The organism is Spirosoma liriopis (assembly GCF_023196085.1).
GTDB lineage: Bacteria > Bacteroidota > Bacteroidia > Cytophagales > Spirosomataceae > Spirosoma > Spirosoma oryzicola.
The window spans coordinates 1-230,686 of the sequence record NZ_JALPRF010000003.1 but is presented as its reverse complement, the minus strand read 5'-3'; the positions used below and the strand labels follow the sequence as shown (position 1 = coordinate 230,686).

The following is a 230,686-nucleotide window of genomic DNA, read 5'->3' as shown; positions in this document are numbered from 1 at the left end:
TGTAGCCTGTATACCACTCTGCTGCCATAAGGACACTTAACACCACGCTTAGACCAAGAGCCAATGGGCTACGTGATGGTCTTATAGGCAATGCCAGAAGCCCCAGCAAAACAGGGTAAATCAAACTGGCTCGCCCGCCGTGCCGGTTGAAACTAAACCAGGGAAACAGTTTCAGCGTCGGTATCAATACCGGATGATAAAGCAGACAAAGGATCAGCATGGTTACCACCGGCAGCCACAGCGCCACGCGTCGGCGAATCTGCCACCAGCCCAGAACGGCTAAAACAACCAGATACAATCCCGGACTTCCTTGCGCGTAGCTTTCAAAGGTGTCCCGCAGATATGGTTTGTAATCGAAGGCAAACGTATGCAGACCGGGCAGATGCGGAATAAGCAACCGCAACGGGTGCGACCAAGCCCTGAGTTCGGGTACAGCGCCAAAATCAAATTGCCAGGCGGTAAACGCAATCTGCAAGGTCAACGGCAGATACAGCCAGGCACTCACAACAATGAGCGTTAGAGCCATCGTTATGACAACGAACTGGCGGTTCCACTGATCGCGCACGTAGGTCCGAAAAAGTATCATCCATCGGCCCGGCTGAGGAAATTGCCGGTACAATGCCACCGCCAGTACAGGGACCGTCAGGGTCGTTAGCGTCAGGGCAAATCCAGCTACATAACCCAGTTCCTGACCGAGTACCTGAAGATGCAGCCATGCCCAGAATAGCCAGTAAGCAAGCGAAACGCTTTTTTTGTCCAGCACGTCGAGCAACAGCCGATACGTCGCCACCATGCACAGCACCGTCCAGTGATCGACGCAGACGTTCATGTGCACGGGAAACTTCCAGATCGCATAAAAGTTAAACACCGATACAATCAAGCCAAACACAAACGCTTTCGCCAGACCAAACCGGGGCGCAGTCAGGGCAAACGTACCGATAGCTGCAACGACCAAACTGTAGACGTAATAAAACTGAAGGTACGGACCGGGGCCATCAAACAGCCGGTAACAGAGTGCATACCAGTAATCACGCTCGAAGCCCCAATCCAGAAAGACCTGATTTAAACCGTACGGATAAAAACTTTGCGTATTGAGCAGATTCAGTTGAGGGAACGGCCACAGACTTAGATTCTTGCCAAAGAAATACCCAACGTATTCGTACTGGTCTGTGTCGTTGCCATCGGATAGTGGGAAGCTAAAATTGCCAACGGCCAGACTTCCCAGTCCAGCCGTCAGGATTACAATGCCAATATACCAACCGATCTTTTTGCTCATCTACCACCGAATCAGGGCCGAACCCCACGTAAACCCGCTTCCAAATGCGGCTACGCAAAGTAAAGCACCATCCTCGATTTTTCCTTGCTCCCAGGCTTCACACAAAGCGATGGGAATGGAAGCCGCCGTGGTATTGCCAAACTTATGGATGTTGTTAAATACTTTCTCGTCGGATAAGCCCAGCCGTTTCTGAACCAGTTGAGCAATGCGCAGATTCGCCTGATGCGGCACCAGCAGGTCAATGTCTTTTGGCAACAGATTCATCTCGTCCAGGGCTTCGTTAATCACTTCGGGAAAGCGCGTTACGGCGTGGCGCAGCACCGTCTGCCCGTTCATGTACGGTAAACCAGCATGATCGTCGTGTTCGGCAATGCTATTGATTTCCTCTTCCGTAAACCGCAGCGATTCTTTTTCGAGGTAGTACCCACCGTGGGCACCCGGATTAAAGCAGGCCAGTTCCTCCGCGTAGGTACCGTCGGCGTGGAGATGGGTGGTCAGAATACCGCGCCCAGGTTCGTCACAGGGTTGAATGACGGCGGCTCCGGCCCCGTCACCAAACAAAATCGTTACGTCGCGGCCCGTCGGCGAAAAATCCAGACTCCGCGAGTGCGTCTCGGCTCCAACGATTAGCACGTTTTTGTACTTCCCCGTTTTAACGAACTGATCGGCAATGGACAAGGCGTAAATAAAGCCTGAGCACTGGTTACGGATATCCAGCGCGCCCATCGCTCGGTGCGTGATACCTAGTTCGCGTTGCAGCAAAACGCCGTTTCCGGGAAAATAATAGTCGGGACTCAAGGTCGCAAAAATGATAAAATCGACATCCGCCGGCAAGATTCCGGCCCGGTCGATAGCGATGCGGGCGGCTGCCGCGCCCATCGTCGTGGTCGTTTCGCCGTGTTTTTTGCGGTAATGCCGTTGTTCGATTCCGGTTCGTCCCTGAATCCATTCGTCCGACACATTCACCAGCGGAGCCAGTTCGACATTAGGCACAACCCGTTCGGGAACGTAATACCCTAAGCCAGCAATTCGCGCACTTTTCATTTCGTACTAATTGGACAAAAGACACCTCATTGATGGGCGGCAGCCAAAACGGTCAAAATTTGGTATCTTTGCCCATTCTTTCGCAGCAATTTCATTCGTTAACATGGAGTATAATCACCGCCAGACCGAGCAGAAATGGCAACGGTTCTGGGACGATAACCATACCTACAAACCAGCAGAACAGACGGACAAACCGAAGTACTACGTACTCGACATGTTTCCGTATCCATCGGGCGCGGGCCTGCACGTTGGGCACCCACTCGGCTATATCGCATCCGACATTGTGGCGCGTTACAAGCGACTCAAGGGCTACAACGTGCTGCATCCGATGGGATTCGACTCGTTCGGACTTCCCGCTGAGCAGTATGCCATTCAAACGGGTCAGCATCCGGCGGTAACAACCGAGCAGAATCTGGCCCGGTACATCGAACAACTCAAAAACATCGGTTTCAGTTATGACTGGAGCCGGGAAGTTCGTACGTCCGATCCATCGTATTACAAATGGACGCAGTGGATTTTCATGGAGTTGTTCCGCAGCTGGTACAACAAGGACACCAACCGGGCGGAGCCTATCGAAACGCTGACGGACAAGTTTGCCACCAACGGCACCACCGATGTCAACGCGGTTTGTGACGAGGACGCTCCAACGTTTACAGCCGCCGAGTGGAACGCCCTGTCGACGCGGGAATCCTACGAGATCACCTTGAAATACCGCCTGACTTTCCTGGCCGACGCGGTGGTAAACTGGTGTCCGGCCCTGGGTACGGTACTGGCCAACGACGAGGTGAAAGACGGCGTTTCGGAGCGGGGTGGTTATCCGGTCGAGCAGAAACTCATGCGCCAGTGGATGATGCGCATTACGGCCTATGCCGACCGCCTGCTGACCGGCCTGGATTCCATCGACTGGACGGAATCGATAAAAGAACAACAGCGCAACTGGATCGGCAAATCGGTCGGAGCCAGCGTTAAATTTCCGATTCGTTCGACCCAGCAGCTCGGCGGTGAAACCGTGTCTATACCCACGTCCAACATCGAAGTGTTCACGACCCGCGTCGATACCATTTACGGCGTTACGTTTATGGTACTGGCTCCTGAGCATGAACTGGTACCAGCCCTGACAACGCCCGAACAGCAGGAAGCCGTAACAGCTTATGTGAATGCGGCTAAGCTCCGCTCCGAACGCGACCGGATGGCCGATACTAAAGCCGTTTCGGGGGTGTTCACGGGTAGCTACTGCGTCAATCCGTTGAGTGGTGAAGCCGTCCCCATCTATCTGGCCGACTACGTACTGGCGGGTTACGGTACGGGTGCGGTGATGGCCGTTCCGTCGGGCGACCAACGCGACTGGACTTTTGCAACCCACTTCAATCTGCCGATTATTCCAATTCTGGACGCGCAGAAAGACATTGACCAGCAGGCGGATAACACCAAAGAAGGTCATTACATCAACTCCGGCATTATCAACGGGCTAACCTACAAAGAAGCAACCGCAATCCTGATTGCGTGGCTCGAAGAACGGGGTCTGGGCCGTGGAAAGATCAACTACCGGATGCGCGATGCGGTATTTAGCCGTCAGCGCTACTGGGGCGAACCCGTACCTGTTTATTTCAAAGAGGGCTTGCCTTACCTGATCGATGAGAGCGACCTGCCGCTGGAACTGCCCGCCATCGACAAGTATTTGCCTACCGAAACCGGCGAGCCCCCGCTGGGACGCGCCGAAGGCTGGAAATACAAAGGCGAATACGAGTACGAGCTAAGCACCATGCCCGGTTGGGCCGGTTCGTCGTGGTACTGGTATCGGTACATGGACCCGCAAAACGACACGGCTTTTGCCTCGAAGCAGTCCATCGATTACTGGCAGAACGTTGACCTATACATCGGCGGTACCGAACACGCTACGGGTCACCTGCTTTACAGCCGCTTCTGGAATAAATTCCTGAAAGATCGCGGCTACGTACCCCAGGAAGAGCCGTTCAAAAAGCTCATCAACCAGGGCATGATTCAGGGCCGGAGCAATTTTGCGTATCGGTTGAAGGGTACGGGCGTCGAAGGTACCCGGCCTGTTTTTGTGTCGCTGAATCAGGTTGGCGATCAGGAAGTAACGCCGTTGCACGTTGATGTCAATATCGTTGAGAACGACGTTCTGGACATTGAGGCATTCAAAAAAGCACGTCCGGATCTGACCGAAAATGCGGAGTTCATCACCGAGCCGGACGGTCGTTATATCGTTGGTGCGGAGGTTGAAAAGATGTCGAAGTCGAAGTTCAACGTCGTCAATCCCGACATGATCGTGGAGAAATACGGCGCGGACGTACTGCGGCTGTACGAAATGTTCCTCGGCCCGCTGGAGCAGGCAAAACCCTGGAATACAAACGGTATCGACGGCGTTTCGCGTTTTATCCGCAAGTTCTGGCGGTTGTTTTATAAAGATAACGCAGCCGGAGAAAGTCAGTGGATCGTAACGGATGAACAACCGACGCCAGCCGAGTTGAAAGTGCTGCACAAAACCATCCAGAAGGCCGAAAACGACATTGAAAGTTATTCGTTCAATACGTCGGTAAGCGCGTTCATGGTCTGCGTCAACGAATTAGCAACGCTCAACTGTCATAAACGCGCTATTTTACAGGATCTGGTTTTGCTGCTATCGCCGTACGCACCGCACATTACCGAAGAGCTTTGGGCTGCGTTAGGCAATACGCCGGGTACAATTTCCGAAGCTGCGTTTCCTAAGTTCAACCCCAACTTCCTGGTCGAAGACGCTTTCGACTACCCGATCCAGATCAATGGGAAAGTTCGGACCACGATCAGTTTTGCCGTCGACCGCGCTCCCAACGAGATCGAACAGGAAGTACTGGCCGACGCGACCGTACAAAAATGGCTGGAAGGTAAATCACCGAAGAAAGTGGTTGTCGTGCCAAAACGGATCGTCAACGTTGTGATTTAATCAGAAGGCAATCTAAAAATAACCTTTTGATAGTATGGATTAGTGTCGGCGGGTCCGTTTGGTGGTGTCGGTTTCTGAAACCGACACCACCAAACGGACCCGCCGACGTGTTGAAGCCCTGGTTACACAACGGCATTCGTTTCAATACGCTACGGTTGGCATTTCAATTACCGTGTTACTTCACATAGGAATCTATTCTCACTTTAAAACAGATGCGCTCTGCAAAATCAAACTTTACCAAGAATTCATTTAACTTATAAAATACCTTTGTTTATATATTACGGCAAAACAACATTTTTTACGTATACATATTAATTATTATATCAATAATGTATTTACATTGTAACTATCATGGTAAAATGTATACTGTATATAGCTTTGTTATTTCCGGGGTGGGTGATCGCTCAATCTGATTCAAGCTTAGTCAATCGTCAATTCGTCATAAAATTACACCAGGGGCTATACGCACCCGATCAGGTGGTTCCGTCAACGGGAAACGTACCGCAGAGTATCGAGCTTGACTACAGTTGGCTGGGGGTTCAGCGGAAGACTTGGGAACAGTGTAACTGCTTTGCCAGAACAGGCATTTACGCCAATTACATTGCTTTCCGCAATCCAATTGCATTAGGGCGCACAGCCGGGGCCGGTTTTTTCTTTGAACCGATGATCCTGTACCGTCGTCGATTCAATCTGTCTGTCCGTGGTTCGATCGGTCTGACGTACCTGACTCGCGTTTATGATCCCGAAACGAATCCGACCAATCAATACTTCAGCTTACCAATTAGCAGCATGATCGGCGCGAGCCTCAACGGCTATTATCAACTTACGGATCGTGTCCACGTAAATCTATCGGCCCATTATAATCACATTTCAAACGCCGGAACACGCCAGCCCAATCAGGGAATGAACATCCCGAGCCTTGCCGTAGGCTTGGTCTATTCTACGAACAAACCCACATACCCAAACACGCGGCTATGGAAGCATTCTCCATTGGTTCGTCGCTGGATCGCTCACGCTTTATTGATGAGCTCGATTCGCGTGTTGCCCGGAAGTCCAGAAAGCCCGGAAATGGCCTTGCCCATGTTTGGGCTCAAATTACTCGGTGGCTATCGACTTAGCCAGTCCCATGTTCTATCGGGGGGCGTTGAACTCGTTGACGATCTGTATTTTAAAGAGCAGGTAAAGCGCTGGCGTTACAAGGATCAAAACTACCGTCAGGGGACGCTGTTAGCCGGTTACGAGTTTTGGCAGGGTCGTTACTTATTTACCGCCCACATGGGTTGGAACGTCGTGCGTCCCCGGCCTTACAAACCGGCAACGTATCAGAAATATGGTTTGCTCTACCGGTTCAACAGTGGCATCACCGTCGGTTTTGACGTAAAAGCCTACGGCGACGATACGAAAGGGTTTCAGTTTTTAGGCGGAATGACTTTCTAAGCAGGTTACGAAAAGGGTTTCTGGGCCGCAACGTGCATGTACGTTGCGGCCCAGAAACCCCTGATTAGTTGCTAGCTACCTCTACTTTATACGGAGGCTGTCTCCTGCTGAACGGCCAGATTAGACCGCACCGCTGCCGCAATCTCAATGGAATGCTTACGAGCCTGATGATCGAAAATTGGCGCAGAAATAATTAGCTCATCCGCCTTGGTTTGCTCAATCAGATTAGCCAGTCCGCGCTGTACGGTTTCAGGAGAGCCAACCGCCGAGCAGCTTAGTACCTGCTCGATACCCGCTAGTTCATACTCCGGCCACTGTGCTGCCAGATCATCAACCGGCGGCTGCATCTGACGTGCTTTCCCGCGTCGAATGTGCAAAAATTGTTGCTGTACCGACGTAAACAGCCGTTCGGCTTCCCGGTCGGTATCGGCAGCTACGACATTGACCGCTACCATCGCGTAGGGTTCGGACAGGTAAGCCGACGGTTTGAACCGTGACCGATAAACCTCCAGGGCGCGCATCAGTTGCGCTGGTGAAAAATGCGAAGCAAACGCATACGGTAAGCCTAAATACGCGGCCAGCTGTGCACCAAACAAGCTCGAACCCAGAATCCAGACGGGTACATTCAGATCGACGCCGGGTATGGCCTGTACGTGTTGATCCGTATCGCCCGGCTGAAAATACTGCAATAACTCGACAACATCCTGCGGGAAACTATCGCCGTTATTGACATCCCGGCGTAGTGCCCGCGCAGTGGCCTGATCAGCACCAGGGGCCCGGCCTAATCCCAGATCAATCCGGCCCGGATACAGCGATTCAAGCGTACCAAATTGTTCCGCAATAATCAGCGGTGAGTGGTTCGGCAGCATAATCCCTCCCGCTCCTACCCGGATCGTTTGGGTACCACCCGCGATGTAGCCGATCACAACCGATGTAGCCGCACTGGCAACACCCGGCATATTGTGGTGTTCAGCAACCCAGTAGCGGTTATACCCTAACTGTTCGGCGTGTTGGGCTAGGTCAAGCGAATTGCGTAAAGCCTGCGCAGGCGTATTGCCCGCAACAATAGGCGAAAGATCGAGAACTGAGAAAGGAATCATTTTCGTATTCGTTAAGCGGAAGGTTCACCGATAAACGGAAACCCGTTTCTGATAAAAGATGAAGTAGACCCGTAAGACGCTACGTGGTGCCGTTATGGATTCTAAGCCAGACGCTTTATTTTTACGACCTCGCTTGGTAGACTGGCTACCGAATGAATAACGAATACATCACTGCTTCAGCAACAACACGACTTACCCGAACGGTTCCTGCGTTGGTTACAGCTTTGAAAAGCCTTCAATAGCAAACACGCAGAATCCCTTACATCCATGATTACAAAACCTGCTTTATTCCTCGGATTAGCCTTCGGTCTGATCACCTGCTCACCCAAAACCTACACAAAAATTTCCACGGGTGGCGGTCCTGACTTTTTTAGTTACAAAGCCCAACAGGGGCCCGCCAAGATTTCGGCGCACCGGGGCGGTGGTGACTTGAAAGGGTACCCCGAAAACTGCATCGAATCCTTTGCTTATCTGGCGAAACAAATGCCGGTCATCATCGAATGTGACATCGACCTGACAAAAGATAGTGTGCTGGTTATGATGCACGACGCCACCCTGGACCGAACAACGACTGGTACGGGAAAACTGATCGACAAAACCCTTGCGGAACTGGCTCCTTTCCGGCTGGAAGACAACATGGGCAATGTGACACCGTATAAAATTCCGACGCTGGAACAGGTACTCAACTGGGGCAAAGGCAAAGTAGCGTTTACGCTCGATGTCAAGCGAAACGTGTCATTCGAGAAAGTCGTGAATATGGTTCGCAAAACCGGGATGGGTGACTACGCGGCCATCATTACGTACAATGCGCAGGATGCGGCTAAAATCAACAAACTCGATCCAAATCTAATGATTTCGGTCACGATTCGGAACCGGGCTGAGTACGACCGTCTCCACGATCTTGGCATTCCCGATAACCGGATGGTGGCGTTCGTCGGCGTCAAAGAACCCGACGCTGAACTATACCAGTTTCTGCATCAGAAAGGCATTGCCTGTATTTTGGGTACATTGGGCAACCTCGACAAACAGGCCGCAGCCAAAGGTGACCAGGTGTATAAACAATTCGCCAAAAACGGTGCCGACATCATGTCAACCGACCGTCCGCTGGAGGTCTGGAACGCGGTGAAATAGCGATAAGCGCAAAGGGTTAGCAACCCTGACAGTACCCGGCGAACCAGAAGCCGCATAGCTTACCAGGATACAATGACGAAATCAGCCGTTTGCTTGTTTTTACCGATCCAATCTGCGTACCTTTGTGTTCTTCTCTTCATCGGCAAAAGCGGCACTTCATTGTGCCGCTTTTCATAAGAAAATAAATCTATTAAGTCGATAGGATTTAGACACTATGAATAACCAAGACGAAGCCGGACTAGTGCCAGCCGGTGATGCAGTCGCGACTACCTCACTGCCATTTGACCTTAACGGCTTACGAGTCAGCATCCAAGGTGATATAAATCGTCGGGAAGCGCAGGCCGACGCACTTCGACTGGCTTTCCCCGACGCGGAGGTTGTAACGGCTGAGTCGATCCGTAACCCACTACTCAGACGACGGAATCGCACCGAAATTGCGATTTACGTTTTTGCGGCCCTCGCCCTGATGATTGTGGGTCATCTGGTATTCGATTACCTGACCCTCGATCGGTTAACGGTCATTGCACAGGCGATTGACATTACCCCCGACATTTTTTACTTCATAGCCGCTGGCTTCGTCGCTCAGATGATCGATGGTGCCCTGGGGATGGCCTATGGTGTTACCGCCACTACCTTTTTGACTAGCGTCGGTATCAGTCCGGTTTTTGCCACGGCCAGTGTACACAGCTCCGAAATCTTCACCTCCGGTGTATCGGGCTACATGCACCTCAAATTTGGCAACGTCAACAACCGGCTCTTCAAAATTGTCCTGATTCCGGGTATTATTGGCGCAGCGCTGGGTGCTTTCCTGATCACCAAACTGTCGGATATGGAACTAATCGCCGACTATCTGTCTCCGGCCATTTCGGTCTACACGGCGATTCTTGGCGTTTTGATCCTAAAAAAAGCACTGGCTAAGCAAACCAAGAAAAAGCCGGTTCGAAAGATCGGGTTACTGGCCTGGTTCGGTGGTTTTGTGGATGCCATCGGCGGTGGTGGCTGGGGTCCTATCGTCAATTCAACGTTGATTGCCGCTGGTCGCCACCCACGCTATACGATCGGTTCTGTCAACCTGGCTGAGTTTTTCGTTTCGTTCGCTTCTTCCGTCGTATTTGCCCTTTACGCCGGTCTGGATAATTACGGGATGGTTATTTTGGGGCTGATCCTGGGTGGCATGATTGCTGCGCCGATTGCCGCTCACCTGTCCCGCAAACTCCCCGTCAAAACCATGATGGTTCTCGTCGGAATTGTTATAATCCTCGTAAGTTTGCGGAAGATAATTAAGTTCTTTTAGTGTCCGTTACAGACTCGGTATTCGAAAGCCGATTTCATTCGCCGTATGAAAAAACAAACCAAAGCGATCCGTACCCAAACAGGCAAATCGCAGTATCGCGAGCATTCTGTCCCCCTATACCTAACGTCCAGTTTTGCCTTTGAAAGTGCTGAACAGGGTAAAGCCTTATTCGAGGAAACCGAAGCTGGCAACATTTACTCCCGCTTCTCGAATCCAAACGTAACGGAGTTTGTTGATAAGGTTTGTATGCTCGAAAATGCCGAAGAAGGTATTGCTACGGGCACCGGCATGGCCGCCGTATTTGCCAGCATGGCCGCTATCCTGAAATCCGGCGATCATTTGGTTGCTTGTCGGGCGTTGTTCGGATCAGCGCATCAGATTATCACGCAGATTCTGAGCAAGTGGGGCATCACTCATACGTATGTCGATGCGACGGCCAGTGAAGCGGAGTGGGAAGCCGCAATGCAACCCAACACGCGCATGGTTTATCTGGAAACGCCATCGAATCCGGGTCTGGAATTAGTTGACCTGGAAATGCTGGGTCGGTTAAAAGAGAAGTACGGCTTTATTCTGAACGTAGACAACTGCTTTGCCACGCCAATCCTGCAAACGCCGATTGATTTTGGTGCTGATTTATCAGTGCATTCGGCGACGAAATTCATGGATGGTCAAGGCCGCGTACTGGGTGGAATCGTGGTTGGTCGGGCCGACCTGATGGCACAGATCCGATTCTTTGCCCGCCATACGGGACCATCGCTGTCGCCCTTCAACGCCTGGGTTTTATCCAAAAGTCTGGAAACGCTGGAATTGCGGATGGACCGTCATTGCAGCAATGCCTTAGCACTGGCTCAGGCGCTCGACGCTCACGCGGACGTAGAACGTGTGTTGTATCCGTTCCTGCCTTCGCATCCTCAGTATGAGCTAGCCAAACGGCAGATGAACGCGGGTGGTGCTATCGTAACCATCGAGTTGGAAGGTGGCTTTGAGCGGGTGAAAGCTTTTTTCGACGCCCTTACGATCCCGACATTATCCTCGAACCTTGGCGATTCGCGCACGATTGTCACTAATCCCAACACGACGACCCACGCGAAACTAAAACCCGACGAAAAAGCAGCTCTGGGCATTACGCCCGGTTTGATTCGCATTTCGGTTGGTCTGGAAGCTATTGACGATCTGATCGCTGACTTTACGCAAGCAGTAGAAAAGTCGGCGGAAGTGGTTAAAGAAAAGATTGCTTAACCTCCTGACGAATGGTGCGAATTCCGCTGTACATCGCTTTCCTGCTTATGAGCCTCCTGGCGAACGGTCAATCTCCGAAAAAACCGATTCGCATTGGGATCGTGGGCTTGGTACACTCGCATGTACACGGCATTCTCAACAAGGCGTTTCGGCAAAAACAGACCGACGTTGAAATTGTAGGCATTGCCGAACCAAACCGGGAACTGGCCGAGCGATTTGCCAAGCAGTATGGATACAGCATGAGCCTGGTTTATCCAACCATCGCCGAAATGCTGGACAAGACCAAGCCCGAAGCCGTTACGGATTTTGGCCGGATTATCGATCATAAGAAAACGGTAGAGGCTTGTGCGCCACGCGGCATTCACGTGATGGTTGAGAAACCATTGGCAACCAGTTTTGCCGACGCCCAACAGATGGGATCGCTGGCCAAAAAGCATAGCGTCCAACTGCTGACGAATTACGAAACGACCTGGTACGGTAGTAATCACAAGGCGTTCGCCCTGGCGAATTCAGAAAAAGCCATTGGCGATTTGCGCAAGATCGTCGTTCACGATGGGCATCAGGGGCCGAAGGAGATCAACGTCAACAAGGAATTTCTCGACTGGCTGACCGACCCGGCTACCAATGGAGCGGGTGCATTGTTTGATTTTGGTTGTTACGGTGCCAACCTATCGACGTGGCTACTGCGAAATCAGCGCCCTCTGTCGGTGATGGCCGTAACGCAACAGATCAAGCCGGACATTTATCCGAAGGTTGATGACGAGGCAACCATCATTCTGACCTATCCGAAAACGCAGACCATTATTCAGGCTTCCTGGAACTGGCCCTTTAGCCGCAAGGATATGGAAGTGTACGGCCAAACAGGCTACGTTTTTACCGTAGATGGCACCCGAATGCGGCTGCGTCAGAAGGACGACAAAGCCGAACGTTCGCTGGAAGCCACTTCGACGGATGCCCCTGCTGCTGACCCATTTGCGTATTTCGCCAGCCTGCTTCGTGGGGAAACTAAACCCGACGAATTAACGTCATTAGAGAACAACCTGATTGTTATGGAAATCCTGGATGCGGCCCGCCAATCGGCTAAAACCGGCAAGGCTGTGTCCTTAAAGCAGAAATTATGATTGCGGAACCCACCTCCTATACGCTCGAAAGCCTGAGCGAGCGGCTACAGGGATTGAGCAGTGTCGAAGCCCTGCGTACACTGGCCCACTTATACCCTGGCGAAGTTATTTTCTCGACCAGCCTGGGCTATGAAGATCAGGTCATCACCGATCTAATCCTGGCAAACGATATTCCGATCAAGATCTTCACGCTCGATACGGGTCGGATGTTTTCGGAAACGTATTCTGTCTGGAAAAAAACGAACGACCGCTATGGAGCCAAGATCGAAACCTATTTCCCAAAAGCCGATGCTATTGAGAAACTGATGACCGACAAAGGTCCCTATAGCATGTACGATTCCGTTGAAAACCGGAAAGAATGCTGTGGCATCCGAAAAGTAGAGCCCCTGAACCGGGCGCTTAAAGGCAACAAAATCTGGATTACGGGTATTCGGTCGGAGCAATCGGCCAATCGCCAGTCGATGACGCAGGTGGAATGGGACGCTGCCCACGACCTGTTTAAATTCCACCCGATACTCGACTGGACGTTCGAGGAAGTGAAGCAGTACGTAAAAGAGCATAACGTACCGTATAATCCGCTCCACGACCGGGGCTTTGTCAGCATTGGTTGCCAGCCCTGTACCCGTGCCATCCAACCCGGCGAAGATTTCCGCGCTGGCCGCTGGTGGTGGGAAGATAACTCCAAGAAAGAGTGTGGCTTACACACGCACGAGGAAGCATTCAAACCATAAGTCGTTCAGTTGTTGCTATACGTACTAGCGCCGGCAAGTGACACCTATGACCATACAATGACAATGAAGTTAGATTATCTAGATCAGCTCGAATCGGAAGCCATCCACATCATGCGTGAGGTCGCCGGGCAGTTTGAGCGCCCCGCCCTGCTGTTTTCCGGCGGTAAAGATTCTATTACCCTGGTGCATCTGGCCCTGAAAGCCTTTCGACCGGGTAAGCTTCCGTTTCCACTGGTACACATCGATACAGGCCATAACTTTCAGGAAGCCCTTGACTTTCGGGATAATCTGGCCGAGCAGATCGGTGAGAAGCTTATTGTTCGGTACGTTGAAGATACCATTCGCGAAAAGAAATTAAAGGAGCCCACCGGCCGAAATGCGACGCGTAATGGCTTGCAGACCTTCACATTGCTCGATACCATCGAAGAATTTGAGTTCGATGCCTGCATCGGCGGTGCCCGTCGGGATGAAGAAAAAGCGCGGGCCAAAGAACGTGTTTTCTCAGTCCGCGATGAGTTCGGCTCCTGGGACCCCAAGCGGCAGCGTCCCGAACTTTGGAACCTCTACAACGGTCGCATTCACAAAGGCGAAAACGTACGCGTATTCCCAATCTCGAACTGGACCGAACTCGACGTTTGGAACTACATTCGTCGCGAAAAAATAGCGTTGCCCAGCATCTATTTTGCCCACGAGCGCGAACTGCTGATTCGTGATGGCAAGCTGATGGCAACGGCGGGCGGAGTTATCAAACCCGAGGCCGACGATCAACTGGTGACCCGCCGAGTACGTTTCCGAACCGTCGGTGACATTTCGTGCACGGCAGCTTCCGAATCGCAGGCTGATACGCTCGATGCCGTTATTGACGAAATTCAGGCCACACGCATCTCCGAACGGGGCGAAACCCGCATGGACGACCAGCTATCCGAAGCGGCCATGGAAGACCGCAAAAAAGGCGGCTATTTTTGACAACTGTGCATGAGTAATTGAGTGTATATGGGATTATCGGTATAAACCTCAGTCACTAATTTCCTCAATTGTTTATTCACGAAATCACCCACTGAGTAAATGGATCTCCTCCGATTTATAACCGCCGGTTCAGTTGACGACGGCAAAAGTACCCTTATTGGACGGCTTCTCTACGACTCCAAATCCATTTTGGCCGACCAGCTTGAAGCAATCGAACGAGCAAGCAAAAGCCGCGATGACGGTGAAATTGACCTCGCCCTGCTGACAGACGGTCTGCGTTCCGAGCGGGAACAAGGTATTACAATTGACGTTGCTTACCGTTATTTCCAGACGCCGAATCGTAAGTTTATTATTGTCGATGCGCCGGGCCATATTCAATACACCCGCAACATGGTAACGGGTGCGTCGAATTGCCAGCTGGCTATTGTCTTGGTCGATGCGCGTCACGGTGTCGTTGAACAAACGCGTCGGCACTCCCTGATCGCTTCGCTGTTGGGTATCCCGCACATCGTCGTGGCGATCAACAAAATGGATCTGGTCGATTATTCGCAGGATGTGTTTTCTGACATTTGCATTCACTACGCCGAGCTAGCTCAAAAACTAAACGTTCATCAGGTATCGTACATTCCAATGAGCGCGCTCAACGGCGATAACGTCGTTGACAAATCAACGGCGATGACCTGGTACGAAGGACCAACCCTCCTGGAGCACCTGGAAACGGTAACGATCAACGACGCTGTTGATGGCGAAACCGAAGACCATCATCCTGCACGTTTTCCCGTTCAGTACGTCATTCGCCCACAGACCGCCGAACTGCACGATTACCGGGGGTATGCGGGTAAAATCACGAGTGGTACTTTCCGAAAAGGGGATTCCATTACGGTACTGCCCTCCGGCGAAACATCGACCATTGACGCCATTGAGATAGCGGAGAAACAACTCGATGAAGCGGCTACCCCAATGTCGGTTGTTTTGCATCTGGCTACGGATGTCGACATCAGCCGGGGTGACCTCATTGTCCGTTCCGATAGCCAGCCGATCAGCAGCCAGAATGTGGGAGCGATGCTTTGCTGGATGGATACCAAAGAATTTAAAGCGGGCAATAAATATGTCCTGCAAGTCGGCACAGCCCGCACGCGCTGCTCGGTTCGTGAGATTGCCTATCAACTAAACGTCAACACTTACGAGGAAACGGAAGGCGTAGAAAGCCTGAAGCTCAACGATCTGGCCAAAGTCGTTCTTCGTACGGCTCAACCAGTTAGCTTCGATCCATATGCCCAGAATCGCGCAACGGGTGGCGCTATTCTGATTGACGAAACGTCAAACGTAACCGTGGGAGCCTTAATGCTGACCGGCGAATCGTTATAACAAACCGTTATCGTCCATAACGAATAGCTATACACCCCCTGAACTTAAGTCAGGTGAATTTGCTTTATTATTGTACAACGATAGAACGCCGGTAAAACGGCGTTTTGTTTAACTGTATTAGTTGATTAAATCTATAGACAATAGTAGTTATGTCCATCCGCCTTACCGATAACGTCAGTGAAGCCGCTCGGCGCGATATCCTTGATCTGGAAAAGAAAATTAGCTCGTTCCAATCAGGCAGTATAGCCGACGAAGCCTTCCGTAAATTTCGGCTTACGCGAGGGGTTTATGGCCAGCGGCAACCGGGCGTTCAGATGATCCGCATCAAGCTTCCGCACGGACGGATCACGGCTGACCAGCTCACCCGCATCGCCGATCTGTCGGACAAGTTTGCAACGGGCAATTTACATGCTACTACCCGTCAGGATATTCAGCTTCACTTTGTTAAGCTGGCTGATTCTCCGCAGCTTTGGGCCGACCTTGAAGATGCGGGTATTACGCTAAAGGAAGCCTGCGGTAATACAGTCCGTAACGTGACGGGTTCGGCCCGCGCTGGCGTTGATCCAACCGAACCGTTTGACATTACTCCCTACGCATATTCGATTTTCGATTATTTCCTGCGCAACCCAATTTGCCAGGATATGGGCCGGAAATTTAAAATATCGGTTTCGTCCAGCGAGAGCGATTCGGCCTACGGCTATATGCACGATGTCGGTCTAATCCCGCGCACTCAGCATGGGAAGCGTGGCTTTAAAGTGCTTTTGGGCGGTGGTCTCGGGGCTCAACCTTTTCCGGCCCAAACGGCTACTGAGTTTCTGGAAGAAGAGCGGGTAATTCCGTTCATCGAAGGGGTGATTCGGGTATTTGACCGGTACGGTGAGCGGCAGAAGCGACACAAAGCCCGGATGAAATACCTGCTCAACGACATTGGTTTAGAAGAATTGCTCCGTCGTGTCGATGAAGAGACGCCCGCGTTAAAAAACAAAGCGTTTACAATTGACCCATCGCGTTGGTCGGTAGAGGATCAGTATCCGAGCCGCCCGGAGGCCAGCAACTATACGGTATCAAGTGACAATCCTAAGCTAAACAATTGGTTCAAAACCAACGTGTTTGAACAAAAGCAGGCGGGCTGGTACGCGGTTCAACTGCGCGTGCTCCTCGGCGATATGCATTCCGATACGGCGCGGTCCCTGGCGCAGATTGTCAAGCAATACGCAGCCGACGACATTCGCGTAACCGTCAACCAGGGTTATCTCCTTCGGTACGTTCGTCCGGAAAACCTTGTCGCTGTCTTCGAAGCACTGGATGCGCTTGGTCTGGCTGAACCTGGTTTTGACACCACCGCTGATATCACGACCTGCCCCGGCACGGATACCTGTAACTTGGCTATTTCGAGCAGCTACGGAATCACGCGGGCGCTGGAACAGATGATGCACGACGAATTTCCGGATCTGGTTTTCAACGATGACATCAAGATCAAAATTTCGGGTTGCATGAACGGCTGCGGTCAGCACTCGGTGGCGAACATTGGCTACCACGGCTCATCGCTCAAGAACGGCGCTTATGTGCTGCCCGCCTTACAGGTGTTGCTCGGTGGCGGTTTCAATGGCAAAGGTGAAGGATTAATTGCCGACAAGGTCATTAAAATTCCAACCAAACGCGGTCCGCACTCGCTACGGGCATTACTACGGGATTTTGAAACCAATAGCTTCGACGGCGAATACTACAGCGACTACTACGCTCGTCAGGGAAAGAATTACTTCTACCAGTTACTCAAACCGCTGGCGGATCTGAAAACACTCGTTGACAGCGACTACATCGACTGGGATCATACCGAAAAGTACGTTACGGAAGTCGGTATCGGCGAATGCGCCAGTGTGCTGATCGACCTTGTGGCGACAACGCTTACCGAAGCAAACGAGAAGCTGGGCTGGGCGCGTGAAGCACACACCGGAGGACGCTGGGCCGATGCACTTTACCATGCCTACAACGTGTTTATCACCGGAGCTAGAGCCGCTTTGATGAGCCGCGATGTTCCCACCAACACGCAACACGGCATTGTGAGCGACTTTGATAAAACGTTCCTGGGCGAACCCGATTTCCACCAGACCGAAGGTGAGTTCAAAGCCCTGGTGTTCAGCATTAATAAGCAGGAGCCGTCCGAACTATTTGCGACTCAGTTTGTGGCGAAAGCCGAAGCCTTTTTACAGGCCGTTCAAGCTTACCGTGAAGCGCAGATCGAACAGGAAGGTTTACCCGAACTACAGGCGTTGACCCAGGCGCAGGACAGCTAAATTTATCGATATGCGGCACGATAGAGAATGGATCTGCGCTCGTGGGTCCGATGTATCATACCGCTTTATCACTCATTCGCATGAAATTAACCCTTGTAGGTGCCGGACCCGGCGACCCTGATTTAATAACCGTCAAAGGCATTAGGGCCCTGCAACAGGCAGACGTTGTCATGTACGACGCGCTTGTGCATCCCGACTTGCTCGATTATTGTCACCCGGATGCATTGAAGGTATACGTCGGCAAACGCCGGGGTGCGTACTCGTGCGTACAGGAAGATATCAACCCACTAATTGTGCATTACGCGCAGCAATACGGTCACGTTGTTCGGCTTAAAGGGGGCGACTCCTTTGTGTTCGGGCGGGGTTACGAAGAGATTGAATTTGCGCGCCAATGCGGGATTGAAACCAACATGATTCCGGGCATTTCCAGTAGTTATGCGGTTCCGGCTTCGGCGGGTGTTCCGCTGACAACGCGCGGTTTGTCGGAAAGCTTTTGGGTGGTTACGGGCACAACGAAAGCGGGACAATTATCCAAGGATCTTCAGCTAGCGGCTCAGTCCTCCGCCACGGTTGTCGTGCTGATGGGCATGCACAAACTGGCGGAGATCATGGCTGTTTTTGCCAATTGCGGTAAAGCTCAAACACCCGTTGCTATCATCCAAAACGGAACGCTGCCCGATCAGCAGATGGTCTTTGGCCGCGTTTCGGATATCGTTCAGAAGACCGAAGAATCAGGAGTGGGCAACCCGGCAATCATCGTTATCGGTGAAGTAGCGGGGCTTCCAAGCGGCCAGACGACCGCTGTTTCCGAAGCGATCAGTCAACACCTGGCTCAACAGAAATAAGTACACAGTATTCGGTGTCAGTCGTGGCGTGGTGTCGACGGGGCCGCCCGCATACCGTGGTGTCGGTTTCTCAAAACCGACACAAATTGCTGACGCGAAGTGTCGGTTTTGAGAAACCGACACCACTACATCACGAGTTTTACGGATTTCTCACAATACGAGTATTCCTACCTGACACTACAACACAATCGACTCCAGTTTTTATCAGGCAAGGACTATTTGCATTAGCGCGTCAGCCGCTACTTTTTGCTGTTCGCCCGTTACCATATTCTTGAGCGTCAGCAGGCCGGTTTGCACTTCTTCCGAGCCAATGAGCACGACGAATGGAATAGCCTTGGCGTTTGCGTAATCCAGCATTTTCTTGACTTTAGCCAGATCCGGATACGCTTCGGCAGCAATACCCGCACTGCGCAATGTACTTAGTAAAGGCAATGCGACCGACCGCGCTTCGGCATCAAACGGTATGATCAGTACCTGCGTGCCCTGACCCGCCGAAGCTGGAAACAAGTTTAGCTCGTCCATCACGTCGTAAATCCGGTCAACGCCGAACGAGATACCTACCCCCGATAGCCCCGGCATCCCGAATGCGCCGGTCAGGTTATCGTAACGACCGCCCCCGCTAACGCTTCCGATGGAAACGCCGTTAGCTTTTACTTCGAAAATAGCCCCGGTATAATACGACAGACCACGCGCCAAAGTCGGATCGATCTCGACATTAGAATCAGCCAGTCCGTACTGCTCAACCAGTTGAAGCGTTTGTTCCAACTCAGTGATACCTTGTGTGGCCGTATCCGAACCGGCTAACCACGTTTTCAGCTTACCGATTATCGATGACTCATCGGTGTCTCCCGATTCGAACATCGGCTCAAGTTTCACAATGGCCTCTTCCGAAAAACCCCGTTCGCGCAACTCGTCAAGGACTTTTTCTTTGCCAATTTTATCTAATTTGTCAATAGCTACGCTTAATGCACCCTCTTGTCCCGGTGCGCCGATAACCTCCGCAATACCGGCCAGAATCTTGCGGTTATTGATCTTTAGCGTGAAGTCAGCAACGCCCAGATTACGAAAAACCTCGTGGATCATAAGCACGATTTCGGCTTCGCACAGCAGCGAATCCGTCCCAACAACGTCGGCATCACACTGATAAAATTCCCGATACCGTCCTTTTTGGGGCCGGTCGGCGCGCCACACGGGTTGCATCTGGTAGCGTTTGAACGGCAAGGTCAGGCTATTCCGGTTCATCACCACATAGCGGGCAAACGGTACGGTCAGATCATACCGCAATCCTTTCTCAGCAATTTTTGGCGTAATCTTTTTCGAGCCCGACTGTAAATCCGCTTCGGTTAAATGGGCGGCAAAATCGCCGGAGTTGAGAATTTTAAATAGAAGCTGATCGCCTTCGTCGCCGTATTTACCCATCAGAACGGAAAGATTTTCCATCGACGGCGTTTCAAGCGGCTGAAAACCAAATCGCTGGAAGGTCTGGCGAATGGTATCGAATATAAAGAGCCGTTTGCGCATTTGCTCAGGCCCAAAGTCGCGGGTACCTTTCGGTAAGGTCGGTTTTTGCATGGCGCAAAATTAATAGACTGGATGAACAGGATTGACAGGAGAGAGCGTAATAAAATACTACCTAGGCTGTCAATCCGGTTTAGCAAGGCTGTCGTTTCTCCGCTTCTTCATAACTTTGTGGCCCTAATTAAATAGTACTGACCAATGGACGCAAAAGATAGTAACGGCAACAGTCTGGCCGATGGTGACACCGTAACCCTTATCAAAGACTTGAAAGTCAAAGGTACTTCGACCACGCTTAAGCGAGGCACAACCGTTAAGAAGATTCGTCTTACCGATGATCCTGACGAAGTAGATTGCCGGGTAGGTGGTATGAGTATTGTACTACGAACTGAGTTTCTAAAGAAGCTGTAGCTCTTTCTTTATCGATCACTCGAGCAAAAATAAGCAGGTGAGGGAGTTGCTAGCAAAAAATCCCGCTCAATCTGCAAGTTCTGACTAAAAAAGCTGTACTTTTGCACTTCAAAATTCGAACCGCAAGAAAACTAATATATAGTCATGGGAGTAACTGAACTGAAACGCAAAGGTCGCCGGAACCGGGCCATCGCTAACAATAAGACCAACGCTATCAAACAACTGCTGCGTAAGCCGATCATCAGAAACGTAGACGTTGAAGCGATCAAAGCATCGTTCGCCGAGAAAAAAGAAGCTTAGTCAAGCTTACTTGCGAACCGACGATACTAAGCCTCGCCTTTATTCGGCGGGGTTTTTCGTTTCTGGCGGTTTCGTGACCACTCCCGATCCCGCTTTTTCAGTTCCCGGCGCACGAACCGACGGTAATCCAGTTGCGCCCGGTAGCGGACCGCCTGTCCAAAGAGCAACAATCCGCCGTTGATCAGGATCAGGCTATAGGCACCCCGCAGAAACCACTGCTGAAAGGTAGCTCCATCCAGTCTGGCTTGCGCTGCCAGGCTAAACACACACAGCCCCACACTGAACAGCAAAAGCCCCAGCGGAGCCACAATCAGGCCCTTCGTCCGCGTACTCATGCGTTTTACTAACTTCTGACCAGGTGGTTTCGCAAGCTTTGTCATGGTGGGTTAATGCATCAATGGTTCAAGAATATAACACAAAGTGTCTAGCTTTCGTTGATGATAGCTTAACATTTACACCTATTGGTACTATATATTTACAATCCATTCCTCACGATGGGTATTCGATACTAGCCCCCGTCTCCCGAAAGGTTTTAGGCTCGCGAAGTTTTTTCCAACCCTCGCCGATGAAGCCGATACCGTAGCCAATCAACTGCGTAAAAGCCGCTCTTACGCTCAATAAACCGATCTGTAAACTCTTTTCTTTACGCGTAGCGTCAACGAGAACCAGCACAGCGAATAGCAGTAGCACACCCAGTGCTAACTGAAACAGAACCGTACTGATGAGTGCCCAAACCGGTACAGAGAGCACAAACAGAGTAAACAAAGCCGGGAAGGTGTGAACGAGTTTCAGCTCACCTGGATAATAACGCGAAATATTAATCCGGGCTCTGCCAAAAAAACGCAACTGGCGGTAAAACTGACCGAAATTTGTCCGGCGTTTGTGATAAATAAAAGCATCGGCGATCAACCCCGTTTTGAACCCGTTCTCGATGATCCGAATAGCAAATTCAATGTCCTCCCCCATTCGGCTCAGCTTATACCCGCCAATTGTTTCCCACACCTTTCGCGACAACCCCATGTTGAAACTTCGGGGGTGAAATGTACCGCCCAGATTCTTTTTGCTGCCCCGAATACCGCCCGTCGTAAACGGTGATGTCATCGAATAGCTGATCGCTTTTTGAACGGCTGTAAAGTCAGGGTGGGCCATATCGGGACCGCCGTAGGCATCGAGCCAGTCTGATTCCAGCCGTTCATTGACAACGGAAAAATAATGCGGTGGAATCAGCGCGTCCGAGTCGAAGATGACAAAATAATCGCCGTTTGCCCGTTCAAAACCAACATTGCGGGTAAACCCCTGTCCAGAGTTTTCCTTGAAATAGTAGCGAATAGCCAGCTGATCGGCAAAGGCGGCCACCACGTCGTCCGCTTTGGTTTTAGAACCGTCTTCAACAACAATAACTTCGAGATGCGTATAAGTTTGTTTGGTCAGGCTCACCAGCAGTTCGCGTAGTTCGTCGGGACGGTTGAAGACGGGAATGATAATGGAAAAAAAGATCATGGCAGGCGGTCAAACAACCAGGTTCGGAACGAATCTACCGAGTGAAACAAAGCATCAGGTTTGAGCGGTTCCAACATAGCAGGCACCGCCGTTGATGCCCAGGCGGCTGCGGCAATCGGCACACCCGCCTGACGACAGGCTGTAATGTCGCTGGGCGCATCGCCAACGTACAGAACCTCTTCCGGTGCTAACTGCCACTCCTCCCGAATCCGGTTGATGTTGCCGGTTTTGCTGTTGACCTGCAAATCGCCGTAACCAAATGCGCTGAAGTACGAAGTCAACTGATAAAACTTGAGCGACATAGCCGCACTGTGTCGGCCTTTTCCCGTCACTAAAGCCAGCTTAACGTCTTTGCTTTGCAGATGGGTCAACAGCGATTGTACACCCGGAAACAGGTCTGGGTAATCGGCGTGGAACTGTTCATAATGGGTTAGGTAAGCAGCAACACCCTCGTCGAAAGCATCGGGAATCAACGCTTTAATTGTTCCCTCCTCGGATGGGCCGAAGGTCGCAATGATTTCCGCATCACTTACGGAACGGCCCAGCCGGGGTTCGATAGATGACCGAAACGCCCGAATACAAAGCGGTAACGTATCGGCCAATGTTCCATCGAAGTCAAAAATTACGCCCTTTACAATCATGCCAATGCCTCCTGCAAGCTTTCTTCGTTCGCCTGAATAATCTGGCTGATCAAATCGTCGGTCAAGGCAACTGACAGAAACAAACTTTCAAACTGCGAAGGAGCCAGATAAACGCCCCGCTTCAGCATGGCGTGGAAATAGCGACCAAACAAAGGCAGATCGCACGTTTTGGCTTCGGCAAAGTTGGTTACCGACCGCTCGGTCATGAACAGCGTGAACATGGAGCCGATGTGGTTGATCGTGTAGTTCAGACCCAGCTTCGTTAGGGACGACTGAAAGCCGTTGACCAGCGCTGACCCGATTTCTTCCAGCCGCGTGTAGACTTCCGGGTGATCGTTGAGGTGGTGCAGCATCGCGAGTCCCGCCGACATGGCAATTGGGTTACCCGAAAGCGTTCCGGCCTGATAAACGGGTCCGGCAGGTGATACCACATTCATGATGTCAGCGCGTCCACCGTATGCACCGACCGGCATACCTCCGCCGATAATTTTTCCCATCGTCGTCAGGTCGGGTGTAATACCAAATCGCTCCTGCGCTCCGCCTTTAGCCAGTCGGAAGCCTGTCATCACCTCATCAAAAATCAACAGCGCGCCGTGTTTGTCGCAGAGGGCGCGAATCCCTTCGAGGAAGCCCGGTTGAGGAAGTACACAACCCATGTTGCCTACCACTGGCTCCAGAATGACAGCGGCTACCTGGTTCTGATTGTTTTCCAACAATTTCTCAACAGCGGCCAGGTCGTTGTAGGGCGCAGTAAGCGTGTCAGCCGCCGTCGCTTTCGTGACACCGGGACTATCGGGAATACCCATTGTCATGGCTCCGCTACCGGCAGCGATCAGAAACGAGTCACCATGCCCGTGGTAGCAGCCTTCGAACTTAATAATCTTATCACGACCGGTAAAGCCCCGCGCCACCCGGATAGCCGCCATCGTCGCTTCGGTACCGGAGTTGACCATCCGCACCTTTTCGACGGAAGGGACCATCGTTGTGATCAATTCGGCCATTTCAACTTCCTTGCGCGTGGGAGCGCCGAACGAAAACGAATCCTGAATAGCATCGCGAACGGCTTTTTCGACCGGCTCGAAAGCGTGGCCCAAAATCATTGGCCCCCAGGAGTTTATCAGTTCAATGTATTGCCGTCCATCTTCGTCATAGAGGTACGGTCCTTTCGCCGATTTAATGAAAACCGGGGAGCCACCCACCGCCCGAAAAGCCCGGACGGGCGAGTTAACACCACCCGGAATCAGCGTTTTTGCTTTCTCGAATAATTGTTCGCTTGTTGTCATAGGTTGCATGAGTTCGCTTTATACCGACTGAAACCGTTTGTTTATGGCGTACTCTTTTGATCGTTAGTTAATCTTCACAAATCGTCCGTCCTCGAACTTGACGATTGGCGCCAATTGATTGTCGTTACTCTGTGTATAATCGAAGCCCGATAGCAGGTAATCATCCGTATCGGAACGCAGGCTGTTTCTGTTACGGAACTGCGTGCCATTCTTCGCCAGCTGACGCCCGAAAAACAGCATCATGTCATATCCCTGGCTGACGAATATCGACGGAATGGTGTTCTGCTTCGCTAGATATTCTTCTTCAAACGCAGTAACCGGCTCCCGCGATGAGTCGATAAAATCCGGGTAAAGCAGGTAAAGATCCCGACGGGTAAAGGTTGAGGGACCGTTCTTGTAAAAATCAAAGGCCGATGCCGTAGCAATTAGTGGCCCATTTACTTTACGGCGGCTCAGAGCGTCGATCATTCGGTTACCTTCCTCGTCGTTGCTGCTTGCAAAGAAAACATGTCCTACCGAAACGGGGGTGACGGTAGCCGGGGTGGTTGCCGAGGTTGAACGGGTGGGCGTTGCGGTACCTGATAGCTTCATGGCGTCGGCCATTGTCTGAGCCGAACCGCTCACCTTTCGGAAGTCAAGAATCTGGTAGTTTTGCCGTTTCAGCTCGTTCCGATACGCGGTAGCCAGCAACGAATCCTTGCGGGTTGAACCAAAATAAATAGCCGCCCGGCGCAATCCTTTCAGGTTACGGCTCAGTTCGGCGGCTTTCAGCGCCTGTTGGTTCAGGGATGGCTGTGCCAAAAACGACATGGGCTGGTTGCTCACCAATTCACTGCTGGTAGCAATGGGATTCAGCAGCAACATATTGTTTTGATTGGCAAACGTCGATGCAATCCGGTTCGGCTCGACATAAAGCGGACCGATAATCATGTCCGTCTGGGTAAAAGCAGGACTATTGACCAGTTCCAGCGTTTTGTTCGCATCATTGTCAACATCATAGGCGAACAGATTGATAGTTATTCCTTCTTCCTGCAACTTGTCCTTCGCCATCTTGATGCCATTGTACAGGTCATACACGTACTGGTTGGACCGCTGACGCTTATCAGGATTAAATTCGTCCAGGCGAAACGGAAACATAATGGCAACGTTGTAATAGCCTTTTGCCCGCGTGTTACGGGCTGATTGAGCGGGCGTCGTTGCGGTTGGGGTAGCCGCTGAGGGGGTAGTCGAAGCTGCCGTACTTGTCGAACGAGGGCCCACCGTACCGGGTACGCCAAAGCGGTTTGTTAAGCGATCCGACAATTCCAGATCATCTTTATCGGTAGCTGTTCGCTGAATTAGGTCGATCAAAGCCAGCCCCACGATACGATCATCAGGAAACTCTCTGTTCAGTTGCTTCAGTTGATTCAAATTTGTCACTCGTCCCAGAAAAGCCTGTTCCAGCTTTGTCACATCGGTTCGAAAAGCTGGATTCCGGATTTGCTGTATGGCGTCAAGTGCGTCTTCATACTGCCCGGTTTCCATGCAGGTTGCCGCAAATAGATAAGTCGCGTCGTCCATTTTTTGCCAGTTCGGGTAGCGATTCATCAGCTGTTTGATCATCAGCCGAGCCTGGGTAAAATCTCGTTGCCGGAAGGCAGCAAGCGCATAGTAGTAGTGCGCATAGGGCGCCAAAGCGCCCTCCCGCTGGATGATGGTATTCAGGTCTGCCCTAGCCCGCTCGTAATTGCCCGTTTGCACCAACTGAACGGCTGCTTTATACCGTTTTAACGCATCGCCAGAAACCTGCGCTACAGCGAGTAGTTTATTTAGAAGCAAAAGCAAACTAACTATCGTTAGTGTACGATAATTCATCCTACCGTTCATGTTGTTTATTTGGGTTAATGCACAAAAGCAACGCCTGGGCGTTGCTTTTGTTGGCTGTTACCAGACAGTTTCGATTCTATTGTCAAAACCGTGGACTGACCGTAACCGTTACTTTTTCTGTTTTGCTTTCCGTTGTGCTTCGTCAGCCTGTTTGCGAGCCTCTTCAGCCGCAGCCAGTTGTTTTTGCAGCAGCGCCTGGAAACCACCGGGTTTCTTGGCCTGACCCGACGCACTTTTCCGACGATTTTCGTCCAGCACCGCTTTAATTTTATCCTCGTCAACAAACCGGCGAATAAGCTGTTGCTGCGTAATCGTTACGATGTTCGATACAAAATAATAGAACGTCAGACCGGCTGGATACGAGTTCAGAACAAACATAAACATCAGCGGAAAAACGTAGCTTAACGCCTTCATGTTTACCGGCCCCGGTTGAGTCGGCGTGGTCTGGTTGTTGTAGTAAGCGTACGCAATCGACGACGCGGTCATCAGTACCGTAAACAAACTCAGGTGTCCGCCAATGAACGGCAGCGTTGGGAACGTGATAAACGCATCGTAGGTCGAAAGGTCACTGGCCCACAGGAAGGGTTTCTGCCGCAGTTCGATTAGGTTTGGAAACAGCATGAACAGCGAGAACAGAATAGGCATGGTAGCCAACACCGGAATACAGCCACTCAACGGACTAACCCCTACTTCCTGATAAAGTTTCATCTGCTCCGACTGCTGCTTCGCCATATCGTCGCCCACGCGCTCCTTGATCTCATTGATCTCAGGGGCTAGAACGCGCATCTTGGCCATACTCACGTACGATTTGTAGGTCAGTGGCGTCAAAAGCAGCTTTACGAAGACAACCAGCGCGATGATCAGCAGGCCGTAATTCGAGATAAACTTCTCCAGCAGGTTAAATACGGGCACGAAGAAGTATTTGTTGATCGGCTTCAGGATCGAGTAACCCAGGTAAACGTTCTGGTCGAACTCGGGCGCTACACTACCCAGCAACTGGAAATCGTTGGGACCGTAGTAGAATTTGTACTGTCCTTTACCGGCTTTCACGTCAGCAATTGGCAAGGTTACGTCGGCTACGGCCGTTTTGACAACACTGCTATCAGCCGGATCGACCAGCGCTTTAAAATCGGCTTTGGGCATGGGCGCATTTTTTGCCACAAAACCCGCCAGAAAATACTTGTGCTTGATGGTAAACCACTGAACGGGTTCTTCCACCGTAACTTCCTGATTGCTTTCACCTTCGGTCAGCTTCTCGAAGTTCTCGTCAGCCGTCAGGTAATCGATGGTAGCCGCGCGACGGTTGTTCGATAAATCGTTCTCGTACTGGCTCATTTTGTCTTCCCAGAAAAAACGAATATCGCCGTTAGCTACGGTGCTCGACAGACCATTCAGTTTCAGGTCGTAATCCAGTACGTAGCCTTCTGCCGGAACGGTATAGACCTGCTCGACGGACTGACCTGGCGCTACTTCCGCCCGGAAGACAATCTGCTGGGGCTGGCCGCTAACCGTACCGCTCTGCGTCGTAGTCTGGTAGTAAAGCTTGTGTAAATCGACTTTGCCCCGGTTGGTTGGCAGTTCCAGCAGCGTTTTGCTGCGCTGATCATCGATGAGTACGAGTGGCTTCTGATCGTAGGTCTTGTAGTTTTTGAGGATTACTTCTTTAACCCGACCACCCTGTGTACTGAAGGTTAATTTTATGTCTTTGTTTTCAACGACGATATCGCGGTTTTCACCGGTTGCTACCGTTGCGAAGTCGCCAAACTGCGCTTTGGCTGCCGCTGAGTCGAGGGGTTGTTCGGCCTTGGTGATAGCCGCAGCCGCGCCCGACGCTGTTGTTGGTTTTGTTGTCTGCGTTTTTTGGGCAGCCTGTTTTTCGGGCGCGGGTTTCGGCACCAGCAGTTGATAGCCGACCAGCATCGCCAGAATCAGGACAATGCCAATTACTTGATTACGATCCATTTTCTATGATTTCAATTTTCGGTCATCAGTCTCGGTCAAACCCTAGTAGAACCGAGACTGACGACTGAAAATTATTTTTGGCAAAATTACGCCAATATCGGCGGTTAATCAACCACCTCGACGGTTTCTACAGGAGCGGAGCGCTCTGGCGTGTCAGCGGTGCGTTTCTGCTGATTATAGGTGAGCGCGGCCCGTACAAACTGCACAAATAATGGGTGCGGATTCATAACCGTGCTCTTCAGTTCAGGGTGAAACTGCACGCCTACGAACCAGGGGTGGCTCTTCAGTTCAACGATTTCGACCAGATTCGTATCGGGGTTAATTCCCGTTGGGCGTAAACCTGCCTTCTCGAACCGATCCTGGTAATCGTTGTTGAACTCGTACCGGTGCCGATGCCGCTCACTGATCTGCGTTTTACCGTAGATCTGATGCGCCAGCGAATCACGTTTCAGTTTACACGTGTACGCCCCTAACCGCATCGTACCTCCCTTATCGGTGATGGTTTTCTGCTCTTCCATCATGCTGATAACCGGGTTCGGTGTATCCGGTTCCATCTCGCTCGAATGCGCGTCTTCGATACCCATCACGTTGCGGGCGTATTCGATGACAGCCATTTGCATACCCAGGCAGATACCGAGGAACGGAATGTTGTTTTCGCGCACGAAACGTACAGCGTTGATTTTACCGTCGATTCCCCGTTCGCCAAAACCAGGCGCAACCAATACCCCGTCCAGATCGCGTAGAACCTCGGCGCAATGGTGTTCGTCAACCAGTGTTTCGGACTGAATCCATTCCAGCTGCACCTTGCATTCGTTGGCCGCACCGGCGTGGATAAACGCTTCGGCAATCGATTTGTAGGCGTCGTGCAACTCTACGTATTTACCAACCAGACCGATTTTCAAGGTGTCGCCCGGATTTTTAAGCCGCCCCAAAAATCCTTTCCACGCGTCCAGATCGGCATCCCGGTCGTTGTACAGATCCATCATGTACAGCGCCCGCTGATCGAGCCGCTCTTTCTGCATCAGCAACGGTACGTCGTAGATCGTCTCGGCATCGATGGCTTCGATAACGGAGCTAACCTGCACGTTACAGAAAAGCGCGATTTTCCGGCGAATGTCCTGCGGCAAGGGGTGCTCGGTCCGACATACGATGATGTCAGGCTGAACGCCATTTTCGAGCAACATCCGAACGGAGTGCTGCGTTGGTTTGGTTTTCAACTCGCCCGCCGATTGCAGGTACGGTACCAGCGTCAGGTGAATGACAAGTGTATCGTGTTCACCCAGTTCAAACTTAAGTTGCCGAACAGCCTCAACGAAAGGCAGTGATTCGATATCGCCCACGCAGCCGCCGATTTCGGTAATCACGATGTCGTACTCGCCCGTATCACCGAGTAACCGGATATTCCGCTTGATTTCGTCGGTGATGTGGGGAACTACCTGAACGGTTTTTCCCAGGAAATCGCCCCGGCGTTCGCGCGTGATGACGTTGTTGTAGATACGGCCTGTGGTGATGTTGTTCGCCTGAGAAGTCGGGCGATTCAAAAAGCGTTCGTAGTGCCCCAGATCGAGGTCCGTTTCAGCGCCATCGTCTGTAACGTAGCACTCACCGTGTTCGTAAGGATTCAGTGTACCAGGGTCGATATTGATATACGGATCGAATTTTTGGATCGTTACCGTAAGCCCTCGCGATTGAAGAAGTTTGGCCAGTGAAGAGGCAATGATGCCTTTGCCAAGTGATGAAGTTACCCCGCCCGTAACAAAAATATATTTCGCGGATTTTGGTCCCGTAGCCGCCATGATTCAAACCTGTTTTGGTCGTTACGGGATGTAAAAGTACGAAAAATTAGCCGAAAAAGAGCGAAGAAATTCAGGAAAAAGTTACTCTCCTAGCTAATCCACTACTAGTCAACGTCGTACTTAGGAAAGCTGTCCTTGTTTTCTAAATTCACAAAGCCCTTCGCCTGACATGACCTCAACACGCCCCCACCGATGAAGCAAATTGAATCGTACAGTGGTGTCGGCGGGGCCGCCCGCGTGGTGTCGGTTTCTCAAAACCGACACCACCTGCTGTATGACTACTCCTTTTTGTACAGTACCCAAATATTGTTAATGGTACCTATATTCTTTGATTGGAGCCATTGGTTAACATGCCACAACGGCGTCGACGAATAAAGCTGCGGTTTAAACCCAAGGCTGTCCAGGAGTGGAAGTTTTTCTTTAGCGTCGTTGTACGTAGTTGCCAGCCACGCATTGTTCAAATAACGAATCGAATCCTGATTGTGCATTTCAACGAGTTTCATATCCGGCGCGGCCCGACGGTAGAACATCAGTTGCAAATGGCTTTCTGTTTCAAAGGGTGTGTGATCGATGCAATAAACCGTTGGACTTGCTCCGTCGAAATAATTGACCAGTTTGCGCGAAAATTCAACGCTTTGGTAATACGGATTCAACACCAGAAATAGCACCAACACCAGTACGTTCAGTCCTATACTGAAATTCATCACTCCTTTTATAATCAGTCGAATCCATTTTTCTGCCCGCTCATAATAGCGGATAAAGGACGGTAATCCCCAGCCCGCAATAATCGGCATGATATTGACAACCGGGAACATAAACCGCTCTTCTTTATGCGCCACCAGACAATGGCCCAAAACGAAAAAGACGACGGCCAAAACGATTGGCTGCCGGTATTCTTTCAGAGCCCCTTTCAGACTGTAGTAAAATAAGAACATACTAAACGGTGGCGCACCCACCACCAGGGTCAGCATGAGGATGTACCACACAAAACTGGACGTACCGAATTCAGCCGCTTTACCTTCCGTGATATTGACCCGGTAATAGTCGTACGGGGTAAATACCAGCTGGTGGTAAAAATGGTAATCGAGGAATACGTTGATACCCGCCCCGACGAGAAAGCCGATGGCCAGGGGCAGCAGGTTACTGTATTTTTTTTCGATGATCAGCAACCATATTCCGAATCCGACAATGCCGAACGCGATCTGAAAGCGAAAGTAAAACGCCAGGCTGAACAGCAGTCCGGTCAGGAAAACATAGGCGAATTGGTCGTTTCTCTTTTCGTACAGGAGAATAGCGCCGAAGAACACGATAGACGATGCGATTTCGGAACTGAACAGGGTGCGAACGTACGGCAGCGACCAGGACAAGTTGATCAGCAGCAATACGAGGAAGAGTCGTTTTCTGTCCGACTTGAAGTAATGAATACCCAGGGCATTAAACAAGACGAACCCGGATACGCCAAAAAGGACTCGGAGAACAGCTAGTTGGCTATACGGATAATTAATCTGCAAAAACCGGCACAGGGTAACGAAGCCCGAAAATAGGTACACCTGAAGCGTAGGCCGTATATGGCTCTTCAGCTCCCACACCCCGGTGGCCCCGGATGGTTCGCCCAGTTGCCAGGAAGAAAACTCGATTAATTGAAAATGCTGATCAGGATGCAGAAAACCAACCTGAGTAATGCAGAAAATAATCTGTAGAAGCAGCGAGAAAAGCAGGAGCCACCGTAACCGTGAATCGCGACGTATCAACTGTAAACTTGTGTTCATTGTAGGGAGTAATCCGAGCGGTATCGTTAAAAAGGCAGCTTGCCCAGGTCTACATTGCCTCCGGTCAAAATAATACCGACGCGCTGTCCCGCAAACTGATCTTTATGTTTTAGTACAGCCGCCAACGGCACGGCACACGAGGGCTCGATAATAATTTTCATCCGCTCCCACACCAGACGCATTGCCGCAATGATTTCTTCGTCCGAAACGGTTAGAATATCAGCGACGTGTTCGCGAATCAGGCGTAGTGTTCGCTCGCTGAGGTTTGTCATGAGTCCGTCCGCGATGGTGTTGATGTAGGGCGCTTTTTCGACCCGGCCACTGCGAAACGACAAAATGGCGTCAGCAGCTCCTTCCGGTTCACCCGCAATCACGCGCGTCGTGGGCGACAGGTAATGGGTAATCAGCGATGTTCCGCTGAGCAGACCGCCCCCACCAACCGGAGCCAGGATCGTATCGAACGATTTTTCCGTACCAAAATCTTCGATCAGTTCTTTGGCCGCCGTAGCCTGTCCGGCAATCACCCGGTCATCGTCGAACGGATGGACCAGTACGGCTCCGGTGCGTTCGATGACGTCCCGAACCCCGGCTTCACGAGCGTCGAGCGTAGGTTCGCATTCGATGATGTCGGCCCCGTAGTTTCGCACCGCGTTCTTCTTGACCTGGGGAGCCGTGCGTGGCATCACGATGTAAGCAGGCATTCCAACCTGACGGGCGGCAAAGGCAACCGCCTGGGCGTGATTGCCCGACGAGTGCGTCGTAATCGCCTTTCCTTCCTGATGTTCGGCAACCTGCAACACGGCGTTCAAACCACCCCGCGCTTTAAAAGCACCCACTTTCTGAAAGTTCTCACATTTAAAAAACAGCTCGGCTCCGACCCGGTCGTTGATCGTGTGGTTCGTTAAAACGGGGGTACGGTGGATGTAAGGCCGAATACGGTCGTGTGCCTCACGGATGGTAGCTAAAGAGATCATGGATTTTGAAGCATCGAAGGGCGCAAATTACAAAGAAAACGTCCGCTAGGCAGGTAATTATGCGCTGGATACCCCTTTTCTTACCGGCTGTCTTCCGCGCCAACTTGATTTTCTGGCTAGGATCGCTGTCTTTTGTTTTCGAAAACTCACGTACTAAATCCCTTCCTCCATGAATACGAATCGCCGTTCGTTTCTGAAGCAGGCCGCCGGATCACTGGCTGCCTTATCAATTGCCCCGGCTGCGTTTGCCGAAGCTGGTAAGAAAAAAATGTTCTTCGACATTTCGCTGGCGGAATGGTCCCTACACAAAGCGCTGTTCGCCAAAAAAATTACGAATCTGGATTTTCCGGGCATTGCCCGCAAAGAGTTCGACATCAGTATCGTTGAATACGTCAATCAGTTTTTCAAGGACAAAGCACAGGATAAAACTTACCTCAATGACCTGCTGACCCGCTGCAAAGACAACGGCATCACGAACCACCTGATCATGATCGACGGAGAAGGTAATCTGGGCGCTACCGACACAGCCGAACTGAGTAAAGCGGTTGAAAATCACCACCGCTGGGTCGAGTGCGCCAAGTACCTGGGCTGCAAAACCATCCGCGTCAATGCCGCCGGGAAAGGAACCGCTGACGAGGTAGCTAAAGCCGCCGTTGAAGGGCTCGGTAAGCTCGGCGAATTTGCCAAAACCATGAACATCAACGTCATTGTCGAAAATCACGGCGGCTATTCGTCGGAAGGCAAATGGCTGGCGGGCGTTATGAAGCAGGTGAACATGAAAAACGTAGGAACCCTGCCTGACTTCGGTAATTTCTGCCTTAAGCGGGGCGAGGGCCATAGCTGCGTAGAAGAATATGATCGGTATCAGGGTACGCAGGAATTGCTGCCCTACGCAAAAGGCGTGTCAGCCAAAACCTACAACTTCGACGCAAACGGTAACTGCGTTGAAACGGATTACAACCGCATTATGAAGATCGTCAAAGACAGCGGTTTCAAAGGTATTGCCGGTATTGAATATGAAGGCGATAAAGTAGACGAATACGAAGGTATCCGCAAAACGAAAGCCCTGCTGGAACGCGTAGGTGCTATGGTTTAATACCGCTTATTCTGAAGCGCCGTTCAGGTAGATCGGCGCTTCAGAATAGTTTTTCTCTCTTGCTGATTATGCCCGCCGAAAACCCGGATCTGTTTGTTGCCTTCCGACGGGAGCTGCACCGTTTTCCCGAAATTTCCACTCATGAATTCGCTACCCAGCAGCGGATTAAGGCGTTCGTCAGCCCGTTTAATCCGGTCAAATTAACGGAAGTGGGCAACACCGGTCTACTACTCCAATATGGCACTGACTTGTCGGGGCCCGTCACGCTTATCCGAGCGGATATCGACGCCTTGCCGATTCATGAAGTAAACGAGTTTGCGCATAAATCGCTTCACAAAGGTGTTTCGCACAAATGCGGCCACGATGGACACACGGCTATCCTCGCCCGACTCGCTTCTTTTTTAAGTCGGAAACCACCAGCTAAAGGTCGGGTTTACCTCGTCTTTCAGCCCGCCGAAGAAACAGGCCAAGGGGCAGAAGCCGTTCTACAAGATCCCGCCTTCGCATCCATTCGTCCCGACCAGGTTTTTGCCTTACACAACTTGCCGGGGTATCCGCAAGGCGTCATCGTGTGCAGACCAGGCGATTTTACGCCAGCCGTTAAAAGTTTGATCGTCAAATTCAAAGGCAACGTATCGCACGCAGCAGAACCCGAAAAAGGAACCAATCCAGCTTATCTGATGGCGCTGTTCATGTTGGCTAGTAAGGAATTGGAAAACACAGATCCTGGTTCCGACGAGTTTGCCTTGTTAACACCGGTTTATAGTACCTTAGGCGAAAAATCGTACGGCGTGTCGGCGGGTTACGGGGAAGTTCATTTAACGCTTCGAACGCGAACGAATCAGCAAATGGATGTTTTAACCGACCGGCTATTGACTACGTTATCGAACCTTTGTGCGGGAAGCGGCATTGCTATAGAAACAGCTACCACGGAAGCCTTCTTTGCCAACCAAAACGATCCGGATGCCGTTGAACAAATCAGAACCAGCGCGCTTCAATTAGGGTTTCCGTATCTTGAAAAGCAAGAGCCGTTCAAATGGGGCGAAGATTTCGGGCTGTTTACGCAGCACCACAAAGGGGCGATGTTTGGCATTGGGGCCGGGGAGCAGTCACCGGCTCTGCACAACGACGATTATGATTTTAACGATAACCTGATTGAACCGGCGGCCCGCTTGTTTCTGGCGCTTATAGAAGACCACCATGCTTAAAACAGCGGTAACAAAACAACGATTTTGCGTCCCTGACTTATTTACTTTTTGAACACATGTCAACACTTCAGTACCAATTTACCGCTAATTTCATCGGCACCGAAGCCGTCGCGGGCGAAGGCGATTTCTTTAAAGCCTTTACTCCTTCCACCCAAGAACAGCTAACGGATGAATTTACCAACGTATCGAGCGAACAGGCTCATCAGGCGGTAGAAAAGGCAGCCGCGGCATTTGCAGCCTACACCAAACTTCACCCTCACCGGCGCGCCGATTTTCTGGATTCCATCGCGACCGAAATTGAAGCGCTGGGAGACATGCTGGTTGAGCGGGCCGTGCTGGAGAGCGGTTTACCGACGGGTCGTCTGACGGGCGAGCGGGGTCGCACGACAGGGCAGCTTCGAATGTTTGCCAGGCTGTTGCGCGAAGGCTCCTGGGTAGACGCCCGCATCAATCCGGCCCTGCCCGACCGTCAGCCACTCCCCCGCCCCGACCTGCGTCAGATGCTGGTACCGCTGGGCCCGGTTGTGGTCTTCGGAGCGAGCAATTTTCCGCTTGCCTTTTCGGTAGCGGGGGGCGATACGGCTTCGGCGCTGGCGGCTGGCTGTCCGGTTATTTTTAAAGCCCATCCATCCCATCCGGGCACCTCGTCGCTGGTCGGTCAGGCGATTGCCACGGCGGCTCAGAAAACAGATATGCCCGACGGTGTTTTCTCGCTCCTGCACGCCGACAACGAAGTAGCCGGGGAACTGGTCGCTCATCCGGCGGTCAAAGCGGTCGGTTTTACCGGATCGCGGGCGGGAGGTCTGGCCTTACAGCGAATCGCTCAGGAACGGCCCGAACCAATTCCCGTTTATGCCGAAATGAGCGCCGTAAACCCAGTGGTTGTTTTGCCGGGAGCCATTCAGGAAAACGCGACGAAAGTAGCCGAAGGGCTTGCTGCGTCGATAACTCTGGGCGTTGGTCAGTTCTGCACCAATCCGGGTCTGGTCTTTTTGCTCGACTCACCGCAGTCCACGCTTTTTCTGGATACGGTAGCCGAAAAAATACGCGCATCGGCTCCGGCCACGATGCTGAACGCGGGCATTTGCCAAAATTACCACAAAGGTGTTCAGCATAATCGCGTCATTCCCGGTGTGCACATGCTGGCGGAATCAGAAACGGAATCCGCCGACAGCCGCACCGAAGGTCGCCCTGCCGTGATGACCACGACCGCGCCGATTTTCCTGTGCAGTCCGGCGTTGAGCGAAGAAATTTTTGGTCCAACGTCGCTGATCATCACCTGCCAGACGGAAACCGAACTAGCCGAATGCCTGGAAACACTCGAAGGCCAGCTAACGGCTACGCTCTATGCCACCCCGGACGAACTCGGGCAGACTGGGTTTGATTGGGTTTCTATTTTGCAGGCTAAGGCCGGACGGGTGTTATTCGGAGGCTACCCAACGGGCGTCGAAGTTAGTGAAGCAATGACCCACGGCGGTCCATTCCCGGCTACCAGCGACGGCGGTCGTAGTACCTCAGTGGGTACCGGAGCTATTCTCCGGTTTGTGCGCCCGTTCACCTACCAAAGTTTTCCAGACGCTTTATTGCCGTTGGCCCTGCAAAATGCGAACCCCCTCGGCATCTGGCGCAATGTCGATGGCGAGTTAACGAAGTCGTAATAACTGAATAGGCCTTGTTCTCAGTGTGGTGTCGGTTTTGAGAAACCGACACCACACTGAGAACTGTTTCTTCGGATTACACGTCGAGCATAAATTCCCCATCCATCGATTTACCTGGCAATTCGTCAAATACGCTGACGGTGACCCCGGATATTTCCTTCGTTCTCTTTCCTGCCTATGGTCAAGAGTATATGAATCGAAACCGTTAGACGTTCAGTCGGTTATGCCTACCAAAGGCACAATAGCAGGCCGTCCGACCACGTTTTCATATACAGTACGACGAACAGGCAATGAGGGTATCCAACAAATCGACCGCAACTACGAGTACGGCAGTACACACACGCATCTGGTTCCTGCTCCTGTCTATACTGATTCAGAGTAATTGTTTTAGTCAGGGTAAGTATCTAGTGCTGCTGAACGATAAAGCGAACTCGCCCTACAGCGTCAATAAACCGGAGCAGTTTTTATCGCAACGGTCCATCCTACGTCGGCAAAAGCAAAACATCCCGGTTCGGGAACGCGATTTACCGGTCAATCCAGCGTATATAACCCAGCTGCAACAGGCGGGTGCCAAAATCTGGTTTCCGTCGCGTTGGCTTAACGCGGTTTTGGTGGAAGCAACCGACGCGACGCTGGCGACTATCCAAAAGCTACCGTTTGTAAAAGGACTTGACTTTAGCCGCTCGCTTTCCAGCCGCCGGATTAGTGCCGAAGCCACCCTCACAACGATCAGCAAATTGGCTAAAGTTGAGCAAGACTCGCTAGCCTACGGTGATTCAAAATTTCAGGTCGAACAGATTGGAGTTGATAACATGCATCGGCAAGGTTATCATGGCGAAGGCATGCTGATTGCCGTGCTGGATGCCGGTTTTCGAAATGCCAATCAAGTTCCTTTTTTGAAACCACTTTTCAGCGAAAGTCGGGTACTGGCCACGTATAATTTCGTTCGAAAAGAAACGAGCGTTTATGAAGGTGATGATCATGGCCTTCAGGCGTTGTCGGCTATCGCAGCTACGACTGACAATCAGTTATACGGGACGGCCTACAAAGCATCGTTTGTCTTACTCTGTACCGAAATAGGCAATTCAGAAAGCCGGCTGGAAGAAGCCAACTGGCTTTTCGGCGCAGAATATGCCGATAGCGTCGGTGTTGACGTAATCAGTTCATCGTTAGGTTATTCTACGTTCGACGATGCTTCAACCAGCTACACGTACCAGGACATGGACGGTAAAACGGCGCTTTCCAGCCGGGCGGCCCAAATAGCTACGGAAACGGGAATGGTAGTCGTGGTAGCCGCTGGAAACGAAGGCAATAAACCGTGGCGTTACATAACCGCACCTTCCGATGCCGTATCTGTGCTCGCTATTGGGGCTGTCACCCAAACCGGTCAGCGCGCTTCCTTTAGTTCGTTTGGCCCCCCGCCAGACGGACGCGTGAAGCCTGACTTGGTTGCCCGAGGGCAGGGCGTCGTCCTTGGCTTGGCTTCCGGCTTGATCGGAACAGGCAATGGCACTTCCTTCGCGACACCGTTGGTTGCGGGTCTGGCGGCTGGTTTCTGGCAGGCGCACCCCCAACTCACGGCTGCTCAGGTAACCGCGAGCTTGCGTCAATCAGGCAGCCAGTACAGCACCCCCAATGACGAGTTAGGCTATGGTATTCCCAATTTTGAACGGGCCTCCGCTCTGGCCGCTACCTACAGTCAATTGCTGGTGTATCCGAACCCATTTAGTGAAACAGAGCCACTGGCAGTTCAATGGGGTGAAATCGCAGCGAATACACCCATCGAGGCTACCCTTATCAATCTGGCAGGCCGTGTCTTATGGCGAAACAGCGCAACCTATAGTGGTCTTACCACTTTCGTTTTACCAAACCTAAATTTATCGGCAGGGTTATACTTTCTGACACTCGTTTCGGGTGATAAGAAGCGAACCGTGAAGGTGATAAAACGATAAGCGGATTTCGTAATACACTAAGAATCAATTTTGTATGGCAGCAATCCGGGTTATTCGGGGAGATATCACCAAGCAAAGCGTTGATGCGATTATCAACGCAGCCAATGAAAGCCTACTGGGTGGTGGTGGGGTCGATGGAGCCATTCACCGCGCAGCGGGTCCTGAGCTTCTCGCCGAATGCCGCGCGCTACACGGCTGTAAAACCGGCGACGCCAAACTTACCAAAGGATACCGTCTACCGGCCAAGTATGTCATCCATACCGTTGGTCCGGTCTGGCGGGGTGGTGCGCACGGAGAATCTGACTTGTTGGCAAGCTGCTATCATCGGTCGCTCGCTATTGCGCAGGAAAAGGCATTGGTGAGTATCGCTTTTCCAAACATCAGTACTGGTATTTACGGCTATCCTAAAGACAAAGCCGCCGAGATAGCAATTTCAAGCGTCAGGCAGGCGCTGGCCCAGCCCACTTCCCTCCAAGACGTTGTCTTTATCTGCTTTGACGCCGAAAATTACGATCGCTACAAAAAGCAGATCTACTAGCAAACGATTCAAACAATAAGGCGTTCCCGGTTAATCGGAGAACGCCTTATTGTTTGAATCGTCAAGCCTATTAGTCGTTTCCAATAACGGAACTGCTATCCGATTTTTGTCTGCGTTGTTTAACGTATGAGTTGTTATCAGAATTGTTTGGCTCTGACACTCGTTGTATTTTGTAATTCCGATCAGCCAGACTCATTGAAGGTGTATGATCGACCGTTATCCCGCCAGCAGGTTGTGCATTGGGTACCGACTTTTTGTAGTCAGCCAGACGCGCATCCGCCGGAGATGGCTGCTGAACAGCGACGCCGGCATTACTTTCCCAACGCCGAGCCGTAGCGGCTTTGTTGGCATGTTTATAGTTATGCGTCGAGTAAGTCGGGTCCTTACGGAGCTTTCGCTCATCCTGCGCCTGAGTTTGCACGGCAAAAGCCAGTAACCCCAGACTGATTAGTACTGTGAATGCAGCTTTCATAACTCTTTCTGTGGTTTTGTTATAAAGCAAAACTATGCTTTTTACTATACCATCAAAACAAGAAAAAGAGCTACTATATTTATAGTTAAAGCCGATTTTTTACCAGCGTATGCCTATTTATGGGTTTTTCAGTATAATTTTTGCCCGTTTTCACCATAAACAAGTGAAAATTCAGCATTTCGCTCCAACAGTGCACATTAATTTTTTTACTTTTTTGGTACCAGCAAGGACTGAATTTACGCCAAGGCAAGTGGTATAGGTCTATTTCCTTCTATCTAGCAGAAAATCAGCGCGTAACTAGTAGCTATTCATCTTCCGAATCATGCGAAGTACCGACTCGGAATCCGTTAGTTGTTGTACTTCATCCATCGATAACCAGCGAACGGCATTGACTTCATCGGTGAGGACAAATGGCTCGTTCGGATCGGCTTCGAGTAAAAACCGGATGTCGTAGTGCAGGTGTTCAGGCACGTCGCCACGGGCCGGAATGGGATGAACATCCACGTCGTAAATCTGCGGACTAATGGGCTTTAATGAGGTCAGTCCTGTCTCTTCTTCGGCTTCCCGAAACGCAACACCACCAATGTTGGGATCGCCATCGGCATGTCCCCCCGGCTGAAACCAGCGATCAAGCTTTCGGTGGTGGATCAATACGGTTTTCTGACGATCGGGGCTGACAATCCAGGCCGAGCCGGTCACGTGGCCAATGAGCAGACTTCGTTCAAAACAATCGGCATTAGCCTGGACAAAAGAAAGCGTGTCCTGGGTCATCGCTTGTTCTGTTGAATCGGCTGGCTGGTGCTGCTTTAGTAACGTAATTAGTGGATAACGGTGCATTATATTGGTATTTCTGCGTAAAAAAATGCAATTTGGTCCAGTTTTCTGGATTACTCTATAGACAATCATGCGTAAACTTTCGCTTTCGGTCGCCACACTTTGCCTGGCGGCTCAGTTATCCACCGCTCAAATTAAGTTGCCATCACCTAGCCCTGGCGCAACGGTAGGGCAAACCCTTGGGACCACCGATTTCAGCATTACCTATTCCCGGCCGAGCCTGAAAGGTCGTACGCCCTTTACGGACGCGTTTGTACCAGCGGGTAAAGTTTGGCGGACGGGTGCCAATGGCGCAACGGCCTTCACGACATCAACGGATGTGATGATCAATGGCAAAACGCTCCCCGCCGGAAGCTACGCCATCCTATCGATTCCCGACAAGAACGACTGGACGTTGATTTTCAACAAAAACAAATCGGTTACCGAACAAAACTACAAGCAGGACGAAGACGTACTGCGCGTTCAACTCAAGCCAACGACGACGGGTGAAAAACTGGAAACGTTCACCATCGGCTTCAGCGATCTAACCGACAGCACCGCGAAACTAAACTTTATGTGGGCCGACGTTAAAGCAACGGCTGATTTGCGCGTTGACGTTTCGGCGAATGCAGCCGCCAACGTAGACAAGGCCGTAGCCGAAAAACCCGACGATCCGGCGGTATTGCAGGCAGCCGCCAGCTACAATCTGTCGAAAGGTCGTAATCTGGATCAGGCACTGAGTTGGATCGACAAGTCGGTGGCCGCAAAAGAAACGTACCGGAACCTGTTCGTTAAATCACAGATTCTGGGTAAGATGGGTAAATATGCTGATGCGCTGCCCGTTGCCCAGAAAGCGCTAACGCTCGGCCAGTCCTCAAACGATGCTGCTTTCTCCTTCTTCAAAGAGGGCATTGAAAAAAGCATCGCCGAATATTCGACCAAAGTACCCGCTACACCCGCCAAAGGTGCAAAAGGCAAGAAAAAAGCGTAAGCTTAGTAACTAATCAATAAAAAGGTCCGCTCCAGATTCTGGAGCGGACCTTTTTATTAAGCCCGAATCAATCGTTGAAGGACCCACGCAATACCGACAACCAACAGGCATCCAATCACGTTCAGCCACAGGAAAGCCGTCAGTTCAAAGTGCCAGCTGAGAATAACCAGAATCTCCGCGATGATGGCCGCCCAGAACGTAGCTGCGCCACCGATTGATTTGACGTAAAACGCAACCACGAACACGCCCAGAATAACGCCATAGAACAGGGAACCCAGAATGTTGACGGCTTCGATCATACTGCCAAACTGGTTGGCGAACTGCGCGACAACGATGCAGAATACCCCCCAGCCGATGGTAGCCCAGCGCGACACCGTCAGGTAGTGCGCGTCGTCGCCGTCGTGGTTATACAACCGCTTGTATACGTCGACGACGGTGGTGGAAGCCAGCGAACTGTAAGCAGCCGCAATGGACCCCATCGACGCGCTAAAAATTACGGCAATGAGCAAACCAATCAGTCCGTGTGGAAGGTAATCGAGCACAAACCGTAGAAACACGTAGTTCACGTCATTGGTATCCGCAGCGGGGTTGTTTTCTTTAATGAGTTTCACCACATCGTCTTTTACCGTTTTTAGCGCTTCGTCGGTTTCGCGTAGGCTGGTGGTGGCTGCTTCCTGCGCGGCATCGTCCTTGCGTTGGAGAGCGGCCTGCATATCAGCAACGACCCGCTGACGCTGGCTGGTCAAGTTCTGGTGCTTTATTTCGGCCAGTTGATACGCGCGGGCGTACGGACCTTCTTTGAGTTTGTCTGTTTCCTGCTTATTGAAAAACGTTGGCGACGGATTATACTGGTAAAATACAAACACCAGCACGCCAACCAACACGATCAGGAACTGCATCGGCACTTTCAGCAAGCCGTTCATGAGCAGTCCCAACCGGCTTTGTCCTATCGACTCTCCGGTCAGGTAGCGCCCCACCTGCGACTGGTCGGTGCCGAAATAAGATAGCTGTAAAAAGAAACCGCCAATCAGCCCTGACCAGATGTTGTAGCGACTGTTGGGATCGAATTTGAGGTCGATCAGATTCATACGACCGGCTTTGCCCGCTACGTGCAGCGCATCGACAAAGCCTACTCCATCGGGCAATAGTTTAACGGTCAGGTAACCAGCCAGTACCATCGCAAACGTGACAATCGCCATTTGCTGGAGGTGCGTGTACGAGATGGCTTTTGTCCCGCCAAAAACGGTATAGATCAGGACAATTCCGCCCATGATCAGATTGGTCCAGTAAATATTCCAGCCCAGAATGGTCGAAAGAATAATTGCTGGCGCGTAGATGGATAAACCGGTCGAAAGGCCCCGCTGGAGCAAAAACAAGCCCGCCGTCAAGGTCCGAACTCGTGCGTCGAAACGGGTTTCCAGGTATTCGTAGGCCGTAAAAATTTTGAGTTTATGAAAGATCGGCACGAACGTCACCGACAGAACGACCATAGCCAGTGGTAAGCCAAAATAAAACTGCACGAAGCGCATTCCGTCGCTGAATCCCTGCCCCGGTGCCGACAGAAAAGTTACGGCACTAGCCTGCGTTGCCATGACCGACAACCCAACATGATACCAGGGTAACGACCGACCGGCCAGCAGGTAATCGTCCATACTCTGGCTTTTTCGACTGCGGACGACACCGTACAGCATGACGCCCAACAACGTCAGAACCAGTATACTCCAATCCAGTGTACTCATGAAAGCCAGCGCATTAAAACGTAAAACAAAACGATTTCAACGGCTAGACTACCAATAACAATCGCGTAGAGCTGAGACCAGGAGCTGACAAATGGAGGCAAGTCGGACGGTTTTTCGGACATAAAAGGTGGGTTGATGACTAATAACGGCGAAATTAATGTAAATCTGACGATCCCTTTTGAATTACCTGCTGATTACCCTAGTTTGCGGCCGTACCTGACAACAAAGCCGCATGGAAAGCCAGTCTCCCCTTACCAACGAAAAAATGTTATTCGACCTCACCGGCAAAGTTGCCCTTATTACGGGTGCCAGCAAAGGTATTGGCGAAGACATTGCCCGGCTATATGGCCGCTTCGGCGCAAACGTCGTTGTAAGCAGCCGCAAGCAGGATGTACTGGACCAATTAGCCACCGACATACGGGCGCAGGGCGGAGAGGCTACTGGCATTGCCGCTCACGTTGGCGATATGGAGCAGCTAAAGCAACTGGTTGACAAAACGGTAAACGTGTATGGCGGCATTGATATTCTGGTCAATAACGCGGCATCAAACCCGGTTTTTGGACCGGCGCTCGACTGCGATGGTATGGCATTCGACAAGATCATGCAAGCCAACGTAAAGGCTCCGTTTGAGTTAAGTAAACTGTGTTATCCAAGCATGAAAGCGCGTGGTGGCGGCAGTATTATCATGATGAGCAGCATTGCCGGTCACACACCCGATCCCGGTTTAGGCATCTACAGCGTCAGCAAGGCGTCGCTCAATATGCTAACCAAGGTGCTGGCAAAGGAATGGGGACCCGACGGTATCCGCGTCAATGCCATTTGCCCCGGCCTGATCAAAACCAAGTTTAGTCAGGCTCTCTGGCAGAACGAGCAAATTCTGGACCATTTCACCAAACGACTGCCCATTGCCCGCATGGGTACAACCGACGAAATTAGCCCACTGGCACTTTTCCTGGCTTCGGATGCGTCCTCGTACAGCACTGGTAGTTTGTTTTATGCCGATGGCGGAACAGTAATCTAACCGTCAGCTGACATACGAGAAAGTCCTGCCCAAACTCAATAGGAACTGAGTTTGGGCAGGACTTTTCCTTTAGTTGATTTGTTTATTCTTCGTACTGAATACGGGCTTGCGCGTTACCCTCAAAGGTATTGCTGGCGTTGGCATCGTCGTTGATCGACGCGTAGTAACCAACCAGAATACCGTAACCCCCACTCCCACTGATCCGGGTATTGCGAATAGTCATAGCTGCGTCATGGCCGTAGAGCGCCAGATTGGCCCGCTTGCCCGATACAATCGCCTTGCTGCCCGCGTTGCTGATCTCGGCCTGATCGATGCTGTTTTGCGTACTCGTCGAGTGGCTCAAAATTCCGACCCAGTACGCCGTTGTGTTGGCTGCTCCGGTAAACCGGATCTTCTGTTCAGCCGTTCCCTTAGCCAGCAGATACCCTTCTTCGTTGATAATCACCGTGACATCGCGCGCAGCTTCGACGGTTACGCCCGGATGTAGACGCCAGCCAGTGCGTACCGCGATGGTATTCAGCAGCCGGTACGGCGTTTTATCGGCAAAACCTTTCCAGTTGATTTCGCCGTCGCTGCCGTTCGAATGGCCGATGTACGACCCATTCACTTCTACCACGTTACGCCCGTTGCCGCTGGTGAATACCGAAGCAACGTCCAGTTTGGCAACGTTTTCCGTCGATACGATGATACCGGCTTCGCTATTGTTGCTAAATACGTTTGTCGAAAACTCACGCAGAATCGCTTCTTCCTGAACAAGCAATCCATAGCCGTCATTTTGCGCGAACAGGTTGTTTTTCAGTGCCAGTTGGCTCTGCTTAAACATGGCCATCCCCGTTTTTTTACCGTCCAGCATGGTTCGGCTTCCGGCGTGTAATACCTCGACATGCTCCATCACATTAACATTGCTTTCGGAATACAGCATAATACCGATCCAGTACCCTTTGGTTTGCCCAACCCCGATGAAACGTATCTTTTTGTCGGCTGTTCCCTTGGCAATCAGGATTCCACCCTCGTCGTTGATGTCAAACCGTACATCCCGCTCAAACGCAATTACAACGCCGGGCTTGATGGTCAGTTCGTGCTTAACGGCAATGTTTCTGGGAACTACATAGTCCGGCAGATTCGGACTAGCAATGCGATCCTCCAGTATTGTCTTCACCGTAATGTCTTTATCCAGCGTCAGCGGCTGCGCAACAGAAGCCGTAACCAGAACTTTGTCAACGTTTGTTATAGCCCCGTTCGAAACAGCTACCTCCAGTTCGTATTCGCCCACTTCATCAGGTACAAACGTTGGCTTGGCCGTAGTGGGTGCCGTTAACGTGACCGTACTGGCCGCTGGTTTCTTCGTCACGGTCCATTGAAACGTGATAGCTTTACCCTGACCATCGTGCGATGCTGTACCATCTAAAGTTACGATTTGTCCAACCTGAACTGTCTGGTCAGGACCTGCGTTGGCGGTCAGCGCATCAACGGGTTCGACCTGCGGTTTTTTACAGCCCGCCACGAGCAACGCAGCGCTTAGCAGCAAGGTACTTACTTTTTTAACGAATGCCAGCCTCGTGGGGCGAGGACCTTGAGCATGGGTAGCAACGTAGTTCATGTTCTTTGTTGTTTGACAGGATTGATTTGATTACGAAAAAAAAGTGCGCGGTTTCGGATCGTCCACTCGCGTTTATTGGATTGTCTGGAAGTATTGATACAATGAAGCCAGTTCTTTCTCGCTGTACTGAGCGGTCATTTTCCAGGGCATGTTGTCGTTGTTGATCTGATGGCCGCTGGGCGTTTTACCCGTACGAAGCGTATGAATAAATTGCGCCTGCGTCCATTTACCAACGTGGCCGGTACGGGTCAGATCAGGTACGGGAGGCATACCGGGTGCTACTGGCTCACCGCCTTTCAGCGTAGGCTTGTGGCAACCACTGCATGAAATTGACAGGTACTTACCCTGAGCGATGCCTTCGGTCGTGTCGGCGCTAGCCACAATAGGTAGTTTGTGGTCGATTTTTTCCACCGACAGCAAAGGCATCTTGTCGAGATAAGCCATTACGTTGACTACTGGGCCGAGTTTACTGGCGGGCACCACATGGTCAGCCGCTGGCACCTGCTGGCAGTACACAATGATGGCCTGTAAATCCTGCTTCGACAGTAACGTTGTTTCGTGCGAAGGCATAAATAACAGCGGACGTCCGTTTCGATCAACACCGTGACGCAGGGCAGTCAGCCAATCGGCGGTGCTGTAATCAGCGGGTAATCCGCCTTTACCTTTTGTCAGGTTAGCAGCGACGAGCCGACCCAGCGCCGGATCGTCCATCATGATTTTGCCGTCGAGCTTTTCACCATGACACTCAATGCATCCTTTGATTACCGCCAAGTGTTCGCCCCGCTTCACGATGCTGCTGTCGCGGGGGATGTCTATGGTTTCGGTGGCGAAGCTGTGTTTCGTTGCCGTTCGCTGGTTGATATTGTTGGTGATAAAGAAATACGCAATGAGGAGTATGACGGCCAGGCTTAGCACGATACCGCCGATCCATTTACCAATTTTTACGAGTGCTTTCATTCGTGTTGTTGTCTTTTGGTTAACGGGCCTGCCAACGGCCTTTTAACGCTGCAAAACTCAACACCAAAGCAGGCTCACCACCTACGCGAAACGGATAAGGAACTACGCAAACCGGATTATCGCGAAAAAGCCGTTTTCAATTCAGGCAGCGAAGTCGGCAGTTAGCCACACCCTTTTCGCAGTTGACTGTTGTCCGGATTTACCCGGCCTGGTCTATCGCCTATTTTTGAACTACTCCGCTAAATCGTCCCGGCTGGGCTCTTCCAAAGGCATAACTTATGGTCTCTACTGTACTAAACTCTGACGATATTTTCAGCTTCAAAGTGGTTGCCTCTCCGCAGGACGTACCCCCGACGCCTACCTGTACCGCAACCGATACCTTCGACCAGTACTGCCACCCCGACGGGGGTTCGTTTAAGCTGAAAAGTGCTTGCTTCCCGCATATGCACGTGCTGGACATGCGCTGGAATACCACAAAAGATCTGGAACTCCACGACGAAAGTCCGTCCGATAGCATCCGCATTAATTTTAAACTCGACGGCTACCTTCACACGCGTTTCAGCGGACTCAAGCACGCGCTCGATATGAGTCCGCAGAAGCACAATCTGATCTACGTTCCGGAGGGAAAAGACATAAACTCGGTGAAAGGAAACCAGTTAATCGCCATGTTGCATATCAATCTGGATAAGAATTTTTTCGCGTCGGCCATTGGTCATGACGATGCCTGGAGCGAACGATTGTTAACCGATCTGGCTCACCAACGTCCCTTTTCGGCGGCTACGGCTCCGCTGCCCATTACGCTACCGATGCTTCATTTGATCGAGGGCATCCGAAACTGCAACGCAACGGGTCCCATGCGGAATTTGCTGATTCAGTCCAGAGTACTCGAATTGGTAGCGCTGGAAATCGACCAGCTTAAAACGTCCCCGGCCCATGACGACACAATCCGGCCCGACGAAATCGAAAAACTGAATCGGCTGAAAGCGTATCTGGACGCTAACTTTCTATCGGATATGAGCCTGGCCCAGCTGAGTCGCCACTGTCTACTGAACGAGTTCAAGGTGAAAAAAGGCTTTAAGCAGCTGTTTGACACGACCGTTTTCAACTATGTGCGCAAGCTACGCATGGATTACGCCGGGCAGTTGTTACGCCATTGCACCCTTACCGTCGATGAGGTAGCCGACCGGCTTGGTTATGAACATTCGCAGCATTTCTCCATCGCTTTCAAGAAGTATACCGGACTAACCCCTTCTCAGTATCAGCACGGCAAACACCGGACGCTCGCCAACTCTTTCCCGACTGTTTTTGCCTGATTCGACACTACCGATTAACACGGCTATCGAATTCTTCCATGAACGAATCGATGGGTTTCAGTTCGCAGTCCGACGATAGAGCGGTGAACCGTTGACTGGCGATGATCAGCTTAGCCCCCTCTTCCGGCTGGCAGTCAACGGTATACCCTTTTCGCTGAACAACCATTGCCAGCAGGTCGGCATTCAACCAGCTTTCGTTCCACACCAGCATGGGCTTGTCTCTTTCGCTGGTACACAACGAAAAGCGTCTTGCTGGACTGCCAACGCCGTACCCGTGCTGCTGTAGAAAGACCTCTTTTAACGGATCGCTATAGTCGCAGGCCAGTTTGAACAAGGTGTTGTCATAGAAGAATAAAGAAAGGTTGGTAATCGGTACACCCGCTACTGTTGCGTTAGCTGCGGTGAATGTCCGGATGTGTGTACAGGGTAACGCGATTGTTCCTTTCACGTAGGATTGATCCTGCTCCGTAAACGCAGTGGCATCAAGCGAATCCGGTTTCGTAAAGCCAATGCGGTATTTTCCCAAGCCTGCTACGGTTGACTGAGCACCGCTTAAATACGGCAACAAGAATAGAACAAACAGAAAGTAACGAACAAACATCGTCTGGACAGTGAACGGTATCAGCAATATATCGTTTACGGCCCGAAAAACCACTCGCTTTGATTAACGAGACTGTTTTAGGGATTTGTCTTGTACAGTCGACTGAATATTTGCCCCAGAAAGAACCGGAGACTGATAATGGCGAGCAATAGTGCGAAATGCGACCAGTCGGTGACGGTTAGTGTCCGGATGATACCCGCTCCGCTTTTGAACGACAAAGCCGTTACCAGATCGGCAGCCAGCCGGTATTGCAGCCCGCTAACGACCCTGGCTGAATGCCCCGACAGCAGGTAACGAAAGAACGTTCGGCCCGCACTCAACCCAATGAGCAGTGACCCCACAAAGTCAACCAGCGTGGCGATGACGCTTAGTTGAAAAACGTCATGCAGCATCATCACGCGCAGCGGAAGTAGTTGACGGAACCGACGGACTGGTTGAACCACGCCGATTTTCTTCGTTGCGTAGCTCCCGTTCCAGGAAGTAATTAAGTGCCGTTCGCAAGACAGCAATAGCGGCCAATAACCCGATGTCGTTCCAGGTCGGCGCGACGGCGGTTTTAAGAATATCAGCCCCCAGTTCCAATTCCAGCGCCAGCGCTAATGAACGTCCCAGCGAAAGACGGATTTCTTCTTTTGGCACAACCAGACTGTAATCGGTGATTACGGCCCGCAGGTAATTCCACAGCGCCCGCGCCGACGAAATGGCAATGACAATAGCAGCCCCTGCTTCGACCCAGCGAGCAAGCGTCAGGGTTAACGTTTTGATAATTTCCTCCATACTAGGCTATAATAACCAGCGCCGTGAAAAAATGGCTTGTGCAACCGCTTAGTAATTAGCCGGACCATCGAAGATGACCGCGTTAGGGCCATCGTTTTCAATAAATAATCCATCACCGCTATGAACAAGCGCTTACTGATTATCGCTTCCGGCTTATTGATAAGCGGACTATCCGCCTGTAGCCGCTCGCTGGACCAAACCGTCGCTCCTGCGACTTCGTTCGCCAAAGCTATCTGCGTTTTTCAGTCAGATTCAACGGATTTTTATTCGGCTAAGGCTTTATTCGAAACGGATATAGCCGCTGAAAATAACTGGTCTACCTGGGGAACACCCTTGTTCGACAAAACAGAACCGGTTACCTATATGCTCAACAACAGGCGAACCGCAAACCGGGAAAGTGTAAAAAAAGTCTTCATACAGCATGACATTAAAGAATTGCTGGTTGGTCGGCAGAACGGTAGAAAGGTTGTGTCAATTCGTTATGAAGAACGGCGCAGACTCGCCCCCCTCCGACTAAAGAGTTTATGACCTTTTTTCTTCTTCACAAGCATTATCAAAATACTTTTATACATTTGTATCGCAAACGATATAACCATAAACGATACAACCAGAAAATGAAAACGGTATATCAAACAACAGTAAAAGCAGTTGGCGGACGGGATGGCCAGGTTTCCAGCGAAGATGGCGTATTGACGCTTGACGTTCGGGTTCCTCAATCGATGGGCGGTCCGGCGGGCAGCTTTACGAACCCGGAACAACTGTTTGCGGCTGGTTATGCGGCCTGTTTTGACAGTGCGTTGAATCTGGTAGCCCGTCAGCAGAAGCTAAAAATAAACTCAACGGTTTCGGCCACAGTTGGCCTTCAGATGACAGATCCGACCAATTTTAATCTGGCGGTTGAGTTAGCCGTTCAGATCGAAGGCACTGATAAAGCCACGGCACAAGCGTTGCTGGAGAAAGCACACGCTACCTGCCCGTATTCCAAAGCGATTCACAACAACGTGCAAGTCAACCTACAGTTGATCGACTAACGTATGAGCCTGGGGCTACACTGGTTCTGGAAATAGGTTCTTTCGACTGCCAGAACCAGTGTAGCCTATTTTCCTGGATTAACGTCTTTGAACACGATTAACCGGGTGATCGATCTCTTTAAATCGGTATCTTTACCAATCAGCCGTTACTCTAACCGATTTTGATGGAAACCGTTGAACAACTCAAACTAGCCAACCAGGTATGCTTCCCGGTTTATGCAGCCTCAAGGCTAATTACCAAAGAGTATCAGCCTTATCTGGATAAGCTTGGCATTACGTACCCTCAATACCTGGTACTCCTGATTCTTTGGGAAAAGGATACCGTTCCCGTATCGGAGATTACCCAGAAGATGCTGCTCGATACCAATACGGTAACTCCGCTCCTCAAACGGATGGAAACCCTTGGGTTTATCGAACGGCAACGCTCCAAAGAAGACGAACGGAAAGTGATCATCCGACTAACGCAAAAGGGAAAAGCCTTGCAGGCCGATGCCGCATCCATTCCCGAACGTTTGGTCGGCAGCTTGTTATCCGAGGAGATAAAACTGAATGAGTTGATTCATCTAAGGGATCAGCTACAGGTGCTGATTCATAATTTATCCGCAAAGCATCAGGCGAGTTAGCGATGAACAAAAACATACTGCTGGTATTGGGATCGCCGAACGCAGCGGACGGAACGTTAGGGCCGATAGCCCTGAGCCGTTTGCGGGTATGCCAGCAGCTTTATTCCGAGCAGCCGCAAAAAATTGGGTTAACGGGTGGGTTTGGCCCTCATTTCAACACCTCACCCAGACCGCACGCTTTTTACCTGAAAGAAGCACTGCTAGAGGCAGGGATACCGTTCTCAGCCATTATCGCCCTGATCGAGTCCAGCCATTCGGTGGAAGACGCTACGCTATCCAAGTGGCTTATTGACGAGTACAAACCGGACCAAATAACCATCGTTACGTCAGACTTCCACGCTGAACGAGCAAGGATCATTTTTGATGCTGTCTACGCTCCTTTCAGCAAGTTTACGTTTGTGGCCGCTTCGAGCGATTCGATTGAGCCGTCACTCATTATGCCCTTGATTCAACACGAAAAGGTCGCCATTCAGGATCTGCGTGATCATGGTGTGCGTTTTTAAGCGGCAATCGTTGCTCAATCCTCACGACCTACCTTTCGATATTCCTCGAAAACGCTTAACAGCGGATAAGCCGTAGTTCCCGTTACTAAACCCGCCGGCCCGTGTGATTGATAGTACGTCACCGATTCGACGCCCGCATTAGCTAACGCGTCCAGACTTTGGTGCGTCCAGTCGGCGCCGAACTCGTTTGTTTGACGCAGATCGGCGGGGGTATTCAAACGCTCGGTAGCCGTATTGGTAACGGTTGTGTAACGCGGTCGTAGCGTAACGGGCGAAATGTGAACTGGCTTGCCACGCGCCAACTTTTTAGCAGTCAGTACGGTCTCAGTCTGTCCGGCAATATTTTCCCATAATGTCAGGTCATCGCCGGCATGGGCCTGAGGATTGACGGAATACGTCACAAAGTCAACAAGCTCAACATCAAAAGGATTGCGGTTGAACTCAGCGAAGTTGTCGTCCGTTCCGCCCCCAATCGTCACGCCCGGCCACTGTGCCCGTATTGCCGGAACGAGCGTATGCAGCAGTTCGTCCGAGGTTGTCAGCGTGGCCTCGTTGAAGAGAAGCAGGAAACTTACCAAACTAAGTTGATTGCCTAAAAAATTCTGTAACCGATCCAGTTCATCAGTAGGATCCTCCCCAAAAAATACGGCTAGTTCAAGAGGAACTGCCAGGCGTCGCGCATCGGCAATGGCGGCAGTTAGAAGCGTTTGCCAGTTCGGTAAGCTAAAAAACACATCGGCCCGTAGATGGGATAGGTCTAGCTGACGCAATAAACGAGCCTCGTCGTCGGTCAACGGGGGTCCGCCCGCCCACTGTCCTACACCGATGCGTGGCTGAGTCGGTTCCATACGGATCACCGCCGGATTGATTGCCCGAACCTCTTTCTCGGCAATCGGTGCTGTCAACTCCGATACAGCTTTTCGGAATACCACCCGTTGCCAGAATTCGTCGTCAGTCGAAACGGTTGCGGGAAAAGGAATCGTCAGGGGTGTCGAATACGTTTTGAACGATGCATCGGTCCAGTTTCGCTGGTCTTCCGTTTCAAACACATCACCCGAAAAGTCGAGCTGCCAGCTAGAACCCGAAGTCGGTTTCCAGCGTAAGGTCTGAATGTTCAGAAAAGGTTGATGGGGACTGATAAACGTCGGGAAATACCCATCCGTAATCGTGCCGTCGGGAGCGGCTACCTGCGCGGGTTGCCCCAATATTCCATCGATTGGATGAAGTACACAAATGCCGATCCGGTTTTTCTGAAAAGTATTGAGTGCCTTCCCGATAAAATCGAACGCAATTGTTCCGTCGGCGTCGCCCTGGATACGAATGTGTCCAGTCATCTGAATACCCAGATCGTCCGTTTGCCATGTATACGCCACCTGAAACGAATCGCCTGTTTGATGAATTTCTTCATCGCTGATAGTCAGTGTAGCCGTACTCCAGTTGTGGTCCCGAATGGCGAAATAAATCATCCGAACGATTTCGGCGTCGTCGGTTGTCAGATACCGTAAAAAGCCGTTTTCGTAGCGAACCTGTACGGAACCGGCCCGCAAAAATTGGGGTGACTGGCTCATTTGGTGGTCAAGATCAAGATTTTATCATCTGCTCCCTGTGCCTTCGCGGTAATCATACCGGACTGACTATTAAGCGTGGCGGCTGCCGATTGATTGGTAACCGGGTTGAACCATTGTGCCTGGTAAACGTGATTGAACGGATTGTACAATTTTACCGTGCCTTCGGTGGGTACATACGCCATGACGGTTTTGTGATCGTCGGACCGGACAACGGCTACGTATCGGTTGAGCGCGTTTGGCGTAGCGGGCTGCTCGGCTAGTAGATCCTGGGCGGGTTTGAGCTGCCACCAGTTGTAACGGGTCATTAAGGCGTTCATGTAGCCGATCTGCACACTACCCGGCAGTTTGATGCATTCGTCCCAGGTGGGCAACCCTTCTGCCTTCCCGTGATTCAGCACTTCTTCGCCGAGTCGCAGCCAGGGCCAGATACCAGCCGCTCCGTACGTAATACCCGAAACCGGTGTCGAAAAAAGACTCCAGTAACTGGCATTTCGCACGTCTTTGTCCACCAGATTAGGGCCGATGCGCTCGTAAACCGGCTCCATGTTGATCAGGACTTTAGGCGGTAATTTCCCCCACTCGCGCGCAACAGGTCCGTCGGTAATCCAGCGGATGGTAGACGGATTACTATCGTGCCCGGTCTGGTAACCGACAATGTCGAGCCAATCTTCCTGAGCGTATTCTTTTCCGATCCAGGATTGTCCACCCGGATGCAGGGCCACTACGCCCGGATGCTCCCGGTTGAAAACCGCCCGCCCGATATTTTTCCAGCGCTGTTCGTATTCTTGAATGTATTTGCCATCTCCTCCCAATATCCAGATAACCTGGTTGCCTCCGTACCGTGCCACCATGTAACGGGCCAGCAACGCGGCTTCGCCGTCGGGCAAGTAATAGCCCGGACTTAGCTCGCGCCCTTCCGCAACGGGCAACGCCCAGAGCAATACCGGCGCAGCGACAAGTCCGTACTGGTTGATTTCGTCAATCTTTTTGTCCAGATGCCGGAAGTAAGCCGGGTTGATGCGAATGTGACCGCTGCCTTCAAACGCCACCTGCCCTTCGCTGTTGGCCGCACAACCGCGCCACTGCGTAGCCGCAAACTGAATAACGTTGTACTGATTCCTGACCCGATCCTGAAGGTACATGCTCCACTCGGCATCGGTCGATTTGAGTGTGCCATTCCAGGCGGTACAGGCTGTAAAAAAGAAAGGCGTACCGTCGGCGTGGGTAAGGGAATACGACCCTTTCGGATGAACGATGCTTCCTTTCGTATAGATAGCCAACGACGATTTTGAAGCTACGCAACTGAATTGGCCGGTTACGTTATGCAACCCGCTATTCAGCGTGTCGGAGCAGATGGAACGATAAGTCCAGTTTCCCGTTTCGTCGGGTGCGAAGCGTACTTTCCAGCTTGACTCGCCATCCCAGAAGCCGCTCACCGTTTTTTTCTTTCCCGACGGCGACATGAACTGAACATCAAACGTTTTCAGGTCATACAGCGGGTCCGAGTAGCTTTTGGCGCTTGTAAAGGCTTTTTCGAATTTCATCCATCGCCCGGTCTGGGCGAAGGTAGCGATGCCGGTCAGCTGTAATGCACAAATAAGTACTGTCGTCAGTAGGTGGGTCAAACGAATCATTGGGTTGTGTCAATCGGTTGCTAATGCCATAATTTTTTCCTCGGTTGCTTCGCTTCTGCTCAATTCACCAGACAACTGCCCATCCCGTACGACCAAAATACGGTCTGATAGAGCCAGCAGTTCGGGCAGCTCACTCGAAATAAGCAGAATACCTTTCCCTTGGGCGGCCAACTGACGAAGGAGCGTGTAGATTTCTGCTTTCCCGCCCACGTCGATGCCGTGCGTTGGCTCATCGACAAGCAGCAGGTCGGGATTGGCGAGTAACCAGCGGGCCAGCATCGTTTTCTGCTGGTTGCCACCACTCAGATTTTCCACGCGAACGTTTACAGAAGGCGTCCGGATACCCAGCTGCTGCCGAAACGATTCCGCCAGTGCCTTCACCCGTCCGGCTCTGAACCACGGCCCGGCAACGGGTGGCCGAACGGCGACAATGTTCTGGGCGACGGATTGCTCCATAAACAAACCGAGCCGTTTACGCTCTTCGGGTAGGTAACCAATTCCTAGCCGAACCGCATCGTCCGGGTGGTCGATTTGCACTACCTCGCCATTTAGTCTGACGATCCCCGAGCGTTGCTTATCGATGCCAAAAATAGTGCGAGCAATTTCGGTACGCCCGGCTCCTACCAAACCAGCCAGACCTAGAATTTCGCCCCGGTGAAGTTGGAAGCTAACCCCCTGAAAACGCAACCCGCCCAGGTTTTCTACTTGCAGCAATACATCATTTGTAGCCGACGACGTATTTTGTTCAGCGGTGATTTCCCGACCTACCATGCGATTAATCAGCCAGTCTGGCGTTACGTCTTTTATTCGCTCCGTTCCTTGATAGGTACCATCTTTCAAGATCGATACACAATCGGCCAGAGCGAAAATTTCCGTTAGCCGGTGCGAAATGTAAACGATGGCTTTACCCTGCGCCCGCAACTGCCGGATGAGTGCAAACAACGTAGCTGTTTCTCGCTCCGTGAGGGATGCCGTCGGTTCGTCAAGCAGTAAAATTTCCGGATTTTGCGAAAGCGCTTTGGCAATTTCAACCATCTGCTTTTGCCCCGGCGACAGGTCAGCAACGCGCGCCTGGGGCCGAATGTCGTTCAGAGCCAGTTGATTGAGTAGTTGCTGAGTCTGTTCGTACAAAGCGTTGTATTGAATCAAGCCAAACCGATTGTAGGGCTGTCGATTGGCAAAAATATTCTCCGCGACCGTCAGACTATCGATTAAGCTCAATTGCTGGTAGACAATCGCGAGACCCAACCTGGTAGCCTCCGCCGGTCCGGTGATTTGTACGGGCTGATCACGAAGCAAAATCTGACCCGCATCAGGACGCAGATTGCCGGTCAGGATGTTCATCAGCGTACTTTTACCGGCTCCGTTCTCTCCACAGAGTGCGTGAATTTCGCCCGCCCTGATGTAAAGCGATACGTCGTTCAGCGCTTTCACGCCGGGAAAGTGTTTGCTTATGTGGCGGAGTTGTACCATCTATCGTTTCAACGGAATGACTTCGTTTCGTTTTGCTGAATCGTAAGCTGCATAGACCAGTCGGACGGTTTCAAAATTGTCGGCTCCGGTGGTTTCAGCGAGTCCAGCGCCCTGTCGATCTGGCTCCTGTAAATCAGCCAGTAGGTTCTGATTGCAGGCTACAATCGAGGAATGAACGACTGCGTAGTCCGGGTCGGCCCAACTGTAGTTAGGCGGAGTAGCATGGGTAGTAACCGTCCCGTTTGCCGTTGTCGTTTTCAGCACATAATCATTCGTCAGCACGACCGACCCAGCCGCTCCTTCAACACTCACGAGCGTTTGGGGAAACGCTTCCCGTTCCAGCAACGACGCATACGACATCTCAGCGTAGCAGGTCAAGCCGCTTTCCATCCGGAGCAGCACATTGGCTACATCCTCCCCGTTTATCTGTGGATTCACCCGCGTTGTCTGGCAATAAAGCGATTCGGCTTCTCCAAACAAAAACCGACAAATATCCAGGATATGAGAGCCAATATCGGTGAGAATAAACTGGTCGAGATCAGCCAGAAACGGCTGATTGTCGAACACCGGAAAAGCCGAACAAAAGCTAACCCGCGCCTTAAACGGTTTACCGATCACCCCCGAATCGAGTACCGACTTCAGGGCACGAATGGGCGTTTGCCAGCGAAAATTTTCGTGGATGTACAGCCGGACACCCGCTTGCTGGCACACGGTCAGCATCTGTTGCGCATCGTTCAGGCTCGGCCCCATCGGTTTCTGACAAATCACGTCGAGCCCTCGTTCAGCCGCTTTCGTGGTAAACAATACGTGCGTATCTACGTCGGTGATGATGTCCACAAAGTCGAGTTCGTGGGCGTGGTTGTCGAGCAGTTCGTCAATGGTATCGTACACGTTCGGCACGCCAAACTGTTGAGCGACTCGTTCAGCTTTGGCACGCGTGCGGTTATAGAGCGCGATGAGTTCAACCCCGCCGACCTCAAACCAGGCTGGAATTTGGTAATTGGCCCAGAAGCCGGTGCCGATTACGGCAAATTTTAGTGGTTTCATGACTAAGCCGGTTAATGCGAACTCAATGTCTGTTGTTTCAAATCAATAGGCCGCTTTGGAAAATCTCGATTTTTTACTTTTAGCTGATTTTATTTGATTATTCCAAAATAGCCTTACATTTGCACGTACTCTACTGTACTCTACTGTATTAGTCAAATAGTGGCCAAATGTAGTTTCTTTTTCTTACTATGCAATAAATCCTCAAAAAAGTTATACCTATTATGCAAGACAGCGTTGCCGTTACTGACCAGCCGAAATACCAGCAATTAATTGAAACCGTGCTGACGGGTATTGAGCAGGGAACGCTATCGCTTGGTCAGCAGTTGCCGTCTATCAACGAACTGGCTACGACGCAGGGAGTAGCGAAAGTAACGGTTGCCAAAGCGTACGAGGATCTCCGGCAACGGGGTATTGTGCGCTCACAGCATGGCAAAGGTTTTTACGTTGCCAGTACCAACGTGCGTACGTCGCTGAATGTGCTGGTCATCTTTGATACGCTCAACGCTTACAAAGAAACGCTGTACTACTCTCTGAAAGCGGCCTTGCCGGAAGACGCTACCTTGAGTGTGTTTTTCCACCACTACGATTCGGCGGTTTTTGACACACTTATCCGTAACAACCTGGGTCGCTTCAACGCCTATGTGCTTATGCCGCATTTTGACAGCGACGTTTCCGAAATCGTGGCACTGGTTCCACCCGAAAAATTACTGTTACTCGATCAGACAATTCCTACCTTGTCCGGCGATTTTTCGGCGGTTTATCAGGATTTCGAAGAAGATATTTTCAATGCGCTCTCGGCGGCTTTTGATCGCCTTCAGCACTACCAGCGATTAACGCTTGTTTTGTCAAAAGATCGCTTTCAGTATGTCCCGGCAAGTCTGCAAGCCGGCTTTAACCGGTTCGGTCAGGTTCACGACTTTCCTGTCCGCATCGTCGATACGTATTCGGCGGATCTGGTGAAGGAAGGTGAAGCGTTTCTGCTCTTTGCCGACCGCGACCTGGTGAGTTTTCTGAAAGATATTGACCAGCTGAAATTAGAATTAGGCAAACAGGTCGGACTGCTTTCGTACGATGACACCCCCATGAAAGAAATTCTGGCGGGCGGTATCAGCGTCATTTCGACCGACTTCGCCCTGATGGGCAAAACGGCAGGCCAGCTACTGGCTGACCGTCAACGCGATAAGGTTGCGAATCCGGGTGGTTTAACGCTACGAAACTCGCTTTAAGCCATGCAACTCGGCATCAGCACGTACACCTATGGCTGGGCAGTTGGCGTGCCAGGGAACCGCCCCGCTCAACCCCTCGACGAGCTACGGCTACTGGATCAGACCGTCCGGCTTGGCGTGCGGCTGGTGCAATTCGGCGATAACTGGCCGTTGCACGAACTAGCGGACGAGCAGTTAGCGGAATTAAGCAGACAAAGCGTTCAACAGGGGATTACGCTGGAGATCGGCGCACGCGGCCTTACCGAAGCGCACCTTTACCGGTACATTGCCCTTGCCGACCGGTTGCAGAGTCGTCTGCTCCGGTTTGTCCTGGATACGGTCAGCTACGAACCGTCCGTCGATGTGGTTATCGATCTGTTGAGAAATGCCTTACCCGATTTGGACGGAGCGAACCTGACGCTTGGTATCGAGAATCATGATCGGCTACTGGCGCGTGAATTTGCCGACATTGTTGAACACGTGGGCAGTTCTCGCGTAGGCATTTGTCTGGATTCTGTCAACTCGATGGGCGCCGGTGAAGGGCTGGCCGAAGTGGTACGAACACTAGCCCCTTATACGGTCAACCTACATCTGAAAGACTTCGGCATTCAGCGGCTTCCGCACCTGATGGGCTTTCGGATCGATGGCCGGATCGCTGGTCAGGGAATGCTTAACGTACCGTGGCTGGTGGATCAGGTAAGCCAGTACGGACGTTGCCAGACGGCCATCCTGGAGCAGTGGGTCGTGCCCGAATCAACGCTGGCGGATAGTATCCGGAAGGAAGCCGTCTGGGCCGAAGAAAGTCTTACGTACCTAAAAAATAGTGGCTTGTTTACGGTTGACCATACATCTTAGAAGATCCTAAACCCAAAACCAATGACCAAAATTGCTTTAGTAGGGGCCGGTGGTAAAATGGGCTGCCGCCTGACCGACAACTTTAAAAAGCTGGCTAGCTACGACGTTTCTTACCTCGAAATTGCACCCCAGGGTATTGAAAACCTGCGGCAACGGGGCGTAACGGTCTGCGAGCCGGGGCCAGCCGTTTCGGAAGCCGACGTGGTCATTCTGGCGCTGCCCGACGTGGCTATTGGCAAACTTTCGGAGGAAATTATCCCGCAAATGAAACCGGGAGCGCTGGTATTAACGCTCGACCCAGCCGCTCCGCTGGATGGTGTCATCGCCCACCGCGACGATTTGGGCTACGTCATTGCTCACCCCTGTCACCCGTCGGTGTTCAACTGGGAGCCAACCGAAGCCGCCTTCCGCGATTTCTACGGTGGTATTTCGGCTAAGCAGTCGGTTGTGGTGGCGCTGATGGCCGGAACGGAAGAGCACTACCAGCTGGGCGAAAAAGTTGCTCAGGATATGTACGGACCGGTCAAGGATACGCACCGCATCACGCTCGAACAAATGGCTATTCTGGAACCCGCTATGGTTGAAACGCTGGCCCAGACCTGCATGGAGGTGGTGAAAGAAGGCTACGACCGGATTGTTACCCTTGGTGTGCCCGAAGCAGCCGCCCGCGACTTTGTGCTCGGTCACCTGCGCATTCAGATTGCTGTGCTGTTCAAGGAAGTAAACGGGACGTTTTCGGATGCCGCGTATAAGATTTCCAAACGTGCCAAACCGATCCTGTTCCGCGAAGGCTGGCAGCGTATCTTCGAGATGGACGACATCCGCGAGCAGGTGAAAGACATTACGGCTCGTTAACCGCTCTGTCCGCTAACGACTATTCCTAGACCCATGAAAAATTTCGTTTTGCTGATGCTGTTCTTGTGTATTCAGGATCAATTGCTGGCGCAGCAGCCGTTTACCAACGGTTGCCTGAAAGTGTCTGACAACAAACGCTACCTGGTTCACCAGAATGGTAAACCTTTTTTCTGGCTGGGTGATACGGCCTGGGAACTGTTTCACCGGTTGAATCGCGAAGAAGCGGATCAGTACCTGAAAAAGCGGGCCGAGCAAGGTTTTACGGTAGTGCAGGCCGTGGCTCTGGCGGAATTTGACGGTTTGAACGAACCGAACCCCTACGGAGACACCCCCCTTAGCGACTACGACCCGACGAAACCCAACGAAGCATATTTCAAGCACGTCGATTACATCGTTGACAAAGCGGCTCAGTACGGTATCGTTATCGGGTTTCTGCCAAGCTGGGGGGACAAACTGTTTAAAAGCACCTGGGGAAAAGGACCGGAAATTTTCAATCCTACCAACGCTCGTACGTACGGGCGGTGGCTGGGCAATCGCTACAAAAACCGGGAGAATATTGTCTGGATTTTGGGTGGCGACCGAAATCCGCGCGACGGTTCGCAGGATGTAGCCGTCTGGCGGGCCATGGCCGAGGGGATTCAGGACGGCGTTGGCGGATCCGCTAACGCGTTGCTATCCTATCACTCACAACCGAACGGACTCGACGGTGGAGCGGCCAAGTGGTTCCAGAACGAGCCCTGGTTTGACTTCAACATGCACCAGAACGGGCACTGCCGGTTTACGCCCATCTACGACAACATCAGCGTATCATACAACCGCCAGCCAACCAAGCCGACGATGGATGCCGAACCAATTTACGAAGATCATCCGGTCTGTTTCAACGCCAAAGATCTGGGCACGTCTAACGCGTATGATGTACGCTTGTATGCGTACCAGGATCTGTTTGCGGGAGCGCACGGGCATACGTACGGTTGTCACGACATCTGGCAAATGTACAGCTCGAAACGGCCATCGGTCAACAATCCGCATCTGTTCTGGCCCGAAGCGCTCGATCTGCCCGGTGCCAAGCAGATGAAGCATGTTCGAACGTTAATGACCGCCCGCCCTTTGCTGGATCGCGTACCGGATCAATCGCTGATCGTTGAAAACAACCTGAGTCCGGCGGAGCGCATTCAGGCCACGCGCGGCAAGGATTACGCTTTTGTGTACACTACAGTTGGAAAGCCTTTTACGGTAAACCCCGGTAAGATTTCGGGGAAAACCGTTACCGCTACCTGGTATGACCCGCGTTCGGGAAAAAGTCAGTCGGCGGGTACGTTCGACAACCAGCAGCCCAAGTCATTTACGCCCCCCTCGAAGGGTTACGGGCAGGATTGGGTGCTGATCCTCGATGATGCGGCCAAACAGTACGCACCTCTATAACATCAGCCGCCCATGCGCCAACTTGTTCAGGAACGCACCTATTCCCTCACGCTGACCATCGTGCTGATTGGCCTTGGCGCAGCCCTGGTATTTCCACAGACCTTCCCAACATTCGGCAACTGGAGCCAGCTGCTTCTGAACCTCAGCATCGACACGATCGTGGCCGTGGGGATGATGTTACTCCTGATTGCGGGTGTTTTTGACTTATCGGTTGGGTCCGTCGTCGCCTTTTCGGGGGGCATTGCTGCTTACGCAATGATGGTGTATGGCATTCCCGTTCCTGTCGCCGTAATCTTAACCTTGATCGGTGCCGGACTTATTGGCGCAGTCAACGGCTATCTCATTGCCTACCAGGGCATCAATCCCATGATTCAGACCCTGGCGATGATGGGCATTGTACGTGGAGGTGCCCTGCTCATCAGCGGCTCCGGTATTCAGAACCTTCCCTACTGGTTCAACGCCCTCAGTCAATCGAGGCTGCTGGGTATTCAGATGCCCGTCTGGTACATGCTCCTGATTGTCGGTACGTTCGCTTTTCTGATGAATAAGACCGTGTTTTTTCGGCGCTACTACTACATCGGGGGCAACGAGCAAGCCGCTGACTTATCGGGCATTCGGGTCAAACGCATGAAACTGTGGGGATTTGTACTGACCTCCGTTCTGGCCGGTGTTGCGGGTATGTTGTTAGCATCCCGGCTTGGCACAGCCCTGCCGACGGCGGGCCGGGGGTTGGAGTTACGCGTTATCACCGCCGTAATCCTGGGCGGAGCCAGTTTGTCGGGAGGGCACGGTAAAATTATCGGCGCGCTGCTCGGGGCTATGTTTATGGGACTGGTCAGTAACGTCATGGTGCTGGCCCGAGTGTCCGGTTACTGGCAGGATATTATTCTGGGACTCATCTTGATAGCCGCTGTCTGGAGCGATAAAGCCCTGCAAAAACGGGGAGCCTTAGCATGAAAAAACTACTGCTACTTAGCCTGTTAAGCCTTGCCGCCTGCGAGCTACCACCCCGTCAGGCATCGACGACAACGGCACTGAATACCGTCTCAGACTCTACCGCTCTGGGCGCGGATGAAGAATACGTGATGGTAACGACCGCCGTTACGATGCCGATGTACATTAACCACGATCAGGCCGCCTTCAAACGATGGGGTGCGAAACATGGGGTAAACGTTTCGGTGCTCGGCCCCGCCGAGTGGGATGTCCCCGCTCAGATTAATATCATTGAAGAAGTCATCGGAACCCGACCTTCCGGCTTGCTTATTAACGGCACCGACCCCGCCATTGGCCCCGTTATCGACAAAGCCGTTGCTGCGGGTATTCCAACGGTCGTATATGATTCCGACATTCCAAATTCGAAGCGTCACGCGTTTCTCGGCACGGACTGGTATGAAATTGGGCAGATGCAGGGTCGCGAAATGGTACGACTGCTCGGCGGCAAAGGAAAGATTGCGTACCTGGGTATTTTCGGTTTGAACAGCATGGAAACCGGCTTCCGGGGTTTGCTCGATGTCATCAAAGACTATCCGGGGATTGAGGTTGTCGGCAAATTCGATGACAGATCCAACGTCGAAGAAGCCGCCCGCATCACGTCTAACCTGCTCAGTGCCCACCCCGACTTGGCCGGTTTGTGTGGTTTCGATTCCAACTCCGGCCCCGGTATCGGACTGGCTGTGAAAGAAGCGGGTCGGGTTGGTAAAGTAAAAGTCACGACCGTCGATTGGGAGCCGGAACACCTACAACTCGTCCGGGAAGGCGTCATTCAGATGCTGGCCGGGCAAAAACGCGAACTTTTCACCTGGTACGGCGCGCAGTTTCTGTACGATATGGTTCACCAGACCAACCGCCTGTCGGCCCACGATGCCCAGGCCGGCATTACCAATGTACCTACCTCTGTAAACACAGGGCTACTGCGAATTACCCAGGCCAACGTCAACGAGTTTATTCATCGCTAGTCTTAATGACCAGTTACTAGAAGCGCAACGTACAACCCACGTAACGCGGACTTCCAGTCCGCACGACCGACCCGTCATTCATCGAACTCTCTAATACACTGCTCAGCAAAGAACTTCTTTCAACGGTTTGCCAATCTGTTGATGGCTGATCCACTCAGCGAATCAGAGCGGATTTACCCGCTCTTTGGTGCTAGCGACTTACTTCTTTGATTCACAGGGCAGCAATTTCTCCCATTTCGCCCGTGAACTGCTTTTGCTTTACCCGATTCTGCTATATTGGCTTTTCAAACCAATTGGCTCATACCAATCGCTCGAAGCATCCTCATTCGCTGACCCCTAAAAAAGCCAAAACAACCAAGTCGTTCGTATGCAAACACATCTAACTAGCTCAAGTGCGTCGGTAGAACCCGCCGTTGCCCAACCCGCCCCCGTCAAACGGCTACTCTCTCTGGACACCTTACGCGGCTTCGACATGTTCTGGATCATGGGTGGCGAAGAAGTCTTTCATGCGCTCGCGAAAACGACCGGCTGGGCATGGGCCGTGCTGCTGGCCGACCAGTTTACGCATCCGGACTGGAACGGCTTTCGCGCCTACGATCTGATCTTTCCCCTCTTTCTATTTATGGCGGGCGTTTCGACGCCTTTTTCCATCGGGTCGCGTCTGGACAGAGGGGCCGACAAAGCAGAGATCGCCCGGAAGGTGATCAGCCGGGGGCTTATTCTGGTCGTGCTGGGCATCATTTACAACAACGGCTTATTCACCAAAGCCATTCACGACATGCGTTTCCCGAGCGTATTGGGACGCATTGGCCTGGCGGGCATGTTTGCCCAACTGATTTATTTGTACGCTCGGCCCCGGATGCAGTACATCTGGTTTGTGGGTATTCTGCTTGGCTACTGGGCAGCGATGAAACTAATTCCCGTACCGGGTTGCGGAGCGGGTGTGTTGACGATGGAATGTAATCTGGCTAGCTACATCGACCGTCTGTTGGTACCAGGTCACTTGTACAAAACCATCCATGACCCGGAGGGGCTGTTTTCAACCATTCCGGCTATCGGCAACGCCCTGCTGGGAATTTTTGCCGGTAATTACCTACGTACACAGTACAAGTCCGGCCCAAAGAAAGCGCTACAGTTGCTCGGTGCGGGCCTATCGCTTGTTGCACTCGGCTGGCTCTGGAACTTTGTTTTTCCCATCAACAAAAATCTGTGGACAAGTTCGTTCGTGCTGGTTACCGGCGGTTTGAGTTTGTCGCTCCTGGCTTTGTTTTACTGGGTGATCGACGTGAAAGGTATCAAAGGCTGGACGTTTTTCTTTACCATAATCGGCATGAACTCCATCCTGATTTATCTGGCCGTTGAATTTATTGATTTCGGCTACGCAGCCCAGTTCTTTTTTGGTGGGCTTCTGAAGCTGTCTCATTCCGAGGCCGTTCGGGAAGTGGGTGGTGTAATCGCCCTTCTAGCCGCGAAATGGGCTTTTCTGTACTTCCTTTACAAGAAAAAAACATTTTTACGCGTCTAACATTTTCGCTTTGTTGCACAGAAAGGCTGCCTATATAGGCAGCCTTTCTGCTTTTAGAACGGCAAAACTACCGTTGATTCTTAACACAAAAGCGTCTTCGTCGGTGGCAGAAAACTGCAAACGGTACTGGTTTTCCTCGTAGCGCTATCTTCCGGTCTTCTCTTCGGGATACGGCAAATGGCCTCATTTTTGCCAGGAAATAGGTATGCGCCATGCGCTTCGGGTACCATCATAACCGCCACGTTCCTGCTGCCTACGAGTGAAAACGATTGTTGCCATCCTGCTGTCTGGGTTACTCCTGCTCCATACGCTAGCGGTTACTTTCGTATGGAATGTGTATCAGTGGCAACAGGAAAAGACGCTTGCTCACGACTTAACCATGTATCGCTCAACCGATAGTCTGGTTGAATTTAACGTAGCGTTACCAAACTCACCAGACCAGACGTCCAGGCCCGCTATAACCGACAGAGGCTTTTCGTACCGGTCCGCTTATTACGAGCCAATCCGGCTGGAAGTCCATGATAAGGCTTTGGTATTGCTTTGCCTAGAAACTAAGAACGCTCGCTTCGGTGATCCAGATCTGCTTTCCTTTCTGGAAGATTATCTTACCGATTGGGATTACGCTACCCATAAAACGCGAAAACTGATCAAGCTGATAATCAGCGAATATTCGCCACCGGAGCGACAATCGCTCCGGGTTCTTTGCTACGAGTGGAGCCAACAGCCCGACTTTGACGATGTCAGAATAGTCGTCCCGCAGTCCTCTTCGTCTATCCACGCTCCTCCGCCAAACAACGGGCTGCTTCTTAGCTAACCTGAACTTCGTTTACCATCCGAATCCGACAATTATTCGTTGTCGGGCTTGGCTGTCATTTTCCTTTCTCAAGGTAGTCGCCCACCGCGTTGACGGATAAATAGACTGACTAGTCCATGTCCGTCCGAATCAGACTATAGGCTACCAAACTTGCGCTACAAGCATGAAATACATTATTTATCAGGCATCCTGCTGGGTGTCTACGGCTCTACTGTTTCTTCTGGCCAGTTGCCACCCTCAGGTTGATGCTCTGCAAAAAGGCCCTTTGGATGACAAATTAGAAGCTTTGCTAAAGCAAACGTCCAATAACATCGGGAATGACTTCTTTCGGTTACCGGAGTCTACGGAGTATGATCAGATCCCGCAAGATCCCCGCAACCCGCTTAGCGATGCGAAAGTCAACCTGGGTAAACTTTTGTTTCATGAGACGGCGCTAGGCCGCAAACCCGTTAGACTTATTGGCTTTGGTACGTATTCCTGTTCCAGTTGTCACAACGCAAAAGCCGGGTTTCAGGCTTGCTTACCACAGGGCATGGGCGAAGGCGGAGAAGGATTTGGTGTCGATGGTAAAGGTCGTCGACGAAACGCCCGCTACGAACCCGACGAAATAGATGCCTTGCCCCTGCGCCCTCCCACAACACTGAATGTCGCTTTTCAGACCAATATGCTCTGGGCCGGACGATTGGGTGCTACCCATGCCAACGTGGGTACCGAAACGTTCTGGGCGGTAGGCACACCGATGGAGAAAAACAAACTAGGGTTTCAGGGTGTAGAAACCGAGTCCATTGCGGCACAGGATGTACACCGACTCGATATGCGGGCGTCGGCTTTTCAGGGAAATCATACGTACCGGCAGCTTTTTCAGCTGGCTTTCAAGGATAACTGGACCAACGATTACCAGACAAAAATCAATGCGGGGCTAGCGATAGCCGCTTATACCCGAACGGCATTAACCAACAAAGCTCCTTTTCAGCTATGGCTCCGGGGCAATGTACAGGCGATGACGGACGAGCAGAAGCAAGGAGCCATTTTGTTTTTTGGAAAAGCGGGCTGCGTGCGTTGCCACACGGGTCCTGCCTTAAACTCGATGCGCTTTTACTCGCTCGGAATGAATAGTTTGCGCAACGGCACGCTGGGCGAGTTTCACATTGTGAAGGCTGATCCCAGCCTGAGTGACCACAAGGGTCGTGGCGGCTTTACGGGAAAAGTTGCCGATATGTACAAGTTTAAAGTCCCGCAGCTTTATAATTTGAAAGACTCGCCCTTTTACGGGCATGGGGGTTCGTTTACCAGTCTGGAAGCGATTGTAGACTATCTGAACAAGGCTATTCCCGAAAATAAGGAGGTACCGGTTGCCCAACTGGCTACTGAGTTTAAGCCGCTCAATCTGACGGCTAGCGAACAAACGTATTTGGTGACGTTTTTGCGGGATGGCCTGCGCGACCCCGATCTGCGTCGCTATGCGCCAAGCTCGCTACCGTCAGGACAATGTTTTCCTAACAATGATCAGGCCAGTCGTCAGGATTTAGGCTTCTAACACGAGGTCAATCCGATCCGTGCCGCACTGGCATACTGCGTTTGTTTGACATAGATCGGATTGATAAAACCATCCCATACTCTCTCGCTTTTCCGTTATTTCAGTATTCGGCGATATTTATTCCCCAGAGCGCTATATTATGATTTAGGTAGTAAAAACCCGTACCTGATAAGGGGCAAGCGAGAGGTTTGCGCTGTTGGCATTGAACGGAAACGTAGGCAGTGTACCCTTCGCTGGCGGCCCAACCTCTTTTATCTGACTTGTATTCGTCCACGGCCAGGGAAGCCAGAATTGCGCAAAGTTGTGCGGTCCGCAGTTGGCAACGACAACGACCTGTCCTTCGCTGCCCACTGGTCGGCCATTGGTTCGGCAGTAGGCAAAAAACCGCGTACTATCATTCTGATCAATCGCTGGATGGAAATAGAAAAACTCAATTTCGTTCCGTTGTAGTGCCGGATGTGACGTACGCAGGTAGATAAGCGCACGAACCGCATTCCAGAGGTCGCTATGACCCGGCTGATTTCGACGCTGCCAGTCTACCGGATCGGACATTTTTAAGCGATAATCGGTTTGATCCAGATCGTGAATGTCGCCAAATTCTTCGCCCGCCAGAAACATCGGTATACCAACCGACGTCATCAGGATAGCAAAGCCACTGCGCACACGCTCCAGGGCTTCGGCATGCGTTGCGATGATTGCCTCCGACTGCCCGGCAATGGTATCGACAATCGTTCGAATGGTATCAACCGAACCGTCTCCCAGTTGTTTCTGGCGAAGCAACTGCCCGAATAGGTAATTCATAAACCGGGCTTCTTCCGGCTTCTCAACATCGTGCGAGGTAATGTAATTTACGTTCTGAGAAAGGTCTGCGAAGCCACCCACAAAAGACTGACTCAGCCCGTTCCAGGTTTTTCGACCCGATATAAACGCGACAATTCGTTCGCGCCGGGACGGCTGCCCCCAGCGGGTCTGAATGCCATTACTCATCAACTGCCGAATGTCGTCCCGGTACGAAAAATTCCACATGCTATCGACCACTTTGCGCCCGGACGGATTGCCCGGCTTGTCATAAACAATGTCCGAACGACGCCAGGAATCTTCGGCGATCACCAGGAAGGGCCGGTGGGGAAACAGTTGTTTAGAACGAACCGTGGCGCGCTCACGGAAGGTTTGGATAAAGTCCCAGTTGTCGATACTCTGAAATTCGTCCAGCCGAAAGCCGTCGATGTGGTACTCTTCGATCCAGAACTGCGCCATCTGGTAATGAAACTCACGGGCCGGATAGTCGCCGTTGAAGCGTTTTCGGTACCGAAACATCCGCGCTCCCCAATCCTGCCCTCGTCCCGGCTCTTCGCCCGGACTGTTCAGGAAAAACCAGTCGAAGGCCAGCTTTTCGAGCGGACATTCGCGGGCATGATTCATTACCACGTCGAGAAATACCCGAATACCCCGCTGATGGCACTGCTTGATAAACACTTTAAGATCGATGGGCGGCCCCATGTCAAAGTCAGTGGTAAAAAAGAAGCGCGTACCGTAACCCCAGTTCAACGTATCCGCCGAATCCTGAACTGGTAGTAGTTCGATGGTGTTGATTCCCAGATCCGCCAACTGGTCGAGGTGCGCGAAAATAGCCTGATCGAAGGTACCCAAGCCTACCTGACGGATCGATTCGGGTCCGCTGGACATCCAGCGCAACGGCATTTCGTAGATAACGATCTGGTTGTTGTCGGGCAGTTTAATGCCACTGGACAATTCATCTGCCCACGAGAACGGCCAGCGCCAGCGCACTCCGTCGCGGATGCGAAATAAGCCCCGATACCCACCAAACCGGACAATTTCTTCAGCGTACGGGTCGGGCACGGGCGAATCCGTTTTGTCGTCCAGGATGAATTCGTACTCGTAATCACCGTCGCTCAAGGCAAGCTCGGCCACATCAATCTGCCAGTAACCCGGCTGCGCGCTGAGCGGTTGAAGCGGGGTCGATGGCCACGAATCCGGATCGAACGAGTCGCGTTTGGTAAGTGGGGCGAACCGCATGGTTACGGTCGTTGCAAAAGGAGCTGGAATGGATAGTGTATTCATCAAGGGCAGTACGTTTTCAGGCTAAGTAGATCATCGAAAATACATTATGTCATTTTTGTCATGCTGACCGGCCCGCCGGAGCGGCAGGAAGCATGACAAAAACACCATTGTAGAATACTCTAAACTATTTCTGCTTTAGTACTTATTGGATCACAGACTAGAAGTGGCTCACCGGAGTACACGGGTCACGATATCCGTAAAGGTAGCCGTCTGATTTTGCCGGTCTTTGTCCGTCACGCCCTCGCGCAATTGCAAGCGGGTGTAAACGTGCAACTCCGAATCGACCATCTGGACATCAACCGGACTTCCGTCGGCCAGGGTTGTGCCCCGATACATCAGCACGGCGCTAACGGGGTCAGCAGCCGGATCTTTCTTTGATTTGTAGATTTTCAGCGTACAGTTGGCGGGTAGCGTTACTCCCTTTTCTAAATCGTTGCGGACAACGCCAAGCAGGTTTTGTAGCTGCTGTAGCGTTTCCTGCGGTCGAAAGTGATAGTACACCTTGTCTTCCGCTGCGGATTGATCGGTAGCGATATACCCAATCATGGGACCAACGACACCGATCAGCGACAACGACTTGTCAGACGGAATCACAATAGGATCGACCAGCAACAGGTTGCGCGGTGCCAGGCGATTGGCGAAATAACCGGAAGCGACTAGTTCCATCAACAACGCTCCGCTGGTGGAAGAACCCAACAGGCTGATGTTTTGGTATCCCGCCTTCACCAACTGTTCGTACTCCGTGGTTATAGCCGCCTGCCAGTCGTGCCAAGTCGATTTTTTGAAGTCGTCGTAACTGCGGCCGTGGCCGCCTAAAAGTACCCGCGACAGGTAAAAATCCGATCGTCCTGCCGACCAGCTTCGAAATTCGTCCCATTCAAACGTCGTAGCGGAGTAACCATGACAGGCGATGATAACCGGCCTACGGGCTTGTTCGGGTGTGGGATTGGGAATCGCTTTCGAAAGCAGATACTCCTCGGGTTTGTACAGGGAGGGGTCAAACAGGGTGCCGCCGTCCAACATTTCCTTGGTGATGGCTGGTTCCGACGAACAACTCAACCCAAAGACCAGCAGGACGAGTAAACTAATGGCTACTTTCATGTGTCTATTTTGTTTTTTTGAAGACGTTCCAGGTAATACTGGTCTGCACAAAGACCGGATAAAGCGTTCCGGGACCAGTCAGGCCGTTGCCGGTGATGGCATTGTACCCAACAGATCCGTTGATACGGAGCGGGAAGTTGGGACAATAGCAGAGGCCAAGTTCGGGGGAAGCCAGCAGCGACGAAGCTGGTAGATCGTTAAATAGATCACTGCCGTAATTGGCTTTAAAATACCCGACATTCGCCCGGACAAACGGCTGAATAAGCCAGCCCGGCTGGAAATAATACGACGCTGAAACCAGAAAGTTATCCTGTTTGATCGCGTTGTAGTTGAGGGCCGTACCCAACCGGGAGGTGACGTAGCTGACACCGACAGACAAACGCTGCGACACCAGTTTCGGGTGACTATATTGCACCGTTAAGCCGTTCTCGGTGTACAGGTTAATGCTTTTCTGAAGCCGGATACCAACATCCAGCCGCTGCCCAAACAAGGGAGCAACGAGCAACAGGGCCGCCACGGTAAAATACCACTTGATTGTATGCATAGACACGTTTTGATAACTATTGCAATTGGGATCGGGAGAAAGCAGATCAATCCATAAACTAACGTGAATAATGGATTTTACTCATTGACAATCAATCACTAATCATTTTGATGTCGCTTTTTTGTCATCCCGAGGTACGAGTGATGACAAAAAATACCCATTATTCACGTTAAGCTATTCATTTGGAGAAATCTACGGACGCGCTGTAGGTAATCCAGGCTTCGGCCCGGTCGCGATACAGATTGATAGACGACGGAAATTTAGTGAATGTGATGGGGTTCGCAACCTGAATGTACCGCACCGGCGCAATCAGAGTCGGCTGCCCACCCGACATGGCATAATTCAGTTGCAGCTTGAACGAAGCCCGAACGGGTCGGAGGCCCGATTTCGGTAGATTCGGACCCACATCCAACCGACGAACAACGGTCAACTCACCCGGCGAAATGGGCGAATCGACCGTCGATGTGCTAATGGTATAAAAACCCAGACCAGGAATCGGCACTTCTTTTTTAGGAAAAGCAGGGACATTGATACGTCGAAAATCCACCGCAACGGCATAGATAAAACTTTCGCCAGCAGTAGACGTAAAGCTGCTGTCGGCTTTGCTTTTAGGGAGTTTAACGCTTGTATTTCCGGGCGTAATTTTTCCAACCACGTTTCCATTTTTACCCATAAACCAGACGGTTTGTATGGCAAATTCGCAAGGGTACGGTCGGGGCTTCCCGTTGCTCATGGTACAGGGAACCGGCGCAACTAATACCTTTTCGGGCAACGACTTTGTAACCGTCGCTCCGGTCAGCAGAGAAAGCAGAATGATTATTTTTTCGAAATGAAACAACGAGCCGTTTATCATGATCCGGGTCTGGTTGGTACGGTGTGGACAATGGATTAGTTGACCTGAGTTTATTTCTTCACCACGGCCCTAGGCTGGAAATCAGGGTGGCCCGCCTGCCAGAGCGCAAAGGCGTACATATTGGCAAAGTTGCGAAAGGTGACGGCCTTGTCTTCCGTAAAATGACCATTGTCGTAATTAACCTGCATCAGCACGGGCTTTCCCGACGTACTGGCCGTTTGCAGGGCAGCAGCCAGTTTGCCCGGTTGCCAGGCAATCACGCGGGGGTCGTTCATACCGCCTATGCACAGTACCGCCGGGTATTTGGTGCCGTCTTTCACGTGCTGAAACGCATCCATTTCGTAGAGAGCCATGCACTCGACCGAGTCTTTGACGGTGCCAAACTCCGGCGCATTAACGGGACCGTTCGGCGAGTTTTCCATCCGTAAGGCGTTGGAACAGCTAACGTTACTGATGGCAGCCGCGAACAAATCAGGTCGTTCGGTAATGGCCCGACCAATGAGAATTCCGCCCGCGCTGGTTCCTTCGCCAATAAGCTTAGAGGCACTGGTATAGCCGTTTTTGATCAGGTATTCGCCACTGGCGATGAAATCTTTCCAGGTATTTGGCTTGGTCGTTTTGAAACCGGCCTGATACCACGCCTGCCCTTTTTCAGAGCCTCCTCGCGGGTGCGTCTCGGCCAGAATAACGCCCCGATTCAGCAGGGCCAGATTCCGTCGGCTGAAGTACGGCGTAGCCGAAGACCCATATGCACCGTAACCCGTCATAAAGCAAATGGTGTTTCCATCGCGTTTGAGGCCTTTTTTGTACACCAGTGAAAGCGGTACCCTAGTCCCATCGTGACTCGGTATTTCCAGTTCCTCAACGATTAGATCAGCCACGCCCGGATAATTCATGGGTACGTGAAACGGACTGACGATCAGTTGCTGGTTAGCCGGGTTATAGCCATACATCATACCCGGATTGTTCCAGGACGTTACGTAAACGATAATTTCGTTGCTGCGGGGCGCATCGTACGGTTCGACATACACGGTGCCTGTCATCTTGACCGGGACATCGGCCCACTGCTTGTTGCGCGCATCGTACTGCCGAACGGTTTCGTTGATCCCATCGCTTAGGATCACAAAGAGAAAATCCTTGGACGATACCACCCGGCTAATATTTTGTTTGCCTTCGGGAAGCAGTACCGTTGCCGACGATGGTTGGGGATTGCGCGCATCCGTTACCAGGACTTTTCCGTTCGGTGCCCCTTTGATGCTGTGCAGAAACAATTGATCCCCTATTTTGACGTAACTTCGGACACTATCAGACGGGGCCGCCAGCCGTTTCCAGGCAATGGCCGGTTTCGCTAAGTCAGCCGGGTCGGCAACCCACGCATCAACCCGTCGGTCCACGGAAGCCAGTTCCCCGTAGAGTTGCGTGTTATCACCAGACATCAACAGAATCGGGTACTGGTCGGGACGAATACCCATGTCGGGGTTCTTAACGCGCGAAAATAGGTCCGGGTCCGTTTTAGGATCGGTACCCAGTTGATGCATACGGGCTTTGGTATCGAGGTTACCTTTCGGATCTTTCGGGTCGTTTGAGTTCTGGGGTGTATAGAAAAACCCGCTATTGTCGGCCAGCCAATCGACCCAGCCGCCTTGTACCGCCGTGATGCTTTCGGGGCGGAACGTTCTGGTCGCTACGTCCATCGTTCGAACCGTTGACAGCTCAGCCCCGCCTTCCTGTAGGCCAATGACAACCTGCTTACCGTCTGAACTGGGTGCGAAATTCGTCACCGAGTACGTTTTGGTTTTATCAACCGCCGTCGGATCGAAGAGCAGCTTTTCGGTCCCCGTTTTCCCCTGCCGAACGTAGATTTTACCCACTTTTTCAGCCGGTAGCGTCTTGCGGTAGAAATAAAGATTGCCGCGTTTCTTGATTTCACCGTAGCGTACTGACACGAGTTTGTCGTATTCCACGAAAGTTTCGATCAGCTTATCCCGCCCCGGAATCTTGTCGAGTACCGCGTTGGTGTAAGCGCCCTGCGCCTTGAACCAGTCTTTCACGTCCGGGCTATTCATATCTTCAAGCCATCGGTAATTATCGACCACCGTCTTGCCGAAATAAACATCGGTTACGGGACGCTTGGGTGTGGCGGGTAAACTGGCGGTAGGTAAACTCTGCTGGGCAACTGCCGTAGACGTAACTAACGCTGTCAGCAGGAAAAGGTAGATGTGCCGTTTCATGAGGAGGGATTTTATGAACTGGGAACCGATGAATTGTACCCGCTCAGTATGCAGGTGTGAATAGAAAAGGATGGATTGGTTCGTACTCGTTTCTGAGTCGCGGATAAGTCATCAGTTGGTAACAGTGGGTGAACAAACGGTTCGATTTGTCCGTTTGCCCCGGCGTTAACAGCCTGCATAGCCCGTCGCTACCAGAACAGGCATCACGAGCGTATTGACCATCCGTGACACCCATCGAGCATTGTCTTGAACCGGGGAAAGTTACTGAATAAGACACTGGTAACCAGACGTGTTTTAGGCAACGGCTACCGAACCATCGCCTAAATCGGTTCACTCCGAAAACACTGCGGAGTTAGCAAGGGTTGACTGACTTCCAAACCCAAAAAGACCGTATCGCTAACTAGTATTGTCCGAGATGTTAGATTTGTCCCAATCCAGTTCTCAGCCTGGTGATTGGTGTCGGTTTCTTAAAACCGACACTTCGCGTCAACAATTTGTGTCGGTTTCTTAAAACCGACACCACTCACCAATCTAAGTCAGGATTAGTCAAGCTAGTTCGAAGATGAAAAGACCGTATTGCTAACCCGTAAGCCGTACTTTTGCGAGCGAGCCAACTCTGCCTGATGGGATTTGACGCGGCCTTTTGTTTCATCCCGCTAACATGCCAATGAGTTTACCGCGTTCTTTTTTTACAATCGTTACCGGTCTTATGCTGGGTGGTTGCCTGTTCAGTGGCTCCCTTCTCGCCCAACGTAGTCAGCACACTTTCGCCTTAGGTCAAACGGATTTTCTGTTAGACGGCAAGCCCTTTCAGTTAATTAGCGGTGAAATGCATCCGGCTCGGATTCCGCGTGCGTACTGGCAGCAGCGCATCCGAATGGCTAAAGCGATGGGCTGTAATACCATCGCAGCCTATGTGTTCTGGAACTACCACGAGTCGAAACCCGGCGTGTTCGATTTTAAAACAGACAACCGTGACATTGTCGAATTTATCCGGCTCGTTCAGGAGGAAGGATTATGGGTTCTGCTACGCCCCGGTCCGTACGTTTGCGCCGAATGGGATTTTGGTGGCCTGCCCCCCTACCTGCTCAAAACCGCCGACGTAAAAGTCCGGTGCCTCGATCCAACGTACATGGCGGCTGCCGAGCGATATATTAAGAAACTGGCTGGGCTTGTCAAACCGTTGCAGATCAGTAAAGGCGGCCCAATCCTGATGGTACAGGTAGAAAACGAGTACGGCAGCTACGCCAACGACCGCGCCTACATGCAGCGAATTCATCAGCTGTGGCAGGATAACGGGATCAACGTACCGTTTTATACCGCCGATGGACCCGCCGTTGCCAACCTGGCGGCCGGTTCATTACCCGGTGTAGCCGTTGGGTTAGATCCCGGTGCGAACCAGAGTAATTTCGATCTGGCAACCCGTACCAACCCCGGCGTCCCTATTTTCAGCAGCGAGTCGTACCCCGGCTGGCTAACGCACTGGGGCGAAAAATGGGCGCGTCCTGATACAGTGGGTTTTCTGAACGAGATTCGCTTTCTCATGGACACGAAGAAATCGTTCAATCTATACGTGATTCATGGCGGTACCAACTTTGGCTTTACGGCGGGTGCCAACGGCTTCAAACCAACGGAATACCAACCCGATCTGACGAGCTACGATTACGATGCACCCATCAACGAGCAGGGACAAGCTACTCCCAAATACCACGCCCTACGTCGGCTGATCGGTCAGCACGTCGGCGCGTTACCCGATATTCCGGCTCCTATTCCAACGATGGACATCCCAGAAATCAAGCTCGACGCGTTTACTACAATCTGGCAAAATCTGCCTAAACCGGTGCGGATAGCCCAGCCTAAGCCGATGGAAATGTTCGACCAGAACGAAGGGTTTATTTTGTACCGCACCAGAATCGCTGGTTACCAAAGTGGCACGCTCACCCTGACCGAACCCCACGATTACGCAATGGTTTATCTGGATGGTAAGTACATCGGTCATGTGTACCGCGATGGCGGCAAATGGAGCATCGAACTTCCCAAAACGTCCAATAAGGAGCCGGTGCTCGATATTCTGGTAGAAGGTATGGGACGTATCAACTTCGCGCAGTACATGATCGACCGTAAGGGTATCACCGACCGGGTGTCACTCAACAGCATGACGCTGATGAACTGGGAGGTGTACAACCTGCCTTTTGATAGCCGCTACATCGATCAGCTTAAACCGACGCAGCAGGATGCCGACCGACCGGGCCATTTCTTCAAAGGTACATTCTCCCTTAGCTCGGTAGCCGACACCTACTTCGACATGAGTTCTTATAAGAAAGGCGTTGTGTACGTGAACGGCCATAACCTGGGTCGTTATTGGGAGATTGGCCCACAGAAGCGACTATACTGTCCGGCGACCTGGCTGAAAAAAGGACAGAACGAAATCGTCGTGTTTGACCTGCACCAGTTGTCACCTTCACCCATCAACGGCGTTAAGACATTGGAGTAATCACAGAGCAATCGTACAAGGTTACTTTCTGAGACTTATGCTGCGGAATCCGTTATCGAATCGATACGGGTTTCGCAGCTTTTTTTGTTCTCACCCGTTGATCGGCCTAACGACTAAGCGGTAATTCGCGCAGACCGTTATATTTGTTCGAAAACAACGATCTTAGTACAACCCTACGTGAACCTGGAAGGGGCGTCAACAACCGGTTTGACCGAAACGATGCGCTGGCCGAAGGCTTCCCGGAGCCGGGTCGTAACTTCTTCGTGACTATCGTCTTAACCAATTTATAAATCCATGACTAACATTCTTCAAGCTATCAAACCAATCGGTCGGGTTCTGGCTAGTCTATCATTTGTGCTCATCCTGGCGCTTAGCAGCCGGGCACAAACCGCGCTGAAAATTTCCGGTGAAGTGACAAACCCTCTTACCTTACAGGCAGCCGACCTGAAAGCGATGCCCCATATCGACTTGACCGCCAAAGATCGGGATGGCAAAGAACACCGCTATTCGGGCATACCGCTATCTGCCTTGCTAAAACAGGCCGGAGCCACGCTAGGCGGTGAACTGCGGAGTAAGAATTTGATGAAAGTAGCCGTCGTCAAAGCAGCAGACGGCTATGAAGTTTTGTTCGCCCTGCCCGAACTCGACCCCGACTTTGCCACGCGAACGATTGTACTGGCCGATCAGGTAGACGGTGTTCCGCTACCGCAGGGCGTCGGTCCGTACCGGGTTGTGGTCCCCGACGAGAAAAAACCGGCCCGCTGGATTCGGGAAGTCAAGTCCATCGACGTACGGTTTGTCAAATAACATGACGACAAAATAGCTCGGATTCGTAGCGGCTATTCCAGTCGCCAGCACAACGGCCTGGCCCGTCATTGACATGCCCGCGCCCAAGCCCTACGTTCTTCATTCAAGTAATCGAATGCGTGTTTCAACCAACGCTTCTAAGCTATACACCTATCTCCGTTGAAACGATGGTTGACATACTTAGATGTTCAACTTAATGGGCAGGTGCAATTGGATCGGGAACGACGTTAGCTACCGGCTTGGTCGATTTGAGATAAGCAAAAATAGCTTTTAGATCCGCGTCTTTTATGCTGCGATAATTCGTCCAGGGCATTGGAGGTAAGAGCATCCGGTTATTGGCTATGCCCTTCGATTTTCCTTGGGTCAATGCCCGTTTGAACTGCTCTTCGGTCCAGCTGCCGATCCCCGTCTCATCGGACGTCAGATTGGCGGCAAACGAAACGCCCCAGGGCCCCACGGCAGCGGTGTTATCGCTGTTGAACAACACCCAGTCTTTCAGAACATCGGCGTTCCGGCTCGGAAGAGAACGGCCAGCCGGGTAGCCCGATAACAGCTTGCCGGCCACGGGCTCAGGCCCCTGCGGTCCCATCGTTTTGGGCGAATGACAGTCGTTGCACCCCATTATGCTGACCAGATATTCTCCTCGTTTGATTAACGTCTGGTCAGGGGGCATGCGTTTGGTAACGGATACGGATGGGTCTACTGATTTAGTAGAAAATCCGGTAATGAGCAGGGTGGTTGCCGCCAGAAGGGCAAGCGTAGATAGTACAGGTGTTTGCATGGTTGTGGTATAGATTTAGGAAAATCGCACCAATTAAACGATTATCATTTGATTATTTATCGTTGGAAAAATAACGTCATCTGAACTTATCTAAAGGTAGCGAAAACACCATCGTCCGGTACCATCGACTGGCTGATGCGCGAAATAACCTAAAGCCTATACGCCTAAAAATCAACACTTTACACGCTCTGTTGAACGTGAATCCGGTTTTTGATTCAACAAAAAAGCCCCAGAACGGGGCCTTGTTGTTGAATCAAAAAGTCACTCTTAGTTATCGGTAATCAGAGACCGTCTAAAATTTTGTGTTTATCCTTTTTTGTCATCCCTCGTGCCTCGGGATGACAAAAGACTCTCGTTTTGGCTCGTCAGGACAAAATTTAGACAGTTACTCAACCGTGAAAAAAATCCTTCATTTTGTCGAAGAATCCTTTTTCATTCTTGTTAGGTCTTGGCTGGAAATTCGGTGAATTACGGAGTTTTTCGAGCAACGAACGCTCTTCTGCCGACAGCACCTTGGGCGTCCAGACGTTGACATGAACGAGTTGATCACCACGTCCGTAGCCATTCAACTCCTTAATGCCTTTTCCTTTGAGCCGTAAGATTTTACCGCTTTGCGTACCGGGGTCGAGTGTGATCCGTGCCTTCCCGTCAATGGTCGGTACCTCAACGTTTGTTCCAATGGCAGCATCAACGAAGTTGACATACAAATCGAACACCACGTTGCTGCCATCCCGCTTGAGATCCGGATCTTCCTCTTCTTCGATAACGATCAGCAGATCGCCCGCTACGCCACCGCGTGGTGGAACATTGCCCTTACCGCCAACCGACAGTTGAATTCCTTCGGCAACACCAGCTGGAATTTTAAGCGGAATAACGTCTTCGTGCAATACCCGTCCTTCACCGAAGCAAACGTCGCAACGGTCGGTTACGAGTTTACCTTCGCCATTACAGGTTGGACACGTGCTGGTCGAAACCATCTGTCCGAGCATCGTATTGACAACTTTGCGCGTCTGGCCCGTTCCGTTACAGGTTGTACAGGTCTGAACAGCCGTACCGTTCTTGGAGCCGTTGCCTCCGCAGGTCGTACAGCTAACGTGCCGTTTTACTTTGATTTTTTTCTCAACACCGTTGGCAACTTCCTGTAAGTTCAGCTTCAGCTTGATGCGCAGGTCGGAGCCGCGCCGAACGCGTTGCCGCTGACCACCACCGCCACCAGCACCCCGGAAGAAGCTACCGAACGGATTGTCGTCGCCAAAGACATCGCCAAACTGACTGAAAATATCTTCCATCGTCGGGCCACCCGCCCCGTAGCCACCGGCAGCACCGCTCATTCCGGCATGACCGAACTGATCATAACGGGCTTTTTTCTGCGGGTCGTTCAGAACGTCATAAGCCTCAGCCGCTTCTTTGAATTTCTCTTCAGCAGAAGGGTCATCCGGATTTTTGTCGGGGTGGTATTTGATGGCCATCTTCCGATAAGCCTTCTTCAATTCCTCCGCCGAGACGTTTTTATCAACGCCCAGTATTTCGTAATAGTCGCGCTTCGTTGCCATGTATAATGATGTATAATATGGGACCGATGGTCTATGATAAGCGTCTGCCAGTCATAGACCATCGGTCCCACATCATGCATTTTTTAGCTTCCTACAATCACTTTCGCAAATCGAATGACCTTGTCATTCAAATAGTATCCTTTTTCGATTTCGTCGATGACTTTACCCTTCAGATCGTCGCTGGGAGCGGGAAACTGGGTAATCGACTCGTGCAGATCAGCGTTGAACGGTTCGCCTTTCGAAATCATTGGTTTCAGGCCTTTGCTTTCCAGCGTCTTGAACAACTTGTTGTAAATCAACGACACGCCTTCTTTCACGGCTGCGATATCCTCGGTTGTTTCTACTGACTGCAACGCCCGCTCAAAATCATCAACAACGGGAATCAACGCTTTCAGCACACCTTCGTTGGCGTTACTGATCAGGTCTAATTTTTCCTTCGAGGTGCGCCGACGAAAGTTCTCAAAGTCAGCGTACAAACGGAGGTATTTATCTTTAAGTTCGGCTAATTCACTGCCAACCCGGGCTTGATTCGACGTTTCGGTTTCAGCCACAACATTTTCTGAGGTTTCATTCCCGTCGGGTTCTCCCCCATTCACAGGTACAGCTTCTTCGTGGTCCGCCGTTGCGGTTGTCAGATTGTCAGGTTGTTGCGTATTGGCAGACGATTGTTCGTCCAAAGTGTCTTTATTTTCCATTGATGAGCTTTTATTTCTCTTCCAGAAATTCATATACAAAGATGGGCAAAAGCTTTACCAAAACCTTACCTACTGCCAAGTTGACACAATTTCTAAAAATGGTTCGCGTAGTTTCGTTGCTTCGTCGGATTTATTTTTCGCCAAATCTGTTTCCAAAGAGCAGTCATCTTTACGCTTACCATGCATTCATCAACAAGCCAGTACACAACACTGATCAAAGCGAAAGCCAAAGAATTAGGCTTTGATTTCTGTGGTGTCGCCAACGCCGATTTTCTGGAAGAGGAAGCCCCGCGCCTGGAAACCTGGCTTAAAAACGGCATGCACGGTCAGATGAATTACATGGCGAATCATTTTGACAAACGGCTTGATCCGCGTCTGCTGGTCGATGATGCAAAATCGGTCATCACGGTTTTGTTGAATTACTACCCCGATCAAAAATTACCGGAAGGCGACGCCGATTATAAGCTATCCAAATACGCCTATGGAACAGATTATCATTTCGTTATCAAAGATAAGCTAAAATCGCTACTGGACTACATTCAGGAGGAAATTGGTGAGGTAGGCGGGCGCGCTTTTGTTGACTCCGCACCGGTTATGGACAAAGCGTGGGCGAAGCGCGCGGGACTCGGCTGGGTCGGGAAACACACGAATCTGATCAACCGAGAGATCGGCTCATTCTTTTTTATCGGCGAACTGATTCTTGACCTCCAACTCGAACCCGACGGCCCTATCACCGATTATTGCGGCACCTGCACCCGCTGCATCGACGCCTGCCCCACCGACGCCATCGTCGGTCCGTACGTGGTTGATGGCAGCAAATGTATCTCGTATTTTACGATAGAACTAAAAGAAGCGATCCCCCAGGAGGTTCAGGGTAAATTCAATAACTGGATTTTTGGCTGTGACATCTGTCAGGATGTCTGCCCCTGGAACCGTTTTGCGAAACCGCACAAAACGCCAGCTTTCGATGCGCATCCAGACCTGACGACGTTTACCAACTCCGAGTGGGAAGAAATCACGGAAGATGTTTTCCGCGAAATCTTCCGCCGATCGGCTGTCAAACGAACCAAGTTAGAAGGGCTAAAACGGAACGTCGCCTTTAGCAAGCCTACTTCGTGAAATAACGACGCAGTGCCTCGCCGACCTGCCACACGTCATCGAATGTGTTGTACAGCGGTGTAGGGGCCAGCCGAATGCAGTCGGGTTCGCGCCAGTCGCCAATGATGCCCTGCTCGGTCAGATAGGTAAACAACTCTTTTCCTTTTTTCCGCACCAATAGCGACAACTGACACCCCCGCTGGTTTGGATCATCGGGCGTTAAAATCTGAATCTCATCGAAGGGAGCTAGTACGTGCTCAAGATAACCCGTCAGTAACTGACTTTTTTGCCGGAGTGGAATTATACCGGCTTCTGCCGTTATGGCCAGCGAAGCGCGGTGCAAAGCCAGGGCCAGAATATTCGGGGTGCTGACCTGCCAACCATCGGCACCCGGAGCGGGCAGAAAACCCGGCGTCATCTCAAAGCGACGGTCCTCGCGATAACCCCACCAGCCAGCCAGTCGGGGTAAATTTTGATCGTGATGCTTTTGGTGGACAAACACGCCCGATACCGCTCCGGGACCACCGTTGAGGTATTTGTACGAACACCAGGTCGCAAAATCAACGCCCCATTCGTGCAGACGAAGCGGGACATTGCCGATGGCGTGGGCCAGATCGAACCCGACAGGAACGCAGTGCTGCTGCGCCATTCGAGTGATCGCATCCATATTGTAAACCTGTCCGGTGTAGTAGTTCAGGCCACTCATCCAGATCAGCGCCAATGAATCGGCGTGCTGGGCAATAGCCTTCTGAATATCCGTCGTGTGAATCAATCCATCATCGGGTCGAGGACTTACTTCGATTAGTACATCGGCGGGGTCCAGACCGCGTTGCTTGATGTGCGTTTCGAGCGCGTACTGATCCGATGGAAAGTCACCCGCAATCGTCAGGATTTTGTATTTTCCGGCTATTTTTCCCGGCTGATAGAACGACGCCAGCAACAGATGTAAATTTACGGTCAAGGCATTCATCGGACACACTTCTGACCGGTCGGCGCCGACAGTGTGCGCCAGCGATTCTTTACAGGTGTTGTGGTAGCCCAGCCAGGTATGTTCAGCACCCTCCGGTTGCTCAAACCAGCCTTCGACACCTAAATTCTGCCACGTAGACAATTCCTGATTTAGCGCTTCCCGTGCCGTTTTGGGTTGCAGGCCGAGTGAATTACCACACAGATAGATTAGCGGTTTTCCGTCGCGGTGCGGGATATGAAAGCGGTCACGGAAGGGACGGATCGGGTCGTTTTGATCGAGCTGCTGCGCAAAAGAACGGTCGTTTTCGTAGGTCATTGGAAGCTAAGTACTAAAGCAGGAATATGTTAGCGTATTGTACAATGGCGTTTTTGTCATGCCGCTCCGGCGGGCCAGTCAATATGACAAAAAATAGTCTAATGTATTTTGGTTGATCTACTTATCAACAACTGCTTTACAAACTACGATTTAAACGTCATTTTGTTTGCCCGTGCCCAACCACTACGACATCACTATAGCCCTCTATTCTACTTCTAGTAATCGATTAACAACTTTCTGATTATCTGCGTCAGACTCAATTTACCATTATACAAATCCTTCACAAAATATAATTTATACATGACCAAGTAGTAGTTGTAGCGCAAAGGCTTTGGAAAGAATAGCAGGGGTTCCTCGCCCCGCTACATCCCGACCCTTTCGACAACATGCACATTAACAATTCGTTACAACCCTCCGATCTCTCCACAAAACTTGACCGATTCTGGGAACTGTCTGGCCAGAAAATCCGCCTGATCGACCAGCACTACGACGTATCAAAAGGATCGCCGGTTTTTACCGTACAAGGCCAGTACACCACGCGGGGCTGGACGGAATGGACGCAGGGCTTCCAGTTCGGTTCGGCCATTTTGCAATTCGACGCTACGACGGAAACCGAATTTCTGGAAATGGGTCGCCAGAAAACACTTACCGTGATGGCCCCGCATATCAGTCACATCGGCGTCCACGACCACGGTTTCAACAACGTCAGCACGTACGGCAACCTCCTCAGACTGATGCGCGAAAGGCGTATACCTCAGAATGACTGGGAAGAGAATTTTTACGTGTTAGCGCTGAAAATATCGGGAGCCGTACAGGCCAGCCGCTGGACAACCATTAAAAACGGTGGTTTTATCAGTTCGTTCAACGGCCCCCACTCGCTTTTTGTCGATACCATCCGTTCGTGTCGGGCGGTAATACTGAGCCATGCGTTGGGCCACGTTTTTCAGGCCGAAGGCGACATCAAAATCAACCTGCTGGAACGCGCGCTCCAGCACATCAAAGCCACCGCCGACTACTCGGTATTCTACGGCGAAGGTCGCGACTCGTATGACCGGTGGGGTCGTACGGCGCACGAAAGTGTTTTCAACGTGAAGGATGGTAACTTCCGCTGTCCTAACTCGCAGCAGGGTTATTCGGGCTTTACGACCTGGACGCGGGGTCTGGCGTGGGCTATGTGCGGATTTGCCGAGCAACTCGAATGGCTGGCAACGCGCGATGAAGCCGAGTTTGAACCGTTCGGTGGCCGAGCAAACGTCGAGGCATTGATGCGCAAGGCAGCCACGGCAACCTGCGATTTTTTCATCGACAACACCCCCACCGACGGCATTCCGTACTGGGACACCGGCGCGCCTAATCTGCACAGACTCGGCGATTACCTCAACCGCCCGGCAGACCCGTACAACGACGTGGAGCCGGTTGACAGTTCGGCGGCAGCGATCGGTGCGCAAGGCTTGCTGCGGCTGGGCCGCTACCTGATGGGAACCGGAGAAACGGAAGCAGGAAAGCGGTACTGGCAGGCCGGATTGACCGTCGTCGATACGTTACTGGCGGAACCGTATCTAAGCACCGATCCAACGCACCAGGGGCTGCTTCTTCACTCCATTTACCACCAGCCCAACGGTTGGGATTACGTACCCCCCGGTAGCAACATTGCGTATGGCGAATCGAGCATGTGGGGCGATTACCACGCCCGCGAAGTTGCCCTTTATCTGCAACGCATCGTTCGCAACGATCCTTACTACACGTTCTTCAACGGTCTGTCATGAACTTGAGTAATTCATCCGAAACGTCGAACCGCGAACCGTCGGAGCGTAACCTGTCGAAACTTTGCGTTCATACGATCACGACGAAGCCGTGGCCGATTGAGGAAGCCGCCCGTCGTTTTTCGGCGTCGGGCATTGGTGGCATTACCGTCTGGCGCGATGCACTGGCGGGTCGCGATATCAGGCAGACGGGCCAGCTGTTGCGCGACCAAAACCTCAGCATCGTTTCGCTGTGCCGGGGTGGTTTCTTTCCGCATACCGAAGCCGCTGGCCGGCAAGTGGCGATTGACGATAACAAACGAGCCGTTGACGAAGCCTTTGCCCTGGGCGCGCCATTGATTGTGCTGGTTTGCGGGGCCGATCCGGGACAGTCGCTGAGCGAATCCAGGAAGCAGATTCAGGACGGCATTGCTGCCGTTTTACCCCATGCCGAAGCCGCTGGCGTAAAGCTGGCGATTGAGCCGTTGCATCCGATGTACGCCGATAGCCGCTCCGCCATTAACACCTTATACCAAGCGAACGACATGGCCGAAGCGTTGCATTCGCCCTGGGTTGGCGTCGCAGTTGATGTGTACCATCTGTGGTGGGACCCGACGCTCGAAAGGGAAATTACCCGTTGCGGCAAAAACGGAAATCTGTTTGCTTTTCACATCTGCGATTGGAAAACGCCTACCACCGATTTTCTGAACGACCGGGGTCTTATGGGTGAGGGTTGCATCAATATCCGTCAGATTCGCGGCTGGGTTGAAGCCACGGGTTTTACGGGCTTTTCCGAAGTCGAGATCTTCTCCAATCGCTACTGGTCCGAAGATCAGGCCCTTTTCCTGGAAAAGATCAAGCATGGGTATCTGCATCATTCGTAGCGAATGTGCATTAAAAACAGCTATCGACTTAAAACTGGCGAATAAACGGCTAGGGTTCCTGATCAATTTCAACCCGTACCGGCTTGAGAATAAAGCTTCCTTAGTCCGAATTGTAAACAATCTAAACGAGTAGATGCCGTCTGAACGTCTGCGTGCATCAGCGAAACCATTCACAAAAATCTGCGAGACGAACCAATGAAAGAACACCGTATTGGCATTATCATGAACGGCGTGACGGGACGGATGGGTACCAATCAGCACCTGATGCGATCAATCGTCGAAATTATAAAACAGGGCGGGGTCAAACTCGGTCCCGGCGAAACGATCATCCCCGACCCCATTCTGGTGGGCCGCGACCGAAACAAGCTGGAAAAGCTGTGTCAGCTTTCGGGCGTACAGCGCATGACAACCGATGTTGACGAAGCCCTTGCCGACCCGCACAATGTTATTTACTTCGACGCGCAAACCACCGGACGACGAGCCGAAGGCGTTCGCAAAGCCGTACAGGCGGGCAAACATATTTATTGCGAAAAACCCACTGCTGTCAGCACCGACGTAGCGCTCGAACTGTACACGCTTTGTCAGGAAGCCGGACTAAAAAATGGCGTCGTTCAGGACAAGTTGTGGCTGCCTGGCCTGTTGAAACTCAAACGGCTGATCGAGAACGGTTTCTTCGGTAAAATTTTGTCGGTACGCGGTGAGTTCGGCTATTGGGTGTTCGAAGGCCATACCATTCCGGCCCAGCGCCCCTCCTGGAACTACCGCAAAGAAGACGATGGCGGCATCATCGTGGATATGTTGTGTCACTGGCGCTACGTGCTGGACAATTTGTTCGGAAAGGTGCAATCTGTTTCGTGCTTAGGCGCTACGCACATTCCCGAACGCATCGACGAGCAAGGGAAACCGTATGCCTGCACAGCCGACGATGCCGCTTACGCTACCTTCCAACTCGAAAACGGCGTCGTTGCGCACTTCAACTCCTCCTGGACAGTCCGCGTTCGGCGCGACGATTTGCTTACGCTGCAAGTCGATGGAACGAAAGGTTCGGCGGTGGCCGGACTGCGGGAATGCTACACGCAGCATTACGGCAACACCCCGAAGCCGGTCTGGAACCCCGACATTCCCCAAACTATTCCCTTTTTTGATGGCTGGTCGAAGATGCCGGAGCAGGAGTTGTTCGACAATGCCTTTAAGGCGCAGTGGGAGCTTTTTTTAAAGCACGTCGTCAATGATGAGCCTTTCCCGTGGACCTTGCGCGAGGGGGCAAAAGGCGTTCAACTGGCCGAAAAAGGGCTGGAAAGCTGGGCAAAACGGTGCTGGGTAGACGTTCCCGAACTTGGGTAAATTTCTGCGAATTCACTTCATTTTCTGCGTTTATCCGCGCCACTAGTAGCGCCCATCTGCGAACAATCTGGACGATGAAAAAAGTAGCTTTTATAACGGGTGGGAGCCGGGGAATCGGTTACGGCATTGCCGAACACCTGGCCAATGCCGGTTTCGATCTGGCCATCAACGGCGTACGGCCCGAAGCCGCCGTTCAGGATGCGCTAAACGCCTTACGCGAGCGGGGCCGCGACGTGTTGTATTGTCCGGGCGACGTGGCATCACCCGAAGCCCGGCGTACCATGCTGGATGCCGTCAACGGGCATTTTGGTCAGTTGAATGTATTGGTTAACAACGCCGGTGTAGCGCCCAAAGAACGTCGGGATATTCTCGACGCCACGGAAGAAAGTTTTCAGCATGTACTAACGACGAACTTACAGGGAGCTTACTTTCTCTCGCAGGCAGCCGCCAACTGGATGATTACCCAACGCGCCGAGCAGTCCGACTTTTGGGCGTGTATCATCAACGTATCGTCTATTTCGGCGACGGTCGCTTCGGTCAACCGGGGTGAGTACTGCGTGGCAAAAGCGGGCCTGAGCATGGCGACCCAGTTGTTTGCGGTCCGATTGGGTGAATACAACATTCCGGTCTACGAAGTGCGGCCCGGCGTTATCAAAACGGATATGACCGCCGGGGTGACCGCCAAGTACGACGCCTTGATCGAAAATGGGCTTTGTGTTCAAAAACGATGGGGCTTCGCCGACGATGTAGGTCGAGCCGTTGCCTCGCTGGCCAGGGGCGATTTTCCGTATTCGACGGGCCAGGTTATTATGGTCGATGGTGGATTGACCCTGCCGCGACTGTAGCATCCTTCTCCAATTACCTTCAAACCTATTCCTAAACCAATTCAACGCATGAACTCAAACCAAGTTTCCCGACGCGATATCCTCAAAGCAGGGGCTATCGGTTCGCTGGCAGCGGTTGGGATACCTACTTTTATTCCGGCCAGTGCTTTCGGGGCCAACGACCGCATCCGCGTGGCGGTTATCGGCATCAACGGTCGCGGGAAAGATCACATTCAGGGCTTGCAAAAGCAGAAAGATGTGGAAGTAGCCACTCTCTGCGACGTCGATAGTGACGTGCTGCGCAACGGCGCGGCTGAGTTCGAAAAGAAGTACAACAAGAAAGTCCAGACCCTAAGCGACTTGCGGCAGGTCTACGACGACAAAAACATCGACGCCGTAACCATTGCTACCCCAAACCACTGGCACGCGCTGGCAGCTATCTGGGCGTGTCAGGCGGGGAAAGACGTGTACGTTGAGAAACCGGGCGCGCACAATTTGTACGAAGGTCGTAAACTGGTCGAAGCCGCTACCCGCTACAATCGGATCGTTCAGCATGGGGTTCAGCTGCGGAGTTCGGTAGCCATTCAGGAAGCCATCAAACACCTGCGCGACGGTCTGATCGGGAAGGTGTACATGGCGCGGGGATTGGTGTATAAATGGCGTCCCGACATTGGTGACAAAGGCACGTCGGCGGTACCGGGCGAACTAAACTGGAATCTTTGGCAGGGGCCCGCCCAAACCCGCGATTTCAGCAAAAACTACGTTCACTACAACTGGCACTGGTTCTGGGAGTACGGCAACGGCGATATTGGCAATCAGGGCATTCACGAAACTGACCTGTGCATGTGGGGGCTGGACGTTGGTTTGCCCGAAGAAATCACCTCGTCGGGTGGTAAGTTTCTTTGGAAAGACTGCAAGGAAACGCCCGAAACGCTCACGTCCATTTACAAATACCCCAAAGAAGGTAAAGTCATTCAGTTTGAAGTTCGCCCCTGGATGACCAACAAAGAGGATGGCGTCGAAATCGGCAACATCTTCTACGGCGACAAAGGCTACATGGTCATCAACGGTTATTCAGATTACAAAACGTTCCTGGGCAAAGAACGTACGCCCGGTCCCGCCCGCAACGAAGGAGGTGATCATTACGCCAATTTCATCGAAGCCGTGCGGACGCGGGACAAGTCGAAACAGAACGGCCCCGTCGAAACGGCTCACCTTTCGTCGGGCATTGCGCATCTGGGCAATATTGCGTACCGCCTGGGCCGTACACTCCACTTTGATCCAAAAAACGAAGTATTCGTGGGTGACAAAGAAGCCAACCAGATGCTGACCCGCAAGTACCGCGCTCCGTTTATCGTTCCCGAAAAAGTATAGCGATTCCGTTTTTCTGGTCTTACGCATAACCGCCCATGAAACCATTAACTACTTCTGAACCAATGACTACGCAACGCACCGTGATGGGTCACCTCCTACAACTCCCGGTGCTGGTAGCGGCATTAGGTTATCTGGTTGACATGTACGATCTGTTTCTGTTCAGCGTTGTACGAGTTCCCAGCCTTAAGGCACTCGGCGTTGACGGAGACCGGTTACTCAGCGACGGAATTTTGCTGTTGAACGCCCAAATGGCGGGTCTGCTCCTCGGGGGTGTCTTCTGGGGAATCCTGGGTGATAAACGGGGCCGGCTGTCGGTTCTTTTCGGTTCAATCCTGCTGTATTCGCTGGCTAATATTGCCAACGGTTTTGTCACCTCGCTGGATCAGTATGCGCTACTCCGATTTGTGGCGGGCATCGGTCTGGCGGGTGAACTGGGAGCGGGCATTACGCTCGTCACCGAAATTTTACCGAAAGAAATTCGCGGGTACGGTACCACGCTGGTGGCTACGATGGGCGTGCTTGGTGCTATTCTCGCGTATTTCGTCGCCGATCTGTTCGACTGGCGGATCTCGTACTTTAGCGGGGGTGGCATGGGGTTACTCTTATTGATGCTGCGGGTAAACGTACTGGAATCAGGGCTTTTTGTCAAAGCGAAACAACGGGTGTTACCGCGCGGCAACGTTGTCATGCTGTTTTCGTCCGGGCGCAGGTTAGCCAAGTATTTCCAATGCATTCTGGTCGGGCTACCGATCTGGTTCGTCGTTGGCATCCTGATTACGTTCTCGCCGGAATTTGGGAAAGCGTTAAACCTGAGCGAACCCGTCGTGGCGGGCAAAGCCGTTATGCTTAGTTTTTCGGGGCAGGTTCTGGGCGATCTGGTCAGCGGATTTCTTAGCCAGTACATGCAAAGCCGTAAAAAAGTGATCCGTCTGTTTATCCTGCTGTCGCTTGTTTTTATGCTTGTCTACCTGCTGGCTCCGCTCCGCGACACTACGCTTTTTTACGCCGTTTGCGTCTTTTTGGGCTTCACCAATGGCTACTGGACGCTTTTTGTTACGATTGCGGCAGAATTGTTCGGCACCAATTTACGGGCCACCGTAGCGACGACCGTTCCGAATTTTGTTCGGGGTGCTACGATTCCGCTCAGCGCACTATTTATTCAGTTGAAACCGTCTTTGGGCACGATTTACAGCGCACTGGCAGTAGGGCTTTTTACACTGGTCTGCGCACTGATCGCCCTCTCCTTCCTCGACGAAACGTTCACCAAAGATCTGGATTACGTAGAAGAAGTTTGACAGATTCAACTAACAAAAAAGCGCGCCGTTGTTGCAACGACGCGCTTTTTTACTGAACTACTATCTTATTGCTCCATGTCACTGCCTTTTTTGCAGCAGCCCGGCAGCTTGTTATAACTAGCCTGATCAGCCGCTACTTCTTCTGCGTCGTAACCCGTTTTGCTGATGTTTGCTTTCAGTTTGGCAACGTCCGTCTTGGCTGGGTTGTATTTGATCGTCACGATCTTTGTTTTAACGTCCAGATCGGCTTCTTTAACGCCTTTTTCAAAGCCAAGATTACGCTCAATGCGCGATTTGCACATACCGCATATGGCCGACGTTTTGATCTTTACTTCTTTCTCTTTGTCGTCGCGGGTAGGTGCTCCGGCGAACAGATTACCGACAAGCATTAGCGAAGTGAGGGCGGTCAGAAATAGGTTACGTAACATAGTCATAGCTAACTGGTTTATGGTAAATTTTAAACGTAAATTCAGTGAGAATGGTGCCCGTTCATCCGATGCATTGTTTTCATCGTCATCAGACTCGGCGATAACCGCAAATAAATCTGTCCAGACACCGGGGTTGTACCGTACAACGTCTGCAAGTCGTGGTCGGGTTTAGCCGCCGTCACTTGCGCGCCCAGCACGAGGTCTGTCTTGTAACGCTGCGCTAATCGATAATTCATCCCGAGCGTCAGATTATTAATCAGGTAGCTTTTGCCGTGATCGTGTGCTATAGTTTCGTCGAAAGGAATGCTTAACTCTTCCGCCGATTTGCGAATATTTTCGTACCGGCCATAAAAGGCAAATCGATCTACTTGTAAACTACTTTCAGCCAGATACGAGTTTTCATTGGCGTCGTTGTTGTTTTTTCCCCAGACAACCGCCGACGTTATGTATCGGCCCTCGCCCAAGCCTTTACTATGCAAAATGGATGCCGTTGTCCGCGTTACGTTTTCGTCGGGGTGCGCATCTTCGGGACTGTGTAGATACCCCTGCGAAAATTGCAACGCCAGCGACGGCGACGGATTGACGGACACTCGATACGAGTAGCTATCGAACTTGGGCTTGTCGAAATTATAGCGATTTTCGTCAGGCTCGCGCCCTTTGAAGGTCGACCCTTCCAGCTTGACCCATTTGTACCGGAAGCCAACAGTAGCCACGCCAAACAGGATATGTGTTGCATCCTGCCAGTGGTGACCCAACGGTGCATCGGGGTTATTAAACGACGAAATTCGGTGCATGAACGCGGGCGGGCCGAGGGCCGGTTCGCCGGGATAACCGACGTAGCCGTATAAATCAATGTCTTTATTGAACGCGTGGCTGTAACTGACCGACAGCTCCGACACCAGATCATGCGGGTGTTGTTTGTCAATGAGTGGCTGACCTTTGTAGCTCTCACCCGTTTGGAACAACAACGGATACCCACCGTTCGTGACCGTCAGCGGATCGAGCGAAAGCATGGCCCGCACCTGAAACAGTCCGCGCTGGCCTACTTTGCGTTGGGCCATACCCATAAACCAGTTGGGGGCACCAAACTGGCGTCCGTTACCGCGCCGGTCAGGATTGTTGGTGTTTTGGCCGGTGTAGCGCAGGTAAATCGCGTAGTGAAGCATGTAACTCCATCCCTTTTGCGTCGGGTGGGTCATGTAGGCATACATCGGCGTGTTATCGGGATGCCACGACGTACCCGATCCATTCCGATTCATCGACAAATGGCGGGAAAGCGAATGGGTCATTCCCATCGTCGTGTCCATCGTCAGGCCGTAATTGGTGGCTTTCATTTCCATCCCATCACCGTCCATGTTCATCCCGGCATGCGCCGAATGATCCATCGGTTTTGTCGTATCCGCTTTGGTACGCGTTGACGACGGTTTCTTGGGCAAGTCCTTGCCGGGCATATCCTTGCCGGGCATGGACATACCTTCATGATGCTGGTGCTGGCCCAGCACCAAACCAGCAGACAAAAAAAGGCAATAAACGAGTACGAATTTATTCATCAGATTGTACAAAAAAAGCGGGATGGTGTTTTCAACGCCACCATCCCGACTCAGGACTAAGCGGCCATTTGGCGGCATTCTTCCGCGCATTTGCGGCAGGCTTCGGCACAGGCTTTACAGTGGGCAAAGTGGTCGGCATGTTTTTCGCACTCGGCGGCACAGGCTTCGCAGGCTTCCGCACAGACTTGCATGAACGACTTCATAAAATCCGAACCGCGGGCCGTCAGACGACCGCATAAGGTGCAGATATCCGCGCAGTCGCGGCAGAGCTTAATGCAAGCCGTCATGTCGTGGCCCCGGCTATCGACATCCCCCGATTCAAGGCAGGCGGTAGCGCATTCTTCACAGGCTTTGGCGCAATCGAAACAAGTATCTACGTGCGAGGTCATTGTCTTATTTTCCATGATAAAACGTGAGTTTTGTCCAGCTGACCACCATTGGTCTACCCAAATAACTACCCGGCTTCCATTCAGTTTTTACATAATTACGGACAGGATTTATTGACAGGCCTGATCGTTATTATAGCTGCAACTCACTCTCCTTCCCGCTTGAACACCTCGTCCAGACTCCGCCGATTGCCAAAAGCGGCTTTGCGGAATTGTCCCGGCGTTTGCCCCGTCACCTGCCGAAACTGATTCGACAGATGTTGCACGCTGCTGTAGCCCAAACGCCAGGCGATTTCGCTTAGGGTCAGCTCATCGTACCGCAGCCATTCTTTGACCTTTTCGATTTTTAGCGCAATGATGTATTTCTCGACCGTATGCCCTTCGCTGGCCGAAAACAAGCCGCTCAAGTAAGAGTATTCGTAGCCGAGTTTACGCTCCAGGAACGTCGAATAATTTTCGGTTGGCAGCCGCTCCCCTTTCAGGTGTTGAATTTCATTGATCAGCAGCACCTTCATGTGCTCCACCAGCGATTGTTTTTTATCCTGAACAAGGTCAAAACCATTCGCCTGCAACGTTTGCTGAACGGTATCAAGCGTGATCGTCTCCGGCAACTTCGCAATGTCTACCTCGCCTAGTTCCAGCCGGTCTACGGTCAGTCCGAGCCGTTCGAGTTCTTCCCGTACGACGCGTTTACAGCGGTCGCACACCATATTTCGGATTGTTAGTGTCATTGTCGTCTTGAGCTAGGGGTACGCTTATTTTTAACGCGGCTAAAACAGCGTAATCAGCACCTAGATTTGGGGTTTGAAACGAAAACCAGCGTATACCATCTGACCCGTTATGGGTCCCCAGACCTGCGAGCCCGCGTCGAAACCAAGGCCGAATGGATCGTTCGGGGCAACAATCGGATTCTGTTGGCGGAAGCCCGTCAGGTTTTCGCCCCCCAAGTAAATCTCCCAGCCACTTCGGAAAGCCCGGCTTACCTGCGCATTAAGATTGTAAAAGCCCGGCGCATTGGTAACCGGCATGTTTTCGTAGCCCGTATGCACGTATCCTTCCCCCAGGTACGGGATACGCCGGGGACCGTTCCATTGCAGGGTTGCATCGACCTTCCACTTATCGAACGGCAGGGCGTAACCCGCGTTAAGCAGAACACGATCACGAATCACCATCATCTTGGAAAGTAGCCGCTCCTCACCAAAGGGCGCACCCATGCTTTGTTTCACGTCGAATAGCCGGTAAGCCGCCTTAATGTCGAAACGCCGGGTTGGCTGCACGTTCAGTTCGACCTGAAAACTATTGGCGAACGATTGGCCGCGCAGATTGTAGAAATACAACTCGCGCGGATGTTCGAGATCGACAATCAGTTGATTCTGAAAGTTCGTCCGGAAGTAGTCTACCGTCAGGGATGCCTTTTTGGAAAACAGCTGAAAATCATTGGTAAGCCCAAGCCCGTAATTCCAGGACACTTCGGGCCGCAATGACTCGGTCAGCACAACGGTTCGCGAACTGACCAGGTAGCCAAAATTCTCCGCGAACGGATTCGGTACCCGAAAGCCGCGACCCGCCGACGCCCGAACCGTGAGATTGTCGCTTAGATTGTATTTGAGATGAAGCCGGGGGGTAAACTGCGTACCGTACAAATTATGGAAATCGACCCGGCCACCCGCCACAACCGTCAGCTTTTCGGGGTAGATGTACGTGTACTCCGCAAACGCACCCGGCACCGACTCCGTACGGGCGGTACGAATGATTTTATAATTTTCGCGGTAATCGTCCAGCAGATAACTCAGTCCTGCTTTGACGCTGTGGTTTGTATTATCAATAATCGTCTGGTAGATCAGATTGGCGTACAACGTTTGCTGCCGACCGTCGTAAGGCGAAAACCCGAAACGAGCCGTCTGTTCGTGGTGAACACCGTTCAGAATCAGCCCTAAGCCTTTGTACGGTTTTTCGGGGTACAGCTTAGCCGTTTTCGAGAAAAACTCCAGCCGTTTCGTCGTATTGAGGAAACTGTAGCGGGGAGCCATTCCGCTCTGTTCACTACGCGACAACTGACCACCGTCCCGGTCTTCATAGAGCGCCTTGACACCAAACTGCGCCATAAATCGTTCGCTGCTGTACTTGTACCGATTGATGGCGTTGACCTGCGTGTAAAGCGGTAAATCCCGGAATCCGTCGTTGTTCTGGTCAATTTCCGTACGCTGCGTACTGGCATGTCCGAGCACGCCCATACTCCATTTTTTACTCAATGCTTTTGACCAGTTGGCGTTGCCTTCGACTCGCCCGAAGCTGTTTACGTAGCCGTTCAGAAAAAGGGTTTGCTTGTCATCGGGCTTCTGCAACTCGACGTTCATCTGACCGCTCATCGACTCGTAGCCGTTCACGACCGAGCCCGCTCCTTTCCCCACGTCGATGCTCGTAATCCATGTACCCGGAATGTAATTCAGCCCGAAGGTCGTTGCCAGTCCCCGCACCGTCGGTATATTCTCGACGTTTGTTTGTACATACTGACCGCCCAATCCTAAAAACTGAATTTGCTTGGAACCGGTAACGGCATCACTATACGATACACTGACCGACGCGTTGGTCTCAAAACTTTCCGACAGATTGCAACAGGCAGCTTTGGCGAGTGTTCGTTGCGTAATCAGCTCCGTCTGAATGGGATTGATCCGGTCGATCTGACCCGGCGAGCCCGAAACCGTCACTTCCTGTAACGTCCTTTCGGAACGGAGTGTAATCAGCAGTTCAGCGGAGGAATTCGTAACCGCGAGTGTATCCGATTGATAACCAACATAACTAGCGATTAGCTGCGTAGCCGTTTGGTGAACGGGCAGCGAAAAACGACCAAGCGAATCGGTAACCGTTCCGGATGATGTACCTAACCAACGTACAGTCGCGCCAGTCAGCGGTACTTGTTTTGCGTTAACAACTTCCCTGACAACACCCCGAATTGTGGTTTCCTGGCTGGAAATGGGTGATGATACGGGTGGCGTTGATAGCGTAGAATCGGACTGCGCCAGCACTGGCGACATAGCCAATACGGCAATCCCTATAAACAGAAATTTCATGAGTTCGTTGATTGATGGACAAACACAAGACAGCCGTGTCAGCACGACACCGCCTACGTGGTTTCATCAACGAATCAAATCAGGAGACTACGAACAAGCGTCAGAATTTCGCGCCCGGATGGCGAAGGAGGGTCCGTAGAAATCGTAGCCGCTACGGATGCGTTGCGGTCAAAAACCCAATCAACAAGCCAAGCCAGCACAACGGTGACCCCCGCTAAGACCGACTCAGTGACCGTCTTGACGAACTTGGCAACCAACTGACTCAGCGACGAGCTAACATCTACGTTTTCGTAGCGCTGATCGTCCTGGCAGCATTCGGTTTTCTTGATGATAGTCTGATCCGACAGAATGGACTGCTTACGATCGGCACAACCCGTCTGCGCTTTAGCATCGCTAAAAGCGACCACCATTGTCTTTTTCTTTCCGCGCATCTGGCACGTATGCTCCACCAGACCAAATCCCGTACTGCTGAGCAGTATGACACAGGCCATTAGTAGGTTGAGCAGCTGGAACAGAGTGCGTTTCATAGTGGCTCAAAAGTAAAACGGGTTCCTTATAAAAGCAAACCCGCCCGCGAGAACTTCATAATTGTGCAATGCTATTTTGTAATTATATAACAAAGCATTTCGTAAGCGGTCGTTTACGGACAAAAGTCAAACCCGGTCAAGGTATCTTTTTGACTACGGCAACGGGTTTGCAACAAAAAAGCGGGCCAACAATAACTGTCGGCCCGCTTTTCGTCACCATGGAGAGAACGCTACTCCGCACCTTCCATGACTTCATTTAATGGGCGCAGATTGCGTTTTTCTTCTTCGCTATACGGGAAGATATCCAGAATCTTCGTTGTGTTTACGTCGGTCACCTCAAACGGATCGAGCGCCGTTTTCAGGCTAAGTTCGACGCGTTCGTAAGCCTGCTTCGGATTTTCGGCGTTGACGAGCATTAAACTTGGCGATTTTTTCTGTTTCCCCGTTTTTTCGTCTTCGGTTATAAACATCGCCTTCACTTTATACCAGGTTTCGCCACCGTCTTCATGATGCAATACATCCGCGAGTTTCATGCGGGAGATGTCGGTAATCTCGAAGTCAGGCGTATTGGCGGCAATCTCCTGATAAAGCCGGGCTTCAGCATCGGTATAGCTAATGGCATCGACCAGATAAGCCTCCGTAACGGTTTTTTGCTTGATAAACTCTTCGTTCCGCGTTCCCACATTGGTATCATCAATGGGTTGCTGATAACGGATTTTTCCGAGGAACCAGTTAGGCATTTTTTAGTGATTTAATACATAGACAAAACAGAAAACAGGGGGCAAAAGTGCCTAAAAATTGGGCAAATCCCATACGGTAGCGCTCTTCATCGAATAAGATTTTCATTGCTTGAACCTTGTTCCTAGACCGTAAATTTTTCTGGTTGGGCACGCTTAAAGGATGAGCGCAGCGCCGTTTTAATACATTGCTCAAATTTTTTTAGCGTAGTGAAACGTTTTTTTTAAATTACGTGTATATACATTAAATGCAGATACAAGCATTAGCTAAACGATAACCAAAACTCAAAGTATCATGGAAGCACAAGCAACCACCGCCACCACCTGGGTCATTGACCCTTCGCACTCTGAAGTTCAGTTTAAAGTAAAACACCTGATGGTATCAACCGTTACCGGTTTATTCAGCCAGTACGAGGGCAAACTGGAAATGGTCGGCGATGACTTTGACGATTCTAAAATTACGTTCTCAGCCGATATTGCCAGCATCAGCACAGGCAACGAACAGCGCGATGGCCACTTGAAATCAGCGGAGTTCTTTGATGCTGAGCAATTCCCACAACTGACCTTTACCTCCACGAAGTTTACGAAAACAGGTGACGACACCTACGACCTGACGGGCGACCTGACGCTACACGGCGTTACCAAATCCGTAACGCTGAAAGCGGAATACGGTGGACAGATGCAGGACTTCTACGGCCAGACTAAGGCTGGTTTCGAAGTAACGGGCGTTATCAAACGCAAAGAATTTGGCCTTACCTGGGACGGTGTAACTGAAGCCGGTGGCGTTGTCGTAAGCGACGACGTACGGCTGGTTATGAACATTCAGGTTACGAAACAAGCATAGTCCCACTCCACTATATATCGAGTAAGGCCCATCAATGGCTACGTTCTATCCGAGCGTGGCCATTGATGGGCTTTTTTTCGTCCAAGACGCCTAACGTTAAACTTTTACCGTCAGCACTATCTCATGTACACGGCTTGTAGTAACCGTTAATTTCGGGTGTTCTTCTTATCTTTGAAGGAAACAACCGCACTGGTGATTACGCTCAATCGTCTATGAGAAAAGGGCTACTTTTCGTGTATTTTTTGGTTAACGTACTGACTTTACAGGCCCAGCATCCGTTCGGCAATGAATGGATCAGGCCGGATCAGAAGTACCTGAAATTTTCGGTAAATAAAGCGGGCGTATACCGGATCTCGTATCAGGACATCCAGGCAGCAGACCCTTCCTTTCTACCAACGAATCCGGCCAACTGGCAGCTGTTCTTTCGAGGCCAGGAGGTAGCCCTTCGCGTGGTCGGCCAGCAGGATAGTCGCTTTGATCGTCAGGATTACCTGGAATTTTACGGCGAAGGAAACGATGGTAGCCAGGACTCCTTATTATACCGTCCCCAAAAACGGCTGCACCCCTACCAAAGTCTCTTCTCGGATGAAACCGCTTATTTCCTTACCAGTAGTCCGTCAGTAACGGGCAAACGCATTCCTGAGCTGAATCTTTCGGCGAAAGGACTCACCGCCGAAGCGTTTCACGTCGAGGAAACCGTTCAGGCATTCACCAGCGAATACACGTTCAATCCGCTGAAAGGGCTAGAACCCTTGTTACAGCACAGCTACTACGAACCCGGCGAAGGCTGGTCAGGCCGCTTGCTTACCATCGATTCCGTCGGAACGGTTCAGTTGCCGTTAACGAACCGAGTAGCTGCCAACTGGCCGATCACGCTGGAAGCTATGGTGAATGGCCGTGATTATTCGAACCATACCGTACGGGTAACGCAGGATGAGGACGCTAGCAACCCACTGGCTACGCTCAACTTTTCGGGCTTTACGAGTCAGCTTTTCCAGCAGCAGATTTCCCCCTCCAGCCTTAAGAGCGACCAGCTACGGCTGACATTCAAAGGCGAACGCGTCGGCTTCTTCAATACGTTTTCCATCACCTACGCGAAGATCTCCTACCCGCAGGCGCTGGACATGACAGGCCAGCGGTCTAAGCGCTTTCGCATTCCGGCGAAATCATCGGCAACGGCCTTGCTGTCCATAAAAGGCGCTCCGTCGGCGATTGTGGCGTACGACATTACTGATAAGTTCAATTGCCGGTACGTCAATCCACTAGCAGCAGGTGATCAAATGACCATCGTGGTTGATGGAGCCACACGCAGCCGAACAATTCTGGTTACGGATCAAATCGAAAAACCGCTGGCGATTAAAGCGGTGCACTTTAAAAGCACCTTCTCAACGACTGCCGATTACCTGATTCTTACCCACTCGACGCTACAGCAATCGGCGGTAGCTTATGCAAATTACCGCGCTTCCGACCAGGGCGGCAGTCACAAGCCCTTGGTTGTATTTGCCGATTCGTTGTACGACCAGTTTAATTACGGGGAAAAAAGTCCGTTGGCGCTCCGGCGTTTCGCGGATTTTATGCTGGCACAAGCGCCGATCAAAAACCTGCTGCTGATTGGCAAGGCGTGCAGCTATCCTTACTTCGTCAAAACGGCCCCCGACGATTTGGTACCGACTATTGGCTATCCAGGTTCGGATATTTTGCTGACCGCCGGGCTGAACGGCTATTCGCTCAACACACCCGCCATTCCTACGGGGCGTCTCAACGTTACGGCGAACGAGCAGGTTTTTGCGTATCTGGAGAAAGTTAAACAATTAGAAAACACAACTCCTAACGGTCTGTGGCGCAAGAACATCATTCACATCAGCGGAGGGAAAAGCAAAGAAGAAGCCCAACGTCTGCGCGGTGCACTGAGTACGTTGGGTGATGTGTTTACCAATGGACTTTTGGGTGGGCAGGTGAACGCCTTTAGCAAAAACAACACCTACGAAGAAGTCGAACCGCTCAATATTACGCCACTCGTCAACGATGGAGTCGGCCTGATTACGTTTTTCGGACACGCGGGTCCGTCCATTACAGACATGAACTTTGGGTTTGCCTCTCCGCTGGAAAATGGTTACCGCAACAAGGTCTACCCGCTTATGATTTTCAACGGTTGCGGAGTCGGTGAGATTTTCTCCCGCTTCACTACCTTATCCACCGACTGGCTGCTGGCTCCCGAAAAAGGCTCGGCACTCGTGCTCGCCCATTCCTACCTGAGCTTCGAGCAACCTACCAGCAAGTACCTGTCCCGCTTGTATGCCAGCCTGTACACCGATCCAACTACACTGGGTATGCCGTTCGGAAAAGTGCAGCAACGGCTTAACATGGCCGCCGAAAAAGAAGGCATCGACCTGTATGATACATCGGTCATGCTCGAAATGGTCCTTCAGGGCGACCCTGCACTAAGTCTGTATCCGTTACCCAATCCCGATTACACGGTTGGTCAGAAAGGAATCTATCTTCAGTCCTCGGTGGGGGGTAGTTCGATCAAAAATAGCGATTCGGTCCGCGTTGTTATTCCACTGGCTAACCTGGGACGATTCGCTTCCGGCCAGCCCGTGACACTGTCGCTCAAAAAAACAACGAACACCGGAACATCAGCCACCACGCTTCGCTTCGATGCCTTTCGGTACCGTGATACATTGACGTATACGATTCCCAAAGAAGCAACTCTTAGCCAAATTGATGTTGTGATCGATCCTGCCAATCAGATCACGGAACTGGACAAAGCCAACAACAGCGCCAGTCTACGCATCGATTGGGCACGAGCGGAAGTGAGCAGCAGTTACCCCGCCGACGCGCTTCCTGACGTGGTCAGCCCGACGATGACCGTTTTTATCAACGGCGCGATCAAAGAAAACGGAGCGGTAGTCGATACAAATCCGACACTCGACATTTACTTGACCGACGAAAACGCCTTAACACCGGGCGACACCAACGCGGTAGAACTTTACCTGAAAGAATGCGCGACCTGCGCTCAGCAAAGACTATACGCTCAGGCTACCAACACCGCTATATCGGCCAATCAGGTCCGGGTATCAACCCGCGTAACGCTCAAAGCCAATACGACCTATACGCTTATTGTTATCGGGAAAGATGCCGCTGGTAACCGAACCCAACCGCCCTACATCGTTAACCTGACGACCCTTGGTGCTGACGAACCCATTACGATACAAACGTATCCGAATCCGGCCTCGACCTACGCGAAATTCGAACTTACGCTGAATGCACAGGACCTACCTATAGCATCACAATTGATGGTGTACAATACATCTGGAGAGCGGGTGTTCGAGGGTACTGTTCCCCTATTGACGGGCAAGAATACGGTTCTGTGGCAAGGAGCAGTGCCCGGTTTGTATCCCTATCAGTTGCAGCTAACCTGGAAGGATGGCCGAACCCAGCTGTTCACGGGCAAAGTGCTCTGGCAGCCTTAAGGCAGGTGGTTGCTCGACACCAGTACCCACTTCTGACGGGTCCCGGATTCAACAATACCTTTCCCGATGCAATCGGGCGACGCCTGGCAGTACGCCAGCGACACGTTTTCGCGGTAAACCAAACCGACATTCGGCGCATACACCTGGCGATTTTTCTGCTGGCTGATCAAGGTTGAATCGTTGGTACCAACCACCGAAATGGTGTTGTCGAAACGACGCGTGTCAAGCGTAAACGAACGTCCGCTGTCTTCGTAATGAAGCAGTGTATCGGGTCTGGCGTTGTAAATATTTGTGTTCCATGACGTCGTGGCGGCAATCGGGAATAGCAGCTTGACGACCGGCACGTTGTTTTCCATCCGAACGACTTCCGACTGGTTTTTGTACACGGTGCGAATCGCCGTCAGTTGCCAATCCGGTTGCGACGACGTTTTAACGGATTCTTCCATCAGAAAAAAAACCTGCCCGTTCTGGGTGTACGAACTGCTAATTTTTTCCTGCACCTGGTACACACGCTCAGCAACGGGATTGGTAGATGAGTACGCATTCTGTGTCACCTGATAAATCCAGTAATCGCCCACTTGCAGCGGGAAATAAGCGGTATCGGCAGGCACAGGAACGGTCGACGATTGCTGACAGCTTTCACCGATACCGAGAAAAATCAGTAAAATGAACGCGTACAATCGGCCTTTTATGAGCATAGTCGGAATTGGTTAGTAACGGGCGGTGGCTTAAACTAGCAAACTGGTGTATATTGCCCCGGTTAGGTTAACTGGCTGTTTAAGCCGAGCGAAGATACGAAAGAAGTAGTTTGTCAACCTTCTCAGTTAGTACCAAGAATGGGCGGAATCGCTGGAATAATTCGATTTGATGGTCAAGCTATTGATGTAGCCGATGCAACGAAACTGGCAAACCGGTTAGCGCATCGGGGCAAAGTGACTAGCAGAACCATCGATCAGGGAATTTTACTGAATTTTGGCGGAGATATTGAGGTCAGTCAAGCGTCGTCCTCCCCTGTTTACACGACTGCCGATGCCGATATTTTTGCTGGACCGTCAACTCAGTCCTTTGTCCAAACTTATCGCGACAACGGTCCGGCTTTCCTCGATCAGGTAAACGGTGATTTTGCCGCTGTCGTATGGGATACCACCCAGCAGATGCTTATCTGCGGACGTGATCCACTGGGTGTGAAGCCGCTGTATTACGTGCATCAGGCAGGTCGTTTTTTCGCGTTTGCCTCCGAGATAAAAGCACTGTTGGCGTTGGCGGAAGTCGTCGTTACCCCGAACGAACACAAATTCAGCGAATACCTGACGTGGATCGCCGATTATGTACCGTACAGCGCAGAGACATTCTACGAAGGTATTTACAGCGTTCTTCCCGGCCATTCCGTTCAGATTACGGCCGACCAGCTACAGATACGACCTTACTGGACCATAAATCTTTCGCGGTTCAGCGGCCTCAACGGAACAGACGCGTATGCATCGGTTTTCAATGATTATTTTACGACCGCTATTGACCGGCGCATTAAGGGAAAAATTGGCGTTGGTGCTCATTTGAGTGGTGGGCTGGATTCTTCGTCCGTTAGTTGCGTCGCGCAGTCGCTGCTAACAAAACAGAGCCAACCCGCGCTGCATACGTTTACCATCGACACCCAACAGCCCTCCGCCGACGAGAGCGAATACGTGCGGGCGGTACTGGCTCAGCACCCGATGCAACAGCATACGGTTCGTCCCGTGGCCGATGTGCTCGAATCCGTCCTGACCATCAACCGGCTTTTCGACCGACCGGAGCACTTCATTATTCCGTCCAGTTTTCACCTGAGCGTCTCGCTGGAAGCACAGCAGTTGGGTTGCGACATCATCCTGACGGGCCACGACGGCGACAGCGTTGTCACCCACAGTTTCGACTTTTTAGATGAGTTATTCGACGCTCAGGATTGGGAAGCGCTGCTACTCGCCTGTCGGCAATTTATCTCACCTAGCGAGCGAAATCTATCTTACGTAAGCCCCAACTGGTCCAGCCTTCCTGACCGGGCGAAGCTGGAGAAGTACATCGTGTACTTTTTGGGTACAAAGCTGAAAAAGCAGCTCCAGACCCGGCCCATCGGTGATGTTTGGCAGACGCTACGAACGCAAAAGAAGGCGTTCAATCTTTCCACAACGGCACTCGTAGCACACGTCTACAAACGGGTGATGGATAAACTGGCTCATCGACGGCTCATCAGCAACGCGCTTAGCGTCGATTTTAAGAAACGTATTTCGCCAGGGCTAGGCCAAACAACCAAAGAGCTGACGACTTCGTTGGAGACGTCACTTAACAAACCCGTCCGGCAGATTCTGAATACGACGAACGTCATCTGCAATGAACAGCTTAACCACATCGGCGCTCATTACGGTCATCAGTATTCGTTTCCTTTCTTCGACAGAAACGTCCTGGAGATCGGGCTGGCAACTCCGTTGGCTGTCGGCTTCGACAACGGGCGCGGACGCGGCTTAATCCGCCACGGGTTGAAAGACGTTCTGCCAGCGGCCATTACCTCACGGCTAACGAAAGCTAATTTCGTCGAGTACGGTAATCTGTCAGCTCAGCAATTGTACAAGGCAACTTTCGATCATTTTTCGACGCCAGGTCATCCGATATGGGGCATAATCGACCGCACGGTGTTCACAAAAATCGTTGACGTTGTTTTCAATCCACGCATTCCGGTTGTCAAAAAAACCCGCTACAACTGGTTGCTCAGCCGCATCATTTACCTCTCGCTCTGGCTCTCTTCGCTACGAAACGACGCGAACGAATCAGGTTCCATTCGCTAACTACCGTCAAATTAGGCTAATCCTTTTCGGCGCTGGCCGGTTAAATAAATAAGTCACTGTTTAGGATATCTCAATGTAGACAGTGAATGGCAACTAGGCCGAGTATAGTTTAACCGCAAATTTCATGGCAACAACAGATCTAACCCAGAGTCAGGACCCACGTGAGCAGTACCCAAAACCGCCTTTTGAGCAGCAGCAGGCAATCGATTATCCCGGTCGGGACGACGAAATGAACCCAATGGCTGATTACGGCGAACAATCTTATAAAGGCAGTGGCAAATTAACGGGTCGCAAAGCAATCATTACCGGTGCCGACAGCGGTATTGGCCGGGCCGTCGCGCTGGCTTATGCCCGCGAAGGAGCCGATGTTTTGATTTCGTATCTGGAGGAAGATAAAGACGCTCAGGAAACAGCGCGGCTGGTAGAGGAGTCAGGCCAGAAAGCCATTATCGTCAAGGGCGATATTCAAGAGGAAGCGCACTGCCAGGAACTGATCCAGAAAGCGATTGATGAATGGGGGCAACTGGATATTCTGGTTAACAATGCCGCTTTTCAAATGGCCCGCGAATCGATTGACGAGGTAGCGTCGGATGAAATCGAAAGAACGTTTCGAACCAACGTTTTCGCCATGTTTTACCTGTGCAAGGCGGCCATGCAATATATGAAACCCGGTGGTTCGATCATCAACACCACGTCGATTCAAGCGTATCAGCCGAGTTCACAACTGCTGGCCTACGCAGCCACCAAAGCGGCTATTGCCAACTTCACCAAAGCGTTTGCGGAAGCGGCTATCGAACAGGGAATCCGGGTGAATGCGGTAGCCCCCGGCCCCGTCTGGACACCGCTGATTCCATCGACCATGCCGGAAGAGAAATTCAAGAAATTCGGCGAAGAAAGCTATTTCAAGCGTCCGGCGCAACCCATCGAATTAGCTCCAGTTTATGTATTACTAGCCTCACAGGAAGGAAGTTACATCACCGGAATGATTTACGGAGTTACGGGCGGTAAACCTATGGTATAAGTATTGCGCTCATAACGATAACAAGACATTTGCCCTTGTTAAGCGAAAACGTGTATTGAGACCGACTAAGCCTTGTATAAGGCATGATACCGTAGCCAGATTGACCAATATCCGCATTGGTGGATCTGGCTACGGTACTGTCATAATTACCCGGACGTAGCCTGATTCGTTCTAAAGACACCGAAGAGCATCTGTTAGCTCAACTCGCCTATCGATTGGGAGACGAATGATGGTGGCCGCCTTGCGCGGTATTGTCTATTTTCAGCTGACGAATCTCACCCTGTTGCCAGGCATTAGCTCCGGGTTGAATAGCGGGCGTTGGGATGTCGGCCCGATTTTTCCTTTTTTCTTCGCTTGATACCTTAAACCGTTCGTCGCGCTCTTTCAGCATCGTTGGGTCAAGCATACCGTCTTTGGTAAACCCCATCATGATTAGCGGATGCCCCATCGGCAGGGCTAGATCCTGGTCGGTATGCCAGGTATGAAATGTCTTGCCATAGGTCGATACCAACTCCTCCATCAGTTCATGCTCCGCCACGTCGGGCAGACCCGGTGCAATCAGTTCGCCCGATTTCACTTCGTAGACATGACTGTGCCAAAGCTTTCTTTCTTCGGCTGGTAACGTCTTGAACAGCTTTTCGGAGACGATATACTCGACTCCCATGATTTTCGCCTTGTCGGTGTTCCCGTCGTAAATAATGCACTGGGTCAGGTCCTCGTTGATTTTAGTACAGTAGTGATGCGCTTCCATCTGGGCCTTTGTGTCTCCGTTGTAGAAGTGAAAACCATCCAGGTACATATTGAGCTTAGAGAGCGGTGTTTTGTCCTGAAGAAGATCAGCGCCCGCTTCAAGAACGTTGGTTTTCCCCGCTTTTTCCGCACCGGGCGATTGAACATTCGACGATGTGTTATCGCCACCACAACTTAACAACAGAAGAAAGCTAAACAGCGCAGGGGCAACGCGCAGAACGGATTTTTGCATAACGGAGCAGGCTTTTCAGTAGGTAACCCGTTATGTGAACAATACGCATCCCCCTGATCGGTTAGTGAGCTTACGGGCTCCGCTAACCGTTGCTTTATAGGCCTTATCCCATCTATCAACAAGTCTGCACTTGATAAATACTACGCCTTTTTTAGTTTACAAAAAATTACCATTGAAAACATTTAAGCGCGTTTAATAAACAAATTCATTAGATGGATACCCCTAACAAGACTAAAGAAGTTCTTACAAAAAAGACGCTCATCCACATGAAAGCTCAACGTAACAAACACAATTTAAAGCAATACCGAACGCCAGTTATACCAAATTCATCCACCAGCACGCCACCAGCCGTTAGCACCAACGATCAACGACTTGTCTGGAAAAAGCTTCAGACGGTCCTTCGTCATTTGGGGATTCCAGTCTGATAACGGCCAAAAAGCGTTGGCAAAAACCTTCAAGGATAGCGCCTAGCGTACCTTAACGATCTCTCCGAAATAATTCATATAAACCGTATAGTCCGACGTTTTCTTGCTAACCGGCTCCATCAGCCGCATGGTTAGCGTAATGTATTTCTGCCCGTTGAAGGTTGGTTTGTAGAGCGTATTTTGCAGGACAGCTTCTTCAATGGGTGTATCGTTTTTGGTAAAGTACACCAGGTCGTCTTTAGTCAGCGTTCGCTTGAACACTCGGCTCCCTGACTTTTTGGTCGCCAGCACCGTAACCATATTATTAAAGTAACAGCCCTTGGTCGTTTGCGTTGCACTGGTATCCTGCTCTAGCGTAATCGTAACTTTTAGCGGTTTCGCCGACTCCTGATACTCGTTGGCTTTACCCAATCGTTCGGCTCCTATAATCGACTGGCAGTTCTGGCGCTTCGGTGCTGCACCAACCGAATCGGCGGTGGATGCTATAACTTCGGTGGGTTTGTCCTTTTTTTGTTCGGAACCGCCACAGGCCGCGAGCAAACCGGTGACGAGCAAGAGTAAACGTGAATGTTTCATACCGCAAATGTCGTACTTATCCAGCAGTTAACGCATATTTTTATGCCCAACGCTGCGTGATGGATGCCACCTTATCAATCAACTCGTACATGCGTGTCTCGGTAATTAGACGCATAAAGATTGGGATTTTTAGGCCGCCGGGCTTAACTTAACCTACGCATCAACTAATGATGAACGAGCCTGCCAACAATGAAAGGAAGTAAATTAGATTTTTGCCTTAGCAAGGGCTATTTTCGAATGCAGCAGGATCTGTTTACCTGTCGCTACGTATTTTTCGATGATACATTTTATTCGGTGCACTGGCTGCGTCTTGTGCTGCCCAATGTGCAGTTCGGAACAAAACAACGTCGATTGCTTCGCATAAACGAAAGCTATTCGGTATCGGTAAAACCTTTCTCACTTACTCAGGAACTGGAAGGGTTGTATAGCCTTTATCGACAGTCCATCGATTTTGATGCTCCCGAATCGGTTGAGTCCTGCCTACTGGCTGGTGCTACCTATAATTTGTTTGATACGAACGTTGTTGAAGTACGCGATAAAGGCATGTTGATTGCCGCCGGGATCTTCGATGCTGGTCTGGAAAGCATTGCGGGAATTATGAATTTCTACCATCCAGCCTACCGCAAACAGAGCTTGGGAAAATTCCTGATGCTCCAGAAAATCAATCACGCCCGGCTTAACCACAAGATCTACTACTACCCAGGCTACCTGGTCAACAATTACCCTAAGTTCGATTATAAGTTGTTCGCCTGCGAATCAGCTACCGAAGTGTTCGATGACGGTAGCGGCCAGTGGCTTCCTTTTTCCTGGGAGACCATCGCGATGCAGGCAGGTTTTTACCCGTGACCTACGCTGAGCGGGTAGCCGGAAAAAACCGGGACAAGGAACGCATCGCCCGAACAAATACGGTCACGAACCCAAGCTCTTTCGGAACGTAAATCAGCTGCTTACCGACTTTAAACGTACTTGCCCGAAATACGCGGCTCGTGCCAAAGGTCGTGAAAATGCGCAGCCGCTTACCGAATTGCGTTTGCGCTTTCGAAAAATAGGCCATCTGGCTCAGCACAAGCTTACTGAAAGCTAGCGGCTCGTCGGCTTCCCAGTTTTTTTCGTAACGAGCTGCCAGTTGTCGTACACTTTCCGCGTCTACCAATGTCTGCACAGATGCGGGTACCGGTAATTTCCAGATTTGCTGACACCAGTACAGACCGACCAGAAAAATTTGCTCCATGCCATAACGGCGCATCTCCGCCAATAGCCACGACCAGTTAATATCCTTGTCTTTGAGCAAAAAATAAAGATCATTGATGTAATACAACTGCTGCCAGATATTTGTCACGCCGTGGTGGGTCACCAGCAAAATAACCTGTACTTCTGTCTGGTAATCAGTCTGCGCCAGCAGGTCGTCTAGTGCAAAGGAGGCATAATCTTTATTGAAACACAGCAGTTTCCAGTGAAGGTCAACGTCGAAATAGTTGTTATTGAAAAAAGGTTTAAACAAGCTCACCTCCGACAATTCGGTCAACAAACGTTGCTCACCATCCTGGTAGTAAAGCGTGTGTTTTTGGTTCAGCTCATACTGGTTGGCGCGTAACAGTTCAATGGTCCTGAAGGCGTCCTCCACGCGAACCAGCACGTCAAGGTCTCCGCTAATCCGCAGACTTCCCACTGGGTAGCAATGCTCGGCCAGGTAAATACCTTTGAAGGCAATATGCGCAATACCGTTGTCGGTCAGGAGTTTGTCAAGTAGTCGGTACTGGTGCAACTTGATCATGTTATCAGCTGCTGCAACCTGGTAGCTAGTCCGGAGAGCTGCTACTAATGAATCGGGAACGTTCGGCAGGCTTTGCAGCGATTGGTACAAAAAAGGCGTAAGCCGATGCCGGTCGGCCAGTCTGTACAACCGATCCCAATCAAGTTTGTATTCGCTTAAAAAACGAGTCAACTGTTCTTTTTTTTCTACCGGCACATCCGTCGTGCAAACCAGCTGCAACAACCGGATTTCGGGAGAATGATCGGCGTTCATTTACAGGGTAGTTTTAAGATACGCAACGAACTCGTGCAGTTTGGCAAAGTTGGCTGGCCGGTTCAGCTTAAAAAGCGGTATCGACGACGCTATCACAGCACTTTTTTCAAAATACGCTTTCAGGGACTGGCCGGTCAGCAGTAAGTCAGGCAAGGGAAAATGATTGAGCAGTTCGATTGGGAGCTGGCTTTTTGACACTTGTTTAGGCGTAGGCTCTGCTCCATCGGGCGGCTCCAGCACAAAAATTCGTTCCAGCGGAACGGCTTCTTCCGCAAACGCGACGGACTCGTGCCAGGAAAACTTAGTCAGCCCCTCCCGCACGGGTGTTAGGCTTGTTTTGTCAAGCTGTAGACCCTCCACGGCGCTCTCCCAAATTTTAATCTGCGAAAAAGCGGGAATCAACAAAGGCTTCTGGGCTTCATCAAACCGAATACAGACCATATCATCGCTGAGCACGGGTACTCCCTGTTGCGCAAAAGCCGCCACGGTTGTTGATTTACCCGCTCCGGGCAATCCCAGAAAAACCAAGCCTTTGTTGTTGAGTTGAATCGCGCTTCCGTGTAATAAAAAGTATCCTTTCTGAAAAAGGATAAGCCCAAGCGCTTCGCTCAGGGTAAAAAGCGCCAGTAGTTCTTCGTCGGTCTGGTCGGTGTCCAGCGTCAGGTGATGGCCGTCAACCGCCAGAAACCGCATCAACGGCGACCAATCGAGCCATAGATTATCCGAATCATTGCGGGCAAATTGGGCATTCAATCCGCTCCGGTAAACTTTCGTGGTATGCAACGGCGGGCTCGCTGGTAATTGCTCCCGCTTTATCGTTAAATCGACTGTTGTTGGCTGTATTTCCGTCAGTTGAGGCAGCGCGATTTCAGAACCAATGGCTAGCCCATAGGCGGTGTAATAGTAGTTACTTAGCTCCATTCTAAAATCGGCTGAAAGGGTTGTCCTTCCTGTTCGCCAAGGATAATTCTACGTTGATAAACAAGCCAGGCATGCGCCGAAAAATCCTGCGTACTGTTTTTTTGAACGCCTATGCATAAACGAACACTAGCATCTTGCTTTAGTAACCATTTAGCACTTAGCGCCTGAACCAGACAGGTAAACCCGAGTGGCAATCGGCTACTCACCACACGAACCGCCCAAACAACGTCGCTTACATATTGCTCGTCAAACGTCGGTGAAGAAACGGATTCGGGTTGTTCTTTCCTGAGAAAGAATTTGAAGGGTAAAACAAGTAGTAGCCCTTTGTAAACGGCCAGCGTCAGAAAAGCTTCGATCAACAACCGCTTTCTACGGCTGCTTAAAGCCGCTAGCCTGACAAGACTAGGCTGTCGTTTCGATGAGTTTCTCATTCAGAAGCGATTCTAAAAAATGGTTTAGTTCCTCCTGGCAAACGGCTTCTTCTACCTCAAATTCGTCGAGCAGTCTTTCTTTGATTTCCTTTACAGACAGGGTTTTCTCCTGCTGCAAAAGTGACCAGATAAAGCTTCCCAGCTCGTTCAGTTCATAATAATTACCTAGTTCGTAATTTAACACAACGGTTTCATTACCGAGAACCGATGAAGACTGACTCGAAGCGACCTGAATCCGGGTATCGGGTGTAATATCCATATAAAAGAGTACGATACAGGCTGGAAATTAACAAAAATAGCTTGGTCCGTCAAGTTGTCGACAAACCAAGCTAGTATAATTAGGCTACTCTTTTCGATTAAACGAACGTACCGCCAAAGCCATCGGTGTTAGAACCGACTTTTAAGGTTAACTTTTTCACGTTACCCAGCACTTTCAGCTTGGGTGTTTTATAGGCTTTTTTAGCCGAAGGGATTATTGACTGGTTGATGCGCTTATTCATTATGATTAAGATCTTAAAGTCTTGAATGAGTTTCAGATGAACGGATTAACCGCTTTCACGCCTTTTGAGTGAACAAGTCAATTCATTGTGATTGACCGTATCTCACTCGCCAGGAAACTATTCTACCACTATCCGGTGCTGACGGGTTTGGCCGCGCTCTTCAACGGTCATGATGTAAATACCGGCGGACAGGTTACCTTGTGCTCTCAGCATCAGATTACCGGCCTGAACACCTGTCTTCTGAATAGGCAACTGGCGACCATCAGCGCTCAGGAACTTAACCACGGCTGTTTCGGGCTCGTCCAGGCTCAGCGCAAATCGTTGATCTCTAAGCACTGGGTTCGGATATACCCCATAGGCACCTTCACGCAAAACAACCGATACAGCCGGGAAGCTGGTCGCTTTACCGCTCAGATCGAACTGCGTCAGACGGTAGTAGCTCGTTCCGGAGAAAGGTGTCTGGTCAGTCAGTTTGTAATGCTTCTGCGCATTGCTGTTGGCAGCCACCTCACTGATTTCATCCACTTTTTCAAAAGACTTCAGGTCTTTACTACGCTCAACCAGGAAGCCTTTGTTGTTTGTTTCCAAAGACGTAGTCCAAGCCAGATCAACCGTACGGTTTTCGTTGGCTTTAGCCGTAAACGAAACTAATCCCACCGGCAAAGCGCCTGCTGTTACGGTTATGTTTCCATTGGCATTGTCGTTGGTTGGAAGGTTGGTACCCACCGCTGGCGACGAGACCGCGTTGATACTGATGGGAGCGGGAGTACCCGTAGTCACTGATAGTCCTACTACGTTCAGTGTAAACAAGTAATTAGCGTTACCTGGCACATCACCTAAGCTGCTGGTCACCGTAACGATCGTCCCGACAGTAGGACTATACGTGCCAATGTTTACCGTTAGGTTGGACGGGGTAGTCGTCGTTGAAAAACTCGATCCCGTAACACCGATGTTTGGTGGCAGGTTGATCGTGTACCTTGCATTATTAGCCTGAGGAATAGCGGTGGAGCTACCGTTACCAAAGTTTGCCTGAACAGTTCCTACTCCACCCACTGAGATAGAACCGGGAACAGAAGCGATCCCACCTACAGACGGATCCTGAGCGTAGCTGGCAGACCACGCGCCTGCACTTAATAGAAAAATTAGTAAAACCTTCCTGATCATGGTTGTAACTTTTTTGATTAAAAACGTTTATTATTGGCTATTTCACCAACACCTTAATTAATTAAGGTACCAGGTATCACAATTATAATACCTGATACCTAACATTGGTTTACAAAGCGTTAATATTTCTCGAGTAAATATTATTTTCCGGCTTACTATCGTAAGTTTTCGACGCATCGTCGGCCACATTGACCGTAATATTAGACGTTGTTCCCGAATTGGTTACAGTACGCGTGATGGTGAACCCAATGTTCGAGTTTCCTCTAGCAGGGATAAACTGTCCAGCGTTGATCTTCAGCGTCAGCTGTAATCCATTGTTCGACGTAACGGTCCACTTTGTATTATCAACCGGAACGTTACCTCCACCTGAGACCGCCGTATTGGTCAATGAATTGTCAAAAGCAAGCGAGTATCCAAACGGAGCCGTAATCGTAAAGACTATGTTACCACTAGCCGTTTGTCCTCCCGCAACTTCCTCTATTCGCACCGTGAAATTTTTCACAGACTCCGCGCCGGAGACAGTGAAGTTATTTGACGGTAATTCGATGGTCGGCGTCAAATCCGGCAGCGGTTGTCCTACCAATACGTGCAGGGTTGCCGTGCCGCAGTTGGATGCGTTATCGCAGGCCGTGTAGGTGAACGTCGCCGGACCACTTACTCCCGCTGCGGGGGTGAACGTGAAACTACCCGAAGCGGTGGTCACCAGCGTGCCCGACGAGGTAACGGTCGTGCCTGGGTTCGATACCGTCAGGCCCGTGCCCAAGTCGTTGTCCAGCAGGTTACCAGTTGAAGAGGTCGCATTTGGTGTAGAGACATAGTCGTCGTTGATCGAAACCACCGCTGGGCTGCCCGCTGCGTTGACCCGAATCGTTACCGTCGCCGTTGCACACAGACCACCCGGCGTCTCACACACCTGGTAAGTCACCACATCGGTACCCACAAAGCCTGCCGTCGGGGTGTAGACCAGGTTGCCGCTGCCATTGATGCTGGCCGTGCCGTTGGCTGGCCCTGCCGCGATGGTGGGTGTGCCTAGCGTGCCACCCGTGTTGCCCGGTAAGTCGTTAGCCGTCACATCGAGGGTCACCGGTGTAGGGTTAGTGGCCGCCCCCGTGATGGTAGCAAAGTCAGGGTTAGCCACCGGATTGTTGGTGGTTACTGTTGGGTTGAGCACCGTCACCGTCAGCGTCTGGGTCTGGCAGCCCGTGGTCGTACCGGCGGGACAGACGGGGATGCTGTAGACGTACACGCCCGCCGTAGCGCTGGTGAAGTTGAAGCTGCCATCGTTGTTGAGCGTCAGGGTAGGCGTCGAGCCCCCTGGCTGGCTAATCAGCGTCGCAGCGGGACCGTAGGTGGTACCGGCGGGCACGTTGTCGTTGGTGCGCACATTGCCCGAGACGGGTACGTTGATGTTGGTCACCGTGAAGTCAGGGTTGGTCAACAGTACCGGAGCCGGTGTTACCGGTTGACCAACCAGCACATGCAACGTAGCCGTGCCGCAGTTGGACGCGTTGTCGCAGGCCGTGTAGGTGAACGTAGCCGGACCCGTCGTGCCCGGTGCCGCCGTGAAGCTGAAGGTGCCCGTCGAGGTGGTCACCAGCGTACCCGACGAGGTAACGGTCGTACCTGGGTTCGATACCGTCAGGCCCGTGCCCAAGTCGTTGTCCAGCAGGTTGCCCGTGGCTGGCGTGCCATTTGGTGTAGAAACGTAGTCGTCGTTGATCGAAACCACCGCTGGACTGCCCGCTGCGTTGACCCGAATCGTTACCGTCGCCGTTGCACACAGACCACCCGGCGTCTCACATACTTGGTAAGTCACCACATCGGTACCTACAAAGCCTGCCGCTGGGGTGTAGACCAGGTTGCCTCCGCCATTGATGCTGGCCGACCCGTTGGCTGGCCCTGCCGCGATGGTGGGTGTGCCCAAGCTGCCGCCCGTGTTGCCCGGTAAGTCGTTAGCCGTCACATCGAGGGTCACCGGTGTAGGGTTAGTGGCCGCCCCCGTGATGGTAGCAAAGTCAGGGTTAGCCACCGGATTGTTGGTGGTTACTGTTGGGTTGAGCACTGTCACCGTCAGCGTCTGGGTCTGGCAGCCCGTGGTCGTACCGGCGGGACAGACGGGGATGCTGTAGACGTACACGCCCGCCGTAGCGCTGGTGAAGTTGAAGCTGCCATCGTTGTTGAGCGTCAGGGTAGGCGTCGAGCCCCCTGGCTGGCTAATCAGCGTCGCAGCGGGACCGTAGGTGGTACCGGCGGGCACGTTGTCGTTGGTGCGCACATTGCCCGAGACGGGTACGTTGATGTTAGTCACCGTGAAATCGGGGTTGGTATTCAGCGCACAAACCAGACTGCCACCGGTTGAAGTACGAGTGTCGATAAAGGCACCAAATACGTCAAGCCCCCCTCCCAACACACCAAGACCAACCAGCGGAGCAACACTTAGCTGAATTTCGTCGAATGCCTTTGTTGTTGCAAAGCCTACGTTGACAAAACCAGAAGTAGAGCCAAACAAGGCTACCGACAAATCAAGTAGAGCACCACGGCCACTTCTGACCTCTTGTTGTACGCCATCCAGATATGTAGTGACAGTTAGCTGGTCAAACAGGTCTGCCGCAACTAAACCATTGACTCGTCTTATGGTAAATCCGGCAAAAGTACCTACAGGGAATGTATTGACCGGATCAAGGACCGCAATTGAGGTTACCGCAGCAACAGAGGCTGTGTTTGTGATCCGGGCAAAATCCGTCGTGCTGGCCGAAATAACATTCTGCGCATTCAGCACATTAGCGCTACTGAGTGTTACACCAACCGCTCCGCTTACACCCGTTCTAGCCCCGTCAATAACGGCCGGAAATGCTGGGCTGCTTAGATTATAGGCCGTGTTACAAACGATGGAAGTAGTACACGTATTTTCAAGTACGGCGCTGTAAATCCGTACGCTTCCGAGGTTGGCACTGGCCACTTGGGCAAACGTGACTTTAACCTCGTCGTAAGCAACATTGGCTACGATACCAACGATTTGTCGGCTTCTACCGTCCTGCAGGCCAGTTGTCGCCCCAACAATCAACGCATTTCCGGTACCCGTCTGGACCAGCGCTCCATTATTGTACAACGAGATAGTTGCCGTACTCAGCGCGTTAGCGTTCAGCAGCGAATTCGTTTCAATATCAAACCCGGCAAAACTGTTCACTGCATAGGTATCGATGGCGTTCGCCACAGCGAAGCTTGCACTCGTTGCCACACCCGCCGTCAACTCGATTGAAGCAAAGTTCGATGGGTCGCTGTCAATGGCGTTTTGTGAGTTATTGATACTACAAGCGGCACAAAGCGTTGCGTCAATGCCTGTATTCCGTCCATCGACATAAACAGGCTGAGCAGGATTCGCAACTGGTGTAAGTACATTACAAGCCAACTGGGTTCCTGCACAGAACCGCTGAAAAACAGCACCGTAAATATTGGTTACCCCTATAGTAACTCCGCTGAACGTTAACTTGATTTCATCAAAGGGCTGGGTAGCGACAAAGCCGACCGTTTGCCGCCCTGTACCGTTAAGGATCGAGCTTCCAACAGCAAGCAGGCTGGATCCCGATACGCTTTGCCCTGTAGCTACCCCGTTCAGATACGTCGATATTGTCAGGTCTGACAGAGCACCGACACTCAGTAAGCCAGATCTGGAAATATCAAGTCCAGCAAATGTTCCGGCTGGATAATCTGTAACCTGATCCTTGATAGCAAACGAAGCCGTACCCACATTCGCTATTATATTAACTGAGGCAAAATCAGTGTTGTCGTTACTAACGGCATTGTTCGCGTTGCTGATCGACCCCACATTAACCCCACTAACCCCAGTATTAGCCGGACTAACAGCAACGGCAAATGCCGGATTATTCACGGGGGTCGGCGTATTACAGGCCAAAGTCTGACTAGCGCAATATCGTTGCACGACGGCGTAATAAACACTCACAGTACCAGCGCCTAAGGCACTGAACGTGACGCGAATTCGATCAAAGGGTTTCGTTGTTATAAAACCGAGCTGTGCTTGGCCACTCGCAATACCGGTTGCTAGTAGCGAACCAGTAGTACTAGTCTCCTGCAACGTATTACCTTCATATGTGGTAATGGTTGTTGTTCCAAAAGCCGAAAGGATCGTGTTGTCACTGACCACAAACCCGGCAAATGTTCCCGCAGGATACAGGTTTGCCCCGGTCGCATTATTGTCTTTTACTTCAAGGTAGGCTGATCCCGCCACTAAGAAACTATACGCAGCAGTATTCGTCAGATCATTATCAATAACTCTGCCCTTATTTGCAAACTGATCTCCCCCAAAAACAGGAATCTGACTGGAAGTAACTGACAGATTGCCGAAGGTTGGACTTGTAAGCGGTGCAAACGTATTGCATGTTGCTGCACTTTGCTGGGCTCTCGCCTGAAAAGCAAAAGCCATCAACATCATAAGGCCCCATGTAAAGCAGTCTCGACAACGACTCATACATAGGTAAGTAGATGGTTTTTTCATAAAAGTTGAATTAAAAATAAACGGATTAAGTAAACACAAAGAGACCCTATTCACGCCGAAGGCGCGTTAAGCAACTAGAAATATATGATAAGCTTATTAACTCAATGAGGAGCGGCAGTGCTCAGAAGGATTCGATACATGATTGGGTGTAGATTTTTGTGACATTTTTTCTTATCGTTTACTCGTTTAGTTGATTACATAGTCCACTAAACTCTTATATGAGTATTTTTAGTTACCATAAACCCACTAAAGACGCCTAAATGTATTGTTATGAACTTTTATTGTCAATGAAAAATCTTTTATTCGGTATATTAAAAATCATATAGTCACTACCACATGAAAGCAACAGCTTGATTACCAACAAATTAATTTATAGTATATTTTATATGCATTTTTGGTGTTTAATTACGTATGAACTCTCATAATTTACATTTTTGTTTACTTACTTATACTTATTAAATAATCTAATAAATAAGTATAATTACTGAGTATGAACAAATTTATACTTAAGTATTTTATAAAATATCTGTCCACCTAATTTTTTAAAAGTAAACAAATTGTTAAACAAATTTTTCTTTTATAAACTCGAACAAAATAATAGGGAATCTGCAAGTCGGATTCCCTATTTTCGCTAACGGATGAATTTACGGTTACAGAATTAATCCACTCCGGCGGAGCATCGCTTTGGGAGACGGTTCGCGACCACGGAATTTTTTGTAAAGTTCCATTGGCTTTTCGCTACCTCCTTTTTCCAGCACGTTCTTGCGGAAGCTGTCCGCAGCCGTTTTGTTCTCCAGACCTCCTTTTTCTTTGAAGAACTCGAACGCATCGGCATCCAGTACCTCGCTCCATTTGTAACTGTAATAGCCTGCCGAATACCCACCTGCAAAGATGTGCGAGAAAGCAGGGCTGAACGCGGTACCTTCGACACGCGGGAATAGGTTGGCGACTGAATCAACTTTACCTTCAACCTGACTGATGGTTTCGCCAGTCGGCTTCTGACCGTGGTAATACATATCGACCAGTCCAAACCGTATCTGCCGCAGGTTAGCCAAACCAGCCAGGAAGTTTTGGCTTGCCCGAATCTTTTCGATCAATTCGTTCGGAATTACTTCACCCGTCTGATAGTGTTTGGCAAATAGCTTCAGCGCTTCCGGGTCATAGCACCAGTTCTCCATTACCTGCGACGGCAACTCAACAAAGTCGCGGGGAACGCTAGTGCCGCTTAGACTTTCATACTTGCCGTTCGCCAGCATGCCGTGCAGACCATGACCAAACTCATGAAAAAGCGTAGTCACTTCGTAGAAGGTCAGCAAGGAAGGCTTCGTGTCAGTTGGGCGGGTGAAGTTACACACGTTGACAATGTGCGGACGGATGTTTTCACCCTTCTCGATCTTCTGCCCCTGAATGTCGTTCATCCACGCACCGCTCCGTTTGCCTTCGCGGGGAAAATAATCACCGTAGAATACCGCAACGAATTTGCCGTCTTTGTCAAACACATCGAAGGTTTTAACTTCCGGATTGTAAACCGGAATATCCTTGCGCTCTTTAAACGTGATGCCATACAGCTTGTTAGCTACTGTGAACACGCCGTTCAGCACGTTCTCCAGCTTAAAATACGGTTTCAACGTTTCGTCGTCAAGATCGTATTTTTCTTTTTTCAGCTTTTCGGCGTAGTAGCTATTGTCCCAGCTCTGAAGCTTGTCTTCGTTGAAACCGTTCGCCTTGGCGTAGGTTGTCAGCTCGGTCAGCTGGCGTTCGGCTGCCGGACGTGCGTAGGTCACTAACTCATCCAGAAAACTCTGGACTTTGTCTTTCGAACCAGCCATGCTTTCTTCAAGGACAAAGTCAGCGTGCGTTTTGTAGCCTAGCAGATTTGCCCGCTCATAACGCAGGTTGACAATTTTGCCGATGATAGCCGAGTTGTCATTTTTGTCGCCGTGGAATCCGCGTCCGTTAAACGCCATGAACAGTTTCTTCCGCAACTCGCGGTTGTCGGCATACTGCATAAACGGACCATAGCTAGGCGCCTGCAACGTAAACGCCCAGCCCCGCGTGGATTCGCCTTCTTTACCCTTCTGCTTCGCCGTCGCTTTAGCGGCTTCACGTGCAAAGTCAGGCAAACCAGCGAGGTCTTTCTCATCCGTTACGACCATCACGAATTCGTTGGTTTCGTTCAGGACGTTTTCGCCGAATTGTAGCGACAGTTGGGAAAGTTCTTTGTCGATAGCCCGCAACCGTTCTTTACCTTTCTCGTCCAGATTGGCTCCGTTACGGGCAAACCGTTTGTAGGCTTTTTCGAGCAGCATGGCGCTTTCCGGATCAAGTTTAAGGCTGGCCCGTTGGTCGTACACGGCTTTCACGCGCGAAAACAACTTTTCGTTCAGCGTAATGTCGTTGCCGTATTCGGTCAGCAACGGCGACGCTTCCTTAACGATTTTTTGTAGTTCGGGTGTTGTTTCGGCGCTGTTCAGGTTAAACAATACCGACGTCACCTTTCCCAACAGATCGCCGGAGCGTTCGAGCGCCACGATGGTATTCTCAAACGTTGGCTTGGCCGGGTTGTTGACAATCGCGTCTACGTCTTTACGACCCTGAGCCAGTCCTTCTTTCAACGCGGGCAGGTAATCGTCGTTTTTAATTTTGTCGAATGGAGCCGTCTGGTGCGGTGTCGTATACGGCGTCAGGAATGGGTTTTGCGTCATTTTCGATGTCTGGGATGCTGCTGGCTGGACAAGCGCAGTTGTAGCGGCAATGGCCAACAATACACCCGTTTTTGTGATCTGTTGATGTCTGAACATTCAGCGTTGGGGTATGAGTTTCCTGGAAAAATACGAAACAAAGACGGCTTCATCAATTCGACGTTGCATATGCGGTCGTATGACCGGTCGAGCGGTGCGCAGATAAGGGTTTTGGCTGGAAATAAACAAAAAAACAGCCGACCAAAACGACCGGCTGTTTCCGCACCACTCCTCTTGCATTAATACCTTCTTGGGTTTGGGTAATAGTCACGACCGTTGCCGTAGCCACGTCCCCGACTAGCCGAACGTTCGTAAGGCCGCATGTGGTCGATCACCCGGTCCCGCTGGTCGGGCTTCAAGACGGCCATCATGTCGAAGAATTCACGCTGGCGAGCCTGCCTGAAGGAATCCCGCTGACGGGGATCACGCGGATTTATGCTACGGGTTTGCTGCTCGAATCGATCCCGAATCCGGCGAATTTCGCGCTCCTGCTTACGGGACAGATTCAACTCGCGGTCCCACCATTCCAAATGACGCTCAAACTGATTGTCGTCAAAATCGTAGTTGTAATTTGATTGACCATTGCCGTAGCCCGGCTGATTATATCCAGGTTGATTATAACCCGGTTGAGCAGGATAGCCGTTGTTGTAGCGTTGCGCCGCTACGTTGGTCGTGAGCAGGACAACCAGCGTAGCGGCTGTCATCAGGGCCTTTTTCATGTGACTTGTTGTTTTCAGGTTGTATTTGTCTCTTTGAACAACAAGCCACAAAATGGTTTAATTAAATCTCCGAATAAGCACAAAAAAGATAGCTACTTTGTCGTCATCTGAGCGCCAATCCACTGAAAGTCTATCTTTTAGGATAGAAAAAATTTAGTATTTATAATCGGTCAGTTCGTTTTCGGCCTCACGCTGGATGACCCGATTGTATTTCGCACGGTCAAATTCGCCTTCGTTATTCGCGATAAAAAGGGTAGCAACCGTATTGCCGATGATGTTGGTAATCGACCGTGCTTCGGACATAAATCGGTCAACACCGAGCAACAGAGCCAACCCTTCGACTGGAATGACTTTAATGGCTGTCAGGGTACTGGCCAGCACAATAAATCCGCTGCCCGTAACGCCCGCTGCCCCTTTGGAGGTAACCATCAGAATACCGATGATTGTCAGCTCCTGACCGAGGGTCAGATCAACGCCGAAAACCTGCGCCAGAAATATCGTTGCCATCACCAGATAAATCGTGGTGCCGTCCAGATTAAACGAATACCCCGCCGGAACGACCAGCCCAACCACCGACCGCGAACATCCCAGACTTTCGAGCTTATCCATGATTTGCGGCAAGGCCGACTCTGACGACGAGGTGCCCAGAACGATCAGCAATTCTTCCTTGATAAATTTCAGCACCGCCCACAGACTGATTTTGTAGTAGCGCATGATCAGGTTCAGGACGACAAACACAAACAGGAACATGGTTGCGTACACCGTAGCCATCAGCTTGGCCAGCGGTAGCAACGTGCTTAGACCATATTTGCCAATCGTGAACGCCATCCCGCCAAACGCACCCAGCGGAGCCAGTACCATGACCACGCCCAGGATATTAAAAAACACTTTCGACAGCCGCTCGAAGGTTTGAATCAGGGGTTTGCCCGATTCGCCCATGCGCGTCAGACCAACACCAAACAGGATCGAAAAGACCAGCACTTGCAGGATATCGCCCTCGGCAAAGGCTTTAACGGCATTGCTCGGTATGACGTGCAGAAAGAATTCGGTCCAGTCCATGCCCGCGCCCTGCTCGGTGTATTTGCTGATGTCTCCGCCTTTCACCGCAGCCGTTTGGACCCCTTCGCCGGGGCGGATCAGATTAGCCAGTAGTAAACCAATTGCCAGCGCCCCCGTTGTAACGATTTCAAAATACAGCAGCGCCTTCCCCCCTACCCGACCGACCTTTTTCAGATCGCCCATGTTACTAATTCCCAGCACGATGGTCAGGAAAATAATCGGCGCAATGACCATCTTGATCAGGTTGATAAAGAGATCACCCAGCGGTTTTAGCTTGGCAGCCGTATCTGGAAAAAAATAGCCGGTCAGAATACCCAGCGTAATGGCAATCAGGACGCGAACGGTAAGGTTGTTTAAGAGACGCACAGGTTGTTTTCGGTTTATAGCTTGCAGTTTACCATTTTCCGGCCAAATCTGCCACTTCTGCCTACGAAAACCGTAGCTCCAGCCTTATTGAACGCTTTTAACCGGAAATAGCTGGTTCTTAATATCCCGAATGCGGTCGTTGAACGCCACGTTTGGATAATCGACGTTCGGTAACCGGGTAGCCGCCAGGTATTCCATCACGGCCGGATCGTGCTGAATGCGCTTTCCCGTCAATACGCTGATGTATTTCGAAGTCATCCAAAGCACATTTTTGAGGTGCGTCTTGGCATCGTCGGTCATGATGAACTCCGTAACGAGCGTATCTTCATTGTAGTAAATAAGGCGCGACGTGATTCGAATCCATTCGCTTACCATAGCCGGGCGGATGTACGCAATCTGGTGCTGATAAACGACCCAGCTCGTTTTTAATTCCCGAAACATTTGACCTGGATTGAAGTCGTACAGGGTGGCTACCTGGTCTTCGCGGGCATTAAAGTAATAATCAAAATACTTCGAATTGTTGAGGTGTTGCAACGGGTCACAGTCCTGAAAACGGACGATTACCCGTGTTTCGGTTTCGGTTGGGTAGCTGCGGTTCGGGTCGCGGTGAAACATAGTAAAACGATGATTGATTAAAACAGACGGGTTAGCAGTATCGCCTGAATAAGACAAATAGGGAAACAATTTGTGCTAAATACAGAAAATATGCGAAACCAGAAAAATTACGCGAAACCCGCTGCCCGTTGAGGCAGTTCAGACTTTTCGCAACATATTTACGTTAGTACAGCAAATTCACTCGTTCACTTTAACGGCTAAACCTCATGAAAACCATGCGTACGTTGTTTGCAATTGCTATTCTATTCATCACACAAACCGCCTTTGCGCCAAAAGATAATCCCGATGCAGTAGTCGGTACCTGGCTTAACGGTACGAAGAAAGGTCATGTTCAGATTTATAAGCAGGGCGGTACTTATTTTGGCAAATTAGTGTGGATCAGCGAACCGAACGATCCGGATACGGGTAAACCCAAAACAGACATTCGCAACACCAACGAATCAAAGCGAAACCGCCCGCTGATGAATCTGCCGCTTATGTATAATTTTAAATACGATGGTGGCAATGTCTGGGCCGACGGCAAGATCTACAATCCGGAAGACGGTAAAGAATACAACTGCAAAATGACTCTCAAGGACCCCAATACGCTCGATGTTCGCGGTTATTTAGGCATTTCGCTGATTGGCAAAACCCAAACCTGGACACGAATCAAATAAGGGGTTACCGACTTACCGGAACGGTTATGGCGTGTAACGTCGCGAATGAATCAACGTTGTTCCCTTACCTGAATGCAAGCCCGTAGCGCTAAAACCTTGATTATTGGTGCCGGACCAGCTGGATTGGCCATAGCCGGGCAACTGGCTCACCGGCAACAGCCCTTTGTGGTGATCGAAGCCAGCGATTACATTGGATTTTCCTGGCGCAATCACTATGACCGGCTGCACCTGCACACGGTCAAGGAGCATTCGGCGCTGCCCCATTTTCCGTTTCCGGCCAATTTTCCAACATATGTTCCGCGTCTTCAATTCGTTGACTATCTGGAACGCTACGCCGATCATTTCAACATCCGACCGCTTTTCAATCAGCAGGTTAGTCAGATCAGCCGCACAACCGATGGGCGCTGGAACGTACAGACTACGACCGATCTGTTTGAGGCCGAACAGGTGGTGGTAGCAACGGGCTATAATCGCTTGCCGAATAAGCCAGAACTACCCGGTCAGCGCGATTTTCGAGGCATCATCTGGCACAGCTGCGAATACCGCAACGGCGCTGCTTTTCGCGATGAGAACGTACTGGTTGTAGGCATGGGGAACACGGGAGCCGAACTAGCGCTTGATTTACTGGATTACGAAGCCAGACCGTTTATTTCCGTTCGCGGCCCGGTCAGTATCCTCCCGCGCGACCTGTTTGGCAGACCGAGTCAGAAGACGGCCATTTTCCTGAAGAAACTTCCTAACTGGTTCTGCGATTTGGTGACGCGGACAGCGCAAACGATGAGCGTGGGTGATGTCTCGGGCTATGGCCTGGGCAAACCCGCGCATTCGCCTTCGTACAATGCCAGGCGGGGCAAGCCCCCAATCCTTGACGTTGGCACGTTGGCACAGATCAAGGCCGGACGCATTACGGTTGTACCGGGCATCGAGCGCGTTAATGCTAAAACAATTACGTTCACGGACGGGCGCGAACGTCCATTCGATGCGATCATTCTGGCTACGGGCTACCGACCAGCGCTCTCAGCATTTTTTAATCCAGTAGTAACCGACCGTATCCTGACGGAGTCCGGATATCCTAAAGCCATGTGGTTCAATGAGTCGGCACTTCGGGGACTTTATTTTCTTGGCTTTACGACACCTGTAACGGGGGTCCTCTACAACCTGAACAGCGACTCAAATTCCATTGCCCGACAGATTGCCGAAAACAATTTCATCCCGGCATAGTTCTATTTACGTAATCAGGGTGATTACAGCTATCATTCAATGTTATAACCACTACAACGATGAACGAGACAACCATAAAAGGAGGCTGGAACGAACTGAAAGGCAAAATCAAACAAGCCTATGCCGACCTTACCGACGACGATCTAACCTATGAAGAAGGCAAAGAAGACGAAATGTGGGGTAAAGTCCAGCAGAAAACGGGTAAGACAAAGGACGAAATCAATAAAACAATTGCCGATCTGTAAGCAGCGGTAAGTACTTGCAAAAAAGCCGGAGCCAATCGTGTTCCGGCTTTTTTGTGAATCGTATCCAGTCGAAATTTGCCCAATCCACAGCCATTACTCTCGCCAACAGTAAGTAGCAATTGACCTGTTTATGAACGTTCGCCACAGATGGCTACTTACCCTGTTTCTGTTGACGGTGTATTCTTACCGTACTTTTTGTCAGCATCCGTACGAGCTAAAAGTCACCTCAGAGAATGATAACTACTGCTTACAATACCACGACGGCTACTACACGAACGGCCTGTTCGTCAATTTTACTTACGTACCGGATCGGCTAAACCAACGGATTGACGAAACGCGTAAACTCACCAAAATCACGTCTTCCTATCAACTCGGACAGATGATTTTTACGCCCGAAAACATCAAAACCGATGCTCTCGACCAGTTCGACCGTCCGTACGCGGGCTATCTGTACGCTCAGAAAGGCATGACCTTTTTCTACAAGCGCGGCCACGTTCTGAACGTCAATCTGTCGGTGGGTACTGTCGGTAAGGCGTCTTTAGCGCAACAAACGCAGTCTTTTATCCATACAGCCTTCGATCTGACACCCCCCAAGGGCTGGCGTTATCAGGTACGTGACGCCCTAGGTGTCAACGCACAGGTTCAGTACTGGCACGCGTTTATCCCCGTTTCGTGGCGCAGGCGATGGTTTGATGTGCACGGCACATCGCAGGCAACGTTTGGTACTACGTTTGTCAATGCCTCTGCTGGTCTTTTGTTTCAGTTGGGTCTTTTCCAGAAAGCCGATCAGTCATCACTCTACGACGCCCGCATCGACCGCAAAAGTAGCCCTGGTAGTAACTCAGCGGAATTCTATGTTTTTTACCACCCCCGGTACCAGTATCAGGTCCACAATGCGACGGTAGCAGGAAGCCTTTTTGAGTCACACGAAGGGGCCATTCTGGCTTCGATCAACCCGTGGCTCTACCGGCACGATATTGGGCTTGCTTTCGCCAAACCCCGGTGGACGTTCCAGGTTGTTTACTCGTTCAAGCAGCGCGAAGCGGCATCGATGAAACACAACGAACAGTATGCCGGTCTATCCGTCGCGTATCGATTTGGTCGTTAGCGTTCCGCTTTTTTCGCCTGATTCTAAGCCGGTAACGACCGATTTGTAAAGGATGACCCCAATCTGGTTACCGTTTACGTAAAAAGTGTTAAAAGCCTTACAGCACCATTGACTTACTGGCTAAGCCTGCGTAACTATACGTTTAGTTTTTTCCTCACCTAATCGTTTCGTTATGTCCACCTCCCTTACCCGACGCGGGCAACTTATGTCCAGATGGGCACGAAGAGCCACCCTATCGGCAACACTGGTGTTCAGCAGCCAGTTGCTTTCCTTTGCTCAGACCAAGTCAACGACCACGTCACTCCCCGAAGGGATCAGCAAAGTTACCTCCGTAGAAGGTATCACCGAATACCAGCTTAAGAATGGACTGCGCGTACTGCTTTTCCCCGACCCGTCCAAAGCCACTATTACGGTGAACATGACGTACATGGTTGGTTCACGCCACGAGGGATTGGGCGAAACCGGCATGGCCCACCTACTCGAACACATGGTCTTCAAAGGGTCGAAAAAGCACACCAACATTCCGCAGGAACTGACCGAACACGGCTCCTGGCCAAACGGGACAACCTGGTACGACCGCACGAATTATTTTGAGACGTTCTCGGCGACAGACGATAATCTCAAGTGGGCGCTCGACCTCGAAGCCGACCGAATGGTGAACAGCTTCATCAAAAAAGAAGATCTGGAAACCGAATTTACGGTCGTACGAAACGAATTTGAAATGGGCGAAAACTCCCCGCAGTATGTGCTGATGGAACGGGTACTGTCGGCGGCTTATCTGTGGCACAATTACGGCAAGTCAACGATTGGCTCAAAAGAAGATATCGAGCGCGTACCAGTCGACAATCTGAAAGCGTTTTATCAGAAATACTACCAGCCCGACAATGCTATTCTGCTCGTAGCGGGCAAATTCGATGAAGGCAAAACGCTGACATTGATTGACGAGTATTTCAGCTCGGTCCCGAAACCAACGCGCGTTCTTAAACAACCTTACACCGTTGAGCCAACGCAGGATGGCGAACGGACGGTTACGCTCAAACGGGTAGGCGACACCCAGGGCGTTGCCGCAGCCTACCACACACCCGCCGGAACGCACCCCGACTATCCGGTACTGGACGTGTTGATGGATGTTCTGACCAACGAGCCTTCGGGACGGCTGTATAAAGCCTTGGTCGAATCGAAAAAAGCGGCTTTTCAATACGGCTGGACACCCGCCCTGCATGATCCTGGCTTTGCGTATTTCTACGCCGAGGTGCGGAAAGAAAACTCGCTGGATTCGGCCCGAACGATTATGATGAATACCCTGGACGGTATTGCCAGCAAGCCCCCCACCGCTGAAGAAGTTGAACGCGCCAAAACAAAAATCCTGAGCGGTATCGAACTGATGTTCAAACAGGTAGACCGCGTCGGATTGCAACTCAGCGAGTACATGGCCGCTGGTGACTGGCGGCTGGTATTTCTCTACCGCGACGCCATCCGAAAAGTAACCCCGGCGGATGTGCAGCGCGTGGCTACCGCTTACCTAAAGCCTTCTAACCGTACCGTCGGCCTATTCTACCCCGACCAGAAACCCGACCGGGCCGAAATTCCGGCGGCTCCCGACATCGCAAGTCTGGTAAAAGATTACAAGGGAGAGCAGATGGTAGCGGCTGGTGAAGCCTTCGATGCGTCGCCCGCCAACATCGACGCCCGCACCAAACGCGGTCAGGAAGCCAACGGGTTGAAATACGCCTTGCTTCCCAAAAGCACACGGGGCAATTCGGTGAATATGCGCATCCAGCTCCGCATGGGTGACGAAGGCAGTCTGGCCAACAAAATGACGACGGCTAGCTTCACGGCTTCGATGCTCGAGCGGGGGACCAAAACACGAACCTACCAGCAGATAAAAGACGAATTAGACAAGCTGAAAGCGCGCGCGTATGTTTATTCCAGTGGGCAAAGCGTAGTGGTCAGCGTCGAAACATCGAAAGAGAATTTGCCCGCCGTCTTAAAACTCGTTACCGATGGCCTGCGAAATCCTACCTTTCCCGAAGCAGAGTTTAACAAGCTTAAAGAAGAACGGCTGGCGCAGATTGAGTCACAGAAGCAGGAGCCACAGGCCATCGCATTCAATGTGGCCGAACGCACCATGAACCCATACCCGAAGGGCCACGTCTGGTACACAAAAACGTTCGATGAGGAAATCGATGAAATTAAAAAGCTGACGATCAACGATGTACGTCAATTTTACAAAGACTTCTACGGCGCTCAGAACGCCGTTGTTTCCGTCGTTGGCGCGTTCGATGAACCGTTGATACGGACAACGCTAAAGAATGATCTGGGCAAATGGAAAGCCGCTAAGCCGTTTACCCGTGTGCCAACGCAACTGTTTACCGATCTGAAGAATAAATCGGAATCGATCCAGACCAGCGATAAAGCAAATGCGATGTTTGTCAGCGGTCTGAAATTTCCGATGCGCGACGATGATCCCGACTACCCCGCCCTCTACATGGCGAACTACATCCTCGGCGATGGGTTTCTGAACTCACGGCTCGCTACCCGCATTCGTCAGAAAGAAGGTGTTAGCTACGGCGTTGGTTCATACGTTTATGCCGACGATAACGATAAAGTAGCCAACTTCGGTTCGTACGCCATTTACAATCCCGAAAACTCGGAGCGGTTGGAGAAAGCGTACAAAGAAGAAATCGAGAAACTCGTTAAAGACGGTATCACCGCCGACGAACTGAAAGCTGCCAAAACGGCTGTGCTACAGAACAATCAGGTTGAGCGATCACAGGACGGCATCCTCACGCGCAAATTGGCACAGTACCTGACCAAAGCCGAAGGCCGGACCTTCGCCTACGATACAGAGTACGAAAAACGGATTGCCGCTTTGACGCCCGAGCAAGTGAACAACGCCGTGAAAAAATACATCGACTATAACAAACTAACGATTGTGAAAGCCGGTGATTTTGAAAACGCGGCTAAAAAAATCGCCGAAAAAGCGAAAACACAACCGGCTTCGTCGGTCGGTAACGGCTCGAAAAACTAACGTACGATAGAACCTGGATTTACACGTCAAAAAATCCAGGTTCTTTTTTATGGAATATAACTATAAATCTCGTCATACTCCTATAACTCTCGTTTCATGAACTATTTGCTCACGCTATTCTTCGGTTTCCTTTGGGCGTCAGGTTGGGCGCAAACTCAGGTTGTCTTGCTACGGGACACCACACGGTTGAATCTATCGGTGGCCCAACTCGAAAAAAAGTACTCGCCCGCTTTTGCCCGAGTTGCTGGTCAGCAGGGCGTTTTTACCCGTCAGGGAAAGCTCTTTACCGACACGCTAAACACCCGAACTCAACACTTTTTCGACTTTATTCAGCGCAACAAAAAGCGTTTGCCGGTGCAGGGCATACTGCTTCAAACGCAAGAGTTTATCCGTCCTGACGGAACCTACGAGTTGGTCCTATGCTCGTTTTCGGGCCTCGATCTGACCAACGAGCAGGAAAGCAAGCTCACGCAGATAATAAGTGAATGGTACACGCAACATCCGTTTCCGCTGAAAACATCGACCGGATTTCGGTGGTCGGGCATGACTTCGATGGGTACGGTTCCCCAAAGGCGCACGGTTCTGCGGGGAGCGGGTATCATCAGTACGCTGGAAGCCGCCGAAAAAACAACGCGCCCCGACACGGTTACCATGCTGGCATTTAGTCAGTTGGAGCTATACTCCATACCCGAAATCGTTTACCGGTTTCCCAAACTCGAAGAAATCGATTTATCGAAAAACAACCTGCACGAACTACCCGCGCGGCTTACGGCTGCTATTCCTACACTTAAACGGCTGAGTTTGCTTTACAACGCCATCCCCGACGATAGTGTGTTTATTACGTCCAACAAGCATCTGGTGGCGCTGAATCTGCAAGGCAACCAATTAACGCACATTCCGAATTCAGTGCGGCAAAACCGTCGGCTCGAAAGCTTGTGGATAGGCAATAATCAGTTGAAGGAGCTAGACGTAAAAACGCTGCGAAGGCTGCGCCGGCTCAACGATCTGAACCTGTACAATGCCGGACTTACTCAATTACCCAAAGGCATCCGACGCTTGAAGCACGTTCGGGTTTTAGATCTTTACTACAACAAGTTCACCGAACTACCACCGCAACTTGGCAAAATGAAACGGTTGGAACAGCTGGCTGTGGCGTACAACAATCTTAAGGAACTTCCCAAATCGCTCGCGAAGCTTCGTCGGTTACAGGTGCTGTACGCTCATCATAACCGCATCAGCCAGTTACCCACGGCGTTTAGCAAGATGACACACCTGACCGTGCTCGACCTGGGGTACAATTGGTTCAGCGTAGCGCCGGACGTTTTAGCGGAGTTGCCTTCGCTGGAAGAGCTGGATTTGAGCAACAACAACTTACAGGATTTACCCCGCTCACTGGGATCGTTGAAGCGGTTGAAAAAACTGCATCTGCGCTCAAACCCGCTCTCTGGCGAGAAGGTTAAAACCGGGCCTTACGCTCCACTTATTCACCAGTTGGAAGCAAACCGAACCGAAGTTTTCTATTAACCAAATAAAATTTTGCTTAGAATCTTCATAATCAATCATAGATAACACAAAAAAGAAACAGATTGGCGGAGAAAAAGTGAATGGATCTGCGTTACACCGACAGCAAGTTGTTACTAGTATGCAAGCCGTTTCCCCATCCATTTCACCAACTCCCAATCGTGTAACCCTCTGGTCTGCCTTACTTTCGGTGTATATCCTGTGGGGGTCAACGTATCTGTTCATTCATTTTATGACCGAACAGATGCCCCCACTTTACATGGCGGCAATGCGTTATATCGTAGCGGGTATTCTCTTGTATAGCTACGCGCGTTTGACCGGTACGCCCCGCGCCACCCGAGTCGAATGGCGGTCGGCGGGTATTATCGGTGTCTTACTGCTGACTATTTCAAACGGCTGTCTAACGCTTGGCATTCAGTATATCCCGACCGGCGTGGCCGCCTTGCTGGGTGGTATGCTCCCCGTTTTTCTGCTTACGCTCAACTGGGTATCGTTCGGTCGGCAGCGCCCGACAAACATGGCCCTGGCCGGGCTAGTGGTGGGGCTGGCTGGTATTTATTTTCTGATTAAGCCGGATAAATTACAGGGCACAGGTGGTATGCACGCGAATCTGGTTGGATCGAGCCTGGTGGTTTTTGGGAATTTTGCGTGGGCGATTGGTACCTTACTGGCACCCCGAGTATCGCTACCGTCGGGTACCATTTCGAGTGGTATTCAAATGATTGTTGGCGGGGTGGTACTTCTGCTTATCAGCCTGGCGATGGAACCGGTTACGCCCTGGAGCCTACTGGTTGCCCCGCCCAAAGCCATCTGGTCTATGTTCTACCTGGTTGTTTTTGGTAGTATTGTTGGCTTTTCGTCCTACGCCTGGCTGGCCCGGAATGCACCTCCGCAACTGCTGTCCACCTACGCGTTCGTCAACCCCGTTGTAGCGATGCTGCTGGGTACTTTTTTCGCCGGTGAAATTTTCTCCAGCCAGTCGCTCATTGGTGCCTTAATCGCTCTGGTCGGCGTTGTGCTGATAACCCTGGGTCGTAAGTAACGCGCTCCGCGTTACTTACACGCTACTTATTCAACAGGAGGTGGACTAATACTCGTCCAGCCGCCGTCTACGACCAGGCTCTGACCGGTAATGTGCCGCGATGCTGGTGACACCAGGAACAAGGCAGCATTGGCAATATCGTCTACCCTGGCCGGGCGACCCATCGGCGTGATACGTGACCAGATGGGAATATAAGTCGGATCGTCCAGCGTTCGTTCGGTTAGTGTAGCACCGGGCGCTATGGCATTTATCGTGATACCGAGGGGTGAAAAATCGATGACCAGTTGCTTGGCCAGCATTTCCAACCCTGCTTTGGTCATGCTGTAGACGGGCAAACCCGGATGCGCCTGATGTCCTACCACCGACGACATGAATAGTACACTTCCCCCCTTCCCCTGTTCGCGCATTTGACGAGCTGCTAGTTGCGCCAGAAAGAAACTACCTCGCAAATTGACATTAACGATCTGTTGAAAGGCATCGGGAGTCGTCGTGAAAATATCCCCAAAGACGGTTATACCGGCGTTAGCAATAGCAATGTCCACGGAGCCGAATAGCCGGACAGCTTCATGAACCATCTGCTCGATAAATGACACATCGGATGCGTCGCCGGGGAATGGCTGACAACTGTAGCCTTCCTGCTGGATAACATCAGCCGCTTTACGGGCCAATGTTTCATCATAATCGTTGAGTAGTACGTTGGCCCCCTGTTTGGCCAGCGCACTGGCAATGGCAAAACCAATTCCCTGACCGGCTCCTGTGATGAGCGCGGTCAGGTTTGCAAATGGTGCAGTCATAACTGAATTTCTCCTGTTTCGGTAGCGGCAAATTAGTGCGAATCTCGTTTAACTTCGCTTCCTGAGCCACCTTTTAGGAAGTCAAAATCGGCTCCTTCGTGCGCCTGAGTCACGTTTCGGATGTACAGATTAACATAGCCACGGTCGTAACCAAGATCGATTGGTTTGAAATGGACAAGTCGCCCGGCCAGTTCCTCATCGGATACGTGCAGATGGAGACTCCGGTTTTCTACGTCGAGGGTAATCAGATCGCCATTCTGAACAAGCGCCAGATTCCCTCCCACAGCGGCTTCCGGCGAAACGTGCAAGACGACCGTTCCAAAGCCTGTACCACTCATCCGCCCGTCGGAGATGCGAACCATGTCGTGAACTCCCATCGCCAGAATCTTGGCTGGAAGCTGCATGTTACCTACCTCGGGCATCCCCGGATACCCTTTCGGACCGACATTTTTCAGAACCAGCACACAGCTTGGGTCAACGTCCAGATTAGGGTCGTCCACGCGGGCTTTGTAGTCGTCGATATTTTCGAAAACCACGGCTCGGCCCGTGTGTTGCATCAAGCTCGGCGAAGCAGCCGACGGTTTCAATACGGCTCCGTTCGGACAAAGGTTTCCTCGTAATACCGCAATACCCGACTCTGGCTTGAAGGGTTCGATTACCGTGGCGATCACAGCAGGGTCGTAACAGCGGGCGTCGATGCAATTCTCGCCGATGGTCTGACCATTCACCGTCATGGCGTCGTTGTGCAGGTAATCGCGCAGTTCACGAATGACCGCAGGTAAGCCACCGGCGTAAAATAAGTCTTCTACAAAATGCTCACCAGACGGTTGCAGATTGGTCAACAAGGGAATTTTAGCCGACAGTGTATCGAAGTCGTCCAGCGACAGATCGACACCAACACGACCCGCAATCGCCATCAGGTGAAGAATAAAATTGGTTGAGCCACCCAAAGCCGCATTGACCATAATCGCATTCTCGAAGGCCTCACGAGTAAGAATTTTCGAGGGCGTTACCCCCTGACGCGCCAGCTCGACCGCCCGCATACCCGTCAGGTGCGCGAGTACTTTCCGGCGCGAATCGGCTGCCGGGATGGTTGCGTTGTCGGGAAGGGCCAGACCCAGCGACTCGACCATAGCGGCCATTGTCGATGCGGTTCCCATCACGGCACAGTGTCCCTGCGACCGGGCCATGCTTGCTTCGGCATCCACGAACTCCGCCTGGCTCATTTCACCCATTTTATACGATTCGGCAAACCGCCATAAGTCGCTGGTACCGATTTTCCGGCCCTGGAACCGCCCGGCCAGCATCGGTCCGCCCGACACAACAAGCGTAGGAATATCCACGCTACACGCCCCCATGACGAGTGACGGCGTCGTTTTGTCGCAGCCACACATCAAGATAACGGCGTCGATGGAGTTGCCCCGGATACTTTCCTCAACGTCCATGCTCGCCAGATTGCGAAACAACATCGCCGTCGGTTTGATCTGACATTCGCCGAGCGACATCACCGGAAATTCCAGCGGAAAACCGCCCGCTTCCCAAACTCCCCGCTTAATGGCTTCGGCCAGTTCGCGAAAATGAGCATTACAGGGCGTCAGTTCCGACCAGGTATTACAAATGCCAATAACCGGTTTTCCTTCAAACTCATGGTGCGGAAAACCCTGGTTTTTCATCCAGGCACGATAAATAAAGCCGTCTTTGCCGGTGCGGCCAAACCAGTCTCGGGAACGTAAAGGCATTTTTCTGTAAGCAGTTGGCCGGAGCCAGTGAACATTAATTAAGTGCCAAAAAAAGGATTTCCCGGGGATAATCTACCAGTCGTTTGAAATTTCTCTGTGGATTTTTTTAAGGTGCTGATTTTCAATTTGTTTACTGAACGGTATCAGGCGAGCACATGCGGTTCAGCCAGGCAGTCCATGTAAAATATTGACAATCAACAAACTAAAAAGCGCTTAGCTGACGTTAAACCCCTAGTACCATCACAATTATGTTTTGCTGAAACGAGTTGGATTTTCTCTATTGATGGCCGTTGTTCGTCCGGCTATCACGGTCGCTGCGAAGTTTACCGCCCCACTGATACCCAATCAGAATCCCTCCCTGATGGGTATAGAGTCCCGATCGGATGCGCACCATTCCCAACTGATGCCATCCAGCCTGATCCAATCCGATGCCACCCGGTCGGATATGGGCCGAGCTAACGCCAAAGCCGCGCTGCTGCCAACTTCGCTCAATGCGCCGGATCTGCCGCTACTCGATGTTAATTTCTGCGGAGAATGCTTACCACTTGATCAGACCGATGTGGTAGACCGCTGGAAGCATGTGTTCACGCTTTTTCGCAGTCACGCTACTGATCTGGGCGGCCTTCGCCAACGGGCCGAAGCTTTTTTTCCGGTTATTGACCCGATTCTGGAGAAATACGACATACCCGACGATTTTCGCTACGTTCCTCTTGCCGAAAGCGCGCTACGCCCGAAAGCTGTTTCACGGGCGGGAGCGGCTGGTTATTGGCAGTTGATGCCCGGCACCGCCCGTGCCTTAGGCTTACGGGTTAGCGGACGTACCGATGAGCGCTTCAACGTTCATAAAGCAACCGACGCAGCCTGTCGATACCTCCGCAAACTGTACGATCAGCTAGGGTCATGGTCACTGGTAGCCGCAGCGTATAACGCCGGACCGGGCCTGATGAAGAATCAGTTGAAACGTCAGGAACACCGCGATTACTACCGCATGAATCTTCCCCGCGAAACCCGGTATTACTTGTATCGTGTGCTACTTTACAAAGAAGTAATGTCGCGTCCCAATGATTATTCGTCGTTTCTCACGCCTGCTCCACAGACGGCCTACCGGTTTCAACCGGCTATGATGCCTCATTTGGGATAAGCCCGTGTTTACGAAAAATTTATAGTAGCATAAGGTCCGCAAGAAACGGACCTTATTTTTTTATTCACATTTTCGTTCCTATTCTATCAACCTTGTAAACTGTCTGACTTCGCGTTACCAATAAATTGTTTCGTTGAGAACCGGCCGGGATAGAATACCTGTGTATCGTAGGCTTATTTTTGCTTTCATTAAATAAAGTCTATTTCTTACTCTTTAGTAAAACTATCCACTTATTGTTCCGCACAGATAATGGCCGCATTCTTTCGTAATTCTGTCAATAAAGTAGCTACACAGTCGTCACCAGATTCGTTCCAACAGAATGAACAAGCTCTTTACCAAGCGCTTACCGAAAACAATCAACGGGCTTGGGATTATCTAATGATTCAGGTTCACAATCAGTTTGTCGTACCACAGTCGCGTCAGAATTACGATTACGACACGCTGATTTCGGCTTACACAGAAGGGATGGCTGTCGTCAAAGACAAAATCCTAAGCGGTCGCTTTAGCCATGAGAAAGCCAAAGTCACCACCTATGCTTACAGCGTTTGCCGATTTACGCTCCTGAACATGTATGACAAAGATAAACGACGCCAGGAAGTGTCGCCCTTTGCCGAACAAGCCGCCGATGACTCCGACGAATCATCGGGAATATCGGGCGAGGAAAAAGCTGAATGGCTGCTTCAAAACGAGGTTGACGACCACAGCTGGGCGCTGGAGCCACTCAAGATTGCCTTGTCGGGTCTGAAAGATCGTTGTCAGACGATTTTGCAGCTTTTTTACATCGATGATGTTCCCGATCGGGAAGCGGCCCGGCAACTTGGCATTAACGAAGCGAATTTACGTCAGCAACGACGCAATTGCGTGCTGAGCCTTAGGCAGTCTTTTAACCAACTAAAAAAATCGTATTTGTAATGTCGCTTTCCCAATCTGATTTCGAGCGGGCCGAAGATTACGTCGCAGGGCGGCTGTCGGCTACGGACCAGACTCAATTTGAAATTCAGCTCACGAGCAACCCGGAACTAGCCAGCGAAACCGCCCGGCTACAAACCATGCGAAACGCGCTACGCCGGTTAGCCTACCGCGACGAAATGGTTGCCCGCCATGCCGAACTGGTCAGTCAGGGAGCGATTCAACCGCCTGCGCAACCAGCCGGTCGCATCGTTCCGTTTGGCCAGTGGCAGCCGCTGTGGCGGTACATGGCCGTTGCGGCCAGCGTTTTCCTGCTGCTCGGTCTGGGCTGGTTCTTTCTAATCAATCGATACACCCCATCGTCGCCCGCCGACGTTGCCAATCGCTTCCTGGAAAATGACCTTCGGCTCGATTCGACAACCCAGAATGGCGAGCCACTGCTCACAGCGCCCGGTCCCGACCAGTTGGAAAAACAACAGGTAATCAGCCGCGACACATCAGCGATCCGGCTGGGATTGCGCCTGCTTCAAAGCCGTGAACCCGCCAAGGCCATTACGGTCCTGGAACCGGCCCGTAACTGTCCGCTACCCGACTGGCAGGCCAACGCCCGTTACCTGCTGGCACTCGGCTACCTGCAAACCGAACAACTGGACCGGGCCAAGGCCGAACTTACGACCCTACAGACAACGCCGTATTTCGGCAAGCAAGCCAGTCAATTACTAGCCGAGTTAGCCGCCAATGAACCCTAAGGTGTCGAACGAAATTTCTACCTGTTATTTTATTCACAAAGGATGCCCAAACGCTATAGACTAACCAGCCTGTTCTTCCTTTGGTCATGCAATTCTCTTCTATCCATCACCTTATTCTTTTTTTGTGCCTCTGGCTAACAGGCGGCTCGCTAGCTGATTGTCAGGCGCAACGCCGTCTGACAACAGTTGGCCGCTCTCGAGCAACAGCCTCCTCCCTTCGCTTGCTCAAACTACCGTTAAAGCAAAAAATTGACAGCGTGCTCCACCACTTACGGCTGTATCCGCGCGTCCCGGTAAGCCAGCAGCAACGATACGCACGGGAACTAACGGTTCATTTCGCCCCGTCGGGCTATATTGCGGTTCGTCGGGTCGGTAAACCCGAGTTACGTCTCCCAGTAAAGGATTATCTGGCACAGTTTGGCAACCAACCACTAACCATTCAGTTCAAGGGTGCCGAAGTTGTCCACTATGGTCAGACCATTGAAACGCCAACCGGCCATTGGCAAACCCTGGTCACGACGTATCGCAACGCCACCCGTTTTGCCGCAAACAGACCCGAAGCCATCGACATTGCAACGGTGATGACCCCGTCCGAAACGGCTCCACCAACGACCAATTACTGGCAAATTTTTAAGCTATACCTTAGCCTGCCCAAAAGCGCTTTTACCCGCTAAGTTTTCACGATTCATTGACCAATGAAAAAGCTTCTCCGGCTCCTGGTTCTTCTGCTGACGCAACCCGTTTGGGCACAGGCCCCGCTGGACCTTAGCCAATCGGGCTTACAGTTTGATGACGAAGCTTATCTGAAAATCGAGCAGAAACCGGACAATGTGCTTTACAAAGCCCCGCTTCCCAAAGCCTTGTCGTACGAGAAGTACCTGCCAAGCATTGAACGACAGGGCGATTATGGCACTTGTGTGGCCTTTAGCTGCGCCTACTACACACGCACCGTTATCGAGGCCATTCAGCGTGGCCTGACCAAAAAATCCGAGATCGACCAGACGCGGTTTTCACCAACCTATCTGTATGCCCACCTGAAATTACCCAGCGATGTGACCTGTCAGCGAGGTGGCACGCTGGACGAGGGCTTGACGGTTCTTAAAAAGTACGGCGTTCCCTTTTGGTCAAATCTTGCTTATCCACAGTGCCTCAAAGACGTCAAATCGTACGACGAGCAGGCATCTCGCTTTCGGATTCGTCATTTCGAACGAATTTTCACTTTTGCGACCACGTTTCAGAAAGCGCAACAAAATCGCAAGGAGTTGGAATCTGTCATTCGAGATAATGTTCAGAATGTTAAACTAGCGCTGGCGGGCGGTTATCCCGTACCGATTGGCATGATGATTCCCCTGTCGTTTCAGGCCGTTTCAACGGATACGTGGACACCTGGCCCATCGGATACCGATGATTTGTTCGAAGAAGTTAAGTCGGGTTTCAAGCGCCATAAGTTGTTTGGTCACGCGCTTACGGTTGTGGGCTATGACGATAAGCGTCAGGCGTTTCGGGTAGTCAACAGCTGGGGGACGCGCTGGGCAGACAAAGGATTGTGCTGGATCAACTACCATGATTTCGGCTTGTTTACACGCTACGCCTTTCGCGTTTACCCGATGGAGTTACCGCCCGTCAAGACCATTCATCTACCTAACCTTGCCGGTACGCTTTCCAAGCCCAAACCTGCTGGTTTCTCTGAACAACCTACAACCAGGCAGGCCAGCGTAACGATGCAGTTAGTGGATGGGACGCTCATGGCCGCTCGTCGCCTTAATTCCAGTCTGACCACTGATGGCGGGATGAACAAGGCAATCGATGAGTACCGTCTCGTCAACGCTTACCCGTCCGGCACGCGCTTTAAACTAACCGTAAACAACAGCAAGGCCGCTTACGTATATGTGATCGGAACGGACCAGACACAAAAGCTGACGCGGCTTTTTCCGTATACCGACAAGTTCAGCGCCATGATAGCGCCCAAAGAGTCGGCGGTACTGCCGGGGCCGACCAAACACATCCGCCTTGACAACAATCCGGGTCAGGAGTATTACCTGATTTTGGTTTCGGAAAAGCCTCTTCACCTCGGTCGGCTTATCTCTAAAATGAGCCAGATTTCTGGCAGTTTATCGCAACGACTTACGCAAACGCTCGGTGATCAGCTGATGAACAGCCGCGAAATGGATTACAGCCCAGAACAAATTAAAGTGGATACGCCCATTGATTCTACGGGCAAAATAATTCCGCTGCTTATCAGCCTGACGCACAAACCATAATCCCTACAAAGGGACATTTTGCCTACTCTTTTGCCCAATTTTACTGGCTTACTTTCAATCAAAACAGGGTTACTAAATAAGTAACACACTCTTCTTGTGCCTTTTGGTAGTAAATAGCCGCCAATTGTCAACGAAAACGCGCTTAGATGGGTTAATACCGTGGTTTTTTAGCCAACCGGGAGCCGTTGCGTATAGAAATAATGGTTGGCCTCCGATACACTTTACACTGTAACGGCATAAATTAAAACCCAAACCGTTCAAATCAGTTATTGAACTACCCGACAAGTATTATTGTCCGCGATTGAATGCAGTCTGATACTACCAATTCCGCCACCAAGTCATCCAGCAAGCCCGTCGTTACCCGGCGACTGGACAAGTTTTTCCTGAACCTAGCCGATGTCGCGGCTTTTGTCGGACGCTTCTTCCAGGAAGCGTTTGTTCCGCCCTACGAGTTTAAGGAGGTCGTCCGGCAGTGTTACGAAGTCGGCTACCGCTCGCTACTACTGATTTCGACCACGGGCTTTATTACAGGCATTGTCTTTACCAACCAGTCGCGCCCTTCGCTGTCTGAATTTGGGGCTAGCTCCTGGTTGCCTTCGCTGATTGCCATTGCCATTGTCCGGGCTTTGGGGCCACTCGTTACGGCTATTATCGCATCGGGTAAAGTGGGGTCGAGTATCGGGGCCGAGCTGGGTTCGATGAACGTTACGGAGCAGATCGACGCGATGGAAGTATCCGGAACGAACCCGTTCAAGTTTCTGGTGGTCAGCCGCGTGCTGGCAACGTCAATCACCGTTCCGATTCTGACCATGTACACCATTTTTGTTGCGCTGCTGGGGGCCTTCATCAATGTCAATCAGAACGAGCAAACCAGCTTCATATCCTTTTTCCAAGAGGTTTTCGGTGCTATCTCCTACGTCGACATTTTCGCGTCGCTGGCCAAGTCAATTGTGTTCGGGTTTACCGTTGGCATGGTTGGCTGTTACAAAGGCTACCACTCGTCGAAGGGAACCGAGGGAGTCGGTAAAGCGGCTAACGCATCCGTTGTGACCGCAATGTTTTTAGTCTTTATTGAAGAATTATTATCGCTTCAAATTATATCAGCTATTCGGGGAAGCTAGTTTCCACGGCTGAATCCTATTTTTACCACCATGACGCCACAAAACGATCTTGTTATTAATATTCACGGTCTGAAAAAGTCCTTTGGCGATCTGCATGTACTGCGTGGCGTTGATCTGGAAGTAAGTAAGGGCGAGAACATGGTTGTGCTGGGCCGGTCCGGTACGGGGAAGTCGGTACTGATCAAAATCATTATTGGCTTGCTGAAACCCGATGCGGGCAGCGTTATCGTGCTAGGGCAGGATGTCGAGCAGTTGCGCGGTCATGATCTTGATCAGTTCCGACAGAAAGTCGGCTTTTCGTTTCAGAGCAGTGCTTTATACGACAGCATGAGCATCCGGGAAAACCTGGAATTTCCGCTTATCCGAAATGTGCGCAACTTAACCCAAGGCGAAATCGACCGTGCCGTCGAAGAAGCGTTGGACGATGTTGGCCTGTCGCAAACGATCAATCAAATGCCCTCTGAACTGTCGGGTGGGCAGCGCAAACGGATTGGTATTGCCCGTACGCTGATCCTCAAGCCACAGATCATGCTCTACGATGAGCCTACAGCCGGTCTTGACCCGATTACCAGTATTGAGATCAACAACCTGATCAACGAAGTGAAAGACCGCTTTAAAGCAACATCCATCATCATTACGCACGATTTGACCTGCGCCAAAACCACCGGCGACCGGGTTTCTATGCTGTTGGATGGCCGTTTCGCGCGGGTTGGAACGTTCGATGAGGTGTTTGCCGATCCCGACGAACGGATACAGCAATTTTACAATTATAACTTTGTGAATTAAACAGAATCCTGGATTAGTGGTTGGTGATTAGTGACGGGTTCAACCACTTTATTTAAGTCACTATACACTATATATGAGTACAGAATCGACTAAACGCTCTGTCGTTGTTGGCGTATTTGTTCTGCTGGGTATTATCATCTTCGTTGCGGGGGTGTTTGTGCTGGGCGGACAGCAAAAACGCTTCACAAAAAGTATCCGGCTGATTGCCATCTTTAAAGATGTTGGCGGACTTAAGGCAGGCAACAACGTCTGGTTTTCAGGCGTAAAAGTAGGAACCGTCAAACGGGTAACCATCAACAGCAACGCCCAGGTAGAGGTCGATATGGATGTTGAACAAAGTTCGCAGCAGTTTATCCGCAAAGATGCCACTGCCGCGATCAGTTCCGACGGGTTAATTGGCAATAAAATCGTTGTCATTGCCGGTGGCACAAACAGCCATCCCGAAGTAGAAGAGGGCGACCGGCTGCAAACGCAGGCTGCGCTCAGTTCAGACCAGATTCTGGAAACGTTGCAGGAAAACAACAACAACCTGCTGCGGGTAACCAACGACTTTAAGGAACTGGTGGGCAATCTGCGGAAAGGAAAAGGGACCGTAGGTGCTGTGCTGACAGATTCAATGGTAGCCGACAACTTCAAGCGGGCGATGGTCAACCTCGAACGGGCGTCGGTCAATACCGCCAAAATAACGGGCTCGGTATCACAATTCGCATCTAGACTCAACACACCGGGTACATTGGCAAACGAACTGGTCAGTGATACGGCAATTTTCCGGCGGTTAAGCCGTTCGGCTGGCCGACTCGAAAATGCGGCTACTTCGGCGGATGTGGCCGTTGGTAACCTGCGTCGCACAACCGATAACTTCAACCGCGCTTCGGAAAAGCTAAACAACAACAATACCCCGCTGGGTGTACTGCTTACGGACCAGGAAACAGCCAATAACCTCCGGACTACCCTCCGCAACCTCAACACGGGCAGCGCTTTGCTGAACGAGGATCTGAAAGCGGCCCAGAGCAATTTTCTCTTGCGAGGTTTCTTTAAGAAAAAAGCGAAAGCAGACGCTAAACGGAGCGCTGACAGTACAGCGGCAAAACAATAATCGCTGCTTTTGTCACCACTTACGGCTTACGTTACTCAATAAAATATACTAGGTTTTGCCTTGGTGCGTTTCATAGATGCACAGACTACCTGCCCTTGCCATCCGTTACTGACATTTGAGCAGCAACCTTGGCAAGGGTAGTGTCTTTTTAGCCTACTGACAAACGACCATGCCACTTCACGTCCGACTATCCTTCGCAGTACTTTTTTACCTGGCTGCGGTAGGCCGCGCCTGTTTTGGGCAATCGAAAAAGTCGGAAAGCCTATTTCCTACCTACCAGCAAATTAAAGCGAGCCAACCTGAAATAATTGATCAAGTTCCCGCATCGAATACGTTCATCAAGACCACGGCTGCGCGTGTTAATTTGTTTAATTACCCGCCCAAAACCGTCACGTATTACCTCAACGACCAGCCAACAACCGATGTCAAGTACGTCAAAGAGGTGCTGAACAACAAAAGTATTTCGGTAGAAACGATCTCGATTAGCTCACCTACCGAAGATGGCAAGCGAACGATCAGGATCCGGTACGAAGCGCTTTAGCGTGCAAGCGATGCCAGCAACTCCTGCCACGACAGAAGTCCGATAGCCGTTACGGCCAGCACCAACCCGATTTTATTGGCAAGCGACAGTTTCTCCCGAAAAAATAAAGCGGCTAGCAACGCAGCAACCAGGATCACGCCAATGTTATACAATGGATACACAAACGCACCGTTACCCCCAAACTGCGACAAGGCCAGCAGCAGCGTGTAAAAACTCAGAAAATTAGGAACACCAAGCGTCACGGCCCCCATCAGATTGCGAACACGAACGACTTCTTTGCCTTGTACGACCCGTACGACCAGCATGAGTAAACCGGCGGCTACCGCGCCCAGAATTGTCGTCAACGTGACAACAATCGCTTTATCTGACGTGGCGATGTAGCGAATGTTCATGTAGTTTGTCATCGTGTTGGTGGCACCGTAACACAAAAACACGCCTACCGGCAGTAATACGCTTATTCCCAACCGGCGTGGGCGGCCAACGCTTGTAGCTGCTTCCTGTAGAACAGGCGTTTCCACCGCCAGCTCATTTGGTTCCTTTTTGTAGGTGCTTAGCCCAACCGCTACCACCGCCAGAAGCATTCCCAGGTAATTAAGCGCATCGAACGATTTCCCGCCAACCTGAAAAACAAACAGACTAAAGCAGACCGGAATAACAAGCGACAGATTGCTGGCTAATGAGGTCGCCGTGATGCCCATTCGCTGGGTTGACGCTCCCGACAGGATAAAGGTTAGAATAAAGCCAACGCCCAGACCCAGGGCTAACCAGGTCCAGGTTTGCGAAAAATCGAGGCTAAACGACTGCCCGGCGGGTAGCAGCAGATACCCCGTCAGAAAGCAAACGGGATAATTGAAAACGATAGCCTGAAATGTATTGATATCGTAGCGTGGAAACAGTCGGAAGTTGAGTAACAGCACGACAGAAAGCAAAATACTGAGAAACAGAAAAAGCATAAAACGACTGGCTGTCAGATAAATGAACGGGACAAACCAGTTCATAAAATAACTCACCGGATAGCAGTCAAACAATACAAATGAATCCTGGTTTTATTTAAAGTTCTGTTTATCAACGTTATAAAACCAACATAATCATGAAAAAGACCATTCTCCTAGCCTTATTCGTAGCCGGTGGTTTATCGGTACAATCCTGCGGCAGTAGTGAAAAGAAAGACAGTGTAGACCAGGCAGAACAGATTAACGAAGAAAAGAAAACATCGGATGATGACGATTCTGAGTTTGCGGTGAAAGCGGCCAGCGGTGGTATGCTGGAAGTTGAGCTGGGTCGTTTGGCGCAGGAAAAAGCGCAAAATCAGCAAGTAAAAGATTTTGGTGCTATGATGGTTACCGATCACTCGAAAGCCAACGACGAGCTGAAATCACTGGCCGCCAGTAAAAACATCACGCTACCAACAATGTTGGGCGAAGACCACCAGAAACACGTGAACGAACTGACAAAATTGTCAGGAAAAGAATTTGATAAAAAGTACGTGAGCCTGATGGTCGATGATCATAAAGAAGACATTGACGAGTTTGAAGAAGCCAGCAAGGAAGCGAAAGACGCAGATATCAAAGCCTTCGCGACCAAAACGTTACCGACGTTAAAAACACACCTGGAGCGGATTGAAAGTATCCAAAGCTCCATGAAATAACGGGGCTGTAGCCTCAGAAAAGGAGACTGGCCGTTGGTTGGTCTCCTTTTTTGTTTTATTTCACCGAACAATGATGACAAGCTCGCCTATGACCAGACTTTTTTATTCATTACTCTTTCTCTTTGTAGTACAGGCAGTATCGGTGTTTGGTCAGGAAAAGTTATCTGTCTCGGCAACCGTTACACCGCTGTACGTCCATACCGCTTACAAAAACGTTTATTTATATCCCAACAGCGACGGGCAAGTGGTCGAACCTGTTTTCCTGAACGGGGCTATGGGTTCAGTCGGTTACTCCGCTGGCGTAACCGTTTATTACACGTACGCGCCGGGATGGTCGGTAGCCGGCGGATTGCACTACCGTTACCTCCCGACCCGTACCGATCGGTTACCGCTTGCCGGGGAAGGAACGACAATGGTTCGAAGTCGGGCAATTCGAATTCCACTGTCGATCAACTACCGATCATCAACCAAAAAACTATCCCCATACTACACGCTGGCGGCACTAGTCGATTTTCCGTTCTCGTCACGCGTGCTCGCCGTACGCGATGATCTGCCAACGCAAAAACTACGGCTCAATGCCGACGCTGGTCCGGTATTTAATATCATGCTGGGTGCCGGTGCCGTTTATCAATTGAATCCTACCCTTGCGCTAACCGCGCAGCCCACGATTACGTATCGACTGGGCCGATTTGGCGGCTCTCATACGGAAAACCGTACCTATGAGCTTGGCCTTCAGACCCAGCTTATTTATACGTTCTAAGCCCGTTCCTGTAATCGGATTTCGTAAATGAGTTTGCCCACTCATCAACCCTCATGGACCTATCTACACAGTATTCTGGCTTTTCGTACCGCTGGTTTTTCGTATTCCTGTTGATAACTCGATTAGCAGCTGCGCAGTCAACGAACGACGATGGCAATTTTCGCCAACTGGATCAGCGCACTCGTCAACTAATGGACAGCGCTCATGTACCCGGTCTGTCCATAGCAATCATTCGAGATAATAAGCTCGCTTATAGCCATGGTTACGGGCTAACGAAAGTAGATTCGACCCAGCACGTAACCTCGTCTACCGTATTTGAAGCCGCTTCGCTCAGCAAGCCGGTGTTTGCCTACGCTGTTTTGCAACTGGTGGAAGAAGGTAAATTAGACTTAGACAAACCGCTGTACGAGTATCTCCCCTACCCAGATGCTGCCGACGATGAACGGTATCAGAAAATAACGGCCCGTTTGGTGTTAAGTCACCGGTCCGGTTTTCCGAACTGGCGCAAAAACCGGCAGTCGCCGAAGCTATCAATGCTATTTTCTCCGGGTAAGCGGTTTGGTTATTCAGGGGAAGGTTTTGTTTACCTGCAAAAAGTAGTCGAAAAGATAACGGGCAAACCCATTAATGATGTGATGGAAGAGCGGGTTCTGAAACCCCTCGGGATGACCAATAGCGGCTTTGTCTGGAAAGCTAGTTTCAACGCCAATTTTGCGCAGCCTCACAACGAATCGGGTAATGTAGAGCCTAAGTACAAACCTACGCAGGCCAATATGGCTTACTCGCTACATACCACGGCCAACGATTATGCGCGCTTCGTACTGGCTCTTTTGACGCCAACGGGACTAAAACCGGCAACCGTAAGCCAGATGCTAAGCGCGCAGAGCCAACTTCCCAAACGATTTTCCGACTCGACAACATTGGCCCCGGACTTGTTCTGGGGATTAGGAATTGGCCTGGAACAGCCATCGTCCGACACGTACATCTGGCATTGGGGCGACAACGGTGCCTTCAAATGCTACGTCACCGCCCATTTAAGCCGCAAAGAGGCCGTCATCTACTTTACCAATAGTACCAGCGGATTAGACTTTGCGGATGAACTGCTACGGCTAACTCTGGGTGGTCAGCATCCTGCTTTGGGCTTTTTGGGAATTAACTGGCGCGACGAGGTCCGCAAACGAGTCAGTAAGTAACCCGTTACGACAGCAACGCCTTGTTTTCTTCAAGCCACCGCATTCGATAAGCGTTCATTGCCGTACGGCCTAGCTGGCTTATTAGCTGGTAATTAGCGACAATGCCGACCGCTGCCCCCACACCAGGTATCAACTGAGCCATTTTCGCCAGGTCAATGTAATCGCGGTATTCCTGCTGGAAGGTTAGCCAGTCAAACTGATTAATGTCGTTGGGCAACTGGCGGCTGTGTTCGGGCCAATTGACGAGGTACTGATAAATCACCTGCCGTCGCTCCTGACTCGAAAAGGCCAGCTGAAAAATGTACAGGATATAGACCCGTTCGCGGTAGTCGCTCACCGAATGGCCGTAAAGCGCAGCAATCTCAAATAACAGTTTCATTTTCAAGCTGAGCAACAGCGGAAAATCGGCTAGACCGAGCCATATTCCTCCCGCTCCCGTAACACCACCTTCGGCGGCTCCGGCCTTTCGGTAAAAGTCAATACGGCTTATGACCCTAGCTTCCCGCTGCGGCAATGTTGAACCCACTTCGGGCAACCGATTGATGTATTCGGCACCAAACAGTACCGCCCGCGTCATCTGCTTAATCGTCGCTGTAATTAACTGATGTATGCGCTCCGGGATAATGCGATTTATGCGTTTTTGCACCGTCGTAGACAATCGGCCAACCGCTGATGGCGGCTTTTGCATAGCCTGTTGCCAGCGCCTAAGTTCGGTCTGTACAGCTTCTTCGTAAGGGGTCATAAAAGCAATTTTGGCAAAAAAGATGCCACCTCGGCGAATTAAAACGCTCCCGATCAGGTTTTATTAGTATATTCCCCCTCAACTAATATATCCGTCTGTACTTATGAAGAAAGCTGTTTGGCTTCTGGCTGTTCTTGTTGTGGCTTATTTCGCCAGCACCGGTTTTAAATCGACTCATACCGTCGTTGCGGCATCGGAAACAACCAAAACAGCCGCCAAAGCTAAGAGGTTTACCAGACTTGACATTTATGATCAACTAAACTTGGCACAGTCTGGTTTACAAAAAGATGTTTTTGAGTATGCACTGCGGGGATGGCAGAAAATGGATACAACAAAATCGATCTTGTCGATTGTTGATCTAAGCCAGCCATCGAACAAGAAGCGGTTGTACATCGTTGACCTGACCAACAGAAAGCTTTTGTTCAACACGTACGTATCACACGGTCGTAATTCCGGTGATCTCGTAGCCAGCCGATTCTCCAACATTAATTCGTCGTTTCAGAGCAGTCTTGGTTTCTACCAAACGCTTAGTACATACATGGGCAAACACGGTTTGTCGCTCCAATTGAAAGGATTGGAAAAAGGCTTCAACGATAATGTTTATAATCGCAACATTGTACTGCACGGAGCAGATTACGTGTGCGAGGACATTATCCGCAAAACGGGCCGCTTGGGCCGTAGCCAAGGTTGCCCGGCCGTACCTTATGCGCTGTCAAAGCCGATTATCGAAGCGGTAAAAGGTGGTACCTGCCTGTTTGTTTATTCGCCAGACCCTAACTATCTACATAAGTCTGCGTTTCTGGCCGAAGCCCTGACCGATAAAGCTCCACTGCTTTAATTGCGGAGAACCATCAGGCTCACATACTAACTCGTAGAGGGCTGGTCTTTTTAGGCCAGCCTTTTTTAGTGCTATACCTACTCTAGTTGACTGCCGGCTACCCTCAAATCGCCTGTTAGTCAGGTTTGACAATCTGACTAAAGATTATGTTATCGGCGGGGATGCCCGGTTCAAAAACTGACACCACGACCAAGTTCCTCAACGCAATTTGCGAATCAGTAAGCTCTTCCGAATGGGGGTAATCTGGGACCACTAACAGCGCAGCAATTGCTTATTCTTGGCATTAAAAACACGTCGTACACGCTAAAAAAATAGCATATAAGTGAGCTAAAAACGCCTATAATTTTGTTCTATTACTAGAACGTAAACAACTCATTTTAAAAGAAATGCAATCAATAAATCTGCCTCAATTAGCACCCAACGCGACCACTACACGTACAACCCGTCGGAAAGCCAATGGTCCTGCCACGGCGGCTTTGTTGATTCAAATGGCGACCGAAATCCTGGCTGCTTCTCCAACACTTCGCCAGAAAGCAAACATCACCCTGACGGATTTGTCCGCAGCAGACAAAGTGCGTAAAGAATTGCTGAAAAAGTGATAATGAACGGAATAAACCTCGTTCATGCGACGAGGTTTATTGTTCCAGGTGACCGACAAAACTAGCCTGAAAGCAGTTGGCAATTCTTATTAGCTATCAAGCATTTTTGTTACCGTAAATTATTTTCCGTAAATAAATATTGTTTCAATCTTACTTTTAACGATATTCGTACATAGGTTAATCTCATTTATAGGGAGATGAGGTTAGTTCTGAAGGTGATAATGCCAGATTGCACTGCGGTCTGGCATTTTGTATGTATTGACTTTGTACAGCTTATCGGGATTAGAAAGTCGGATTGACATGGCCAGTAACGTGCAAAGAAGCCATGTGCGGAATCCTTAATCAGCTGATTTTTAAACTTTCCTATTAGCGTTGTCTACAACCTATCCGTCCAATAATAAAGTACCTTATTTTAGAACCGCTGGCAGGATATACTCCTCCATCATTCGATCCACTTGCGGGTGCGCATAGGGGGTATTATAAGCGGTTGCCGTTACGACAATCACCAAAGGCTGATTTTGCATTATAAATATTTTATTCCCACCATTTCCAGCGCAGTAATACGTTTCATACTCGTTGCCACCTACGTGGTATTTTTTGTTCCAGAATAGATAGCCATAATGTTCGTCGTTACGACCGGGGATTGCCTTGTATTTGGTAAACGTTTTGGCTACCCATTCAGCTGGAAGAATCTGTTTGTCCTTCCATTTTCCGCCATTTTTGTATAACTGCCCGTACTTCGCAAAATCGAGCGCATTCATTTGAATACCACCGGCTGTACTTACAACGTGCTGCGGAGTATACTGCCACTTGTAATTGCTGATACCCAGCGGACTAAATAGTTTTTGCTTAGCATAACTGTCCAGATTGTCCGGAACAAGCTTGTTTAAGACATCACCCAAAAGGACCACACCCGCCGTAAAGTAGTGCCACTCCCCCTTGAACTTGCCAGGATTGACAGGTAGGTCGAGCACAAACTTTACCCAGTTGGCAGTTGGGTACATTTTCTCTTCGTTCCCAGGTGAATCGATTTCGTTGTCGTCCCCCTCAAAGGCAGAACTCATCGTCAACAGCTCTTTCAGGGTAGTCTGCGCTTTCGCGGTTGAGTAGTTCGGGCAGGTTTTCAGTTGATAGAAATTGGCCAATACCTGATTCTCGCTTTTGAGGTAGCCCTCGTACTGAGCAATCCCCGCTAAACTGGACGCGAAGGACTTTCCCACCGAACGCACGTCGTGCAGTGTGTTTCGATTAGCTTCATTGAAATATTCTTCTACAAGCAGATTACCGTTCTTTATAACGACCACACTGGTGATGTGCCTGAATACATCGGCCTCGATATTACCCTTGAGTTCTTTGATTTTGCGCGTGTCAAAGGGCTCACTAGAAACGGGCAGCCCATTGTAAGGCTTAGGCACTGCCAGCTGGATGTCGGCCAGGTTTAAAACAGGCTTTCGCTTCACGTCCAAGGCTAATTCACCAACCGCAATAGGCTCCCCCACTTTCACATCAATCAGCTTGACGTAGGGTTTAATCTCCAGCTTGAATACATGGTGACCTTCGGTTAAAGCACTGTCGCCCCCGTTGCGCATAAACCGGTTCCAGGCGGATTGGCTCCACCACGCACCTTCATGCTGATTATCAATTAAGGGTTTACTGATTACCGTCTCCCAGTCTTTAATTCGGGCGTAAGGTGCTCCCGGATGCAAATTGCTTTGATAGATCAGTCGGTTATCGACGTAAAATAAAAATTGATAATTACCCACTTTAGCCAGGGAGTCAGCTTGTAACGTAGGGGCTAACGGATGCAGGTAATTGGTTAGTGAGTTGCCCATGAAGACCGTCATGAACAAGTTGCTTTTGTTGGTAAGCTCGTACGTATCGAGAAAATCACTTGCCTTCAGTTCCTCAGGCGGTGTCTGCTTACTCGTAAAAACGATCCTGCCGATCGCGGCCTTATGAACAGCAGATGTGATTCCCTGGCTTTTGACCAGATCGTCCGATTGGGCGTGTAGCCCCCTGCTGGTAACCAGTAAAATGGATAGAAGTAAAAAAGGCCGAATGAACATGATTGGGAGATCGTAAAGTCTGCCTCAAATATCTGCAACTGGGTGTTTCAGAAATAGAACAGAATTAACCTAGGCGGCTTAGCCTACTATAAGTTGTCGATACTGGAACGGAGTGATCCCATAATGCGCTTTAAAAGACCGGATAAAATGGCTTTGATCAGCAAAACCGCACGAAAAGGCAATATCCGTCAAAGCAACGCTCGGCGTGAACATCAGTCGCAACGCTTTTTGAAGCCGTATCATACGAACATATTCACCAAAATGGCAACCGAAGTAGCCGGGAAACTGGCGGCAGAGATAAACCGGGTGAATCGATAAATAGCCCGCGAGCCGCTCTAACGTCCACGGTTGTTCCGGTGCATCATGCAATAAATCCCTAAGTTGGGTTACCCAGACGGGCTTTTGCCGGTGAATTTTGGTTGGCACTGGCTTTACTTCGCTGAGCAGTTGGACAAGCAGCGAATTGATGGCTGTACGTTCTCCACCCGCACACAGTTTGGCTTCTTTAAGAATACAGTACATGAGTGTTTTAAGATGCGGATCGGGTAAATTCATACTACCCTGCAAAGCGGCAGTAGGAAGGTCATACGCGTTGAACCAATCAGCATTGATTTCTACGTGAAAGCCGCGTGTATAGCCTTTGGGTTTGGTGTTGTAGTGAGCCTCCTGCCAATTGTGAAACAAAAGACTACCGGCTCCGCAGTGGTATGTTTCTTTTCGGTTACCTTCCAGCACTTTTCCCTCCAGGACGAAGGTAAAGTAGGGATTCTCATGAAAATGCCAATCGACCCTGTCGTGGGTATACTCGGTATCCGTTAACGTCAGGCCACCAAGCCTGACCGTTTGGTTTGTCAGGCCGTAGAACTGGCCGTTTGTCAAAGCGTTCATAGATCACTCAGGATGGATTCACTACTACCTACTATCCGAGCACAGCAGCCTCTTATTTAGCCTACCGCATCAGACTTGACTTCTGCCGGTCCAACGTAGCCAGACACGAAGCTAACCTAATTTCTTATTCATTTTTGCAAACGTATCAACAGCAAGCTGCTCAGCGAAGGCAGCCAGTACGGAGCACTTGGGTCTTGCACCCGCCTTTACCCAATTCTCATGTTGCGTCAACTAGGCTTTCTTGGGAAGCTAGGCATAAAAATGCCCAGTAGCTGCGGTCTACCAGGCATTTTTGAATCACTATACGCTTTATTATGGTATCTAGAAAGCCAGATTCGGCTTAATAGTCTGACTTATTCAACGCTTTCTCCCACTCTTGTTTTAGTTCGTTCAAACAAGAGCCTGGTAGCTGTCTGGCTAACCCATGATCAGATTGAGATGAGCCATTGCTTACCTGAATGGCAGTATGTAGTTGCCCTACCAATTCGATAAGTTGCGATTGCTCCTCTGAATCAGCAAGATGAATATACTTTGCAACAAAACTAAATGCGTACCGCTCTAAGGCGTCCCCCGGTGATGGCATAAAGCTTCTAAGTTATCAGAACAAATTGTATAGGTTTATGGCGTTTGTAAACTTCTCTGTTAAGTTAATCTATTTTTCATCACTGTTTACTCGTTTCGTTCGGATTCGAGCTGTTGTTTAATATCAAGGCACCATTGAAGAACAGTTTGTGTATGTTCAATCAGTTCTAGCGCTTCCAAAGCAAGATCTGCCTCGTCCTTAGAGGTCCTTATTCCTTTCTCTAGGTTAGTTAATCCGTATACTATTTTTTCCCTCAAGCGAATAAGCGCGATCAGTTCGTTTCTTTTATCACTGTCCGCTGGCTTCGTTAGGCAATAGATAGTTGTTTTCTCATCGATTGCGTCTTGTAAAATCGAATTCCAATGCTGAAGTTGGTAAACAGCCTCCACCCAGTCGCTAAGTACGCCTGACAACGGCTGACTCGTAGAATCATTGGTAGAGTGAATATTTCGCTTATTCATGATGCTTTTGGATGGATAGTCCCGTTTAAGGTTAGCTAGTGTCTTATCTGTTAGCAAATAATACAAACTTTTTCCGTATTAACTAATTAAAAATCAAATTATTAGTGAAATTTTTACATAATATATAATTAGATATTCTCAACAAAATACTACAAGTTACATAAATGAAGTATTGTTAATAAAATACATTAATCAGTACTTTCCTCACCTGAAACAGGCAGCGTTTCAGTTTATTCCAGCAGTTCTTCCAGATTGGTTCGGGCCACAGCTAGTGCCGATATAACCACCCGAATCTGTTCCCAGATCGCTTCTGTATCCGCAGGATCGCTCTCCTCTTCAATATCACTTACCAGACGCTCCAGATCACCGTCAATATTGAGTAATTGGCTGGCCAGCATGGCGAGGGCTTGTTTATGCTCGGCTGTCATAAGTCGGTTTCAGTGGTTTAAACATTCGTGATTCGTTTGACGTGAAGGTCCTATCCGGCTAACAGGTTGGCCGCTGATCAAAACAAACGATGCCTGTTAACTCTTCGTTGATCTCGTAACAAAGCAGTAGCCTCTGCTACACCGGTGTCAGGCCTTGTAGCAGTTCTAATTTACGGCCAACCGCTTATTGTGGCAGTCTGAAAAATAAATAAACCGGTCTCAACGAAACCGGTTTATCCTCACACACCTTTGATGTACAACGTTATTACAACTCAGGCAGTAAGTTATCTGTTGAAACCAATGAGTATTAGGCCAACAAGTAAGCCTGAACGCATTGCATCCAGGCTTACTTGATTAATTGATTTTATAAGTTTGTCTTCGCCCAATCGCTTCGACTGGGTCTTGAGGCAGCAGGGTGTTCAGTAGGTATCTGTTCTGACATAGGCTACTAGCTTGGTTTGTTCAAGACTTCCTCCCATTCCTGTTGCAACTCGCTCAAATAGGAAGCAGGTACTTGTTCCGTTGATTCATCAGGAGGTTGTGCCGAGCCGTCGGCAGTCAGACAGATAGTGTCCAGTTCCCTTATTAATTCAATAAGCTGCGATTGCTCCTTTGAACTAGCCAGATGGATATAGTTTACGACGACACTGAATACGTACCGTTCCAAAATGGCTCCTGATGATGACATAACGTTTATGGATTAGTGATTTGATTCGTGGTTTTGTTAATCTCAATACTGACCATGCCCAATAAATCGTTGACACTGGATTGACATGCTTAGGCGCCATCGGAGTGTTAGATTCTCCAATCGCTGCCTGTTCGAAGTACGTTGCAATCTGCCAGGTTATACCAGCCGGTATTCGCAAGCTTTCCTATTCAATCGACGAAAACGAGAGCAAAAGTAATTTGAAGCATTGCCGACGGACGATAACAAATCGCACAAAAACTATAACATTTGTCCCAAACAGAGCAGAATAGCTATTTTTTTCAGCTAAAAGAGAGATTTTAGCGTGGAGGTATGGATGAAAAAGAAACGGCACTTGATGATTTTTCCATACGGCATTGGCTACCTGTTGATTAGTGTACAGGAGCTCTTCGGTGCAATAAAAACCGCCCGGTATCAGCACATACCAGCCACCAACCCGGTCAGGTCAGATCGAGGTGGCCAATGCGTATCAACAAGAATGCGCAATTTTATTGTCATGCAGGAAGCCTAGCATGAGCTGGACTACACCATAAAGACTTAGGGATGGAGGCCTGCGCTGGCAACCCGGTCGTCGCTGGGCTACCACAGCCCTGACCAATTTAGTTGGACTACCAACGCGGCTGGTTTATTCTACCAATCGGACCACTTTCACTTTCGCAGTATTTTCTCCATCGCCTTTCCTTTTGCCAATTCATCAATCAGCTTGTCCGTATAGCGAATCTGCTGCATCAGTTTGTCTTCGATTTCTTCCACCCGATACCCACAAATTACACCCGTAATCTTCGACGCATTGGGGTTAATTTGTGGCGCCTGGGTGAAAAAGGTTTCAATATTCGTTTTTTGATCGAGGTGGTGCTGCAAAGCTTGTTGATCATAGCCGGTCAGCCAAACGATGATTTCGTCCACTTCGGCTTTTGTCCGCCCTTTCTTTTCGGCTTTCTGAATGTAGTGCGGGTAAACGCTGGCAAAAGCCATTTTGTAAACTCGTGTGTTGTTCATGTTGAGGAGGCTAGCAGGATTTCAGTGGATACTGAACACTCCCAAAAGGTATTTACAAAGCCAAGCTACTTTATCTCAGAAAACGCCTTCACCCTCATAAAGCAGTGCTCAACCATGTAAAAAACAGCTTTTTGAATTAGGTGGCCCTGTTTCCCATACGCAAAAACACGAAGGCCAAATCACGGCTATCGATAGTCGTGACTTGGCCTTTAGTTAACCTCGTCCTGCACTATTACACTCAGCCTTATTCGGAGCGAAGCGATTTGACCGGATTCCTCAGGGCGGCCCGGACACTTTGAACACTTATTGTCAACAGAGCGACTAAAACGGTAGTGAGCAGGGCGACCAAAAAGATACCAAACCCCAAAGGAATGCGGTACTGAAAATTTCCCAGCCAGCTATCCATGACCCACCACGCCACCGGAGCAGCCAGCACAAAGGCAAAACTAATCAGCCGCACAAACTCCCGGCTGAATAACCACAGAATGCTGCCGATGCTAGCCCCCAATACTTTTCGGATGCCGACTTCTTTTGTTTTCTGAGCAACCATGAACAGGATCAGTCCATACAATCCCATACAGCCAATCAGCAAGGCAACCCCGGCGAAAAAGTTGACCAGTTTGCCCATCGTCTGCTCCTGTCGGTAGGCGTTTTCCAGCTGCTGATCCACGAATTCTGGGTCAAAAACACTACTGGTATAAACCTGATTATAGATTTTCTCCAACTGACTTAAGGTCCGGTGGTAATTGGACGATTGGAGTTGAATGTTGGCGGAGTAGTACCCATAGGCAAACGTAGTTAGGAACAAGGGAATAATGCTTCGTTTTAAGTCATGCTGGTTGTAATCTTTCAGGACACCGACAATTTTCAGCGGAGCGAACCCACCTTTATAAAGCACTTTACCAACGACGCTGGCCGGACGGTCAAAACCTAACTGACGAGCAAACGTTTCGTTGACTAGGGCCTCCCGTGCGGTATCGGAGGGTTGCAAATTACGGCCAGCCACTAGTTTAAGGCCATAGAGATCCACATAATCCGCATCGGCCCAGACCTGTTGGGGACTATAGGGCTCCTCTTCCGTACGGTTCTCGAAGCGAACCCTCGTCTGACTCGTCCAGTTCGACTGCGGGGGGCCAGCCATCGAATAGCTGAACTTAGCGACCTCCGGCAATGCAGCGGCCAGGTGGTGGAAGGTGCTCATTTTAGTACGGTCCTGGCTAGGGCTGTCGGGCAGATGAACGGTCAGGATCGCGTCTTTACGAAAGCCGACGTCTTTGGTTTGTACGTAATGCAGCTGACGAGCGACCACCACGAGTCCGATGATGAGCAGTTGTGCAATGGCAAACTGCGCGACCACCAACCCCCGCCGGAGCGAAATACCACCGGCCTGTCGTGTGGTGAGCCGACCGGCCAGTACCACCGCAGGGCGAAAGCCAGCGAGCACCAGCGCAGGATATAAACCGGCCAACCCGATAACAGAGCTTACCAGCAGCAGTAACCAGCCCAGTACCGACGGTGTAAAGTAAAAGGTGAACCGGAAAGGACCGCTCAGGTATTCATGCGCTAATAGCTGTCCGTAGTGAAACAAGCCAATAGCCAACGCCGTAGCAGCCAGCACAATGAACGTGGTTTCTCCTATGAACTGCCAGAAAAGCTGGGTCGTTGTACTGCCCAGTACTTTCCGAACACCCACTTCCCGCGCCCGGTTAAGAGCCTGGGCGGTGGCTAGATTGACAAAATTGATACTCGCCGTTCCAATCAGCAGCAGGCCAATGGCGATCAGCGCGACCAGTAGCTCCCGACCCACTCCACCCAACTCGGACGACAGGTGCATGGTGCTGAACAACACAGCTGGATAATCCGTCTCTTTGGCGTTTTTGGGATTATATTTTTTGACAAACGTCGGCAACTCGCGGTTCCAGTCAGCGGCTGAGAACTGGCTGTTAAATAGCGCGTAGCAATGCGTGCTGCCGTTGAGGTTGTCGAAAGGTTCGTTTTCGGGGCGGTTGCCACGTTGCTCCTTGAGCGATGCCCATGAAGCCATAACCGGATAGGCCAGGTCCGTATTGTCCCGATAATCGGCAAAAACACCCACGACCCGAGCCGGTATTCGGGCGTCCAGCCGAAGCGTACGACCAACGACATTCGTAGCACTACCAAAGCACCGACGAGCCATGTTTTCACTAAGAACTACCGTGCCGGGTTGCCTAAGATCATCAGGCCCACCGGCCAGCCAGGTGTAGTCGAAGATGCGAAAAAAGGCAGGTTCGACAAACGCGCCGGCATACCGCTTTTCCTTTATTTTCTTGTCGGGCCCGCCGGCGACTGACACTACGATCAGGGGCGAGTACCATTCTTCCAACATTGCCAGCTGCTCGATACCAGGGTGATCGGTACGTACTGCTTTACCGAAGGGATAAGGCACACCCCGTATACTACCATTATCACCGGACGAAGTAAACCGAGTCGTGAATTGATAAATGCGGTCGTAGTGGTGATGATGCCGGTCGGTCTGGTAATGGTAACGAACCAAGGCGAAAATCAGCAGGGCGCAACTCATGCCGAGAGCTAGTCCTGTGACATTGATTAGTGCATACGCTCGATTCTTGAGCAACTGTCGCCAGGCAATAGTAAAGTAATTTTGCAGCATGGTAGCGAGCAATTAGGGCTTGTTGATCGGGCGGTCAATTACCATGCCAGGGCTCGAAAAGGGTGTTTACGGAGTCCAGTAACGATATGGGTTTAGCGTACTTGTCCACCAGCGGACAGGTCTTGTCCGGTTATGAACAGCCTATAGGCTAGTCACCTGCTACCGTTTTGTTACGTACCATGACAAAAGGCAATCCAATTAGTGATGCACAGCTTACGCTACCAGTTTCTGATATCCAGACCCGCATCAAATCGAGAAGTCCCGCAGTTTGTTCAAAAGCCTCTGGTGATGAACCGTCGCTTACCGGATCGACCGATAACTGCTCGTCCCTACTCTATTTTCGGCAGAAACGTTCCTCTTTGGGCCTGAAGCAGCGAAAAGCCATTAGCTTTGTACAGCCGTCTAGATTTGTATTCGCATGTTGCACAGATTACTGGTGCTCGTTCTGCTATCGCTAAGTGTTTTTGAGTCTGCTCAAGCCCAGGAAAAAGAGTTTTTCAATCCGGCAGTAGCCAAACAGCAGTTGGCACTCCCGCCAACTCAGGTAATGGTTTTTGGTGTTTGGCACCTCGACGCGGCTTCAGCTAATTTTCAACTCGCCTGGTTGGAACCCATTTTGTGCCGCCTTCGTGCTTACAAACCCGATGTGATCTTGACGGAAGCTTTGCCCGGAGAGCAAGTGATGGGTCTGGACGCCTATGCTGCTTACCATGGTGATGCCGGTAAGTATGCGGGGCCTACACTAGAAATGGCTAAATCGGCTCAAGCCGAGATGCAGCTCTCAGCGGCTCAGGCACTGGTAAAAGCGGACAGCCTTGCCCGACTGGGCCAATTAACGCCTGCGCAGCGAAGGCACTTAGCCGCTTTGTTTGTCGCAGCCGCCGAACCGTTTTCGGCCACCGTACAATGGATGCGCTTGATACCAGTAGACCGAATCGCTCAGGATGGCGTTTCACCCTCGCTGGTCAAACGCCTAAATCGCTTTGTAGGTCTCCGGAGTGAGTTATCGTCAATGGCCGCCCGTGTTGCCGCCGATGTTGGGCTGGAACGAGTTTACGGCGCTGGCGACCATGCCAGTGACGTGGCCTTGCCCGACGATGCCGCTATGAAAGCAGCCGTCGAAGCCGAGCCTGGTCTCAAGGACTTGTTTAACCACAACACAACGGCTTTTCGCGCTGTTCCGGAAGATACCATGAAACTCGGATCGGCCTCCCAGGTCATGCCCATGTTTAAATGGAAGAATTCAAGCCGCTTTGCCGCGCTGGACGCCGATGCTCAATGGTTTTCGATGCTGCGTAGTGACAAGATGGGCCGTACAGGCCGTCAGCGAGTAGCCGCCTGGGAAGCCCAAAACCTCCAAATGGCAGTAGCGATTCGCGAAGCGACAGCGCCCATTGCCGGAGGACGAGCCTTGTTGATTGTCGGGGCAGCCCACAAGCCCTTTATCGAAGCCTATTTACGTACCTTCACCGACATCGAGTTGGTCTCTGTTCCGGCGCTACTTGACTCCAAACCGGTTGGCTGTCCTGACTAGAACGGAAGTAACTGAACCGCTGCATCAAAGTGCTTGCGATACAGATCAATTAGCGATTTTGTCGATTATATACTCTTCCGGCCCTTTTGTCGATCGTAAAGCAGCAGTCAGCATAAATTCACGTTCCGATTTTTCGGTGATCATAGACCGATTACCGTGTGCCGAGTGTACGACGAAGTAGTACTGTTTATTCGGCTCAAAATGGAGAAAGTACGTTTTACTATCGATGACAATGCCAAGACTATCGCCCGGGGCCTGAACCCTAACCCATCTGTTCGACCTGACAATGACCGGCTTCTTAGGGTCTAGGCTTGTTTTAAGTTCGGCAGACATGCCAATGGTCGTATTTAGGAAATGAATCCTAGCGGGCGATTGCGCCAGACTTTCCAGGCTGACCAAGCATAAAACGACGAGCGAAGCCATTAGTTTCATACAATAAAGTCTGATTGTGAGTTGTTTGCGACCAAGAGATGGTAATAATCTTTGTTGTCGTAGATACAAAGTAGCTATAGCCAACCTCACTGAACTGAGTGGTCAGATTTATCCATAAGCATAGTCTTACCGGTTTCTAATACCCAAAAACAACGCTTCATTAGACCTGCTCGGTTATTGGCAACCGTGTTAATCAATCTGATTACTGTATAACCGGACTTGCGCCAACCTGAACTTATTCACGCAGATACTTGCGAAGGGCTTGTATGCCTAAAATGCCCAGCGTTATACCAACTACGTAAGCGATTAGTTGCAAGAGTACGAGCACCCAGGGCAAGAAGAAAAAAGCAGAATTCTGTAACATGATTTGCGCTGTATAACTAATGTCATGCGAGGTACTACACTATAAGGCAAAATAAGCATCTCTTTACGCATCGAACGAGCAATCGTAGGCCCACTAGAAATCGGCGGCTCGACCAACAGGACCACTGACCGCCTGCCATGTATGCGAAACAACTTTTACGAGAAATCTCAATGAACGGCCAGTGTTTGGCGACTCAACTTAGCTTCTCTGCGCTTTTGGCACACGGATGATGCTTTTTGGCACGCTGGTGACGGCAATGAGCGCGTGCTTTGTGTATCACTTAACAGAGCCTATTATGAGGAACACACTACGTTTATTATTCGTACTACTAAGCACTGCTGTCCTGCATCCGGCAAGCGGTACTGGTAAAAATTACCTTGCCAAAGCGGTCGGCATCCAAAATCCAGGGTGTGATGAAGTCAAAATTACCAAGCAACCGGAAGATTTTGTTGCGGCAAACGGGGGAACCATAACGATACCGGTCGAGGTAAGTGGCCCCGTTACCAAGTTCCAATGGTATAAAGATGGGGGTGAGATAAGCGGCCAAACATCGGCTACCTTAGTACTATCGGGAGCAAATGCATCCTCCGCAGGACAATATAGGCTAGTGGCTACTAACTCTTGCAGCAGTGTCACATCAAATGCGGTTCAGGTGTCTGTGTTATCACCAACGTCGTTAGGCGGTATGATGTCTGTTTCGGGGGACTATGTGCCGGGAGGGCAGGTCACCTATCAGATAGTAGTAACCAATTATGGGCAGACCGCACAAATTAACAATCCAGGTGATGAATTTACGAATGTACTTCCTTCTTATCTAACGTACGCGTCATCATCCGCTAGTAGTGGTTCGACTAGCTTTAACGGCGGCAAGGTCAGTTGGAACGGAACGCTTATTCAGCTTAATCCAATAACGATTACGATCAAGGCCACTATAAAAAATAACGCTGGAGGGCAAGTCATTACCAACCAGGGAACTGTTTATTATGATCGTGATGGTAACGGCTATTTCGCTGGCGGTAGCGGTACTAATGAAGAGACTAACCCAACCAATACTACCTCATTTACCGTAAGTTGTGCGGATAGACCGCTACAAATTACCAACAGTGGTCCACTTACCTGTGCGGTATCGAGTGTGCAGCTGACCGTAACCGGTGGTGATGAGGGGTCTACGTATGTATTCAAACCCAGCGTTTTATCGGGTAGCGCGACTAGTCCTGTCGCGAGTGTTACACTGGCCGGAACCTATAGCGTGACAGCAACTAACCCTGGTGGCTGCACCGCAACAGCCGCTAATACCACTACGGTAGTCGGTGACAAGGTGGCGGCTGCGCTTAATTTTCAGAACCTAAACACCGCTTATTGCAAAAGTGTACCAGCGGTGCCCTTAGTGGCGTCACCAGCGGGCGGCAAATTTACCATTAATCAGATCCCGTCTACTACGCTGACCCCATCTACCCTAGCGGCCGGTATCTACACAGTATCGTACAGCTACACCGCTACCAATGGTTGCCAGAGTACACTAGAGCAACAAGTGACCATCAACGAACTGCCTACCCCAACGATTGAAGGACTCGCCAATGCCTATTGCCAAAACGGAACCGCTGTTACATTATCAGGAAACCCGGCAGGAGGAAACTTTACGGTTGATAATACAGCGGCTACCCAGTTTGATCCAGCTACCCTATCCGTTGGTCAACACACGGTTATTTACGCCTACACCAATGGCAGCGGTTGCTCCAATACGGCTACCCAATCGGTAACAATTAATCCTTTACCCAACGTTAGCCTAACGGGCCTAGCTGCGGCTTACTGTCAGGATGCCCCTGCCGTTACGCTAGCCCCGCTGGGCAATCCGACCGGAGGGAGCTTTACCCTTGATGGCTCACCCGCAATGGTCTTTACGCCAGCAACGCTTTCGCTGGGTGATCATACGATTCGCTACAGCTACAGTGATGCCAATGGCTGCACCAACACCGCTACCAAAACCGTTACCGTCAAACAGACGCCAACATCCCCCACGGTGGTGACCCAGGCGGGCGGGCCTTATCCGGCTGGTGCATCAAGCCTGACCATCTCGCAGAATACAGGTAATGTGATCCTGACGGTTTCAGGTTGCACCGGTGGTAGTATTAGCTGGAATGGGGGTAACGCCAACACGCTGGCAGTCTCGACAGCCAATCTAGGTACCCAGACGTTTACAGCTACCTGCACCACCGACGGCTGTACCAGTCCGCAGGCCACGGCCACCGTAACGGTAGTAGCGCCCACGCTGAAAGTGCTCTCGCGGGATCCCGACAACGGCCAGTTGAACAACAACACGATCAAGCCCTATCTGCTGCTGCAAAACGCAGGCACCACGCCAATTGCGTATAGCAGCATCACCTTGCGCTACTGGCTGACCACCGAGAACAACGTCCCATTACTGTTTCAGAAGAACTACGTACCGATTGGCCCCAACAACCTTAATCTGCGCTACGTGCCGCTGAGTCCGGCTCGTCAGGGGGCCACAGGCTACATCGAGTATAGCTTCAATGCCGGAGCGGGTAACTTAGCATCAAATGGCGATTCGGGTCCGCTGGAGGTACAGCTCAACAAACAGGACTACAGCCTATTTGTGCAGAGCGACGATTACTCCTATAGCAACAACAACAGCTTTACGCTCAACCCCCGCATCACCGCTTACCAGAACGGAGTCATCTTCTACGGACAGGAGCCGACTGGTACGGGCAGCACCCGCGAAGCAGCGCCAGAAGCAGGTAGTGGCCTCGTAGTAAACGTACTGGGTAACCCCGTGGTGGGTCAATCCGCCGAGATTGAAATTAGTGGAGCAAGCGGTAAGGCCGTGCACGTAAAGCTGGTCGACTTGCAGGGTAAAACGTTGCATAGCCAGAGCATCAGGGAAGCTAGTTCGGTAGAACGGGTGAGCCTGCCGCTAGGCAACGCACAAGGGCTGCTTCTGCTAGATGTGAGTACGGCTAGCCAGCGCCAACAAATCAAGATTTTACGACCTTAATTTTTCTAAACACACCCTCAACCAACAAGGCCCGGATCGTCACTGATTCGGGCCTTGTCGTTATTCCTGCTTGACGACTACTGAATCTTCTGGTTTACTTATCTGATTGCAGGGACAGGAGATCGATGCCGTAACGATTCGGCCCTGCGCGATCTGCTAATCTCTTTTTCGTTAGTCATTCCGCCCAATACGAAGTAAGGGCGCAACTCTGTACGGATCTAGCCACCATGACCGTTGAAGATAATTCGGCAAAGTGGCCTCGGGACTAAAGTCCCTACCAGCCTATTGTTAAAGTAAGCATTCGGCTCAGAACGTCTATAGCTCCGCCCGGCGGGCTTGCGAGCACAAAATATTGATATTCAACAGATTTCATCACCTAATAGCGCATCATCCTTTGGGTAGCGTCATGCGCGCTCGCCAATTGGTTTACGAGCCCTCAAGCCGGTATCACCACCAGATGAATGCCCAACCACAGGTCGAACCTTATGGTATCGATCAGTTACCTGACTGATAATTGGTATTTATAACAAGGCTTTTCCTGATTTGATTAGGTGAGTACCAGCCGCTATCGCATGATGTAAGTAAGATTGCTCGGTAGCTGTTGCACAGTTCTCTCTAGGTTTAGCAAACAAGCGAGGCTGTGGGTAGCAAAGATTTGTAGAGGACATACCCCCTTTAACGACAAAAATTTGTAAGCTTCCATCAGCAAAATGGGTCACTAGTATGGTTAGAGAACCGTGTCGGCCCCTGGAATCATCAACACCAATCGGCCTACTAAAAACGAACCGATGATGGCTAACGGTGCCACCAAACCCAGCTTGAGCAAAGGATCAAGTGCCAATCCAGCTACTAGCAAGGACAAACCGACAACAATCAGGGGGTGGAAAATATAGGTGCTATAGGCGCTTCGAGCCAGCTTGTCCAGAAGCATAAGCTTTTCATTCCAGTATCGTTTGCTATAGCTTAGCAAGGCTACGCTGATGGATATTCCCGTTAGCTGCTCCCACAGGCATAAGAATAGCGACTGGCTGTTCCAGCCACCACTGAAGTTTTTCATGGATAACCCTAGTTTCGTTGATACTACAAACAGCAATGGAAAACCAATTCCAACACAACCCAAGGCTAGCCAACTAAACCGCTTTCCTTCTTGGCGTGATAAGCCATCGAGCCACTTATTTTGGCGAGCTACTATTCCTACTGCGAATAAGGCGATATACTGAGGGAAATAACAAAGCTGAAAGCCCAGACCAGGTATGACCCAACCGACGGGAAAAACCAATCGAACCAGAAAACTGACTGCGCTAATCACAAGAGCAAACAAAAGGATACCGCTCATGGGTGGTAGTTTGGTGACGTAGTGGAGTGAGTAGCGTTGCCGCAAGAGTACATACAGCAAGTTGAACAGCAGTAAAGCCGCCACAAACCACAACACCCCCGAATCGATCCAGTCGTCATAGCCGGTCAAAAATTGCCCAAAGGTGGCCTTTTGATGGTGTCCGTAGCGATAGATCAAAAAATTGAGGATGGGTGATAGCACCAGTGAATAGAACACCAGCGGAATACCCAGCCGCTTGAGTCGATCCACTACAAATGCCCTGGCTCCCTTCCGCTGGTAGGAAGGCTCTACGAAGTAGGCGGAAAGCAGAAAAAATAATCCCATAAAGAAGGATTGGTTAGTGGCCACAAATAGGGTTAAGCCAAACAGAGCCGCCAGTTGGGTTGTGGGCTGACGAAAGTACCAGCCACCAGGCGCCCCGTAGGTGATGCAAACGTGGTGCAAGATGACCAGCAGGGTCAGGAGTACTCGGGTGTAATCGAGGTAGTTTATTTTTGGATGGGGGTTAGTAACTGGGGAGGACGTAGTTGATGGTAGCATGGAAGCGATGTGAAAGGAGGTAGACTTTTTAACCAAAAGTAACAAATATAGGTAGCGGTGGCTAATTGGCAGGCCGCATCGGTTGATTGCCGGTATAATGATTCTACTTGAGCAAAGTAACCAGTTGAGCTTGAGTAAGGCTCCTATACGATATAAAGTCTCTTTCATAGAGATACAACTTTGATGGCCGGTGTACCTTAGACCCCTGAAATCTCTAGCCCGGCTCCTTTTAATCATCTCCTTATCAGTATCTTTACGAGGATAAACGATTCGTTAATTTCCCCTAAACATTGATTGACTTGAAACACATCTATCTTATTATTTTGGTTTGCTGTTTGTTCGTACTGACTAGCGTTGCCCAGCCATCGACTTCCTGTAATTGTGCCGTCACCATCAACGCTGGCGGCACCTACCAGAATACGAAGCTAAAGCTACAGCCCGGACAAACCCTATGCATTCAGGCCGGCCACTACGACGCTATCCGGCTGGTCGGCTTTGTCGGTAGCGCCACTAACCCCATCCGGATCGTTAACTGTGGAGGCCAGGTTGGCCTTGGGTCTGAAACCAGCAACGCGCCGGGACTTGAGATGCAGGATTGTAAGTATGTTCTACTAAGTGGCTCGGGCGACAGTTCAATTCCGTACGGCATCAAGATTGACAAATCAAAGGCGGGCGTGTCAGCCGTTTCGGTAGGTGGCCTAAGCTCCAATTACGAAGTCGAACGAATAGAGGTAGCCAAAGCCGGTTATGCGGGCTTTTTCATGAAAACCGATCCGGGCTGCGATACCACGGCCAACTATCCCAACTTTACGATCAACGATGTAAAAATTCACGATAATTATATTCACCACATCAGTGGTCCGGGCATGTTCCTGGGTAGTGGCTACACGATGGCTGCTGGCCGGACGATTACCTGCAACGGGGTAAACAAGACGGTATACCCAGCGCAGACCTATGGCATGCAAGTCTACAACAACCGCATTGAGCGGACCAGCAGCGCGGCTATGTGGGTTAACAACGCCCCCGATGCCAATGTACACGACAATACAACGCTTTATAACAATCTGGGCTCGGTGCCGGCTGGCTGGCAGGTAGGCGGATCGGCCGGTAGTGGCTGCGACTACACGATCACGAAGGCCGGTGCATACAACAACTGGCTGCTAGAAGTCGCGCCCGGAAAAAAGGTGTGTGTGCAGTCGGGGCTGTACGACAACATCACCCTAGCTAATTTTGCCGGTACGCCCACTCAGCCAATTCGCTTTGTGAACGCTGGCGGGCAGGTACTGGTCCAGTCGAATGCTGCCACCAACACGTTACAGCTGAAAAACAGTCGCTATATCGCCCTGAGCGGTGCGGGGGACGCGGCTTATCCGTATGGCTTTAAAGTTAACAACCAAAATACGGGTGGTTATATGGGTATCTCGGTCAGTGATCTTAGCTCGGATGTAGAAATCGATCATGTAGAGGTAGCCAAAGCGGGCTTTGCGGGGATCATGGCCAAAACCGATCCGGGCTGTGACTCCACCACATGGCGGTCCAACTTTACGATGTATAACGTCAAAATACACGACAATTACATCCACGACGTGGGCGGTGAAGGGCTCTATATCGGCAATTCGTTCTTCGGTGATGGGATGGCGGTAAGCTGTAACGGGGTAACCAAGCAGGTCTACCCGCACCTCATCTACGGCCTCGACATCTACAACAACCGCATCGAACGAACAGGGGCAGAAGGTTTGCAGTACGGCTGTGCGCCCGACGCCAAAGTGCACCACAACTGGCTGAAAGACACGGGTATATCACCCTTCGCCAACTACCAAAATAATGGCCTACAGGTGGGTGGGGGCGCTGGTGGCGAGTGCTACAATAATACCATTCTGAATGCATCGGGGGTCGGTCTTATCATTGTGGGGCACTGGGGTAATAATCGCCTGTACAACAACGTCATCAGTCAGCCGGGCAGTGATGGCATTTTCTGCGATGAGCGGACAGGGTCCCTGCCGGATACCTATGTGCAACTGATCAACAACACCATTAGCGGTTGTGGCCGCGATGGCATCCGGCTATACAATCAGATCAATGTGAATACCATTGCCAACAATGCCATTACCAATTATGGAGCCAGCGGGGCAGCAAGCAACGGCTACGTTGGCAAAGCGGTTGTTTTTCAGCAGGGTGCTACGGCCACAATGGTCAATAATTATACGGTAGCCGCCAATTCAGCGGCTGGATTTGTGGATGCGGCCAACGCCAATTTTGCCTTACTTTCGACTTCTCCGCTGATTGACGCGGGTGCCAATGCCGCCCAATGGGGTGTTACGATTGCCCAGCAGGATCAAACCCGTCCCCAGGGAAGCGGCTATGACATCGGCGCGTTTGAGTTTGTCCCATCGGGTGCCCGTCAAGCCGCCAGTGCATCGGCCGACTATCCTGCGCTGGAGGCACAGGTGTATCCGCTTCCTGTGCAGGATCAACTAACGATCCAGGTTCCGGAAGGGATCTATCTTCAACAAATTGAGGTATATTCCTTGCAAGGCAAACGAATTCAGCAGATAGCCCTAAGCGGAACGCCCACGACGCATACGCTGAATAGTCACGACTGGCCAGCAGGCTTGTATCTGTATTTGGTACTGACCAATAAAGGTCATCTCCAGGGGCGTTTGGTAAAAAAATAGGCAACAACTGCCAGAGGTACGAAACAGGAGTTGTTCCGAAAAGTACTCCACGAATAAGCTAAGCCGATTCGAATCTAGAAACGCAGTGCCTAGGCACTGCGTTTCTGTTGGGTGCCGCCCCCAACTGAAGGATACCCCACCCTATCGTTTGTGGTTACACAACCACTCAACTGACTTCCTTGATTTTAAAATATGGGCCAGGTGGGGTCTATATTGTCTGGTGCCATTTACCCAGTTCAATACGAACGCCCGCTAGAATTGTCCCCATAAGGCCCGGGTCAAAATCAGATTCCCAATACTCCCTATTCAGCAATCACAGAAAGGTAATTTGCTTGATCAGCCTAACTCACCCAAGCGTAAGCACCAATCGAGTCGTTTTTCAAGAACAATACCCTGACAGAAGCAACGTGCTGTACTTAGTCGAGACTGTATTGCTATCACACCGCTATCGTACAGATGCGACAGCGGACGAATTAATCAATCGCCTTTGCCGTACATTTTATGTAGGCCATGGCTACACTTCTGCTATTACCTACAGGCAACCATTGTGGTTGAGTAAAAAACAAACTAATTATTCGTTAACGATGCAACGTTTCTACCTGTAAAACCAGTCGCTGTATTGATAGGCATAAAATCCCGTTGATTTGACATTCATGAAGTATTTACTGGTAGCTGCACTGCCGCTATGGCTACTGGCGTGCAATAGCATTAAAGATATACAACCCCCCGATCCGGATGGCGTACCAGTTACGGCAGTACAAGCCATTAAGAACAGCTATCCCCAGGCCACCAATATCCTCTTTACGACCCTGACCAAAAATCAACTTTGGCGGGCTAACTTTACGCAGCGTTCGATTAACTATCAGACGCAGGTCAATGCTACCGCTATCGTTTCGGCCGTATACAAAGAACTCGCTCCTGACTTTGCACCCTTCAAGAATCTTACCGATAAACTAGCCATTCAAGGCGGTAGCTTTTCTAAGTTACAGGGTATTGACAACGATACGAGCCAAACCCGCTTGATGCAGTATACGTTTAATGGTGCAACCTATCAACTTATCTACCAACCCGGAGTTAATAACCAGGCACTACTAACGCTCACGCCTTTGCCGGTTTACACCATCACGGATCTGAACCAGTTGCCCCAGCGCACGCAGAACTTTTTTGCCAACCATACCTCATCGCTACGCTTCGTATCCGGCAACGTTATCCAGCAAACACCCAATAAGATAACGTATTGGCTTGAAGCTTCTCTGGTTGACGGACAAACCACCGTATCGAGAAAGGTTCAACTTTTCTTTGACACGGAGGGTAATTTAAGCTGGATCGAAGCCAATGCCAACGGAAATCCTATTGGCTACACGAACAATGAGCAAGTCGGAGATGCATCGCTGCTGGCAGCGCTCCGCGCCGACTATCCTTCCTTCGACGCGTCCCCGACGATGGCTTTTGAGACCTATTTCGACGGTTTGGTCAGCGTGCGCTATGCGCTTCAACGCGTAACGCCAACCACGACAGAGACTTGGGATATAGGGCTGCAATGGCCCAGTGGGCAACGGGTCTATACCCGCTTTCAAGCGCAGTATAAGCCCTAGCCAAACCAGATAAATCTGGTTCCCACTGATTTGTTTTTGTTGTTTACCCGCCCGCTTTCTTCATGAAGCTATTTCGCCCTAAATATACCCGGTCACTCCGCGAGCTTGTTGAAGCCTGCCAGAAACAGGATTCGCGGGCTCAGGTGTTATTTTATGAACGATACAAGGGTAAGCTAATGAGCGTTTGTGTACGGTACACCAAAACCCTGGCTGAAGCCGAAGATATTTTTCAGGAAGGTATCCTGAAGATATTTGAGAAGATAACGGAACTTCAACAGCCCGAAGCGGTTGACAGTTGGGTGAAAACCATCATGATCCGCCACGCCATCGATTACTACAACAAAGAAACCCGTAAACAAAACCGCTATATTTCGGCCCAGTTGGTAGAACCTGATATTGAATCAGACGATTATGTGAATCTCTTTAGCAAGCTGTCAATTGACGTACTGCTGCATACAATTAATGAGTTGCCAGATGGTTATCGGATGGTCGTGAACCTGTATTTTATTGACGGATACAAGCACACCGAAATTGCACAACTACTGGGCATTTCGGAGGGAACATCGCGCTCCCAACTCGCCCGAGGCCGCCAATTGCTGATCAAGAAATTAGAACTAAAAGGGATTAGCCATCATGAAAACTTCTGAGGACAAGCGAAACGAGACCGTACAGAAGCTGCTTCAACGTTCATTCAAGGCTCATGAAGTAGATCCCGGAGCCGCTATTGATGCTAAAATTCATCGGGCCTTGGCTCAGCAGTCAACTCCGCAGAGCCGCTATCAGCCGCTCCGCAAGGTTGTCCTGTTAACGGTTCTCTTTCTAAGTCTAGGCTTACTGCTTTTTACGTATCTAAAGTCGGACTCGTCAATGGTTCAACGAGTTGAAGAAGTAAAAGTGCCCCAGCAGTCATTTTCGCAACACCCTACGACTCCGAAAGAGACCTCATCGAGTAACCACCCTCACCGCTTAGCCGAAACAGGTTATTTAACGAAAGAGGCCAAGACATCCAGTCGACCCAATACAAAAGAGGGGATAAAAACGTCGGTGCTTAACGGACAGCTGGTTACTATAAACGATTTAGCATCAGGGCTTGAGCAGCAGCTGGAACGCAGGCAGAAAACCCCACAAGGAGACTTACTTACCGAACAGGATAGAGACCAAAAGCGGTCAAGCGTTGCCGATCAACAGCCACTAAAACAGGGTCTTCAGACGCACCGCTTCGGTTCTAAACAACTGGAACGTGAACGGTCAACCGGCTTGACAGCGGGACGTAAAGAGATTAGAGGATTGGTTAATTCAGAACAACATATCGGTGTAGAGCCGAATCCCACTCGTCAGCCACAATCTGAGGAGCGCAAGGGAGCAGATGAACCTTTTGGTCATCTGTATACCCAAGAGAGGGTAAACGTGCCAATGGAATTGACTTCACGTAGTCGTGACCCGGAGGTATTAGCGGATGAGCGAAATACGTTTCAATCAATAGAACCTATTCCCTTGAGGTTGTTTCCACAATCATTCTCGTTCATTCGTATTCATAGTCATGCAGGGCTTATTCAGCCTATACCTGCTAGCGCCGTTTCATACCCGAGTCCGCAGAAGTTTGAGAAACAGCATCGTCGGAAACTGCATAGCCAAAGCGCGACGAATAACACCGGCTATACCTGGCTGGTTAGCGTAGTTCCCTTAACCACGCTGCAACGAGTTGTGCTCCTGCCCAAAGCCGATTCCAGAGTGCAGGATGTGATCTTCCCGAATGGGTTAACGCAGACGAGTGGCTTTAAGACCAGCCTGGGCATCGAGAAAAAGGGAGTTCAAGCAACACTCAACGTAAGTCAATTTCATCTCCGCTCGTATTACCAGTATAGCACCGATCAGTATGTAGTAGACGAGAATGCGACGAATCAGTATACGATCAAGCGGCTGGGCGTCACGGACACAACGAATTTCAGCGTGCAGACGATTGGTTTATCGCTCAGAAAGCAAATCCATTTTGGTAGCCCTCTTGTTGGCCGGCTCTTTACGACGATAGGTGCCGAGTACGCTCATTCATTTGCCGGCCCCACGAATCAGTTTTTCTTCGTTAACCTGACGGCGGGCAAACATATTGCCTTAAGTCGTCAGGCGGCTCTGTCTATTGGGCCGTATCTGGACTATAGCTTCACCCAGTTATTGACCGCCAATCAGCTTCGGGTACGTCCTTATCAGGTTGGTTTATCAATTGGGTTGCGGCTTGGACATCCGGCTCAGGTTAAGTGACAAGAAACAGGAGTAGTCAATAAATCGACTACTCCCTTGAAAGGCATTGGTGAGCCTCTAATTGACCTTATAGGTTTTTGTATCGAGCCACAAACGTATTTACATTAGCCTGACGAGTCATATTGAAGATAGTTGTATGACCACTGCTACCTACTAAATTGCCCAATTCGTCATAGTTGTATGCATTATCGTACGCATAATAAGTACCTCGTTGCTCTGCCGCTAGCTTGTCACTTACGTATTTATGACTAAACTCTTCACTAGTCAGTTTATTCCACTTATTGAGTCGCCACTTGATCTGCTGAATAGAGGCTAGCTTTTCATTAGGAAGTAGGGTTAAGTCGAAGGTAGGTTGGGAAATTTGATTCCAGTTAATGTCCCAAAGCTGGTAGATTGTAGCGGTAATCAGGGTTTCCTCACCCACATACTCATAGGTAACGACCCGTGGCCGCTCATTCCAGAAGACGCCATTGTCGAAGTAGGTAAAGAGCAGATCTTGTTGCTCGGCTCGCTTGGCGAAATTATAGTTGATCAACTTGCCCATCTCTTCGGAGCGAGGCTTGAACGGTAAAATAAAAGACAGATTGGTCACTTGGCGACTAAGTCTACCTTGCTCGTCATAAGTGTTGTTTTCAAAACCTGCGGACCCAACAATTCGTCGACTAACAACCCGTTTGTTGGCATCGAATACGTAATCCCACTGCCTTCTAACAGGTTTTTCGGCGGATGGAAGGCTTTCGTCAAGCACGTTGCCGTTAGCATCGTAAGTAGCTTTATAAGTAATCTGATTCCCTTTCTTTTCCTCAAGCAGTAATCCCTGCTCGTTGAAGCGTCGTCCGAATTCGGAGATGATTTTTTTTTCGGCTTTCTTAGCGTTGACAGAATACGAAATTTCGTGGGTGATCTTACCTGTATTGCCTAGATACTCATATTCATTAACGATTTGTTGGTCGGGTTCATAAACAACGTATCCAGGGCAACATGAAGCCATTCCTCGTTGATCATAGACTTGCACCGTTTTTTTAACGCGTGCCTGCGCATCGTACTCTAATTTAATGGAACTGGTATACGTACCCTCCGGCGCTACGTCCATATTGTGATAAATAGAAGTTTTGGCCATCGTCGGCAGGCCATTGGCATCATAGTCGGTTACTTCGAAGGTTCCGGGAAAGCTGTTGCTGTAGATTAGGACGCTTCGATTAGCGGGTGGAGCAGCCGGTTCAGGTTGACGATCTTTACAGGACCAAAGGGTCAAACTTAGCGTAAACAAGAAAAGTATTCTTCTCATATTAGGATTTGGTAAACAGTGTCAATCATTTACACAGACCACCAAAACCGCTCTTACCGCTGCACGTGAGGTAGTGAAATATAAGTGACTCTACTTTCTCCAATAGATATGCCGTTTAGTCAAGCTCATAAAACCGCCACTTAGTCCTGAAATCCTTTGGTAAAGACTGATTCGTCAGGATGGCACGGGTCATTTCGACGGGCATGGAATTAATTTGCAGAACGGCATTATGAAACTGTTTGTAGGTCATTTTTCCTGTATCACCAGTTCTTTTTTGAGCGCCAGAAACTGAAAACCGCTGAGTCTGTAACCAGCAAAACACAAAAACACGGTGTTTTTGGTGTTACGATCGATTGTTGACCAAATCACGGTAGTGGTATGATCTCAACGAACTCCCGTTTTCTAACTGCCGCTTAGCCAATGAGCTATTGGTGAACGTAACTCTTCAGCCACTTCTAAGGTTATTGTTCTATGAAAACGCAATTCCCTACACATTCACTAAGTCAAGACGAGCTAGATCGATTGATCGAAATGGCTTGGGAGGATCGCACTCCCTTTGAGGCCATCCAAGTCCAGTTTGGCCTACCCGAGTCAGCGGTAATCCAACTCTTACGGAAGCACTTAAAGCCTGCTTCCTGGCGTCGATGGCGGGCAAGGGTGCAAGGCCGGTCTACCAAGCACGCAGCCTTATCGAGTGGTGTTGGTGATCGGTTCAAGTCTGCTCAGCAACGTTTGATAAGCCAGAACCGGATTAGCAAGCGTTAGTTACCCCTGTCACCTCCGACTAACTGTGGATCTCTGGCTTCGGTCAAGCTGGTGAGCAAAAGCCAATTCGCTTAATCGAAGCTGGCTGCTTCCCTTTGTAATTAAGTGTGCCTTGATCAAGGCTTTACTAAGTTGGGAATGGTAGGAAAACTTAAAGGCTACCTCTGGTGACATTAACTAGGTGTCTTGGAAAAACGGGTCTTTAATGAAACGGCTTATCAACAAGTATTTATCCCCAAATTTTGTACTTTAGCTAATAGACTAGTAGTTCGTCTCCCTCGCTCGTATGAAGACTTGTTACCTTATTAGTGGCCTGCTACTGCTTAACGCCCTGGTAGCTAAAGCACAGTATAATGAACTTAGTACGCAGGTTGGGAGTAGTTTATTCGCTTTCCATGGCGATCGAGTCGTTCATCAATCGTTCTTTACCATTCTTCGAGAGTCTACCCCCGCCACTGTTGGTTCACCTTCCTATACCAATGACCCCTGGAGTAGCCGCAGTAGCTTTTCCTGGACGGTCAGTATGCAGGCGCAACATGTAAGCAAAAAGAACATGATTGCGGGGCTTCAACTAGCCTATGAGTCACTAGCGACAAAGACTAAAATAATTGGTGGTAGCGATCTGGGACAATTTATTGCTTTTCAGCAAGGAAGTTCCCGATTTACCTACGAGTATATGAATTTGCATCCTTTTGTCGGCCAGCGTTTTGGCAACCGGCAAACAAGTTTGGATTTGACCGCTGGTCTTGATGCAGCAATTAGTTTAGCGAACTGGGAAAAAGGAAAGGGCGTAACAGCAAGCAATGACGTCTATCTAACTTATCATAAACACGCGGTTCCAGGCCTGGATTTACGGGCTCGTTTGACGGCAACCGCTTACTATCAAAATGTGGGCTTGAGTGTGAGCTACGCGCATGGGTTGACCGACTACAGTGCGGGTTCGATGGGAAGAGTGGGTTCAGCGACGACTAGTCAAGTCTGGCGAATCAGTGCCAGTTATCGATTACTGGAATAAAGCCTTTTTGCAGCCGTACGGCGATCTGTAGCTACACCACCTACATAACAGTAAACTCTTACTTACCCTTAACGCTATGTCAACTCGTTCTTTTCACATTCTTACCTTTTGGCTACTAACGACTACCCTGGCTAGCGCCCAGACGCTAACCAAAGCAAACTACTTTGGCGTTCGAGCCGGATATCTCAGAGCATCCACTAGTGTCACTAGCTCTCGCAGTGATATGAGGTTCTTGGGCGTTGCTCCCCTAAATAGCTTTTACGCAGGCGCTTTCTATCAGCATACATTGTCTGCTTTACTAGTGTATCGAGTAGAGATAAACTATCAACAAAAGGGGATTGAGTATCAACTGCCGAATGGCGATCTGGTCAGTCGGCAAAAATTCTATTATGCCAGTTTGACGCCCTTAATTGGTATTACACCCATTAAAGGCGTCGGTCTTTTTGTGGGTCCAGAAGCGAATGTTTCTCTAGGCCAAAATGTAAGAAGTAACAATGCGGCCCCCATCGAAGTAGGCATCAGTAGTCGCCTATCATACCATTATCGATGGCTTGGTTTAGAAGTAGGTTATTTTAAAAGCCTGAACGAATTTACATTCTTGGATTTAGGAGCCCGCTTTGGGTTTACCAGCCAGACTTGGCAGGCTGGTCTATCGTTTGTTCCTGGTCTACTGAAAAAAGAGGGCCGGTAGTAGTTGGCAATAAAGTGCTCTTATCTGAGACCATAAAACTTTCGTGTGTCCGCTCCTTACTGTCAATACCAGCGCCCGCATTTGTGCCGCTCGATCTAGTAGCTTTCTTAATAGTTGATAGGATAGGGCAAAATTCCCGCTAGCAGACGCCAGCGGGAATCACGTATCAGCTCGGCTAACTAACGGCGTCTATCTCGTTATGTATAGCCTTGTTCACACGTCGCCGATACGATGCACTAAATACGGATTGGTTAGTTAGCCTGGATTACCTTCTATTCAAAATACGGGGAATACCCCAGTCAAAGCGGAGAAATACCCCGTTTAACGGAATGGCTAAAGCGTAACGTGTGCTGATGGCCATCGAAGAGGATACTAAGTTCTGGAGACGTGGATCGTTGAAAGAAGCCTGACTGTTACCTACCCGACATATTTAGGTGATCCGGTAACCTTGTCTTGATAAAGTCAGCCATAAAAGTGGATCAACTGACTTAAGGCGCTCTATTCACGTTACTCGCTAAAGCAGGTAGTAGCTTTCACCGTATGTAACTAATATGAAGTCCGCTATCGCATATTTACGATAGCGGTACGATTACTCTACGATTGCAGTGCGACCAACTAAAACAGTAAAAACAAGTAAGCGCATTTTTGACTTTTCGCTTCCTGTCTTTACCACCGATGACTTCAAAACCGCCTAAGCACTGCTTATCAAACAGGCTTAAACTTCCGTAAATATGCGGAAGTGACAGATCGATTCGCCTTTTCGCTCTCAATAAGTCATGAATAAGAGCAATGCGTAGGCATAGAATCGCAAAATTAGCCCCGTCACGCGACGATCTACAACAGAACGCATATCTCATCTGAACATAGAATGTGTCTTAAATCAAACGTTTTTCTATCAACTGTACAAACGACCTGTCAACCGCTAGTACCGCAACACATGCTTTGTTTGCCCCTATATTGCTGCTTTGCACAACATCCTTAGGCTTCCTGGTACAAATCAAAATCATCTCCCCGTAACTGCCTGCCCATTGTATTGTCCAGATCTCGATACCGTTTTGACCAAAGCTGTTTTTCGTAGTAGGTGTCCTCTAGCGCATAGCGAAAAACAAACCAACCATCGACTAGGTACAACTTCCGGCAGCGTTTAGCGGTGACTGGACAAACAAAGTAGAATACTTTTCCTTTTCCCAGATTGCTCGGCGCAATCAACAGATCAATGCGGTGCAACTGCCCTTCCCTCGAAACGAGTAGCGCAGCATAATGCATTTTGCCTTCAGGCTGGCGGCAATGTCGATCGTGGCGATTCGTTCACCATGATGACTCCATCCAAGCTGGTGCGTCTTGCCGTCAATCGGATAGCCGGATTGCTTGATGGTTGCCGTGCTGAGGTAGAGTAAGTCATCGATCGTGGTGGGACATTGAGCAATGCGGGGCATGAGGGTAGAGTTTTCCGAATGTGGAAACCTGAATTCTTAAGAAAGATGGACACAAACCCTTCCTTGTCAACCAACAGAGTTAAATGGGTGACCTTTCAGCGTAGTTCGACAGCTCTCGACAATACTTCTTTTTATGGACTGACGAAACTCTTCCATTGATCAGAGTCGCACGCGCACGATGTGATGCCAGAAAAATCATGGGCTTGATCCTACGCACCTTTTTATGGGCTCAAATAAGCTTTCATTGGCCTACAAACGCGGTTTTCTCTCAGCTCATCGGGTAGCGAACATAATGGATATCTAGCAAAATGGACGCCCTTTTTTATGGACATGAAAAACTCAATGCAGTTCCGCTACACAGGCGTGATTTGACTCCGAAAAAATCATGGGAAAGGCTTCTGTGACAGCTATCCGCAACCTGTGGCAGAAATGAAGCTGACCGGCTTAAAATTTCGATTTTTCGGGGGCTCCACTTCTATTAATAAAGGTCATAGATCATGTAAGATGAAATCATTTATCCTCACTTTCGACAAAAGAGGTAAGTTAACTTTATGTCTTTTGTCGAAAGTGAGGATGGCACGGCACGCCAAAGCTTCGTTGCGTTGTCTATCGCTCTATAACGTAAGGTTCCCTAGCGTGCGCGCACGAAACAACCGTGCATTAATCATGGAAACACTGGAAAGAGCATTTTTGCCCTCTACACTGTTTCTATGTGCACCCTAAGCTAAAAAACGGCCTGAACGGCTTATTCACTTCTTATACTCTTTACCGGATTTACCAAAGCTGCTTTTATGCTTTGGATACCTACTGGTAGTGAGGCAACAACAAAAGCGGATAAACCGGCCAGGGCAAACATCCACCACTCAATACTGATCTTATAAGCGAAGTCGGCTAACCAGTGCTGCATCGCATACCAGGCAACGGGGGAAGCGATAAGGATAGCAAGAAAGATCAGTCTGAGATAATCTCTTGAAAGAAGCGCTGTGATGCTGGCGACAGATGCGCCCAGCACTTTCCGAACCCCGATCTCTTTCGTACGTTGCTGAGCCGAAAACATAACCAGCCCAAACAAGCCAAGACAGGATATGGCAATGGCAAGCGCCGTAAACACCGTGGTTAATTTTGCCATGACCTCTTCGCTCTGGTAAAGCTTCGCATACTCCTGATCCAGAAATTGATAAACGAAGGGGTAATTCGGATTGATCCTGTTATACGTCCGCTCAAGATTGCCTAATGCTTGTTTCGTCATGCCGGCTTGTAGGCGCACTAAAATCACCCCGAAATACTCGTATTCTTTTACGTCCACAATCAAGGGTTTGATCGGTTCATGTAGCGAGTGTGTATGGTAATCTTTCAATACGCCAATGATATGGCCTTTCTTTTGCCAGGCTGATATCCATTTACCGAGCGGCTGTTTCATGCCCATTTGCCTGACGGCTTCTTCATTCACTAGAAATGCATCTGTCGAGTCGGTTGCGTTGTTGCGGGAAAAATCGCGTCCCTTGACTACTGTTAGATTCATTAACCGGACAAAGTCGAAGCCAACCGAAGTGGGCTTGAAGCCAACCGAAGCGTTTTTCGGTTTACCTTCCCAGTTAATAGCGTCATCATCCACATTAGTTTCGGCAATGCCATCTGCATCGTCGACTACAAACCCCATCGCATGCGGTGCTTCGCTACTGCGATCAATCATTGTGATACCTGCCATTTTAACGGCTTGGTCTTTGAATAAATGATAGTTGTGGGGAGCCATTAATTCTCCTTCAATGCGGATATAGATCAAGTTATCGCGATTGTAGCCTAGGTGCGTGTTTTGAACATAGCTGGTTTGCTTTGAAACAACGAAGGTGGCGACAAGCAGTATGATTGACAAGCCGAACTGAAAGACCGTTAAGCCCTGTCGAAACCAAATACTCTGCCTGGTAAAGCGCAGGATGCCCTTCAAAATTCGAACCGGCTCCAAAGATGAGAGAAACAAAGCGGGATAACTGCCGGCAAGCATGCCGGTGAGAAAAGTCAAGCCAATTAAACCCATCCAGAATGAGAACTGAGTAAAGGGGTAAGGTATTTGCTTGTTGGTAAGGCTATTAAAGGCTGGAAGTAGAACTAGTGTGGATAGCATAGTAAATACCATCGCTAAACAAGCTAACAGCAAGGCTTCACTGTAAAACTGACCGATCAGATGGATGCGTGTAGAGCCTAATACTTTCCGAACGCCGACCTCTTTGGCTCGTTTTACCGATTGGGCTGTAGCCAAATTCATAAAGTTGATGCAGGCAATAAACAAAATAAAGAGGGCTACCCCGGTGAATATACGCACGTATTCAATCCGTCCCCTTTCGGGTTTGCCATTGACAAACGTACTATGGAGGTATTGGTCGCCAATGGCCTGGAAGCCAATTTGCGTTTTGACCTCTTTGGGTAGGGCTAACCGGGGTTGTAGAAAGCGATTGATCTTTGCTTCTACCAGACTGGGATCGGTACCGTCCGAGAGCTGCACGAACGTTCTAAAATTATTGGACGACCATTCTAAAGAGCCTCTCTGGGCCTCCCAGCTAAGCAAAAAATCAAATTTGAGCGAGCTTTGGCGGGGTAGGTTTTCAAAAACAGCGGTAACCATTAAATCCAGCTTATTCTCGTAACGGAGTGTTTTGCCAACCGCCTTGTACGGGTTACCAAAGAACAGTTCCGCCATTTTGCGCGAAATGGCAATACTACGGATGTCCTTGAGTGCGGTTTGGGCATTGCCCGCCAGAAGGGGATAACTGAACAGGGTAAAAAAGTCGTTGCTGGCACGTGACCCCTCCAGTTTAAATTTTCGTTCTCCGAGCTGGAACGTTTCGGGGTGCCCCCAGGGAAGCTCATAGCCAGTGGCATAAAAGACTACATGCTGTATTTCTGGTAGTGCTTTTTTGGCATCTTCTAGCAAAAATATGCGTTGATTTCCTGCAATTTGTAAAGGTGTATTATAATTGCCATCGACTTTTCCAGTTGCGGAAACCGTCTGATAAGCGGTATACAGGTTCTGACCGTTCGCATGAAAATTATCAATGCTCCGTTCATCGGTTACCCACAGAAAAATAAACAGGCAGCAGACCATACCCAAGGACAGTCCCAATACATTGATGAAACTGAACGCCTTATTTTTTAGTAGGTTTCGGGTAGCAATTTTTAGATAGTTGCGAATCATAGCAGGGTGTAAGACGAAAGGTTTAGGATAATCAGTGAGGCTTCTATAACTAGCGGTATGTTCTGTTGTCGATGCTCGACGCCAAAGCCGGGGATGCAACAAGAGTAGGATGTCGACCAGGTATAAAAGTCGGACGGTAAAGGCAGGAAGGCGCTGTAGCCGTTTATAGAAGAGTTCATCCAGATCACCCAGGACTTCTTCCTGTAAGTGAGCCGCCACAAGGATGGTCAGCAGGCGTTGAGCCCACCGCGGGGGCCGGGGGGATGCTGGCGTACGACTCATGCGATGCCTCCTCCAAAAGCAGCCTTAGGAATACCTGCCCACAAGTCATTTCGGACACGACGCGCTTCCTGCAAAGCTTGTTTCCCTGCTTTGGTTACGATAAAAAGCCGTTTACGCCGGCCTCCTCGTTCGGCCGTAGCATCACCAAACCGGGAGTGCACGAACCCTTTTTCCTCGAGCCGCTGCATGGTCCGGTGAACAGCGCCCAGACTCAAGGGTCTCTCAAGGCGCTGGCCAAGTTCTTCAACGACGGCCACGCTATAGGCGTCGTCATAGAGCAGCGCAATGGTTAAAAGGACGAGTTCCTCGAACTCACCTAATTGATCTCCTTTCATCTTTTTTAGTGTCTGGTTAAAGGCTAAGACTTACTGGCCAAACTATCTTTCTCATTTGTATAGCAAATAGTAGACCAATCAGGAATAAGCCTCAATAGCGATCAAGAAAGCATGTTTTCTGAAATCGGGCAGTAGGATAGTGTCCGTTAGTGGACGTTGCACTGTCCATACATGGACAGTGAGCAGATACGGTATGGGAACTAGTGAAGCATCTTCTACTAATTAACTAAAGGAGCGCATTTAATAAGTGACGCCAAGACTAAATGGAAGATTAATTAGTCTGAAATAAACAGCCTTGTATGCAAATTCGTATGCAAACAAAAAAGCCACTCACCGTTTTTACACTGTAAGTGGCTGATCGTCAAGTGCACTCGTAGGGATTCGAACCCCAAACCTCCTGATCCGTAGTTACTATGCCGCCCATTTCGAGCGGCTTTTTGTTTCTTCTGATCGTAGGAAAAATGCCCTTTCCAGTAAATAAAAGCCCTTTTAGTTCTTCGGCTATTTACGTTTAGTTTCGGCTATTGTTGTTATTTTTGGGCGAGTTGCTGGGCGAGTGGACCAGCGGCTCGCCCAAGCGATGAACCCAACCGAGGCTACCGTAAAGCTTACCTACGACAAAGTTAAGGACGGCATGGTTAGTATCAAACTCCGCGTCTGCTACCAGACCGAGCGGCCCCGCTACCATCTGCCCGTCAAAGAAGGCGTCATTGTCTCGCCCGACACCTATAAGCGTCTGATCGCCTACCACCAGACCCGGTCGGGCCGAACCGCCGAGGATATCCGCAGTCTGTACGCCCAGATCCTGCCTTTCATCGAGCGGGCCGAAAAGATCATTGAATCGCTTACTCCTTTTTCGTTTGCCCGGTTCGAGAGTTTATTCTACGCCCAGAACGCAATCAGCGAAAAGCCCGAAGCCAACGACGTGCTCGGCGCGCTGATGGCTTCCCACGCGCAGATGGATAAGGAAGGCCGGATCGGGAACGCCGATGCGTACCGCTCAGCGGCCCAGTCGCTCAAACGGTTTGTCGATTCGCTTTCGAATGCCGAGCGGGCGGAGCTGATGCCTACCCCCGCCAAGAAAAACGCGGCTACTAACCTACTGCGCTTCGATCACATTACGCCCGCCTTCCTCCACCAGTACGAAGCCTGGATGCTGCGGTACGGATCGGTCGCCCGAAAGGAAGGCAACGCGCCGACGCCCGCTTCACTGACGACGGTAGGTATTTATTTGCGGCAGCTGCGGACCGTGTTTAACAACGCCATCGACGATAAGGTAATCGAGAAGAGCGTTTATCCTTTTTCTAGGAAAGGCTACGTGATTCCCACGGGTCGAAATGTTAAGAAAGCGCTCCGCAAAAACGTCATTCGGGACATTATGGCGTATGAATGTGAACCAGCCACATTGGAAGAGCGAAGCCGGGATCTGTGGGTCCTCTCCTACCTGTCCAACGGAATGAACCTGACCGATATCTGCAATTTGCGCTGGTCGAATATCAGCTTTGCCGATCAGACCATTACGTTTGTCCGAAAAAAGACTTCCCGTACCCAACGGGGCAATCCCATAACGGTCGTAGCCAGTCTGTTTGATGAGACCAAAGCCATTATCGAGCGGTGGGGCAACCGCGACCGGCTGGCAGGTAGCTACGTGTTCCCGTTTCTGAATGATCAGATGGACCCCAGGCGCAAAAAGCGAACCATCTCCCAGCTGGTCAAAACCACCAACAAGTACATGAAGCTTATTGCCAAGGAACTAGGTGTGGAGGTGGAAATAAAAACCTACGAAGCCCGCCACTCCTTTGCCTCGGCTATGCTCAAGGCGGGGGCGGATTTAGTGTACATCAAAGACAAGCTTGGCCAGAGTAGTCTTAAATCAACTGAGTCTTATGTCGTCAGCCTGCACGATGAAGACGAGCAGACGATGCTGCGCAACTCTCTGCTATAAGCTCAGCGGGATTCTATCTGATTAACGATGTGCTGACGCTCGGCTTCAAGTACCACGTTGGCTAGGTGCTCATTTTGAATTTGAGCATTGATAGCCAGTGCCAATGAAAAACAGCTATCAAACTGATTAGCTTCAAGCGTACGAGCTTTACGTTCGTAGAGATCAGCCAGGACCATTTCACCCGCAATGATCTGGGATTCAAGAAGGGCTTTCTTTTGATATAGATAGCGGTCAGGCATCGGACAAAACCAGGAATCTGTGTGATTGATTTATGTTGCTAGTAAAAATAACATTACCTACACAGTTATCAACTATTGTCGGCTGCAATCCGGTTATAGATTAGTCCCTTACCTCATTAGCGTAGCCAGTATGCTACCTTTTGTTTCGTTTAGCTGACAAACGAATAAAACCGGATAACGGTCATGAGTGAACTATCAATTTTTGGAATAACTGCCGTTACCGTTCACTCGTTCGCTATTTTCTGAAAGGCCGCTCCAGGTGGCGGGTATTGAGCTTTGCCCTAGCTTGCCTTCTCGGCGCTGCCGACGTCTTTTTGGCTGACAGGTACTAGTTTAGCCTTTTTGAGGGTATATGGGCCGTTCGCGGCTTTATTCGCCTCTACCAGCAAAGACACGCAGACTAAGGCGTCCTATTCATCCTTTGGCTCCCAAAGCTCAATGATATTGCCCTCCGGATCGAGCACGTGCACGAACTTGCCGTAATCGTGCTCCGCTATTTCATCGACAATCGTTACGTTATCCCGTTTCAACTCTTCCACCAGTGCAGAAAGATTCTCCACCCGGTAATTGATCATAAACGGCTTAGCGGAGGGATTGAACACCTCGGAATCACTGGCGAATGCGGCCCAGGTGGTTGACCCTTTCTGGGCGGGATCATCGGCCTGCCGCCACTCAAACGTTGTTCCGTATTCGCTGGTTTCCAATCCCAGATTTTTGGCGTACCACTCGTTCATGGCTTGCGGGTCATTGCATTTAAAGAATATCCCGCCCAGGCCCGTTACTTTTTTCATAGTTGTCGATTTGGTTATTATCCACAGTAAAGCTATTAGCACGTGTTGTCCCTACCTATTAATTGAGCCGCTTCTTTTTCTAAACGTTAAACTCATCTTGGGTCAGAACGCCTGCATCCAGCAGCTACTTTAGTTTGATCAGCTCATCCGCTACACCAATGAGTTTATCAGTTACCATAGTTATTTAGCCGCAAGCGTACGAATTTTCAGCGCCTAAAGGTCGCGAAGTACCATTTCGTGGGCGGCAATCTGGAATTCGACTTGTATTAACTTTCGGCGTAGCTGGCAGAGACTCATAGGTAATTGGCAGACTCAGACAATCGTCCGATATTTATAGACAAATTGATCATTTATGTTAAGATGACATGTTTACCATACTCTTTGAAGGACTAAAAGAAGACGGATTTACGGTTTCATTCGGCTTTTATTTTGAAAGCTTTGATGAAGCATTTGAAGCCGCTAAAGAATGGGCACTAGAAGAATGGGGCAATGCTGACTTTAATGTATTTCCTAGCGGCTTTTTTACCTACAAAGACATGCTAATTAGAGTTGAATTAGAAGGTATCATTGTGCCTGGAAACAACGCTTAAAAATACCCTGACAAAAGTTTGAGAGTTAATTTTTAATTGATCCCTTTCAATCCAATTAAGTGGTTCAAAATCTTGCCAATTTTTGTTTCTAAAAAGCCCACCAAAAAAACCAGATACGTCAGGATGGATTCGTTGCATTTTCCGCTCATAATCTCCAATAATAGAATAAGTTAACCCTCTTGGAAATCCAGGTGAGTTAGCAGGAAATGTTGCACCAAATAATATCAGTTCACCAATTATAAAAATTGTGGACTCATGTATATAACTCACTTGTCTGCCTTTTATAAAATCAGTGAGTCTAAATCCCCCTAATGGCTGTGAATGATACCTGGCCCAATCGGGCGGATTAACCCTGGCTAACCAAAAATCCCATTTTTCGGGCACTTCCCTAGTCTCTTTAAAGTGATACCGTTCGGCTTTAGTAATCAGCTTATCATTATTTGACTTAAATTCACCTATGATGGTTTTTAAATAAAGCCATCTGGATATAATGGCCCTCTCTTCATTACCTATATTAATAGAGTCTCCAATTATAAGCTTGGAAAGAATTGGTTTTGCTGCGTCATCTATTCCACTCATCCAGCCGTTATTGCAGGTACTACAAACTACTTTCGGCTGCCAACTTTCGGCTGGACCAGTTCGTTTTTTTGGTTGCTTAATTTCTCGCTCTCGATTTGTGCCAAAATTCTCTATTTCACTATAGGCAAACATGTGCATGTTGGGAACGTACTTACCTTTTGCATGTTCATCAATTAAAGGTTTGAGCCATTTAGACCAAAAATGCTCACCAGTTAACGGCCTACTACCGCAAAAAATACAGTCCTGAACGGCTCTGTTTTGCTGTTGCTTTTTTTGTTTGTTGCTCATTTTGTAGATAGATGCAGTGTTTTCACTGGCTTTTTCATTACACGTTTCTCAGCATGTATCTTCTGCTTTCAACAGCGATAAATAATTGATTGCCTGAGAGCTTCATTTATTTATCGCTAATAGTTGGTTGTGACTTCTTAGTCTCGCCATCCACAAACGATTCGACGCTATCGATCAACCGCATTATCTTTTCGTCGATAATTTCAAGCTGATGAGCCGCCCGCTGCTTTTTTAAGCTTTTTGGACGCAATTCAACACCATAGCTTTTGCCACCAGCAATATCATACCGGAAATTGGTCAACGTAATTCGGTAGTAGCGGTCGTAACACTCGATACTAGCTGCATAGGTTACGCCGGGCAGGATGGCAGGCGTTTTTTTGTCATTATAGAATTGCGGCTCAAAGCTACCTGTCGTTATAATATCACCGAGCAGGTTATCGCTTACACCCAGCGCCTGGGTTGGGTTGACGCTGTGAAAGGCCGCCCACCGGCGTGCCTGCCGAAAGATAGTTTCCCGGTCAGCGGGAATACGTTGGGTAATCTGGTAGCTGGCTTTTCCGTACTGCATGGGCATAACGCCAAGTAGCTTACCGCTTTGAATTTCGTTGGGCACAAAGCCGCCACAACTGGAAAGAAATACTACAATAAGAGCAAGAGAAAGGTACTTCATAAAAGGTGTAGATAGAATGACTAACTTGTAGCCTTGAAGTGGAACCAATTGATTTAGTTACTTTTTGATTTTTTTAAGGTTAGTCCATTTCGAAGTGGTTGAGTTTGTCACAAAAACAGAGTACTTGCGTCCTGTTTTACTGGCAGCAATTTCTACTTCGTTAAGCGCATCAGAAACTGTAATATCACGATAGGTAATATATTCAGCAGGAGGTAATTCATACCACTCTTTTGTAGTTGTATTCTGGACTTTTTGGTAAAACTGAATAGCTGCCATTGCTTCATGCAACACCGTATATCTTTGTACCGGAATTTCATTTTCACTTGTAAGTTTGTGAAGTTCTACGCGAGCTAGGATCTTTTTCATGGATGTTTAAAATTTGTGGTATAGTTTTAATTATTAATAATCACATTAGCAGCTTATCATCGTACATTCCGCTTTTCTTTGGCCTCTTCATGTATTATTTGAGCCTCGCTGCTGGTTATTGGATGGGTAGACATAAGCGCTGATAAACTATCTCTCAGCGCTTTATTTTCTTGACGTAAATGACATTTTGTTTATCTGAAATGAGGCTACTAAAAAATATCAGTCAATACCTAACCCCTGCTTAATCATCGATTCGTCCAGCCGGTCAAACAGTGGAAGTAAGTTTTTCAAGTTTCCTGAAATAGCATCGCGCGTTATCGTGTCAAACATAGAATTTATTTCTTGACTATCTATCCCTAACTTGTCGGTTACATCTTTAAAAACTACGTTTTTCAAAGTCAGCATTTCATACTCTAATCTTGTAATTCTTAATGTGTTCATCTGCTGTAATTTCAACAGCGCATCTTTTAATTCTTCCATAATTGTATGTGATAAAATTACATATTGAGATTTATAATGACGGCAAGCCAAATATTGTCATGATGGCGGCAAAGCAACCACTAGTTCTTCCAAAGAATAATTGATTTATATTCAAAGGCACTTGCCTTAACTTTACAGACAAATGGACTACGTATTTTACTTCATTACAATTACCGCCTATTTATTACTGGGTGGCGGTTTGCTCAGTTACACAACTGAAATAAAAGGTTATAAACCTCATCTAATGCTTAAGCTGTTTATCGTAATAGAGCCCGGTAAAAGCCGTTGTCCCGCCCCGTCAGGTGTACGATACTTCCTTTGGGAATCATCGTCAGTACTTTGGCATCCGAATGTGGGCTTGATTTGAGTGCAGCATCAGTTATAATATCCTGATCAACGGGAGTGGTGAAGGTATACCGCTCCTGTATTGGTAGCAGATCTAAGGTCGCATCCTGAGCAAAAAGAAAGGCAGGTAGGAAGAATAGAAATGTAAAGAGTGTTTTCATGTATGGTGTGGCTATGGCAATCGTCTTTTATTGTTTAACGCCGGTTCCAATCCCGGTCTATTTTCCGAATAAAGTATAATTCATAAACCTCGGAGAGTCGTACGTCAAAGTCTGGATATTCGTCTTTGTCTGGATTGATAGATGCACATGTTATAATACCCTCGTGTACATTGTGCTTTACAATTCGCTTGATAATTAGCCCATCATGAGTGACTACGACATAGTCGGTCCCACCGTTTGTATATAATTTGTGTCTCCATAGATCGGGCTCAACAAAACGTCCAATGGCTACGTCCTTATGACAAATAGCATCGCGGCTACCATCGTCCATACTTTCTCCTCTTACTTCAAAGGCTCGAAATCTGCCTTTCTCACTTTTGGGTAAGACAATGTTGTATTTAGGAAGGTCAATAATGTATTCATGGTCTTTCCAGCCACGAGGGTAACTCGCATAAGCATACTCAGGAACCAGTGGCATGGACATCAACACCATTCCATTACTTAGGTCCCAGAATTCATTTCCTGCCTGATTTTTTGTAGACTCGGTTTCGTCAAGCAGATCCAATCCGACAGCATCTTCGCCGACCCTATTTATGTACTTGCTGACCTGAGATTTTTCCTCTTTTGTGAATTCCTCTTTTTCTACACCTAATGCCTTTGCAAACGGCTCCAATAGCTCGTCTTTCTTTATGACTCCTATTTGTAGATAGTTGTAGATGGTTTTTCTGTCTACGCCTACGGCTTTAGCTAAGCTGTCCTTACTCATGCGCTTTGATCGCATAATAGCTAAAACTCTATCTATATCTATAAGTACTGACATTCAAATAGTTATGATATTTTTCCCCAAATGGGTAAAATATTTTCCCCAAATTATTTGCCCATTTGGGGAAAACGAGTAATATTTACAACACAATTACACCACAATAATAACACAAACAAAAACGCAGACATGCATATGAATGAATTGCAAAGTGAATGTTTGAGTGAACGGTTACAGAGAGCCTACAAGCGAATCTCCCCAAATTTGAGGGCATTGGCACGCCGGGACTTTTGCGAAGCGCACGAAATCACAGATGATACCTTTCGGGCAAAACGAGTGGGGAAACCGGGTTACGTAATTACCGAGCAAGAGTGCGAATGGCTTGAAGCGTATAAACCCTACGTTAGCGCCTAACCCTGACTTGAAACACCTTAACGCACCATCAAGTGATTATGGATAATCCTTTTGAAGCTTTGCAAAAGCAGCTTAACCAGTTGCAGCACATGGTTGGTCAGTTATTAGCCAAACCGGATGTCGCCCAACCTTCTACCGAGCTACCAATTGCCTTTGATGCCGCCTGCCGGATTTTGATGATGTCAGAAAGCGCAGCCTACCAGAACATGAGTAAGATACCACACTACAAGCGGCACGGTAAGCTATACTTTTTCGAATCTGAACTACTCGACTACATCCGTAACAAGTCCACTTCGACAACAATTGACGGCAAACCAGCCCGTTCTCGTCGTCAGGCAGTGACCTAGTAAATTAGGTGTACCAAACAAGCTGATCGGATTTAATCCTTTCACATTCAACTTGCTAAAAACATGACTACTAACTGCACGCAACGACCTAACGTAAAGCGTAGACCTGTTGCAACTCAAGCCACTATCAAAGCCGACTTTGAATTAATCGCGTTTGAAACGCGAAATTTCTCACAGCGAACGTGATTGACGGCAAATGCTACGTGGATAAAATCTATGCCATAGGTAGTCAGAAGCTACAACCCGACAGCTAACCCCTCATCCCAACAATCAATGGATCTGCATCAACCCGGCTTTTTAGCCAGGCCGCTATCACTTTGCCCAATCGGAACGAATGAGCCACCCAAACGCCCCCAATCAGCCCTCTACGACTCAATCCGCAGCCAATGAACGGATACCAACTCACCAAAGCCTTTTACGACGAGGTTGAAATCAACGAAGCCATGCAAATAGCGTGTAAGGCCCATCACCATAGCCTGTTTACCTGGATCTGTGAGCTACGCAATCGCAGCGGTCGTGAGATTCTTGATCTGCCCGTTGACTACACCATGCGGATGGCTTTTATCGGCTCACAACATACGTTGTCTAATGCCATCGAAGACTTAGCCACGTGGGGACTGATCGAAGTGCTGATGAAGACCAAAGGGCAGGGTACCAAGGTCAGACTCGCTTTTGCATTTCTGCAAAAGCACTGCAAAAGCGATGCAAATGAGGAGGGCGCTTTTGCAGAAATGCAATTGCAAAAATGCAAATGCGGTGCAAATGAAATGCAAACAACTAAAATTAATAAAACTAAAAAAACTAAATATATATATAGGGGGCGTAAAAAAATTTCTGATGAGTCAATAACAACTGACTCTCGTGAACAGGAGCCACTAACAATGGCACTGCCCACCGACCCGCCCCCGATTGAGCCGCTACCGCTCGATCCACCACCCGAACCGACTACGCCTGACACCAGTGTTCGTCTGAACGGCAAGGGGCAAATGATCATCCCTGACTTGCCAACACTCTCAGCTTTCATACTGAGTCAAGGCGGCACCCAGGCTATGGCCGATGACATGCTCGACTTCTACACCTCCAAGGGCTGGATGATCGGCAAAAACCCCATGAAGGACTGGAACGCTACCGCACGACGGTGGATTCGTCAGAGCAACGCCAAGGTCCCACCCGGCACAGCCCCCAATCAATCCAACTCGGCCCCCCGGCCCAAACACCCAACCAATATCCGCTAATGAATCCCCAACTATCCTCCAACCACCTGATCAACGTCGATGAAGACCTCGAACGCGTGATTCTAGGCTCGGTACTGGCCGAACCTGCCCGGCTGCATGATCTGCTCCGGCTGGTTCCCAAAGCCAACGCGTTTTACTCGCCCAAACATCAGCTACTGTACACGGCCCTGTCAGCCCTCTACGCCGAAGGCCAAAGCGTCGATCTGATGAGCGTCAGTCACTACCTGCGCACTCACAAGCTGCTTGATAAGCTACCGCTGCACGAACTAGCCGAGATCATGGGCCAGGGTGTACCAGGCAACTTCGAAGCCAAATGCCGTATTCTGTTTCAGCTGGCTTTGCGTCGCTACCTTCACCAGTACGGGGGGAAACTCTACCGGGCGGCTTTAGATCCGTCAGTTGACGCCCTGACGCTAATCAACAGCGTGCAGGATGACTTGAACCAGATCACCGCTCAGCTGATGACCCAGGACGAACGCGGACCCGAGCACTTTCTGGCCGAGGTCCTGGCCGACTTAGACGCCCGCCAACGCGGTTTACCACCGGGTCTGACGACGGGTATTCCCATTCTCGACAACCGGACAGGGGGCTTTGAACCGGGTAATTTGGTGATTCTAGCGGCCCGGCCATCGACGGGTAAGAGTGCCTTGCTGGTTCACTGGCTACTGCATCACACCTTGACCTTACAGCAGGGAGCGGGCGTGTTTACCCTGGAAATGAAAGGCAAGGAAGTCATGCGCCGGGCACTGGCTCACCAAAGCGGCTTTTCCAACTTCGAATTGCAGCAGGGTACGGGTGTGGATATGCCCCGGATTCACCAACACGTCGGCGGACTGGCTCAGATACCACTGCACATTCGGGATTTATCGATTCAGTTGCCCGAACTGCTCAGCACGGCTCGCGAATGGCACCGCAGACACGGCATTAGCTTACTGGCCGTTGACTACATCCAACTGGTCCGCGATAGCCGCTACCCGAGAACCTATGACCGCATCAGTGAAGTGTCCACCTCGCTTAAGACCCTGGCTCAGGATACGGGTATGGTCGTTGTCGGCCTGTCGCAGCTAAACCGCGAATGTGAAAAGCGTACGGGTTGGGATCGTCGGCCCGTCATGGGTGATCTGCGCGATAGTGGCAGTCTGGAACAGGACGCCAACAACATTCTGATGCTGTTTAGTCCCCACCGCAACGGCCTGCGCTACGACGATGGTTCGTCGAATGAGCAAACGCTCGAGCTGCACGCGTTGAAACTGCGCAACGGCAAACCTACCCAGGCGGGCGGGGATGCGGGCGATAACGGTCCGCTGGTCGTGGGCTACGATGCGCCGACCAACCGTATTCTGTCGGCATCCGATACCCGGCCTGTCAGCTTCTAAGCGGTCTCAATCGACTATCAATCTAACCTGGCCTCGTACGGCCAACCTAACCAACTAAATCCGATGAGTACGCAACCACACGATGCGCCTGGTAGGGATTCTATGCCCCAACCCGAAGCAACACCCGCATTTCCAAGTGTCATCCCAAGAACCAATTACTCGCTAGTGCTTCCGCTGATTGTTCGTCACGGCAACCAGGAAGCGGGAGCTATGCTCATATACCGGGCCATCAGCCAGTATAAAAGCAACGTCCTGCGCAATCTCTTGCAGAGCTACAGCGCCGAGGACCATTCATCGACGGTTGAAGACCTACGGGATCTGGAGCTACTGGAAGGCTACTCGCTCGAACTGGTATCAGCGCTTGAAACGGCAGCCAGAGCCAATTATCAAGCCTACTGCCAAACGGCTGATCCCGAGGAGTACCGCCAATCCTATCAGGAATGGGAACAGCAGGACGACAAGCGCTATAATGAGTACTACCAGACCTACAGCCGCTAGCCATGAAGGAGCTTATCGCCATTACGACCGGTGGGCAAGGCTCACCCGTTGTATCAGCCCGTGAATTACACCGTTTTCTGGGTAACAGAAGACAGTTTGCGGACTGGATTAAAAACCGAATACGCCAGTACGAACTCGTCGAAGGGCAAGACTACATATCGGTTTCACAAAATAGTGAAAACGGTGGACGGATGATTGAGTACGCCCTAACGCTCGATACCGCTAAAGAGCTATCGATGGTTGAACGGACGCCGAAAGGCAAACAGGCTCGTCAATACTTCATCGACTGCGAGAAGCGGCTTCACAAACGAGCGTCTGCGCTGCCTAGCAGCCTCCTCGTCGATCATGCGCACCGCATTGCGGATCTGGAACAGCAGCTCAAGCAAATGATCGATTCTCAGCAGCAGGCCGCTCGTTCCTTGCTCGACATACCGCGTAGTAGTGAAACTTTACCTGAAGAAACGACCCGCATCAAAGTGCAACGGTTAGTCAACGCTTACTGCCGGGCTAAGAGTGTCGGTCAGCAGGAAGTCTGGCGGAAGGTGTACGACCGACTTTACTACCTCTACAAGATCAACATCCGCGCCCACAAACGCTCCGAACGGGAAAGCTGGCTAGATGTCGTAGACCGTAAAGGCTACATGGACAAAGTGTACGCTATTGCCAGTGCGGAGCTAACCTACGAAGAGGAATGAGGGCACTAATTTACACTCGTGAGACTGGCCAAGGTGTCAGTCCTGCAACACCGGACCCATCGGCGATAGCGGCTGATCTGATCGTACGCATCGAAGGGCGCAGTAACTACGCCATCGTTCATACCAAAGACGGTAGTGCGCATTTGATCGCTAAAGGCCTGTCGGTACTGGCGAAGCAGTTGCCTACTTTCTGGCGAGTGCATAAGTCGCACCTGGTCAATCCGCACTACGTTGCCGGTTCGGTGGGCTCGGTTCGTTTCAATGCGCTGCTTCGACTCACAACGGGCTTCAGTGTACCGGTGTCCCGTAGGCAGCGAGCCGCTATCTGTGCTAAGCTCAGCCCGCTTAGCTTCCTGTAAGAAAATCTATCACTCCAGTTTCTTGTGCTGACCAATCCGGTTCAGCTTCACTATCTAATCTATGATTTCGATGAACACCCCAGCCAACACCAACGAAACAACACAACTAGTTGTCAATAGTAAGCTTACCCTGACGCGCGAAGACTCGTGCTTAGTCGATATGATGAACCACCTGCCGATGATGAATGATACGCGGGAAGAGGTAAGAAACTGGTTTTTAGCCTACGTCGAACGTGGCGACATCGGTACGCGGTCCTGCGATCACTACAAGTGCTTAGACGACTTCTTTAGTGCCATCATCTTGAAGCTTGTGGATGCGCAGAAAGGAGGACAGGCCAATGTATAATTCACTGTTCATTAACTTCTATCTGCGGAAGTCTACCGTAGACCCTACGCTCGGCTCGGTCAACGTTCGGGTAACGGTCAACGGTAAACGCATAACGCTCGGTACGGTTACATCTGTCGCTGATTCAAGTTTACCCAAATCAGTGATGATTCAGCGCGACCATTGGGACAAGCGCAAGCTAAAAGTAAAGCCACAGTCTCCACACGCTGTATTGCTCAACAAGGCCATTGCCGACTGTGAGCAGAAGCTACAAGAGGTGTACGCGCAGCACGAAAGCTTCGATCATAAAATGACCGCCAACGGCTTGAAAGGCGTCGTTAAACACGGTCAGCGGATGCTACTCACGTTTACGTCACTTATTGACAAGTTCTTGGAAGAGAAGGTTGCTTTAAAAACCAAAGCTTCGACCGTCGATACGTATCGGTTTAAGATTCGTCCGCTACTGGCTTTTTTAGAGTCCGAAAACGCGTCAGACCTGCCCGCCGTTGACTTTACTCCCGGCACGTTGAAACGCTACCGGACGTACTTAATCACGCAGCGGAACAACTCTGACCGCAACGCCGACAAAAGTTGTCAGGTAGTCAAAACGCTACTCTTATGGGCGGCTGAGAGCGAATTGATTCATAAAAACCCCTTAATGAACATTCGGATACGAGTTGACAAAACGCCTAACCTGGAATGTGTGACACAAGAGGAATTGGCCCTTTTGCGGGAAGCGGTGTTACTGCCCCAAATGCGGGAGGTGGCGGACTGTTTCGAGTTTGCTTGCTACACAGGCTTGGCTTATCAGGACATGAAAGTTCTGTCTCCTAAGAACCTGCAACTGGTGGAGGGCAAGCATTGTATCGTCGGCTACCGGATGAAAACCGGAACAGAGTATTGTATTCCCGTTACGGAACGGGTTTGGGCCTTGATGGATAAGTACAAGGGTATCAACCTGCCCTTACCCGCACTTGATGACTACAATCCGTTGCTTCGTCAAATCATATTCTCGGTAGGCATCGACAAGCGGATCACCTCACACACGGCCCGTAAGACATTTGCTGACTGGTGTATCAACGAAGTGGGTTTATCGGAGGAGGCTACCATCGTCGCAATGGGCCAGAAGAACGCCAAAGAGCTAACCCCGTATCGTAAGACCAGACCCAAGCGGTTGCTGGCGGAGTTCCCTACGGACTTGATGCGTCGACAGATTGATCGGGTTCCGTTTAAGCAGATCGTTAAAGCCTCATAAATAATGGACTATTATCGTAGGGCGCGAGAACGGATTGGCCTCGCGCCCTATGATAATAGCACTTGACGAGAGATCCATCGTATCAGCTATATCAATATGGATGCACTCACCGGATGCCTAGCCGTTGGCAGACCCTTAAGTAGGCACGGGTAAAGCCTAGTCCTATAAACCCTATAAGCGCAACGGCGACTTGGGCTGTCAGCTTAGCGTCCCTGCTCGGATAGGCGTTGATTGACCAGCAACCGAATGCGGATCAACGTACCCCGATCACTTGTTTCAATATCCATGCTGCCTTTCATCAACTCACATAAACGCTTGACAATAAACAGCCCAATGCCCTCCCCATCGGCTTTGGGCTGACTGGGCTGGTCTTTCTGCTCGCTGGTAGCCGGTATGGCATCGCTGGGATAGGTGGCGGGGCCTTCCGGCTGGTGCGAACTGGTCGGCTGCGCTAAGGATTGCAACTGATCGGCTAGTAGAGCGGTGGGGCCAGCGCTGAAACCAGGCCCCGTATCCTGCACACTGATGATCCAGCGCGTATCGTTTTCCATCGCCCAGGAAACGCTTACCCAACCTTGCTGGGTATATTTGAGGGCATTGACCAGCAAATTCTGCACCAACCGCTGCACCTTTAGCTCATCACCTACTACGGCCAATTTATCCGGTCCGTCTGCTTTTAAGAGCAGATTCTTGCTTTTGGCCACACTCTGAGCGCCTTTAACTAGGGAGTGCAGCAGTTGAGCCGCATCAAACGACTTGCTATGGAGGCTTTCCTGGCCCGCTTCCAGACGCGAGTAGTCCAGCAGTTGATTGAGCATGTGCTCGGTATCCTTCAGGTTGCGGCTTAGCATATCCAGAAACTGCGTTCGTTGTGCTTCATCGGTTGGCAGTTGCAGGAGCTGAGCGGCACTGCTGGCAATACCAAAGCTACCCCGCAAATCATGGGAGGCTTGCCGCAGATGATGGCCCCGTTGTTTGGTGAGCTGGTGCAGCTTGTCGAGCGATAACTCCAGGGTTTGTACCTGTTCGGCTGTGGCGGTCTGGCGAAGCTGGTCGTAGTACATCACACTGCCCATGCCCATCTCCTGGGAGAGTCGCAGCAGTTGACTGTGAGCCTGGGCCACAACTGTAGGTAAAGTTTGGGGATACAGGTCAAGAAACTGCCCAATCTCCTCCTCAAGAATTGCGTAGAATTTGGCCAGTTCATTCATCAGCTCCGCCAGCGAATAGCCGCGCTGCCGGCGGTGGAGTCCGTGCTGACCGGCTCTCTCGACGGGGTCGGTTTCGGGGGGCTCACTGGCAAGACGTTGGGTGAGGATATTCAGCAGGACGGGCAATTGGTCGTTAAACTCTTCGCGCGAAAAGCTGGTTCGGGTGTGCAGGTCCTCATCAATCGAACAACGGGTTCGCCACTGATTGAGAATGGACTCCCGGAGGGCGTACAGGTACTCCTTGAGCTGATTGATTTGATCGCCATACGGATCGGTTACTTTAGCCATAAACCCTGTTGAACAAGACGATGAGCTAGTGACAACGTGCCTAGGGAGGAAAGGTTTACTAGCCACACCGTTAAGCGGGTAACGGGTTGGGGGTCGCGGATTAGTCCTGGTTCATGACTCTTTACCTGGCATTGGTGATTTCCTAGCGTTGTGGCTGCCGTTTAATCACCATTTGGTGAGTGGCGGGAGTAATTCATTAGGTAGCTCGTTACTACCCTAGCTTAACCAGCTGATTACACCCGCTATGATTTATATTGTCGATGATAAGGCCGATAACCGTTTTCTGCTCGAACAGACCCTAAAACGAAATTGTCATTATAAAGACCCCATTCAATCGTTGCCTGATGGGTATTATCTGTTGCAACATATGGCAACCGTAACGGAGTTGCCCCAACTCATTTTGCTGGACCTGCATATGCCCCTGCTCAATGGCTACCAAACGCTCAAAGGCTTGAAACAGCATCTGGACTGGCAAACGATTCCAGTCGTGATCATTTCAGCGGATGCCTCTGAGCAGGAGGTGGAAGCGTGCTATGGGGAAGGGGCTGATATGGTGCTGATTCGTTGTCTGGACTGGCGTGCGTATTCGGCTTCGCTACGAGCGATTTGCCAGCGCTGGCTTTGAGCCACTGACGGCCACTAATTCGCCTAGTCGCGTGGGCCAAGTGACGACAATCAGGAATAACGGTTTGGCTTACAACAACCCGCGTTTCGTTTGTTCCTGGCCCGACCCATGCGGCTGGGCTGCTTGAGGTGATTGATTGCTATCTGTATACTCCCTAAACGCTGCGCCAATTGGGTTACTCGATTGTTAATTAGCGTCTGGCGCTCAATCGCCTGACGCGCACAAAGCAGTCCTTTTTGACAAACCTGTTTTGCCTGCTCTCGGGCAAGCGTGGCTCGATCGTTTTCTAGTGCCATTATCATGTCGTTTTACCCAGTCGACCCTAAATGGTAGTAATAACCAAATTGGCAAGCTTATGATTATGGCGAATAGCCAAAGCGACGAAAGACGATATCGATATAGCTTTCCCGCGCTTGAATGCGTATTTTTAAGTCCGTTTAGTCGTTAGCGACTAGCCGTACCTACCGTAACTTGTATAAATCTTCATGCTCATCTGTAAGCCTAAACAGGCTCAGCCTTGCTTTTTCTACCGGAGCAGTGCCGATCAACAGGCGCTCAACACGTTTCTAGTCCATTGTGGCGGTTCACAAGCCACTTTCGAACCAACCGGCAAAGCCTTGTTTATCACCGATCGCAAAGGCCAGTCCGTTTCTATCTTCGTGATGCCTGGTTCATGGGTGCGCTGTTTGGATAAAGGACAATTCACCGCCGTTCCGGATCGCATCTTTCAGCAACAGTTCGAGCTGGTTTGAACGAGATACGTTTTTTGACCAATACCACTTTGCAGAGTTGTAGGCGAATGTAGGGCTATCTTTCCCGCTAAGAGTTGCCTGACCGAGTCCAAAACGGCTGTTACTGAAAACTGCGCGGATGCAGACACCGCTTCCAGTACGCCACGATCAGGCTAAGCTCGGACTGGAGATCAGCGAAGCTTCGACCTTTCAGGTGATAGCCCTGAACAGGCCCTTGATAAGCCTTTTCAACCAAGGCCTTGTTTCCCCAGGTCGAGAAATAAACAAACGGAATCGCCTTCATATGCAGAACAGGATCGGCGGCAATACGATCGCGTAATTCAAACCCATCCATACCCGGCATGATTACATCGCACAGGATCACCAGCGGGACCTCCTCGGTTGTCTGCAAATACAGCAGCGCCTGCTGGCCATCCCTGAAAAAACGAACCGGGTTACGAATCAAGGCTGTCTGGAGTGCTTTTTCGATTAGGTAATGATCGTCAACATCATTCTCAATATGAATGATGGGCATCTGATCGAAGGGATCAACTTGGGTTGAATCAACCATAAATAATGAGCAAAAAAAGAGTGTATTATTTCTCAAAAAAGAAAGCCCGATCCATGAGGAATCAGGCTTTTAATTTTAAAACGTTGAGTAGTGTTAATCTTTCTATAGCTATGCTCCTTTAAACGGAGTCGACAAGTACATATGTTAACATTATGCTGCGTAAATTGTGCCAAGTTTTCGGTTGAGGGTAAACTGTTGACTTTAAAGGGTTTTAGCCAAACCTCTACGAAATACATTAAAAATGATTGTGTACCATTTTACCTTTTTTGTATTAAATACTTCCCAGATAGATTCCCTCTCTCGAAACTATATCGCATTGGGTCTCATTGGCGATAAACCTTAAGATGAAACCAAGAAATCCAGCTAGTTACTAAGGGCGTATATGATTTAACGAACGCTTGAAACACAATCGGCGCTGCTATAAATCTTGCTCTATGGACCAACTCTCCGCTTCATCATCTAAATTTGCTTATGCCAACGCTCAAACTAGCTGGCCTAGAAAAACGAGTAGCCATTCAGTCGATTATCTGGATCGAAGGCGATGGCAACTATGCCCGCTTTTATTTTGACAATAGCCAGGAGTACTTAGTCTCTCAAACACTCAAATGCGTCGAAGCATACTTACCTGCCTTCATTCGCATTCATAAATCAGTATTGATCAATCCGGATCACATCACTCAATTCGAGCAGTATAAGGCTAAAGAGGCTTTTGTTGTGATGAGTAATGGGCATCGGATCCAACTGGCCTACCGACGTATTGACGACGTACGCACTCGATTAGGCATGGTTGCCTTCCAAACGCAGAGTTTTCAAGTTCGTTCTGAGGTTTACTAACGTTTTTTCTACAGGCTACGGTCATTGTCCGGACGCTTTCCTTTTCCGATGCGGGGTAGCACCAGCAATACAATTAGAACCGCAGCTAGACATGTCGCTCCCGCACCCGTAGCGGACAGCGTACCCAGATAGAGTGTAATTCCAGCGTAGAGCATCACGCCAATGAATGCGCCAATGACCAGGGAACGCCCCATCAGGGTCGCCTTTGATTGCTTTTGCCTCATCGCTACTCAACCAGCTCCCATCGACTCCGGACAGCGGTAAGCAAGAACTGTGAGGATTCGGCTATAGTGTATACGAAGGAAATTAGTTAGCTAGCCAGACTAGTCAGTACTCTATAACCTTCGTATATACGCGATAGCTGTTTGCTCTACCAAAATAGAAGAATAGCCTTGAACCTTCGCAAATATGCGAACTTGACACGCTCTGATTATCCCTTCACATTTACAGAGTCACAAATCAAAACCACTGATAGGCGCAGAAGCGTAAAATTAGCCCCGTCACGCGACGATCTACAGTAAAACGCACTCTAATTCATCTGACCACAAAAAGCGCCTTAAATCGAACGTTTTACTATCAGCCATACAAACGATCCGTCAGGCGTTGATAGCGTAACACCCGCTTTGTGGGTTTGCCCCGGTAGTGCCGCTTGGCATAAGGTCCGAAGGTCTCCTGATACAACTCAAAATCGTCGCCCCGTAATTGCCTTCCCATTGTGTTATCCAGATCCCGATACCGTTTTGACCAAAGCTGTTTTTCGTAGTAGGTGTCCCCTAGCGCATAGCGGGAAACAAACCGACCATCGACCATGTACAACTTCCGGCAGCGCTTGGCGGTAATCGGGCAAACAAAGTACAATACGATTCCCTTGCCCAGGTTGCTGGGTGTAATCAGCAGATCAATGCGGTGCAACTTGGTTTCTCCTCGAAACGAGTAGCGCAGCATGAGGCATTTTGCCTTCAGGCTGGCGGCTACATCAATCGTGGCGATTCGTTCACCATTACGGCTCCATCCAAGTTGGTGTGTCTTACCGTCAATTAGACAGCCGGATTGTTTGACGGTTGCTGTGCTGAGGTAAAGTAAGTCATCAATCGTGGTGGGACATTGAGCAATACGGGGCATAGCGGATCGAGTTTTTAGACTTTTGAAACCTAAATTGTTAAGGAAGATGGGCAAAAACTCTTCCTTGTCAACCAACGGAGTCAAATGGGTGACCGTTCAGAGCAGGCTAATTGCTCTCGACGATCATGCGCGTTATGGACTGAAAAAACTCTTCAATTGCGCAGAGTCGCCTGCGCACGATGTGATATCAAACAAATCATAAGCTTGATCCTACAGGCCTTTTTTATGGAGTCAAAAAACTCAACGTTGCTCGGCTCGTGCGCAGGCGATATGATGTCAGAAAAACCTTCATTGATAAGCATTCTCCCTTTATGGATAAGACAAGCTTACTTCATTGGTAGCGGATCGGGCTTTACAGACGCACACACGAAATGACCGTGCATTAATCCTAGCCAGGTTGAACAAGCGCTTATCGGCTAGCCTTTTTTATGGACTGAAATAAACTTCATTTCGCTCTATTCGCCTATGCGTATTGATTCCCGAAAAATCATGGCGTTGTCCACATACGTCTTTTTATGGACTCGCCTAAACTTCACCTGGCTTGTTTTGGTACATACGCGTTATGGACTCAAAAAACTCTTCGATCGATTGGGCCCCGCGCGTGTAGACTGACCCAAATAAACTTCATTTCGCTCTAGACCAAGTTTTTCGCCATTCCTTTTTTATGGACTCCGAAAACTCTTCAATTAGCTCAAAACGCTGTTTTTGCCTGTCTTATAGACTGACTGAAAAAACTCTTCGTTTGTTGGGCCCCGCCTTCGTAGACTGACTTGCAAAACACTTCAATTGAGCAGAAAAGGTAGTTGGCTCTATACGGACTGAAATAACTCAATGAACTAGCATTAGGCCGAGGCTCGTGCGGGCGCGCACGCGTGTGGCGGTGTGCAATAACTTAGTTTGTTGGAGTAGGCCTAGCTATAGAGATCAAATAAACCTTCCGGGCATCAATGAGAACAGCGACTACCATTCCTGACAGAGAGAGCTATGATTGATACTTCTGCAATTGACCGTACACCAATCATCTAAATGGTTAATAGCGCCCTTTTTTATGGGCTCCGGAAACTCAACGGTACTTTACTCGCATATCCATATTTGACCGTCGATAAATCATCAGATCGCTCTGTGTGCCTTTTTTATGGACTCGGAAAACTCAATGCAGCTACACTACACATGCGTGAATTGACTCCGAAAAAATCATAGGGAAGGTTTCTGTGACAGTTATTGGCAACCTGTGACAGAAATGAAGCGGACCCGCATAAACTTCGATTGTTCGAGGTACGCTTGCCTGTTAGCAAAAGTCATAGATTATGTAAGATGAAATCATTTATCCTCACTTTCGACAAAAGACATAAAGTTAAGTTACCCTCTTTTGTCGAAAGTGAGGATGGTACGCCAAAGCTTCGTTGCGTTATCGATCGCTCTATAATGTAAGGTTTCCTCACGTGCGCGCGCGAAATGACCGTGCATTAATCATAGAAACACTGGAAAGGGCGATTCTTGCCCTCTGTGCTGTTTCCATTGAACGCTTCGATTTTCACTGCGTTTTCACTGCCTTTGCCTCGGCAGGCCAATCAGTTTAGGCTTGGGTTGATAGGGTGTAAAGGACGACCACCTGCCGGGCCGGTTATAAAGCCATCATCAATATCGTCCTCGTCTTCATCAATGTCGTACTTGTCATTGTCGCCGTCTGTTGGCAGGGTACCCACATACGAGTTAACGGCGTCGTCCTGAACACTGGGGAAGTCCTCCGGCGCATCGGGTATCAGCATCCAGGCGTTTACCGACTTTGCCTCATCAGTTACCCAGTCAAGGTTGTTGTTGATTTCCTGCGAACGGCTCCATCCAGGCATCCGCTCGTCATCAAAGTCGTCATAACGCTCACAATGCCAATAGAACTTGCCGTCCTGATGCATATAGAAGCCGGGTAGAGGGCCAAACCCGACTATATTCAGAATCATTGCGTATTTATTGATCAGTGGTTCGACGTAGAGGTCAGGCGGGGGCTGAGTGGCGGGGTACCATTTGCCAAGTTCAATGTCTGTGCCGGGTAGAGTTGCCATAGTATGTCTGGGGTCAAAGTTAGACTTACAATGTAATCAATTCAGCGATAGCCGGAAGGCTGTTTGCTTTCTGATGCTAAACTCACCCAAGCGTTAGTACCAATCGGGTATTGTCAAAGAGTGATAGCCTGACAGGGGGCGATATAGTAAGCTTAGTCGAAGTCGTATTGCTGTCGCACATATGCGAAAGTAGAAGAGGCCAAAGTAGATTGCTGTCGTATCGCTATCGTATATGTGCGACAGCTGACTAGTTTACCACTCGCTTTGCAGAGCAGTTGCATTTGTGCAATTATGGCTCCCTCTCCTATTGCAATGTATTTGCATTTTTGCAAAAGCGCACGTTCAGCCCGCTTTACAAGTAGCGAATACTAGGAAACTTCACCTTACAGTGTTAGACAAAGAAAGTCAACTGAGAGTCACTAGCTATCAATCAGCAGCTACAGACTCAAGTGAGTTAAAACAGCTTGTCCATCAATAGCTTTATTTAAATAACAGCCTGCTTTGTGATCTTTTTAACAGTAATAAAAAGTTGAAAGTATGGCACTGGATTCATTGATATATAATATCATAATCTTTTTATAACTTAAGCCGTGTTACACCTATCCACAAGTTTTTCAACCGCTTTTTTATGGCCAATACCTCTACAGCTTCAGCAGATAGCCATACATCATCAGCCGATAACGCACTCCCCAAAGTAGTCCCAATAAGTACTCGATACTCTTATGCTTGGGCCGAGCTAAATACAAGAATACAAGCCAGGCAACAGGTTCACTTAAGCTTTACCACCTTTACTTGGATTGCCTTTAGCTTTGCCATAAGCAATACAACCGCTAATGATAAAGAATGGATGTTTGGGCATTGGATTGGCTTTTTGTTACCTCTTGCGGCACTTCCATTCGCTTTATGGAATAGTCATAACGATATAACAATTGGACTACTAAGCGCCTTCTGTAGAGAATGTGAAAAGTGGGAAAGAGATACCGACAAATTCTTTCCAGCGTGGCATTGCAAAGATCAGGGCTGGATGAATGAGGCTTTGAAGATTAGAAGATTAAGTGATTACGCTTTTTTATGCGTTATGTTATCGACCTGCATTCCCTCTATTCTATCTTGGTTCAGATACCATACCACACATCCAGAGGTTACTTATATAGTTATTATCTCTCTAATTTTAGCTACTTTTTCAAGTAGTTACGCTTTCAATCATTTCAACAAAAGAAAAGAGATTCTTAATAGCTATGAATTGAACCGAGACAGAGATAATCAATTAAAGTTTTCAAAGACGAGTTCTTTATGAGTGTCAAATTATAGAACACTGACAAATGAAATGTCAACAGCTTTGCAATTGTCTAATGTCAAAATATCTTCCAAGCCTAGTCGATACAAGGCAGATAAGATGTAGAACCCGGCAGTAATACCGGTTTGATAGTTGGCCGTAGATTAAAATGGTAGTTAGCTAGACTCCCTGTTGACTAATTGTAGGATAATCTATTCATAAGCTGAGTGATCAGATTTGTGTTTGGATTAGACTCTAAAGCCTTAGCGCCATTGGGATTGACAAGCACTATGTTATTGTTTCACTTCGGCGTTGTGTTCTAAGAAATTGAAGCGGAGGGCTGCTTACACTGATCAAGGCTAAGGATGAATTAACGTACTGGGTAAATCTGTATTTCACCACTCCCCTATCGTTGAACGTTTCAGCGAACCCAGATGCATGAAAAACGAAGAACTATAGTATCGTAAGTAGCCCAATACGGGCGAGTCTTTGGGCGAGGTAAAATAAAAAAGCCAGTCAACTATCTAGTTAACTGGCTGATTATCAAGTGCACTCGTAGGGATTCGAACCCCAAACCTCCTGATCCGTAGTCAGGTGCTCTATCCAATTGAGCTACGAATGCGTACTCTATTTTTTGTTTCTTTCCCGTTGATTGGGAGTGCAAAAGTAGACAGAAAAATGCCCCTTGTCAAGCTATACGCCTAAAAAATTTGCTTTTCGTTTCAAAAGGAAAGCTTCTACCCCTTCCGGAAAATCCGTAGAATGACCTAATTTATCTTGATTTTCAGCTTCTTGCTCTAGCTGGTGGTCGAGATCAGAATAAAGCGATTGATTCAAAACTTTTTTCATTGCACCGATCGCTTGGGTAGGTGCAGTAGCGTAATAAGCGACTATTTCATCCACTGCGCTGTCTAACTTATCGGCAGGAACCGAACGGCTTACTAATCCAAGCTGAGCCGCTTCGGGACCGTATACCCGCTTACCCGTGCTACATAGCTCAAAAGCACGCTGGGAGCCGATCAACCGGGGAAGAAAAAACGTAGAACCCGCATCCGGCATTAACCCTATGTTGACGAATAGCTGGCTAAAATAAGCCTCATCAGCACAAATGACGATATCACAGGCTAATGCCAGCGAACAACCAGCGCCAGCCGCTACACCATTGACCCGCCCCACAATCGGCTTTGCCAGATCCCGCATGGCTTTGATCATCGGGTTGTATCCATTGCGCAACGACTCCCCGAGATTGAGCTGACCTTTCTCAGCACTGATAGGACTAAAGCCTTCTTTCAGATCGGCGCCAGAACAAAACGCCTTGTCACCCGCTCCTGTCAGCACGACAACACGAACACGGTTATCATTACCGGCGGTAGTCACAGCGGCCGTTATCTCGCTGATCAACGCAGGACTCAGTGCGTTGTACACCTGTGGCCGATTAAGCGTGATGCGACATATGCCATCAACAACCTCGTAAATAAGGTTTTCAAACATGAGACGGATCTTTTAGAAACGAGTAGCAAGCATACAGTTTTTACCAGACACAACAAAATAAATGCCCTAGTAACCTGGTACCGTTGCGGTACCTGACTGATCCTACATGACAAACAATACCGTAAGCACACTTATGCTCAGACCGAGTGCAAATCCGGCTCCTACCTGGTCGGGCGTGTGCGCGTTGAGTTGAAGTCTGGCGCTGGCGATCATCCCAGCTAACATGATCAGAATGAGCAGAACCAGCACGAGGTCCGTCTGACTCGACTTTACGATGATACCAGCTACTGCTCCCACGACTCCGCTGATGCCGACACTGTGTGCACTAATCTGCCAGTATAGACTGATAAGCCCAACCAGCAGAATCGAAACGGTTATGCTACCCAGCAGGATGGCTATTCCAGGGGCAATGCTCGACAGCAGCTGCATTCGAAACGCGAACAGGAATGTCACTCCTGTATAGACAAAAGCCGTTAGAAAGTAAGGCAATCGACGATCCGATAAGGTGTCCAGTTGTAACGTTCGGACGTAACCGCTGCGAAACAAGTAGTAAATGAGCAGCGCTGGAACAGCAAACGTGCCGATGAAGATAAGGACCAGTAGACTGATTCGAAGTGTACCCGAAAAAGCATCGACCCCAAGAACCGAAGGAGTTAGATACAATAAAATGCCGAACAACAGCGTCGGCATTAGCAGCGGGTGAAAAATGACAGAGAGAAATCGGGCAAGCGAAGCGTTCAACGAATTAAAAAATTATGACCGGGTTGCCGGTGCAATGATACATAAGTCTGTAACAGCCAGTAACGACAAAGTTAGCAAATGCTATCGTTCCTTATTGATCATCGCCCAGCCAACTGGCTCTACTTGCATTAAAGTTCTTTTCTTAGTCGGGCCACCGGAATATTCAGTTGCTCTCGGTACTTGGCAACTGTACGACGGGCAATGTTGTAACCCCGGTCATTCAGAATTTTTTCGAGCTTGTCGTCTGAAAGCGGATTCAGTTTCGGTTCATTGTCAATCAGATCCTTGAGAATATTTTTCACTTCGCGGCTGCTGACATCTTCCCCTGAGTCGGTCGCGATACCTTCGGAGAAGAAATATTTAAGCGGATAAATTCCGAATTCGGTTTGCACTGACTTACTGTTGGCTACCCGCGACACCGTCGAAACGTCCATATCGATCAGGGTGGCGATGTCTTTCAGGATCATAGGCCGCAATTTCGATTCGTCGCCGGTCATAAAGAAATCGTACTGAAAACGTACAATGGCATTCATCGTTTTGAGTAGCGTCTGCTGGCGCTGCTTGATGGCGTCGATAAACCATTTGGCGGCATCAAGCTTCTGTTTGACGAACGAGACGGTTTCCTTAAGCGATTTATTCTGCTTACTGCTTTTGTCGTAGGTATCGAGCATGTCGGCAAACGAACGACTGATGCGTAGCTCGGGCGCGTTTTTCGAGTTCAGCGTTAAATCAAGTTTGCCGTTGTTATTGGTTAGGATGAAGTCAGGAATCAGGTATTGAATCGTCCCCGCTTCACCCTCAACAGAACCCGGTTTGGGATTCAGCTTGATGATAATGTCGATTACTTTTTTCAGCGATTCGTCACTGATGTTGAGCCGACGCTGGATTTTATCGAAATGCTTTTTCGAAAACTCTTCGAAGAAATCTTCAATAATGCGGATAGCCAGAATGATGTACGGATCGGAGGTATCTTTGCGCCGAAGCTGTAACACAAGGCATTCCTGCAACGAACGAGCCGCAATGCCGGGTGGATCAAACGTCTGGATTTTTTGAAGAACATCCTCCAGTTCATCGGTATCGGTAAATACGTTTTGCGAAAAAGCAAGATCATTGACGATGGCCTGCATTGACCGCCGGATGTACCCATCCGCTTCGATGCTACCGATAAGCTGAAGACCAATAATTCGCTGCGTTTCTGTAAGGTGTAGATAACCGAATTGCTGCATCAGCGAATCCAGCAGGCTCGAACTGGTAGCCAGCGGCATATCGCGATCTTCTTCACCGTAGTTGCCATCGCCCTGCATTTTGTAGCCCGCATAATCTTCGTCGCGGATATAGCTATCGATGTCGAGGTCGTCGTTACGGTCTTTGTAATCGTCTTCGTAGTCGTCGGCGAAGGAATCGTCCTCCCGCTGATCGTAGTCGTCGTCCATTCCCTCTTCTAATGCCGGGTTGACTTCCAATTCTTCCTCAATACGCGTGTCGAGTTCGGCAGTAGGAATTTGCAACAGCTTGATAAACTGAATTTGTTGAGGAGACAGTTTTTGCTGAAGCGACTGGGAAAGGCTTAACTTCTGCATGGGTAGTACAGATAAACGGTAGTATTTACAAGTTATGTGGGACAATCGGTGGCGAAATGCCCCGCACAAATATTAGACCAATTTATCTTTTATTTGTTTGAAAAGCAATAAACATTTTGAGTAAAGCCATTGAATAGTACCTTCGCTGCATGACCAATAAACTGTACGACACCTCCCTAAGCTTACTTACCGACCTGTATCAGATAACCATGGCGTATGGTTACTGGAAATCGGGAACCGCCGAAAAAGAAGCCGTTTTCAACCTGTATTTCCGGAAACATCCATTTAGTGGCGGTTTTACAATTGCCTGCGGCCTAACGAATGTTATCGGGTATATCAACAACTTTAGTCTATCCAAAAAAGACCTGCGCTACCTGCGCACGCTTACGGGCAACGATGGGCAACCGCTTTTTGAAGAGGCTTTTCTGGATTACCTGGCCAATCTTAAACTCACCTGCGATATCGAAGCGATCCCCGAAGGAACAGTCGTTTTTCCGAATGAACCACTGGTTCGGGTACGCGGGCCTATTTTGCAGTGCCAGTTGCTCGAAACACCCCTGCTCAATCTGATTAATTTTGAATCGCTGGTCGCGACAAAAGCTGCTCGACTGCGCTTGGTTGCCGAAAATGATACGCTGCTGGAATTCGGCTTGCGTCGGGCACAGGGTATCGACGGCGGCATGACGGCTTCACGGGCCGCTTACATCGGGGGGTGCGACGCTACCTCAAACGTTCTGGCGGGCAAATTATATGATATTCCGGTACGAGGCACCCACGCCCATAGCTGGGTCATGTCGTTCGCCGACGAACTGGAAGCGTTTCAAACCTACGCCGACGTTTTACCCAATAACGTAACCTTGCTGGTGGATACCTACGACACGCTACAGGGGGTTCGCAATGCCATCGAAGCGGGCCGTACGCTCGTACAGAAGGGTTACAAGCTGGCCGGTATCCGGCTCGATTCGGGTGATCTGGCGTATTTGAGCATCGAAGCGCGTAAACTTCTGGATGAAGCGGGTTTTACGGATACGGCCATCGTAGCCAGCAATGATCTGGACGAAACCATTATCAACAGTTTAAAACAGCAGGGGGCGAAAATCAACATCTGGGGTGTCGGTACGAAACTGGTAACGGCCTACGACCAACCGGCGCTTGGTGGTGTATACAAGCTGGCGGCTCTCCGCCAGGAGTCGATCTCGCCGGACGAAGAAAGCGGGTGGGATTACAAAATGAAACTGTCGGAGCAGGCCATCAAGATATCGACGCCGGGCATTCAGCAGGTCCGCCGATTCCGGAACGAGCGTGGCTTCGTCGCCGATATGATTGTTGATGAAAACAGCCTAAACGACACGGATTCGACTACATCGATGACGATGATCGATCCGCTGGACTTCACTAAACGGCGTACCTTTGACGCTAAACAGGAATTTGACGACTTACTGGTACCCGTCTTCCGACGCGGAACCTGTGTTTATACCAGTCCAGACATTCATTCGATCCGGGCGCGGGTTCAGGAACAACTAGCAAATCTGCATCCGGGCGTCAAGCGGTTTGTGAACCCTCACACCTACCCCGTTGGGTTGGAAAAACAGCTGCACGAGCTAAAAACTGAACTGATCCTGAAACTCCGGGAGCGCAACGAACAATAGGCACCGTTAACGATCATCGGTCAGCCTACAGGACGATTGCCCGAGTTTTCTTTATTTCTTAACACAAGTCGGGCGGCACGTATCGAAAGATTGTGTTGTTTTACTGCTCTTTCTTCTAAAAAAAGATGCAACCTATTGAATTAGTGGTATTTGATATGGCCGGCACAACCGTGACCGACCACCATGAAGTCGAGCAATGCTTTGCGCAGGCAGCCGCTGAAACAGGTCTGATTGCCTCGGCGGAACGGATTCTGGCGATGCAGGGCTTGTCGAAACGGTATGTATTTGACACGCTCTGGAAAGAACAGCTGGGTGAAATGCATCCCGATGTTCCCGCCCATGTTGATATATCTTATGCTACTTTTCAACAAATTCTGGAACGTCACTATCGCGTTAACGGCGCTACGCCCACCGAAGGCTGTCTCGACACATTTGCCTACCTGCGTGAACGGGGCATTGCTATTGCGCTAACAACAGGATTCTACCGGGTTGTCACCGATATTATACTGGAGAAACTTGGCTGGCTCAACGGCCTCGATCGGCACCGGCGAGGAACCTCTGACAGTCTGATTCAACTGTCGATAGCCAGTGACGAAGTAGAGCGCGGACGCCCTTATCCACTCATGATTGAGCGGGCTATTGATCAACTAGGAATCAGCTCGCCCAAAGCCGTTGTCAATATCGGCGACACTCCTTCTGACCTTCTATCGGGTCAGGCGGCAGGTGTCGTGCTTAACCTGGGGGTTACCAACGGGACGCATTCGAAAGAACAGCTCGAAACGTATCCACACGATCGGCTAATCGGATCGCTCCGGGACTTACCCGCCCTGCTGGATTCGCACGCGGTCGCGGTCAATACCTAAACGAGCGTAGAAAAGAACGATTTCTCCGCCCTACACCGACAAGTCTGTTTTTTTAACTTATGGCTTCTTACGATCTGATTGTCATCGGCGCGGGTGCGCTGGGAACGTTTCATGCTTACCACGCGGCTAAAGCTGGTCAACGGGTGCTGCTACTGGAAAAAGATCAGTATCCGGTTGGGGCTACGGTGCGTAATTTCGGGCAAGTGGTACCGTCGGGTCTGGCGGGTCGTTGGTTCGATTACGGTCGCCGGAGCCTAGAAATTTACCGCGAGCTTCAACAGCAGACCGATTTGACGGTACGCGCCAACGGAACCGTTTACCTGGCCTCCGACAACGACGAGTGGACGCTGGCGAATGAACTGCACGACCGCTACCAACGCCTGGGTTATATCAGCGAACTACTGTCTAAAGCGCAGTGCCTGGAGAAGTACCCTTCCCTACGGACTGATTATGTCATTGGCGGGCTGTTTTTCCCCGACGAGCTAAGCGTTGAACCGGAACAGATGATCCACCGGCTGATCGCTTTTATTCAGAAGAAGTACGGCGTCGACTACCGACCGGGTTCGGCTGTGATCGATTGTCAGTCCAATTACAGCGGAGCGATTGTGTCCCTGGCTAATCGGCAGCGGTTTCAGGCCGGACGGGTTATTATTTGCAGCGGGCACGAAGTCCGGTTGTTGTTTCCTGAGGTGTTGGCCGATGCGGAGTTGGTTGTAAGCAAGCTACAAATGCTTCTGGTAGAATCGGTTGCAGGCATCAACCTGCCCGGAAATATACTAACGGGGCTAACTATACGTCGTTACGAAGCCTTTGAGGAATGCCCTTCTTTCGTCCGCGTTTCTACGCCCGAGCACTTGGCCGAACTGAAGCGTTGGGGCATTCACATTCTATTCAAACAAGCCACGGACGGTTCGTTTATCGTTGGTGATTCGCACGAGTATGCCGATGCGACAAAAGCCGAAGATCTGGGTTACCATACGCAGGATTATATCAATCGGCTTATGCTAACCGAAGCAGAACGGATTGTCAAGTTTCCGCTAAACGTCCGAAAAGCGTGGGCCGGATTCTACAGCCAGACTAAATCGGAAATTTTCGAGTACGACGTAGACGAGAATATTCGTATTGTAACGGGTATCGGCGGTAAAGGCATGAGTTCAGGGGCGGGCTATGCCGAAGATAGCATCCGGCAATGGCTGGGCACAACGGCCCAACCTAAATAAGCAACACCCAATACAGTAGTAAGCTCCTCCCCACAGGTACAACGCGCAAAGAAATAGCTTATCGGTCAGAACACGCTGGCTCTGACCGGTAAGCGTAGAACTTATTATGCCATCTTATGCCATCAGATCGGGCAGTTTGAGCGCGCTTTTCTCGTGTCCCTGCGCGTAAATAACGAGTGACTCGGCGGGTACCGTAACGGCTACATCACCAGACCATTCTTCAGGCGCTGAGCTAGGTTGTGCTTCCTCTGACGACTGCCATTGTGGATCAGCCGAATCGAGCAGTTTTTGCCACCGTCCGTTTTTAGGCTGCGCAGTCAGTTGCAACACCTGTGGTTCTTTGTCGAAATTCATTAAACACAGCACATGCTGATCATCGTACCAACGATGCAAAACGAGTACCTGCTGACTATCGCAGGCGTTAACAGTCATCTGCTTACGGTTCAGCTGGCGCAGAGCAGGTAGTTGCTGACGCAAGGCAATGAGGGTTTGATAAAACCGCAGCATCGTCCGGTGCGGTTGCTGTTCAATCAACTCCCATTGCAGCTTCGACCTTAGAAACGTTTCTTCCTCCTGCGGATCGGGAACCTCACCCTCCGAGTGAAACGCTGCAAACTCCTGCTTACGTCCCTCCCGCACGGCCTCTACAAGATCAGGTTCCAGGTGATTCGCAAAGTACAGAAACGGGTTTGTTTCGCCCCATTCTTCGCCCATGAACAACAACGGAATGTACGGGCTGACCAGTACGGCTCCAGCCATCAGCTTCGTGGTGTTAAAGCTGTACAATTGACTGGATCGCTCACCCAGCTTGCGGTTACCAACCTGATCGTGGTTCTGCGAAAACACAATGAACTGTTTGCCCGGATTGTGTTCGGCTCTTGTGCCAAAAAGCCGATGCCGGACTTCGGAAAACTGTCCGTCATAAACGTAGGCATCCTGGTAGGATTTGACCAGATGATCAAGCCCTTCAAAATCCGCGTAATAGCCAATCTTGTCCTCCCCTACCGCAACACGCAGCGAATGGTGAAATTCATCGATCCACTGAGCATCCATACCATATCCGTTCTCTGCTATCGGATTGATGTAGCGGGGGTCGTTCAGATCGCATTCGATCATGAGGTAATGCCGACGCCCCGTTGCTTCCATTAATCGGTCAACCTCCTGTCTAAGCTCCTGAAGGATATGGACGGGACCACTGTCTTTGATCGCGTGAACGGCATCCAGGCGTAGCGCATCGATATGGAAGTCGCGCAGCCACATAAGGGCATTTTCGATGATGTATTGTCGCACGCCATCGCACCAGGTATTGTCAAAGTTAACCGCTTTCCCCCAGGGCGTGCAATACGTATCGGTTAGATAAGGACCAAACTTATCCAGGTAATTGCCCTCGGGACCAAAATGATTATAGACCACGTCCAGAATGACCGCAATCCCTTTCTTATGACAGGCGTTGATCAGGCGTTGCAGCCCAGCGGCTCCTCCGTAGGACGTTTGTACGGCATAGGCATATACGCCATCATAGCCCCAGTTGTGATCATCGGCGAACTGAGCTACCGGCATGATTTCAATGGCGGTAACGCCTAACGTTTTCAGATGATCCAGTTTGGTTTCGAATGCCTCGAACGTACCTTCGTCCGTAAACGTCCCCGTATGGATTTCGTAAATCAGATAGTCTTCTAAGGGTGGATTGACCCACTCCTGATCGTCCCAATCGAACTGATCGGTATCAATCGCCTGTGATGGTTCGTGTACGCCTTCTGGCTGACTAAGCGACGCCGGGTCCGGGTACTCTTGTTCGCCATCCAGGATAAACGTGTACCGGTCGCCGGGTTTGATTTTTCGGGTTGTTAGCCGCCAATGCCCAAGTTCTCCCCGGCTTAGCGGCAGTGCTGCCGATTGATCGTTCACTTTGATCGCTACCTGACTGGCGGTAGGACTCCATACAACTACCTGCGCTTGCTTGTCCTCTAAAAATGTTACACCGAGTGATCGTCTATGTATGTTTAGCTGCCGCATACAACATTAAAGTTTAGCAGCCCTAGCACCGTCTGAGCCAACAATTACGCAGCCGGATACACTATGCAATTTCCCATAGAGTGCCAGAACTTTTGACTACTTGCCTCATTGTAACCTTACCTTTCGCCCCAGGTTGGTACTGAACCAGGGAAATAAGGCAATGGGCCACCAGTCAAATCGACTTCGCTTAGTTGCTGCGCCAGTTACGGGTCATCAATGGAAACAAAAGCAGTATCCCTTACTTTTGCAGACGATACCACGTATAGCCATAGCCCGGCAGTTGAGTCGTGTACGCACCATCTTTCCCAACTTGACGCTGGCTGTTGTCCAGAAGGTTAACCAGTTGAGTCTGCGCCTTCAATTGCGTGCTGATCTGGCATTGCTGCGGCTCTGGACTAAAGTTATGCACCATCAACAACGACCGTCCCTGCCAATCGTACCGAATAGCCAAAACGTGCTGGGAGCCCGTATCGACCAGTTCCCAGTTTCCCCAACCGATCTCTGGACATTGTTTGCGCAAACGGGCCAGTTGGGTCACCTTGTTCAGCAGCGAGGCTGAATCGGCACGCTGGGCCGCTACATTGATCGACGTATAGCCGTAGGGACCCTGACTGATGACGGGCCGAACGGTTTTTGGTGCATTCGAAAAGCCGCCGTTCGTAGCGCTAGACCACTGCATAGGTGTTCGAACCGATAACCGCTCTTCCAGCTTCAGGTCATCGCCCATGCCAATCTCTTCGCCGTACCGGATAACCGGCATTCCAGGTAACGAAAAAAGCATGCTGTACGCCAACTCGACCAGACGCCGGTCGCCCAGCATAGGCGCTAACCGACGCCGAATGCCCCGGTCGTAAAGTTGCATCGTTGAATCAGGGCCGAATCGTTTGTAAACCTTATCCCGCTCTTCATCACTCAGCCGACCGAGGTCAATTTCATCGTGGTTGCGCAAAAAATGCGCCCACTGGGCCGTTGGTGGAATGTCTTTGGTATCGTGCAGGGCTTTCCGTAGTAGCTTGGTTTCACCACTTGCCAGGGCGTAGAAAAGGTGCTGGTTCGCGAAGAAGTTGAACATTGTCTGCATGTTCTCCCCGTCTTTACCAAAAAAAGGCTCCTGCTCTTTCGGGTCGACATTGGCTTCGCCCAACAGAATTGCGTCACGCTTATGCCATTGGATGTACTGGTGCAACTGCGTAATGATGTCAAACTGATGTTCCGGCTTATCCGGGTCGAAATCGGGATTCGCTACTTCGATCAGGAACGGAACGGCATCCACCCGAAAACCGGCAATTCCTTTGTCGAGCCAGTACTTGACAATCTTGCGCATTTCCCGCTGTACCGCCGGATTCTGCATGTTCAGGTCTGGCTGAAAGTCATAAAAGCGGTGATAGTAATACTCTCCCGCTTGTTTGTCGTAGGTCCAGACAGCTTTCTGAACACCCGGAAATACCATACCCGTATCCCACTTTTTTGGCCGCTCTTTCGACCAGACATACCATGAACGATACGGCGAATTCTTTTGCTGACGGGCCTGCTTAAACCATGGGTGCTGATCGGACGTGTGGTTGGTAACCAGATCCATCATCACCCGAATGCTTCGCTGGCTGGCTTGTTTAATTAATTCATCAAAGTCCTGATTAGTGCCCAGGCGCTGGTCGATGCCGTAAAAATCAGCGACATCGTACCCATCATCTTTGTTGGGTGTCGGCTGAAAAGGGGCTAGCCAGATTGCATCGACCCCCAGCGTTTTGAGATAATCCAACGATTGCGTCAGCCCCTTGAAGTCACCAACACCGTCGTTGTTCGAATCTTTAAATACCTCGACATCTACACTGTAGACAAGTGCATTCTTATACCATAGTTCCTCAATAAAGTCAGTTGCCAGCGGAACGGGTGGTGTTTTCTTGGATTCATTCTCCGATGTTTTTGTCTGGCAGGAAACGAGTAGCGTTACAAAGAGAAGGGGAAGTATATGTTTCATGAAGTAGTGGCCAGAGGCTTATCCTAGTTACACAACCGGTTTCAGAACCAATCTGTTAACGAAGATTCTCTTTCGGCCATTTGGCTCATTTTATATTATAAGTTTCTAGTTTTTTATATAAATAAATGCAGTTTACTCACCGTCTTTCAATCAATTCGATTAGACAAAAGTTAGGGTTGACATGAATAAGGAAGAGATAAAGTTAGGCGATTGGCAGCGGATCTTATTCGGGAATGCTCCCATTGAATTCTTGGCAGAAGTGTTTGTTCGGACGATGCTGATTTACCTCATACTGCTGGTTGTGATGCGGCTGTTGGGGAAACGGATGAACGGCCAGTTAACCAACTTAGAACTAGCGGTTATGCTTACGATGGGGGCCATCGTTTCTCCGGCTATGCAGTTACCGGATCGTGGTTTTTTGGCGGGTGTGATGGCGATGATCTGCGCCCTGATTTTTCTGCGGGGAACAAACTCATTAGGATTCAGGAGCAGCAAAGCGGAAACGATCATTCAGGGTACCGAAACGGTGATCGTTAAAGACGGAATTATCCAGTTGGACAAGATGGCGAGTAATCGCTTGTCGCATCAGCAGATTTATGCGGCTTTACGGAGCGAAAATGTGTACAATTTGGGGAAGGTAAAGCGGCTGTACCTGGAAGCGTACGGCATATTCAGCATTTACAAGGACGAAAAAGGAAAGCCTGGCTTATCCATACTACCTCCTTTAGATCCTGAGATTCAATCGATTCACCAACATCCAGACGAAAAAATCCTAGCCTGTAGCAATTGCGGTTACACCCTACCAGCCGAGCCAAAGCCGGGCACCTGCCCAAGCTGTCATGCGGAGCAATGGAGTGAAGCGATACTCTAACGTTATCATGAATAAGGAAGATATCAATATATACGATTGGCCGCGAATTCTGATTGGAGAAGTTCCGGTTATCTTTTACGTCGAAATACTAATCCGGGCGACCGCAGTTTATCTGCTGCTGGTTGTGGCCATGCGGCTGATGGGCCGACGGATGGCGTCTCAGTTGAGCCGCAACGAGATGGCGGCTATGGTATCGCTGGCAGCCGCTATCGGGATTCCGATTCTGGACGCCAGTCGGGGTTTATTACCGGCTTTCGTTATCGCTCTGGTGGTCGTATTTACTCAGCGTCTTGTTTCCTACATCGCGGCAAAGAATGAAAAGTTTGAAACGCTTTCTCAGGGTGATAAAAGCACACTCGTTGAGAACGCTGTCATCCAGTTGGCCAATCTGAAAGGAACAGTTGTTACGCGTGAGCTTTTGTTTGCTCAGCTTCGGTCAAGTGGCCTGATCCACCTGGGTCATGTCAAGCGGCTGTACATGGAAGCCAATGGGTCCTTCACGCTGATTGAAGATTCGAACCCTAAACCAGGACTTTCACTTTTACCCGAATGGGATACGGAATTTGTTGATCAGCAGGAAAAAGCACCGGGTCAATACGTCTGCCACCACTGTGGAAACGCACAGCCCGGTGCTGGTCGCGAAGAAACGGCTTTTTGCAGCAACTGTGGGCATCAGGAGTGGGTACCCGCCCTCAAATGAATGACTTTTAACCAGACTTGCGGATTAACTGGGGGCCGTTTCGGTCTTAATCAACGACGTATAAACGTCCTCCCGCACAAACGTACGTTTCAACGATTCGGTAGAATGTACGAGTACGTAACCCGCTTTCCGTAGCTTGGCACAGGCGTTTTTGATGCGGAAATGATAGCCTTTATCGGTAACGTTATGGACCTCGTCGAACTCGACCAGGATCATCTTTACGTCCGGTTTATCCTCGACGATTGTATCGATTACGGTATACTCGGCTCCTTCAATCTCCAGCTTGACCAGATCAACGGTCGTGTGGTTGAGCATCTTCATGAGATTACTCAGGCGGTCAACGGGTGCTTCGATGTACTTTTCGGAATCTTTGAACAGATAAACCGAATGCGAAACGTAGTTTTCCTTTTGCGGCTCAAAGAAGCGCAGGACTGTTTTCTGATCCCAGACGCCAATGTTTACGTAGGTAACCGCATCGATTTGCTCCGTGGATAAACGGTACGTGAACGGGTACGAGTCATTAGGCGGTTCGTTATGAATCGTCAACGTCTTTCCGGCCTGTGTGTACTCCTTTAGTTTTTGAAAATGATTGATGCCTTCTGGCGTTGGATCAAAAATGTAAACCCGCGCGTCGAACCGGGCTTTTAATTCGGTATCAAACGAAATGTCCTCTCCCGCTCCTACACAGTAACAGACGGACTCGCTTGTCAGGAAATTTTCGGGAACAAAGTATCCATGAAATTCGGAGCCAACATGCACCAGGTTAGCCAGTGGCTTTACACCTTGCTGGGGGTGTATTCCCATTACTTTTTTTGTAACGTCTACAAGAGTTTTCATAAAAGACTACTAACCGCAGTGAACTAGCCAGGGGCGTGGTTTGACAGGAAACAGTTCGCTAATTAAATGAAAAACATTCACTTAAGCCGTTTCTCCAAACAAACTTTTCTAAAAGTGTCTCGTATTGTTTCTGTACATTAAACTAGTCAACAGCGTGTATACACTGTACACATGATGGTAATACCATACGGTAAATACGGGCTCTCCGCAAGCTATTTTTGGGAGCTACCTGCTCGTGGGGTAATTCACAAGCGGCTGTATCCATTTACCCAGCGAGGCCGTTTTAGCAGCCTACTAATCAGTCAGCGTGTATGAAATTTAGTGATCGCAGCGATGCTGGCCGTTAGTTGGCCAAGCAGTTAACCCAGTACGCTGATCCGCCGGATGTGCTGATCATGGCTTTACCCCGTAGGGCGTTCCCGTAGCCTACGAAGTCGCCATTCACCTGAGGGTTGGTTGGGCTTGATGCGTTCGTTGTCCGGAAGCTTGGTGGCCGGGTACACCAAGAACTGGCAATGGGAGCGATTGCAGCTGTAGGTTCCTAGGGCGAGCCAGTGCATGTTGTGAATCAATCTGTACTTCAGGCTTACCACGTAACAGACGCTGAGCTTAGTCAGGTTGTGCAGCGAGAACGAAACGAATTAGCGCGTCATGAGTAGGCTTACCGCAATAACCAGCCTATTCCCAGCCTACAGAATAAACCGATTCTTCTTATTTACGATGGATCAGCCACAAGCGCTACCATGCGGGTTGCTGCCCAGGCACTGAGGCAGTTGAAACCAGTCCAGTTTGTAATTGCTGTACCAGTAACCCCCGCCAGCGTGTGCAATGGCTTACGGGACGATGGCACTAGCGTGGTATGCCTGCTAACCCCCAAACCCTTGTACAACGTCGGCCAGTGCTACGACAACTTTTCGCAAACTACGGATGTGCCGGTACGAGAGTTGCCCCAAAAAGCGTCCTTGTGGGGTCCAGCAAGCCGATAGCAGCCTATACCGAACAAAATCGTTAGTGGTTACGAACCGGATTCAGCAGGCAAAACGGGCGATTTAACCAAGCAATTCAGGCATTCGGATAGATTGAATGGGAGCGGCAGGAAAAATACCTAACCTTTGCCTCGGTCAACGACTTTGATTAGTCTGATTAAGAATTAGCCGAAGAGGGATTGTCAACTTGTATCCTGCCATGAAGAAATCGTTATTTGCCAGTATCAGTATTCAGTTTGTCAACAAAGCCGTTCAGGATGCAATTCGCCGATGCGAACGAATTGTGGTCGTCGGTTCGTCGGATGAGTACCAAACGATTTACTTTTTTACAGGCCAAAAAAGCTATTTTCGCTATTACACAATCGACCTGAACGCCATTGACCCCATCGTACCGAAGCGTTTTCAACAAGCTAAACGAAACTTCTATGACGAGGTTTTACGCCGAGAACCCCTGGCCCAGGCCGTTAGTCGGGTTGAAGCCAGCCAGCTGTTAAATTCATATTGCAACGCTCCAGCCGTCTCCAATGCCCCGCTTGTTCAGTGGGTTAAGGGCCTGCTGGTGAACTAAGTATATACGCTTGCTTTCTACGTAATCCGTATCAGCAAATTACCTTTCTCTTTTCCAAAAACCCTGCTCAACCTATAGTACAGCACCGCCCTGCTCAACAGAATTGTTGGGCAGGGCGGTGCTGCTTTGGTATCGATAAGGAAAGTGTACTTTTCTGTAGAAGCTAAGGTGTGAAAAAAGAAACGACCCGACTCAACCGGCCGGGCCTTTCTGCTTCTATCCACACCATAATAAGCCTGCCATTACAGCAAGGCTTATTTGATATGCAATGTTAGCGATAATTTTTCAAGTTTAGATAATGCATAGGCATAGTTCTATCGTAGGGGAATAATTATATTATCAAACGTCTGTCGTCAACTGCTACCAATAAGCTATTTATCAAGTACAAATAAGGTGATGCATCTTTGTGGCTGAATTCCGATGCCATTTCATTTGGAAAGATATTGCACAATCAGGCTCTTCGCCGTTAATTAGCCACCATCATGAGACTACTTTTGTTACTCCTCCTGGGATTCGTATCCGCTTGTCAATCGGATAAACCGAATAGCACCGCAGCGGTAAATGCATCGCGCGACCTGCTAATTGACCGGGTGTTCTGGCAACCAGAGCAAAACCAAAGCCAGCATACACAGGTCAATCAACACAAGTTTGCGATAACCAATACCTCGCTTCAAACGGGTTATCATCGGATAACGGTTCGATTCGATTATTACGATCAACATTACCACTGGCTCGACTCCGCCATCTATACCGTCAATCAATCGATTGAGCCTCGCTCAGCAATCCGAATAGACAGTGTGCAAACGGGTAAGGCCAATCCGGCAACCAGATCCGCAACCGTTACTGTGCTACGGGCCGAGTCCGAATAGATTTCGCCTTGAGTGCCTTAGTGGGTCTACGTACATGACAAAATCTGAACTGGACCGCTAGCTCAGCTTGTCCCTGTCTTTTAGCGCGTGATGCCACTTAGTAAATAACCAGATCATTATAAATCGGTATAGGAATGGCTTATCGTATGTACCCGGTACGATACCTGCCGGTACTTATATGCATTATAAGCGCTTTTGGGTGACGTGTTTGGTACTAGACCGTGTCGGCAAAGAACCCAACAGGTAATTGATGTACATGGAAGCCACTGGCAAACTGCTTGGTCAATTGCTTGCGTTTTAACAATAGCGCCCGATGTCAATAGTCGATTTTGAAAGTATCGATCCCCGAGGAATACACAGACAGCAAAGTTACGGTGACCGCGACCCAGAGTCCTGTTTCGAAATGCTTAGTCTGCTGGTGAGAAACGGCTGGCAGCTGATCCGGGTCGATTATTTTGCTTCGGGTACGGGTATTGGGATGAAACTGCCCATTGAAGCGTTTACCGGCGAACCGATGCGTGCGCCAATTCGCCTGCTGGAAGAAGAATGGAAAGAGCTTATTGTCAATAGCTAGTCACCGTCTACACAGACGACGGGACAGCTAAGTTCATTGGCAACAATCGCCAATCCGCGTTGAAAACTACGGCCTCCGTTTCATCATCGTAACTGCGATAACGAAACGGAGGCCGTAGTTTTTTCATCTGGCTACTTTATACAACCGCTTCTTCGACCGTTGCTTTAGCGTGGTGGTAAGCCCCTTTGACAGAGTCGCCGACCGATGCCAGTGCGTCCTGCGCCGACCGGCCAGCCATTTTGGCTTTGAAGCGCGCCTTTTTGGGTAAGCCCTTTCCGTAGGCTTCAACGGACCGGACCGCCGACTTATTCTGCGATAATAACCACAGTCCACCAAGCACTGCTGCGCCAACTACGAGCGCAAGACCGATCGATTTTTTCTGCGCTTGTTCCGCTTCCTCTTTCGGCGTCATGTCTTTGCGTGTTTGGGCCGCTAGTAGCGGATCAGGCAAAACGTGACCTAGTGCTACGCGTGCTTTGTTCGCCCAGCCTGCTACGACATGATCTTTACCCTGCATGAGTGCTTCATAACCTTCTTTGGCAACATCCGATGGGTTGGCCGTTTTTTGCGGATCGGCTCCTTTGACATGAGCGGCCCCCGCTTTGTTGAAGAAGTCCGTGTTGGTTGCACCGGGCATGAGCACAGTAACCGTTACGTTCGTATCTTTCAACTCGTTACGAATTGCTTCGGAGAACGATTTGATAAACGCCTTGGTTGCTCCGTATACCGCCATCATCGGGTTAGGGACAACGGATACTTCCGAACCAAGCATCAGAATTTTTCCCTCGTTCCGGGCGACCATGTCTTTCAAGTACAGCTTGGTCAGATGCATCAGTGCCACCGCATTCACCTGTACAACATCGAGTTCTGTCTGTAGATCTGTTTCCGTAGCAAACAGACCATAGTGACCGAAGCCTGCGTCGTTGACCAGGACATCAATCGTCAATCCCTGCCGACTCGTTTCGGCGTAGATCTCTTCAGGCGCTTTCGGGTCCGCCAGGTCTTTGCGAATGATTGTAGCCTGCGTACCGTATTGATTCTTAAGATTGTAAGTCTGCTGTTGTAAACTTTCTTCGTCGCGACCGATCAATACCAGCTTGTAGCCATCTTTGGCGAAGAGTCGAGTCAGTTCGCGGCCAATACCGCTGGATGCGCCTGTTATCAGGGCCGTTTTTCCATTAGGTTGTGTTTCCATCGTTGAGTGATTAAAGTCTAAGGTACTTATCAGGGTTTCAGGATCACCTTGGTACAGTCATCCTGTTTTTTCTTGAAGATGTCGTAGCCGTGCGAGATCTCCGACAAGGGTAGTACGTGCGATACGATATCGTCCAGCACCACCTTACCCTGCACCACCAGATCCAGTAGGTGATCAATATTTTTGTGAACGAACGACTGGCCAAAACGAACCGTAATGCCTTTGTCAAACATCCGCCCTACGGAGAAGTTGTCGAACGGTGTTCCGTACACCCCAACAACCGATACGATTCCACCCCGTCGTACGGCCTGAAAGCAAAGCTCCAGTATTTTAGGCGTTCCTTTTTCGAGGTTGATCACCGCCTTCGCTTTCTCCAGAAAGCTACGGTCGGCTTCCATACCAACGGCATCGACGCACAGGTCGGCTCCGCGCCCCTCGGTCATGCTGCGAATGGCGTCAACGACGTCAACCTCATTGGGATTCAGCGTTTCGACCTTGTTGACGCGTCGGGCTCGTTCCAGCCGGTATTCGAGGGGGTCGATAGCAATAACCCGCCCGGCCCCTTGCAGCCAGGCCGATTTCTGAGCCATAAGCCCTACGGGTCCTGAACCGAAAATGGCAACGGTTTCCCCTCCTTTCAGTTCGCCCCACTCGATGGAACTCCATCCAGTCGGAAAAATGTCCGTCAGGAATAATACTTGCTCATCCTTCAACCCTTCCGGAACATGGCGCAAGCCGTAGTCAGCGTACGGAACACGCACGTACTCAGCCTGTCCGCCGTTGTAGCCACCGTACAGGTCAGAGTAGCCAAACAATCCACCACCTTTTTGGGTCAGCAGACCACCGTCCGGGCCGTAAAACTCGGGGTTAGAATTTTCGCAGTGCATTTCCAAGTGATGTTCACAGAAATAACACTTTCCGCAGGCAATCGTAAACGGAACAACGACGCGATCCCCTTTTTTAAGGTTGGTTACGCCCGAGCCTACGTCTTCGACGATACCCATGAACTCGTGGCCAAGTACCTCATTACGAAGCTGAGGCAAAAAACCATCGTAAATGTGCAGATCGGAGCCGCAAATGGCGGTTGACGTGATGCGCAGGATAACGTCCCGCGATTGTTCGATTTTGGGATCATCCATCGTTTCATAACGGATGTCGCCAACTTTGTGAAAAACGGCTGCTTTCATGAAAAGAAAAGTAACTGGTCAATGCGTGTTCTGAAACGTGCTATCCGATTCAACTATCCCATTTACAATTAGTTTTAACCAACCTACTAATTGGACAGAATAACTATAGAAACAATCCATCATGCGCGTCAGCTGCTATCGTACTGAAACATGAATTGTTGTCGGTGAGCGCTGATTGAGAATCAGCCATTATGAACCGCTCAATACATCGGTGGCCTACTTCTTTCCCTGTCGTTCCGGATGGTCATAACACCTGCTATATTTACAGCTATATTACGTCTACCGATCGCACTCCAACGAGTCACCGCACCGTAGTTCAAACGCATAGTCCTGTTTATGCCGATACGTTTACGTTTAGTAAGCTTTTTCTGGGTCATGTTCCTGCCTGCCTGGGCGCAATCAGGTCGTTCAATAAACTACTCCGCTGAGTTGGGCGGCTTGGTAGCAACGACGCCACAGATACCTTTCTGGCTGCGGAGCAACCAATACGGTACAGTACCCCTGCGCGGTTCTTTCGGTACGGTACGACTTGGTGCGGAAAAAACTTACAGACCCAGGCCCGATTCAGCTTCCCGTCGTAAATCGCGCTTCGATTGGGGGTTCGGGGTCAATGTGGTAGCCAATGCTGGTTATCAAAAAGAGCCGAATCAGCCAACTGTTCTTCTGCCGCAAGCCTACGTGAAATTGCGCTTCGGTGCACTCGAATTAGTTGGTGGTAACCGGATGGAGGTGTTCGGACTGGGCGATACGGTGCTGACATCGGGCTTTGTGGCCTGGTCGGGCAATGCGATTCCTTTTCCCAAAATTCAATTGCACACGCCTGATTTTGTGCCAATCGGTTTTACCAAAAACCTGATTGCCATCCGCGCGGGCTATGCACACGGATGGTTCGCCAACAGCTACATTCAGGGCAGCTACCTGCACCAGAAATACATTTACGCGCGTCTGGGAAAACCTAGCTGGCGAATGCGCTTTTACGGCGGCCTGAACCACCAGGTACAATGGGGAGGCCACGCTGACTACCTGGTCGGCACGCAACTGGCGGTGAACGGACACCTGCCTACCTCCTTTCAGGATTATCTGTCGATGGTAATCGGTCATTATCCCGACGCCCTCCAGAACGACCGCTTTACCGACTTTGATGGAACCAACCGGGTTGGCAATCATATCGGTAGTTACGATGTGGCTTTGGAATGGATTGGCACGAATCAGAACTGGTTACTTTACCACCAGCATATTTACGAAGATGCATCCGGACTAGCGTTACAGAACGTACCCGATGGCCTGACGGGACTTCGCTTCCTGAACCACAACACGACCGCAAGTTCTTTTTTCAAGCTGCGTCGGTGGGTGGTCGAGTGCCTTAGCACAACCAATCAAAGCGGGCCGACATTCGATCAGACAGCCCGTTATCAGGGGGGTGATAACTACTTTAATCACAGTCAGTACAAAGAAGGATGGACGTATCGGGGCAAAACGATAGGAACGCCTTTCCTCGCTCCGTACACGACACTGGCCGAACCCGTTGCCAACCTTGGCGGAAGTTTTTTCCCGAACAATCGGGTTGTAGCGTGGTACACCGGTATGGAAGGTGTATTTCGGCATGGGCCATCGCTAAAGGTCCGATTATCGTACAGTCGCAACTTCGGCACGTTCAATCAATCGTACCCGCACCCCTTTCACCAATTCTCGGCGCTGGCCTCGGCGCAATGGTCACTCAGCCGTCGCCTGGGCACTACGCTGCTGACAACCGTAGCCATTGATCGGGGCGAGTTATTTCCCAACACGGTTGGGAGCTTTGTCAGCATACGAAAGGTTTGGTAATTTCCCCTTTGTTTATCCTCCACTAGCAGGACGAAGCAACCCGCATAACATCCTGCCGATTCTGGGTAAGGACCGTATCCGTTTTCTCATGATGAACGAGCCTGATTTCGCCTTCCAATAAAATAAAAATCTCAAACTGGAATTAACAAAACTATCTGGATTGGAAACCGTTCTATGGAAAACCAATGATATATGAACAACGTTACATTTATGAAAAAATCTTTTCTATCCGGATTATCGCTGGTAGTCTTGCTTGTTGCTTGCTTAACTGCCTGTCAGGATCACCGCATTCCGCTTCCCGGTCAGAGTATACAATCGAACGGGCCTAAGCCGGCTTATGCGCCCGACATGGACCCACAAATGCTGTCTATCATTGAAGAACTAGGCCGCCTGAATCCGACACCCTTGTACACGCTATCGCCACAGGAAGCCCGCATGAGACCTTCCGTGAAAGATGCTGTCAATTCGCTGCTCGACAAAAACAAGATTGTTGCCCCTAAATCCAACGTATCCATAAGCCAGCGGATGATTCCAGGTTGGGGCGGTACGCCTATTCGAATCGTTGTTTACACACCGGCTGGTGCATCTTCTTCGGCTCCGGTGATCGTGTACATGCACGGCGGTGGCTGGGTTATCGCTAGTCCGGAAGTTTACGAATCGTCGTCGGTAGCACTGGCGCAGAACACGGGTGCTGTGGTTGTCTCGGTTGACTACCGGCTGGCACCGGAGAACAAGTTTCCAACAGCTCACGAAGATTCGTACGCTGCTTACAAGTGGGTGAAAGAAAACGCAGCATCCATCAGCGGCAATCCGGCTAAAGTAGCGGTTGCCGGTGAGAGTGCCGGTGGTAATATGGCCGTTACGGTAAGCATGATGGCCCGTGATCGGGGTTTGGCGTTGCCGGTTCACATTCTGTCGGTTTATCCGGTAGCGAACAACGACCTCACTACGGAGTCGTACAACAAGTACGCGAATGCGATGCCTTTGAGCCGCCCGCTTGTGGAATGGTTCGTTGACAAGTATTTCCGCAGCCCAGCGGACGGTGATACACCGTACATTTCGCTGGTAGACGTTGCTGATCTGCGCGGCTTACCCCCAACAACAATCATCGCGGCTGAAATTGATCCATTACAAACGGAAGGGATGCAGCTACGCGACAAACTTGGTTCGCAAGGCGTTAAAGTCGATTACCGGCTTTATACAGGCGTAACGCACGAGTTTTTTGGTACGTATGCCATCGTGAAAAAGGCGGAAGAGGCTCAGGCGTTTGCTGCTATGCAGTTGCGTGATGCATTCAAATAGCTTTCTGACGCCAGTGACGAATTGATTCACTTATTTACAAACACAAAAGCAACCTCACTCGGGGTTGCTTTTGTGTTTATAGGCAATAACGAAGATTTACTTATCATTCATTGGCTTAATTCGTTCAAATCACTGTCAAAATCAGCAGCAACCAAGCGAGACGCCTTATTGCTAGTCTTACTTCACTTCTGGAATATCGGCGGGGTCAATCAACAGAAAGCCCGGATTGATGCAGGCTCCGTGCCAACGCACGCCAAAGTGCAGATGAGGTCCGGTTACGCGTCCGGTTTCACCAACGAGGCCAATTTTTTGTCCCTTGGTAACCGTTTGATTGGGTTTTACCTGATAGCTCTTTAAATGGAAGTATTCGCTGATCAGCCCGTTACCGTGGTCGATGTAAACCGAATTACCGCTGTAAAAATGATTCGCAGCCAACAGTACGCGGCCATTCCCAACGCTTAGAACAGGTTTACCAGCACTTACTGGATAGTCCTGTCCCGTGTGCCGGTCCCGAGGCTGCCCGTTGAAGGTTCGGCAGGCTCCGAAATTACCTTCACCTTTTGGCAAGGGTTCGGCAGGCTTACCAACGGGCAGATCGAAGACCGCCGGACGCACCGTTTCTTTGTAACGAATCAGCGGATTGATAACCGTTGCTTCTTTGGCAGCGCGTGCCTGATTCTGGGCCGAAACATTGATGTATTCTTTTTTGGGAAAGTTGGCGATGTCTTCCTGCTGGCATTCTTTCGGCGTAACGGTTAACTGAGCCGATTCTAGTTTGCCACCCGTTGTCCGGCGCGAAACGGTATACTGGCCGGGCTTCATGTCCATGTCTACCGGATAATAACACGTACCGTTGACAGCCGCCCAGGCTCGTTTTTCAAAACTACAACGCAGGCAATTACCCGCCCAGCGAGCGACTTCGCCTTGAGCGACACTAACGGACTTAGACGGTTCGGCAGAAGCAGCCTTTTTGCTCTGCGCGTGCGTCAGGCTAACAACAAGGCCCAGCACGACTGTTACGATTACGCTTTTCATGGATTGATAGGGGAATGTATGCCCGTTACAACCCGAGTAGGCCACCCTGTGTTTTAGCGACGTTCAGCTCAATACATCGATTATTCTATTGTTTTGACGGGAAAGTAACGAGCCATTGCCAGCATGAAGCAACCCATTAACAAAAATCCGGTGGCAACTCCCAACTGAAGCCCCCACCCGCCGGGCAGCGTTTTGACAGCCTTGATGATATCATCCATATTTTTGACCCAGTGCGGATCTTTGGCCAAAGCGCCTTTGATCAGATACCAGCCCGTTCCGGCCAATGTGCTACCCACTGTCAGGAATCCCACCAGACCGCAAAGCCACAGAAAGCCTTTCCCTATACGATTTACGCCTTCGAGCTGTAGTCCTTTATAAACACAACCCGACAAGCCCTTGTAGAACTGAATACCCGCCCAGGTAATGAAAATACTACCAACCAGTATGACCAGCCAATCTCCTCCTTCGATCTGCAATAGCTTGGCCACCCAGATCTGTTTCTGGTTATCGTCTCCGCTACCCTTGCCCAGCAATAGCTTTACCGCCGTGAAACCTAAACCGCCGTACGTGATGGCACTAAGGGTGTAATTGAGCCGGTAAAGCCACCCACCCGGACCGTTGCCTTTTTTGTAAGGATCATTCCAGATTTCGAACAGTCGCCACAGGGTATGCCCTGCCAATGCCACCGCAATAAAGGCAATCAAAACCTTTCCGAAGGGGCTGATGGTCAATTGTTCCAGCACCTGTTTGCGACTCGGATCTGCATTACGCTCTCCAAAGGCAAACTTGGCGGTAAAGACGGCGATTGACCCATAGAATACGGCTTTCGCGATATAACTGGCTTTGGCTAGTCTTTCGATACCTTGTAAAGACCTTTGCTTGATTGTTTCTGTAGCGATCATGTACTCGTTCTGCTACCCTCCCACTTTGGGTCCGGTATACGTGTGTACGTGTGTACGTCAATAACGGGCTAAACCGGTTTAGGTTATTCTAGCGGCTATTTCTTAGCCAAAGCCCTCCGGCTGGGATCTTATTAACTAGAAAAGCACAATCGGGCAAGCCCTGCATTCGTTTTATGGATCGACTATTAAATCAAAATTTATAAGCCGGTACGGCTAGTTTCTGCCGAAATTTTACAGAAATTTAGTACCATTTCCTTCCACAGAATAGCATGAAGAAACAACCCTCAAAAAAGGTTCTCTCAATCAACGAGTTGAGTCCGGATAAGGTGTTGGCCCGTTGGTTAGCCGAGGTTTCTACGCTCCAGCAACAGTACAGCCTATTGAACAACTACATCGCTGGTACTGGTGAACTGCCGCAAGATCCATCAGCAACCGGGTACGTCGGGCAGTGCACCCTGCGGCAGTTAATGAGCTTATGTGAAAGACTGCACAGCGAACTGGCCGACTTACTTCAGGACATGAAAGAGCCGGATCAACTGTCGGCTCAGCAGAAGTTCAACAAACTAGCGATGCACACTTTACAACTGGAAGAATTGAATCAGCATACACAACTCATGCTTCATCTGGCCGAACTACCCGCTTCCTGACACGCTTCTGGTTTTTTAGGAGCCAGCGCCTTAGTTTATTATCCAGCTAATTCAACAAACGACGTGTTGCCTAATACACAATTATTTAATCAAATTCTCGAACAGTATTCGTTCAGTGTGGCTCACCATTGCATCAATTCAGTTAGTCCAGACACGCAATCGGAGCTTATTGCCTTCATCAACCATATCGATAACAATCCGGACACGACCGAACTGATCGGCATCAGCGCAACGTCGGAGCCTATTCAGGAAATAGCTAGTCCGTGGCAGGAGGTGTTAAACGAACCTGTTAACTGGCATTCCGTTCATACACAGTGGCTAGTGGGTGTTACGCGCCAGCGAACCCAGCGCCACCAACGCTACGTAACCCATCTGGAAGAAACAATCCGGACTACCGAACACCGCATTAGCGAACTAAAAGCATCGCTCGCTAGTGAAGACAGCCAATCGAATTTACTGCGCTGGTACGAGCAAAATCGGGACAACTACCATCGGTATTTGTTAGCGGCTCAGCAGGTACATCAGACTAGCTTGCAACAGTTGTCTTCTTTAGAGAACCATTAGTGGAGTTGACCAAATTCGTTGCCATACGTTTAAAGAAGCCGTGCGGTCTGGTTTGAGAATTTGACCGCACGGCTTCTGTTTCACCCCACTGAGTTGTTAAAAGACCCGGTTTGCGCACGGTTTTCAGGCCATAAAAAAGGTACAGGAATCGTTAATAGGATAAGTAACTTGTCTGAATAAGCGATCGTTTACCACTATCCAGGAGAGCCATGAGACTTTACTTTCTTCTACTTACGTTTACGCTGTTGGTATCCGGTTGCCATCGATCTACGGTCGATCCATCACAACCAATTTCGGACGAGCAACTTCCTGAGCCTCCACTTGTCGAGGTACAGACCCTGACCGACAGTTTATACATCAGCTCTCAGACTATCTACACCCGGACGGCCAACACCGACGTGCGTATTTCCTGTCGATTCGGACTGGCATACAGCTCTCTTCGTGCCAGCCAGATTCGCGAGGTTGGCTTTTGTCTGTCTTCGACTGATTCGGTTTTATCCGTCAAGAACCCGCAACACCTACGCCTTAAAGCGACGCTCGATACATCCCAATACCTGTTTACGGCGGACATTCAGAATCTATCCCCCGGTCAACGCTACTATCTGGAGCCGTACATCATCTTCAAGAACGGGCGTGTGTATTATGGCCGCTACTTACCGACGCCCCGTTTGCAGACACCAAGCTGGTTGCCACGTCCTCCGATGAACGCCATTACCCGCTTTACGGCTCCCCAAACCGACAAATCAGCCTACAAACCTCTTACCGTACTGAACCGGGCGACGGTCCCATTCACCTCACTTCTTTACGACGATTATTTTTTCACCTGCAACGATAAGCTGTATGTGCTGGGACGAGAAGGAAGCTTATTTCAGTACGATGCCGATCAGGATAAATGGGTAGCCCGTCAGCGCCTGACTATTGAGCCTTCTGACCGCTTTAATGGCTCTCCTGCTATCGTGTTTAGCGTGAACAACAAAGGGTATGTACTGTATAAAGATATACTGTCTCACAGCGCTACCTTTCAGTGGGAGTATAACCCGGAGCTGGATCAGTGGACCAAAATCAGCACGCCCGATACGCCCGATATCACCGCTTACAAGTACGCGTATCAACAAAACAACCAGGTCTTTCTGAGCGATATCTATCGCAAGCAGATACTTCGATTCGATGCGCAGCAGAAAAGCTTTCAGGCGGTTAACTCGACGAACGTGATTGACTACCTGACGAATTACAGGCCAATCGTCAACGTCGCCAGCACACCGTATGCTTATTTTTCCAGGTACGACGAAACTGGCAACGGGGAGCTATATGCATCTCGCTACGATCCCTTAACTGATCGCTTTGGTGAGGACAAGCTCGTTTCCGACAGAAAAAGTGATTTACAACCTTCCTTTGCTGTTGCGTCAACGGATGATTTGCTATTGGGGCTAGGCACGAGCACACGGCTGATTCCGGAATCCCGCATCATCACCCATAGTATGGTGATCAATGATGATTTGATTCGCTATGCCACTACGTCGGGTCAGGTCACGGCTCGCTACGATCTCTCGGCGTTAACGAACAGCGCTTACGACAGCCCGTTTAGCAGTTACAGAGCCCTTTTTGTAGGTGGCAGAATCTATGCCATCGATCAGTCAAACAGTCACATGCGAGAACTGCGCTTTTAACCATTTTCGAGAAAACGATTATTTTCGGTAAACGGAGTGTTCTTCGGTTTTACCAGAAGGTCAAACAGCGCGGTATGATTACGCAAGAACTGATTCAACAACTGTGTCAGATACCCATTACGGACTACCTGGCGAGTAAGGGTATTCTGCCTGTTCTTAAGCGCGGACAGGAGTTTGCTTATTTGTCTCCCCTACGGGATGAGAAAACGCCTTCCTTCTTCGTGCATCCGGTTAAGAACGTATGGAATGACTTTGGGGGCGACCGGGGGAATCTGGTTCGCCTGGTTCGCCAACTTGAACAATGTGATTTCGTGACCGCGATTCAAACGCTACAACAATTTACCTACCAACCACCAGCAACATCATTTTCTTTCGACGACCCAGTAGCCAACAAGACTCTGAACGAAAAGGAATCAATCATTGCCGTTAAGCTGCACGACAATCCGGCTTTAGTCCCCTACAGTGCTCAGCGTCGCATCAGCTACCCAATAGCCCGCAAATACCTGCGTGATGTCTATTATCAATCCATCGACAAACGCCTATTTGCCGTGGGCTTTGAGAATGACAAAGGCGGCTTTGCGCTGCGCAACCAATGGACCGACAAAGACAAAAACGTTCGTGAAATCAAGCGCAACATTGGCCCCTCCTGGTTCACCACCATTGCGGGCAAACATCAGCGAGTGGTCAATGTATTCGAAGGTTTTTTTGACTTCCTGACGGCGCTGGACTACTATCAGGTAAGCGAACCGAACTGCACGACGATTGTACTCAACTCAACCAGTAATCTCGATGTCGCCCTACCCCTGCTTACTCAGTTCGCTCAAGTCAACGCCTATCTCGATAATGACCAAGCCGGTAGTACGGCCTTAGCCAAGATCCAGGCATCAGGTGTATCGGTTGTAGACCGTTCAACGCTCTATCAAGGCTATAAAGACTTCAATGAGTTTTGGATAAACCGGGAAGTTTCCAAAATTTGAGGGTGCAGTGCCAGCACAGACAAAACGCGCTTGGTGGATGCTACGCTATACATAGTGTGGCATTTTTTATACGCTTGATTATGAGTAGTGTAAAAGTTAAGCCGTTTTTCTGAATCAACACTGATACTCCCGATTTGTCGCTATCGAAGATGTCTTATCCTGATATAGGTTGTCAATTTTCACCCAAAATTGACAACTATGCAAGACCACATCCGCGACCTGCTGAGTCGCTTTCAGTACAGTGAACAACTCCGAGAGACGGCCGTGTTCCGC

The 230,686-nt window shown here is 50.2% G+C and carries 208 protein-coding genes and 1 tRNA gene (1 of these 209 cut by a window edge); 109 read left to right on the top strand and 100 right to left on the bottom strand.

Translation table 11 applies throughout. The features are described 5' to 3' along the window. Positions 1 to 1,276: the 5' portion of a hypothetical protein gene (locus M0L20_RS17785; RefSeq protein WP_248478333.1), read on the bottom strand. It extends 506 nt beyond the left edge of the window; only the first 1,276 of its 1,782 coding nucleotides appear in the window; the start codon lies at positions 1,274 to 1,276; the stop codon falls past the left edge of the window. Further along, a complete protein-coding gene (locus M0L20_RS17780; protein WP_248478332.1) occupies positions 1,277 to 2,320 on the bottom strand; it encodes a 3-oxoacyl-ACP synthase III family protein in 1,044 nt (347 codons plus the stop codon). It lies immediately after the preceding gene. A gap of 103 nt (positions 2,321 to 2,423) precedes the next feature. Between M0L20_RS17780 and leuS the strand changes: the two genes are divergently transcribed. Together leuS and M0L20_RS17770 are read left to right on the top strand one after the other, a co-directional pair. Next, entirely contained in the window at positions 2,424 to 5,264 is a 2,841-nt protein-coding gene (gene leuS, locus M0L20_RS17775) for a leucine--tRNA ligase (RefSeq protein WP_248478331.1), read from the top strand. 351 nt (positions 5,265 to 5,615) lie between these two features. After that, on the top strand, positions 5,616 to 6,701 hold the full coding sequence (locus M0L20_RS17770; protein WP_248478330.1) for an acyloxyacyl hydrolase: 1,086 nt from the start codon (positions 5,616 to 5,618) through the stop codon (positions 6,699 to 6,701). 86 nt (positions 6,702 to 6,787) lie between these two features. Here the strand turns inward: M0L20_RS17770 and M0L20_RS17765 are convergent, their stop codons facing one another. Next, on the bottom strand, positions 6,788 to 7,801 hold the full coding sequence (locus M0L20_RS17765) for an LLM class flavin-dependent oxidoreductase (RefSeq protein ID WP_248478329.1): 1,014 nt from the start codon (positions 7,799 to 7,801) through the stop codon (positions 6,788 to 6,790). Positions 7,802 to 8,068: 267 nt separating this feature from the next. Here M0L20_RS17765 and M0L20_RS17760 point away from each other — a divergent pair, with 267 nt between their 5' ends. The 9 genes from M0L20_RS17760 (at position 8,069) to cobA (ending at position 18,790) form a co-directional block, all read left to right on the top strand. Beyond that, the gene (locus tag M0L20_RS17760) at positions 8,069 to 8,932 is read left to right on the top strand and encodes a glycerophosphodiester phosphodiesterase family protein (RefSeq protein WP_248478328.1); all 864 of its coding nucleotides are present in this window, start codon (positions 8,069 to 8,071) and stop codon (positions 8,930 to 8,932) included. 214 nt (positions 8,933 to 9,146) lie between these two features. Next, positions 9,147 to 10,226, top strand: a complete 1,080-nt coding sequence (locus M0L20_RS17755) for a sulfite exporter TauE/SafE family protein (RefSeq protein WP_248478326.1) — start codon at positions 9,147 to 9,149, stop codon at positions 10,224 to 10,226. A gap of 45 nt (positions 10,227 to 10,271) precedes the next feature. Continuing rightward, a complete protein-coding gene (locus tag M0L20_RS17750) occupies positions 10,272 to 11,465 on the top strand; it encodes a trans-sulfuration enzyme family protein (protein ID WP_232562281.1) in 1,194 nt (397 codons plus the stop codon). 11 nt (positions 11,466 to 11,476) lie between these two features. Continuing rightward, entirely contained in the window at positions 11,477 to 12,586 is a 1,110-nt protein-coding gene (locus tag M0L20_RS17745; protein ID WP_248478325.1) for a Gfo/Idh/MocA family protein, read from the top strand. Further along, positions 12,583 to 13,317 (top strand): phosphoadenylyl-sulfate reductase, encoded by a 735-nt coding sequence (locus M0L20_RS17740; protein WP_248478323.1) that lies wholly within the window; start codon positions 12,583 to 12,585, stop codon positions 13,315 to 13,317. The genes M0L20_RS17745 and M0L20_RS17740 overlap by 4 nt, the downstream gene beginning before the upstream one ends. A gap of 63 nt (positions 13,318 to 13,380) precedes the next feature. Continuing rightward, positions 13,381 to 14,283 (top strand): sulfate adenylyltransferase subunit CysD, encoded by a 903-nt coding sequence (gene cysD, locus M0L20_RS17735; protein ID WP_232562278.1) that lies wholly within the window; start codon positions 13,381 to 13,383, stop codon positions 14,281 to 14,283. Positions 14,284 to 14,382: 99 nt separating this feature from the next. Beyond that, positions 14,383 to 15,651 carry a sulfate adenylyltransferase subunit 1 gene (locus M0L20_RS17730; RefSeq protein WP_248478321.1) on the top strand — a complete coding sequence of 423 codons (1,269 nt, stop codon included), beginning with the start codon at positions 14,383 to 14,385 and terminating at the stop codon, positions 15,649 to 15,651. A 149-nt stretch (positions 15,652 to 15,800) separates the two neighbouring features. Beyond that, positions 15,801 to 17,945 carry a nitrite/sulfite reductase gene (locus M0L20_RS17725; RefSeq protein WP_248478320.1) on the top strand — a complete coding sequence of 715 codons (2,145 nt, stop codon included), beginning with the start codon at positions 15,801 to 15,803 and terminating at the stop codon, positions 17,943 to 17,945. Positions 17,946 to 18,025: 80 nt separating this feature from the next. Beyond that, entirely contained in the window at positions 18,026 to 18,790 is a 765-nt protein-coding gene (gene cobA / locus M0L20_RS17720) for a uroporphyrinogen-III C-methyltransferase (protein WP_248478319.1), read from the top strand. 204 nt (positions 18,791 to 18,994) lie between these two features. Here the strand turns inward: cobA and hisS are convergent, their stop codons facing one another. Further along, positions 18,995 to 20,362, bottom strand: coding sequence for a histidine--tRNA ligase (gene hisS / locus M0L20_RS17715; protein WP_248478318.1), 1,368 nt, complete (start codon positions 20,360 to 20,362; stop codon positions 18,995 to 18,997). 144 nt (positions 20,363 to 20,506) lie between these two features. Here hisS and M0L20_RS17710 point away from each other — a divergent pair, with 144 nt between their 5' ends. Together M0L20_RS17710 and M0L20_RS17705 are read left to right on the top strand one after the other, a co-directional pair. Next, the gene (locus M0L20_RS17710) at positions 20,507 to 20,716 is read left to right on the top strand and encodes an alkylphosphonate utilization protein (protein ID WP_248478317.1); all 210 of its coding nucleotides are present in this window, start codon (positions 20,507 to 20,509) and stop codon (positions 20,714 to 20,716) included. Between the two features lie 144 nt (positions 20,717 to 20,860). Beyond that, complete coding sequence (locus M0L20_RS17705) at positions 20,861 to 21,016, top strand: hypothetical protein (protein ID WP_248478316.1); 156 nt, start codon at positions 20,861 to 20,863, stop codon at positions 21,014 to 21,016. 26 nt (positions 21,017 to 21,042) lie between these two features. Here the strand turns inward: M0L20_RS17705 and M0L20_RS17700 are convergent, their stop codons facing one another. The 9 genes from M0L20_RS17700 to M0L20_RS17660 all read right to left on the bottom strand — a co-directional run bounded on the left by M0L20_RS17700 (position 21,043) and on the right by M0L20_RS17660 (position 32,807). Next, on the bottom strand, positions 21,043 to 21,396 hold the full coding sequence (locus tag M0L20_RS17700; RefSeq protein ID WP_248478315.1) for a hypothetical protein: 354 nt from the start codon (positions 21,394 to 21,396) through the stop codon (positions 21,043 to 21,045). Positions 21,397 to 21,505: 109 nt separating this feature from the next. Next, positions 21,506 to 22,513, bottom strand: a complete 1,008-nt coding sequence (locus M0L20_RS17695; protein ID WP_248479136.1) for a glycosyltransferase family 2 protein — start codon at positions 22,511 to 22,513, stop codon at positions 21,506 to 21,508. Next, positions 22,513 to 23,157 carry an HAD family hydrolase gene (locus M0L20_RS17690; protein WP_248478314.1) on the bottom strand — a complete coding sequence of 215 codons (645 nt, stop codon included), beginning with the start codon at positions 23,155 to 23,157 and terminating at the stop codon, positions 22,513 to 22,515. The genes M0L20_RS17695 and M0L20_RS17690 overlap by 1 nt, the downstream gene beginning before the upstream one ends. Continuing rightward, the gene (gene hemL, locus M0L20_RS17685; protein WP_248478312.1) at positions 23,154 to 24,440 is read right to left on the bottom strand and encodes a glutamate-1-semialdehyde 2,1-aminomutase; all 1,287 of its coding nucleotides are present in this window, start codon (positions 24,438 to 24,440) and stop codon (positions 23,154 to 23,156) included. The genes M0L20_RS17690 and hemL overlap by 4 nt, the downstream gene beginning before the upstream one ends. A gap of 63 nt (positions 24,441 to 24,503) precedes the next feature. Continuing rightward, positions 24,504 to 26,294: an ABC transporter substrate-binding protein gene (locus M0L20_RS17680; RefSeq protein WP_248478310.1), complete on the bottom strand. Its 1,791-nt coding sequence runs from the start codon at positions 26,292 to 26,294 to the stop codon at positions 24,504 to 24,506. 120 nt (positions 26,295 to 26,414) lie between these two features. After that, positions 26,415 to 28,268 (bottom strand): membrane protein insertase YidC, encoded by a 1,854-nt coding sequence (yidC, locus tag M0L20_RS17675; RefSeq protein ID WP_248478308.1) that lies wholly within the window; start codon positions 28,266 to 28,268, stop codon positions 26,415 to 26,417. 104 nt (positions 28,269 to 28,372) lie between these two features. Continuing rightward, a complete protein-coding gene (gene pyrG / locus M0L20_RS17670; protein WP_248478306.1) occupies positions 28,373 to 30,064 on the bottom strand; it encodes a CTP synthase in 1,692 nt (563 codons plus the stop codon). Positions 30,065 to 30,342: 278 nt separating this feature from the next. Then, entirely contained in the window at positions 30,343 to 31,833 is a 1,491-nt protein-coding gene (locus M0L20_RS17665) for a glycosyltransferase family protein (RefSeq protein WP_248478304.1), read from the bottom strand. Between the two features lie 26 nt (positions 31,834 to 31,859). Next, complete coding sequence (locus M0L20_RS17660) at positions 31,860 to 32,807, bottom strand: threonine ammonia-lyase (protein ID WP_248478302.1); 948 nt, start codon at positions 32,805 to 32,807, stop codon at positions 31,860 to 31,862. A 169-nt stretch (positions 32,808 to 32,976) separates the two neighbouring features. On the opposite strand from M0L20_RS17660, the gene M0L20_RS17655 reads away from it, so the two are divergent. From M0L20_RS17655 to M0L20_RS17635, 5 genes are all read left to right on the top strand, one after another. Then, positions 32,977 to 33,903: a sugar phosphate isomerase/epimerase family protein gene (locus tag M0L20_RS17655; protein ID WP_248478300.1), complete on the top strand. Its 927-nt coding sequence runs from the start codon at positions 32,977 to 32,979 to the stop codon at positions 33,901 to 33,903. A gap of 68 nt (positions 33,904 to 33,971) precedes the next feature. Beyond that, positions 33,972 to 35,111 carry an amidohydrolase gene (locus M0L20_RS17650; protein WP_248478298.1) on the top strand — a complete coding sequence of 380 codons (1,140 nt, stop codon included), beginning with the start codon at positions 33,972 to 33,974 and terminating at the stop codon, positions 35,109 to 35,111. 56 nt (positions 35,112 to 35,167) lie between these two features. Beyond that, entirely contained in the window at positions 35,168 to 36,769 is a 1,602-nt protein-coding gene (locus M0L20_RS17645) for an aldehyde dehydrogenase (NADP(+)) (protein WP_248478296.1), read from the top strand. A gap of 290 nt (positions 36,770 to 37,059) precedes the next feature. Beyond that, positions 37,060 to 38,721, top strand: coding sequence for a S8 family serine peptidase (locus M0L20_RS17640; protein ID WP_248478295.1), 1,662 nt, complete (start codon positions 37,060 to 37,062; stop codon positions 38,719 to 38,721). Positions 38,722 to 38,755: 34 nt separating this feature from the next. Further along, a complete protein-coding gene (locus M0L20_RS17635; protein WP_248478294.1) occupies positions 38,756 to 39,259 on the top strand; it encodes an O-acetyl-ADP-ribose deacetylase in 504 nt (167 codons plus the stop codon). A gap of 70 nt (positions 39,260 to 39,329) precedes the next feature. Here M0L20_RS17635 and M0L20_RS17630 read toward each other — a convergent pair whose 3' ends face one another. Together M0L20_RS17630 and M0L20_RS17625 are read right to left on the bottom strand one after the other, a co-directional pair. Beyond that, the gene (locus M0L20_RS17630) at positions 39,330 to 39,731 is read right to left on the bottom strand and encodes a hypothetical protein (RefSeq protein ID WP_232562258.1); all 402 of its coding nucleotides are present in this window, start codon (positions 39,729 to 39,731) and stop codon (positions 39,330 to 39,332) included. A gap of 297 nt (positions 39,732 to 40,028) precedes the next feature. Next, positions 40,029 to 40,568 carry an NUDIX hydrolase gene (locus M0L20_RS17625; RefSeq protein WP_248478293.1) on the bottom strand — a complete coding sequence of 180 codons (540 nt, stop codon included), beginning with the start codon at positions 40,566 to 40,568 and terminating at the stop codon, positions 40,029 to 40,031. Positions 40,569 to 40,635: 67 nt separating this feature from the next. Here M0L20_RS17625 and M0L20_RS17620 point away from each other — a divergent pair, with 67 nt between their 5' ends. Continuing rightward, positions 40,636 to 41,535: a DUF2911 domain-containing protein gene (locus M0L20_RS17620; protein ID WP_248478292.1), complete on the top strand. Its 900-nt coding sequence runs from the start codon at positions 40,636 to 40,638 to the stop codon at positions 41,533 to 41,535. 56 nt (positions 41,536 to 41,591) lie between these two features. Here M0L20_RS17620 and M0L20_RS17615 read toward each other — a convergent pair whose 3' ends face one another. Beyond that, complete coding sequence (locus tag M0L20_RS17615; protein ID WP_248478291.1) at positions 41,592 to 43,274, bottom strand: sodium:solute symporter family protein; 1,683 nt, start codon at positions 43,272 to 43,274, stop codon at positions 41,592 to 41,594. 232 nt (positions 43,275 to 43,506) lie between these two features. Here M0L20_RS17615 and M0L20_RS17610 point away from each other — a divergent pair, with 232 nt between their 5' ends. After that, positions 43,507 to 44,295 carry a glucose 1-dehydrogenase gene (locus tag M0L20_RS17610; protein ID WP_248478290.1) on the top strand — a complete coding sequence of 263 codons (789 nt, stop codon included), beginning with the start codon at positions 43,507 to 43,509 and terminating at the stop codon, positions 44,293 to 44,295. Between the two features lie 82 nt (positions 44,296 to 44,377). Here M0L20_RS17610 and M0L20_RS17605 read toward each other — a convergent pair whose 3' ends face one another. Both M0L20_RS17605 and M0L20_RS17600 read right to left on the bottom strand, forming a co-directional pair. Further along, entirely contained in the window at positions 44,378 to 45,895 is a 1,518-nt protein-coding gene (locus M0L20_RS17605; protein WP_248478288.1) for a right-handed parallel beta-helix repeat-containing protein, read from the bottom strand. 72 nt (positions 45,896 to 45,967) lie between these two features. Next, positions 45,968 to 46,852 (bottom strand): c-type cytochrome, encoded by an 885-nt coding sequence (locus M0L20_RS17600; RefSeq protein WP_248478286.1) that lies wholly within the window; start codon positions 46,850 to 46,852, stop codon positions 45,968 to 45,970. A gap of 278 nt (positions 46,853 to 47,130) precedes the next feature. Between M0L20_RS17600 and M0L20_RS17595 the strand changes: the two genes are divergently transcribed. Beyond that, positions 47,131 to 48,165 (top strand): helix-turn-helix transcriptional regulator, encoded by a 1,035-nt coding sequence (locus M0L20_RS17595; RefSeq protein ID WP_248478284.1) that lies wholly within the window; start codon positions 47,131 to 47,133, stop codon positions 48,163 to 48,165. A 7-nt stretch (positions 48,166 to 48,172) separates the two neighbouring features. On the opposite strand, the gene M0L20_RS17590 is transcribed toward M0L20_RS17595, so the two are convergent. From M0L20_RS17590 to M0L20_RS17580, 3 genes are all read right to left on the bottom strand, one after another. Next, positions 48,173 to 48,766: a hypothetical protein gene (locus M0L20_RS17590; RefSeq protein ID WP_248478283.1), complete on the bottom strand. Its 594-nt coding sequence runs from the start codon at positions 48,764 to 48,766 to the stop codon at positions 48,173 to 48,175. 77 nt (positions 48,767 to 48,843) lie between these two features. Next, on the bottom strand, positions 48,844 to 49,161 hold the full coding sequence (locus M0L20_RS17585; protein WP_248478282.1) for a DUF1622 domain-containing protein: 318 nt from the start codon (positions 49,159 to 49,161) through the stop codon (positions 48,844 to 48,846). Beyond that, entirely contained in the window at positions 49,148 to 49,543 is a 396-nt protein-coding gene (locus M0L20_RS17580) for a DUF1622 domain-containing protein (protein ID WP_232562248.1), read from the bottom strand. The genes M0L20_RS17585 and M0L20_RS17580 overlap by 14 nt, the downstream gene beginning before the upstream one ends. 120 nt (positions 49,544 to 49,663) lie before the next feature. On the opposite strand from M0L20_RS17580, the gene M0L20_RS17575 reads away from it, so the two are divergent. The 4 genes from M0L20_RS17575 (at position 49,664) to M0L20_RS17560 (ending at position 51,700) form a co-directional block, all read left to right on the top strand. Then, on the top strand, positions 49,664 to 50,071 hold the full coding sequence (locus M0L20_RS17575) for a hypothetical protein (RefSeq protein ID WP_248478281.1): 408 nt from the start codon (positions 49,664 to 49,666) through the stop codon (positions 50,069 to 50,071). 86 nt (positions 50,072 to 50,157) lie between these two features. After that, positions 50,158 to 50,574, top strand: a complete 417-nt coding sequence (locus M0L20_RS17570; RefSeq protein ID WP_248478280.1) for an organic hydroperoxide resistance protein — start codon at positions 50,158 to 50,160, stop codon at positions 50,572 to 50,574. Between the two features lie 164 nt (positions 50,575 to 50,738). Next, complete coding sequence (locus tag M0L20_RS17565) at positions 50,739 to 51,197, top strand: MarR family winged helix-turn-helix transcriptional regulator (protein ID WP_248478279.1); 459 nt, start codon at positions 50,739 to 50,741, stop codon at positions 51,195 to 51,197. Positions 51,198 to 51,199: 2 nt separating this feature from the next. After that, positions 51,200 to 51,700 (top strand): YdcF family protein, encoded by a 501-nt coding sequence (locus tag M0L20_RS17560; RefSeq protein WP_248478278.1) that lies wholly within the window; start codon positions 51,200 to 51,202, stop codon positions 51,698 to 51,700. A gap of 14 nt (positions 51,701 to 51,714) precedes the next feature. Here the strand turns inward: M0L20_RS17560 and M0L20_RS17555 are convergent, their stop codons facing one another. Genes M0L20_RS17555 through M0L20_RS17540 form a run of 4 tightly spaced genes read right to left on the bottom strand, consistent with a single transcriptional unit; the run spans position 51,715 to position 57,422 of the window. Continuing rightward, positions 51,715 to 53,268 carry a D-apionate lactonase family protein gene (locus M0L20_RS17555; protein WP_248478277.1) on the bottom strand — a complete coding sequence of 518 codons (1,554 nt, stop codon included), beginning with the start codon at positions 53,266 to 53,268 and terminating at the stop codon, positions 51,715 to 51,717. Then, entirely contained in the window at positions 53,265 to 54,902 is a 1,638-nt protein-coding gene (locus tag M0L20_RS17550) for a glycoside hydrolase family 140 protein (protein ID WP_248478275.1), read from the bottom strand. The genes M0L20_RS17555 and M0L20_RS17550 overlap by 4 nt, the downstream gene beginning before the upstream one ends. Positions 54,903 to 54,911: 9 nt before the next feature. Beyond that, positions 54,912 to 56,375, bottom strand: coding sequence for a sugar ABC transporter ATP-binding protein (locus tag M0L20_RS17545; protein WP_248478273.1), 1,464 nt, complete (start codon positions 56,373 to 56,375; stop codon positions 54,912 to 54,914). Further along, positions 56,376 to 57,422, bottom strand: coding sequence for a Gfo/Idh/MocA family protein (locus M0L20_RS17540; RefSeq protein WP_232562240.1), 1,047 nt, complete (start codon positions 57,420 to 57,422; stop codon positions 56,376 to 56,378). A 221-nt stretch (positions 57,423 to 57,643) separates the two neighbouring features. Between M0L20_RS17540 and M0L20_RS17535 the strand changes: the two genes are divergently transcribed. The 9 genes from M0L20_RS17535 to M0L20_RS17495 all read left to right on the top strand — a co-directional run bounded on the left by M0L20_RS17535 (position 57,644) and on the right by M0L20_RS17495 (position 67,590). Further along, on the top strand, positions 57,644 to 58,648 hold the full coding sequence (locus M0L20_RS17535; RefSeq protein ID WP_248478271.1) for a GntR family transcriptional regulator: 1,005 nt from the start codon (positions 57,644 to 57,646) through the stop codon (positions 58,646 to 58,648). 3 nt (positions 58,649 to 58,651) lie between these two features. Then, positions 58,652 to 59,482, top strand: a complete 831-nt coding sequence (locus tag M0L20_RS17530) for a sugar phosphate isomerase/epimerase family protein (RefSeq protein ID WP_248478269.1) — start codon at positions 58,652 to 58,654, stop codon at positions 59,480 to 59,482. Between the two features lie 21 nt (positions 59,483 to 59,503). After that, entirely contained in the window at positions 59,504 to 60,337 is an 834-nt protein-coding gene (locus tag M0L20_RS17525; protein ID WP_248478267.1) for a phosphogluconate dehydrogenase C-terminal domain-containing protein, read from the top strand. Between the two features lie 33 nt (positions 60,338 to 60,370). Continuing rightward, the gene (locus tag M0L20_RS17520) at positions 60,371 to 61,759 is read left to right on the top strand and encodes a glycoside hydrolase family 140 protein (RefSeq protein ID WP_248478265.1); all 1,389 of its coding nucleotides are present in this window, start codon (positions 60,371 to 60,373) and stop codon (positions 61,757 to 61,759) included. Between the two features lie 12 nt (positions 61,760 to 61,771). Continuing rightward, entirely contained in the window at positions 61,772 to 62,716 is a 945-nt protein-coding gene (locus tag M0L20_RS17515; RefSeq protein ID WP_248478263.1) for an ABC transporter permease, read from the top strand. Beyond that, positions 62,713 to 63,714 (top strand): substrate-binding domain-containing protein, encoded by a 1,002-nt coding sequence (locus M0L20_RS17510; RefSeq protein ID WP_232562234.1) that lies wholly within the window; start codon positions 62,713 to 62,715, stop codon positions 63,712 to 63,714. Before M0L20_RS17515 ends, M0L20_RS17510 begins: the two co-directional genes overlap by 4 nt. Positions 63,715 to 64,081: 367 nt before the next feature. After that, complete coding sequence (locus M0L20_RS17505) at positions 64,082 to 65,239, top strand: acyltransferase family protein (protein WP_232562233.1); 1,158 nt, start codon at positions 64,082 to 64,084, stop codon at positions 65,237 to 65,239. Between the two features lie 259 nt (positions 65,240 to 65,498). Next, a complete protein-coding gene (locus M0L20_RS17500; protein WP_248478261.1) occupies positions 65,499 to 66,053 on the top strand; it encodes a hypothetical protein in 555 nt (184 codons plus the stop codon). A 163-nt stretch (positions 66,054 to 66,216) separates the two neighbouring features. Then, positions 66,217 to 67,590 (top strand): cytochrome-c peroxidase, encoded by a 1,374-nt coding sequence (locus M0L20_RS17495; RefSeq protein ID WP_248478259.1) that lies wholly within the window; start codon positions 66,217 to 66,219, stop codon positions 67,588 to 67,590. Positions 67,591 to 67,734: 144 nt separating this feature from the next. Here M0L20_RS17495 and M0L20_RS17490 read toward each other — a convergent pair whose 3' ends face one another. From M0L20_RS17490 to M0L20_RS17470, 5 genes are all read right to left on the bottom strand, one after another. Then, positions 67,735 to 69,672: an alpha-amylase family glycosyl hydrolase gene (locus M0L20_RS17490; RefSeq protein ID WP_248478258.1), complete on the bottom strand. Its 1,938-nt coding sequence runs from the start codon at positions 69,670 to 69,672 to the stop codon at positions 67,735 to 67,737. Positions 69,673 to 69,840: 168 nt separating this feature from the next. After that, the gene (locus tag M0L20_RS17485; RefSeq protein WP_248478257.1) at positions 69,841 to 70,773 is read right to left on the bottom strand and encodes an alpha/beta hydrolase; all 933 of its coding nucleotides are present in this window, start codon (positions 70,771 to 70,773) and stop codon (positions 69,841 to 69,843) included. Positions 70,774 to 70,777: 4 nt separating this feature from the next. Next, positions 70,778 to 71,317 (bottom strand): hypothetical protein, encoded by a 540-nt coding sequence (locus M0L20_RS17480; protein ID WP_248478256.1) that lies wholly within the window; start codon positions 71,315 to 71,317, stop codon positions 70,778 to 70,780. A 178-nt stretch (positions 71,318 to 71,495) separates the two neighbouring features. Then, entirely contained in the window at positions 71,496 to 72,170 is a 675-nt protein-coding gene (locus M0L20_RS17475) for a hypothetical protein (protein ID WP_248478255.1), read from the bottom strand. 50 nt (positions 72,171 to 72,220) lie between these two features. Beyond that, complete coding sequence (locus M0L20_RS17470; RefSeq protein ID WP_248478254.1) at positions 72,221 to 74,401, bottom strand: prolyl oligopeptidase family serine peptidase; 2,181 nt, start codon at positions 74,399 to 74,401, stop codon at positions 72,221 to 72,223. Between the two features lie 667 nt (positions 74,402 to 75,068). Between M0L20_RS17470 and M0L20_RS17465 the strand changes: the two genes are divergently transcribed. Both M0L20_RS17465 and M0L20_RS17460 read left to right on the top strand, forming a co-directional pair. Continuing rightward, positions 75,069 to 76,895: a glycoside hydrolase family 35 protein gene (locus M0L20_RS17465; protein WP_248478253.1), complete on the top strand. Its 1,827-nt coding sequence runs from the start codon at positions 75,069 to 75,071 to the stop codon at positions 76,893 to 76,895. A gap of 294 nt (positions 76,896 to 77,189) precedes the next feature. Continuing rightward, entirely contained in the window at positions 77,190 to 77,702 is a 513-nt protein-coding gene (locus tag M0L20_RS17460; protein ID WP_248478252.1) for a molybdopterin-dependent oxidoreductase, read from the top strand. A 193-nt stretch (positions 77,703 to 77,895) separates the two neighbouring features. Here the strand turns inward: M0L20_RS17460 and M0L20_RS17455 are convergent, their stop codons facing one another. From M0L20_RS17455 to M0L20_RS17445, 3 genes are all read right to left on the bottom strand, one after another. Further along, the gene (locus M0L20_RS17455) at positions 77,896 to 78,483 is read right to left on the bottom strand and encodes a c-type cytochrome (RefSeq protein ID WP_248478251.1); all 588 of its coding nucleotides are present in this window, start codon (positions 78,481 to 78,483) and stop codon (positions 77,896 to 77,898) included. A gap of 389 nt (positions 78,484 to 78,872) precedes the next feature. Next, entirely contained in the window at positions 78,873 to 80,036 is a 1,164-nt protein-coding gene (gene dnaJ, locus M0L20_RS17450) for a molecular chaperone DnaJ (protein ID WP_232562222.1), read from the bottom strand. Between the two features lie 83 nt (positions 80,037 to 80,119). Further along, positions 80,120 to 80,731 carry a nucleotide exchange factor GrpE gene (locus tag M0L20_RS17445; protein WP_232562221.1) on the bottom strand — a complete coding sequence of 204 codons (612 nt, stop codon included), beginning with the start codon at positions 80,729 to 80,731 and terminating at the stop codon, positions 80,120 to 80,122. Positions 80,732 to 80,911: 180 nt separating this feature from the next. On the opposite strand from M0L20_RS17445, the gene queG reads away from it, so the two are divergent. Continuing rightward, entirely contained in the window at positions 80,912 to 81,850 is a 939-nt protein-coding gene (gene queG / locus M0L20_RS17440; RefSeq protein WP_248478249.1) for a tRNA epoxyqueuosine(34) reductase QueG, read from the top strand. On the opposite strand, the gene kynU is transcribed toward queG, so the two are convergent. Next, positions 81,840 to 83,114, bottom strand: a complete 1,275-nt coding sequence (kynU, locus tag M0L20_RS17435) for a kynureninase (RefSeq protein ID WP_248478247.1) — start codon at positions 83,112 to 83,114, stop codon at positions 81,840 to 81,842. The two genes, queG and kynU, sit on opposite strands and share 11 nt — an antisense overlap. A 386-nt stretch (positions 83,115 to 83,500) precedes the next feature. Here kynU and M0L20_RS17430 point away from each other — a divergent pair, with 386 nt between their 5' ends. From M0L20_RS17430 to M0L20_RS17405, 6 genes are all read left to right on the top strand, one after another. Next, entirely contained in the window at positions 83,501 to 84,880 is a 1,380-nt protein-coding gene (locus M0L20_RS17430) for a glycosyl hydrolase (RefSeq protein ID WP_248478245.1), read from the top strand. Continuing rightward, positions 84,877 to 85,740, top strand: a complete 864-nt coding sequence (locus M0L20_RS17425) for a sugar phosphate isomerase/epimerase family protein (RefSeq protein WP_248478244.1) — start codon at positions 84,877 to 84,879, stop codon at positions 85,738 to 85,740. Before M0L20_RS17430 ends, M0L20_RS17425 begins: the two co-directional genes overlap by 4 nt. A gap of 195 nt (positions 85,741 to 85,935) precedes the next feature. Then, positions 85,936 to 87,084 carry a Gfo/Idh/MocA family protein gene (locus tag M0L20_RS17420; protein WP_232562216.1) on the top strand — a complete coding sequence of 383 codons (1,149 nt, stop codon included), beginning with the start codon at positions 85,936 to 85,938 and terminating at the stop codon, positions 87,082 to 87,084. A 74-nt stretch (positions 87,085 to 87,158) separates the two neighbouring features. After that, positions 87,159 to 87,929, top strand: a complete 771-nt coding sequence (locus M0L20_RS17415; protein ID WP_248478243.1) for a 3-ketoacyl-ACP reductase — start codon at positions 87,159 to 87,161, stop codon at positions 87,927 to 87,929. A gap of 48 nt (positions 87,930 to 87,977) precedes the next feature. After that, the gene (locus M0L20_RS17410) at positions 87,978 to 89,282 is read left to right on the top strand and encodes a Gfo/Idh/MocA family protein (RefSeq protein WP_248478242.1); all 1,305 of its coding nucleotides are present in this window, start codon (positions 87,978 to 87,980) and stop codon (positions 89,280 to 89,282) included. Positions 89,283 to 89,344: 62 nt separating this feature from the next. Further along, the gene (locus M0L20_RS17405) at positions 89,345 to 90,577 is read left to right on the top strand and encodes an MFS transporter (RefSeq protein WP_248478241.1); all 1,233 of its coding nucleotides are present in this window, start codon (positions 89,345 to 89,347) and stop codon (positions 90,575 to 90,577) included. Between the two features lie 65 nt (positions 90,578 to 90,642). Here M0L20_RS17405 and M0L20_RS17400 read toward each other — a convergent pair whose 3' ends face one another. The 7 genes from M0L20_RS17400 to M0L20_RS17370 form a co-directional block, all read right to left on the bottom strand. Then, a complete protein-coding gene (locus M0L20_RS17400; RefSeq protein ID WP_232562824.1) occupies positions 90,643 to 91,005 on the bottom strand; it encodes a heavy-metal-associated domain-containing protein in 363 nt (120 codons plus the stop codon). A gap of 41 nt (positions 91,006 to 91,046) precedes the next feature. Further along, positions 91,047 to 92,555 (bottom strand): hypothetical protein, encoded by a 1,509-nt coding sequence (locus M0L20_RS17395; protein ID WP_248479135.1) that lies wholly within the window; start codon positions 92,553 to 92,555, stop codon positions 91,047 to 91,049. A 56-nt stretch (positions 92,556 to 92,611) separates the two neighbouring features. Continuing rightward, positions 92,612 to 92,959 (bottom strand): four-helix bundle copper-binding protein, encoded by a 348-nt coding sequence (locus M0L20_RS17390; RefSeq protein ID WP_232562212.1) that lies wholly within the window; start codon positions 92,957 to 92,959, stop codon positions 92,612 to 92,614. A 128-nt stretch (positions 92,960 to 93,087) separates the two neighbouring features. Further along, a complete protein-coding gene (locus M0L20_RS17385) occupies positions 93,088 to 93,672 on the bottom strand; it encodes an AraC family transcriptional regulator (RefSeq protein WP_248478240.1) in 585 nt (194 codons plus the stop codon). Between the two features lie 60 nt (positions 93,673 to 93,732). Further along, positions 93,733 to 96,012, bottom strand: coding sequence for a TonB-dependent receptor (locus tag M0L20_RS17380; protein ID WP_248478239.1), 2,280 nt, complete (start codon positions 96,010 to 96,012; stop codon positions 93,733 to 93,735). 74 nt (positions 96,013 to 96,086) lie between these two features. Next, complete coding sequence (locus tag M0L20_RS17375) at positions 96,087 to 96,539, bottom strand: HYC_CC_PP family protein (protein WP_232562209.1); 453 nt, start codon at positions 96,537 to 96,539, stop codon at positions 96,087 to 96,089. A gap of 230 nt (positions 96,540 to 96,769) precedes the next feature. After that, entirely contained in the window at positions 96,770 to 97,279 is a 510-nt protein-coding gene (locus M0L20_RS17370) for a DUF4494 domain-containing protein (RefSeq protein WP_232562208.1), read from the bottom strand. 292 nt (positions 97,280 to 97,571) lie between these two features. Here M0L20_RS17370 and M0L20_RS17365 point away from each other — a divergent pair, with 292 nt between their 5' ends. Both M0L20_RS17365 and porU2 read left to right on the top strand, forming a co-directional pair. Beyond that, on the top strand, positions 97,572 to 98,120 hold the full coding sequence (locus tag M0L20_RS17365; protein WP_248478238.1) for a YceI family protein: 549 nt from the start codon (positions 97,572 to 97,574) through the stop codon (positions 98,118 to 98,120). 212 nt (positions 98,121 to 98,332) lie between these two features. After that, positions 98,333 to 101,593: a putative type IX secretion system sortase PorU2 gene (gene porU2, locus M0L20_RS17360; RefSeq protein ID WP_248478237.1), complete on the top strand. Its 3,261-nt coding sequence runs from the start codon at positions 98,333 to 98,335 to the stop codon at positions 101,591 to 101,593. Here porU2 and M0L20_RS17355 read toward each other — a convergent pair. Continuing rightward, positions 101,590 to 102,291 (bottom strand): hypothetical protein, encoded by a 702-nt coding sequence (locus M0L20_RS17355; protein WP_248478236.1) that lies wholly within the window; start codon positions 102,289 to 102,291, stop codon positions 101,590 to 101,592. The two genes, porU2 and M0L20_RS17355, sit on opposite strands and share 4 nt — an antisense overlap. A gap of 138 nt (positions 102,292 to 102,429) precedes the next feature. Here M0L20_RS17355 and M0L20_RS17350 point away from each other — a divergent pair, with 138 nt between their 5' ends. Then, positions 102,430 to 104,406 (top strand): asparagine synthetase B family protein, encoded by a 1,977-nt coding sequence (locus M0L20_RS17350; protein ID WP_248478235.1) that lies wholly within the window; start codon positions 102,430 to 102,432, stop codon positions 104,404 to 104,406. Positions 104,407 to 104,530: 124 nt separating this feature from the next. Next, positions 104,531 to 105,427 (top strand): SDR family oxidoreductase, encoded by an 897-nt coding sequence (locus M0L20_RS17345; protein ID WP_248478234.1) that lies wholly within the window; start codon positions 104,531 to 104,533, stop codon positions 105,425 to 105,427. Positions 105,428 to 105,635: 208 nt separating this feature from the next. Here M0L20_RS17345 and M0L20_RS17340 read toward each other — a convergent pair whose 3' ends face one another. Continuing rightward, positions 105,636 to 106,409 carry an OBAP family protein gene (locus M0L20_RS17340; RefSeq protein ID WP_248478233.1) on the bottom strand — a complete coding sequence of 258 codons (774 nt, stop codon included), beginning with the start codon at positions 106,407 to 106,409 and terminating at the stop codon, positions 105,636 to 105,638. 266 nt (positions 106,410 to 106,675) lie between these two features. Between M0L20_RS17340 and M0L20_RS17335 the strand changes: the two genes are divergently transcribed. Next, positions 106,676 to 106,834 carry a hypothetical protein gene (locus tag M0L20_RS17335; protein WP_232562201.1) on the top strand — a complete coding sequence of 53 codons (159 nt, stop codon included), beginning with the start codon at positions 106,676 to 106,678 and terminating at the stop codon, positions 106,832 to 106,834. A gap of 42 nt (positions 106,835 to 106,876) precedes the next feature. Here the strand turns inward: M0L20_RS17335 and M0L20_RS17330 are convergent, their stop codons facing one another. After that, positions 106,877 to 107,410 carry a hypothetical protein gene (locus M0L20_RS17330; RefSeq protein ID WP_248478232.1) on the bottom strand — a complete coding sequence of 178 codons (534 nt, stop codon included), beginning with the start codon at positions 107,408 to 107,410 and terminating at the stop codon, positions 106,877 to 106,879. Positions 107,411 to 107,599: 189 nt separating this feature from the next. Here M0L20_RS17330 and M0L20_RS17325 point away from each other — a divergent pair, with 189 nt between their 5' ends. Continuing rightward, positions 107,600 to 108,256 carry an arginine-tRNA-protein transferase gene (locus tag M0L20_RS17325; RefSeq protein WP_248478231.1) on the top strand — a complete coding sequence of 219 codons (657 nt, stop codon included), beginning with the start codon at positions 107,600 to 107,602 and terminating at the stop codon, positions 108,254 to 108,256. 1 nt (position 108,257) lies between these two features. On the opposite strand, the gene M0L20_RS17320 is transcribed toward M0L20_RS17325, so the two are convergent. The 11 genes from M0L20_RS17320 to M0L20_RS17270 form a co-directional block, all read right to left on the bottom strand. Next, positions 108,258 to 109,436, bottom strand: coding sequence for a nucleotidyltransferase domain-containing protein (locus M0L20_RS17320; protein ID WP_248478230.1), 1,179 nt, complete (start codon positions 109,434 to 109,436; stop codon positions 108,258 to 108,260). Then, positions 109,437 to 110,357 (bottom strand): phosphoenolpyruvate carboxykinase (ATP), encoded by a 921-nt coding sequence (locus M0L20_RS17315; protein WP_248478229.1) that lies wholly within the window; start codon positions 110,355 to 110,357, stop codon positions 109,437 to 109,439. Further along, positions 110,348 to 110,788 carry a lasso peptide biosynthesis B2 protein gene (locus tag M0L20_RS17310; RefSeq protein ID WP_248478227.1) on the bottom strand — a complete coding sequence of 147 codons (441 nt, stop codon included), beginning with the start codon at positions 110,786 to 110,788 and terminating at the stop codon, positions 110,348 to 110,350. The genes M0L20_RS17315 and M0L20_RS17310 overlap by 10 nt, the downstream gene beginning before the upstream one ends. After that, entirely contained in the window at positions 110,760 to 111,047 is a 288-nt protein-coding gene (locus M0L20_RS17305) for a PqqD family peptide modification chaperone (RefSeq protein ID WP_232562195.1), read from the bottom strand. The genes M0L20_RS17310 and M0L20_RS17305 overlap by 29 nt, the downstream gene beginning before the upstream one ends. Before the next feature lie 97 nt (positions 111,048 to 111,144). Beyond that, a complete protein-coding gene (locus tag M0L20_RS17300) occupies positions 111,145 to 111,288 on the bottom strand; it encodes a hypothetical protein (RefSeq protein ID WP_248478226.1) in 144 nt (47 codons plus the stop codon). Between the two features lie 117 nt (positions 111,289 to 111,405). Further along, a complete protein-coding gene (locus M0L20_RS17295) occupies positions 111,406 to 112,452 on the bottom strand; it encodes a T9SS type A sorting domain-containing protein (RefSeq protein ID WP_232562193.1) in 1,047 nt (348 codons plus the stop codon). Between the two features lie 109 nt (positions 112,453 to 112,561). Continuing rightward, a complete protein-coding gene (locus M0L20_RS17290; protein ID WP_248478225.1) occupies positions 112,562 to 116,938 on the bottom strand; it encodes a beta strand repeat-containing protein in 4,377 nt (1,458 codons plus the stop codon). Positions 116,939 to 117,615: 677 nt separating this feature from the next. Beyond that, a complete protein-coding gene (locus M0L20_RS17285) occupies positions 117,616 to 119,670 on the bottom strand; it encodes a M3 family metallopeptidase (protein ID WP_248479134.1) in 2,055 nt (684 codons plus the stop codon). A 275-nt stretch (positions 119,671 to 119,945) separates the two neighbouring features. Next, positions 119,946 to 120,425, bottom strand: coding sequence for a hypothetical protein (locus M0L20_RS17280; RefSeq protein WP_248478224.1), 480 nt, complete (start codon positions 120,423 to 120,425; stop codon positions 119,946 to 119,948). A gap of 153 nt (positions 120,426 to 120,578) precedes the next feature. Next, on the bottom strand, positions 120,579 to 121,850 hold the full coding sequence (locus M0L20_RS17275) for a dicarboxylate/amino acid:cation symporter (protein ID WP_248478223.1): 1,272 nt from the start codon (positions 121,848 to 121,850) through the stop codon (positions 120,579 to 120,581). Positions 121,851 to 121,934: 84 nt separating this feature from the next. Next, complete coding sequence (locus tag M0L20_RS17270) at positions 121,935 to 122,465, bottom strand: acyl-CoA thioesterase (protein ID WP_232562189.1); 531 nt, start codon at positions 122,463 to 122,465, stop codon at positions 121,935 to 121,937. Between the two features lie 206 nt (positions 122,466 to 122,671). Here M0L20_RS17270 and M0L20_RS17265 point away from each other — a divergent pair, with 206 nt between their 5' ends. The 7 genes from M0L20_RS17265 to M0L20_RS17235 all read left to right on the top strand — a co-directional run bounded on the left by M0L20_RS17265 (position 122,672) and on the right by M0L20_RS17235 (position 131,289). Further along, positions 122,672 to 123,121 carry a DUF2147 domain-containing protein gene (locus M0L20_RS17265; protein ID WP_232562188.1) on the top strand — a complete coding sequence of 150 codons (450 nt, stop codon included), beginning with the start codon at positions 122,672 to 122,674 and terminating at the stop codon, positions 123,119 to 123,121. 72 nt (positions 123,122 to 123,193) lie between these two features. Beyond that, positions 123,194 to 124,342, top strand: a complete 1,149-nt coding sequence (locus M0L20_RS17260; protein WP_248478222.1) for a flavin-containing monooxygenase — start codon at positions 123,194 to 123,196, stop codon at positions 124,340 to 124,342. Positions 124,343 to 124,401: 59 nt separating this feature from the next. Beyond that, positions 124,402 to 124,587, top strand: a complete 186-nt coding sequence (locus M0L20_RS17255) for a CsbD family protein (protein ID WP_232562186.1) — start codon at positions 124,402 to 124,404, stop codon at positions 124,585 to 124,587. Positions 124,588 to 124,717: 130 nt separating this feature from the next. Beyond that, positions 124,718 to 125,695, top strand: a complete 978-nt coding sequence (locus M0L20_RS17250) for a lipid A deacylase LpxR family protein (protein WP_248478220.1) — start codon at positions 124,718 to 124,720, stop codon at positions 125,693 to 125,695. A 172-nt stretch (positions 125,696 to 125,867) separates the two neighbouring features. Beyond that, entirely contained in the window at positions 125,868 to 128,726 is a 2,859-nt protein-coding gene (locus M0L20_RS17245; RefSeq protein ID WP_248478218.1) for a M16 family metallopeptidase, read from the top strand. 96 nt (positions 128,727 to 128,822) lie between these two features. Further along, positions 128,823 to 130,250, top strand: a complete 1,428-nt coding sequence (locus M0L20_RS17240) for a leucine-rich repeat domain-containing protein (protein ID WP_248478216.1) — start codon at positions 128,823 to 128,825, stop codon at positions 130,248 to 130,250. Positions 130,251 to 130,368: 118 nt separating this feature from the next. Continuing rightward, the gene (locus M0L20_RS17235; RefSeq protein ID WP_232562182.1) at positions 130,369 to 131,289 is read left to right on the top strand and encodes an EamA family transporter; all 921 of its coding nucleotides are present in this window, start codon (positions 130,369 to 130,371) and stop codon (positions 131,287 to 131,289) included. A 26-nt stretch (positions 131,290 to 131,315) separates the two neighbouring features. Here M0L20_RS17235 and M0L20_RS17230 read toward each other — a convergent pair whose 3' ends face one another. Both M0L20_RS17230 and M0L20_RS17225 read right to left on the bottom strand, forming a co-directional pair. Further along, positions 131,316 to 132,083 (bottom strand): SDR family NAD(P)-dependent oxidoreductase, encoded by a 768-nt coding sequence (locus M0L20_RS17230; RefSeq protein ID WP_232562181.1) that lies wholly within the window; start codon positions 132,081 to 132,083, stop codon positions 131,316 to 131,318. A 32-nt stretch (positions 132,084 to 132,115) separates the two neighbouring features. Further along, entirely contained in the window at positions 132,116 to 133,822 is a 1,707-nt protein-coding gene (locus M0L20_RS17225; RefSeq protein WP_232562180.1) for an IlvD/Edd family dehydratase, read from the bottom strand. A 253-nt stretch (positions 133,823 to 134,075) separates the two neighbouring features. Here M0L20_RS17225 and M0L20_RS17220 point away from each other — a divergent pair, with 253 nt between their 5' ends. The 9 genes from M0L20_RS17220 to M0L20_RS17180 all read left to right on the top strand — a co-directional run bounded on the left by M0L20_RS17220 (position 134,076) and on the right by M0L20_RS17180 (position 142,426). Then, positions 134,076 to 134,963 carry a lytic transglycosylase domain-containing protein gene (locus tag M0L20_RS17220; protein WP_354004204.1) on the top strand — a complete coding sequence of 296 codons (888 nt, stop codon included), beginning with the start codon at positions 134,076 to 134,078 and terminating at the stop codon, positions 134,961 to 134,963. A gap of 249 nt (positions 134,964 to 135,212) precedes the next feature. Then, complete coding sequence (locus tag M0L20_RS17215) at positions 135,213 to 135,875, top strand: RNA polymerase sigma factor (RefSeq protein ID WP_232562179.1); 663 nt, start codon at positions 135,213 to 135,215, stop codon at positions 135,873 to 135,875. After that, complete coding sequence (locus tag M0L20_RS17210) at positions 135,875 to 136,621, top strand: anti-sigma factor family protein (RefSeq protein ID WP_248478215.1); 747 nt, start codon at positions 135,875 to 135,877, stop codon at positions 136,619 to 136,621. The genes M0L20_RS17215 and M0L20_RS17210 overlap by 1 nt, the downstream gene beginning before the upstream one ends. 86 nt (positions 136,622 to 136,707) lie before the next feature. Next, a complete protein-coding gene (locus tag M0L20_RS17205; protein ID WP_248478214.1) occupies positions 136,708 to 137,295 on the top strand; it encodes a hypothetical protein in 588 nt (195 codons plus the stop codon). A 21-nt stretch (positions 137,296 to 137,316) separates the two neighbouring features. Continuing rightward, positions 137,317 to 138,882, top strand: a complete 1,566-nt coding sequence (locus M0L20_RS17200) for a DUF4384 domain-containing protein (protein WP_248478213.1) — start codon at positions 137,317 to 137,319, stop codon at positions 138,880 to 138,882. 305 nt (positions 138,883 to 139,187) lie between these two features. Continuing rightward, a complete protein-coding gene (locus tag M0L20_RS17195; RefSeq protein WP_232562175.1) occupies positions 139,188 to 140,003 on the top strand; it encodes an MlaE family ABC transporter permease in 816 nt (271 codons plus the stop codon). A gap of 30 nt (positions 140,004 to 140,033) precedes the next feature. Then, positions 140,034 to 140,789 carry an ABC transporter ATP-binding protein gene (locus tag M0L20_RS17190; protein WP_248478212.1) on the top strand — a complete coding sequence of 252 codons (756 nt, stop codon included), beginning with the start codon at positions 140,034 to 140,036 and terminating at the stop codon, positions 140,787 to 140,789. Between the two features lie 73 nt (positions 140,790 to 140,862). Further along, complete coding sequence (locus M0L20_RS17185; RefSeq protein WP_232562173.1) at positions 140,863 to 141,885, top strand: MlaD family protein; 1,023 nt, start codon at positions 140,863 to 140,865, stop codon at positions 141,883 to 141,885. Between the two features lie 169 nt (positions 141,886 to 142,054). After that, entirely contained in the window at positions 142,055 to 142,426 is a 372-nt protein-coding gene (locus M0L20_RS17180) for a hypothetical protein (protein ID WP_248478211.1), read from the top strand. Here M0L20_RS17180 and M0L20_RS17175 read toward each other — a convergent pair. Beyond that, a complete protein-coding gene (locus tag M0L20_RS17175; protein ID WP_248479130.1) occupies positions 142,423 to 143,379 on the bottom strand; it encodes an EamA/RhaT family transporter in 957 nt (318 codons plus the stop codon). The genes M0L20_RS17180 and M0L20_RS17175 overlap by 4 nt on opposite strands. A gap of 137 nt (positions 143,380 to 143,516) precedes the next feature. On the opposite strand from M0L20_RS17175, the gene M0L20_RS17170 reads away from it, so the two are divergent. The 3 genes from M0L20_RS17170 (at position 143,517) to M0L20_RS17160 (ending at position 146,027) form a co-directional block, all read left to right on the top strand. After that, positions 143,517 to 144,074, top strand: coding sequence for a DUF4142 domain-containing protein (locus tag M0L20_RS17170; protein ID WP_232562171.1), 558 nt, complete (start codon positions 143,517 to 143,519; stop codon positions 144,072 to 144,074). A gap of 88 nt (positions 144,075 to 144,162) precedes the next feature. Further along, the gene (locus M0L20_RS17165; protein ID WP_248478210.1) at positions 144,163 to 144,834 is read left to right on the top strand and encodes a PorT family protein; all 672 of its coding nucleotides are present in this window, start codon (positions 144,163 to 144,165) and stop codon (positions 144,832 to 144,834) included. 53 nt (positions 144,835 to 144,887) lie between these two features. Beyond that, positions 144,888 to 146,027, top strand: a complete 1,140-nt coding sequence (locus M0L20_RS17160) for a serine hydrolase domain-containing protein (RefSeq protein WP_248478208.1) — start codon at positions 144,888 to 144,890, stop codon at positions 146,025 to 146,027. 4 nt (positions 146,028 to 146,031) lie between these two features. Here the strand turns inward: M0L20_RS17160 and M0L20_RS17155 are convergent, their stop codons facing one another. Continuing rightward, on the bottom strand, positions 146,032 to 146,769 hold the full coding sequence (locus M0L20_RS17155; RefSeq protein WP_248478206.1) for an EcsC family protein: 738 nt from the start codon (positions 146,767 to 146,769) through the stop codon (positions 146,032 to 146,034). A gap of 103 nt (positions 146,770 to 146,872) precedes the next feature. Between M0L20_RS17155 and M0L20_RS17150 the strand changes: the two genes are divergently transcribed. Then, positions 146,873 to 147,607, top strand: a complete 735-nt coding sequence (locus M0L20_RS17150; protein WP_248478204.1) for a murein L,D-transpeptidase catalytic domain family protein — start codon at positions 146,873 to 146,875, stop codon at positions 147,605 to 147,607. Between the two features lie 386 nt (positions 147,608 to 147,993). Continuing rightward, the gene (locus tag M0L20_RS17145; RefSeq protein ID WP_248478202.1) at positions 147,994 to 148,206 is read left to right on the top strand and encodes a hypothetical protein; all 213 of its coding nucleotides are present in this window, start codon (positions 147,994 to 147,996) and stop codon (positions 148,204 to 148,206) included. A gap of 407 nt (positions 148,207 to 148,613) precedes the next feature. On the opposite strand, the gene M0L20_RS17140 is transcribed toward M0L20_RS17145, so the two are convergent. The 5 genes from M0L20_RS17140 to M0L20_RS17120 all read right to left on the bottom strand — a co-directional run bounded on the left by M0L20_RS17140 (position 148,614) and on the right by M0L20_RS17120 (position 153,320). Continuing rightward, positions 148,614 to 150,272, bottom strand: coding sequence for a serine hydrolase domain-containing protein (locus tag M0L20_RS17140; protein WP_248478200.1), 1,659 nt, complete (start codon positions 150,270 to 150,272; stop codon positions 148,614 to 148,616). Between the two features lie 78 nt (positions 150,273 to 150,350). Continuing rightward, positions 150,351 to 151,160 (bottom strand): helix-turn-helix transcriptional regulator, encoded by an 810-nt coding sequence (locus tag M0L20_RS17135; protein WP_248478198.1) that lies wholly within the window; start codon positions 151,158 to 151,160, stop codon positions 150,351 to 150,353. Positions 151,161 to 151,829: 669 nt separating this feature from the next. Further along, positions 151,830 to 152,204: a hypothetical protein gene (locus tag M0L20_RS17130; protein WP_232562163.1), complete on the bottom strand. Its 375-nt coding sequence runs from the start codon at positions 152,202 to 152,204 to the stop codon at positions 151,830 to 151,832. Positions 152,205 to 152,434: 230 nt separating this feature from the next. Beyond that, positions 152,435 to 152,632: a hypothetical protein gene (locus M0L20_RS17125; RefSeq protein WP_248478196.1), complete on the bottom strand. Its 198-nt coding sequence runs from the start codon at positions 152,630 to 152,632 to the stop codon at positions 152,435 to 152,437. Positions 152,633 to 153,080: 448 nt separating this feature from the next. After that, entirely contained in the window at positions 153,081 to 153,320 is a 240-nt protein-coding gene (locus tag M0L20_RS17120; protein WP_232562161.1) for a hypothetical protein, read from the bottom strand. A 355-nt stretch (positions 153,321 to 153,675) separates the two neighbouring features. Between M0L20_RS17120 and M0L20_RS17115 the strand changes: the two genes are divergently transcribed. Continuing rightward, on the top strand, positions 153,676 to 153,849 hold the full coding sequence (locus M0L20_RS17115) for a hypothetical protein (protein ID WP_248478195.1): 174 nt from the start codon (positions 153,676 to 153,678) through the stop codon (positions 153,847 to 153,849). A 137-nt stretch (positions 153,850 to 153,986) separates the two neighbouring features. Here M0L20_RS17115 and M0L20_RS17110 read toward each other — a convergent pair whose 3' ends face one another. Together M0L20_RS17110 and M0L20_RS17105 are read right to left on the bottom strand one after the other, a co-directional pair. Then, a complete protein-coding gene (locus M0L20_RS17110) occupies positions 153,987 to 154,337 on the bottom strand; it encodes a DUF2200 domain-containing protein (RefSeq protein ID WP_232562159.1) in 351 nt (116 codons plus the stop codon). A gap of 244 nt (positions 154,338 to 154,581) precedes the next feature. After that, entirely contained in the window at positions 154,582 to 156,987 is a 2,406-nt protein-coding gene (locus M0L20_RS17105; RefSeq protein ID WP_248478192.1) for an ABC transporter permease, read from the bottom strand. Positions 156,988 to 157,405: 418 nt separating this feature from the next. Here M0L20_RS17105 and M0L20_RS17100 point away from each other — a divergent pair, with 418 nt between their 5' ends. Further along, positions 157,406 to 158,521: a DUF5694 domain-containing protein gene (locus M0L20_RS17100; RefSeq protein ID WP_248478191.1), complete on the top strand. Its 1,116-nt coding sequence runs from the start codon at positions 157,406 to 157,408 to the stop codon at positions 158,519 to 158,521. 45 nt (positions 158,522 to 158,566) lie between these two features. Here the strand turns inward: M0L20_RS17100 and M0L20_RS17095 are convergent, their stop codons facing one another. Together M0L20_RS17095 and M0L20_RS30145 are read right to left on the bottom strand one after the other, a co-directional pair. After that, positions 158,567 to 158,953 carry a hypothetical protein gene (locus tag M0L20_RS17095; RefSeq protein ID WP_248478190.1) on the bottom strand — a complete coding sequence of 129 codons (387 nt, stop codon included), beginning with the start codon at positions 158,951 to 158,953 and terminating at the stop codon, positions 158,567 to 158,569. Between the two features lie 235 nt (positions 158,954 to 159,188). Further along, positions 159,189 to 159,317, bottom strand: coding sequence for a hypothetical protein (locus tag M0L20_RS30145; RefSeq protein WP_262923955.1), 129 nt, complete (start codon positions 159,315 to 159,317; stop codon positions 159,189 to 159,191). A gap of 295 nt (positions 159,318 to 159,612) precedes the next feature. Between M0L20_RS30145 and M0L20_RS17090 the strand changes: the two genes are divergently transcribed. Then, positions 159,613 to 162,330: a cellulose binding domain-containing protein gene (locus tag M0L20_RS17090; protein WP_248478189.1), complete on the top strand. Its 2,718-nt coding sequence runs from the start codon at positions 159,613 to 159,615 to the stop codon at positions 162,328 to 162,330. A gap of 727 nt (positions 162,331 to 163,057) precedes the next feature. Here the strand turns inward: M0L20_RS17090 and M0L20_RS17085 are convergent. Then, complete coding sequence (locus M0L20_RS17085; protein ID WP_248478188.1) at positions 163,058 to 164,206, bottom strand: acyltransferase family protein; 1,149 nt, start codon at positions 164,204 to 164,206, stop codon at positions 163,058 to 163,060. A gap of 299 nt (positions 164,207 to 164,505) precedes the next feature. On the opposite strand from M0L20_RS17085, the gene M0L20_RS17080 reads away from it, so the two are divergent. The 4 genes from M0L20_RS17080 to M0L20_RS17065 all read left to right on the top strand — a co-directional run bounded on the left by M0L20_RS17080 (position 164,506) and on the right by M0L20_RS17065 (position 170,732). Beyond that, on the top strand, positions 164,506 to 166,881 hold the full coding sequence (locus tag M0L20_RS17080; RefSeq protein ID WP_248478187.1) for a T9SS type A sorting domain-containing protein: 2,376 nt from the start codon (positions 164,506 to 164,508) through the stop codon (positions 166,879 to 166,881). A 653-nt stretch (positions 166,882 to 167,534) separates the two neighbouring features. Continuing rightward, a complete protein-coding gene (locus M0L20_RS17075; protein ID WP_248478186.1) occupies positions 167,535 to 168,476 on the top strand; it encodes a hypothetical protein in 942 nt (313 codons plus the stop codon). Positions 168,477 to 168,538: 62 nt separating this feature from the next. Beyond that, on the top strand, positions 168,539 to 169,123 hold the full coding sequence (locus M0L20_RS17070) for an RNA polymerase sigma factor (RefSeq protein ID WP_232562151.1): 585 nt from the start codon (positions 168,539 to 168,541) through the stop codon (positions 169,121 to 169,123). After that, on the top strand, positions 169,110 to 170,732 hold the full coding sequence (locus M0L20_RS17065) for a hypothetical protein (RefSeq protein WP_248478185.1): 1,623 nt from the start codon (positions 169,110 to 169,112) through the stop codon (positions 170,730 to 170,732). The genes M0L20_RS17070 and M0L20_RS17065 overlap by 14 nt, the downstream gene beginning before the upstream one ends. A gap of 67 nt (positions 170,733 to 170,799) precedes the next feature. Here the strand turns inward: M0L20_RS17065 and M0L20_RS17060 are convergent, their stop codons facing one another. Together M0L20_RS17060 and M0L20_RS17055 are read right to left on the bottom strand one after the other, a co-directional pair. After that, positions 170,800 to 172,020 carry a hypothetical protein gene (locus tag M0L20_RS17060; protein WP_248478183.1) on the bottom strand — a complete coding sequence of 407 codons (1,221 nt, stop codon included), beginning with the start codon at positions 172,018 to 172,020 and terminating at the stop codon, positions 170,800 to 170,802. A gap of 115 nt (positions 172,021 to 172,135) precedes the next feature. Beyond that, positions 172,136 to 172,270: a hypothetical protein gene (locus M0L20_RS17055; RefSeq protein WP_435531837.1), complete on the bottom strand. Its 135-nt coding sequence runs from the start codon at positions 172,268 to 172,270 to the stop codon at positions 172,136 to 172,138. Between the two features lie 221 nt (positions 172,271 to 172,491). Here M0L20_RS17055 and M0L20_RS17050 point away from each other — a divergent pair, with 221 nt between their 5' ends. The 3 genes from M0L20_RS17050 to M0L20_RS17040 all read left to right on the top strand — a co-directional run bounded on the left by M0L20_RS17050 (position 172,492) and on the right by M0L20_RS17040 (position 174,491). Further along, complete coding sequence (locus M0L20_RS17050) at positions 172,492 to 172,785, top strand: TIGR03643 family protein (protein ID WP_232562148.1); 294 nt, start codon at positions 172,492 to 172,494, stop codon at positions 172,783 to 172,785. 286 nt (positions 172,786 to 173,071) lie between these two features. Next, positions 173,072 to 173,800: a hypothetical protein gene (locus M0L20_RS17045; protein WP_248478180.1), complete on the top strand. Its 729-nt coding sequence runs from the start codon at positions 173,072 to 173,074 to the stop codon at positions 173,798 to 173,800. Between the two features lie 76 nt (positions 173,801 to 173,876). After that, positions 173,877 to 174,491 (top strand): hypothetical protein, encoded by a 615-nt coding sequence (locus M0L20_RS17040; RefSeq protein ID WP_248478178.1) that lies wholly within the window; start codon positions 173,877 to 173,879, stop codon positions 174,489 to 174,491. Positions 174,492 to 175,469: 978 nt separating this feature from the next. Here M0L20_RS17040 and M0L20_RS17035 read toward each other — a convergent pair. From M0L20_RS17035 to M0L20_RS17020, 4 genes are all read right to left on the bottom strand, one after another. Next, positions 175,470 to 175,757: a hypothetical protein gene (locus tag M0L20_RS17035; RefSeq protein ID WP_248478177.1), complete on the bottom strand. Its 288-nt coding sequence runs from the start codon at positions 175,755 to 175,757 to the stop codon at positions 175,470 to 175,472. Then, positions 175,697 to 175,927 carry a hypothetical protein gene (locus M0L20_RS17030; protein WP_248478175.1) on the bottom strand — a complete coding sequence of 77 codons (231 nt, stop codon included), beginning with the start codon at positions 175,925 to 175,927 and terminating at the stop codon, positions 175,697 to 175,699. Before M0L20_RS17030 ends, M0L20_RS17035 begins: the two co-directional genes overlap by 61 nt. Before the next feature lie 745 nt (positions 175,928 to 176,672). Next, complete coding sequence (locus tag M0L20_RS17025; protein WP_248478173.1) at positions 176,673 to 179,399, bottom strand: ABC transporter permease; 2,727 nt, start codon at positions 179,397 to 179,399, stop codon at positions 176,673 to 176,675. Beyond that, complete coding sequence (locus M0L20_RS17020) at positions 179,396 to 179,734, bottom strand: PadR family transcriptional regulator (RefSeq protein WP_248478171.1); 339 nt, start codon at positions 179,732 to 179,734, stop codon at positions 179,396 to 179,398. The genes M0L20_RS17025 and M0L20_RS17020 overlap by 4 nt, the downstream gene beginning before the upstream one ends. Positions 179,735 to 180,314: 580 nt before the next feature. On the opposite strand from M0L20_RS17020, the gene M0L20_RS17015 reads away from it, so the two are divergent. Beyond that, a complete protein-coding gene (locus M0L20_RS17015) occupies positions 180,315 to 181,679 on the top strand; it encodes a tyrosine-type recombinase/integrase (protein WP_248478170.1) in 1,365 nt (454 codons plus the stop codon). A gap of 2 nt (positions 181,680 to 181,681) precedes the next feature. Here the strand turns inward: M0L20_RS17015 and M0L20_RS17010 are convergent, their stop codons facing one another. Both M0L20_RS17010 and M0L20_RS17005 read right to left on the bottom strand, forming a co-directional pair. Further along, positions 181,682 to 181,918, bottom strand: a complete 237-nt coding sequence (locus M0L20_RS17010) for a hypothetical protein (RefSeq protein ID WP_248478169.1) — start codon at positions 181,916 to 181,918, stop codon at positions 181,682 to 181,684. Between the two features lie 410 nt (positions 181,919 to 182,328). Continuing rightward, a complete protein-coding gene (locus M0L20_RS17005) occupies positions 182,329 to 182,709 on the bottom strand; it encodes a VOC family protein (protein ID WP_248478168.1) in 381 nt (126 codons plus the stop codon). A gap of 365 nt (positions 182,710 to 183,074) precedes the next feature. Here M0L20_RS17005 and M0L20_RS17000 point away from each other — a divergent pair, with 365 nt between their 5' ends. Then, positions 183,075 to 183,299: a hypothetical protein gene (locus tag M0L20_RS17000; RefSeq protein WP_248478167.1), complete on the top strand. Its 225-nt coding sequence runs from the start codon at positions 183,075 to 183,077 to the stop codon at positions 183,297 to 183,299. Here the strand turns inward: M0L20_RS17000 and M0L20_RS16995 are convergent. From M0L20_RS16995 to M0L20_RS16970, 6 genes are all read right to left on the bottom strand, one after another. After that, positions 183,264 to 184,166 (bottom strand): hypothetical protein, encoded by a 903-nt coding sequence (locus M0L20_RS16995; RefSeq protein ID WP_248478166.1) that lies wholly within the window; start codon positions 184,164 to 184,166, stop codon positions 183,264 to 183,266. The two genes, M0L20_RS17000 and M0L20_RS16995, sit on opposite strands and share 36 nt — an antisense overlap. Before the next feature lie 106 nt (positions 184,167 to 184,272). Next, complete coding sequence (locus tag M0L20_RS16990) at positions 184,273 to 184,836, bottom strand: DUF4468 domain-containing protein (protein ID WP_248478165.1); 564 nt, start codon at positions 184,834 to 184,836, stop codon at positions 184,273 to 184,275. 57 nt (positions 184,837 to 184,893) lie between these two features. Beyond that, the gene (locus tag M0L20_RS16985; protein WP_248478164.1) at positions 184,894 to 185,202 is read right to left on the bottom strand and encodes a hypothetical protein; all 309 of its coding nucleotides are present in this window, start codon (positions 185,200 to 185,202) and stop codon (positions 184,894 to 184,896) included. Between the two features lie 219 nt (positions 185,203 to 185,421). Then, a complete protein-coding gene (locus M0L20_RS16980) occupies positions 185,422 to 185,682 on the bottom strand; it encodes a hypothetical protein (RefSeq protein ID WP_248478163.1) in 261 nt (86 codons plus the stop codon). Positions 185,683 to 185,939: 257 nt separating this feature from the next. Next, complete coding sequence (locus M0L20_RS16975) at positions 185,940 to 186,188, bottom strand: SH3 domain-containing protein (RefSeq protein WP_248478161.1); 249 nt, start codon at positions 186,186 to 186,188, stop codon at positions 185,940 to 185,942. Between the two features lie 34 nt (positions 186,189 to 186,222). Then, positions 186,223 to 187,008: a LexA family transcriptional regulator gene (locus M0L20_RS16970; RefSeq protein WP_248478159.1), complete on the bottom strand. Its 786-nt coding sequence runs from the start codon at positions 187,006 to 187,008 to the stop codon at positions 186,223 to 186,225. 392 nt (positions 187,009 to 187,400) lie between these two features. On the opposite strand from M0L20_RS16970, the gene M0L20_RS16965 reads away from it, so the two are divergent. The 8 genes from M0L20_RS16965 (at position 187,401) to M0L20_RS16930 (ending at position 193,452) form a co-directional block, all read left to right on the top strand. Further along, positions 187,401 to 187,709, top strand: a complete 309-nt coding sequence (locus M0L20_RS16965; protein WP_248478157.1) for a helix-turn-helix domain-containing protein — start codon at positions 187,401 to 187,403, stop codon at positions 187,707 to 187,709. 386 nt (positions 187,710 to 188,095) lie between these two features. Then, a complete protein-coding gene (locus tag M0L20_RS16960; RefSeq protein WP_248478155.1) occupies positions 188,096 to 188,944 on the top strand; it encodes a hypothetical protein in 849 nt (282 codons plus the stop codon). Further along, a complete protein-coding gene (locus M0L20_RS16955; RefSeq protein ID WP_248478153.1) occupies positions 188,944 to 190,320 on the top strand; it encodes a replicative DNA helicase in 1,377 nt (458 codons plus the stop codon). The genes M0L20_RS16960 and M0L20_RS16955 overlap by 1 nt, the downstream gene beginning before the upstream one ends. Positions 190,321 to 190,383: 63 nt before the next feature. Then, positions 190,384 to 190,818 carry a hypothetical protein gene (locus tag M0L20_RS16950; protein WP_248478152.1) on the top strand — a complete coding sequence of 145 codons (435 nt, stop codon included), beginning with the start codon at positions 190,384 to 190,386 and terminating at the stop codon, positions 190,816 to 190,818. A 2-nt stretch (positions 190,819 to 190,820) separates the two neighbouring features. After that, positions 190,821 to 191,513, top strand: a complete 693-nt coding sequence (locus M0L20_RS16945; protein ID WP_248478150.1) for an antA/AntB antirepressor family protein — start codon at positions 190,821 to 190,823, stop codon at positions 191,511 to 191,513. Beyond that, entirely contained in the window at positions 191,510 to 191,872 is a 363-nt protein-coding gene (locus M0L20_RS16940; protein WP_232561701.1) for a LytR/AlgR family response regulator transcription factor, read from the top strand. Before M0L20_RS16945 ends, M0L20_RS16940 begins: the two co-directional genes overlap by 4 nt. A 70-nt stretch (positions 191,873 to 191,942) precedes the next feature. Beyond that, positions 191,943 to 192,218, top strand: a complete 276-nt coding sequence (locus M0L20_RS16935) for a hypothetical protein (RefSeq protein ID WP_248478148.1) — start codon at positions 191,943 to 191,945, stop codon at positions 192,216 to 192,218. After that, a complete protein-coding gene (locus tag M0L20_RS16930) occupies positions 192,211 to 193,452 on the top strand; it encodes a phage integrase SAM-like domain-containing protein (protein WP_248478146.1) in 1,242 nt (413 codons plus the stop codon). Before M0L20_RS16935 ends, M0L20_RS16930 begins: the two co-directional genes overlap by 8 nt. A gap of 203 nt (positions 193,453 to 193,655) precedes the next feature. On the opposite strand, the gene M0L20_RS16925 is transcribed toward M0L20_RS16930, so the two are convergent. Continuing rightward, on the bottom strand, positions 193,656 to 194,951 hold the full coding sequence (locus M0L20_RS16925; protein ID WP_248478144.1) for a sensor histidine kinase: 1,296 nt from the start codon (positions 194,949 to 194,951) through the stop codon (positions 193,656 to 193,658). Positions 194,952 to 195,195: 244 nt separating this feature from the next. On the opposite strand from M0L20_RS16925, the gene M0L20_RS16920 reads away from it, so the two are divergent. Then, positions 195,196 to 195,576 carry a response regulator gene (locus tag M0L20_RS16920; protein ID WP_232561705.1) on the top strand — a complete coding sequence of 127 codons (381 nt, stop codon included), beginning with the start codon at positions 195,196 to 195,198 and terminating at the stop codon, positions 195,574 to 195,576. Positions 195,577 to 195,626: 50 nt separating this feature from the next. Here M0L20_RS16920 and M0L20_RS16915 read toward each other — a convergent pair whose 3' ends face one another. Continuing rightward, positions 195,627 to 195,872, bottom strand: a complete 246-nt coding sequence (locus tag M0L20_RS16915; protein ID WP_232561706.1) for a hypothetical protein — start codon at positions 195,870 to 195,872, stop codon at positions 195,627 to 195,629. A 189-nt stretch (positions 195,873 to 196,061) separates the two neighbouring features. Between M0L20_RS16915 and M0L20_RS16910 the strand changes: the two genes are divergently transcribed. After that, entirely contained in the window at positions 196,062 to 196,328 is a 267-nt protein-coding gene (locus tag M0L20_RS16910; protein WP_248478142.1) for a hypothetical protein, read from the top strand. 100 nt (positions 196,329 to 196,428) lie between these two features. Here the strand turns inward: M0L20_RS16910 and M0L20_RS16905 are convergent, their stop codons facing one another. Further along, positions 196,429 to 196,878 (bottom strand): response regulator, encoded by a 450-nt coding sequence (locus tag M0L20_RS16905; RefSeq protein ID WP_248478141.1) that lies wholly within the window; start codon positions 196,876 to 196,878, stop codon positions 196,429 to 196,431. A gap of 471 nt (positions 196,879 to 197,349) precedes the next feature. On the opposite strand from M0L20_RS16905, the gene M0L20_RS16900 reads away from it, so the two are divergent. Beyond that, positions 197,350 to 197,712 (top strand): LytTR family DNA-binding domain-containing protein, encoded by a 363-nt coding sequence (locus tag M0L20_RS16900; protein WP_248478140.1) that lies wholly within the window; start codon positions 197,350 to 197,352, stop codon positions 197,710 to 197,712. Positions 197,713 to 197,720: 8 nt separating this feature from the next. On the opposite strand, the gene M0L20_RS16895 is transcribed toward M0L20_RS16900, so the two are convergent. The 3 genes from M0L20_RS16895 to M0L20_RS16885 form a co-directional block, all read right to left on the bottom strand. Continuing rightward, on the bottom strand, positions 197,721 to 197,936 hold the full coding sequence (locus M0L20_RS16895) for a hypothetical protein (RefSeq protein WP_248478139.1): 216 nt from the start codon (positions 197,934 to 197,936) through the stop codon (positions 197,721 to 197,723). 352 nt (positions 197,937 to 198,288) lie between these two features. Next, complete coding sequence (locus M0L20_RS16890; RefSeq protein ID WP_248478138.1) at positions 198,289 to 198,834, bottom strand: hypothetical protein; 546 nt, start codon at positions 198,832 to 198,834, stop codon at positions 198,289 to 198,291. 1,571 nt (positions 198,835 to 200,405) lie between these two features. Further along, entirely contained in the window at positions 200,406 to 200,894 is a 489-nt protein-coding gene (locus M0L20_RS16885; RefSeq protein ID WP_248478137.1) for a hypothetical protein, read from the bottom strand. A gap of 628 nt (positions 200,895 to 201,522) precedes the next feature. Here M0L20_RS16885 and M0L20_RS16880 point away from each other — a divergent pair. After that, positions 201,523 to 202,191 (top strand): hypothetical protein, encoded by a 669-nt coding sequence (locus tag M0L20_RS16880; protein ID WP_248478136.1) that lies wholly within the window; start codon positions 201,523 to 201,525, stop codon positions 202,189 to 202,191. Between the two features lie 527 nt (positions 202,192 to 202,718). Here M0L20_RS16880 and M0L20_RS16875 read toward each other — a convergent pair. From M0L20_RS16875 to rpoN, 4 genes are all read right to left on the bottom strand, one after another. After that, positions 202,719 to 202,792: transfer RNA gene (locus M0L20_RS16875), tRNA-Arg, on the bottom strand. 71 nt (positions 202,793 to 202,863) lie between these two features. Next, positions 202,864 to 203,661 carry an enoyl-CoA hydratase/isomerase family protein gene (locus tag M0L20_RS16870; RefSeq protein ID WP_248478135.1) on the bottom strand — a complete coding sequence of 266 codons (798 nt, stop codon included), beginning with the start codon at positions 203,659 to 203,661 and terminating at the stop codon, positions 202,864 to 202,866. A 102-nt stretch (positions 203,662 to 203,763) separates the two neighbouring features. After that, complete coding sequence (locus M0L20_RS16865) at positions 203,764 to 204,351, bottom strand: phosphatase PAP2 family protein (RefSeq protein WP_248478133.1); 588 nt, start codon at positions 204,349 to 204,351, stop codon at positions 203,764 to 203,766. A 179-nt stretch (positions 204,352 to 204,530) separates the two neighbouring features. Then, a complete protein-coding gene (gene rpoN / locus M0L20_RS16860) occupies positions 204,531 to 205,982 on the bottom strand; it encodes an RNA polymerase factor sigma-54 (protein WP_232562140.1) in 1,452 nt (483 codons plus the stop codon). Positions 205,983 to 206,131: 149 nt separating this feature from the next. Between rpoN and M0L20_RS16855 the strand changes: the two genes are divergently transcribed. The 3 genes from M0L20_RS16855 to M0L20_RS16845 all read left to right on the top strand — a co-directional run bounded on the left by M0L20_RS16855 (position 206,132) and on the right by M0L20_RS16845 (position 209,714). Then, on the top strand, positions 206,132 to 207,631 hold the full coding sequence (locus tag M0L20_RS16855) for a nicotinate phosphoribosyltransferase (RefSeq protein ID WP_248478131.1): 1,500 nt from the start codon (positions 206,132 to 206,134) through the stop codon (positions 207,629 to 207,631). A 125-nt stretch (positions 207,632 to 207,756) separates the two neighbouring features. Then, positions 207,757 to 208,494 (top strand): HAD family hydrolase, encoded by a 738-nt coding sequence (locus M0L20_RS16850; protein ID WP_248478129.1) that lies wholly within the window; start codon positions 207,757 to 207,759, stop codon positions 208,492 to 208,494. 59 nt (positions 208,495 to 208,553) lie between these two features. After that, complete coding sequence (locus M0L20_RS16845; RefSeq protein ID WP_248478127.1) at positions 208,554 to 209,714, top strand: TIGR03364 family FAD-dependent oxidoreductase; 1,161 nt, start codon at positions 208,554 to 208,556, stop codon at positions 209,712 to 209,714. Positions 209,715 to 209,828: 114 nt separating this feature from the next. On the opposite strand, the gene treZ is transcribed toward M0L20_RS16845, so the two are convergent. Both treZ and M0L20_RS16835 read right to left on the bottom strand, forming a co-directional pair. Beyond that, positions 209,829 to 211,730 carry a malto-oligosyltrehalose trehalohydrolase gene (treZ, locus tag M0L20_RS16840; RefSeq protein WP_248478125.1) on the bottom strand — a complete coding sequence of 634 codons (1,902 nt, stop codon included), beginning with the start codon at positions 211,728 to 211,730 and terminating at the stop codon, positions 209,829 to 209,831. A 238-nt stretch (positions 211,731 to 211,968) separates the two neighbouring features. After that, entirely contained in the window at positions 211,969 to 213,708 is a 1,740-nt protein-coding gene (locus M0L20_RS16835; protein WP_248478123.1) for an alpha-amylase family protein, read from the bottom strand. Between the two features lie 181 nt (positions 213,709 to 213,889). Here M0L20_RS16835 and M0L20_RS16830 point away from each other — a divergent pair, with 181 nt between their 5' ends. Further along, a complete protein-coding gene (locus M0L20_RS16830; protein ID WP_232562134.1) occupies positions 213,890 to 214,579 on the top strand; it encodes a DUF421 domain-containing protein in 690 nt (229 codons plus the stop codon). Positions 214,580 to 214,586: 7 nt separating this feature from the next. Continuing rightward, positions 214,587 to 215,279, top strand: a complete 693-nt coding sequence (locus M0L20_RS16825; protein ID WP_232562133.1) for a DUF421 domain-containing protein — start codon at positions 214,587 to 214,589, stop codon at positions 215,277 to 215,279. A gap of 24 nt (positions 215,280 to 215,303) precedes the next feature. On the opposite strand, the gene M0L20_RS16820 is transcribed toward M0L20_RS16825, so the two are convergent. Then, a complete protein-coding gene (locus M0L20_RS16820) occupies positions 215,304 to 216,116 on the bottom strand; it encodes an FkbM family methyltransferase (protein WP_248478122.1) in 813 nt (270 codons plus the stop codon). Between the two features lie 743 nt (positions 216,117 to 216,859). Here M0L20_RS16820 and M0L20_RS16815 point away from each other — a divergent pair. The 4 genes from M0L20_RS16815 to M0L20_RS16800 all read left to right on the top strand — a co-directional run bounded on the left by M0L20_RS16815 (position 216,860) and on the right by M0L20_RS16800 (position 219,113). Continuing rightward, positions 216,860 to 217,102, top strand: a complete 243-nt coding sequence (locus tag M0L20_RS16815) for a hypothetical protein (RefSeq protein ID WP_248478121.1) — start codon at positions 216,860 to 216,862, stop codon at positions 217,100 to 217,102. Positions 217,103 to 217,301: 199 nt separating this feature from the next. Beyond that, positions 217,302 to 217,670: a hypothetical protein gene (locus tag M0L20_RS16810; protein WP_232562129.1), complete on the top strand. Its 369-nt coding sequence runs from the start codon at positions 217,302 to 217,304 to the stop codon at positions 217,668 to 217,670. A gap of 482 nt (positions 217,671 to 218,152) precedes the next feature. After that, complete coding sequence (locus M0L20_RS16805; protein ID WP_248478120.1) at positions 218,153 to 218,539, top strand: hypothetical protein; 387 nt, start codon at positions 218,153 to 218,155, stop codon at positions 218,537 to 218,539. Positions 218,540 to 218,852: 313 nt separating this feature from the next. Continuing rightward, the gene (locus tag M0L20_RS16800; protein WP_232562127.1) at positions 218,853 to 219,113 is read left to right on the top strand and encodes a hypothetical protein; all 261 of its coding nucleotides are present in this window, start codon (positions 218,853 to 218,855) and stop codon (positions 219,111 to 219,113) included. A 136-nt stretch (positions 219,114 to 219,249) separates the two neighbouring features. On the opposite strand, the gene M0L20_RS16795 is transcribed toward M0L20_RS16800, so the two are convergent. Beyond that, entirely contained in the window at positions 219,250 to 220,308 is a 1,059-nt protein-coding gene (locus tag M0L20_RS16795) for an SDR family NAD(P)-dependent oxidoreductase (protein WP_248478119.1), read from the bottom strand. Positions 220,309 to 220,337: 29 nt separating this feature from the next. Continuing rightward, positions 220,338 to 221,495: a zinc-dependent alcohol dehydrogenase gene (locus tag M0L20_RS16790; RefSeq protein WP_248478118.1), complete on the bottom strand. Its 1,158-nt coding sequence runs from the start codon at positions 221,493 to 221,495 to the stop codon at positions 220,338 to 220,340. Between the two features lie 336 nt (positions 221,496 to 221,831). Here M0L20_RS16790 and M0L20_RS16785 point away from each other — a divergent pair, with 336 nt between their 5' ends. Both M0L20_RS16785 and M0L20_RS16780 read left to right on the top strand, forming a co-directional pair. Beyond that, positions 221,832 to 223,319: a capsule assembly Wzi family protein gene (locus tag M0L20_RS16785; RefSeq protein ID WP_248478117.1), complete on the top strand. Its 1,488-nt coding sequence runs from the start codon at positions 221,832 to 221,834 to the stop codon at positions 223,317 to 223,319. A 210-nt stretch (positions 223,320 to 223,529) separates the two neighbouring features. Next, on the top strand, positions 223,530 to 224,621 hold the full coding sequence (locus tag M0L20_RS16780) for an alpha/beta hydrolase (RefSeq protein WP_248478115.1): 1,092 nt from the start codon (positions 223,530 to 223,532) through the stop codon (positions 224,619 to 224,621). 177 nt (positions 224,622 to 224,798) lie between these two features. Here the strand turns inward: M0L20_RS16780 and M0L20_RS16775 are convergent, their stop codons facing one another. Both M0L20_RS16775 and M0L20_RS16770 read right to left on the bottom strand, forming a co-directional pair. Beyond that, complete coding sequence (locus M0L20_RS16775) at positions 224,799 to 225,656, bottom strand: M23 family metallopeptidase (RefSeq protein ID WP_290428922.1); 858 nt, start codon at positions 225,654 to 225,656, stop codon at positions 224,799 to 224,801. A gap of 80 nt (positions 225,657 to 225,736) precedes the next feature. Beyond that, on the bottom strand, positions 225,737 to 226,558 hold the full coding sequence (locus M0L20_RS16770) for a DUF1206 domain-containing protein (protein WP_232562122.1): 822 nt from the start codon (positions 226,556 to 226,558) through the stop codon (positions 225,737 to 225,739). A gap of 269 nt (positions 226,559 to 226,827) precedes the next feature. On the opposite strand from M0L20_RS16770, the gene M0L20_RS16765 reads away from it, so the two are divergent. From M0L20_RS16765 to M0L20_RS16750, 4 genes are all read left to right on the top strand, one after another. Continuing rightward, on the top strand, positions 226,828 to 227,205 hold the full coding sequence (locus tag M0L20_RS16765; RefSeq protein ID WP_248478113.1) for a hypothetical protein: 378 nt from the start codon (positions 226,828 to 226,830) through the stop codon (positions 227,203 to 227,205). Positions 227,206 to 227,271: 66 nt separating this feature from the next. Further along, on the top strand, positions 227,272 to 227,769 hold the full coding sequence (locus M0L20_RS16760; RefSeq protein WP_248478111.1) for a hypothetical protein: 498 nt from the start codon (positions 227,272 to 227,274) through the stop codon (positions 227,767 to 227,769). Positions 227,770 to 227,978: 209 nt separating this feature from the next. After that, positions 227,979 to 229,436 carry a Kelch repeat-containing protein gene (locus M0L20_RS16755; RefSeq protein WP_248478109.1) on the top strand — a complete coding sequence of 486 codons (1,458 nt, stop codon included), beginning with the start codon at positions 227,979 to 227,981 and terminating at the stop codon, positions 229,434 to 229,436. A 74-nt stretch (positions 229,437 to 229,510) separates the two neighbouring features. Beyond that, positions 229,511 to 230,413, top strand: coding sequence for a DUF8464 domain-containing protein (locus tag M0L20_RS16750; RefSeq protein ID WP_248478107.1), 903 nt, complete (start codon positions 229,511 to 229,513; stop codon positions 230,411 to 230,413). The last annotated feature ends 273 nt before the right edge of the window (positions 230,414 to 230,686 follow it).

Excerpts from the sequence above, each read along its gene's own strand:
- M0L20_RS17780 (WP_248478332.1), bottom strand. The coding sequence starts at position 2,320 with ATGAAAAGTGCGCGAATTGCTGGCTTAGGGTATTACGTTCCCGAACGG.
- leuS (WP_248478331.1), top strand. The coding sequence starts at position 2,424 with ATGGAGTATAATCACCGCCAGACCGAGCAGAAATGGCAACGGTTCTGG.
- M0L20_RS17770 (WP_248478330.1), top strand. The coding sequence starts at position 5,616 with ATGGTAAAATGTATACTGTATATAGCTTTGTTATTTCCGGGGTGGGTG.
- M0L20_RS17765 (WP_248478329.1), bottom strand. The coding sequence starts at position 7,801 with ATGATTCCTTTCTCAGTTCTCGATCTTTCGCCTATTGTTGCGGGCAAT.
- M0L20_RS17760 (WP_248478328.1), top strand. The coding sequence starts at position 8,069 with ATGATTACAAAACCTGCTTTATTCCTCGGATTAGCCTTCGGTCTGATC.
- M0L20_RS17755 (WP_248478326.1), top strand. The coding sequence starts at position 9,147 with ATGAATAACCAAGACGAAGCCGGACTAGTGCCAGCCGGTGATGCAGTC.
- M0L20_RS17750 (WP_232562281.1), top strand. The coding sequence starts at position 10,272 with ATGAAAAAACAAACCAAAGCGATCCGTACCCAAACAGGCAAATCGCAG.
- M0L20_RS17745 (WP_248478325.1), top strand. The coding sequence starts at position 11,477 with ATGGTGCGAATTCCGCTGTACATCGCTTTCCTGCTTATGAGCCTCCTG.
- M0L20_RS17740 (WP_248478323.1), top strand. The coding sequence starts at position 12,583 with ATGATTGCGGAACCCACCTCCTATACGCTCGAAAGCCTGAGCGAGCGG.
- cysD (WP_232562278.1), top strand. The coding sequence starts at position 13,381 with ATGAAGTTAGATTATCTAGATCAGCTCGAATCGGAAGCCATCCACATC.
- M0L20_RS17730 (WP_248478321.1), top strand. The coding sequence starts at position 14,383 with ATGGATCTCCTCCGATTTATAACCGCCGGTTCAGTTGACGACGGCAAA.
- M0L20_RS17725 (WP_248478320.1), top strand. The coding sequence starts at position 15,801 with ATGTCCATCCGCCTTACCGATAACGTCAGTGAAGCCGCTCGGCGCGAT.
- cobA (WP_248478319.1), top strand. The coding sequence starts at position 18,026 with ATGAAATTAACCCTTGTAGGTGCCGGACCCGGCGACCCTGATTTAATA.
- hisS (WP_248478318.1), bottom strand. The coding sequence starts at position 20,362 with ATGCAAAAACCGACCTTACCGAAAGGTACCCGCGACTTTGGGCCTGAG.
- M0L20_RS17710 (WP_248478317.1), top strand. The coding sequence starts at position 20,507 with ATGGACGCAAAAGATAGTAACGGCAACAGTCTGGCCGATGGTGACACC.
- M0L20_RS17705 (WP_248478316.1), top strand. The coding sequence starts at position 20,861 with ATGGGAGTAACTGAACTGAAACGCAAAGGTCGCCGGAACCGGGCCATC.
- M0L20_RS17700 (WP_248478315.1), bottom strand. The coding sequence starts at position 21,396 with ATGACAAAGCTTGCGAAACCACCTGGTCAGAAGTTAGTAAAACGCATG.
- M0L20_RS17690 (WP_248478314.1), bottom strand. The coding sequence starts at position 23,157 with ATGATTGTAAAGGGCGTAATTTTTGACTTCGATGGAACATTGGCCGAT.
- hemL (WP_248478312.1), bottom strand. The coding sequence starts at position 24,440 with ATGACAACAAGCGAACAATTATTCGAGAAAGCAAAAACGCTGATTCCG.
- M0L20_RS17680 (WP_248478310.1), bottom strand. The coding sequence starts at position 26,294 with ATGAATTATCGTACACTAACGATAGTTAGTTTGCTTTTGCTTCTAAAT.
- yidC (WP_248478308.1), bottom strand. The coding sequence starts at position 28,268 with ATGGATCGTAATCAAGTAATTGGCATTGTCCTGATTCTGGCGATGCTG.
- pyrG (WP_248478306.1), bottom strand. The coding sequence starts at position 30,064 with ATGGCGGCTACGGGACCAAAATCCGCGAAATATATTTTTGTTACGGGC.
- M0L20_RS17665 (WP_248478304.1), bottom strand. The coding sequence starts at position 31,833 with ATGAACACAAGTTTACAGTTGATACGTCGCGATTCACGGTTACGGTGG.
- M0L20_RS17660 (WP_248478302.1), bottom strand. The coding sequence starts at position 32,807 with ATGATCTCTTTAGCTACCATCCGTGAGGCACACGACCGTATTCGGCCT.
- M0L20_RS17655 (WP_248478300.1), top strand. The coding sequence starts at position 32,977 with ATGAATACGAATCGCCGTTCGTTTCTGAAGCAGGCCGCCGGATCACTG.
- M0L20_RS17650 (WP_248478298.1), top strand. The coding sequence starts at position 33,972 with ATGCCCGCCGAAAACCCGGATCTGTTTGTTGCCTTCCGACGGGAGCTG.
- M0L20_RS17645 (WP_248478296.1), top strand. The coding sequence starts at position 35,168 with ATGTCAACACTTCAGTACCAATTTACCGCTAATTTCATCGGCACCGAA.
- M0L20_RS17640 (WP_248478295.1), top strand. The coding sequence starts at position 37,060 with ATGAGGGTATCCAACAAATCGACCGCAACTACGAGTACGGCAGTACAC.
- M0L20_RS17635 (WP_248478294.1), top strand. The coding sequence starts at position 38,756 with ATGGCAGCAATCCGGGTTATTCGGGGAGATATCACCAAGCAAAGCGTT.
- M0L20_RS17630 (WP_232562258.1), bottom strand. The coding sequence starts at position 39,731 with ATGAAAGCTGCATTCACAGTACTAATCAGTCTGGGGTTACTGGCTTTT.
- M0L20_RS17625 (WP_248478293.1), bottom strand. The coding sequence starts at position 40,568 with ATGCACCGTTATCCACTAATTACGTTACTAAAGCAGCACCAGCCAGCC.
- M0L20_RS17620 (WP_248478292.1), top strand. The coding sequence starts at position 40,636 with ATGCGTAAACTTTCGCTTTCGGTCGCCACACTTTGCCTGGCGGCTCAG.
- M0L20_RS17615 (WP_248478291.1), bottom strand. The coding sequence starts at position 43,274 with ATGAGTACACTGGATTGGAGTATACTGGTTCTGACGTTGTTGGGCGTC.
- M0L20_RS17610 (WP_248478290.1), top strand. The coding sequence starts at position 43,507 with ATGGAAAGCCAGTCTCCCCTTACCAACGAAAAAATGTTATTCGACCTC.
- M0L20_RS17605 (WP_248478288.1), bottom strand. The coding sequence starts at position 45,895 with ATGAACTACGTTGCTACCCATGCTCAAGGTCCTCGCCCCACGAGGCTG.
- M0L20_RS17600 (WP_248478286.1), bottom strand. The coding sequence starts at position 46,852 with ATGAAAGCACTCGTAAAAATTGGTAAATGGATCGGCGGTATCGTGCTA.
- M0L20_RS17595 (WP_248478284.1), top strand. The coding sequence starts at position 47,131 with ATGGTCTCTACTGTACTAAACTCTGACGATATTTTCAGCTTCAAAGTG.
- M0L20_RS17590 (WP_248478283.1), bottom strand. The coding sequence starts at position 48,766 with ATGTTTGTTCGTTACTTTCTGTTTGTTCTATTCTTGTTGCCGTATTTA.
- M0L20_RS17585 (WP_248478282.1), bottom strand. The coding sequence starts at position 49,161 with ATGATGCTGCATGACGTTTTTCAACTAAGCGTCATCGCCACGCTGGTT.
- M0L20_RS17580 (WP_232562248.1), bottom strand. The coding sequence starts at position 49,543 with ATGGAGGAAATTATCAAAACGTTAACCCTGACGCTTGCTCGCTGGGTC.
- M0L20_RS17575 (WP_248478281.1), top strand. The coding sequence starts at position 49,664 with ATGAACAAGCGCTTACTGATTATCGCTTCCGGCTTATTGATAAGCGGA.
- M0L20_RS17570 (WP_248478280.1), top strand. The coding sequence starts at position 50,158 with ATGAAAACGGTATATCAAACAACAGTAAAAGCAGTTGGCGGACGGGAT.
- M0L20_RS17565 (WP_248478279.1), top strand. The coding sequence starts at position 50,739 with ATGGAAACCGTTGAACAACTCAAACTAGCCAACCAGGTATGCTTCCCG.
- M0L20_RS17560 (WP_248478278.1), top strand. The coding sequence starts at position 51,200 with ATGAACAAAAACATACTGCTGGTATTGGGATCGCCGAACGCAGCGGAC.
- M0L20_RS17555 (WP_248478277.1), bottom strand. The coding sequence starts at position 53,268 with ATGAGCCAGTCACCCCAATTTTTGCGGGCCGGTTCCGTACAGGTTCGC.
- M0L20_RS17550 (WP_248478275.1), bottom strand. The coding sequence starts at position 54,902 with ATGATTCGTTTGACCCACCTACTGACGACAGTACTTATTTGTGCATTA.
- M0L20_RS17545 (WP_248478273.1), bottom strand. The coding sequence starts at position 56,375 with ATGGTACAACTCCGCCACATAAGCAAACACTTTCCCGGCGTGAAAGCG.
- M0L20_RS17540 (WP_232562240.1), bottom strand. The coding sequence starts at position 57,422 with ATGAAACCACTAAAATTTGCCGTAATCGGCACCGGCTTCTGGGCCAAT.
- M0L20_RS17535 (WP_248478271.1), top strand. The coding sequence starts at position 57,644 with ATGCAAGACAGCGTTGCCGTTACTGACCAGCCGAAATACCAGCAATTA.
- M0L20_RS17530 (WP_248478269.1), top strand. The coding sequence starts at position 58,652 with ATGCAACTCGGCATCAGCACGTACACCTATGGCTGGGCAGTTGGCGTG.
- M0L20_RS17525 (WP_248478267.1), top strand. The coding sequence starts at position 59,504 with ATGACCAAAATTGCTTTAGTAGGGGCCGGTGGTAAAATGGGCTGCCGC.
- M0L20_RS17520 (WP_248478265.1), top strand. The coding sequence starts at position 60,371 with ATGAAAAATTTCGTTTTGCTGATGCTGTTCTTGTGTATTCAGGATCAA.
- M0L20_RS17515 (WP_248478263.1), top strand. The coding sequence starts at position 61,772 with ATGCGCCAACTTGTTCAGGAACGCACCTATTCCCTCACGCTGACCATC.
- M0L20_RS17510 (WP_232562234.1), top strand. The coding sequence starts at position 62,713 with ATGAAAAAACTACTGCTACTTAGCCTGTTAAGCCTTGCCGCCTGCGAG.
- M0L20_RS17505 (WP_232562233.1), top strand. The coding sequence starts at position 64,082 with ATGCAAACACATCTAACTAGCTCAAGTGCGTCGGTAGAACCCGCCGTT.
- M0L20_RS17495 (WP_248478259.1), top strand. The coding sequence starts at position 66,217 with ATGAAATACATTATTTATCAGGCATCCTGCTGGGTGTCTACGGCTCTA.
- M0L20_RS17490 (WP_248478258.1), bottom strand. The coding sequence starts at position 69,672 with ATGAATACACTATCCATTCCAGCTCCTTTTGCAACGACCGTAACCATG.
- M0L20_RS17485 (WP_248478257.1), bottom strand. The coding sequence starts at position 70,773 with ATGAAAGTAGCCATTAGTTTACTCGTCCTGCTGGTCTTTGGGTTGAGT.
- M0L20_RS17480 (WP_248478256.1), bottom strand. The coding sequence starts at position 71,317 with ATGCATACAATCAAGTGGTATTTTACCGTGGCGGCCCTGTTGCTCGTT.
- M0L20_RS17475 (WP_248478255.1), bottom strand. The coding sequence starts at position 72,170 with ATGATAAACGGCTCGTTGTTTCATTTCGAAAAAATAATCATTCTGCTT.
- M0L20_RS17470 (WP_248478254.1), bottom strand. The coding sequence starts at position 74,401 with ATGAAACGGCACATCTACCTTTTCCTGCTGACAGCGTTAGTTACGTCT.
- M0L20_RS17465 (WP_248478253.1), top strand. The coding sequence starts at position 75,069 with ATGAGTTTACCGCGTTCTTTTTTTACAATCGTTACCGGTCTTATGCTG.
- M0L20_RS17460 (WP_248478252.1), top strand. The coding sequence starts at position 77,190 with ATGACTAACATTCTTCAAGCTATCAAACCAATCGGTCGGGTTCTGGCT.
- M0L20_RS17455 (WP_248478251.1), bottom strand. The coding sequence starts at position 78,483 with ATGCAAACACCTGTACTATCTACGCTTGCCCTTCTGGCGGCAACCACC.
- dnaJ (WP_232562222.1), bottom strand. The coding sequence starts at position 80,036 with ATGGCAACGAAGCGCGACTATTACGAAATACTGGGCGTTGATAAAAAC.
- M0L20_RS17445 (WP_232562221.1), bottom strand. The coding sequence starts at position 80,731 with ATGGAAAATAAAGACACTTTGGACGAACAATCGTCTGCCAATACGCAA.
- queG (WP_248478249.1), top strand. The coding sequence starts at position 80,912 with ATGCATTCATCAACAAGCCAGTACACAACACTGATCAAAGCGAAAGCC.
- kynU (WP_248478247.1), bottom strand. The coding sequence starts at position 83,114 with ATGACCTACGAAAACGACCGTTCTTTTGCGCAGCAGCTCGATCAAAAC.
- M0L20_RS17430 (WP_248478245.1), top strand. The coding sequence starts at position 83,501 with ATGCACATTAACAATTCGTTACAACCCTCCGATCTCTCCACAAAACTT.
- M0L20_RS17425 (WP_248478244.1), top strand. The coding sequence starts at position 84,877 with ATGAACTTGAGTAATTCATCCGAAACGTCGAACCGCGAACCGTCGGAG.
- M0L20_RS17420 (WP_232562216.1), top strand. The coding sequence starts at position 85,936 with ATGAAAGAACACCGTATTGGCATTATCATGAACGGCGTGACGGGACGG.
- M0L20_RS17415 (WP_248478243.1), top strand. The coding sequence starts at position 87,159 with ATGAAAAAAGTAGCTTTTATAACGGGTGGGAGCCGGGGAATCGGTTAC.
- M0L20_RS17410 (WP_248478242.1), top strand. The coding sequence starts at position 87,978 with ATGAACTCAAACCAAGTTTCCCGACGCGATATCCTCAAAGCAGGGGCT.
- M0L20_RS17405 (WP_248478241.1), top strand. The coding sequence starts at position 89,345 with ATGACTACGCAACGCACCGTGATGGGTCACCTCCTACAACTCCCGGTG.
- M0L20_RS17400 (WP_232562824.1), bottom strand. The coding sequence starts at position 91,005 with ATGTTACGTAACCTATTTCTGACCGCCCTCACTTCGCTAATGCTTGTC.
- M0L20_RS17395 (WP_248479135.1), bottom strand. The coding sequence starts at position 92,555 with ATGAATAAATTCGTACTCGTTTATTGCCTTTTTTTGTCTGCTGGTTTG.
- M0L20_RS17390 (WP_232562212.1), bottom strand. The coding sequence starts at position 92,959 with ATGGAAAATAAGACAATGACCTCGCACGTAGATACTTGTTTCGATTGC.
- M0L20_RS17385 (WP_248478240.1), bottom strand. The coding sequence starts at position 93,672 with ATGACACTAACAATCCGAAATATGGTGTGCGACCGCTGTAAACGCGTC.
- M0L20_RS17380 (WP_248478239.1), bottom strand. The coding sequence starts at position 96,012 with ATGAAATTTCTGTTTATAGGGATTGCCGTATTGGCTATGTCGCCAGTG.
- M0L20_RS17375 (WP_232562209.1), bottom strand. The coding sequence starts at position 96,539 with ATGAAACGCACTCTGTTCCAGCTGCTCAACCTACTAATGGCCTGTGTC.
- M0L20_RS17370 (WP_232562208.1), bottom strand. The coding sequence starts at position 97,279 with ATGCCTAACTGGTTCCTCGGAAAAATCCGTTATCAGCAACCCATTGAT.
- M0L20_RS17365 (WP_248478238.1), top strand. The coding sequence starts at position 97,572 with ATGGAAGCACAAGCAACCACCGCCACCACCTGGGTCATTGACCCTTCG.
- porU2 (WP_248478237.1), top strand. The coding sequence starts at position 98,333 with ATGAGAAAAGGGCTACTTTTCGTGTATTTTTTGGTTAACGTACTGACT.
- M0L20_RS17355 (WP_248478236.1), bottom strand. The coding sequence starts at position 102,291 with ATGCTCATAAAAGGCCGATTGTACGCGTTCATTTTACTGATTTTTCTC.
- M0L20_RS17350 (WP_248478235.1), top strand. The coding sequence starts at position 102,430 with ATGGGCGGAATCGCTGGAATAATTCGATTTGATGGTCAAGCTATTGAT.
- M0L20_RS17345 (WP_248478234.1), top strand. The coding sequence starts at position 104,531 with ATGGCAACAACAGATCTAACCCAGAGTCAGGACCCACGTGAGCAGTAC.
- M0L20_RS17340 (WP_248478233.1), bottom strand. The coding sequence starts at position 106,409 with ATGCAAAAATCCGTTCTGCGCGTTGCCCCTGCGCTGTTTAGCTTTCTT.
- M0L20_RS17335 (WP_232562201.1), top strand. The coding sequence starts at position 106,676 with ATGAAAGCTCAACGTAACAAACACAATTTAAAGCAATACCGAACGCCA.
- M0L20_RS17330 (WP_248478232.1), bottom strand. The coding sequence starts at position 107,410 with ATGAAACATTCACGTTTACTCTTGCTCGTCACCGGTTTGCTCGCGGCC.
- M0L20_RS17325 (WP_248478231.1), top strand. The coding sequence starts at position 107,600 with ATGAAAGGAAGTAAATTAGATTTTTGCCTTAGCAAGGGCTATTTTCGA.
- M0L20_RS17320 (WP_248478230.1), bottom strand. The coding sequence starts at position 109,436 with ATGAACGCCGATCATTCTCCCGAAATCCGGTTGTTGCAGCTGGTTTGC.
- M0L20_RS17315 (WP_248478229.1), bottom strand. The coding sequence starts at position 110,357 with ATGGAGCTAAGTAACTACTATTACACCGCCTATGGGCTAGCCATTGGT.
- M0L20_RS17310 (WP_248478227.1), bottom strand. The coding sequence starts at position 110,788 with ATGAGAAACTCATCGAAACGACAGCCTAGTCTTGTCAGGCTAGCGGCT.
- M0L20_RS17305 (WP_232562195.1), bottom strand. The coding sequence starts at position 111,047 with ATGGATATTACACCCGATACCCGGATTCAGGTCGCTTCGAGTCAGTCT.
- M0L20_RS17300 (WP_248478226.1), bottom strand. The coding sequence starts at position 111,288 with ATGAATAAGCGCATCAACCAGTCAATAATCCCTTCGGCTAAAAAAGCC.
- M0L20_RS17295 (WP_232562193.1), bottom strand. The coding sequence starts at position 112,452 with ATGATCAGGAAGGTTTTACTAATTTTTCTATTAAGTGCAGGCGCGTGG.
- M0L20_RS17290 (WP_248478225.1), bottom strand. The coding sequence starts at position 116,938 with ATGAGTCGTTGTCGAGACTGCTTTACATGGGGCCTTATGATGTTGATG.
- M0L20_RS17285 (WP_248479134.1), bottom strand. The coding sequence starts at position 119,670 with ATGACGCAAAACCCATTCCTGACGCCGTATACGACACCGCACCAGACG.
- M0L20_RS17280 (WP_248478224.1), bottom strand. The coding sequence starts at position 120,425 with ATGAAAAAGGCCCTGATGACAGCCGCTACGCTGGTTGTCCTGCTCACG.
- M0L20_RS17270 (WP_232562189.1), bottom strand. The coding sequence starts at position 122,465 with ATGTTTCACCGCGACCCGAACCGCAGCTACCCAACCGAAACCGAAACA.
- M0L20_RS17265 (WP_232562188.1), top strand. The coding sequence starts at position 122,672 with ATGAAAACCATGCGTACGTTGTTTGCAATTGCTATTCTATTCATCACA.
- M0L20_RS17260 (WP_248478222.1), top strand. The coding sequence starts at position 123,194 with ATGCAAGCCCGTAGCGCTAAAACCTTGATTATTGGTGCCGGACCAGCT.
- M0L20_RS17255 (WP_232562186.1), top strand. The coding sequence starts at position 124,402 with ATGAACGAGACAACCATAAAAGGAGGCTGGAACGAACTGAAAGGCAAA.
- M0L20_RS17250 (WP_248478220.1), top strand. The coding sequence starts at position 124,718 with ATGAACGTTCGCCACAGATGGCTACTTACCCTGTTTCTGTTGACGGTG.
- M0L20_RS17245 (WP_248478218.1), top strand. The coding sequence starts at position 125,868 with ATGTCCACCTCCCTTACCCGACGCGGGCAACTTATGTCCAGATGGGCA.
- M0L20_RS17240 (WP_248478216.1), top strand. The coding sequence starts at position 128,823 with ATGAACTATTTGCTCACGCTATTCTTCGGTTTCCTTTGGGCGTCAGGT.
- M0L20_RS17235 (WP_232562182.1), top strand. The coding sequence starts at position 130,369 with ATGCAAGCCGTTTCCCCATCCATTTCACCAACTCCCAATCGTGTAACC.
- M0L20_RS17230 (WP_232562181.1), bottom strand. The coding sequence starts at position 132,083 with ATGACTGCACCATTTGCAAACCTGACCGCGCTCATCACAGGAGCCGGT.
- M0L20_RS17225 (WP_232562180.1), bottom strand. The coding sequence starts at position 133,822 with ATGCCTTTACGTTCCCGAGACTGGTTTGGCCGCACCGGCAAAGACGGC.
- M0L20_RS17215 (WP_232562179.1), top strand. The coding sequence starts at position 135,213 with ATGGCCGCATTCTTTCGTAATTCTGTCAATAAAGTAGCTACACAGTCG.
- M0L20_RS17210 (WP_248478215.1), top strand. The coding sequence starts at position 135,875 with ATGTCGCTTTCCCAATCTGATTTCGAGCGGGCCGAAGATTACGTCGCA.
- M0L20_RS17205 (WP_248478214.1), top strand. The coding sequence starts at position 136,708 with ATGCAATTCTCTTCTATCCATCACCTTATTCTTTTTTTGTGCCTCTGG.
- M0L20_RS17200 (WP_248478213.1), top strand. The coding sequence starts at position 137,317 with ATGAAAAAGCTTCTCCGGCTCCTGGTTCTTCTGCTGACGCAACCCGTT.
- M0L20_RS17195 (WP_232562175.1), top strand. The coding sequence starts at position 139,188 with ATGCAGTCTGATACTACCAATTCCGCCACCAAGTCATCCAGCAAGCCC.
- M0L20_RS17190 (WP_248478212.1), top strand. The coding sequence starts at position 140,034 with ATGACGCCACAAAACGATCTTGTTATTAATATTCACGGTCTGAAAAAG.
- M0L20_RS17185 (WP_232562173.1), top strand. The coding sequence starts at position 140,863 with ATGAGTACAGAATCGACTAAACGCTCTGTCGTTGTTGGCGTATTTGTT.
- M0L20_RS17180 (WP_248478211.1), top strand. The coding sequence starts at position 142,055 with ATGCCACTTCACGTCCGACTATCCTTCGCAGTACTTTTTTACCTGGCT.
- M0L20_RS17175 (WP_248479130.1), bottom strand. The coding sequence starts at position 143,379 with ATGCTTTTTCTGTTTCTCAGTATTTTGCTTTCTGTCGTGCTGTTACTC.
- M0L20_RS17170 (WP_232562171.1), top strand. The coding sequence starts at position 143,517 with ATGAAAAAGACCATTCTCCTAGCCTTATTCGTAGCCGGTGGTTTATCG.
- M0L20_RS17165 (WP_248478210.1), top strand. The coding sequence starts at position 144,163 with ATGACCAGACTTTTTTATTCATTACTCTTTCTCTTTGTAGTACAGGCA.
- M0L20_RS17160 (WP_248478208.1), top strand. The coding sequence starts at position 144,888 with ATGGACCTATCTACACAGTATTCTGGCTTTTCGTACCGCTGGTTTTTC.
- M0L20_RS17155 (WP_248478206.1), bottom strand. The coding sequence starts at position 146,769 with ATGACCCCTTACGAAGAAGCTGTACAGACCGAACTTAGGCGCTGGCAA.
- M0L20_RS17150 (WP_248478204.1), top strand. The coding sequence starts at position 146,873 with ATGAAGAAAGCTGTTTGGCTTCTGGCTGTTCTTGTTGTGGCTTATTTC.
- M0L20_RS17145 (WP_248478202.1), top strand. The coding sequence starts at position 147,994 with ATGCAATCAATAAATCTGCCTCAATTAGCACCCAACGCGACCACTACA.
- M0L20_RS17140 (WP_248478200.1), bottom strand. The coding sequence starts at position 150,272 with ATGTTCATTCGGCCTTTTTTACTTCTATCCATTTTACTGGTTACCAGC.
- M0L20_RS17135 (WP_248478198.1), bottom strand. The coding sequence starts at position 151,160 with ATGAACGCTTTGACAAACGGCCAGTTCTACGGCCTGACAAACCAAACG.
- M0L20_RS17130 (WP_232562163.1), bottom strand. The coding sequence starts at position 152,204 with ATGAATAAGCGAAATATTCACTCTACCAATGATTCTACGAGTCAGCCG.
- M0L20_RS17125 (WP_248478196.1), bottom strand. The coding sequence starts at position 152,632 with ATGACAGCCGAGCATAAACAAGCCCTCGCCATGCTGGCCAGCCAATTA.
- M0L20_RS17120 (WP_232562161.1), bottom strand. The coding sequence starts at position 153,320 with ATGTCATCATCAGGAGCCATTTTGGAACGGTACGTATTCAGTGTCGTC.
- M0L20_RS17115 (WP_248478195.1), top strand. The coding sequence starts at position 153,676 with ATGATTTTTCCATACGGCATTGGCTACCTGTTGATTAGTGTACAGGAG.
- M0L20_RS17110 (WP_232562159.1), bottom strand. The coding sequence starts at position 154,337 with ATGAACAACACACGAGTTTACAAAATGGCTTTTGCCAGCGTTTACCCG.
- M0L20_RS17105 (WP_248478192.1), bottom strand. The coding sequence starts at position 156,987 with ATGCTGCAAAATTACTTTACTATTGCCTGGCGACAGTTGCTCAAGAAT.
- M0L20_RS17100 (WP_248478191.1), top strand. The coding sequence starts at position 157,406 with ATGTTGCACAGATTACTGGTGCTCGTTCTGCTATCGCTAAGTGTTTTT.
- M0L20_RS17095 (WP_248478190.1), bottom strand. The coding sequence starts at position 158,953 with ATGAAACTAATGGCTTCGCTCGTCGTTTTATGCTTGGTCAGCCTGGAA.
- M0L20_RS30145 (WP_262923955.1), bottom strand. The coding sequence starts at position 159,317 with ATGTTACAGAATTCTGCTTTTTTCTTCTTGCCCTGGGTGCTCGTACTC.
- M0L20_RS17090 (WP_248478189.1), top strand. The coding sequence starts at position 159,613 with ATGAGGAACACACTACGTTTATTATTCGTACTACTAAGCACTGCTGTC.
- M0L20_RS17085 (WP_248478188.1), bottom strand. The coding sequence starts at position 164,206 with ATGCTACCATCAACTACGTCCTCCCCAGTTACTAACCCCCATCCAAAA.
- M0L20_RS17075 (WP_248478186.1), top strand. The coding sequence starts at position 167,535 with ATGAAGTATTTACTGGTAGCTGCACTGCCGCTATGGCTACTGGCGTGC.
- M0L20_RS17070 (WP_232562151.1), top strand. The coding sequence starts at position 168,539 with ATGAAGCTATTTCGCCCTAAATATACCCGGTCACTCCGCGAGCTTGTT.
- M0L20_RS17065 (WP_248478185.1), top strand. The coding sequence starts at position 169,110 with ATGAAAACTTCTGAGGACAAGCGAAACGAGACCGTACAGAAGCTGCTT.
- M0L20_RS17060 (WP_248478183.1), bottom strand. The coding sequence starts at position 172,020 with ATGAGAAGAATACTTTTCTTGTTTACGCTAAGTTTGACCCTTTGGTCC.
- M0L20_RS17055 (WP_435531837.1), bottom strand. The coding sequence starts at position 172,270 with ATGACCTACAAACAGTTTCATAATGCCGTTCTGCAAATTAATTCCATG.
- M0L20_RS17050 (WP_232562148.1), top strand. The coding sequence starts at position 172,492 with ATGAAAACGCAATTCCCTACACATTCACTAAGTCAAGACGAGCTAGAT.
- M0L20_RS17045 (WP_248478180.1), top strand. The coding sequence starts at position 173,072 with ATGAAGACTTGTTACCTTATTAGTGGCCTGCTACTGCTTAACGCCCTG.
- M0L20_RS17040 (WP_248478178.1), top strand. The coding sequence starts at position 173,877 with ATGTCAACTCGTTCTTTTCACATTCTTACCTTTTGGCTACTAACGACT.
- M0L20_RS17035 (WP_248478177.1), bottom strand. The coding sequence starts at position 175,757 with ATGCATTATGCTGCGCTACTCGTTTCGAGGGAAGGGCAGTTGCACCGC.
- M0L20_RS17030 (WP_248478175.1), bottom strand. The coding sequence starts at position 175,927 with ATGCCCCGCATTGCTCAATGTCCCACCACGATCGATGACTTACTCTAC.
- M0L20_RS17025 (WP_248478173.1), bottom strand. The coding sequence starts at position 179,399 with ATGAGTCGTACGCCAGCATCCCCCCGGCCCCCGCGGTGGGCTCAACGC.
- M0L20_RS17020 (WP_248478171.1), bottom strand. The coding sequence starts at position 179,734 with ATGAAAGGAGATCAATTAGGTGAGTTCGAGGAACTCGTCCTTTTAACC.
- M0L20_RS17015 (WP_248478170.1), top strand. The coding sequence starts at position 180,315 with ATGAACCCAACCGAGGCTACCGTAAAGCTTACCTACGACAAAGTTAAG.
- M0L20_RS17010 (WP_248478169.1), bottom strand. The coding sequence starts at position 181,918 with ATGCCTGACCGCTATCTATATCAAAAGAAAGCCCTTCTTGAATCCCAG.
- M0L20_RS17005 (WP_248478168.1), bottom strand. The coding sequence starts at position 182,709 with ATGAAAAAAGTAACGGGCCTGGGCGGGATATTCTTTAAATGCAATGAC.
- M0L20_RS17000 (WP_248478167.1), top strand. The coding sequence starts at position 183,075 with ATGTTTACCATACTCTTTGAAGGACTAAAAGAAGACGGATTTACGGTT.
- M0L20_RS16995 (WP_248478166.1), bottom strand. The coding sequence starts at position 184,166 with ATGAGCAACAAACAAAAAAAGCAACAGCAAAACAGAGCCGTTCAGGAC.
- M0L20_RS16990 (WP_248478165.1), bottom strand. The coding sequence starts at position 184,836 with ATGAAGTACCTTTCTCTTGCTCTTATTGTAGTATTTCTTTCCAGTTGT.
- M0L20_RS16985 (WP_248478164.1), bottom strand. The coding sequence starts at position 185,202 with ATGAAAAAGATCCTAGCTCGCGTAGAACTTCACAAACTTACAAGTGAA.
- M0L20_RS16980 (WP_248478163.1), bottom strand. The coding sequence starts at position 185,682 with ATGGAAGAATTAAAAGATGCGCTGTTGAAATTACAGCAGATGAACACA.
- M0L20_RS16975 (WP_248478161.1), bottom strand. The coding sequence starts at position 186,188 with ATGAAAACACTCTTTACATTTCTATTCTTCCTACCTGCCTTTCTTTTT.
- M0L20_RS16970 (WP_248478159.1), bottom strand. The coding sequence starts at position 187,008 with ATGTCAGTACTTATAGATATAGATAGAGTTTTAGCTATTATGCGATCA.
- M0L20_RS16965 (WP_248478157.1), top strand. The coding sequence starts at position 187,401 with ATGGATAATCCTTTTGAAGCTTTGCAAAAGCAGCTTAACCAGTTGCAG.
- M0L20_RS16960 (WP_248478155.1), top strand. The coding sequence starts at position 188,096 with ATGAACGGATACCAACTCACCAAAGCCTTTTACGACGAGGTTGAAATC.
- M0L20_RS16955 (WP_248478153.1), top strand. The coding sequence starts at position 188,944 with ATGAATCCCCAACTATCCTCCAACCACCTGATCAACGTCGATGAAGAC.
- M0L20_RS16950 (WP_248478152.1), top strand. The coding sequence starts at position 190,384 with ATGAGTACGCAACCACACGATGCGCCTGGTAGGGATTCTATGCCCCAA.
- M0L20_RS16945 (WP_248478150.1), top strand. The coding sequence starts at position 190,821 with ATGAAGGAGCTTATCGCCATTACGACCGGTGGGCAAGGCTCACCCGTT.
- M0L20_RS16940 (WP_232561701.1), top strand. The coding sequence starts at position 191,510 with ATGAGGGCACTAATTTACACTCGTGAGACTGGCCAAGGTGTCAGTCCT.
- M0L20_RS16935 (WP_248478148.1), top strand. The coding sequence starts at position 191,943 with ATGAACACCCCAGCCAACACCAACGAAACAACACAACTAGTTGTCAAT.
- M0L20_RS16930 (WP_248478146.1), top strand. The coding sequence starts at position 192,211 with ATGTATAATTCACTGTTCATTAACTTCTATCTGCGGAAGTCTACCGTA.
- M0L20_RS16925 (WP_248478144.1), bottom strand. The coding sequence starts at position 194,951 with ATGGCTAAAGTAACCGATCCGTATGGCGATCAAATCAATCAGCTCAAG.
- M0L20_RS16920 (WP_232561705.1), top strand. The coding sequence starts at position 195,196 with ATGATTTATATTGTCGATGATAAGGCCGATAACCGTTTTCTGCTCGAA.
- M0L20_RS16915 (WP_232561706.1), bottom strand. The coding sequence starts at position 195,872 with ATGGCACTAGAAAACGATCGAGCCACGCTTGCCCGAGAGCAGGCAAAA.
- M0L20_RS16910 (WP_248478142.1), top strand. The coding sequence starts at position 196,062 with ATGCTCATCTGTAAGCCTAAACAGGCTCAGCCTTGCTTTTTCTACCGG.
- M0L20_RS16905 (WP_248478141.1), bottom strand. The coding sequence starts at position 196,878 with ATGGTTGATTCAACCCAAGTTGATCCCTTCGATCAGATGCCCATCATT.
- M0L20_RS16900 (WP_248478140.1), top strand. The coding sequence starts at position 197,350 with ATGCCAACGCTCAAACTAGCTGGCCTAGAAAAACGAGTAGCCATTCAG.
- M0L20_RS16895 (WP_248478139.1), bottom strand. The coding sequence starts at position 197,936 with ATGAGGCAAAAGCAATCAAAGGCGACCCTGATGGGGCGTTCCCTGGTC.
- M0L20_RS16890 (WP_248478138.1), bottom strand. The coding sequence starts at position 198,834 with ATGCCCCGTATTGCTCAATGTCCCACCACGATTGATGACTTACTTTAC.
- M0L20_RS16885 (WP_248478137.1), bottom strand. The coding sequence starts at position 200,894 with ATGGCAACTCTACCCGGCACAGACATTGAACTTGGCAAATGGTACCCC.
- M0L20_RS16880 (WP_248478136.1), top strand. The coding sequence starts at position 201,523 with ATGGCCAATACCTCTACAGCTTCAGCAGATAGCCATACATCATCAGCC.
- M0L20_RS16870 (WP_248478135.1), bottom strand. The coding sequence starts at position 203,661 with ATGTTTGAAAACCTTATTTACGAGGTTGTTGATGGCATATGTCGCATC.
- M0L20_RS16865 (WP_248478133.1), bottom strand. The coding sequence starts at position 204,351 with ATGCCGACGCTGTTGTTCGGCATTTTATTGTATCTAACTCCTTCGGTT.
- rpoN (WP_232562140.1), bottom strand. The coding sequence starts at position 205,982 with ATGCAGAAGTTAAGCCTTTCCCAGTCGCTTCAGCAAAAACTGTCTCCT.
- M0L20_RS16855 (WP_248478131.1), top strand. The coding sequence starts at position 206,132 with ATGACCAATAAACTGTACGACACCTCCCTAAGCTTACTTACCGACCTG.
- M0L20_RS16850 (WP_248478129.1), top strand. The coding sequence starts at position 207,757 with ATGCAACCTATTGAATTAGTGGTATTTGATATGGCCGGCACAACCGTG.
- M0L20_RS16845 (WP_248478127.1), top strand. The coding sequence starts at position 208,554 with ATGGCTTCTTACGATCTGATTGTCATCGGCGCGGGTGCGCTGGGAACG.
- treZ (WP_248478125.1), bottom strand. The coding sequence starts at position 211,730 with ATGCGGCAGCTAAACATACATAGACGATCACTCGGTGTAACATTTTTA.
- M0L20_RS16835 (WP_248478123.1), bottom strand. The coding sequence starts at position 213,708 with ATGAAACATATACTTCCCCTTCTCTTTGTAACGCTACTCGTTTCCTGC.
- M0L20_RS16830 (WP_232562134.1), top strand. The coding sequence starts at position 213,890 with ATGAATAAGGAAGAGATAAAGTTAGGCGATTGGCAGCGGATCTTATTC.
- M0L20_RS16825 (WP_232562133.1), top strand. The coding sequence starts at position 214,587 with ATGAATAAGGAAGATATCAATATATACGATTGGCCGCGAATTCTGATT.
- M0L20_RS16820 (WP_248478122.1), bottom strand. The coding sequence starts at position 216,116 with ATGAAAACTCTTGTAGACGTTACAAAAAAAGTAATGGGAATACACCCC.
- M0L20_RS16815 (WP_248478121.1), top strand. The coding sequence starts at position 216,860 with ATGCGGGTTGCTGCCCAGGCACTGAGGCAGTTGAAACCAGTCCAGTTT.
- M0L20_RS16810 (WP_232562129.1), top strand. The coding sequence starts at position 217,302 with ATGAAGAAATCGTTATTTGCCAGTATCAGTATTCAGTTTGTCAACAAA.
- M0L20_RS16805 (WP_248478120.1), top strand. The coding sequence starts at position 218,153 with ATGAGACTACTTTTGTTACTCCTCCTGGGATTCGTATCCGCTTGTCAA.
- M0L20_RS16800 (WP_232562127.1), top strand. The coding sequence starts at position 218,853 with ATGTCAATAGTCGATTTTGAAAGTATCGATCCCCGAGGAATACACAGA.
- M0L20_RS16795 (WP_248478119.1), bottom strand. The coding sequence starts at position 220,308 with ATGGAAACACAACCTAATGGAAAAACGGCCCTGATAACAGGCGCATCC.
- M0L20_RS16790 (WP_248478118.1), bottom strand. The coding sequence starts at position 221,495 with ATGAAAGCAGCCGTTTTTCACAAAGTTGGCGACATCCGTTATGAAACG.
- M0L20_RS16785 (WP_248478117.1), top strand. The coding sequence starts at position 221,832 with ATGCCGATACGTTTACGTTTAGTAAGCTTTTTCTGGGTCATGTTCCTG.
- M0L20_RS16780 (WP_248478115.1), top strand. The coding sequence starts at position 223,530 with ATGAAAAAATCTTTTCTATCCGGATTATCGCTGGTAGTCTTGCTTGTT.
- M0L20_RS16775 (WP_290428922.1), bottom strand. The coding sequence starts at position 225,656 with ATGAAAAGCGTAATCGTAACAGTCGTGCTGGGCCTTGTTGTTAGCCTG.
- M0L20_RS16770 (WP_232562122.1), bottom strand. The coding sequence starts at position 226,558 with ATGATCGCTACAGAAACAATCAAGCAAAGGTCTTTACAAGGTATCGAA.
- M0L20_RS16765 (WP_248478113.1), top strand. The coding sequence starts at position 226,828 with ATGAAGAAACAACCCTCAAAAAAGGTTCTCTCAATCAACGAGTTGAGT.
- M0L20_RS16755 (WP_248478109.1), top strand. The coding sequence starts at position 227,979 with ATGAGACTTTACTTTCTTCTACTTACGTTTACGCTGTTGGTATCCGGT.
- M0L20_RS16750 (WP_248478107.1), top strand. The coding sequence starts at position 229,511 with ATGATTACGCAAGAACTGATTCAACAACTGTGTCAGATACCCATTACG.